A 225,961-nucleotide genomic window follows, 5' to 3' on the forward strand; every position below is an offset into this window, starting at 1 on the left:
AAGGTGGTCACCGAGAACGCCTGGTTCGCCGCGCGCCCCTCGGGGACGGAGGACGTCTACAAGATCTACGCCGAGTCCTTCCGCGGCCCGGAGCACCTGGCCCAGGTGCAGTCCGAGGCCAAGGAGGTCGTCGACGCCGCGCTCGGCGGCTGACGGGTGGACGAGCACGTCGACGACCCGCTGGAGGAGCTGGCGCAGGCACCCGTCGACGAGGGCGCCGAGAGCAAGACGGGCGAGGGCACCGAGGGCGAGGACGGCGCGGCGCCGAGCACCGCCGCGGTGCCCCGCGTCCTGGTCGTCAGCCTCAGCGGGTCGATCGTCGGGTGGAGCCTGGGTTGGGACCTCGGTGCCTTCGGCATCTTCATCGGCTACGGCCGGGAGAACCTCATCGCGGTCGCCTCGCTGGTGGTTCTCGCGGTGAGCCTCGTCCACCCCAGCAAGGTCCGGATCGGCTGGCCCACCCGGATCATCCTCACCCTGCCGGCCGTCTCGATGCTCGTGCTGGCGCTCGGCCCCGACGCGCTCTGGCGGGACGCGGTCGCGCCGGAGGACATCAGCGACGTCAACCTGGCCTGGTTGCTCGGCCTGCTGCTCGTCACCGGCATCTACTTCCTGTCGCTGCCCTTCCTGCTCTACGCGCTGGGCCGCCTCATCGGGGTGGGCCTCTTCGACCTGCCGCGCCGGGAGCAGGTGGTCTGCGTCGTGCTCGTCGCCTCGATCACGGTGCTCGGGACGGTCGCCGGGGCCAACCACCCGCGCCTGGTGACCTGCGAGAACTTCGAGCGGGCCGGGGACTACCAGCCACCGGACTGCACCCGCTGACCTACCTTCGACCAACCTCCGGCTGGCTAGCCTCGGCACACCGCGGCGCAACGGAGCGCCGCCAGAGACGCCGGGAGGCACCTCATGCCCGTCTTCCCCCAGCCCGGGAGCTCCGAGTCGACCGTCCAGGTCAAGGACCAGTACGACCACTTCATCGGTGGTGAGTGGGTCGCCCCGGTCAAGGGCGACTACTTCGAGAACCCCACCCCGGTGACCGGCCAGGTCTTCACCCGGGTCGGCCGCGGCACCTCCGAGGACATCGACGCCGCGATCGAGGCCGGCCACAAGGCCGCCGACGCCTGGGGCGCCACCTCGCCCACCGAGCGGTCCAACATCCTGCTGAAGATCGCCGACATCATGGAGGCCAACCTCCAGGACCTCGCGGTCGCCGAGACCTGGGACAACGGCAAGGCCGTCCGCGAGACGATGGCCGCCGACATCCCGCTGGCCATCGACCACTTCCGCTACTTCGCCGGGTGCATCCGCGCCCAGGAGGGCGGGATCAGCGAGATCGACGGTGACACCTACGCCTACCACTTCCACGAGCCGCTCGGCGTCGTCGGCCAGATCATCCCGTGGAACTTCCCCATCCTCATGGGTGTGTGGAAGCTCGCCCCGGCGCTGGCCGCCGGCAACTGCGTGGTGCTCAAGCCCGCCGAGCAGACCCCCTGGTCGATCCTCAAGCTCGTCGAGCTCATCGCCGACGTGCTCCCGGCCGGGGTGCTCAACGTCGTCAACGGCTTCGGCGCCGAGGCCGGCAAGCCGCTGGCCTCCAGCCCGCGGATCGCCAAGGTCGCCTTCACCGGCGAGACCACCACCGGCCGGCTGATCATGCAGTACGCCAGCCAGAACATCATCCCGGTGACCCTCGAGCTCGGCGGCAAGAGCCCGAACATCTTCTTCGACAACGTCGCCAGCGAGCAGGACGCCTTCTACGACAAGGCGCTCGAGGGCTTCACGATGTTCGCGCTCAACCAGGGCGAGATCTGCACCTGCCCCTCGCGCGCGCTGGTCCAGGAGTCGATCTACGACCAGTTCATCGGCGACGCCATCCCGCGGGTCGAGGCGGTCAAGCAGGGCAACCCGCTGGACACCGACACGATGATGGGCGCCCAGGCGAGCAACGACCAGTTCGAGAAGATCATGAGCTACCTCGACATCGGTCGGCAGGAGGGCGCCGAGGTGCTCACCGGTGGCGACAAGCTCGAGCTCGAAGGGGACCTGGCCGGCGGCTACTACATCCAGCCGACCGTCTTCGCCGGGAAGAACACCATGCGGATCTTCCAGGAGGAGATCTTCGGCCCGGTGGTCTCGCTGACCTCCTTCCGGGACGAGGCCGAGTCGCTGGAGATCGCCAACGACACCCTCTACGGCCTCGGCGCCGGGGTGTGGAGCCGCGACGGCAGCCAGGCCTTCCGGATGGGCCGCGGCATCAAGGCCGGCCGGGTGTGGACCAACTGCTACCACCAGTACCCGGCGCACGCCGCCTTCGGCGGGTACAAGCAGTCCGGCATCGGCCGGGAGAACCACAAGATGATGCTGGACCACTACCAGCAGACGAAGAACCTGCTGGTCAGCTACAGCCCGGACAAGCTCGGCTTCTTCTGATCGGCGGCCGGGCCCCGGGGACTCCCGGGGCCCGGCTCCCGCCGCTACCGTGGCGGGAGGATCCCTCGTCGGTGACGGCGAGGAGGACGAAGGGAGAGACCGATGTCCGACCGGGTCACGCTCAGCCCCGCCGCCGCCGAGCTCGTCGAGAAGCTCGAGGGCACCCACGGGCCGCTGATGTTCCACCAGTCCGGCGGCTGCTGCGACGGCTCCGCCCCGATGTGCTACCCGGCCGGGGAGTTCATGACCGGGGACGCCGACGTGCTGCTCGGCACGCTGGAGGCCGGATCAGCCACCCCGGTGGAGTTCTGGATGAGCGCCAGCCAGTACGAGTACTGGAAGCACACCGCGCTGACGGTGGACGTCGTGCCCGGTCGCGGCTCCGGCTTCTCCGTGGAGGCCCCCGAGGGGGTGCGCTTCCTCATCCGCTCCCGGCTGATGACCGAGGACGAGATGCGCGAGCACCAGCTGCTCTGAGCCGGACCGCGCGTCGAACCACCGCAGATCGTCGAGCCAGCACCATCTCGATGTGGTGCCGGCTCGCCGCGGTGGTGCTGGCTGGCCGCGGTGGTGCCAGCAACCTTTTGTAGCCTTCGCCAGGTGACCTCTCCTGTGACCGCGGCCGACGTCGAGCGGGCCGGCGGGCTGCTCGACGGGGTGGCCCGGGCCACCCCGCTGCGCCCCTCCCCCCGGCTCTCCGAGGCCACCGGCGCCACCGTGCTGCTCAAGCGTGAGGACCTGCAGCCGGTGCGCTCCTACAAGCTGCGCGGCGCCTACGCGCTGATCGCCTCGCTCACCGACGCGCAGCGGGCGGCCGGGGTGGTCTGCGCCTCGGCCGGCAACCACGCCCAGGGCGTGGCCTACGCCTGCCGCGAGCTCGGGGTGACCGCCCGGGTCTACCTGCCGCGCACCACCCCGCGGCAGAAGCGCGAGCGCGTCTCCGCGCTCGGCGGCCCCTCGGTCGAGGTGGTCGTCGGCGGGGACGTCTACGACGACGCGTCCGCCGCCGCCGACGAGGACGCCGAGGCCACCGGGGCGGCGATCATCCCCGCCTTCGACGCCGTGCAGACCATGGCCGGGCAGGGGACGATCGCCCCGGAGATCGTCGCCGAGCTGGGCGCCGCGCCCGACGTCGTCGTCGTCCCGGTCGGCGGGGGCGGGCTGCTCGGCGGGGTGGCCACCTGGTTCGCCGAGCGTCACCCCGGCACCCGGGTGGTCGGCGTCGAGCCGGCCGGGGCCGCCTCGATGACCGCCGCGCTGGCCGCCGGGCACCCGGTGCCGCTGGCCGAGATGGACGGCTTCGTCGACGGCGCCGCGGTGCGCCGGGTCGGCGACCTCACCTTCGCCGCCACCGCCGCCTCCGGCTGCGAGGTGACCACCGTGCCCGAAGGCGCGATCTGCGTCGAGATGCTCGCGCTCTACCAGACCGAAGGGATCATCGCCGAGCCCGCGGGTGCGCTCGCCTCCGCGGCGCTCACCGCCCTCGACCTGCCGCCCGGGGCGACCGTGGCCGCGGTCCTCTCCGGCGGCAACAACGACGTCTCCCGCTACGCGGACATCGTCGAGCGGGCGCTGATCCACGAGGGCCGCAAGCACTACTTCCTCGTCGAGTTCCCCCAGGAGCCGGGGGCGCTGCGCCGCTTCCTCGACACCGTCCTGGGCCCGGAGGACGACATCGCCTACTTCGAGTACGTCAAGCGCAGCAACCGCGAGACCGGGCCGGCCCTGGTCGGCATCGAGCTCGGCTCGCCCGACGACCTGCCGGCCCTGCAGGCCCGGATGGACGCCGCCCGGCTGACCATCCAGCCGATCGACCCGGCCAGCCCGCTCTTCCGTTTCGTGGGCTGATCGTGCGTCCCGCCGATGGTCTGGACCGGCTGCGCACCAGCGTCGCCGAGGCGGTGCGCAGCCGCGTCGGCGGCGCCGACCGCAGCGCCCGCGAGGAGCGGGTGTGGCGCTCGGAGGGACCCCGCTGGTTCACCCCGGACGACCCGGTGTGGCGGGTGCACAAGGACGCGGCGATGTTCGTCGGCGGCCTGCGCGCGCTGGTGATGCAGTCGCTGCACCCGTTGGCGATGGCCGGCGTCGACGAGCACTCCGGCTACCGCGGCGACCCGTGGGGGCGGCTGCAGCGCACCAGCCTCTACATCGCCACGACGACCTACGGCACCGCCGCGGACGCCGAGCGGATGGTCCGGGCGATCCGCGGCCGGCACACCAGCGTGGTCGGTACCGCCCCCGACGGACGCGGCTACGCCGCCTCCGACCCGCACCTGCTCGCCTGGGTGCACGCCGCCGAGTGCCACTCCTTCCTCGTCACCCACCAGGAGTACGGCGCCCGACCGCTGACCCCGGCCGAGGCAGACACCTACGTCGCCCAGCTGGGCTCGATCAGCGAGCGACTCGGCTTCGACGGCGCCCCGAGGTCGGTCGCCGGGCTGGAGGATGTGCTGGCGCGCTACCGGCCCGAGCTGGTCGGCACCGAGGCCGCCCGCCGCACGGTGCGCTACGTCCTCGACGAGCCGGACCTGCCGCTGGCGGCCCGCCCCGCCTACACCGCGCTCGCCGCCGGCGCGCTGGCCACCACCCCGGCGTGGGCCCGCAGCATGCTCGACCTGGACCGCTCCCGCTGGCGACCGGCCGGCGCCGTGGGCCGCCCCGCCGGTCACGCGGTGACCGCCGGTCTGCGCTGGGCCCTGGGGGCCCACCCGGCCGACCGCTTCGATACCGGGAGGGGGTAGTGGTACCCTCGGGGGGTACCAGAGCAAAGGGAGTGCGAGATGGCGGGTTACACCGGCAGCAAGGACGAGTACCTCACGAGGTTGCGGCGGGTCGAGGGCCAGGTCCGCGGGATCGCCCGGATGGTCGAGGACGATGAGTACTGCATCGACATCCTCACCCAGGTGAGTGCCGCCACCAAGGCGCTGCAGGCGGTCAGCCTGGGCCTGCTCGAGGACCACGTCGGCCACTGCGTGGTCGACGCGGCCCGTACCTCCGACGAGGCCGCCGCGGAGAAGGTGGCCGAGGCCGGCGCCGCCATCGCGCGCCTGGTCCGCTCCTGACCCCGCTCCCAGAGAGGACGAGAGAAGCATGAGCCAGCAGACCACCATCACCGTGACCGGCATGACGTGCGGCCACTGCGTCTCCGCGGTGACCGACGAGCTCACCGCGATCGACGGCGTGCACGAGGTCGATGTCGACCTCGTCGCCGGCGGCGACAGCCCGGTGACCATCACCTCCGACGGGCCCCTGGACGCGCTCGCCGTCGAGGCCGCCGTGGACGAGGCCGGCTACGCGGTGGCCCCCCGATGACGGTCACCGACGAGCAGCGCAGCGCCGCCGAGGAGGGCACCGCCACCCGCAGCGTCGACCTGGCGATCACCGGGATGACCTGCGCCTCCTGCTCCGCGCGCATCGAGAAGAAGCTCAACAAGCTCGACGGGGTCACCGCCAGCGTCAACCTGGCCACCGAGAAGGGCCACGTCGAGTACCCGCCCGAGCGGGACGTCGAGGACATCCTGGCGACCGTCCGCTCCACCGGCTACGGCGCCAGCGTCATCGAGCCGCAGGCCCGGATGGCGCCCCCGGAGCACACCCACGTCCGCCAGGACGACCTGCGTCGCCGCGGGGTCGTCGCCGGGGCGCTGGCCCTGGTGGTGCTCGTGCTGGCGATGGGGCCGTGGCAGTTCACCGCCAACCCCTGGCTGCAGTGGCTGCTGACCACCCCGGTGGTGCTGTGGTGCGCCTGGCCCTTCCACCGGGCGGCCGCGCTCAACGCCCGCCACCTGGCCTCGACGATGGACACCCTGGTCAGCATCGGGGTCAGCGCCGCCTACCTGTGGTCGCTGGCCGCGCTGCTGCTCGGCCCGGCCGAGGGCACCCGCGCCGAGGCGCACTACTACTTCGAGGTCGCCGCCGTGGTGACCGCCTTCCTGCTGCTCGGCCGCTGGCTGGAGTCGCGGGCGCAGAGCGAGGGCCGCAGCGCGCTCACCGAGCTCATGGACCTCGGCGCCAAGGACGTCGCGGTGCAGCGCATCCACTCCGGCACCCGGGTCACCACCGAGGTGCGCATCCCCATCGACGACCTGCGGGTCGGCGACCACTTCATCGTCCGCCCCGGGGAGAAGGTGGCCACCGACGGGATCGTCGTCGACGGCGCCAGCGCCATCGACGCCTCGCTGGTCACCGGCGAGTCGGTGCCGGTCGACGTCCGCCCCGGCGACGAGGTCAGCGCCGGCACGGTCAACACCTCCGGGCGGCTCGTCGTCGAGGCCCGCGCGGTCGGCTCCGAGACCACCCTGGCGGCGATCAGCCGGCTCGTCGAGCAGGCCCAGACCGGCAAGGCCCAGGTGCAGCGGCTGGCCGACCGGGTCTCGGCCGTCTTCGTCCCGGTGGTCCTCGGGCTGGCGCTGCTCACCTTCGTCGGCTGGTGGATCGGCTCCGGCAGCGCCGGCACGGCGGTCGGTGTCGCGGTGACCGTGCTCATCATCGCCTGCCCCTGCGCGCTCGGGCTGGCCACGCCGACCGCGCTGCTCGTCGGCACCAGCCGCGGCGCTCAGCGGGGCATCCTCATCAAGGGGCCGCAGGTCCTCGAGGACACCCGCCGGATCGACACCATCGTGCTCGACAAGACCGGCACCATCACCACCGGCGAGGCCGAGGTCACCGACCTGGCCGCCGAGCCCGGCCTGCACCCGGCCGCGGTGCTCACCGCCGCGGCCGCGGTGGAGTCCGGCAGCGAGCACCCGATCGCCGCCGCCATCGTCGCCCGGGCCCAGGAGCAGGGCATCCGCCCGCCGCGGGCCACCGACTTCGAGGCGCTGCCCGGCACCGGCGCGGTGGCCACGATCAAGGGCACCCGGGTGAACGTCGGCCAGGCCGAGCTCTTCGAGGAGATCCCCAGCGAGCTGCTCGGGCTCGAGCGGGCCGGGACCACCGTCTTCGTCGGCTGGGGCGGTCGCGCCCGAGGCGCGATCACCGTCGGCGACGACATCCGGGAGACCTCCGCCGACGCGGTCGCCGAGCTGCGCTACGAGGGGCTGGGCGTCTACCTGCTCAGCGGGGACACCCAGGCCAACGCCGCGGCGGTCGCCGAGGTCGTCGGGATCGGCGCCGAGGACGTCATCGCCGGGGTCAAGCCCCAGGACAAGCACGAGGTGGTCGCCCGGCTGCAGTCCGAGGGCCGGGTCGTGGCGATGGTCGGCGACGGGGTCAACGACGCCGCCGCGCTCGCCCGGGCCGACCTCGGCCTGGCGATGGGTACCGGCACCGACGTGGCCATGGAGTCCGCGGACATCGTGCTGGTGCGGGCCGACCTGGACGCGGTGCCGGACGCCATCGAGCTCTCCCGGGACACCCTCAAGGTCATCAAGCAGAACCTGGCGTGGGCGTTCGGGTACAACACGGCGGCCATCCCGCTGGCCATGGCCGGGCTGCTCAACCCGATGATCGCCGGCGGGGCGATGGCCCTCTCCAGCGTGCTCGTCGTCGGCAACAGCCTCCGGCTGCGGCGGTCGCTGCGCGACTGACGGCCACCTGCGAGCAGACAGCTGCGGCCGGTCGGGGCCCCTGATCCCCGACCGGCCGCGGTCTGTGTGCGGCGCCGTGGCGCCGGCGGCTCAGATCTCCGCGTTCCACGCCTCGCGGTAGCCGAGCTTGCCGGAGGTCTGCAGCAGCGCCCGACGGTAGATCCGCTCGGCCAGCGCGAGCACCACCGCGGCGGCCGCCGCGAGCAGCACCAGCGCGACCAGCGCCTGCCACCAGGTCGCCTCGCCGGAGACCACCCGCATGGGCATGATGATCCCGGAGAAGGGGGGCAGGTAGGCGAGGACGTCCGCGATCTGGCCGGAGGCGAGGAAGGACGCGGCGAACATCGCCAGCACGAGCATGGTCACCGGCACCGAGGTGGACTGCACGTCCTCGGTCCGCGAGGCCAGCGCCCCGGCCACCGCGAAGAGCGTGGCGACCAGGGTGAAGCCGACGAGGAAGAAGGCGACGAACCACACCAGCCCGGAGGTGAGGTTGGGCAGCATCCCGCCGAAGTCGGTGAAGCTCACCCCCACCAGGGCCACCGCGATGTACAGCGCCAGCTGCAGCATCGCCAGCGTGATGTTGCCGACCAGCTTGCCGACGAGCAGCTGCCGCACCGGGATCGAGGTGGCGATGATCTCCACCACCCGGGACTGCTTCTCCTCGACGACGCTCATCGCCAGCGTGCTGCCGAAGAGCACCGCCGAGACGTAGAAGAGCGCGGCCATGATGATGCCGACCACGGTCGCCGCCACCGCCTGGTCCGAGCTGCCCTCGATCTGCGAGGTGGTCAGGGTGGTGCCCTGCTGCAGCGCCGCCAGGTCGACCCCCTGCTGCTCGGCGTTGTCGGCCAGGGCGATCTGCTGCAGCACCGGCTCGACGGCCCCGGTGAGGGTGCCGTCCACCTCGCTCTGCCCGGTGAGCACCCACTGGTCGCCGTCCTGGTGCAGCCAGGCGTCGGCGGACTCGTCGGCCAGCGCGGCCCGGGCCGCGTCCTCGTCGGCAACCTCGACCGGGACGAAGCTCACCTTGTCGTCGACCGAGGGCACCCGCTCCTCGAGGCTGCCGGCGAGGCTGCTCGCCGAGGAGGTCACCGCGACGTCGTAGCTGCGGTCGCGCTCGGCGTTCCACGCCTGGAAGGCGAACGCCGCGACCATCACCGCCAGGGACAGCAGGGTGCCGAAGATGAAGGCCTTGTCCCGCAGCTTGACCGACACCTCGCGCTGGGCGACCAGCGTCCAGGCGCGGGCGGTGGAGATCCGACCGGTCTGCGGAGCCTCGGGGGCGGGGGTGTTGCGGTCGGTGCCGGTGGTCGGGGCCGTGGTGCTCATGCCGTCGCCTCTCGGTAGATGTCGGACAGCGGGGGGATGATCGGGGTCAGCTCGGTGACGCCGCCGCGGCGGACCCCTTCGCTCAGCAGGGCGTCCAGGGTGCGCTGCTGCTCGGCCGGGTCGTCCTCGCTCAGCTCGACGACGGCCTGCGGACCGTCGACGTCGAGCACGTGCAGGCCGGGGGTGCCGCGCACCCAGCCGGCGTCGCCGACGACACCGAGCCGGTGCCGCCTCGGCGCGGAGCCGCGCAGCTCGTCGGGGGTGCCCTGGGCGCGGACCGTGCCGCCGGAGAGGATGATCAGCCGGTCGCACAGCCGGTCGACGAGGTCGAGCTGGTGGCTGGAGAAGAGCACCGGCACCCCGCGGGCGGTGTGCTCGCGCAGCAGGTCGGCCATGGCGTCCACCGCGGCCGGGTCCAGCCCGGAGAACGGCTCGTCGAGGATGAGCGCCGCCGGCCGGATCATCAGCGCCGCGATGATCTGCACGCGCTGCTGGTTGCCGAGGGAGAGCGCCTCGAGGTTGTCGCCGGCGCGGTCGGCCAGGCCGAGCCGCTCCAGGTGCTCCTCGACGACCCGCTTGGCGGAGCCGGCGTCCATCCCCTTCAGCTGGGCCAGGTAGACCAGCTGCTGGGCGACCTTCTGCTTGGGGTAGAGGCCGCGCTCCTCGGGCATGTAGCCGATGCTGCGGCGGTCGGCGGTGGTGATCGGCCGGTCGCCCCAGCTCACCTGGCCGGCGTGGATGCCCAGGACGCCCATGATCATCCGCATCGTCGTGGTCTTGCCGGCGCCGTTGCCCCCGACGAAGCCGGTCATCAGGCCGGCCGGGACGAGGAAGCTGATGTCGTCGACGGCGACGTGCTCGCCGAAGCGACGGGTGAGATGGTCGACCTGGATCGTGGCCGGCGTGCCCGCTGCTGTGCTCATGCTCCGAGACTAGGCAGCCCGGCGCTCCGGGGGATCCGCCGAACGGCTGATCTCTGCGCGCCGGTCAGGTCCCGCCCCTCCCCCTGCGGGGGGAGACGGTCGCCGCGGGAGCCGGGCCCCTCAGTCCTCGCGGGGGGCCACCACGCCGGCCTCGTGCGCGACGATCACCGCCTGCACCCGGTCCCGGACCCCCAGCTTGGCGAAGACGCTGGAGACGTGCGTCTTGACCGTGGCCTCGCCGATGACCAGGTGGGCGGCGATCTCGGCGTTGCTCAGCCCGGCCCCGACGAGCGCGAGCACCTCGTGCTCCCGGCCGGTGAGCCGGGCGACGAGGTCGCCGTGGCGCTGCGGGGCCGGGGTCGTCTCGGCCGACGGCCCGGGCGGCGCCTCGGACGGTCCGGACGCACCGGACGCACCGGTCTCGGTCTGGGCCTGCTCGCCGCCGGCGGAGGTCATCCGGGAGATCACCCGGCGGGTGACCTCGGGCGCCAGCAGCGCGTTGCCCTGACCGACGGTCCGGATGGCCTCGACCACCTGGTCGGCCTCGGCGTTCTTGAGCAGGAAGCCGCTGGCGCCGGCCCGCAGCGCGTCGAAGAGGTAGTCGTCCCGGTCGAAGGTGGTGAGGATGATGACCCGGGCGAGGTCCTGGGCGACCACCTCCGCGGTGGCCGCGATCCCGTCGAGCACCGGCATCTGCACGTCCATGACGATGACGTCGGGCGCCAGCTCGCCGGCCAGGCGCACCGCCTCCCGACCGTCGCCGGCCTCGCCGACGACGACCAGGTCGTCCTCGACCGAGAGCATCATGGCGAAGCCGGAACGGATGATCGGCTGGTCGTCGACGAGCAGCACCCGCAGGCGCTCGGGCCCGGACTCGGGCAGGGATTCGCTCATCGGGCCGCCCCGACGTGCTCGGGGCGCGCGACCGGCCTGCGCTCCAACGGGATCCGCAGCCGCACCCGGTAGCCGCCGATGGGTCGGGGCCCGATCTCGACGGCGCCCTGGTGCGAGGCGGCCCGCTCGCGCAGCCCGAGGTGCCCCATGCCGGTGCCGCTGCTGCCGTCGCCGCGCGGCCGGCCGTCGTCGGTGATCTCGACCTCGACGTGCTCGGCCTGCACCCGGACCGCGACGCGCGCGTGGCGGGCCGTGCTGTGCCGGGCGACGTTGGTCAGCGCCTCCTGCACGGTGCGGTAGAGGGAGTGCCCGACGGCGGCCGGCACGTCGGCCAGCACGGCGTCGTCCTCGACGACCTCCAGGCTCACCTGCAGACCGAGGCGGCTGCGCTCCTGGGTCAGCGCCCGCAGCTGGTCGAGCCCGGGCGCCGGGGCGTGCCGGTCCTCGCGGCGCTCCACCGAGCGCAGGGTGCCGAGCAGGTCGCGCATCTGGGTGACCGCCTCCCGGCTGGAGACCTCGATCTGGCCCAGCGCCTGGTGCGCCCCGTCCGGGCTGCGGTGCAGCACCCGTCGGGCGGCCGCGGCCTGGACCCCGATCCCGGAGACGTGGTGGGCGACGACGTCGTGCAGCTCGCGGGCGATCCGCAGCCGCTCCTCGACGATCGCCCGCTCGCGCAGCTCGTCGGACTGGGCGGCGATCGTCTCGGCCTGCTGGCGCAGCCGGTCCCGCTGGCGGGCACCGTTCCAGGCGGCCTGCCCACCGACCACGGCCCCGCCGAAGAAGAGGGTGTTGATGGTGGCCATCATCCCGGCGGCGGCGATCGACGGCGGCAGGTGCCAGCCCCGGACGTCGTCCTCGACGATGGTGTCGGTGAGCACGTTGCCGACGGCGAAGCCCCACACCAGCCAGAGGAACATCGTGACGATGATCCCGCCGACGACGAGCAGCATCTCCCGGCGCGAGCGGGCCCAGGCGACCCCGCCGAGGATGACCACGAAGTAGGCCACCTGGGTGGAGAGCAGGCTGGCCATCGGCGGGGTGTAGGTGGTCAGGGCGAAGTAGCCGACGGTGGCGACCAGCGTGACCGTCAGCGGCCAGAGCCGCCGCAGCGCCACCGGGAGCGCGGTGGCGGCGACGAGGGCACGCTGCTGCCACGGCCCGATCTCCACCGTCTCGAGGTTGCCGATCCCGCGCATCATCTCCAGGACGGCGAGGCTGACCACCCCGATGAGCAGGGTGAGGGCGATGTCGCCCCGGCTGACCCCGCGCCCGGGGCGCTCCCAGTCGTCGTCGACGGCGAAGAAGCCGCCGAGCCAGGCCACGGCTCCGCCGAGCCGGGAGGCGGCAGGGCGGGACGCCATGGCTCAGATGGTGACGAGACCGGTGGGGGTGCGCAGGGTGACCGCCAGCAGACCGGGGGTCCCGTGCGGTGCGACGAACTCGAAGGAGATCACCGACGAGGTCTTGCTCGCCGGCAGACCGAGCCACTCGTGCACCCGCTCGGGGTCGCCGGCGACCATGAGCGACTCGATGGCGACGTCGCTGTGGTTGTCCGTGCTGGGGTGGTCGCTGCCGTCCTCCCAGCGGATGAAGAAGGGCAGCTGCGGGTCGGACATGAGGCCCTTGATGCCGATCTGCTGCCAGCGGAACTCGCGCCCGTCGGGCATCCGGCGGCGCCCCTCGACGGACCGACGGGCCAGCCGCTTCTCGATCGGGGCGAGGTCGTCGACGGAGACGACCCAGCCCATCCAGCCGCCACCGGTCTCGGAGCGGGCCCGGACAGCCTGGCCGAAGGGGGCCTTGTCGGCGCTGGGGTGGTCGAGCACCTCGACGACCTCGATGTAGCGGTCCTCGGCCAGCGGGAGGATGACGTTGCGCGTCCCGAAGCGGGGGTGCAGGCCTCCGTCGACCGGTCGGACCCCGATCTTCTCGCCCAGTCGCTCGGCCGTCGCCTGGGCGCCGGACGCCTCGGCTGCGTAGGAGACATGATCGACGCGCATGCGTGCATCGTGACACAGCCGTTCACCTGCGCAGAAACCGCCCCCGAGCCGCGCAGCCCCCGTCGTAGGTGGGTTCAGGTCCGCTGACGCAACGCTTCGTAGACGACGATCGCGGCCGAGGTGGCGACGTTCAGCGAGTTCACCCGGCCGCTCATCGGGATGCGCACCCGGGTGTCGGCGGCGGCCAGCGCGGCCTCGCTCAGCCCGTGCTTCTCGGTGCCGACCGCGACCGCCAGACCACCGGCGAGGTCGGCCGCGGTGTGCAGGGTGTCGGTGTCCGGGGTGGTCGCGACGACCCGCACGCCGTGCCGCCGCAGCCAGGGCCAGGTCTGCTCCGCGGTGGCCGTGGCGACCGGCACCGAGAAGACGGTGCCCTTGCTGGCGCGCACGACGTTCGGGTTGCCCCAGTCGGTGACCGGGTCGGCAGCGACGACGAGGTCGACCCCGGCGGCGTCGGCGGTGCGCAGCATCGCCCCGAGGTTCCCCGGCTTCTCCACCCCTTCGCAGACCAGGACCAGCGGGTCCGCTCCCAGCTCCACGTCGTCGAGCCCGGTCCCCGGGGCCGGGACGAGGGCGAGCACCCCGTCGGGCCCCTCGCGGTAGGCGGCCTTCTCGAAGGCGGCACGGGAGAGCTGGACCACCTCGGCACCGGCCGACCGGGCCCGCTCGACCACCGGTGGCCCGGCGGCGTGCATCAGCTCGGGGCAGTGCAGCACGACCTGCGGCCGGACGCCGGCCTCCAGCGCGAGGGCCAGCTCCTCGGTGCCCTCGACGAGGGTGCTGCCGCTCTCCTCCCGGGCGCGGCGGCGGCGCAGCCCGACGAGCTGCTTGATGCGCGGGTTGCTGGGCGAGGTGATCTGCGGGTCGGCCATGGCGGTCCCAGCATGCCGCAGACTGGGCCGGTGCCGACGCCCTCCCCTGCCGCCGTCCGGGCGACCGGCCTGCCCGGCAGGGCGCGCTCGTGGGTGTGGCTGGCCCTGCTGCTGATGCTGGTCGCGGCCACGCTGGCCCGGGTCGGTGACCGGTTGCCGGCCCGTCCCGGCCCCGAGACCTGGGAGGGCTCGAGCGTCGCGGCCGCGGTGGCCGCCAGCGACGCGCGGCCCGGCCTGCGCCAGGCGCTGCTGACCTGGTCGGACCTCACCGAGCCGTGGGTGCTGCTCGCCGGGCTGACCGCGCTGGCCGTGGCGCTGGTGGCCACCGGTCGACGCTCCCGCGGCGCGCTGCTGCTGCCGGTGCTCGGCCTGCTCGGCTGGGGGCTGGGGACGCTGGTCAAGCTCGTCGTGGCCCGTCCGCGACCCGACGAGGCGCTCTACGACGCCTCCGGCTACAGCTATCCCTCCGGTCACGCGACCGGCTCCACCCTGGCGGCGTCGCTGCTCGTCGTGCTGCTCTGGCCGCTGCTGGGGCGCGCGGGGCGCGTCCTGCTGGTGCTGCTCGCCGGTGCGCTGGTCGTGCTCACCGGCCTGGACCGGGTCTACCTCGGCGTGCACTACCCCGGGGACGTGCTGGCCGGGGTGATGCTCGGCGCGTCGGTCGTCGCGCTCACCCTGCTCGCGGTCCCCGGGCTGCGACCGGCGCGGGATCAGTCCAGCGCGGCGAAGCGGGCCCGGGCCAGGCAGTAGACCCCGAAGCAGACCAGCCCGACGGCCACCGCGGTGAGCAGGTACGGGCCGTAGGGCTGACCCTTGAGCTGCTTCAGCGCGCCGTCGAGCCCGACCGCCTCCTCCACCGTCTGCTGCCACGCGGCGAGGATGACGAAGACCCCCACGAGACCGAGCACGGCGCCCTTGGCCGGGTAGCCGATACGGCCGGCGGCGACGGCCCAGGCGCCCGGGTGCTCCTCGAGGTCGCCGAGGAAGCGGGCCAGCACCCCCTTGCGCACGTAGTAGGCACCGACGGCGAGCACCACCACCCCGCCGGCGGCGACCAGCCACTGCCCGGCCGGCTGGCTCATCAGCGTCCGGGTGACGCCCTGGGTGCGCTGCTCGCTCGAGGTGCTGCTGGCCGCCCCGAGGGCGAAGCGCAGCGCCAGCCAGGCGATGGCCAGGTAGGCGACGCCCTTGGTCACCCACTTCGCCCGGTCCAGCCGGGAGGACCACTGCGGGGCGGGCGCGACCGCCTCGGTGAGGTACCACAGCCCGAGGCAGCCGCAGCCGGCGACGAAGAGCCACAGCAGCGCCAGGCCCACCGGCTGACCGGCCATCGTCGCCAGCGCACCGGACTGGTCGGCCTGCTCGTCACCGGCGCTGCCCCAGGCGATGCGCAGCACGATGACCGCGATGATGACGTGCAGGGCGCCGTTGACCGCGTGCCCGAGGCGGGCGAGGGTGACGACGACCGGGTGCGAGTTGACCGTGTCGGCCGCCTCGGTGACCTCCTCTGCGAGCGAGTCGTCCTCTTCCGCCCCGGCGGGCTGCGACGCGCTCACAGCAGCGAGCGCAGCACGGTCGCGAGACCGTCGTCGTCGACGTCGCCGGTGACCTCGTCGGCGACCTCCTGGACCTCGGCCGGGGCGTTGCCCATGGCGACCCCGCGGGCCGCCCAGGCGAGCATCTCGAGGTCGTTGCGCTGGTCACCCACGGCCACCGTGCGCGACGGCTCGACCCCGAGCCGGCGGCGGACGATCTCCACCGCCGACCCCTTCGAGACGCCCTCGGGGTTGACGTCGAGCCAAGCGGTGAAACCGACCGCGTAGCCGACCCCGTGCAGACCGGCCCGCTCGACGATCTCGACGAACTCCTCGCTGGTCGCCTCCGGCTGGCGGAGGGTCACCCGGGTCGTCGGGTGGGCCAGCAGCTCCTCCCAGGGGACGACGGTCTGCTCGCCCTGCAGCTCGTCGGCCGGGTAGGGCGCGCTGAGCCGGAAGCCGACCCCCAGCTCCTCGACCGCCACCAGCGCGTCCGGCAGCACCTCGCGCAGCCGGGTGAGCACCGGCGCGGGGTCGAAGGTCACGACGTCCTCGTCGGCGACGCTCCACCCCTGCGGCGCCGACGGGTCGAGCCGGACGGTGACGGCGCCGTTGGAGCAGACCGCCCAGCCGGTGCTCAGCCCGAGGGCCTGCAGCACCGGGACCGTGGCCACCACGCTGCGCCCGGTGGCGACGACGACGTGGTGCCCGGCGGCGACCACCGCGGCGACCGCCTCGGCGACCGCGGGCCGCAGCTCGCCGGCGTGGGTGAGGGTGGTGCCGTCGAGGTCCAGGCAGATCTGGTGGGGCTGCACGAGCCGCACGCTACCGCCCGGCGACGCCGCTCAGCCGCGGGCCGCCCCGAGCTTCCAGTAGCCGCTGAAGAGCACCCGGTGCTTGTCCATGCCGAGGTCCTTGACCAGGTGGCGCCGGACCCCGGTGGCCAGTCCGGACTCACCGCACAGCCAGGCGTAGTCGAGGTCGGCGGTGGCAGTCGGGTCGGCCTCCAGGGCGGCGACCACGCTGCTCCCCGGGGCGGCGCTGCCGCGGTCGTGCACCCGGATCTCGCCGGCGGCGACGCGGCGGTCCAGGCCCATCCCGTCGAGCACCTCCAGCCGGGGCACCTCGACGTGCATCCGTAGCCGGTCGGAGCCCAGTCCGCGGCGGTCCCGCTCGTCGAGCACCGCGGCCAGGGCCGGGACGGCGGTCTCGTCGGCGACAAGCAGCTGCGCCCCGTCGTGCTCGAAGCCGCGATACAGACCGCCGCCGGAACGGAAGCCCACCCGGTCGCCGACCTGCGCGGAGAGGGTCCAGGCCGAGCCGGGCCCGTCGGTGCCGTGGGTGATGATGTCGACGTCGATCTCGCCGGCCGCGGGGCGGTGCGCCCGCACGGTGTACCAGCGCAGCCCGGGGCGCTCCTCCCCCGGCAGGTCGGCGATCGCCGCGCGCACGTTGGTGCGCTCCGGGTCGGGCATGGTCAGCTCGCCGCCGTCGAGCGGGAAGATCAGCCCGAAGAACTCGTCCGGGGCGGCCAGCGTGAAGTCGCGCAGCTCCGGGGCGGCGAAGGTGATCCGCCGGGCCGCCGGGTTGAGGTCGAGCACCGCGGCGACGGTCATCTCGTGCTGCACGTGCCCGGTGCGCTCGGCGACCTCGGCCATCGTCCCCTTGGAGTACAGCCGGGCGAGCGCGAAGAGCGCCTTGTCCTTGACGACGTCGAGCTTCATGCGGCGGTCCCTCCTGCCGGGCCCTGCTCCTGGGCACCGGACAACAACGAGTAAGGCTTGCCTAAGGTACGGGTCCGCCGGGGCGTACGGCAACCGGGGGTCGGCTCAGGCGAGACCGAGGTCGGTGAGGTCGAAGGCGTGCCGGTAGGGCACCTGCGCCTCGGCCTCGATCCGGCGCCCGGCGCCGGTGTCCCGGTCGGCGATCGTGGCCACCGCGACCACCTCGCCGCCGGCCTCGCGGACCGCCTCGACCGCGGCCAGCGGCGAGTCCCCGGTGGTCGTGGTGTCCTCGACGACGACCACCCGACGACCCTGCACCGAGGGGCCCTCGATCCGCTGCTGCAGCCCGTGCGCCTTGCCGGCCTTGCGCACGACGAAGGCGTCCAGCCGCTCCCCCGCCCCGGCGGCCGCGTGCAGCATCGAGGTGGCCACCGGGTCGGCGCCCAGGGTGAGCCCACCGATCGCGTCGAAGGTCAGGTCGGCGACGAGGTCGCGCATCACCCGGCCGACCAGCGGCGCCGCCTGCCCGTCCAGGGTGATCCGGCGCAGGTCGACGTAGTAGTCGGCCTCCCGACCCGAGGAGAGCGTCACCCGGCCGTGCACGACCGCCCGCTCCCGGATGATCTCGAGCAGGCGGGCACGGTCGGCGACGAGGTCAGGGGTTCCCATGCGGCCCATCATGCCCGGCTGGCCGGCGGGTCCGCCCGGTGCCTGCGCCGGACCGGGCCGGAGCGCAGCACCCGGCGCGGCAGGTGGCGCAGCAGGTGCACCACCGCCCGGTACTGCGGGCTGGGCACCGAGATCACCCGGCCGGCGGCCGCGTCGGCCAGCGCCTCCCGGGCGGTGCGCTCGGCGTCCAGCCAGAAGGGGCCGCGGCGCTCCCCCTTCGCGATCCCGGCCCGCTCGTGGAACTCGGTGCGCACGTAGCCGGGGCAGACCACCGTGGCAGTGACCCCGGTGCCGGCGAGCTGGCCGGCCAGCGACTCGGTGAGCACGGTGAGGTAGGACTTCGCCGCGGCGTAGCTGCCGCTGGCCATGAAGCCGGCCACCGAGGAGATGTTGACGACCCGGCCGCGGCCGCGGGCGGTCATCGCGCCCACGGCGGCGTGGCTGAGCACCATCGGGGCCCGCACCAGCGCGTCCAGCAGCGCCTCCTCCTGGGCCAGCGTGGTCCGGTCGAAGGGGGAGCCCAGCCCGAAGCCGGCGTTGTTGACGAGCACGTCGACGGGACGGTCCGGGTCGGCCACCCGGTCGGCGACGGCGGCGAGCGCGTCCCGGTCGGTGAGGTCGGCGGTGAGCACCTCGACGTGCACCCGGTGGCGCCCGCGGATCTCCTCGGTGGCCCGCTCCAGCCGGTCGGTGGTCCGGGCGACGAGCACGAGGTCGTGGCCCGCTTCGGCCAGCTGCTCGGCGAGCTCGCGGCCCAGGCCGGCGGTGGCTCCGGTGACGAGTGCGGTGGGCATGGACCGCACGGTACGTGCCGCTGCGTAGGGTGACCGGCGTGCGTATCGCCACCTGGAACGTCAACTCCATCCGCTCCCGCATCGACCGGCTCGAGGCGTGGCTGCAGCGCAGCGACGTCGACGTGCTGGCGATCCAGGAGACGAAGGCGCGGGAGGACCAGTTCCCCCACGACCGGGTCCGCGCCCTCGGCTACGAGGTCGCCCACCACGGGCTGAACCAGTGGAACGGGGTGGCCGTGCTCTCCCGCGTCGGGATCGAGGACGTCACCGTCGGCTTCGAGGGCGACCCCGGCTGGGGCGACCCGGTCGCGCCGGAGGCCCGGGCCATCGGCGCCACCTGCGGCGGGGTGCGGATGTGGAGCCTCTACGTGCCCAACGGGCGCGGGCTCGACGACCCGCACATGGACTACAAGCTGGCCTGGCTGGACGCGCTGCGCGCCCAGGCCGCCGGCTGGGCGGCCGACGGGGCGCAGGTCGCGCTCTGCGGCGACTGGAACATCGCGCCGCAGGACGAGGACGTGTGGTCGATGGAGTACTACCAGGACAAGAGCCACGTCAGCCCGGGCGAGCGGGCCGCCTTCCAGGCGGTGCTCGACGCCGGCTACACCGACCTGGTGCGACCGCACGCCCCGGGACCGGAGGTCTACACCTACTGGGACTACCAGCAGCTCGCCTTCCCCAAGCGGCGCGGGATGCGGATCGACTTCGTCCTCGGCTCGGCCGCGCTGGCGCAGCGGGCCACAGGCGCGGCGATCGACCGCGAGGAGCGCAAGGGCAAGGGCGCCAGCGACCACGCGCCGGTCGTCGTCGAGCTGGCGGCGTCGTGAACCGGCCCGCGCAGGTGATGGCCCAGGGCACCGCGGTGCGGCTGCTCAGCGCCGCGCTGCCCGACGGCTCCGAGGTGGCCGTCCGGGAGCACCCGGGCGAGCCCGGCGGCCCCACCCTGGTGCTGGCGCACGGCTGGTGCCTCGCCCAGGAGAGCTGGGACCCGGTGGTCACCGAGCTGCGCCGTCGCCGCCCCGGGCTGCGGGTGCTGACCTACGACCAGCCCGGCCACGGCGCGTCCTCGCCGATCCACGGCGACCGGATCGAGGTGCGCGACCTGGGCCGGGCGCTGGGCGCGGTGCTCGCCGAGCACGCGCCCGAGGGGGAGCTGGTGCTCGGCGGGCACTCCATGGGCGGGATGACCGTCATGGCGCTGGCCGGTCTGCAGCCGGACCTGGTGCGTGAGCGGGTGCGCGGGCTGCTGCTGGCGGCGACCATGGCCCGGCCCGACCCGCGGCGGCGAGGCATCCCCGGGGAGCGCCTCGTCATGGGCCTCATGGCCCGGTTCCCGGACTCCTGGCCGGGGCTGCCGACGACGCCCGCGATGACCGCCCGCAACCTCTTCGGCGCGGACCCCGACCCGGAGGCGGTCGAGGCGACCAGCGCGCTCACCGCGGCGACCGGCGGCCGGACCACCGGGCTCTGCTACGGCGCGATCATGCGGCACGACGAGGTCGACGCCCTCGGCGGGCTGTCCGGCGTGCCCACCTTCGTCGTCACCGGGAGCCGGGACCGGCTCACCCCGGTCCGGCGCGGCCGGCACGTGGCGGCGCACGCCCCGGGCAGCACCTTCTGGTCGGTGCCGGGCGCGGGGCACATGCTCGCCTGGGAGGCCACCGACCTGCTCGTCGACCGGCTGGAACGGCTGCTCGACGCGACGCCCGCGGCGGCGCGTCCCTGACCGATCCGCGGGTCCGCAGCGCGTCCTGGGAGGGAGGCGGGGCTCAGGTGCGCCGCGGGAGCCGCGCCGTCGCGAGGTGCATCATCGCGCCGGAGGTGACCCGCAGCGCCTGGCCCACGACGATTCGGCGTCGCTGGTATGCGGCCGGTCCGCACTCCGGACCGTGCCGGTGCAGCGCGTCCGCCAGGGCCAGCGCGTCGAGCACCGCCTCCGCGGCGCCGCGGCCGAGGTTGGGCGTCATCGCGTGCGCGGCGTCCCCGAGCAGCACCGTCCGCCCGGCGACGAGCGAGCGCATCGGGGGCGCGACGTGGATCCGTTGGGCGAGCACGGCCTCCGGCTCGGCGTCGGCCAGCAGCGCGCTGACCCGAGGGTCCCAGCCGGCGTAGCCCGCGCGGGCCTCGGCGAGCGCGGCCGCCGGGTCGAGGTCGCGACCGGGCAGCGCCGAGCGCCAGGCGAGGAACCAGTAGGTGCCGCCGGGCACGGGCGAGATGCCGGCCAGCCGGCCGCGGCCCCACCACTCCCCCGAGACCTCGGGGGCGGTCGCGGTGGTGCCGCGGACCGCCACCCACGGGGTGGGGCGCTCGACGGCCCGTGGCCAGGCGGACCGGCGGACGGCGCTGCGCACCCCGTCGGCGCCGACGAGCAGGTCGGCCCCGAGCCGGTCGGCCAGGGCCTGCGGGTCGGCAACCTCCTCGGTGCGCCGCGCCACCTGCTCCGGGACCGCCCGCTCCAGGGCCTCCAGCAGGGCCGGGCGGGCGACCAGCCGCAGCCCGCTGCGCCCGGCCGGCAGGTGGACCAGGGCCCGCCCGTCGGGGCGCCGCAGGGCTCCGTCGGTCGGGGCGACGCTGTCCCGGCGCAGGCCCTCACCGACGCCGAGACGGTCCAGCGCCCGCAGCGCACCCGGCCACAGCGCCAGGCCGGCGCCGGCCCCGGCGCGCTCGGGACGCCCCTCGACGAGGGTCACCCGCCAGCGCTCGGGGTCCAGCGCGGCGGCCAGGCTCAGCCCGGCGATCCCGCCGCCGACGACGAGGACGTGCGGCCGCTGGGTCATCGCACCAACCTAGCCACCGCCCTGGACAGCGGACGACCCCTCACGGGAGGTCCCGTGAGGGGTCGTGGGCATGCCGCGGGGGCCGTCGGTCAGCGCAGCGCCAGGCCGCTCCCGTCGTCGGCGACGTCCACGGTGACGGTGGAGCCGTCGCGCACGTCGCCGGCGAGCAGGGCGGTGGCCAGCCGGTCGCCGATCTCCTTCTGCACCAGGCGGCGCAGCGGGCGGGCGCCGTAGGCCGGGTCGTACCCCTTCTCCGCCAGCCAGGTCCGGGCCGGCCCGGTGACCTCGAGGCTGATCCGGCGGTCGGCCAGCCGGGTGGCCAGCTCGCGCACCTGCAGCTCGACGATGTCGCCGAGCTCGTCCTGGGTCAGCGGCTCGAAGACGACGATCTCGTCGAGCCGGTTGAGGAACTCGGGCTTGAAGGCCTGGCGCACCGTGGCCATCACCGAGTCCACCCGCTGCTCCTGGTCGAGCGAGGGGTCGACGAGGTACTGGCTGCCGAGGTTGCTGGTCATCACGAGGATGACGTTGCGGAAGTCGACGGTGCGGCCCTGACCGTCGGTCAGCCGACCGTCGTCGAGCACCTGCAGCAGGATGTCGAAGGTCTCCGGGTGGGCCTTCTCCACCTCGTCGAGCAGGACCACCGAGTAGGGGCGGCGGCGCACCGCCTCGGTGAGCTGACCGCCCTCCTCGTAGCCGACGTAGCCGGGCGGGGACCCGATGAGCCGGGCCACCGCGTGCCGCTCGGCGTACTCCGACATGTCGATCCGGACCATCGCCCGCTCGTCGTCGAAGAGGAAGTCGGCCAGCGACTTCGCCAGCTCGGTCTTGCCGACCCCGGTGGGGCCGAGGAAGAGGAAGCTGCCGGTGGGCCGGTCCGGGTCGGCGATGCCGGCCCGGCTGCGACGCACCGCGTCGCTGACCGCGCGCACCGCGGCGGCCTGCCCGATGAGCCGGGAGCCGATGATCGACTCCATGCTGAGCAGCTTCTCGGTCTCGCCCTGCAGCAGCCGGCCGGCCGGGATGCCGGTCCACGCCGAGATGACCTCGGCGATGTCGTCGGCACCGACCCGCTCCTTGACCATCGGCGAGCCCTCGTCGGTCGCCGCGCTGGCGGCGTCCTCGGCGGCCTCGGCCTCGGCGACCTGCTGCTGCAGCTGCGGGATCTGGCCGTAGAGCAGCCGCGAGGCGGCCTCGTAGTCGCCCTCGCGCTGCAGCCGGTCGGCCTGGGTGCGCAGGTCGTCGAGCCGGGCCTTGAGGTCACCGACCGCGTTCAGCCCGGCCTTCTCCGACTCCCACCGGGCGGTGAGCTCGGCGAGCAGCTCGCGCTTCTCGGCGAGGTCGTCCTCGAGCCGGGCCAGCCGGTCGCGGCTGGCGTCGTCGGACTCCCGCTCGAGGTGCAGCTTCTCCATCTCCAGCCGGGCCACGGCGCGCTGCAGCTCGTCCACCTCGACCGGGCTGGAGTCGATCTCCATGCGCAGCCGGCTGGCCGCCTCGTCGACGAGGTCGATCGCCTTGTCCGGCAGCTGACGGCCGGTGATGTACCGGTCCGAGAGCGAGGCCGCGGCCACCAGCGCGGTGTCCTCGATGGCCACCTTGTGGTGCGCCTCGTAGCGCTCCTTGAGGCCGCGCAGGATGGCGATGGTGTCCTCGACGCTGGGCTCGCCGACGAAGACCTGCTGGAAGCGGCGCTCCAGGGCGGGGTCCTTCTCGATGTGCTCGCGGAACTCGTCCAGCGTGGTGGCGCCGACCAGCCGCAGCTCGCCGCGGGCGAGCATCGGCTTGAGCATGTTGCCGGCGTCCATGGCGCCCTCGCCGGAGGCCCCGGCGCCGACGACCGTGTGCAGCTCGTCGATGAAGGTGACGATCTGACCGTCGCTGGCCTTGATCTCCTCCAGGACCGCCTTGAGGCGCTCCTCGAACTCGCCGCGGTACTTCGCGCCGGCGACCATCGCCCCGAGGTCGAGGCTGACCAGCTGCTTGTCCCGCAGCGACTCCGGCACGTCGCCGTCGACGATGCGCTGGGCCAGGCCCTCGACGACCGCGGTCTTGCCGACGCCGGGCTCACCGATGAGCACCGGGTTGTTCTTGGTGCGCCGGGAGAGCACCTGGACCACCCGGCGGATCTCGGAGTCCCGGCCGATCACCGGGTCGAGCTTGCCGTCCCGAGCCATCTGGGTGAGGTCGGTGCCGTACTCGGCCAGCGACTCACCCCCTTCGACCGGGGTCTGCGAGGTGACCGTCCGGCCGCCGCGCAGCTCGTCGATCTTCGCCTCCATGTCGGCGGCGCCACGCTTCTCCACCGCGGCCAGGTGGCCGGTCTCGGCGAGCGCGAGCATGAGGATGTCGAAGGCGAGGAAGGTGTCCCCCTTCGCCTTCATCAGGGTGTCGCCCTGCTGCAGCACGGCCAGGGCGGACCGGCCGAAGGTGGGCGGCTGGGCGGCGCCGCTGGTGGTGGGCAGCGCGGCGATCGCCGCGTCGGCCTGGCCGAGCACGTGCTGGGCGCCGGTGCCCGCGGCCTGCAGCAGGGTTTCGGCCTGCGGGGTGTCGACCCGGATCAGGCTGCTGACCAGGTGGTCCGGGGTGATCTCGGGGTGGCCCTCGGTCTGCGCGGCCCGCTGGGCCAGCGCGAGGGCCTCGGCGACCTTGGTGGTCGGCGTGAGCTCCATGGGCATTCGTCTCCTGAGGTGCGTGGGTCCAATCTCTCACCAGAGACAACCTTGTCACAGTTGAGTCTATTCCGCTCAACTCTGTGCGACGAACGGTCACCCCGCAAGCCCCACCGTGGGGTGCCGGGCTCCTATGGTCGTCCGCACGTGACCTGGGACACCCCCGGGCCCGACCCCTGAAGGAACCACCATGCGCACCCCACGCCGAGCCGCCACGACCGCGGCCGTCGCCACCGCCGCACTGGCGCTCACCACCGCCGCCGCCTCCCCCGCCGCGGCCGGCAACATCAACAACCCGAAGAAGATGACCCGGGCGATCACCACCGAGAACGTGATGGATCACCTCGAGACCTTCCAGGACATCGCCGACGAGCACGGGGACCGGGGCGCTGGCACCCCCGGCTACGAGGCCTCCGCGCGCTACGTCGAGCAGACGCTCCAGGAGGCCGGCTACGAGACCGAGCGGCAGTACTTCGACTTCTTCTACGAGGAGATCAGCGCCGAGTCGCTGAGCGAGGTCAGCCCGGACGCCCGGGACCTCGAGCACGCGCCGATGTCCTACTCCCCCGGCACCGGCACGACGCCGGTGACCGGCACCCTGGCCGGCCCGCAGACCGTCACCGGCTGCGAGATCGGGGACTACGCGGGCGCCGACCTCACCGGGCAGATCGCCCTGGTCAGCCGCGGCGTGTGCAGCTTCGCCCAGAAGTCCCAGGTGGCCAACGAGGCCGGCGCCGAGGCCGCGATCATCTACAACAACGTCGACGGGGCGCTCAACGGCACCCTCGGCGAGGTGCTCGACGACGTGGTGCCGACCACCGGCGTCTCGCAGGCGCTCGGCCAGGAGCTGGCGGCGAAGGCGGCCGACGGGCCGGTCGAGGTCAGCTTCCTGCTCGACAAGACCCAGGAGGTGCGCGAGACCTTCAACGTCATCGCCGAGACCGAGGCCGGTCGCGACGACAACGTCGTCATGGTCGGCGCCCACCTCGACGGCGTGCACGACGGCCCGGGGATCAACGACAACGCCTCGGGCTCGGCCGGCATCCTCGAGACCGCCGTCCAGCTGGGCAAGGCGAAGAAGCTCAACAACAAGGTGCGCTTCGCCTGGTGGGGCGCCGAGGAGCTCGGCCTGGTCGGCTCCGACCACTACGTCGAGGACCTCGTCGCCAACGAGCCGGAGGCGCTGGCAGACATCGCCACGTACCTCAACTTCGACATGATCGGCTCGCCCAACCACATCATCGGGGTCTACGACGCCGACGAGTCGACCTACGAGGCCCCGGTCGAGGTGCCCGAGGGCTCGGCGGCCACCGAGGAGGTCTTCACCGACTACTTCGACGGCATCGACCAGCCGTGGGTGGACACCGAGTTCTCCGGCCGGTCCGACTACTCCGCCTTCATCGCCAACGGCGTCCCGGCCTCCGGCCTCTTCACCGGCGCCGACGGCGTGAAGACCGAGGAGCAGGCCGCGCTCTTCGGCGGCGAGGCCGGGGTGACCTACGACCCGAACTACCACACCCCGCAGGACGACATCAGCAACATCGACGTCGAGGCGCTGGGCACGATGAGCGACGCCATCGGCTGGGCGACGATGTCGCTGGCGCTGGACACCAGCGAGATCAACGGCAAGCGCAGCGCCGGCAAGTCCGGCAAGCCGCACCCGAAGGGGCCGCGACCGGTCGGCGAGCAGGACGCCGCCTGAGCTCACCCGCAGCCTGACCGGACGCCCCCGTCGCCACCCGGCGGCGGGGGCGTCCGCCTGGGCACGCCCGGCGCCCACCTCGTCGCGACCGACCCGCCCCGGGCCGGCGGACCGGTCGGCGACAGGTCCCGGACACCCCTGGCCCTGAGCCGGATTTGGAGATAGGTTCAGGTCATGCAACGACGCCTGTCCGAGGAGGACGCTGCCTTCCGGCAGCGCATGCGCGACTACTTCCGCACCGAGTACCCGGCCGACCTGCGGGACAAGGCCGCCTCGTCCGCCCACCTGGATCCCGACGACGTGCGCCGCTCGCAGGCCGCGCTCGCCGAGGCCGGGATGGCCGTGCCCGGCTGGCCCGTGGAGTGGGGCGGCCAGGACTGGACCACCCTGCAGAAGCACATCTGGAGCAGCGAGATGCAGGCCGCCGGGGTCCAGCCCCCGCTGCCCTTCAACGCCTCCATGGTCGGCCCGGTGATCGCCGCCTTCGGCTCCGAGGAGCTCAAGCAGCGCTTCCTGCCGAGGACCGCGACCGCCGAGATCTGGTGGTGCCAGGGCTTCTCCGAGCCCAACGCCGGCTCCGACCTGGCCTCGCTGCGGACCACCGCCGTCCGCGACGGCGACGAGTACGTGCTCAACGGGCAGAAGACGTGGACCACCCTCGGCCAGCACGCCGACTGGATGTTCGTCCTGGCCCGCACCGACCCGGACGCCCCGAAGAAGCAGATGGGCATCTCCTTCCTCCTGCTGGACATGCGCAGCGAGGGCGTGACCACCCGACCGATCCGCACCCTGGACGGCGGCGTCGAGGTCAACGAGGTCTTCTTCGACGACGTGCGCGTCCCTGCCGACCAGCTCGTCGGCGAGGAGAACAAGGGCTGGGACTACGCCAAGTTCCTCCTCGGCAACGAGCGGGTCGGGGTCGCCGCCACCGGCACCATCCGCCGCTGGCTGGCCGACCTCAAGGAGCACGCCGGCCAGGTCCGCGACGGCGAGGGCACCCTGCTCGACGACCCGGCGACGGCCGCCCGCTTCGCCGAGCTGGAGGCCGATCTCATGGCCCTCGAGCTCACCGCGATCCGGGTCTCCGGCGGCTCCACCGACGGCCGGCCCGACCCGGCCTCCTCGATCCTCAAGCTGCGCGGCTCCGAGCTGCAGCAGGAGGTCCAGGAGCTGGCCATCGACGTGGCCGGCCCGATGGCGCTGGTCTGGGACGACCTGGAGTCGGTCCCGGACTGGGCGGCCAGCACCGTGCCGACCTTCCTCAACTACCGCAAGGCGACGATCTACGGCGGCTCCAGCGAGGTGCAGCGCGGCATCGTCGCCTCGACCATCCTCGGACTGAAGGGCTGAACCATGGACTTCACCCCCACCGACGAGCAGCGTGCCCTGGCCGACGCCGTGAAGGGCGTGCTCGCCCGCCGCGGCTCCCCGGCCGCCGAGCAGGGCGCCCCGGCCGCGCCGGCCGCCCACGACGCGACCCTCTGGCAGGCGCTGGTCGAGGTCGGCGTGCCCGCCCTCCCCTGGTCCGAGCAGGACGGCGGCGTGGGCGCGGGCTTCACCGACCTGGCCGCCGCCGCCACCGAGATCGGCCGCTCCCGGCTGCAGGTGCCGCTGGCCGAGGTCGTCGTGGCCGGCAGCGTCGTGGCCCGCACCGGTGACGACGCGCTGCGCACCGAGATCCTCGGCGGCCTCAGCGAGGGCGAGGTGCTGCTCGTGCCGGCGCTGGCCGAGCCGATGCGCGCCTTCTCCCCCACCCCGGTCGAGGTCACCGCGACCCGCTCCGGGGACGGCTGGGCGCTGACCGGGACCAAGGCGCCGGTGCGCTACGCCCCGGCCGCCACCCATCTCGTGGTCTCCGCGGCCACCGACACCGGCGCCGGCCTCTTCCTCCTCGACGCGGCCGACATCAGCAGCGAGGAGGTCGTCCTCGACGGCGCCGTCGCCCGCGAGCTGGCCGTCGGCGACGCCGCCGAGGAGGCGCTGCGCCAGGCGCTGGCGCTGGGCGGCGCGGTGCTCAACGCCGAGGCGCTCGGGGCCATGGAGGAGGCGCTGCGGATGACCACCGAGTACCTGCGCACCCGTGAGCAGTTCGGCCGGCCGCTGGCCTCCTTCCAGGCGCTCACCCACCGGGCCGCGGACATGTACGCCCAGCTGGAGCTGGCCCGCAGCGCCACCCTCTACGCGGCGATGGTCGCCGACGAGGACCCGATCGACGTCGACGCGATCGAGCGCAGCCGGGCCGTGGTCGACAAGTCTGCGCGGCTGGTCGGCCAGGAGGCCGTCCAGATGCACGGCGGGATCGGCGTGACCGCGGAGTACCCGGTCGGGCACCTCACCGCGCGGCTGACCGCCATCTCGCGCACCTGGGGCACCCCACGGGCGCGGCTGTCGGACCTGGGCACCAGGGTCGCCGACCACGCCGACGTCGACGTCCTCGCCTGAGGGCGCCGCTCCCGCTCCACCTGCTCCAGCCGCTCCGTCCGCCGGCCGGCCCGGTCGGCGGTCCCTGAGAAGACACGTCCCGAGAAGACACCACCCGTGAAGGAAGGTCCCCCGTGAGGGAAGCCGTCATCGTCAGCGCCGTCCGCAGCCCCGTCGGGAAGCGTGGTGGGGTCTTCGCCGACCTGCACCCGGTCGACCTCGGTGCCCAGGTGCTCACCGGGCTCGTCGAGCGGGTCGGGGTCGACCCGGCGGAGATCGAGGACGTCATCTGGGGGTGCGTGAGCCAGACCGGTGAGCAGACCGGGGACATCGCCCGGACCACGGTGCTGGCCGCGGGCTGGCCGCTCAGCGTCCCCGGGGTCACCGTGGACCGGCAGTGCGGCTCGTCCCAGCAGTCGCTGCACTTCGCCGTCGCCGGCGTCGTCGCCGGGCACTACGACGCCGTGGTCGCCGGCGGGGTCGAGTCGATGACCCGGGTGCCGATGGGCTCCTCCCGCGGCGACGCCGACCCGTACGGCCCGACGGCGATGGAGCGTCTCGGGGTGCGCCCGAACCAGGGCGTCGGCGCCGAGATGATCGCCGAGCAGTGGCAGCTCTCCCGGACCCAGCTCGACGAGCTCTCCCTGGACAGCCACGCGAAGGCCGCCGCCGCCCAGGACTCCGGGGCCTTCGACGAGCAGATCGTGCCGATCACCACCCCGGACGGGACCGTGGTCACCCAGGACGAGGGCATCCGGCGCGGCGGCACCCTGGAGACGATGTCCACCCTCAAGACCGTCTTCCGCGAGGACGGCGTGGTCACCGCCGGCAACTCCTCGCAGATGTCCGACGGCGCGGCCGCGCTGCTCGTGATGACCCGGGAGAAGGCCGAGGCCCTGGGGCTGACCCCGCTGGCCCGGGTGCACACCGCGACCGTCGTCGGCTCCGAGCCGGTGGTCATGCTCACCGGCCCGATCCCAGCCACCCAGAAGGCGCTGGAGCGCTCCGGGCTGTCCATCGACGACATCGGTACCTTCGAGGTGAACGAGGCCTTCGCCCCGGTGCCGCTGGCCTGGCTCACCGAGCTCGGCGCCGACCCAGCCCGGCTCAACCCCGAGGGCGGCGCCATCGCCCTGGGCCACCCGCTCGGCGGTTCCGGCGCGCGGCTGATGACCACGCTCATCCACCGGATGCGTCGCGAGGGGCACCGCTACGGGCTGCAGACGATGTGCGAGGGCGGCGGCCAGGCCAACGCCACCATCCTCGAGGCCCTCTGACCCTCCCCCCTTCGCTCGTCCCGGGACACCCACCGGCACGACCGCGGGCTACCACGCAGTACGTGTCGTGATCACGACACCTACTGCGTGGTAGCTCGCGTGGGGTGCAGGCGCCTGGCGGGGTCGAAGGGCGTGCGGGCCGGGGGCGGGGTCAGAGCTGGTCGCGCAGCACGGTCTTGAGGATCTTGCCGGTGCCCGAGCGCGGGTAGTCCTCGCGCACGACGAGGTCCTTCGGCAGCTTGTAGCGGGCCAGCCGGCCGTCGCAGAAGTCGCGGACCTCCGCCAGCGTCGGCGGGTCGGCCGGGTCCACCGGCACGACGACCGCCACCGGCACCTCGCCCCAGCGCTCGTCGGCGCGCCCGACGACGGCGACCTGAGCCACCTTCGGGTGGTCCGCGACGACGTTCTCCAGCTCGGCGCAGTAGATGTTCTCACCGCCGGAGATGATCATGTCCTTGAGCCGGTCGACGACGTAGAGGAAGCCCTCCTCGTCCTGGCGCACCAGGTCCCCGGAGTGGAACCAGCCGCCCCGGAACGCCTCCGCGGTGGCCGCCTCGTTGCGCCAGAAGCGGGACATCACCCGCCTCCGGTCCGTCCTGCACCGCGACGGCGTCGCCGTAGGCGGCGGCCATGCCCTCGGCGAGGTCGGCGACGGTGGCCTGCGGGTAGTCGAGGCGGTGGGGCACGCCCTCGGGCCAGTAGCCGGTCATCGGGTCTCTCCTGTCATGCGTTCCCCCGGCGGTTCATGCGATCACCCCGGCCGCCCGCACCGCGGCGCGCTCGTCCTCCGAGACGCCGTGGGCGGCGAGCACCTCGTCGGTGTCCCGACCGACCGCGGGCGCGGGTGCCGGAGCGACCGTCGGGGTGCTCGAGAAGCGGGGCACCGGCGCCGGCTGGGTCACCTGGGCGACGTCGACGAAGGCCCCCCGGGCCTGGTTGTGCGGGTGCTGCGGCGCCTCGACGAGGTCGAGCACCGGGCTGACGCAGGCGTCGGTGCCGGCGAAGACCGCCTCCCAGTGGTCCCGGGGACGGGCGGCGAGGGCGGCGCCGATGAGCTCGCGCTGGGCGGGCCAGGTCTGCGGGTCGCGCTGCCGGGCGGCGTCGATCTGCCCGGTGAGGCCGAGCCCGTCGAGGAGCTGGGCGAAGAACTGCGGCTCGATCGCGCCGACCGCGACGTAGCGCCCGTCGGCGCAGCGGTAGGTGTCGTAGAAGGGGGCGCCGGTGTCCAGCAGGTTGGTGCCCCGCTCCAGGCTCCAGGCACCCTGGGCGTGGAAGCCGTAGATCATCGCCATGAGCGCGGCCGAGCCCTCGACCATCGCGGTGTCGACGACCTGGCCGCGGCCGGTGCTGCGGGCGCTGAGCACCGCCGAGACGACCCCGAGGGCGAGCAGCATCCCGCCACCGCCGAAGTCCCCGACGAGGTTGATCGGCGGGGTCGGCGGCTGCCCCTGCCGGCCCGAGGCGCCGAGCGCCCCGGAGAGGGCGATGTAGTTGATGTCGTGCCCGGCGCGGTCGGCCAGCGGCCCGTCCTGGCCGTAGCCGGTCATCCGGCCGACGACCAGCGCCGGGTGGTTGGCGAGCAGCTCGTCGGGGTCGAGGCCGAGGCGCTCCAGCACGCCGGGCCGGTAGCCCTCGAGGAGCACGTCGGTGCCCTCGAGCAGCCGGTGCACGAGGTCGATGCCGCGCGGGTCCTTGAGGTCGACGGCCACCGAGCGCCGGCCGCGGTCGAGCACCGGGTTGGGCGGGGCGCTCTCGCCGACCCGGTGCACCCGGACCACGTCGGCGCCGAGGTCGGCCAGCAGCATCGCGGCGAAGGGGCCCGGGCCGATGCTGCTCAGCTCGAGCACCCGCACCCCGGCCAGCGGACCGGACGCGGTGCCCTGGCTCGCGGCCTGGGTCTCGCCCTCGGGCGCGCCCGCTCCGTCGGCGCGCTCGCCCGTGCTCATCGGCCCTGCCACTGCGCCGGCCGCTTCTCGGCGAAGGCGCGGGCACCCTCCTTCGCGTCCTGCGACGCCAGCACCGGCTCGGCGATCTCGATCTGCCGCTGCCCGCGCTCCTCGTCGCTCCAGCCGGCGCTCTCCACCATGATTTGCTTGCTGGCAGCGACCGCCAGCGGGCCGTTGGCGGCGATCCGCCCGGCCAGCTCGAGGGCACCGGCGAGCGCGCCGCCGTCCTCGGTGAGGTGGTTGACCAGGCCGAGGTCGTGCAGCCGCTGCGCGGGGACCATGTCGCCGGTCAGGGCCAGCTCCATGGCGACGTTGCGCGGGATCCGCTGCGGCAGCCGCTGCAGCCCGCCGGCCGCGGCGACCAGGCCGCGCTTGACCTCCGGGATGCCGAAGCGCGAGCCGTGGGCGGCGACGACGACGTCGCAGGCGATGGCCACCTCGCAGCCCCCGGCCAGGGCGTAGCCCTCGACGGCGGCGATGACCGGCTTGCGCGGCGGGCGCTCGGTGATCCCGGCGAAGCCGCGGCCGGGGATCGAGGGACGCTCGCCCTCGAGGAAGACCTTGAGGTCCATCCCGGCGCAGAATGTGCCGCCGGCGCCGGTGATGATCGCGACGGTGAGGTCGTCGCGGGCGTCCAGCTCGTCGAGGGCCGCGGCCACCCCCTCGGAGACGGCGAGGGTGACCGCGTTCTTGGCCTGGGGGCGGTTGATGGTGATGACCAGGACGCCGGAGCGCTCCTCGGTCAGCACCTCCTGGGTGCGCGGCGCGGTGCTGGTCATGCGGGTCTCCTTGGTCGGCGGGAGCGTCAGCGGGCGAGGTCGAGGGACTTGGCGACGATCGTCTTCATGACCTCGCTGGTGCCGCCGTAGATGCGGCTGATCCGGGCGTCGGCGTAGAGCCGGGCGATCGGGTACTCGGTGATGTAGCCGTAGCCGCCGTGCAGCTGCAGGCATCTGTCGACGACCCGGGCCTGGACCTCGGTGGTGAAGAGCTTGAGCTTGGCGGCGTCCACGGCGTCCAGCTCGCCGCGGTCGTGGGCGGCCAGCGCCTGGTCGAGCATGGCCTGGGCGGCGGCGACCTCGGTGGCGCACTCGGCGAGCACGAACTTGGAGTTCTGGAAGGTGGCCAGCGGGGCGCCGAAGATGCGGCGCTCGTTGGCGTAGCCGGTGGCCAGCTCGACGGCGCGGGCGGCCGCGGCGACCGCGGCCACGGCGATGGTCAGCCGCTCCTGCGGCAGGTTGTGCGCGAGATAGCCGAAGGCGGCGCCCTCTTCGCCGAGCCGGTCCTCGACCGGCACCCGGACCCCGGAGAAGGACAGCTCGACGGTGTCCTGGGCGTGCAGCCCGATCTTCTCCAGGGTGCGACCGACGGTGAAGCCGGGCGAGGTGTTGTCGACGACGAGGATGGACAGCCCGCCGCGGCGGTCGTCGGCGTCCGCGGTCCCGGTGCGGCAGACCACGAGCACCCGGTCGGCGTTGCGCCCGCCGGTGATGAAGGTCTTGCCGCCGTCGAGCACGTAGTGTGGTCGCCCTCGCGACGGGCCGTGGTGGAGATGCCGGCGAGGTCGGAGCCGGTGCCCGGCTCGGTCATGGCGATGGCCAGCACCATCCGGCCGGCGGCGACCTCGGGCAGCCAGCGCGCCTGCTGATCGTCGCTGGCCAGGTGCAGCAGGTAGGGCAGGCAGACTTCGGAGTGCACCCGCATCGAGCCGAGGTTGACGTCGGCGGCCACCGTCTCCTCGATGAAGGCGGCGTTGAAGAGGTAGCTGTCCTCGCCGGCGCCGCCGAACCGCTCCGGGATCTGCATGCCGATGAAGCCGTGCTCGGCGGCCTTGCGGTAGATCTCCTTGCCCGGGGCCCCGGCCCGCTCCCAGTCGCGGTAGTGCGGGGCGATCTCGCGGGCGACGAAGGCCCGGACGGCGCGGCGGAAGGACTCGTGGTCCTCGCCGTAAACGGTGCGGCGCACGACGACCCCGCTCAGCCGGCGGTGACCGGGTCGGCGACGAGACCGGCCAGCCGTGCGGAGATGATGTCGCTGGCCTCGGCGACGACCCGGTCGACGAGCTCGCGGACCGTGGGCACGTCGTGGATGAGGCCCTGCACCTGGCCGACGCTCCAGATGCCGGCGTCCAGGTCGCCTTCCTCGTAGACGGTCCTGCCGCGGGCACCGGCGACGAGGTGGCGCACGTCCTGGAAGCCGGCGCCCTGGCGCAGCTCCTCGACGACCTCGCGGCTGACCGCGTTGCTGGCCACCCGGGAGGTGTTGCGCAGCTGCCGGAAGATCAGCTCGGTGTCCAGCTCGGTGCCCTCGACGATGGCCTGCTTGACGGTGTCGTGGATCGGCGCCTCGACGGTGGCCATGAAGCGGCTGCCCATGTTGATGCCGTCGGCGCCGAGGGCGAGCGCGGCGACCAGGCCGCGGCCGTCGCCGAAGCCGCCGGAGGCGATGATCGGGATGCTCAGCTCCTCGGCGGCGCGCGGGATGAGCACCAGTCCCGGGACGTCGTCCTCGCCGGGGTGGCCGGCGCACTCGAAGCCGTCGATGCTCACCGCGTCGACGCCCAACGACTGGGCCTTGAGGGCGTGCCGCACGCTGGTGCACTTGTGGATGATCTTCACGCCCCGCGGGCGCAGCGCCTCGACGTGCTCGGTGGGCAGGTTGCCGGCGGTCTCGACGATCCGGATGCCGGACTCGACGATGGCCTGCCGGTACTCGTCGTAGGGCACCGGGGTGATCGTCGGCAAGATGGTGAGGTTGACCCCGAACGGGCGGTCGGTCATCTCCTTGGTGCGGGCGATCTCGGCGGTGAGCGCCTCCGGGGTGGGCTGGGTCAGGGCGGTCAGGCAGCCCAGCGCACCGGCCTCGGCGACGGCGGCGACGAGCTCGGCGCGGCCGACCCACTGCATGCCGCCCTGGACGATCGGGTGCTCGATGCCGAAGGTCTCGGTGAATCGGGTGCGCAGCGCGCTCATGTCTCTCTCCTGGTGGTGCGGGTCGGATGCCTGGGTGGTGCGACGGGGTCCTGCTCAGAGCTGCCAGCGGCCCTCGAAGACCGGGTCGGTCTTGTCGAGGAAGGCCTGCTTGGCCGCCGGGGCGTCGGTGCCGAAGTTGATGACCTGGGAGCGGGCCTCGTTGGCCAGCGCCTCGGCGAGGGTCTGGGTGCCGGCCTCGTGCAGCATCTGCTTGTTCAGGCCCATGGCCACCGGCGGCCCGTCGGCCAGCCGCCGGGCGAGATCGGTGACGACGGCGTCGATCTCGTCCTCCGGGCTGACCCAGGTGACCATGCCGATCCGCTCGGCCTCGGCGGCGTCGATGATCTCGCCGAGCAGGGCCAGCCGCTTGGCCTGCTGCATGCCGACCACCCGCGGCAGCAACCAGCTGCCGCCGAAGTCGAGGGAGAGCCCACGGCGGACGAAGATCTCGGAGAAGCGGGACCGGGGGGTGGCCACGACGAGGTCGGCACCGATGGCCAGGTTGCAGCCGGCGCCGACGGCGACGCCGTCCACCTTCGCCACGACCGGCTTGGGCATCTCGTAGAGGTCGAGGGCGATGTCGGTGAAGCGGCCCATCCGGTCCAGCGGGTGCCTGCCGTCGGCCGCTCCGCCGAGGTCGGCCCCGGCGCAGAACTCGCCGCCGGCGCCGGTGAGCACCACCGCCCGCACGTCCGGGTCGGCGCGCACCTGGGCCACCCGCTCCCCCAGCAGCGACCACGAGGCGACGGTCATGGCGTTCTTGCGGGTCGGGCGGTTCAGGGTGATCGTGGCCACCCCGTCGACCGTCTCGAGCAGCACCTCGTCCCGGCCGTCGGCCTGGGCGTGCACGGTGTCCGTCATCGTCGACGTCCTCGTCTCTCTCGTGGTCCGGCCTCGGTGCCGGGTCCGGCGGTGGAGCGATGCTGCCATCCAAGGCGAGCGGCTCCCGGGGGGTCAAAGACCCGGCCGCGATCCGGCCGATAGGCCGGGCCTATACCTCCTGGCCGGCGCGGGTGCCCGCTCATCCCGCGCTCCCGGCGGGCGTCGTCGGTGCCGGGGACGTGGCGAGCGGGGCGATCCGGCCGCTGGCGGTCACCCGGCCGGCGGCGTCCCGGACCTGGGCGCCGTGGGCCAGGCCGTCCTCGCCGGGCTCGGCGACGAGCCGCTGGGTGCCGACGGCGGGCCGGCGCAGCCGGTAGTCCAGCTCGTGCCCGACCAGGCCCGGACCGCTGCGGCGCAGCAGCTCCCCGAGCAGCAGCACCTGCAGCGGGCCGTGCACGACGAGCCCGGGATAGCCCTCGTGGGCGGCCCAGCCGGTGTCGTAGTGGATCCGGTGGGCGTTGTAGGTCAGCGCGCTGAACCGGAAGAGCAGGGTCTCGTCGACCTCCAGCGCGAGGGTCGGCCCCTGCGTCGTGCCGGGCTGCGCGGGCGCCTCGGGCGGGGGCGGCGCGGGCGGGGGCGGCGCGGGCGGGGGCGGCGCGGCACCGTCGGCGCCCGTCGCGCCGTCGCGGTAGACGATGTCCGCCTCCTCGACGAGGGCCACCTCGTGGTTCTGGAGGTAGGTGTGCTCGACGGTGACGAAGGTGAGCCGGCCGCTGCGGCCGTCCTTCTCGGCGGTGCGCAGCACCCGAGAGCGCCGGGTGGCTGGCTCCCCGGTGCGCAGCAGGGTGTGGGTGCGCACCCGGCCACCGGCGAACATCCGTCGGCGACCCGGTCCGGGCGGGGTGACGACGCCACCGTGCAGCGGGTGCCCGTCCGGCCCGATGGCGGCCTGGACGGGCCGGTCCAGCAGGTGGGTGCAGTGCCACAGCGGGGGCAGCCGGCCGGGCGGAAGCCCGCCGGTGTCGAGGTCGAGCAGGCCGGCCAGTGCGTTCACCGGTCCGGGGGCCAGGACCTCGGTCAGCTCGTGGACGTCGTCCCGGGGGTCGCCGCCGGGGGGCTGCGGCGCGGTCATCCGGCCCGCTCCCGGACCGCCCGGGCCCGGGCGACCACCGGCGCGTCGATCATCTGCCCGTCGACGACGGCCACCCCCTCGTCGGCGACCGCCAGGACACGGTCGGCCCAGGCCAGCTCCTCGTCCGTCGGGGTGAAGGCGGCGGCGACCGGGGCGACCTGGTCGGGGTGGATGCACAGCTTGCCGCCGAAGCCGCCGGCGCGGGCGGCGGCCGCCTCGGCGGTGACCCGGGCGAGGTCGCGCACGTCCGGGGTGACCCCGTCCACCGGCGCCGCGCTGCCGGCCGCGCGGGCCGACAGCACGATCTCGTGGCGGGCGTGCTGCAGCAGCGGGTCGTCCGGGTCGGCACCGAGGTCGGCGGCCAGGTCGAGGTGCCCGACCCCCAGCCGGGCCACGGCGGGCACGGCGGCCAGCTCGCCGGCCGCTCGCACCCCGCGGGCGGTCTCCACCAGCGCGAGCAGGGCCACCCCGGGGAGGGCGGCAGCCACCTCGGCGAGGTCCCGCGGGCGCTCGGCCATCGGCACGAGCACCCCGGCCAGGCCGCTGAGCCCGGAGAGAGCGGCCAGGTCGTCGGCGTGCTCGGCGGTGCCGGGCGCGTTCACCCGCACCGCGGCCCGCCCGCCCTGGCCCAGCCAGTCGACGACGGCCTCCCGGGCGGCGTGCTTGGCGCCGGGGGCGACCGCGTCCTCCAGGTCGCAGACGACGAGGTCGGCGCCGGCGGCGGCCGCCTTCGCGAAGCGCTCCGGGCGCGAGCCGGGCACGAAGAGCAGGGTGCTCGCCGCGGTCAGCCCGAGGGTCACGGGGCGACGCTCCCCCGCTTGACGAGCTGGGCGGCGATGACGTTGCGCTGGATCTCGTTGGTGCCCTCGCCGACGATCATCAGCGGCGCGTCCCGGAAGTAGCGCTCCACGTCGAACTCGGTCGAGTACCCGTAGCCGCCGTGGATGCGCACCGCGTCGAGGGCGATCTCCATGCCGGCCTCCGAGGCGAAGAGCTTGGCCATGCCGGCCTCCATGTCCGAGCGCTCGCCGCGGTCGTAGGTGCGGGCCGCGTGCAGGGTGAGCTGGCGCGCCGCGGAGAGCTTGGTGGCCATGTTCGCCAGGTAGTTGCCGATGCTCTGGTGCTTCCAGATCGGCTGGCCGAAGGACTCACGCTCCTGGGCGTAGCGCAGCGCGTCCTCCAGGGCGGCGCGGCCGACCCCGAGGGCCCGGGCGGCCACCTGCAGCCGGCCCACCTCGAGCCCGCGCATCATCTGCGCGAAGCCGGCGCCCTCGTCGCCGCCGAGCACCTGCGCGACCGGTACCCGCAGGTCCTCGAAGACGAGCTCGCAGGACTCCACGCCCTTGTAGCCGAGCTTGGGCAGGTCCCGGGAGACGGTGAGTCCGGCACCGACCTGCTCCTTGTCGACGAGCACGATCGAGATGCCCCGGTGCGCCGGCTGCGCCTGCGGGTCGGTCTTGCACAGCAGCGCGATGAGCGAGGAGCGGCGGGCGTTGGAGATCCACGTCTTGCCGCCGCTGATCACCAGCTCCTCGCCGTCGCGCCGGGCGACGGTGCGCATCGCCTGCAGGTCGGAGCCGCCGCCGGGCTCGGTGAGCGCCATCGTGGCGCGCACCTCGCCGGTGGCCATCCGCGGCAGGTAGCGCTCCTGCTGCTCCGGGGTGCCGAAGTCCTGCAGCAGCTTGGCGACCACGGTGTGCCCGCCCATCGCCCCGGCCAGGCTCATCCAGCCGCGGGCCAGCTCCTCGGTGACCAGCACGTAGCACTCGGTGCTGACCCGGCCGGGGCCCCACGGCTCGTCGATCGCGAGCCCATAGATCCCGATCTCCTTCATCGTCTCGATGAAGGCCTCCGGGTAGGTGTTGGCGTGCTCGAGCTCCTGGACGTCAGGCTTGACCTGGCGGTCGACGAAGTCCCGGACGACCTTGACGAGCTCGCGCTCCTCGGCGCTGAGCTGCTCGGTGCTCATCTGGCCCCTTCCTCAGGGTCGGTTCCGGCGACGCCGGTGTCGGCTGGTGTCAGCGGGTGTCAGCCGGTGACGAGGGTGATCTGGGTGGCCACGCAGGCCGGCCGCTCCTGGCCCTCGATCTCGACGACGTAGGCGGTGGTGACCTGGACCCCCTTCGGGGTCTCCTTGACGTCCTCGATCGTGGCCCGGCCGCGCACCCGCGAGCCGACCCGCACCGGCATCGGGAAGCGCACCTGGCCCAGCCCGTAGTTCAGCCGGGCGCCGCCGAAGTCCATGGTGAAGATCTGCACGGCGAAGGAGGGGATCAGCGAGAGCGTGAGGAAGCCGTGCGCGATCGTCCCGCCGAAGGGCGAGGCCGCGGCCCGCTCCGGGTCGACGTGGATCCACTGGTGATCGCCGGTGGCGTCGGCGAAGGTGTCCACCTGCTCCTGGGTCACCTCCACCCACGGTGAGACGCCGACCTCCTGGCCGACGAGCGCGGTCAGCTCCTCGAGCGAGCCGATCTGACGGGGGGTGCTGGGTTCGTTGCTCATGACTCCACCTTCTCGAAGATCGCGGCGAGGCCCTGGCCTCCGCCGATGCACATCGTGGCCAGCCCGTACCGGCCGTCCCGCCGGTGCAGCTCACGGGCGAGCGCACCGACCATCCTGCCGCCGGTCGCGCCGACGGGGTGCCCGAGCGAGATGCCCGAGCCGTGCACGTTGGTGCGCTCGTGGTCGGCCTCGGTGAAGCCCCACTCGCGCATGACGGCCAGCGCCTGCGCGGCGAAGGCCTCGTTGAGCTCGATGACGTCCATGTCCGCCAGGCTCAGCCCGGCGGCGGTGAGCGCCTTGGCGGTGGCCGGGACCGGGCCGATGCCCATGGTCTTGGGGGCCACCCCGGCGACCGCCCAGGAGACCAGCCGCAGCATCGGGCGCAGCCCCTGCGCCTGCGCGGTCTCGCGGTCGGCGACGACGGCCATCGCGGCGGCGTCGTTCTGCCCGGAGGCGTTGCCGGCGGTGACCGTGGCCTCCGGGTCGGCCTTGGCCATGATCGGGCGCAGCCCGGCGAGCGAGTCCAGCGAGACGTCGGGGCGGATGTGCTCGTCGCGCTCCAGCACCAGGGGGTCGCCCTTGCGCTGCGGCACGCTCACCGGGACGATCTCGTCGGCCAGCAGGCCGGCTTCCTGGGCGGCGGCGGCGCGCTGGTGCGACTGCACCGCCAGCTCGTCCTGCTCCTGACGGGAGATGCCGTAGTCGCGGCGCAGGTTCTCCGCGGTCTCGATCATGCCGCCGGGCACCGGGTGGTGGACGCCGCCGGCGGTCTCCCGACCGCGGCCCATCATGTCGTGCACGGTCACCCCGCGGGGGGCGCCCCAGCGCATGTCGAGGGAGTAGAAGGCGGCGTTGCTCATCGACTCGGCGCCGCCGGCGACGACGCACCGGTTGGCCCCGGTGACGACCTGCATGACGCCCTGGAGGATCGCCTGCAGGCCGGAGCCGCAGCGGCGGTCCAGCTGCATGCCGGTGGTGGTGATCGGCAGCCCGGCGTCGAGGGCGACGACCCGGCCGATCGCCGGGGCCTCCCCGCTGGCGTAGCAGTGGCCGAGGATGACGTCCTCGACGACGTCCGGGTCGAGCCCGGTGCGCTCGATCATCCCGGTCAGCAGCTGGGTGCCGATCTGGTGGGCCAGCAGCGGGCGCAGCGAGCCGCCGAAGCCGCCGACCGCGGTGCGGTAGGGCGAGCAGACGTAGACGTCGGTGAGGTCACGCATCGGTGCTTCTCCTCGGGTCGGGGGTGGGTGCGGACGTGCTCGGGCGGCTCACATGAACCGCCCGCCGGTGACCTCGAGGACGGTCCCGGTCATGTAGGAGGACAGGTCGCTGGCGAGGAAGAGGGCGACCCCGGCGACCTCGTCCGGCTCGCCGGCGCGCTGCATCGGGATCTCGGCCATCTTCTGGTCCCAGGCCTTCTGCGGCATCGCCTCGGTCATCGCCGAGCGGATCAGGCCGGGCTGGATGGCGTTGACCCGCACCCCGTGGTGGGCCATCTCCTTGGCGGCGGCCTTGGTCATCCCGACGATCCCCGCCTTCGCCGCGGAGTAGTTGGTCTGGCCGACCATGCCGACCTTGCCGGAGAGGGAGGAGATGTTGACGATGGCGCCGGAGCGCTGCTCGCGCATCACCGCGGCGGCCCGGCGGGTGCCGTTCCAGCAGCCCTTGAGGTGGACCGAGATGACCTGGTCGAAGTCGTCCTCGCTCATCGTGCGCATCGTCGCGTCCCGGGTGATGCCGGCGTTGTTGACCATGACGTCGAGGTGGCCGGTGCGCTCCTGCGCGGCGGCGAGCAGGGCCTGGACCTGGGCGTCGTCGACGACGTCGCAGGCCATGCCGAGCATGTCCGGGCCGAGCGAGGCGGCCGCCTCCTGGGCGCGGTCGCCGTCAAGGTCGCCGATGACGACGTCGGCACCGGCCGCGGCGAAGGAGCGGGCCATCGCCAGGCCGAGGCCCTGGGCGCCTCCGGTGATGACGGCGACCCGGCCCTGCAGCAGGCCGGCTCCGGTCGGGGCGGGGCTGGTCTCGGGGGTCGTGGTCTCGGGGGTGGTGGGCGGGGTCATGCGCTCCTCCTGGTGGGGGTGTCCGGGGCGCCGATGGCGCTCGTCTGGTGCAGCCGGGCGGTGGTGTCCGCGCCGAGGGCGGCGGTGACCACCTCGTCGGTGTGCTGGCCGACCCGGGGCGCCGGGCGGGGGTCGGTGCGCTCGCCGTCGACGACCAGCGGGCTGCCGGGGGCACGGTGGCGGCCGATGCCCGGCTGGTCGAGCTCGGCGAAGAGCGGGTGCTCGCCGAGCTCGGCGGCGGCCTGGTCGAAGGAGCGGTAGGGCGCGTTGGCGACGACGACGTCCGCGCCGCCGGCGAGGTCGGCCACCGCCTGGCGGCCGTCGTCGCTGCCGAGATCGATCTCGACGGCCCGCTTGCCCTTGTTCAGCCCGGTCCAGTAGTAGCTGGTGCCGCCGGGAGCCAGCGGCAGCCGGGTACGGTCCGGGGCGCCGCCCGGAGGCTCGACCCGGACGACGTCCGCGCCGAGCTGGGCCAGGGTCAGGCCGCACAGCGGGGTGGCCACGTAGCTGGAGAGCTCCAGCACGCGCACCCCCGCCAGCGGCTGCTCGGTCACGCCCGGGCACCCCGGATCATCTGCGTGGCGATGATCGTCCGCTGGATCTCGCTGGTGCCCTCGTAGAGCCGGAAGAGGCGGGCGTCCCGGTAGAAGCGGGAGACCTTGACCTCCTGCATGTAGCCGAGCCCGCCGTGGATCTGCACCGCCCGGTCGGCCACCCGGTCGACCATCTCGGTGCAGAAGAGCTTGGCCGCGGACGGGCCCATCCGGGTGTCGCTGCCGTCGTCGTAGCGGCGGGCCGCCTCGAGCACCATCGCCCGGCCGGCGTAGGCCTCGGTGCGGCTGTCGGCGAGCATCGCCTGCACCAGCTGGAAGTCGGCGATCGGGGTGCCGCCCTGGGTCTGGCTGGTGGCGTGCGCCAGGGAGTCCTTGACGAGCCGCTCGGCCAGGCCGACGCACAGCGCGCCGATGTGCAGCCGGCCCTTGGCCAGCGAGCGCATCGCGGTGGCGAAGCCCTCCCCCTCGACGCCGCCGATGAGCGCCTCGGGACCGACCCGGACCTCGTCGAGGAAGACCTCGGCGGTGTGCGCCCCCTTCTGCCCCATCTTGGCGTCAGAGGGGCCCACCGTGACCCCGTCGAGGTCGGCCTCGACGGCGAAGACGGAGATCCCCTTGGTGCCCTCGGTGGACTCCCCGGTGCGGGCGAAGACCATGAAGAGGTCGGCCTCGGGAGCGTTGGTGATGTAGCGCTTCTGCCCGGAGATCCGGTATCCGTCGCCGTCCTTGACGGCGCGGGCGCGCATCCCGGAGGGGTCGGAGCCGGCGTCCGGCTCGGTGAGCGCGAAGGAGGCGACGAGCTCGCCGGCGGCCAGGCCGGGCAGGTAGCGCTCCTGCTGCTCGGGGGTGCCGAGGTTGACGAGCACCTGGCCGGCGATGCCGTTGTTCGTGCCGAACATGGACCGGAAGGCGGGGGTGGTGCGTCCGACGGTCATCGCCAGCTGCACCTCCTCGGTCATGGTCAGGCCGAGACCGCCGTGCTCCTCGGGGAGGGCGTAGCCGAAGAGGCCCATCCGGGCGGCCGCGTCGCGGATCCGCTGCGGGATCGCGTCGGTCTCCTCGATCTCGTCCTCGGCGGGGACGACCTCCTTCTCCACGAACGTGCGCACGGCATCCAGGACGGATGCGAACTCCGATGCCTCCATGGGCGGTACCTCTCTTCGTCGAGACGGGTCGGGACGGTTCGGGTGCTGGCGTGGCCGGCGAGGGTCACTGGACGGTGCGGCGCTCCCGCAGCCGGTCGATCTCGCCCTCGTCGAGGCCGAGCCGGGTGAGCAGGTCGGTGGTGTGCTGACCGAGCGCCGGGACGTCGCCCATCGGCAGCTCGACGTCGCGGAAGGTCATCGGCGGCAGCAGCGCGGGCACCGGGCCGACCTCGGTGGCAACGTCGCGCCAGCGGTCGCGCTCGCGCAGCTGCGGGTGCTCGACGACACCGGCCAGGTCGTTCACCTGAGCCGCGGCCACCCCGGCCGCGGCGAGCGCGTCCTCAAGCTCGGTGGTGGTCATCCGACGGGTGCGGCGGGCGACCTCGACGTCCAGCTCGGCGCGGTGCGCGACCCGGGCGACGTTGCTCTCGAAGCGGGGGTCGCCGGCGAGCTCGGCGTCGGCGAAGACGCGGTGGCACAGCAGCGACCAGCCGCGGTCGTTCTGGATGCCGATGAGCACCTCGCCGTCGGTGGTCGGGTAGGCGTCGTAGGGGGCGATCGCTGCATGGCTCAGGCCCATCCGCGGGATCTGCCGGTGCTCGTAGAGCTGGACGTAGAGGGGGTGGCCCATCCACTCGACCGTGGCGTCGAACATCGCCACGTCGACGACCGCGCCCTCGCCGGTGCGCTCGCGGCGGTAGAGCGCGGCCAGCACGGAGGAGAAGGCGTACATGCCGGCGGCGATGTCCGAGGTGGGGATCCCGGTCTTGGCCATGTGCTGCGGGGTGCCGGTGATCGCGACCAGCCCGGCCTCGGCCTGGACGAGCATGTCGTAGGCCTTGCGGTCGCGGTGCGGGCCGCTGGTGCCGTAGCCGCTGAGCCCGACGACGACCAGCCGGGGGTGGCGCCGGTGCAGCTCGTCGGGATCGAGCCCGAGGCGCTCGGCGGCTCCGGGGGCGAGGTTCTGCACGAGCACGTCGGCGTCGGCGACGAGGCGGTGCAGCAGGTCCCGGCCCTCGTCGGCCTTGAGGTCGACGGCCAGCGACTCCTTGCCGCGGTTGAGCCAGACGAAGTGGGAGGCCTGGCCGGCCACCGCGGAGTCGTAGGCGCGGGCGAAGTCCCCTTCGCCCACCCGCTCGATCTTGATGACCTCGGCGCCGAGGTCGGCCAGGTGCCGGGTGGCCAGCGGCGCGGCCACCGCCTGCTCCAGCGCGATCACCCGGACCCCGGCGAGCGGCAGCCCGGGGCTCTCGGCGGCGGGCGGCGTCGTCATGACGTCGATCTTGGGGCAGCGCATTGATGAGCATCAAGCACCTTCTCGATATGAGATTGCTACCCCCCACGCATCAATCCGCAACTGCCCGGGCAAATCACACTTCGGTGCGCAACTGCCCGGGCAAATCACCGATCCTGCGCAACTGCCCGGGCAAATTTCGCCCGTCCCCCGCAACTGCCCGGGCAAATCACCCCACCCGGCGCAACTGCCCGGGCTTCTGCGCACCCACCCCCGCAACTGCCCGGGCAAATCACCCCACCCGGCGCAACTGCCCGGGCTTCTGTGCACCCACCCCCGCAACTGCCCGGGCAAATCACCGATCCTGCGCAACTGCCCGGGCAATTTCGCCCTACCCCGCAGAACAGGACGGGAGGGAGGGGTGGGCTCGGGTCAGGAGGAGAGCTTGACCAGGGCGAGCTGGCTCATCGAGGCCACGTGCCGCCCCGCGACGTGCATCTCGCCGACGCCGAGGGCACGGCCGTGGGCCAGGCTGGGCACCGCGCAGTCCATCTGCACCCAGCCGGTGAGGTCGACCAGCTCGTGGAAGGCCATCGTGTGGGTGAGGCTGAGGATCCGGCTCCCACCGGCGTGCCGGGCGCTGCCGGTCATCCGGAAGGCCGGCTCGATGAGGCTCATGTCCGAGGCGTAGGCCATGACCGCCGCGGTGCGCACCGGGTCCCCGACCACCTCCCCGTCGTCGAGGCGCCACCACAGGCTCTGCTCGCTCGCCCGCTCGGGGACCGGGGTGAGGAAGGTGGGCGGCTCGACGTGACGAAGGTCGACCGGGCGCCGGATCCGCCACCAGGCCGGCAGCCGCTCGTCCCCGCCGTAGCGCTCGGCCAGCGGCACCAGCCCGTCCGGTCCGGGGACCTGCCGCGGGGTCACCGTGCGGTAGGACGGCAGGTCCGCCCGCACCTCGCCGAGCCGGACCGTCGCGGTGAAGCCCACGTCCCCGTGCTCGTCGAGCAGGCTGACCCGCCGGGTGGCCATCCGCCGACCGCCGCCGAGGGCGCGCACCCGCCAGGTGTTGCTGCCGGTGACCGGCACCCCGGAGAGGAAGTCAGCGTTCAGCGCCAGCGGCACCACCCCGGCCGGCAGGTCGTGGCCCGCAGCGGCGACCGCCTGGGCGAGCAGCAGACCGCCGAAGACCCGGTCGGTCGGCTGGCCCTGGTCGGGCGCGGTGAGCAGCAGCTCGCCGCCCTCCTCGCCGTCGGGGCGCAGGGTCAGCATCTGCCACAGCTGCTCCACGGTGATGCGCTCCACGCCAACCCCTTCGTCGTCCGGTGCGTCGACCTTACGGTGCGCCGACGGTAATGATCCGGGCCCCGGTGATGCGGTTGTGTCATCAGTCGTGCCGCAACAGGTATTGGACCTGCCCGCGTCCGCGGCGCCATGGTGGCGGGGACGACGGCGTGGCGTCGACGGCGCCCGTCGCACCCCGATCAACGGCGATCAGGACGAAGAAGGTGACCCCGCCGTGCGACGCAGACACTTCCTCGGGCTCGGGCTGGCCGGAGCGGTCGGCGCCCTGACCGCCTGCGGCGAGCCGAAGGGCGCGGCCTACGTCGACGGCCGCCTCTCGATGGCCGTGGTGACCACCTACGGGACCGGCACCGCCACCTACGCGGACATGGCCGCCGTGGCCGACGCCGTCACCCAGGAGAGCGGGATCCGCACCCGGATCATGACCTCGGACACCGCGATCGGACGGCTCACCCCGCTGCGCGAGGGACTGGCCACCTTCTCCCGCACCGGTGACGAGTACATCTTCGCCCGGGAGGCGCAGCACGAGTTCCTCAGCCGCGACTGGGGGCCGCAGCCGACCCGGGTGGTGTGGGCCCCGACCGCCCCGCACGGGCTGCTCACCCGCGAGGACACCGGGATCGTCGACCTGGCCGACCTGCGCGGCAGGCGCATCCCGGACATCACCGCCAACCCCTCGGTGAACGGCAAGATCGAGGTCGCCCTCATCGCTGCCGGGCTGACCCGCGAGGACGTCCAGCTCGTGCCGATCTCCTACGGCGAGCAGGCCGAGGGACTGAAGTCCGGGAAGATCGACATCCTCTTCCAGCAGGTCTACGGCTCCTCCCTCTTCGAGCTGGAGAGCTCCACCCCGGTGCGCTGGGTGCGGATGGAGAAGGGCGACGAGGCGCTGCGGGCGGCGATCGACGAGGTCAACCCGTCGCTCACCCTGGGCGACTTCACCGGCGCCCCCGGCCAGGAGGAGGGCAGCTCCGACGTCGGCTACGTCTACGCCATCCCGATCATCACCTACGCCGGCACCGACGAGGCGACGGTGCACGAGTTCGCGTCCGCGATCGTCGACTCCTTCGAGATCTACCAGGACGCCACCAGCACCTCCCGGGACTGGGCGCCGGAGAGCGCGGTCACCACCCCGCAGCAGGTGCCCTTCCACGCCGGGCTGGTCCGGCTGCTGCGCGAGCGCGACCTGTGGTCGCCGCAGGCGCAGCAGATCCAGGACCAGCTGCTCGAGCGCGAGGAGCGGCTCGTGGCCGGCTGGGAGCAGGTCACCGCCGCGCATCCCGAGGGCGACCTCACCGGTCCGTGGACCGAGTGGAAGGAGCAGAACCTTGACTGATCCCGCCGCGACCCCCGCCACCACCACCGACGCCTCTGCCACCACCGGGCCCGGTCCCCGCGCCCACCGGCTCGGCCCCCGCGAGCAGGTGTGGCGGGGCGTCTCCCTGCTGCTCACCCTCGCCGGGATCGCGGTCGTGCTCAGCCAGGTCTTCCTGTGGAACCCCTTCGGCCCGACCCTGCTGACCAACCAGTTCCTCTACGTGGTGCTGGCCTTCTTCCTCTCCCAGGTCTTCCTCTACCTGCGCTGGCGCCGTCCGTCGCCGACGCCTGCCGCGGCCGATGCCGACGCCAGCACCGACGCCGGCGCCGAGCCCGAGGACGTGCGCGGCGAGCGCGACGGCCACGGCGACGTCGACCACGTCACCGAGCCCGGGACCTACGCGGTGCCGTGGTGGGACGCGGTGCTCGTCGTCGTCACCCTGGCCACCTGCCTCTACCTGGCCAGCCGCGCCGAGGACATGGTCACCCTCGGCTGGGACTTCGCCGCCCCGACCCATGTGGCGGTGCTCGCCTACCTGCTGTGGGCGCTGGTGCTGGAGGCGCTGCGCCGCAGCGCGGGCCTGGTCGTCACGGTCATCGCGCTGCTCTTCTCGCTCTACCCGATGGTCTCGGCGTCGATCCCCTTCCCGGTGCTGCAGGGCGTGCAGTACGACTCGACCGGCGCCGCGCTGCAGCACTCCCTGGGCGTGGACTCGATCCTCGGGCTGCCGCTGCAGACCGCCGCGGTGATCCTCGTCGGCTTCCTCGTCTTCGGGGTGGTGCTGCAGCGCACCGGCGGCGCCGACTTCTTCGTCGACCTGGCCCGGTCGGTCTTCGGCCGCGCCCGGGGAGGCTCGGCGAAGGTGGCCGTGGCCTCCTCGGCGTCGATGGGCATGATGTCCGGCAGCGCCGTCTCCAACGTGCTGACCACCGGGCCGATGACGATCCCGGCGATGAAGCGGGCCGGCTACCCCGGCACCTACGCCGGCGGCATCGAGGCGACCGCCGCCACCGGCGGCTCGATCACCCCGCCGATCATGGGGACGGCCGCCTTCCTCATGGTCTCCTTCCTCGGCATCCCCTACGCCGAGGTGGCCATCGCCGCGTCGATCCCCGCCTTCCTCTACTACCTGGGGATCTTCACCCAGGTCGACGCCTACGCCGCGCGGCGCGGACTGCGGGGCGAGCCGCGCGAGCTGCTGCCGCGGCTGCTGGCGACGCTGGTCGCAGGGTGGCCCTACGTCGGGGCCATCGCGCTGCTCACCTTCCTGCTCGTGGTCCGCCGGGACGAGGCCCAGGCCCCCTTCGTCACCGTCGCGGTGATGCTCGTCGTGGCCGCGGTGCGCCGCCGGGACCGGCTCACCGTCGCCGGGCTGCGCGACATCGTGCTCGCCTCCGGACGGGCGATCAGCGAGATCGTCGGCATCATCGCCGGCGTCGGGCTCATCGTCGGCGGGCTGTCGATGTCCGGCGTCTCGCTCTCCCTGGCCCGTGAGCTGGTGAGCGCGGTCGGCGACAACGTGCCGCTCATCCTCGTCGCCGGGGCGCTGACCTGCTTCGTGCTCGGCATGGGCATGACCGTCTCCGCGGTGTACGTCTTCCTGGCGATCGTCATGGCGCCGGCGCTGGTCTCGCTCGGGGTGGACCCGGTGGCCGCGCACCTCTTCGTCATCTACTGGGCGGCCGCCTCCTACATCACCCCGCCGGTGGCGCTGGCCGCCTTCGCCGCCGCCGGGATCGCCAAGTCACCACCGATGGCCACCGGCTTCACCGCGATGCGGCTGGGAGCGGTGAAGTACATCATCCCCTTCTGCTTCGCGATCAACCCCGCGCTGGTCGCCCAGGACTCGCTGCCGCAGGTGCTGCTCGCGCTGGCCCTGTCCACCGTCGGGGTCTTCGCCATGGGCGCCGCCTTCGAGGGGTGGATGCCGCTGGTCGACCGGCGCATGGGCATGATCGTGCGCGTGCTGACCTTCGCCGCCGGGCTGGCGCTGCTGCTGCCCGAGCTCGCCACCTCGATCTCCGGGCTGGTGGCCGTGCTGCTCATCGCCGTGCTGCTGCGGCTGCGCCCCGGATCGCCGGGGACGGCGGCACCGACCCCCCGAGGAGCCCTCGCATGAGCGGCCGGACCCCGAAGGTGACCACCCTGCCGGAGGCGGTCGCCGCCCACGTCCACGACGGCGACACCGTGGCCCTGGAGGGCTTCGGGCACCTCATCCCCTTCGCCGCGGCGCACGAGATCGTCCGCCAGGGGCGGCGCGAGCTCACCCTGTGCCGGATGACCCCGGACATCGTCACCGACCAGCTGCTCGCCGCCGGCTGCGTCTCCCGGCTGGTCGCCTCTTTCTTCGCCTCCGGCTCTGCCGGGTCGCTCTACGAGATCCGGCGGCGGGTCGAGGACCACGACCCGGAGCCGCTGGAGATCGAGGAGTACAGCCACCACGGCATGGTCTGCCGCTACCTCGCCGGCGCCTCCCGGCTGCCCTTCTACCCGTTGCGCTCCTACGTCGGCAGCGACCTGCCGCGGATCAACCCGCGGATCCGTCGGGTGGCCAGCCCCTACGGCGACGGGGAGGTCTACGTCGTGCCACCGCTGAACCCGGACGTGACGATCCTGCACGCCCAACGGGCCGACGAGCTGGGCAACGCCCAGGTCTGGGGCATCACCGGCGCCCAGCAGGAGGCCGCCTACGCCGCCGACCGGGTGATCGTCACGGTCGAGGAGATCGTGCCCACCGAGGTGGTGCGGGCCGACCCGAACCGCACCCTCGTGCCGGCGCACGCGGTGGACGCGGTGGTCGCCGTCCCGCGGGGCGCGCACCCCTCCTACGCCCAGGGCCACTACGACCGGGACAGCGCCTTCTACCGGGAGTGGACCCCGATCTCGAAGGACCCGGAGGCGATCCGGAGCTGGGTGGCCGAGATGATCCGCGGCACCGAGGACCACGCCGGCTACCTGGCGAAGGTGGGTGCCGATCGCCTCTCCGGGCTGGACGTCGCCCCGCGCCCGTCGGGCTCGGTGGACTACGGCCGACGGGGTGAGGCGCGATGAGCCCCGAGGCGTTGAGCGAGGTCGAGCCCGGCAGCACCGAGTTCCTCGCGACCGTGGCCGCCCGCGAGCTGGCCGGGGCCGGGCGGATCTTCGCCGGCGTCGGGCTGCCGACGCTCGCGGTGGACCTGGCCCGGCGCACCGTGAACCCGCACCTGGAGCTGGTCTACGAGTCCGGGGTCAGCGGCGCCCACCCCGAGGCGATGGCCGAGGGCATCGCCGACTTCGTCCTCGTCTCCGGCGCGGAGGCGGTGCTGCCGATGCAGGCCCTCTTCGGCTACGTGCTGCAGGGCGGCAACGTCGACGTCGGCTTCCTCGGCGCCGCCCAGGTGGACCGCACCGGCAGCATCAACACCTCGGTCATCGGCGACCCGCACCGGCCCACCGTGCGGCTGCCCGGCTCCGGCGGCGCCACCGACATCGTCGCCAGCGCCCGCGAGTGCCTCGTCGTGCTGCGCCGGCACGACCTCGGCGCGCTGCCCGAGCGGGTCGACTTCGTCACCTCGCCGAGCCCGGTCCGGGCCGCCGAGGAGAGCGCGGCGCTGCCGCCCACCGGCGGCGGCGTGACCACGGTGATCACCCCGCTGGGGGTGCTGCGCCGGGCCCCGGAGGGCGAGGAGCTCGAGCTCGCCCAGGTGCACCCCGGGGTGGGCGTCGAGGAGGTCCGGGCCCGGACCGGCTGGCCGCTGCGCGTGCGCGACGACCTGAGCACCACGCCACGGCCACGGGTCGAGGACGTCCGCCTGCTCCGCGAGGAGATCGACACGGTCCGGCTCTACCTCCGGTGACCGTCCGCGCCGACGGGTCGGCCGCCCCGGGACAGACCGCCTACCTGGCGCTGCTCGCGGCGACCACCCTCGGCACGGTCTCGAGCACGGTCATGTCCGCCCCGCTGAACGAGATCGCGGCGGCGCTGCAGACCGGTGCCCGCGGGATCGTCCTGGCGGTCTCGGTCTTCACCGTGGCCATGGTGCTCACCTCGCCGGCCGCCGGCTGGCTGGCCGACCGGCTCGGACCGCGCCGCTACCTGCTGCTCTCGCTCGGGCTGATGGTGCTGGGCCAGCTCGGCGCGGCGCTGGCCCAGGGGCTGGGGAGCCTGGTCGCCGCACGCGGGGTGCAGGGCGTCGCCTGCGCCGGGATCCCGGCCTGCGTGCAGGCGCTGCTGGCCGCGCACTGGCCGCAGCGACGGCGGCAGGCGATGGCCGCGTGGGCGTCGGCGATCGGGCTCGGGCAGGCGGTCGGGCCGCCGGTCGGCGGTCTGGTCGCCCAGCTGGCCGGGTGGCGCTGGGTCTTCGGCGCGGCCGCCCTCATCGTCGTCCTCGTCTCGATCGTGCTGGCCCGCCAGCTGCCCGAGGCGCCCGCCGTCGGCGCGCCGATGGACCCGGTGGCGCTGGTGCTGCTCAGCCTGGGGGCCGGGCTGCTGGCGGTCGGGCTCACCGGTGCCGGGCAGGGCTGGACCGGTCCGTCGCTGCTGCTCACCGCGGCCGGGGTGCTGCTGCTGGTGCTCGTGCTGCGGCCGGGGCGCCGCCCCTCGGTGCTCGGTGCCGTCGGCCGCGACCCGGAGTACGCGGTGGCCACCCTGGGCGCCGCCGCGGCGATGGCCGGGATGGGGATCACCCTGGTCAGCGTGCCGGTCTACCTCGGCCGCACCCTGGGTCTGGGGCCGGGGCTGATCGGCCTGTCGACCCTGGCGATCGCCGGGGGCATGACCACCTTCTCCCCCGTCGCCGGATGGCTGGCCGGCCGGCTGGGCACCCGCCGCACGCTGGCCGCGGGCCTGCTCGGCCTCGGGGTCGGCGCGCTGGTCCTCGGTGTCGTCGAAGGGCGCGGGCAGGGCCCCGAGGCCCTCGGGCCGGTGCTCGTCGTGCTCGTGCTCATCGGCTGCGGGATCGCGACGGTGCAGAGCATGTCGGCGGTGCTGCTGCTCGGGGTGCCGGGGATCAGCGGCTCGGCGATGGGCGTGCACAACACCGGCCGTTTCGCCGGGCTCTGCCTGGGCTACGCCTGGGTCGCGCTGGTGCTGCCGTGGGAGCAGCCGCTGGTCATCCACCTCGGGACGGCGTGCCTCGCCCTCGTCGCGCTCGGCTGCCTGCTTCTGCTCGCGGTGCGGCGCGCACGGGAGCGTCGGGCGGGGTCGGCAGCACCTGCTCCGACAGGGCGATGACCCGGGCCAGCGCCGGGCTGCGGTCCTCCTCCCGCCAGGCGAGGCTGGCGTAGGTGTGCGTCTGCTCCCCGGCCAGCGGCACCACCCGCACCTTGCTCGGGTCCACGGCGGCGAAGGCGGTGTCGATGGTCAGGCTGACCCCGACCCCGGCCGCGACGAGCGCCATGATCGTCCAGCTGTCCGGGGCCTGCTGCGCGATCCGCGGGACGAAGCCGGCGTCCTGCGCCATCTCCAGCAGCGCCTCGCGCACCAGCGATCCGCTGCTCGCGCTGAGGGTCACCCAGCCCTCGTCGGCGAGGTCGGCCAGGTGCACCTCGGGCTCCTCGGCCAGCGGGTGGCTGTCCGGCATGGCCACGACGTAGCGCTCCTCGCGGATGATCCGGGAGGCGAGCCCCGGCGGGGTGGTGGCCAGCCGGACCATGGCGACGTCGAGGTCGCCGGCGAGCAGCTGGCCGACGACCTCGGTGCCGTAGGTGACGCTGCTCAGCTCCAGCTCGATGCCCGGGCTGGTCCGGCGCACCGTGCGGGCCAGCTCGGAGATCAGCTCGTGCGAGGAGGGCCCGGCGAAGCCCACCCGGACCCGACCGATCTCGCCGGCCTCGGCGTGCGCCACCGCGCGCTCGGCGTGCTCGACGGCGCGGATGATCTCCTGCGCCGGCCCGATGAGCGCCTCGCCCTGCGGGGTGAGCCGCACCGTGCGGGTGGTGCGCTCGAAGAGCGGGCAGCCGAGGTGGCGCTCCAGCTGCTTGATGGTGCGGCTCAGCGGTGGCTGGGCCATGTGCAGCCGCTGCGCGGCCCGACCGAAGTGGAGCTCCTCGGCCACCGCGAGGAACGCCCGGACGTGGTGCAGCTCCACCGTTGGCTCCTCTCTGCCGGTCCGCCCGGTCACCCGCCGCTCCGGGTGCCGGCCGACGAGACGCCGACCCTGGACCGTTGCGCCTGGTCACCGCCGTTCCAGGCTAGCCCGTGACCCGCTAGGCTTCCTGCGACACAGTCGCTTCTAGGAGGCCTCATGTCGACGGTCACGGACCGGCAGGCGCAGCGCTCCCGCTCGTCGTCCGACGACGACCTGGGGCTGCTCTCCCGCCGTCGCCGGGCCATCGGCTGGCTGCTGGGGCTGACCGCCGGCCTGCTGGTCTCGCTGGTGCTGGCCGTCGGCATCGGCGCGGTGAGCATCCCGCCGGTGACCACCCTGCAGATCGTGCTGCACCACCTCACCGGGATCGGCGAGGTCTCCTGGAGCATCCCCCGCGACGCCATCGTCTGGGACGTGCGGCTGCCCCGGGTGATCCTCGGCGCCGCGGTCGGTGCGGGCCTGGCGGTCAGCGGCATGGCGCTGCAGGCCATGGTGCGCAACGTGCTGGCCGACCCCTACCTGCTCGGGGTCAGCTCGGGCGCCTCCAGCGGGGCTGCCGCGGCGATCCTCTTCGGTGCCGGCGCCGGGCTGGGGCAGCACGCGCTGCCGGTGAGCGCCTTCCTCGGCGCGATGGCCGCCTCCGCGCTGGTGCTGCTGGTCGCCCGCTCCGGCGGTCGGGTCACCTCGATCCGGCTGCTGCTGGCCGGGGTCGCGGTGGGCTACGCCCTCTACGCCCTGACCAGCTTCCTCATCTTCGCCTCGGACTCGGCCGAGGGCTCGCGCTCGGTGCTCTTCTGGCTGCTGGGCTCGCTCGGCCTGGCCGGCTGGGGCGCCCCGCTGGTCATCGCCGTCGCCGTGCCGACGCTGACCATGCTCGTGCTGCTGCACGCCGGCCGCCGGCTGGACGCGCTGTCCATCGGCGACGAGACCGCGCAGACCCTGGGCCTGTCCCCCGACCGGCTGCGGGTGCGCCTGCTCATGCTCGTCGCGCTGTGCATCGGCGTCGTCGTCTCGGCCGCCGGCAGCATCGGCTTCGTGGGCCTGGTCATCCCGCACCTGGCCCGCCGGGCGGTGGGCTCCAGCCACCGGGTGGCCATCCCGGTGGCGGCGCTGATGGGCGCCGTCTTCCTCGTCTGGGCCGACGTCGTCGCCCGCACCCTGCTCGCCCCGCAGGAGATCCCGATCGGCATCCTCACCTCGCTGGTGGGCGCCCCCTTCCTCCTCGTGCTCATCCGCCGGATGCGCGTCTCCACCACCTGACCCCGCACCAACCGCTCGTCACCAGCCGACCGCCACCAGGAGCCACCGATGACCCCCACCCGCGCCCGAACCACCCTGCCGGCGGCCGTGCTGGCCGTCGGCCTGCTGGCCGCCTGCGGATCCGAGGAGCCCGGCACCGGGGCGAGCACGAACGCCGACGACGGCCACTACCCGGTGACCATCGAGAACTGCGGCGAGGAGGTGACCTTCGAGGCCGAGCCGACGAACGTCGTCATGCTCAAGAACGCCTGGGTCCCCTACCTGGACGACCTCGGCGTGCTGGACCACGTCAGCGCGAAGGCGGGCGCCTACCCGGAGGGCTACTACGACGGGGAGACCGCCAGCGAGGTGGAGGGCATCGAGAGCCTCACCGACCGGGTGGACTCCACCGGGCACCTGCTGATCTCCCGGGAGACCGTCGTCGAGCGGGAGCCGGACCTCGTCCTCGGCATGGTGGACAACCTCGACCGGGCCTCGCTGGAGGAGGTCGGCATCCCGCAGCTGGAGGTGGGCGGGCTGTGCCCGGAGGGCGCCCCGACGCCCTCCTTCGAGGCCATCGGCGAGGAGATGAGCCAGTACGGCGAGGTCTTCAACCGGACCGCGGAGGCCGAGGAGGCGACGACCGCGATGATGGAGCGGGTCGAGGAGCTCGAGGCGCAGGTGCCCGAGGACGAGGACCGCACCGCGGCGGTGCTCTACCCGACCGTCGGGGGCGGCACCACCTACGCCTACGGCACCGGGTCGATGGCCCACCCGCAGCTCGAGGCCGCCGGGCTGACCAACGTCTACGCCGACGTCGACGACCGGATCCTCGAGGTCACCCCGGAGAGCCTGCTCGAGGAGGACCCGGACGTGCTCATCCTGCTCTACTCCGAGGGCGACCCGGCGGCGGTGGAGGAGGCGATCACCGAGCTGCCGGGGGCCGAGCGGCTCACCGCGGTGCGCGAGGACGCGATGATGACCCAGCTCTTCAACTACACCGAGCCGGCCAGCCCGCTCGCGGTGGACGGCCTGGAGCTGATCCTCGACGAGCTCGGCGAGCCGTGATCGAGGCCCGGGGCGTCACCTTCGCCTACACCCAGGAGCCGGCGCTGACCGAGGTCGACCTGGTCGCGCGCCCCGGTCGGGTGCTCGGCCTCATCGGCCCGAACGGCTCGGGCAAGTCGACCCTGCTGCGCTGCCTGCACGGCGGGCTGGCGCCGGACGCCGGCCAGGTGCTGCTCGACGGCCGCCCGCTGAGCGAGGTGCCGGCGGCCACGATGGCCCAGGAGATCGGGGTGGTCGTCCAGGAGTCCGGCGGGGAGTCGACGCTGACCGTCGCCGAGATGGTGCTGCTCGGGCGCACCGTGCGTCTCGGCGGCTTCCAGTCACCGGGCGAGGCGGACCACGCGGCCGCCCGGGCGGCGCTGCGCCAGGTCGGTGCGCTGCCGATGGCCCGGCGCGGGCTGGACGAGCTCTCCGGGGGGGAGCGGCAGCGGGTGCTCATCGCCCGGGCGCTGGCCCAGGAGGCCGACCACCTGCTGCTGGACGAGCCGACCAACCACCTCGACATCCGCTACCAGCACGAGGTGCTCTCGCTGCTGCGCACCTTCGGCCGGACCACCGTGGTCGTGCTGCACGACCTCAACCTGGCGGCCGCCTACTGCGACGACCTCGTGCTGCTCGAGCGTGGCCGGGTGGCCGCGCACGGGCCGGTCGAGGACGTGCTGGACCCGGACCTGCTGCAGCAGGTCTACGGGATCGGCGTCGAGCGGGTGGACCGTGGCCGGTCGCTCCACCTGCTCTTCACCCCGCTCCAGCCGGCCGAGGAGGAGAGCGCGTGAGCCAGTCCCTGCAGACCCGTATCGACGGCTACTGGACCCGTCGGGCCGGGGCGTACGACGCCGGGCAGCGGCGCCCGGAGCGCTGGGAGCAGGACGAGCAGATGTGGTCGCGCATCTGGTCCGAGGTGCTGCCGGAGCCGCCGGCCGACGTGCTCGACCTGGGTACCGGCAGCGGGCACGTCGCGCTCATGCTGGCCCGTCTCGGGCATCGGGTCACCGCGACCGACCACGCCGCCGGGATGCTCGCGGTAGCCCGCCGGCACGCCCGCGAGCAGGCGCTGCGCGGCGAGCCGGTCCCCCGCTTCGTCCGCGGCAACGCCCGCTCCCCCGAGGTGCCCGAGGGCGGGGTGGACGCGATCACCAACCGCTACCTCGCCTGGACCCTGCCCGAGCCGGTCACCGCGATGCGGACCTGGCGGGAGGCGCTGCGCCCGGGCGGGGTGCTCGCGCTGGTCGACAGCACCTGGTTCACCGACGGGATCGACGGCACGCCCGAGGACTTCGTGGAGAGCTACGGGCCGGTGCTGGACGACCTGCCGCTGGCCCGCGCGACGTCGATCGAGCCGACGGTGGCCGCGGTGCGCGAGGCCGGCTTCACCGACGTCACGGTGCGCGAGCTGACCGAGGTGCTGGAGGCGGACACCACCTACGGCGCCTCGCCGGGGCACAGCCCGCGGATGCAGTACCTGATCACGGGGCGGCGCTGAGCGCGGACGGATTGTAGAGAGGGGCCTAGTTCGTACAAACGGCTCTGTACATTGTTTCCGGCCAGTTGCGGCGTGTCGTTAGGGACTGCTGCACGGATGGGTGACATCTGATCTGTGGCGTCGAGGGACGCGGCTGGAAGGATGAACACCGTGCCCAAGCCCTACCCCGAAGAGTTCCGTGACGACGTGGTCCGCGTGGCCAGGAATCGTCAGCCGGGTCAGCAGTTGAAGCAGATCGCTGCTGACTTCGGGATCAGCGAGTCCTGCCTGACCAACTGGCTCAAGGGGGCCGATGTCGAGGACGGGAACGCGCCAGCCATCACGAGCGAGCAGAACGCTGACCTTCGGGATGCGAAGAGACGCATCCGTTTGCTGGAGCAGGAGAACGAGGTCCTGCGTCGAGCGGCGGCATACCTGTCGCAGGCGAACCTGCCGGGAAAATGATGCTCCCCCGCAAGCGGGAGGTGCCCCCACCGCTCGTCCGTGAGCTGGCCGTCGACGGGATCCCCGTGACGGTGACCTGCCGGGTTCTGACGTTCACGCGTGCGCCCTACTACCGGTGGCTCGCTCGTGCGGTGACCGAGGCCGAGCTGGCCTGGGCGTACCGCGCGAACGCGTTGTTCGATGCGCACCGTGACGACCCGGAGTTTGGGTACCGGTACCTCCACGACGAAGCCACCGAGGCCGGAGCGGCGATGAGCCAGCGGACCGCTTGGGTGATCTGCTCGCAGCACGGCTGGTGGTCGACCTTCGGCAAGAGGCGCTCGGCCCGGCCCCGGCCGGGACCGCCGGTGCACGATGACCGCCTCGCGATCGGGGACGAGTCGGGTCGCGTGCGGCACGACTTCACCAGCGCGGCGGCACCGAATCGGGTGCGGCTGACCGACATTACCGAGCACTGGACCGGCGAGGGCAAGCTCTACCTGTGCGCGATCAAGGACGCCTGCTCCGGGCGGATCGTGGGCTACAGCATCGACTCACGGATGACGTCGAACTTGGCTGTCACAGCGCTGAACTCGGCCGCGGCGCGCCGCGCCGCTGACGGTGTTGATGTGGCTGGGTGCATCGTGCACAGCGACCGAGGCTCGCAAATTTCGAAGCCGCCGATACGTCCACCGTCTACGGCACCACCAGCTCGTCGGGTCCATGGGCCGGGTCGGCGCCTGCGGTGACAGTGCGGCGATGGAGTCCTTCTTCGCGCTCCTGCAGAAGAACGTCCTCAACAGCCGCCGCTGGGACACCCGCGACGAGTTGCGGATCGCGATCGTCACATGGATCGAGCGGACCTACCACCGCCGACGACGACAACACCGCCTCGGCCGATTGACGCCGATCGAGTACGAGACCACCATGACCACACCAGCCGACCCGGCTGCGTGACTACCCACTGTCACCTATCCGTGCAGCAGTCCCTCCTCATGTCACGCCGACTCGCCCACCCCGTACCTAACGTCCCGGGTCAGTACAACTAGTCCTGGGCTTCGCCGAGGCGCGCTTCGGGCGTGAGCTCGCCCCTGAGACCGCCGCCGGTCGCAGCCCGGGCAAGAGCGCGACCCAGCGCAGGTGCCTGCTTGAACAGATTGTGACCGGCCACAAAAAGGACAGAGCCTGCCTCCCAGACGGCCACGCCGTCCTCGCTCCATGGGAGGTCGGTCACCCAGCAGTGAAGGAAGTCGCGCGGCTCTGGGTGGAGACCGGGCAGCGCCCGTGTCACGTATTCGCGTGCGCGTTCGTCCAGCGATCGAATCGCCGCAGGGTCGATGAACGTTCCGTCGTCGCGGACGCCGACGGTTTCGCTGAGCCCGACCGAATAACTGCTGTTGCCCGGTAACGGCGTCGCGTACACGCCGATTTCGCCGAAGACGCCGCTGCTGTCCTGCAGGCACGCGACTCGTGCCGGGGCGGCGGCTTTCACGTCGAAGGTCAGCCGGACGTGTGCGGCAAGGCGAACCGGCAGCGACAGGCCGACGCTGCGGGCCAGGCGGGCGGTTTCGCGGCCGGCGCACACGACGACCTTGGAGTAGACAGCCCGGTCGGCGACGCTGCGCACCTCGACCGTCCCATCGGCGCGGGGATCGATGGAGATGACCTCTGCGGTGGTGACGGCATCTTCGAGGGCACCCGCGAGTGCCGTGATCGCGGTGCGGGTGCGGATCGCGCCGCCCGACTCGTCGAGCATCGCTGGCCCCGAGTACCCAGCGAGCAGCGGCATTCGCTGGGCGAGCTCGGCTGCATCGATCTCGTGCGCTTCCACGCCGCCGACCTGGTCGATCACCCGCAGCCGCGCCAGAGCGCTGTCGCCGATCGCCACGACACCGTCTGATGAGACCAGCTCGACGTCGAAGTGTTCGGCCCACTCATCCCATATGCCGCGGCTTTCGCGCGCGAGAGCGACGAGTCGCGGGTCGTCGTGGGCATGCCGGAAGATCCGCGACTCGCCTGCGGACTGACCCGTGCCGGGCACACCGGCCTCGTACAAGCGCACCGGAACGCCCTGCTCCCGCAGCGCGTACGCCGTCGACAGACCGACGATCCCGCCCCCGATCACTGCTACCTCGGGTGAACGCGTCGTGGCAACGTCGTCGTCAGTTCCTGTCATCGCGGTTCCTCGATCTGTTAGGGATGTGCGATATGCCGTAAGAAAAGGGGTCGCTGCCACGACGTCAACGGACTGTGTCAGCCCGAAGTCACCGCGGGCAGCGACCCCTCATGTCCGGGTCAGTACTCCCGGTCTGTGGTGTCAGGCGGGCAGCTTGGAGCCCAACACGTCGAGCTTCTCGATCGTCGGTTCGGAGAACAACGCACCGGTCTGCTCGCCGAGAGCTGCCGCAACAGCGCCGGACAGGTGAGCGTCACGTCCGGCGTCGTCGGGGAACACGTCGAAGATCCCGAAGGAGGAGGGCCCGAGGCGGATCGCGAACCACGCGGTGGTCGCCGACTCTTCCTCAACAAGCGCACGGCCGCTGTCAAGGAACTCCTTCACGTCGTCCTCCTTGCCGGGCAACGCGTCAAACCTGACCAGCAATCCCTTGGTCACACTCATGACTTCTCCTCGTCCTTTGTCGTGGTGCCCGCGAGTTGGGACACGACCGCCTCGGAGAACGCCGGCAGGTCCTCCGGCGAGCGGCTGGTGATGAGATTCTTGTCGACCACGACCTCCTGGTCAACGACGTTCGCGCCGGCATTGCGCAGATCCGTGCGGATGCTCGGGAAGGACGTCAGGGTGCGACCGGTGGCCACGCCGGCCTCGATCAACGTCCACGGTCCGTGACAGATCGCCGCCACCGGCTTGCCACTCTCGACGAAGTCCCGGACGAAGGCGACAGCGTCCTCGTCGAGCCGGAGCTTGTCGGGGTTCACCGTGCCGCCCGGAAGCACCAAGGCGTCGTAGTCGGCCACCGAGGCCTCAGCCACCAGCCCGTCGACGCCGAACGTCCCTACCGGATCCAGGTCGTTCTCGCGGGCCTGGATCTCGCCCTCATCGACCGAGAGGACCTCGGTCCGAGCGCCGGCCCTGTCCAGGACCTCGCGGGGTTGCTCGAGTTCGACGCGCTCGACCCCGTCCGCGGCGAGGATCGCGACTCTCGTGCCCTGCAGATCTGCTGCCATGTCAGTTTGCCTTCTTTCCGTCGGACATGCCCGGCTTGATGACGACCTTGGTCCAGCCCTCGGACCTGGAGTCGAAGTTCCTGTAGGCGTCGGCGGCCTGGTCCAGCGAGATCTCGTGGGAGACGATCCAGGACGGCTTCGCCTTGTCAGCCGCGATAAGGTCACGCAGCCGGCGGTTGTACCGCTTGACCGGGCACTGACCGTTGCCCATGGTCTGTCCCTTGAACCAGTGGGTGCCGAAGTCGATGGCCGCCTTGCCCTGCTTGGCCAATTCGCCCTTGGCCCCCGGGTCCTCGGGGACGAACACGCCGACGGTGCCGATCCCGCCGGTAAAACGCACCGAGTTGATGAGCATGTTCAAGGTGGCAGCCGGGTCTTCGTTGCCCTGCGGGTCGTGGGCCTGGTAGCCCACGCACTCGCAGCCACGGTCGGCTCCGAGCCCCATGGTCTGGTCCAGCACAGCCTGCACGGGGTCGGTCTTGGAGTCGTCGATGGCGATCGCTCCGATCTGCTCGGCCAGCGCGAGCCGGTCGGGGTGGCGATCGACCACCATGACCTTCGCGGCGCCCTTGATCGTCGCGGACAGCGCAGCCATCAGACCCACCGGACCGGCTCCAGCGATCACGACGCTGTCGCCCGGGATCACGCCAGCCATCTCGGTGGCGTGGTAACCGGTGGGGAAGATGTCGGAGAGCATGACGTAGTCATTCTCCTTCTCCTCCGCGTCCTCGCCCAGGCGCAGTGCGTTGTGGTCGCCGAAGGGCACCCGGAGCAGCTCGGCCTGGCCGCCGCCGTACGGGCCCATCTCGGCAAATCCGTAGGCCGCACCGGCGGCAGACGGGTCAGGCTGGGTGGTGAGGCAGTAGTTCGTGAGCCCGCGCTCGCAGTTCTTGCAGAACCCGCACGAGATGTTGAAGGGCAGCACGACCCGGTCGCCGACCTGGACCTTCTCCACGCCCTTACCGATCTCTACCACCTCCCCCATGTTTTCGTGGCCGAAGGTGCGGCCCTCCTCGAAGGAGGTCCGTCCCTCGTACATGTGCAGGTCCGAGCCGCAGATATTGGTCGTTGTCATCCTGACCAGCACATCGGTGGGGCGCTCGAGCTTCGCGTCCGGAACATCCGTGACCGCGACATCTCTGGGCCCCTGATAGACGACAGCCTTCATGGCGAGTCTCCAATCGTGGTGCGTGGTGAGCTTCTGACTCCTTCACACTCACAGCGCGTCACGGCCGAGTCAAGCGCGTGTCACCGAACCCGACATGCCGACCGGACTTCCCCTAGCCTTCGGCCGTGGGCCCCACCGATCCGGACCGTCCGCGGTGGCGCCAAGTCATGCCCCCCGCGGTCGCGATGGTGCTCGCCGTCGTCGTGGTCGCCGAGATCGCTTGGGCCGCCTTTGTCCTCGCGGGGTCCGACGACCTGCGTCCGCACGCTGTGCCCGCGGTGGTCGCCGCCGACCCGGTCGTCGCCGAGAGCGTGGCCCGGCAGTACGACAACCTGCCGGGCGACCCCTTCGACCTGCGTGCGGTGACCAACGAGGACACGGCACGCGCGGCACTCGACGACGGGTCTGCGCGGGCCGCGCTCATCGTCGATCTCGAGGGGTCCGTCGGCACTTGGACGTCGATGACCACGGGGAGCCATTCCTGTTCGCCGGCGGTGAGTTGGCGGACTGGAAGAGTTGGAACGGGAACTCATGGTGTTGACCCCACGAACCCGGACCTGGCATGTCGACCAGGACATCGCGGTGGAGCGTTCGGTCCCACGTAGCCGGCCAAGCCTGTGGAGCCGCTACTTTGCACAGTTGCGCCAACCAGAGGCGCTCTGTGCAAAGTAGGCCGCGTGTCGTGTGCAATCTGCGCTGCATCTCGACAGCGGTGGGCACCGGGCAGGGCATCGCTCGCCCCGCGCCGGTCAGCGCCCCGTAGGCCTCAGCAGGTCGCGCTGAGGTCGCTCAGCTGGTCCTCGGAGGACGAGGAGCTGCTCGAGGGCTCGGTCGCCGGCGCCTCGGAGGTCGGCGCGGTGCTCGTCGGCGCCTCGGTGCTGGAGCTGCTTGGGGCCTGCTCCTCGCCGTCACCTTCCGGCGAGGCGCTGCTGGAGGAGCTGCTCGGCTCCTCGGGCGCGATCGCGTCGTCGACCATCGCGTGGATCTTGTCGTAGTCGGGGTCGAGGGTGTCGATGTTCTGGTTGGTCAGCGGCAGCGACTGCATCGAGCCGGTGTCCTGGATGCGCAGCACCAGCTCGGCCCAGGCCGGCAGCTGCTCCTGCGGGATGTCGGTGCTGACGTTGTCCTTGAGCACGTCGGCCAGGTCGGGGTAGCGGGCCAGCATGTTCATCGGGTTCACCTGGTTGACCAGGGCGCCGACCATGCAGCGCTGCCGCCGCATCCGGCTGAAGTCGCCGTCCTGGGCCTGGGCCCGGGAGCGCGAGTACCAGAGCGCGTAGTAGCCGTTGAGGGTCTGCTTGCCCGGTTCGATGTACCGCTCCTCGCCCTGGGCGAAGACGACCTGACCGGCGCTGTTGATGCTGCAGCCGACGCAGACCCGCTCCTGGACGTCGATCTCGACCCCGCCCATGGCGTCCACGAGGGCCTGGAAGCCGGCCAGGTTGACCACCGCCGAGTAGTCGATGTCCAGCCCGAGCAGGGTGGAGGCGGCGTCCTTGGTGGCGGTCAGGCCGGGGTTCGGGTCGTCCGGGAAGCGGGCGGCGTGCTTCTCGCCGAGGGTCCAGACATGCTCCATGAGGCAGGCGTCGCCGCAGTTGAAGCCGTCCGGGTACTGCTCCTTCAGCGCCCCGGAGAACTGCACGTTCTGCAGGTTCCGCGGGATGCCGAAGAGGACGGTGTCGCCGGTCTGGGTATCGATGCTGGCGACCATGAGCGAGTCGGGACGGATCCCGGTGCGGTCCTTGCCGGCGTCGGAGCCGACGAGCATGACGTTGACCCGCTCGGTCCCGGCCCAGGGGTCGTCGCCGTCGCCCGGCGTGGTCGCGCCGTCCGGGGCGAGCGAGGGGAAGACGGTGTCCAGCACCGAGCGCTGGATGACGGCGTAGCGGGCGGACTGGGCGGCCGGGGCGAGCACCAGCACGCAGGCCAGCGCGGCGAAGGTGATCATCGCCACCTTGGGGGCGCCGGAGGTGCCCTCGGGCAGGTTGTCCCGGGCGGTGCAGACGATGCCGTAGATCCACAGGGCGGCCAGCGCGAGCACGGCGGGGATGAGCCAGAGCAGGGCGCGCCTGCTGACCCCGACGCCGATGGCGGACTGGGCGAAGCCCTGGGTGAGCCCGTAGATCAGCAGCGCCAGCAGCGTGACGCCGAAGATGGCGAGGATGATGAAACCCTGCTGCAGCCGGGTCCGGGTCAGCCCCAGACCGGGGACGAGGGTGCTCGCGGCGGTGAGGAGGTAGAAGCGGCGGGACGCCCGGGCGCGGCGCCGCGCGGCGATGCCGCGGGGGCCGGCAGGTGCGTCCTCGGACGCACCGGTGTCCGCGTTCGAGCTCACCGCACCAAGTCCCTTCTCCGTCTCACCGTCCGGACATCGAGGGTTCGTCTGTCGGTGATCGTCTCGTCATCCTGACACACCCGGTGCTGCCGGGTCACAACGAGCGGCACGGATCAGGCGCCGTCCGGGTCGGTCTCGTACCAGCCGTCGTGCTCCTCGGCGAGCGCCTCGAACCGCCGACGCAGGCCCGCCGCGGCGGGCGAGAGGTCGTCGTCGACCATCGCCTCTCGGACGTAGACGACCCACTGGTGGTCCTCGTCGTCCTCCTCGCCGGCGAGGGCCTCGCGGACCACCCGCACCTCGGTGAAGCCCTCCTCGCGCAGCTCCTCGGCGATGCGGTCGGCGTCGTCCCGGTCCGGGAAGACCATGAGGTGCTCGCTCATGCCCCCTAGGGTGACAGAGCGACGCGCCGCGGGTGGACAGCACGCGCCGAGCATGGTTGCGTCGAGGGATGACCACCGACGACACCAGCATCTCCGTCCAGCGCACCATCGACGCCCCGGCCAAGGACATCTTCGAGGTCCTCACCAACCCGGAGCGTCACGCCGAGCTCGACGGGTCCGGCTTCGTGCGCTCCGACGAGCGCACCAACCGGATCGGCAAGGTCGGCGACGTCTTCACGATGAACATGGAGGGCGACCACATGGGCGGCGAGTACCAGACCGACAACCACGTCACCGCCTTCGACGAGAACAAGATGGTCGGCTGGCAGACCGCCCCGGCCGGCACCGAGCCCAAGGGCTGGGAGTGGCTGTGGGAGCTGGAGCCGCAGGGCCCGGACAGCACCCTGGTCACGCACACCTACGACTGGGGCAAGGTCACCGACGAGGCCCTGCTGGCGAAGAACCTCTTCCCGCTGGTCAGCGAGTCCCAGCTCGAGGACAGCCTCAACAACCTGGCCGGCGCCTCCGCCTCCTGAGGCCGACCCGACCCGGCGGGCACCGCACGCACTGCGGGCACCGCCGGCAACCGCACGATCAGCGCGCGTCCCGCCCGAACCGGGCGAGGACGCGCGCTTCGTGCGTCGCCTCCGGCCCGACCTCGACCGCCGGGGCGCAGATCCCCTCGGCGTAGAGCTGGTCGCCCCAGCCCTGGGCCAGCGTGTCGATCTGCTCCAGCTCGGCCTCGGTGAGCCGGGCGTCCAGGCCGGCGGCCCGGGCGATGTCCCACCGGTGGACGATCATGTCGAAGCCGTAGAAGTCGTTGAGCACGGCGCCCACCGTCGAGGTGCCGAAGGGGGTCTCGTGCGGGGCCTCGCCGATCCGCGGGTCGGCGAGGTTGCGCGCCGTCGCCTCGGCGTGGGTGCGCCAGGCGTCGGCCGGGCCGCGGGCGACGACCGGCGCCGGGTCGGGCATCTCCGCGCCGGCCTTGAGCATGAAGTCGCGCTGGGTGTCGATGAGGTGCTGCAGCACGTCGGCGGCGCTCCACCCCGCGCACGGCGAGGGTGCGTCCCACACCTCCGCCGGGACGGCGTCGACGACCCTCGTCAGCGGGGTCAGGGTGCGGTCGTAGCGGGAGGCGGGGTCCATCGGCTTCGGCATGGCCCCAGCCTGCCAGCGACCGCCGACAACCGTGGGGCGAGCGTCTGCCCGAGCCGCAGCGAGACGCGTGCGGATCGTCCCGGTGTCCGGCGGGCGAACCCTTGGTGACATGCCTGCCCGGCCCCTTGCCGGACGGGATCGGGTGCGGTGCCATGCCTCTCGATGGCTGGACTGCTCGTCGCGATCGGCGACTCCTTCACCGAGGGCGTGGGTGACCCGCACCTGCACTACCCGAACGGGGTGCGTGGCTGGGGCGACCGGCTGGCCCGCCAGCTGGGTCGGGCCGACCCGGCGTGGCGCTACGCCAACCTCGCGATCCGCAGCAAGTTCCTCGACCAGGTGGTGGCCGACCAGCTCGAGCCGGCGCTGGCGATGGAGCCGACCCACGTGAGCTTCTACGCCGGGGGCAACGACCTGCTCTCGCTGCGCGCCGACGTCGACGGGCTCATGGGCCGCTACGAGGCGGCGCTGCGCCGGCTGACCGGCTCGGGCGCCCAGGTGGTGGTCTTCACCGCCTTCGACCCCCGGACCTCACGGCTGCTGGAGCCGCTGCGTCGCCGGGTGCTGGCCTTCAACGACGGCGTCCGCGACCTCGCGGCGACGCACGGCGCGGTGCTCGTCGACCACGCGGCGCTGCGCGAGTTCGAGCACCCGATGCTGTGGGCGCCGGACCGGATCCACATGTCCCGGCACGGGCACAAGCGGATGGCCGCGGTGGTGGCCGAGCGGATCGGGGTGCCGCACACGCTGCGGCTGCGCGACCTCGTGCCGCACGAGCGCCGCCCGTGGCGGCAGGTGGCCGCCGACGAGGCCACCTTCGTCCGCGCCGAGGTGCTGCCGCTGGTGCGGCGGCGGCTGCGCGGGGAGTACGACGGCGACCGGATCACCCCGAAGTGGCCGCAGCCGGTGCACCCCGCCGACGGGATGAAGCGGCTGGCCGCCTCCCGGGCCACCGGACCTGTCCCGGGCCGCGACCTGCAGGGCGCGGGCAGCGGCTCAGAGCAGGGTTCCTAGCCCGTCACCGACGAGAGAGGCCCCTAGGACGACGAAGAGGATGAGCATCACCGTGGCGCTGTTGGCGGCCAACCAGCCGCGCAGCGCCTCCAGCAGGGGCCGGGCCCGGTCACCGGCCAGCCGGCCCGTGGCGGCCACGGCGAGCATGACGCTCGAGCCCAGCAGCACGAAGGCGAGGACCGCAACAGCGGTCTGCCCGGCCGGCAGCCCGGCGGCACCGATGGTGGACCCGGCGGCGACGGTGAGCCCGAGGTTCTTGGGGTTGACCGCGGCGAGCAGCGCACCGAGCCCGCAGCAGCGCCACCAGGAGAGGTCCGCGACCGCGGAGAGCCAGCCCGGCTCCTCGGGTTCTTCTCCGGGGCCGGGTCGCGAGCGCCACTCCCGGACCGCGAGCCACCAGAAGAGCGCGCCGACGGTCAGCTGGAGGACGCCGACGACGGGTCGTGGGTCGTCGCCGGTGGCGATCGGCCCGAGCGTGGCGAAGAGCGTGCTCACGACGGCCAGGCCGACGCACCAGCCGGCGACCAGGCAGAGGGCCTAGCGCCCTCCGGCGGGTGCCTGCAGCATGACGATGACGGCGATGAGGGGCAGCGGGCTGGCGGCGACCCCGACCGCAGGGCCGACGAGCTCGCCCAGCAGCTGACCCAGGCCGTCCGACGATCCGTCCATGATCCCCTCCTGGCTCCGGCCGGAGGAGCACGGCGCTCGGGGCACCGGGGTCAGGTCGTCCAGCTACCGCTCCCGGTTGCCTCTGGTCGGTCCTCGGACCCGCCGTGGGGTCAGCGGTCGCCGCGCCCCCACAGGACCATGGCCTGGCCCGGCCGAGAGGCGCGGGGACGCTGGCCGGGGCGCAGCGGCACGACGTCGCCGGCCGGGGTGACCGCGAAGAAGCGTCCCCCCTCGCCGGCGGCCGTGCGCAGCGTCTCCACCTCGTCGGTGAGCTCGCCGACCCGGTGGCGCAGCGCGTCCACCTGGGCCTCGAGCTCGAAGATCCGCTGGATCGCGGCCAGCGAGACCCCTTCGTCCTGGGAGAGGCGCTGGACCTCCCGCAGCCGGGCGACGTCGGCGGCGCTGTAGCGCCGCCCGCCGCCACGGGTGCGGGAGGGGGTGACCAGCCCGAGCCGGTCGTACTGGCGCAGCGTCTGGGCGTGCATCCCGGCGAGCTCGGCCGCGACCGAGATGACGAAGACCGGGGTCTCGTGGTCCGCGCTGAAGCCGGAGATGCGCACGGTCATCGCTGCGCCGCCGCCATGAGCTCGGCCCGCGGGTCGACCGGGTCGCTGTCGCGGAGGGTCTCCACGGCGGTGCGCTGGTCGTCGGTGAGCTCGGTGGGCACGACCACCTCGAGGGTGGCCAGCAGGTCGCCGGTGCCCTTCTTCGCGGGGACGCCGCGGCCGCGCACCCGCAGCACCCGGCCGCTCGGGGTGCCCGGGGCGACCCGCACCTTGACGGTGCCGCCGTCGAGCGTCGGCACCGGCACGGTGGCCCCGAGGGTGGCCTCGGCGAAGGTGACCGGCAGCTCGACGGTGAGGTTGTCCCCGTCCCGACCGAAGACCGGGTGCGGGGTCACCGTGACCGTGAGGATGAGGTCGCCGCGGCCGGCCTCGCCCTCGCCGCCCTTGCCGCGCAGGCGGATCTTCTGACCGTCCTTGACCCCGGCCGGGATCTTGGTGGTCACCTTCTCCCCGGCGACGTCGAGGCTGATCGTCGAGCCGGTGACGGCGTCGCGGAAGTCCAGCGTGGTGCGGGCGGTGAGGTCGGGCCCCTTGCGGGGTCCCTGCGGCGCCCGGAAGCCGGTGCCGCCGTAGGGGGACCCGCCGGGGGCGCCGCCCTGGCCGAACATCGCGAGGATGTCCTCCAGGTCCGGCTCGCCACCGGCCTGCCCGGCGCCGAAGGGGGAGCCGCCGCCGGTCGAGTAGCGCACCCGGCTGCCGCCCCCTCCCCCGCCGCCGAACATCGAGCTGAAGACGTCCTCGAAGCCGCCGTTGCCGCCCTGGCCGGGGCCGCCGGCGGTGAACCGGGCGCCGCCGCGGGCCATCTGCCGGATGGCGTCGTACTCCTGGCGCTGCTCCGGGTCGGAGAGGACGGCGTGCGCCTCACCGATCTCCTTGAACTTCTGCTCGGCCGAGGCGTCCCCGGTGTTGCGGTCGGGGTGGTACTGCTTGGCGAGCTTGCGGTAGGCCTTCTTGATCTCGGTCTCGTCAGCGTCCTGGCTGACGCCGAGGGTCGCGTAGAAGTCCTTCTCGAACCAGTCCTGGCTGGCCATCCTCTCCTCCTCTCCGGTGCGTCGGGGTCGGGGTCACTCGGGGTCGGCCACGGCCACCCGGGCGGCGCGCAGCACGCGTCCGCCGGCGAGGTAGCCGGGCTGCAGCACGGTGACCACGGTGGTGCTCGTGGCGTCGGTCGGGACCTCCGGGTCGTCGGCCGGCCACGGGGCGTTCATCAGCGCCTCGTGCCGGGCCGGGTCGAAGGCCTCGCCCTTGCCGCCGAAGCGCTCCAGGCCGTAGCGGCCCAGCGCGCCCTCGAGCTTGTCGGCGATCGAGCGGAACGGCCCGTCGGCCAGGTCGCCGTGCTCCCGGGCGAGGTGGATCTCGTCGAGGGTGGGCAGCAGGGTCTCGAGGACCTCGCCGACGGCGCGGTCCTTGAGGGCCTCTCGGTCGCGGTCGACCCGGCGCTTGTAGTTGACGTACTCGGCCTGCAGGCGCTGCAGGTCGGCCAGGCGCTCGGCGGCCAGCACGGTGTCCGGGTGGGCGTCCGGGTCGGCGGCGGCCTCGTCGGCCTCGGCCTGAGCCGCCTCCGGGTCGGCCGGCTGTTCGCCGGCCGCGGGGGCGGCCCCGGGCGTGCTGCCCGGGGCCGCCTGGCCGTCACCGGCCGACGGGGCGTCGTTGACCGCCTCGACGTTCACCTGGTCGCCGTCGACGTCGCTGGCGATGTCGTCGGTCCCCTGGTCGTGCGTCGGCTGGTCGGTCACTTCTTCTCCTCGTCGTCGTCGTCGTCCACGACCTCGGCGTCGACGATGTCGTCGTCGCCCGAGGCGGCCTGGTCGCCGCCAGCGGCGTCCTCCGCACCGGCGGTCTGCTCGCCGGCGCCCTCCTCGGCCTGCGAGGCGTAGAGGGCGGCGCCCATCTTCTGGCTCTCCTCGTTGAGGGTGTCGACCTTGGCGGAGATGTCCTCGGCGCTGGCGCCGGAGTCCTCCTTGAGGGCGTCCTTGAGGTCGGCCAGGGCGTCGTCGACCGGCTTGCGCTGGTCGTCGGTGAGCTTCTCGCCGCTCTCGGAGAGGAACTTCTCGGTGGAGTAGACGAGGTTCTCCGCGGTGTTGCGGGCCTCGAGCTCCTCGCGCCGCTTCTTGTCCTCGTCGGCGTGGGCCTCGGCCTCCTGGACCATCCGGTCGATCTCCTCCTTCGACAGCGCGCTGCCGCCGGAGATGGTGATCTTCTGCTCCTGGCCGGTGCCACGGTCCTTCGCCGAGACGTTGACGATGCCGTTGGCGTCGATGTCGAAGGTGACCTCGACCTGCGGCACGCCGCGGGGCGCCGGGGCGATCCCGCTCAGCTCGAAGGTGCCCAGGTTCTTGTTCTGCTGGGCGATCTCGCGCTCGCCCTGGAAGACCTGGATGAGCACGCTCGGCTGGTTGTCCTCGGCGGTGGAGAAGACCTCGGAGCGCTTGGTCGGGATGGCCGTGTTGCGCTCGATGAGCTTGGTGAAGAGGCCGCCCTTGGTCTCGATGCCGAGGGAGAGCGGGGTGACGTCGATGAGCAGCACGTCCTTGCGCTCACCCTTGAGCACGCCGGCCTGCAGGGCCGCGCCGAGGGCGACGACCTCGTCCGGGTTGACGCCCTTGTTGGGCTCCTTGCCGGTCATCTCCTTGACGAGGTTGCTCACCGCGGGCATGCGGGTGGAGCCGCCGACGAGGACGACGTGGTCGATCTCGCCGATGGAGACCCCGGCGTCCTTCATGACGTTCTCGAAGGGCTGCTTGGTCCGGTCGAGCAGGTCCTTGGTCATCTGCTCGAACTGGGCGCGGGTGAGGGTCTCGTCCAGGTGGATCGGGCCGTTCTCGCCCATCGAGAGGTACTGCAGGTTGATCGAGGTGGAGGTGGAGCTGGAGAGCTCCTTCTTCGCCTGCTCGGCGGCGTCGGTGAGCCGCTGCATGGCGATCTTGTCCTTGGACAGGTCCACGCCCGTGCTGTTCTTCACCTGGGTGAGCAGGTGCTGCACGATCCGCTCGTCCCAGTCGTCACCGCCGAGCTGGTTGTCGCCGGAGGTGGCCTTGACCTGGATGGTCGCGAAGCCGTCCTCGGCGTCCTTGCCCACCTCGAGGAGGGAGACGTCGAAGGTGCCGCCACCGAGGTCGAAGACGAGGATCTGCTCGTCCTCCTTGCCCTTGTCCAGCCCGTAGGCGAGGGCGGCCGCAGTGGGCTCGTTGACGATGCGCAGGACGTTCAGCCCGGCGATCTCACCGGCCTCCTTGGTGGCCTGGCGCTCGTGGTCGTCGAAGTAGGCCGGCACGGTGATGACCGCGTCGGTGACGTCCTCGCCGAGGTAGGACTCGGCGTCGCGCTTGAGCTTCTGCAGCGTGCGGGCGCTGACCTCCTGCGCGGTGTAGGTCTTGCCGTCGATGTCCTCGCTCTTCCAGTCGGTGCCCATGTGGCGCTTGACCGAGCGGATGGTGCGGTCGGCGTTGTTGACGGCCTGGCGCTTGGCGATGTCGCCGACGAGCACCTCGCCGCCCTTGGAGAAGCCGACGACGGACGGGGTGGTGCGACCGCCCTCGGCGTTCGCGATGATCGTGGGCTCGCCGCCCTCGAGGACGGCGACGGCGGAGTTGGTGGTACCGAGGTCGATGCCGACGGCACGTGCCATGTGGGTGTCTCCTTCGTGTTCGCGGCGCCGGACGGGTCTCGCCGGGCCGGGGTTGAGTCCTTGACGCTCAATCTAGGAACCGGGGCGAGCGTGCGCAAGTCCACGGCTGGAAAGTTGAGTTCACTATGCTCAACTCTTGGGTGGCGGAGTTTGTTCCCGGGGGCGCTGGTCAGTCCTCGTCGAGGTAGCGCAGCACCCGCGCCGGCACCCCGGCGACGACCGCCCGGGGCGGGACGTCCTTCGTCACGACGGCACCGGCGGCGACGATGGCACCGTCGCCGATGCTCACGCCGGGGGTGACGGTGACGGTCGCACCGAGCCACACCTTCTCGCCGATGGTCACCGCGGCCGGGGTCATGTCGGCCCGGCGGGAGGGCTGCTCACCGTGGTTGAGGGTGGTGATCGTCGAGCCGTGCCCGATGAGCGATCCTGGGCCGATGGTGATGCCACCGGTGTCCTGGAAGCGGCAGCCGATGTTGATGAAGACGTCCTCGCCGAGCACGAGACCCTTGCCGAACTCGCTGTAGATCGGCGGGAAGACCGCCACCGACTCCGGCACCTCCCGCCCGGTCAGCTCGCTCAGCAGCGCCCGCAGCTCCTCCGGGGTGACGTAGCCGGAGTTGATCCGGGCGGTCACCTGCAGCGCCTCCTGGCTGGCGCCGTGCATGAAGCGATGCATCGGCGAGCCGCCGGCGATGGTCTCGCCGCGGGCGACGTGCGCCTGGAACTCCTCAAGGGTGGGCAGCTCGTCGGTGGGGTCCGGGGCGGTCCGTGCGTCGTCGGTCATGCCCCGATCCTGGCAGTCGCCTCCTCGGGAAGGGCGCCGTCCGGCGCCGCGGCGTCGGCCGTCCCGCGCGACCCGAGTCCCTGCAGCAGCAGCCCGAGCAGCAGCAGACCCACGCCGACGGCGCTGAGCAGGCTGAGGCGTTCGTCGAGCACGCTCACCCCGAGCAGGGTGGCGACGACCGGCTCGGCGAGCATGAGCGTGGTCACCGGCCCGGCCGGCAGCCGGGAGAGCCCGCGGACGAAGAGCAGGTAGCCGAGGGTGATCGTCACCAGCCCGAGGTAGAGCGCCAGCGCGACCCCCGACGGCGCGGCCAGCCAGCCGGTGGGCTGGGTGAGCAGCACCGGCACGAGGACCAGGCCGCCGAGGCCGAAGGCGGAGGCCATCACCGTGGCCGGCCGGTGCCCGCCGTCGAGCTGCCGCTTGGCGATGACCGTGTAGCCCGCGTAGGCCGCCGCCGAGACCAGGGCCAGGCCGACGCCGAGCGGGTCGATCTGCCCTCCCCCTTCGCCGCCCCCGACGAGCAGCACGAGCCCGGCCAGGCACAGCCCGGTCGCGGCCAGCCACACCCCGGTCGCGCGCTCGCCGAGGAGGAGCAGGGCGAGCAGCCCGGCCAGCACCGGACCGAGGCCGATGGTGACGAGCGTGCCGACGGCCACCCCGGTCTGCGCGACCGCGGCGAAGAAGCACACCTGGTAGAGCGCCGCGAAGACCCCGGCGGCGACGCCGCTCGGGGTGCGCCACAGCGGCAGCACCTCGCGCGGGTGCCCGCCGAGCAGCGGCAGCACGGCGAGCAGCGCGAGGCCGCCGACGACGAGCCGCGCCGAGGCGATGCTCAGCGAGGTCGCGCCCTCGGGGGCGAGCGCCTGCGTGGTGCCGGTGGTGCCGAAGAGGACCGCGCAGAGCAGCACCGCGCCGACGGCGCCCGCACCGCCCTTCACGCGGCGTCCAGCAGCTGCTCGACCAGCCGCCGGGCGTGCTGCAGCCGGGCCGGGTCGGACTCCAGCCCGGCCCGGACCGTGGCGCCCTCGAGGACGAAGGCGATGTGCTCGGCGAGGTCGGCGGCGGCCGCGGCGTCTATCAGCTCGGCGAGGTCGTCGGCGACGAGCCGCTCGACGTGCTCCTTGTGCCGACGCACCACCGCCCGACCGGGATCGCCCACCGGCAGCTCGGCGGCCGCGTTGAGCAGACCGCAGCCGCGGAACCCGTGCGCGTAGGCGCCCTCGGCGTGGTCGACGTAGGCGTCGACCACGGCCAGCACCCGTTCGCGCGGGCCGGCGGCCCCCTCCCGGCGGGCGGCGTAGAGCCCCAGCCACTCCTCGTGGCGCCGCTCCAGGTAGGCGGCGACGAGGTCCCCCTTCGAGGCGAAGTTGTTGTAGAGGCTCATCTTCGCCACCCCGGCCTCGGCGGTGATGGTGTCGATGCCGGTCGCGGTCACGCCGTCGGCGTAGAAGCGGGTCGCCGCGGCGTCGAGCAGGCGGTCACGGGCCGGGGTGCGGGGAGCCATGCACCGATACTAGGTAGATCTGTCTACCTAGGGCAAGAGTGGGATGCGGGTGCGGCGTCAGTCCCGCAGCAGCGGCAGCGCTCCCGGCGCGCGGAAGGCCTCGCCGCGCCCGGCCTGCAGCATCCCCCGGATGGCGGTGACGACGTGCAGCACCGAGACCAGCGCCCACAGCCCGAGCGGGATGAGGAACCAGCCGGACATCTCCAGGTCGCGGGTGTCCACCATGTAGAGCGCGAAGAAGTGACCCCCGACGAGCAGCACGGTCGCCGCGAGGTAGGTGATCCCCCAGTTGGCGGCGCCGGTGCCGTTCGCCCGCGCCAGGCCGCCCGAGCTGCGCTGCAGCACACCGGAGACCGCCATGCCCGCTCCGGCGAGCACCGAGCCGAGGAAGGGCAGGCAGGCCAGCACGACGAGGCCGACCGCCCAGGACTGCATCCCGCTCGGCGGCCGGTGCGGGACGGGACCGGCCGGGGTCTGCGGGTACGGCGGCGGGGAGTCGGCGGGGGTGCTCACGGCGGGCGAGTCTACGAAGGGGCCGCGGCCTTGGCCGGGGCCGTCTCACGTGCGGCCAGCCAGGGCAGCGCCGCGAGCAGGGTCACCGCCCCGGTGACCGCGAAGGCGACCTCGAAGCCCCAGACGTCGGCGACCACCCCGATGAGCACCGGCCCGAGGATCGCTCCCGCGTCCTGGGCCATCTGCGCCGAGGCGAGCACCGACCCGCCGGAGCGCTCGTTGCCGACGACGTCGGCGATCGCCGCCTGCTGGGCCGGGTTGAGCAGCCCGGCCCCCGCACCGGAGACGACGCTGAGGACGAGCAGCACGACGGTGTCGTGGGCCAGCCCGAGCACGCCGAGCCCGAGCGCGCTCACCACGAGCCCGGCGAGGACCAAGGGTCGCCGACCGAGGGTGTCGGCCAGACGGCCGGAGACCTGCAGCGCGAGCGCGGTCCCGAGCGCGGCCAGCGCGAGCGCCGCACCGGCCACCCAGGTCTGGTCGGTGACCGCGACGGCCAGCTGCGGCAGCACCGCCACCCGGACCCCGAAGTTGCCCCAGCCGTTGGCGAAGAAGGAGGCCAACGCGGCCCGGTAGGCGCTGTCCCCCAACGCCTCCCGGGTGGTCACCGCCGGCCCGCGGCTCTGGTCGGGCGCGGCCCGCAGCGGGGTGCCGCGCAGCGAGATCCCGACCAGGGAGGCGGCGATCAGCAGCGCCACCCCGTAGACGACGAAGGGGACCCGGATCCCGATCTCGGCGAGCGCGCCGCCGAAGACCGGGCCGAGCATGCCGCCGATGAGGAAGGCGCTGCCGTACATCGAGGAGACCCGACCCCGGATCTGCGGCGGGGCGACCCGGACGAGCAGCGCCATCGCCGAGACGGTGAAGAGCGTCGAGCCGATGCCGCCCAGCCCGCGGAAGAGCAGCAGCTGCCAGTAGGACTGGGCGAAGGCGGAGACACCCGTCGAGACCGCGACGATGACCAGGCCGACGAGGTAGACCGGCCGCTCCCCCAGCCGCGAGACCAGCGCCCCGCCGGCCGGGGCGAAGACCAGCCGGAAGAAGGCGAAGGCGGAGACCACCACCGAGGCCGCGGCGACCCCGACGTCGAAGGTGCGGGCGAACTGGGGCAGCACCGGCGAGATGAGCCCGTAGCCGATCGCGATGACGAAGGCGGCCGCGACGAGCACCCAGATCTCGCGAGGGATCGGCGGTCGCGCCGTGCTGGTCGTCGTGGTGCCGGTCGTGCTCACTTCGTCACTCTGTCATCTGCTCCTTCCCGAACAAACTGCTGCTGGCAGCAGCTCGTTCAGTCAGCAGCAGCTCGAGGTGCTGCTGGCTCGCGAAACTGCTGCTGGCAGCAGTTTCGTTGGCCGCCCTGCCCTGCCCCGCTCACCCAGCTACGTCGCGGGACCGGGTGGAGCTGCCGGTAGGTGTGGCCATGCACGACCGAGCCCCAGCCCCTCAGGAGTCGAAGCCCACCCCGAAGCGGTCCATCGTCGCCAGCAGCGGCCCGCGGCGCCCGGTGCGGTCGGCCCGGGCGAGCGCGCCCCGGGTGGCCCGTACCGCCGCCCAGCGCAGCGGTTCCGGCGGGAAGGGGACCGGCGGCCGGCGCACCATCGCCAGCGAGGTCCGTTCGCTCTCCACCCCGTCGACGAGGTCGAGGGCCACCCGCGCCCCGAAGCGGGTGGAGACCACCCCGAGCCCGGTGTACCCGATGGCGTAGGCGACCCGGCCGCCGAGCGCCCGACCGAAGACCGGGGTGAAGCGCGAGGTGGTGTCGATGACCCCGGCCCAGCGGTGCGTGAAGCGCACCCCCTCCAGCTGCGGGAAGAGGGTGAGGAAGTGCTCGGCGAGCAGCGCGTGCGAGTCCCCGGCCTGCTCCAGCGCGGGATCGATCCGCCCGGGGAAGTGGTAGTTGGCGTCGTAGCCGCCGAAGAGCACGCGGTCGTCCAGGGTCCGCCGGTAGTAGTGGAACTGGTTGCCGGCGTCGGTCAGCCCCTCCCGCCCGCTCCAGCCGACCTGCGCCAGCTGGGTCGCCGACAGCGGCTCGGACATGAGCACGTGGTCGTAGACCGGCAGGGTGAAGAGGGCCGACCGGCGCAGCAGCCCGCGGAAGGCGCCGGTGCCGAGCACGACCTTGTCGGCGCGGATGCTCCCCCACCGGGTGCGCACCTCCACCCCGGTCCCGGCACGCTCCAGGCCGAGCACCTCGGTGCCCTCGTGGATCTGGGCGCCGAGCCGCTCGGCGTGCGCGGCCAGCCCCCAGGCGAGCCGCGCCGGGTCGACGAGCCCGACGCTCGGGTCGCGCATCCCGGCCAGCGGCAGCGGGGAGTCCACCACCGCCCGGCAGGCGTCCACGTCGAGCAGCTCGGCCTCGATGCCGTGCTCCCGGTGCTCGGCGACCGCCTCGGCCAGGTCGTCCACCTCGTGCTCGCGCAGCGCGAAGGTCACCTCGCCGGGGGTGTGCACCTCGGCGTCGATCCCGGCGCCGTCGATGCTCGCGTGCCAGCCGGCGAGGTTCTCCGCCTCGAGCCGGCGGATCGTCGGCATGTCCTGCGGCCACAGCCCGAGCCCCTGGGCGAGGCCGTGGGTCAGCGAGGGCGAGGCGAAGCCGCCGTTGCGCCCGGAGGCGGCGATCGCCACCGGTCCACCGTCGAGCACGACGACCCGTCGTCCGGGGTTCTCCTCCAGCGCCTGCACCGCGGTCCACAGCCCGGTGTAGCCGGCGCCGACGACGACGAGGTCGGCGCGGTGACCGCCGCCGGTCAGCGGCGGCCGCGGGTCCGGCCGCAGCTGCGGCCGGTCGGTCCAGTAGACCGCCGGGCGGGCGTCGGCGAGCGCCCGCTGCGCCCGGGCGGTCGGGTGGGTCTCGACGAAGGGGGAGCTCACTGGCCCGGTCCCGCCGGCCCGAGGGCCGCGCGGGCGACCTCGTCGGAGACGTTCTCCCAGCCCCGGCGACGGAAGTACCCCTTCGCGTAGCTGAGGCGGGCGCCGACCATGAGGACCAGGCCGAGGACGAAGATCAGCACGGCCATCGCCAGCGGTGCGCCCATCCCGAGGATCGAGGCCTCGGTGTAGGACTCGGCCGGATCGGCGTACTCGCGCACCGCGGCGACCATGAGCACGAAGAGGACCACCGCACCGATCACCGGTGCCAGCCCGACGAGCAGGAAGGCGCGCACCGACCGGCGCAGCTCACGCCGCCAGTAGATCGCGCAGGCGACCCCGGTGAGCGCGTAGTAGAAGGCGACGACGATCGACAGCGCGGAGAGCGAGTCGAAGAGGAAGTTCTGCGAGATGAGCGAGCCGCCGACGTACCAGACGATGGCGGCGATGCCGATCACCCAGGTGCCGAAGGCGGGCGTCCCGTACTCCGGGTGCACCTCGCGGAAGCGCTGCGGGAAGGCGCCGGCGACGGCCATCGACAGCGACCCGCGGGAGGCCGGGAGGATGGTCGTCTGGGTCGAGGCCAGCCCGGAGGTGATGATCGCCAGCACGAGGATCCAGCCGAAGGGCCCGAGCACCATGTCGCCGAGCACCCCGAAGAGCGCCTCGTCGTCGTCGTACTCCTCGAGGGTGCCCAGGCTGATCGTGCCGAGCACGGCCACCGCGGAGCCGAGGTAGACGAAGAGCAGGATGATCGTCGAGACCACCCCGGCCCGGCCGGGTGCCTCGACCGCGTCCTCGGACTCCTCGTTGAGGTTGACCGCCGACTCCCAGCCCCAGTAGGCGAAGACGCCGAGCAGCATGCCGCTGACCAGCGCGCTGGCCGACAGCCCGACCGGGTTGAACCAGTCGAGGCTGAAGTCGTTGGCGCCGGCGTCGACGGAGCCGGTGACCATCTGGCCGACGGCGACGACGATGAAGACCACCAGCGCGCCCACCTGCAGCGCCACGAGCACCCGTTGGAAGCGCGCCGACATCTCGGTGCCGCGCACCGTCATCCAGGTCAGCCCGATGACCATGAGGCAGGCGGTGAGCACGACGACGACGCGGTTCTCGGCGAGGTCGTCGAGGCCGACGAGGACGAAGAGGTACTTCGCGGCGACGTCCGCCTGGGCGCCGATGACGAGGACGCCGGTGGAGAAGATCGCCCAGCCGCCGATCCAGCCCAGCCACGGACCCATCGCCCGGGTGACCCAGGAGAAGGTGGTGCCGCAGTCCTGGTCCGCGCGGTTCATGTAGTAGAAGGCGCCGGCGATGAAGAGCATCGGGATGAAGCTGACGATGAGCACCGCGGGCGCCTTGGTGCCGGCGATGATCGCGATCGAGCCGAGCACGGCCGCGATGGTGTAGGCCGGGGCGGTCGAGTCGACGCCGATGGCGACGCCGTCCCAGAAGCCGACGGCCCCCGCCTTCAGCCCCTTGGACTCCCCGCTCGCCGGTGGGCCGACCTGCTCGTCCGTGGTCCCCATGACACGCCCATCCCTTCGCCCGGCCCGCGCCGTTGGCTCATCCTCAGCGCACGTCGGTCAGCGGTCAAGAGGCGCTCCGGTCCGTCCGGGCGGCGAGGGTGAGGCGGGGTCTCGGGTGGATGGGCTCAGGTGGTGACGCCGGGCTGGGTCACCCGGCGGGTGCGCCGGGTGGCGGTGGCGACGTTGGCGGCGACGATGATCGCCATGCCGAGCCACTCGTGCCCGGCGAGCATCTGGCCGAGCAGGATCATGCCGACCAGGGCGGCCGCCACCGGGTGGGCGCTCATCGTGATGCCGAAGACCCGGGCGGGCACGCGGCGCAGCACGAGCAGGTCGAGGGTGTAGGGGACGATCGTCGAGAGCACCCCGGCGACGACGGCGAGGCCGAGCGCGGCGAGGGTGAAGCGGCCGCTGACGGCGAGCCAGACGATCACCGGCAGGTAGGCGGTGGCCGAGACCGCGGTGGCCAGCGCGGTGCCCTGCACCCCGGGCAGGCTGGCTCCGACCGAGCGGTTGGCGAGGATGTAGCCGCCCCAGCAGGCCGCCGCGAGCAGCCCGAAGGCCACGCCGAGGTAGTCGCTGCTCGGGCCAGGCAGGACGAGCACGTAGACGCCGAGGCCGGCGGCCGCCGCGGTGACCAGGTCGCGGGCGGAGCGGGAGCCGAGCAGGGCCACCGAGAGGGGTCCGAGGAACTCCAGGGTGACCGCGAGGCCGAGCCCGATCCGGTCGACGGCGGCGTAGAGGAAGAGGTTCATCCCGGCGAACATCGCCGCGAGGACGACCACCCGGGCCCACTGGCCGCGGGTGAGCGACCGGACGTCGGGCCGGGTCACCGGCAGCAGCACCAGGGCGCCGATGAGCTGGCGGACCGCGACCACGCCGGCCGGTCCGATCGCGCCGAAGGCGTGGCTGCCCCAGGCGGCGCCGGCCTGGGTGCTCGTCGCGGCGGTGAGCATGAGCCCGATGTCGCGTCGGGAGGTGCGCTGCGGTGCCACGCTCGGCCCGGGGGCGGCGTCGGACTGGGTCCCCGGCTGCTCGGTGATCGTCATGCGAGCAGTCTCGGGATCAGCGCGTCATACGAGAAATGCCCTTCTACGGCTCCCTATGCGCATCCTGTATGGCCGGTGGTGCGCTGCGGCGGGCAGCGGAGCCCGGGGTCACAGTGCGGCGGAGAGCGGGGTCAGGGTGCGGCCGGGCTCGGGGTCACGGAGCGGCGCGCAGCTCCACGGGCAGCGCCTCGAGCAGGCGCAGCCACACCTCGCTGCCCGTGGGATAGCTGGGGACGGCGTGCCGCAGCACGTGCACCGGCACCTGGCCGACGATGGCGACGGTCGCGGCATGGACGATCTCGGCCACCTCCGGCCCGACGAAGGTGGCCCCGACGAGGGTGCGGCGCTGCCGGTCGACGACCAGCCGCGACTTCCCGGTGGGGTGGTCGCGCAGCAGCGCGACCCCGGCGACGTGCCCGGTGGGCACGGTGGCGGTGACGACGTCGAGACCGGCGTCGCGGGCCTCCTGCTCGGTCATGCCGACGCTGGCGACCTCGGGGTCGGTGAAGACCACCTGCGGCACCGGCACCTCCTCCGGGTCTAGGGCGAAGGGAGCCGGCCCGGAGCCCTCGACATCCGGAGCTGCGTCCGGACCCTGGCCCGGCCTGGCCGCGACGGCGGGTGCGAGCACCCGCGCGCGGTACTTGCCCCAGTGGGTCAGCGGCGCCTCGCCGGCGGCGTCGCCGACCGCGAGCAGCCAGTCCGGCAGCCGGCCGCCGGTGACGTCGTCGGCGGACAGGCCCACGCCGTCCAGGCCCAGCGTGGACAGCGCCGGTCGGCGGCCGACGGCCACGAGCAGCTCGTCGGCGACGATCTCGCCCGGTGCGGGATCGCCCTCCTCCCCCGTTCGACCGTCCGCCCCGGCGTCGGTCCGCAGGGTGACCTCGCCGCCGTGCACCCGACCGAGCCCGGTGTCCTCGGCGTGGGGCCGGGAGACCTCGGTGACGCTGGTGGCGAGGTGGACGGTGACCCCCTTCGCCCGCAGGGAGGCCAGCACCGCCTCCCCGGCGAAGGGCTCGGTGCGCGGCAGCAGCCGCTCGTCGCGCACCAGCAGGGTGACCTGGGAGCCGAGCGCGGCCATCCAGGTGACGGCCTCGCAGGCGATGACGCCGCCACCGATGATCGCCAGGCGCTCGGGGATCTCACGGACCCCGGTGGCGTCGCGCGAGCCCCACGGCAGGGCGGTCGCGTACTCGGGCGGGACGACCGGGTCGCTGCCGGTGGCCAGCACGACGGCGCGGCGCGCGGTGAGGGTGCGTTCGCCCGCCGGCGAGGTCACCGCCACGGTGCGCTCGCCGGCCAGGCGGGCGGCGCCACGGACGACGTCCACGCCGATGCCCTCGGCCCAGGCGACCTGGCCGGCGTCGTCGTAGCCGGAGACCCAGGAGTCACGGCGGGCGAGGATGGCGTCGACGTCGAGCCGGGGGCGTTCGATGCCGGGCAGGTTGCCGGCGGTGTCCGCGACCTGCACCGGGCGCAGCAGCGCCTTGCTCGGCATGCACGCGTAGTAGGAGCACTCGCCGCCCATGAGCTCGCGCTCGACGACGACCGCGGTGAGGCCGGTGCCCTCGATGGCGTACTGGGCGGCGTTCTCCCCCGCTGGCCCGCCGCCGATGACGACGACGTCGTAGGTGTCGGTGTCGCGCTCCTGGCTGCCCTGCGGTCCGCTCTCCGTCATCTCCGCAGGCTAGCGACCCCCTCCCGCAGCTGCCCGGGCAAATCGCGCCCCCCCACCCGCAACTGCCCGGGCAATTCACCCCACCCCCGCAACTGCCCGGGTGAGGTTGCCCCGGTTCGGCGGACATCTTGATGGCTCGGCCTGGTTGGGTCGGGCAGGGAAGGATGGCCCTTATGGGTGCGAAGAGGAAGAGCTACACCCCGCAGTACCGGCGTGATGCTGCGCGTCTGGTGATCGACTCGGGCCGCACGATCTCGGCGGTGGCTGCGCAGATCGGTGTGGGTGAGCAGGTGCTGGGTCGGTGGGTGGCCAGGGAGCGTGCGCGGATGGATCAGCCGCCGGAGGCGGTGGATCTCGACGAGCGTGCCGAGCTGGAGCGGTTGCGCGCGGAGAATGCTCAGCTGCGGATGGATCGGGAGTTCCTGAAAAAAGCAGCGGCCTTCTTCGTGGCGGAGGGGGCGTCGGAGCAGACGCCGCGTTCGCAGTGATTCACGCGGAGAAGGCCTGCGCCGAGGGTGTGCGGTCCACGGTCGGTGACATGTGCGAGCTGCTGGGGGTGTCGCGGTCGGGCTACTACGACTGGCTCGCCCGCCAGGCGGCTGGGCCGGGGCCGCGTGAGCAGCGGTTGCGGGATCTGGCCGCGAAGGTGGTGAGCGCGCACCAGGACTCCGACGGGGTGTACGGCGCGCCCCGGATCACCGCGCAGCTGCGGGCGGCGGGTGAGGTCGTGACCCGCAAGACGGTCGCGAAGGTGATGCGCGCGAACGGGATCGAGGGCATCAGCCCGCGCGCGTGGCGGCCGGCGACCACGGTCACCGGTGCGGCGCCGCACCGCATCCCGGACCTGGTCCAGCGCCGCTTCGACCAGGGCGAGCTGAACCGGGTGTGGACCTCGGACATCACCTACCTGGCCACCGGTCAGGGCTGGCTGTACCTGTGCGCGGTCCGGGACGGCTGCTCCCGGCGCGTGCTCGGGTACGCCTTCAGCGACAGCCTGCACACCGACCTCGTCGAGGACGCGCTGCGGCGGGCGGTCACCTTCCGTGACGGCCGCACGGCCGGGGTGATCCTGCACGCCGACCGCGGCTGCCAGTACACCTCCGACCAGCTCGAGCGCGCCGCCCGCGCCCTGGACGTGCGACTCAGCGCCGGACGTACCGGCGTGTGCTGGGACAACGCCCAGAACGAGAGCTTCTGGTCCACCCTCAAGACCGAGCACTACCACCGCCACGAGTTCACCACCCGAGCCGCCGCGATCCACAGCGTGACCCACTGGATCGAGACCGTGTACAACCGCCGACGACGCCACACCGCCCTCGGCAACATCAGCCCCGTAGCCTTCGAGCACGGACTCACCACGGCGGCACCAGCCGCCTAAACCGATGTCCACCAAACGGGGGCAGCCCCACGGGCAAATTACTGCCCTACCCGGCAACTGCCCGGGCAGTTGCGGGCACGAAGGGGGAAGGAGGGCAGGGGGAGGGAGGGGGGGCGGACAGGGAGGGTGGGCAGCTGCTTGGAATACCAGAGCCACTACGTTGTTCATAGTGGTAACGGATTCAACCACCAGCACGGAGGACACGATCATGCAGCTCGGCATCTTCAGCGTCGGCGACCTGACCACCGACCCCACCACCGGCCGGACGCCCAGCGAGAACGAGCGGATCAAGGCCACCGTGGCGATCGCCCAGAAGGCCGAGGAGATCGGCCTGGACGTCTTCGCCACCGGCGAGCACCACAACCCGCCCTTCGCCGCCCCCGCCAACCCGCCGGTCCTGCTGGCCCACCTGGCCGCGAAGACCGAGCGGATCATCCTCTCCACCGCGACCACGCTCATCACGACCAACGACCCGGTGCGCCTGGCCGAGGACTACGCCTACGCCCAGCACCTCGCCGACGGCCGGATCGACCTCGTCCTGGGTCGCGGCAACACCGGCCCGGTCTACCCGTGGTTCGGCAAGGACATCCGCGACGGCATCGAGCTCGCCGTGGAGAACTACGCCCTGCTGCGCACCCTGTGGAACGAGACCGACGTCAGCTTCGAGGGCAAGCACCGCAGCCCGCTCTACGGCTTCACCAGCACGCCGCGCCCGCTCGACGGGGTCGCCCCCTTCGTCTGGCACGGCTCGATCCGCAGCCCGGAGATCGCCGAGCAGGCCGCGTACTACGGCGACGGCTTCTTCCCACAACCACATCTTCTGGCCCAAGGAGCACACCCAGCGGATGGTCCAGCTCTACCGCGAGCGCTTCGCCCACTACGGGCACGGCACCCCGGAGCAGGCGATCGTCGGGCTCGGCGGGCAGATCTTCATGGACAAGGACAGCCAGGAGGCGGTGCGCCGCTTCCGCCCGTACTTCGACCGGGCGCCGGTCTACGGCGGCGGGCCGAGCCTGGAGGACTTCACCAGCCAGACCCCGCTGACCGTCGGCAGCCCGCAGGAGGTCATCGAGCGGACGCTGTCCTTCCGCGAGTACGTCGGCGACTACCAGCGCCAGCTCTTCCTGCTCGACCACGCCGGCCTGCCGCTGAAGACCGTGCTCGAGCAGCTCGACCTGCTCGGCGAGGAGGTGCTGCCCGTGCTGCGCAAGGAGTACGCGGCGACCACCCCGGAGTCCGTCCCGGAGCCGCCGACCCACGCCGCCCGCGTCGCCGCGGCCCGGGCGAAGGGCGATCAGCCCACCGAGACCGCCGAGCCGGCGACCGACCGGTGGACCGGTACCCGCGCCGAGGACGAGAACTCCGCCCCGCGGCGTTGACACCCCAGACCCCAGAACCGAGACCCGCGCCCCTCGAAGGGAGACCCAACCATGACCGTCCTCACCGTCGTCAGCGCCGGGCTGCGCGACCCCTCCTCCACCCGGCTGCTCGCCGACCGCATCGCGGTCGCGGCCGAGCGTGAGCTCGTCGCCACCGCGCACGGCATCCCGGCCGCCGGGCCGGTCGACGGGGCCGCGCCGGCTGTCGAGCCGGTCGAGGTCCGGCACGTCGAGATGCGTCGGCACGCTCACGCCATCGCCAACGCGCTGCTCACCGGCTTCCCCTCGGGCGAGCTCGCCCAGGCCCTCGCGGACGTCGCCGACGCCGACGCCCTGGTGCTGGTCACCCCGACCTTCCAGGCGTCCTTCTCCGGCCTCTTCAAGTCGTTCGTCGACCTCATCGAGCCGGACGCGGTGCGCGGCACCCCGGTGCTGCTCGCCGCGACCGGCGGGTCCGAGCGGCACTCGCTGGTCATCGAGCACGCGCTGCGGCCGCTGGCCGCCTATCTCGGGATGTCCGCGGTGCCGACCGGCGTCTACGCGGCGACCGCCGACTTCGGCGGCGAGGGCACCGCGGCGCTGACCACCCGGATCGACCGAGCCGCCCGCGAGCTGCGCGCGCTGACCGCCCCGGCGGCCGCACGGCCCGCGGGCACCCACGGGGAGGGGCCGGGCCAGCCCGACCCCTCCCCGGTCACGCCCTTCGCCGAGCTGCTGCGCTCGGTCGGGCAGTGAGACCCGGCCCCGGTCTCCGACTCAGGTCGTGGTCGGCGGCCGGGGCTCCCCTGCGCTCCGCTCGCGCAGATCTTCCGCGACCCCGAGCACGCTGGTGATCAGCTCCGTCAGACCCGGCTCCTCCACCGGGAAGTGCCCGCACTCCCGCAACATGACGAGCCGCCCCGGCGACCCCAGCCGTCGGAGGACGCGGACGCTGAGCTCGGCCGGGGTCCACTGGTCCTCAGCGGGGTGCAGCAGGACGACCGGCGTCCGGACCTGCTCCGGCGGGGTGTGCTGGTAGAGCATGTACGAGGCCAGGAAGCCGAGAGGAACCTTCGCCCCGCCGCCGAGAGGGTCACGCGCGCAGAGCGCTCCCAGCTGAGGGTCTCGGCCCATCACGGGCAGGTCGGCGACCCATCGCATGGGGATCGACAGACTGGCGATCCTGCCTCGCGCCAGGTGCGACACGGGACGACCGAGGACTCCCAGAGGTCCGAAGCGGGTCATGCGGGCTCGCGCCCGCCGGTCGGCGGGATCGAGCAAGCAGGTGGCGGCGACCACGGCGACGCGGGCGGAACGCGCCGCGACCTCCAGGGCGAGCAGGCCCCCGATGCTCGCGCCGAAGAGGATCAGCGGTCTGCCGTCGTCCTCCGCGTCGACGAGATCGACCAGCAGTCGCACCCAGTCGTCGTACCGCACCGACTCCGGTGCAGGAGAGCTGGTGCGGCCGTAGAGCGGGAGGTCGACGGCCGCGACATCCAGACCCTCGTCCGCCAGAAGCGCTGCCACCGGCCAGAGTGCACGGCTGTAGCCGCCTGCCCCGTGGACCACCATCACCCTGGCCGCAGCCTGCGCATCGGTCGCTCGGGCGATGTGCACGCGGTGCCCGCGCCACTCCCACCAGGTGCTGCGTGGCTCTCGGGCAGCGGCTGCGCGCCGGTCGGCGGGCAGGAAGTCGGCGTAGGGGTTGGCGGCCACCTGCTCAACGTATCCGCAGGATCGGCTCCACCGTGTCACGCGCACCCGCCGTCGGCCGGGCCCTAGGGATCGGCCCGGACGACCTCCGGGTGGGCCGCGCCGTAGGCACGCACCGCAGCCAGCACGGGCGCGACGTCGCGACCGGCCTCGGTGAGCAGGTAGCGCACGCTCGTCGGCGGGCCGGGCTCGACCACCCGTTCGGCCAGCCCACGGGCGCAGAGCTCCTTGAGCCGGGTGGAGAGCACCCCGTCGGTGGCTCCGCCGACGGCCCGGGAGATCTCGGTGAAGCGCTCGTGCCCGGCAAGCATCGCCTCGAGCACCGCTCCGGCCCATGCACGCCCGAGGATGCCCATGACGTCCTCGACGACCGAGCACTCGGCAGTCGGCGCAGGCGGGCGGGGCGGGGTGGTCATGCGGCCCCCTTCCCGAGGCGCTCGGCGACGAGCGGGGAACGATCTCCCCACGAACTCCCCACATGGGAGTCGCTACGATGTCCATAGTCTATCGCTGACCGAGGTGAGGCACGTGAGCACGACCCAGATCCTCAGCGGGCGCGAGGTGCCGCTCGGCGGGCTGCGCGCGATCACCGTCCGCCGGACCCTGCCGCACCGGGAGCGCTCCTTCGTCGGCGCGTGGTGCTTCGTCGACCACTACGGCCCGCAGGAGGTCGCCGCCGACGGCGCCGGCGGCATGGACGTCCCGCCCCACCCGCACACCGGTCTGCAGACCGTCTCCTGGCTCTTCGAGGGCGAGATCGAGCACCGCGACTCCGGCGGCGTCGTCGGTGGTGTGCGCCCCGGCGAGGTCAACCTCATGACCGCCGGCGCCGGGATCTGCCACTCCGAGGTGACCACCGCCGACACCAGCGTGCTGCACGGGGTCCAGCTGTGGGTGGCCCTGCCGGACGCCGACCGGGAGACCGTCCGGGGCTTCGAGCACCACGCCCCGGAGCGCACCCCGCTCCCGAAGGGCGATGACGGGCAGGACACCGGCAGCGCCCTCGTCTTCCTCGGGTCGATCCCCGGCGTCGCCACCTCGCCGGTGACCACCTTCACCCCGCTGCTCGGCGCCCAGCTCGACCTGGCGCCCGGCGCCGACCTGTCGCTCCCGCTCGACCCGACCTACGAGCACGCCGTGCTGCTCGACCACGGCGCGGTGGGCGTCGACGGCACCGAGCTCGCCTTCGGCGACCTCGCCTGCGCCGACCCGGGCCCGGAGAGGATGCACCTGGTCGCCGGACCCGAGGGCGCCCGGGTCGTGCTGCTCGGCGGCGTCCCCTTCGAGGAGGAGATCGTCATGTGGTGGAACTTCGTCGGCCGCAGCCACGAGGAGGTCGTCGCCTACCGCGAGGAGTGGCAGGCGCGCGGCGAGCGCTTCGGCGCCGTCGAGGGCTATGTCGGCGAGACCGAGCGGATCCCCGCGCCCGAGCTGCCGCACGTGCGGCTGCGACCCCGCAACCGGGCCGGTCGCGTCGGCGGCTGACGACCCGGCCCGTATCCACCACCGACCACCCACCCAGCACCCACCACGCGACGCCCACCACGAGGCACCAGCCACCACCGAGCACCACCACGCACTGATAGGAGCAGTCATGAGCGACGTCACCGTCACCAACGTCCCCGAGAAGAAGCGCTGGGAGGCGCACGTCGACGGCGAGCTCGCCGGCTTCGCCGAGTACCAGCGCACCGACGAGCTCGTCGTCTTCACCCACACCGAGGTGGACGGCGCCTACGAGGGCCAGGGTGTCGGTGGCGCGCTGGCCCGGCACGCCCTGGACGAGGTGCGCGCGGAGGGCACCCACAAGGTGCTGCCGATCTGCCGCTTCATCAAGGCGTGGATCGACCGGCACCCGGACTACGCCTCGCTGCAGTACGGGGCCCGCTCGCAGGTCACCGACTGACGAGCGACTCCAGCGCGAGCCGGTAGCCCTCGATGCCCTGCCCAGCGATGGTCCGGGTGGCGTACGGCTCGACGTACGAGGTGTGCCGGAAGGCCTCCGGCCGTTGCGTGGGGTCGGAGATGTGCACCTCGACCAGCGGCGCGGTCAGCTGCGCACAGGCGTCGTAGAGCGCCATCGAGGAGTGCGTCCACGCGGCCGCGTTGAGCACGACCGGGATCTGCGCGTCGGCGGCCTCGTTGAGCCAGTCGAGCAGCTCGCCCTCGTGGTTGGTCTGCCGGGTCTCGACGGCCAGGCCCAGCTCCTCGCCCCAGGCGCGGCAGAGCTCGACGAGCTCGGCGTAGGTGGTCCGCCCGTAGATCTCCGGCTGCCGGCGACCGAGCCGGCCCAGGTTCGGGCCGTTGAGCACCCACACGGTCGTCGGCATCTCGGTCTCCTCGGGTGGGTCGCGTCGGTGGGATCACGTCGGTAGATCTGTCGCCGCGAGCCTAGCCAGCCGCACCGCCGGGCCGCCGGGCCGCCGACGATCACCAGGCGCAACCACCGCCATCACTGGAAGAGACGCAGCGCGGTGATCAGGGTCATGACGACGCCGTAGCCGAGCAGCCCCAGCACCACCGCCCACGACAGGACCACCCGCACGGCGCCGCCGGACGCGCCGACCCCTTCGCCGCCGGCGACGGCCTCGTCCTCGCTCGGCAGCACCTGGACGTCGCCGCTCTCGTGGAAGCGCTCGGCGACCGGCCGCACCAGCAGGTTGGCCACGAGCCCGACCGCCAGCACACCGACCATGGTCAGCAGGGCCGGGCGGTAGGCGCTGGCGTCGAGCCCGCCGGCACCACCCTGCGCGTCGAGGAAGCTGTTGATGATCAGCGGCCCCGCGACGCCGGCGGCGGACCAGGCGGTGAGCAGCCGACCGTGGATCGCCCCCACCTGGAAGGTGCCGAAGAGGTCCCGCAGGTAGGCCGGCACGGTGGCGAAACCGCCGCCGTAGAAGCTGATGATGATCGCCGAGAAGAGGACGAAGAGGGCCACCGCTGTGCTGCCGACGAGCGCCAGCGCGAGGTAGAGCACGATGCCCATGCCGAGGTAGAGCATGTAGATCGGCTTGCGCCCGATCGCGTCCGAGGTCGAGGACCACACGAAGCGGCCGGCCATGTTGAAGAGGGACAGCAGACCGACGAACCCGCCCGCGGCCGCGACGGTCACGCTCGAGGTGCCGTCCTCGCCGCGGAAGAAGTCCTGGATCATCGGGCTGGCCTGCTCGAGGATACCGATGCCGGCGGTGACGTTGCAGAAGAGGACGACCCAGACGAGCCAGAACTGCGGGGTCTTGATGGCGTTGGCCGCCGAGACGTGCGCGTCGGTGACCATCTGCTTCTTCGGCGCGGACGAGGGGTCGAAGCCGTCCGGCGCCCAGCCGTCGTAGGGCACCCGGACGTTGGCCACCCCGATCATCATGACGAGGAAGTAGAGGACGCCCAGGGTGACGAAGAGCAGGGTCAGCGAGCCTCCGTCGGCCAGCGACCCGCTGTCCGAGGGGTCGTAGGCGGGGTCGTAGGCGGCGAGCAGCTGGCGGGAGAGCGGGGCGGCGACCATCGCACCGCCGCCGAACCCCATGATCGCCATGCCGGTCGCCAGCCCCGGGCGGTCGGGGAACCACTTGATGAGCGTCGAGACCGGGGAGATGTAGCCGATCCCCAGCCCGATGCCGCCGATGACGCCGTAGCCGAGGTAGACGAGCCAGAGCTGCTCGGTGGCGATGCCGAGCGCGCCGACGAGGAAGCCGAGGGACCAGCAGCAGGCGGCGACGAACATCGCCTTCCGTGGCCCCTGCCGGTCGACCCAGGTGCCGAGCACCGCCGCCGATAGGCCGAGCATGACGATGGCGATGGAGAAGATCAGGCCCACCGAGGTCAGCGAGCTGTCGAAGTGCTCGACGAGCGAGGTCTTGTAGACGCTGGTGGCGTAGGCCTGGCCGATGCACAGGTGGATCGCGAGCGCGGCAGGCGGGATGAGCCACCGGTTGTACCCGTGCGGGGCGATGGTGTGGCGACGGTCGAGCAGGGAGAGCACCGACATCGTTGGCGGTCCTTCGTCAGGGGTGTGCAGGGGTCCGCGCACCCTGGCACCGAGATCGCCGCCCAGGTCGGTGCGCGACCCGGCGAACCGCTCGGTGCGCCCAGCGCGCGGTCTGCTGCGCTCAGCGGTAGTCGCTCACGTCCACCTCCTCCCCCGATCCCAGGGCGACGATGTACGACCAGGCCCTGGGTTGCGAGCCGTCGACGTCGGTCACCCCGTAGACCCGCCCGAGCTCCTCGGAGGTCGTCGACCGCTGGTTCCACCGGGACCGGTCCGGGTCGGCGGCGACCGCGGCGATGCAGCGCCCGACAAAACGCGGGGACTCCGAGACGGCGAAGGAGGGCGGCCCCTTCGCCTCCGGACCGACCCAGGCCTGCTGCCAGGTCTCCTCGGTGACGCCGAAGCCGTCGAGCATCATCTCCGAGCGCAACCAGCCGGGGCTGACCGCCAGCGCCGTCCCGCCGTGCGGCGCGAGCTCCTCGCCGAAGGAGCGGGCCAGCCGGGTGATGCCCGTCTTGACGAGGTCGACGTAGGCGTTGATCCGGTAGTGCCCGTCGTTGTAGGCGGCGTCGCCGTCGGTGAGCCCGACGTGCAGTCCGCCGGGTCGGCGGTGCAGCAGGCCGAGGCCGTGGGTGGCGGTGAGCAGGTGCGCCTCCAGGGTGCCGCGCAGGATCTGCCGTCCGGTGCTCACGTCCTGCTCCCACACCGGCCGGTCCCACTCCCCGTGGCGGTGCTCGCCGCCGAGGCTGGTGACGAGGATGTCGAGCCCGCCGTGCTCGGCCTCGACCCGGGCGAAGAGGTCGCGGACGTCCCCGTCGTCGGTGTGGTCGGTCACGGCGACGACCCCGGTGCCGCCGGCGGCGGTGACGAGCTCGGCGGTCTCCTCGACCGTCTCCGGGCGGTCGTAGTCGGACCGGTGACCGGCGGTCGAGCGCCCGGTGCACCAGACGGTCGCGCCGGCCTCGCCGAGGGCGACGGCGACGCCACGGCCGGCTCCCCGGGTGGCCCCGGCGACGACCGCGACCCGGTCGGCGAGGGGACGCCCGGTCCGTGGCTGACCGGTCGGGGTCGTGGAGCGGTCGGTGCCCTGGTTCGTCGTCATCCACACATCGTGCCGCCGACCACCGACAGCGTCGGGGGGGCGACCTGTGCTGGTGGATCGCGGCGCCTGGCATGCCGGTCAGCAGCGCCGGTCAGGGTCCGTGCGTGGCCGTCCCGAAGGGGTTGTCGATGACGTAGCGCCAGACGCCGTCGGTGCCGCGACGGGCGACGTCGGTGGCCGTGCCCGAGACGCGGATCTCCTCGCCGTCCGGGGTGGTGCCCTCGATCGTCCAGTCGACGATGAGCAGGGCGATGTCGTCGGCGACGTACACGTGGCGGGGTCTGACCTCGATCGGGCAGCCGAGCGCCGCCAGCTGTCCGTTCGCGTCACGACGGGCAGCTCCCGTGGTCGGCCAGCCGGGGCTGCTGACGAGCACTCCCGCCTGCTCGTAGACGCGCTCGATCATCTCGGGGTCGCCGGTGTTGAACGCGGCGGCGAAGGCGTGCGGCTGCTGCTCCGGGCTCGTCGCCAGGGGGATGTCACCGTCGGGTGGGAGGCTGGTCCGTGTCATGGCGACAACCAAGCAGGAGGCCTCGTGGCTCACCAAGCGGTAAGCGCCTGGGACGACGAGCTGGTGCCTACGGCCGACGGGCGCACCCGGGCACCGTCCCCGGACTGCCCGGTCGAGGTGGCGCTGGCTGCCGTCTCGGGCCGGTGGACGACGCTGGTGCTGCGGAACCTGCTCTCCGGCGACAGCCACTCCTTCTCCGGGCTGGCCGCGTCGCTGCCCACCCTCAGCGACAAGGTGCTCACCGACCGACTGCGACAGCTCGTGTCTGCCGGGCTGGTGGAGAGGACCACGACGAAGGGGGTCCCGCGGCGCACCACGTACCGGGTCACCGCGCGTGGCGAGGAGCTGCGTCCGCTGCTCATCGAGCTCTATCGGACCGGCCTGGCGCTCGGCTCGCACGACGAGGCTCGACCCGGCGAGACCTGATCCCGCTCGCCGGCCTCGAGGTCGGTGGCGTGGCCAGAATCCTCCGCGCGATCTCTTGCCATCGAACATATGTTCGAGTAGAGTTGATGCATGAGCGCAGACCCGACGACCGCGGCACCCACCCGGGTGGCGCGCGTCGACGAGGTCTTCGCGGCGGCGCACCGCGCGCTCGACGACCTCGACCGGGAGCTGGACCGGATCCACCGCGCAGCCGGCTCGACCGGCGCGCCTGGCGGTGGGCGAGCCGCACCTGTCACCGAGGAGCCGCCCGTCGGCGCGGCCGAGCTGGCCTCGGTCATGACCCGCCTCGCGAGGGTCGCCAACCGCGCGCAGGCGCTGCGGGACAAGGGTGGGGCGATCGTCGTCCGATCCGGGGTGCCGGAGCGGCAGGGCGCGAAGGACCCGGCGCAGTGGTTCACCCGGGTGCTGCACACCGACCCTCGGACCGCGCGGGGCGACGCGCGCCGGGCCGAGGCCCTGGACCTCGCCGAGCCGGCGCGACCCGCACCCGAGGACGACGCCTCCTCCGGCACGAGGCTCACCCTGATCGGCGCGGAGGGGAGCGCCGGGTCCGAGGGGTCCGACAGCTCGACGGGCGAGACATCGACGAGCCCGGGCGGCTCGACCCCCTCGGGACCCACCCCGACCGGTCGCGCACAGCTCTCCGGCGACCTCTCGGCCGCGCACGCCGACGTCATCACCCGGGCCCTGCGCAACCTGCCGGACGGGCTGGATCCGGCGGCACGGGAGCGCTGCGAGACCGAGCTGCTCCGGATGGCCTCGACCCGCTCGCCCGTCCAGCTGCGGCGTGCCGCCGCACGCGTCATCGAGCACGTCACCGGCGACACCGTGGCGGCTGACGTCCACGAGGACCGGCTGGCCCAGGCCGAGGAGGACGCCGCCTGGGAGCGGGCGTCCTTCTGGATGAAAGACAACCACGACGGCACGATGTTCGGGCAGTTCACCGTGCCGACGCTCGCCGGCACCGCGCTGAAGAAGATCGTCGAGGCCATGTCCGCGCCGCGCCGTGCGCCGAGCCGAAGGGCTGGTGGTGGTGCGGGCGACCAGAGCACCACGGATCGCACGGGCGGCTCGGGCGGCTCGAGGGGCCAGCACGGCTCCGACGCCCCAGGCGGCGATCGGCCCAGCGACCGGCTCAGCGGGTCTGACTGGGCGCAGATGAGCTGGAAGGAGCGGCAGCAGGAGCGGATGCGCCGGCAGGGCCAGGAGCTCGCCACCCTGCTGATGCACCTGCCGACCGACCACCTGCACGACAAGATCGCCGCCACGGTCATCGTCCAGACCCGGCTCACCGACCTGCAGTCACAGACCCGCCGGATCGGCACGGACGACAGCGGCTGCGGTGTCTCTGCTGCCGCTGTGCGACGGGCCGCCTGCGGGGCCGGCATCCTCCCCGCGGTCATGGGTGGAGACAGCGTGCCGCTCGACCTTGGCACCCAGCGACGGTGCTTCTCCGAGACCCAGCGCGCGGCCCTCGCCCTGACCTACGGCAGCTGTGCGGCGGAAGGGTGCGACACCCCCTTCGCCTGGACGGAGACCCATCACCTCCGAGCGTTCGCCGCGGGAGGGCAGACGGACCTCGCCAACGCCGTCCCGTTGTGCGGTCACCATCACCGGCTCATCGACCGGGCCGACGAGCACACGATCAGCCGAGATCCGGCGAGCCGACGCGTGTCGATCCGCTTCCTCAGCAGGGTCAGACGCTGAGCAGGCGAGGGTCCAGCCGGGTCAGGCGCTGAGGCAACCAGCACTCGGTCAGCCAGCACTCGGTCAGCACTCCGTCAGCGAGCAACGAATCAGCCAGCACTCAGCCGGTGTTGCGCATGCCGGCCGCGATGCCGCTGATGGTGTGCAGCAGCGCCCGCTCGAGCTCGGGGCCCTCCTCGCCGGCGCGGTGCCGGGCGAGCAGCTGCACCTGCAGGTGGTGCAGCGGGGTGAGGTAGTTCTCCCGGATCTCCAGGGTGGTGCGCAGGGTCTGCTCCCGGTCCAGCAGGGCGTCGTCGCCGGTCACCTCGAGCACCTGGGCGAGGGTCAGCTCGTGCTCGGCGACGATGTCGTCCAGCAGCGGCTGCAGCTCGGCCGGGGCTAGCGCACCGACGTACTGCCGGGCGATCTCGAGGTCGGTCTTCGCCAGCGTCATCGCGACGTTGTCGAGGAAGGTGCGGAAGAACGGCCAGGTGTCGTACATCTCCCGCAGGTCCTCGATCCGGTCGGCGGTCGCCGACAGCCCGCTGCCCACCCCGAACCAGCCGGGCACGATCTGCCGCGACTGGGTCCAGCCGAAGACCCACGGGATCGCGCGCAGGTCGTCCAGCCCGGCGTCGGCGCCGGGCCGCTTCGCCGGTCGCGAGCCGATGTGCAGCGCACCCAGCAGATCCACCGGGGTCGAGGCGAGGAAGTAGTCGGCCAGCCCGTGCCGCTCCACCAGCCCGCGGTAGCGCTCGTGCGCCGCCCCCGAGAGGTCGTCCATGAGGGCGTCCCAGCGCTCCGACTGCTCCGGGGTCCGCCGGTCCTGCCGGTGCAGCAGGCTCGCCTCGAGAGTGGCCGCGACGAGCAGCTCGAGGTTCTGCCGGGCCAGGCTCGGCAGGGCGTACTTGTCGCTGATCACCTCGCCCTGCTCGGTGACCTTCACCTCGCCGTCGACGGTGCCGAAGGGCAGCGCCATGATCGCCTCGTAGGTGGGCCCGCCGCCACGGCCGACCGACCCGCCACGACCGTGGAAGAAGGTCACCCGCAGCCCGTGCTCCCGGGCCAGGTCACGGATCCGGCGCTGAGCCCGCTGGATCTGCCACTGCGAGGCGGCGATCCCGCCGACCTTGTTGCTGTCGGAGTAGCCGAGCATGACCTCCTGCACGTCGCCGCGCAGCCGCAGCAGCTCGCGGTAGGAGGGGTCGCCGAAGAGCGCCCCGAGGATCTCCACCGCGTTGGCCAGCTCGTCGACGGTCTCCAGCAGCGGCACGAAGCCGACCCGGGCGACGCCGCCGGGCAGGTCGACCAGACCGGCCTCCCGCCCGAGCACCACCGCGGCCAGGATGTCGTCGGCGTGCATGGTCATCGAGACGATGTAGCTCTCCACGGTGCGCGGGCCGAAGGCGTCGAGCGCCCACCGGATCGTGCCGAAGGCCTCCGCCGTCACCGCGGCCTTCTCGTCCAGGGGCAGCGGCTGCCGGGCCAGCGGACGTCGCCCGGCCAGCTCGGCCGACAGCGCCGCCATCCGCCCCGGCTGGTCGAGCTCGGCGTAGGGCACCTCGAGGCTGCCCACCCGGTCCAGCAGCTGGCCGACCGCGGCGTGGTGCTTGTCGGAGTGCTCGCGCACGTCCAGGGTCGCCAGGGTCAGCCCGGTGGCGCCCACCGTGCGCACCAGCCGCTCCAGCTCACCGCCGGCGGCCAGCGGTCCCTGGTGGGTAGCCACCGAGCGGTGCACCAGCTGCAGGTCGTCGAGCAGCTCGGTGTCGTCGCGGTAGTCCCGGTACGGCTGGTGCTCGGCGTCCTCGCGCACCCGGGTCTCGGTGAGGCCGAGCCGGACCTCGACGCAGGTGAGGAAGAGCCGGTAGGGCTCCTCGGCGTTGAGCCGGCGGTAGCGGCGCTCCACCTCGGGCAGCGCGGCGAGCATCTCCTCCAGCCGCGCGGTGAGGTCCGGGTCGCACGGGGAGAGCCGGTCGCTGATCGACAGGTCGCGCCGCAGCGCGTCGACCCGGGTGCGCAGCAGCCGGATGCCGTGCACCGCCTGCAGGCGCAGCACCTCCTGGGTGACCGCGGGGGTGACGTTCGGGTTGCCGTCGCGGTCACCGCCCATCCACGTGCCGAAGCGCAGCGGGGTCGCCTCCAGCGGCAGCGCCACCCCGGCCTCGGCCAGCCGGTCGCGCAGCTCCTCGACGACGTCCGGCACCGCGGCCCGGGAGAGGCCCTCGAGGTAGTAGACGCCGTTGCGCGCCTCGTCGGTCGGGTCCGGCGGCTCCACCCGGATCTCGTCGGTGCGCCACAGCAGGTCGATCGACTCGGCCAGCCGCCGGGTGCGACGGGACGAGTCCGGCTCGTCGAGCAGCGCCGCGATCCGGCGCAGCTTGTCCAGCGTGGAGCGCCGGGTGACCTCGGTCGGGTGCGCGGTGAAGACCGGGCGCACCACGAGCCGGGCGACCTCCTCGGCGACGTCGGTGGCCGGCACCCCGGCCTCGCCGATCCGCTCGACGGCCCGCTCCACCCAGCCGCCGCGGGCCGCGTTCTCCGCGGCCAGCGCGCGGCCGCGGTGCACCTGCTCGGTGACGTTGGCCAGGTGGAAGTAGGCGGTGAAGGCCCGGGTCAGGCTGACCGTGTCCGCCAGGCTGAGCTCGGGCAGCTCGTCCAGCGACCCGGTCTTGGTGCGCTCGCGCACCTGCTCGACGAGGTCGAAGAGCTCCTGCCCCTCGGTGCGCACGATGGTCTCGCCCAGGAGGGAGGTCACCAGACGGATGTCCCGGCGCAGGTCGGCGTCGGGCGAGGCGTCGGCGGTGGGTGCGGCCGAGGTGTCGGCAGGCCGGCTGTCGGGCTGGCGGTCGGCGGACGCGGTGTCGGTCACAGGCTTCTCGCCCTTCGTCTCGGGTCGAGCCCTGCAGGGCTCGGGTCAGGTGCGGACGGGGGCGGCGGGACGCCTCCGGTCGGGTCGGTCGGCGCGGCGGTGCGCTGGTCCCGGGCCCGTGGCGGTCGGTCAGGACTGGGGCGAACCCTAGCGAGCCGAGGTTGCGGGGATGTTGCGTCGCTCACACGCCGGACGGTGTCGGTGGCCGCTGCCAGGCTGTGCGCATGGCGACGCCCGAGGACCCCAAGGCCACGCTGCACCGCTACCTGCGCCAGAGCCGCGAGGCGCTGCTGTGGAAGCTCGACGGCCTCTCCGAGCGCGACCAGCGCCGCCCGCTCACCCCCACCGGCACCAACCTGCTCGGCCTGATCAAGCACGAGGCCTTCTGCGAGCAGGGCTACCTCGGCGACACCTTCGGCCGTCCGGGCCCGCTGCCCGACCTGTGGGCGGACCTGACGCACGCCGAGGACAACGCCGACATGTTCGCCGCCGAGGACGAGAGCGCCGCGGACGTCGTCGCGATGGCCCGCGCGGCCTGGGCGCACGCCGATGCGACGGTCGACGCGCTCGACCTCGATGCGACCGGCCGGGTGCCGGGGTGGCCGGCCGAGCGCGCCGAGATCACCCTGCACCAGGCGCTCGTCCACCTGCTCGTCGACGTCGCCCGGCACGCCGGCCACGCGGACATCCTGCGCGAGCAGCTCGACGGCTCGGCGGGGCTGCGGCCGGACATGGACAACCTGCCCGAGCAGGATCAGGTGTGGTGGGCCGAGCATGTCGCCCGGCTGCAGCGCATCGCCGACGCCCGCGGCTGATCCTCGGGCTCGCAGCCGGAGGCGACGATCAGGTCGGCGCGGTGCTCAGGCGGTGACCGGGCGCAGGTCCAGGCGACGACCGCCGACCCACCAGGCGGCGGCGTAGGACCCGATCAGGGCCGCCGACATCGCCACCCCGAACTGGATGAGGAAGGGGTTGCCCAGCGGGTCCCCCAGACGCTTGAGGACGACCCCCACCAGGCCGTCGAGGTTGGTCAGCACGTCCCACGAGTTGAAGCGCGGGAAGCGGCCCAGGTACACCCCGAGCGCGCTGAGCACCAGCGAGCTCACCGCGACCGCCCAGCCCGCGGCGACGCCGAGCCGCTCCTGGACCACGTGGTGGACGACGAGCAGCGAGGCGATCCCGAGCGCGAGGCCGGCGACCGCGAACGCACCGATGAGCGTCGCGTCGAACCACAGCGGCGCTCCGGGGATCGCGCCGAGGTGGATGAGGTCGGTGAGGATGTACGGCGCGTTCGGCAGGAAGAGCAGCCAGCCGACGCCGAGCCCCAGCAGCGCCCATCGGGAGCCGCCCCGGGCGTGCAGCAGGCCCATCGCCACGGCGAGGACGAAGGGGACCCAGGCGAGGAAGAGGTTCCACGTGAGGAAGGAGAAGCTCGCCTCGCCGGTGCGGGACATCCGCACCCAGAGCAGGCCCGTGGCGAGCGCCGAGACGACGGTCATCGCGGCTGCCAGCGCGGCCAGCCGACGGACCGGCCGCCCGATCGGTCGGCGGGCGCGTGCCGGGCCGGTGGCGTGGGTGGTGCTGTCCATGGCGGCCTCCTTCGCGGGCGGGGCGTGCAGGTGCCCGCGTGTCGACCCACCACGCTAGGCCGCCCGCCTGGGACGGGCCTGTGAGCCGGGCAGCCGGACGGTGGGGTGGCAGGATCACTCGACATGAGCGACGACGGCGCCGACGACCTGACGCTGGAGCGGGCCGTCGACGAGCTCTACGGGGCGCCGCTGCCCGACTTCGTCACCACCCGCACCCGGCTCGCCGCCCGGGCCAAGGAGCAGGGGGCGAGCGGGCTGGCGCGTGAGATCACCGCGCTGCGCAAGCCCACCGTCGTCGCCTGGCTGCTGAACCAGGTGACCCGGCGCGAACCCGAGGCGCTCGAGCTGGTGCAGCACGTGGGCCACCGGATGCGGGTGGCGACGGCCGCCGGGGACACCGAGGCGCTGCGTGGGCTGCGCGGCGAGCGCGAGGCGGCCATCATCGGCCTGGTGGCCGCGGTCGCCGATGTCGCCGAGGACGACGGCCGCAGCCTCTCCGCCGGGGCGGAGGACGAGGTGCGATCCACCGTCGTGGCGGCGCTCGCCTCCGAGGAGAGCAGCGACGCGCTCGCATCCGGCGCGCTGCTGCGAGCGCTGAGCTATGCCGGCTTCGGCGAGGTCGAGCTGGACGACGCCGTCGCCGCCCGCCTGGATGGACGCACCCCCCGCGGACGAGCGCACCCGTCCACCGGAGCCAGCCCGGGCAGACGCGCTCCCTCCCGCAGAAGCCCGAGCAGTTACGCCCCATCCCGCAAAAGCCCGGGCAGTTGCGCGCCCACGGGAGCTGGCCCGGGTGAAGGCGGAGACGGGGACCCGGCGGGGGATGAGCTGGCGACGGCGGACGGTGGGTCGACGACGGACGGCGCGGAGGCGCCGGACGGGGCCCTCGCCGAGCGCATCGACGCCGCGGAGCGGGAACGCGCCGCGGCCGGGCTGCGCCTGGAGGAGGCGCAGCAGGCGCACGACGCCGCCCGGCGACGCACCAAGGACCTGCGGGCCCTGCTCGCCAGCGCCCGCGACGCCGAGCAGGCGGCGCACGACGAGGCGGCCGCGGCCCGCCGGGCGCTGGACGAGGCCGAGGACGCCCTGGACGAGGCCCGGCGCGGCGACTGACCCAGCGGTGCACCCGCGAGCCCGCCGTCCGCGACCCGACGATCGGCGGGTGACCTCCCAGAGCACCGGCCCGACGCCGTCAGCCAGCCCGCCTCATGGTCAGCGGGTGGCCTCCCACAGCGCCCGGCCGTTCGACACCCCCGGGTAGCCGAGCTCGCTGATCCGGGTGGCCGTCCCGGACGCGTCCCGGACGGACAGCTTCACCCGCACCCCGCTGGACTCCTCGCCCATGACGTCGGCGGCCCGACGCAGCGCCTCGTCGGTCACCGTCTGCGTGTCCCCGTCGACCGTGAAGGCCCCCTGCAGCAGCGGCAGCCGGCTGCCCGTCCCGCTGTCCACGTCGTTGACGGTGAGATCGGCGGAGACGACGCCGGGGGTCTGCTCGATCGCCGTGATCACCTCGGTGCGCCACGCGTCGCCCTCCGGCACCGCCTGGTCGTCGCCGCGACCGAAGAGCGAGCACGCGCTGAGCAGCGCGGAGCTCATGACGAGGACGAGGACGGCTCGCATGGCTCCAGTCAAGCGCATCACGGACCGCTGCACCGGCGGGCGTCCCCCGCTCACTCGCGAGCGGTGCCGTACTCGGTGATGTCCACCCGACCGGGGTCGTCGGTGAGGAAGACGTCGAGCCCCGGGTCGTCCGCGTAGTCCTGCAGCGCCGGGTTCCCGGCGGCCAGCTCGCGCTCGACCGAGAGGGCGTACTGGTCGTAGTGGTGGGCGTTCATGTCGTCGGGCACCCCGGAGGGCTCGACCCCTTCGCCCGGCTCCATCCGGACCTGGGTGACGTGCTCCCCGGAGCCGGCCAGCGACGGGTCCGGGTTCGGGATCGGCGTCGCCGGCAGCGGCACGCCGGGCAGCGGCCCGGGCAGCGGGACCACCACCGGCGGGCCGAGATAGGCGTCCCCGAGGTCGGCCTTCGGCACGAGGTCGTTGGTGTGCTCCAGCGCCAGGGTCTCCACCTCGGACGGGATCGTCCGGCCGTCGTTGGGCGAGCCCTGGGTGATCATGTGGGTGACGTTGTACTGGCCCATGAAGGCCTCGTCCTCGGTGAGCTCGGCGGTGACCATCCCGCCCTGGCTGTGGCCCATGAGCATGACCGGGGCGTCCGGCGGGATGCCCGCCTCCTCCATCGCCGCCTCGACCGCCTCCATCGAGGCGCTCCGCTCCCCCGCCTGCAGCTCGAGGTTGGAGGTGTTGTCGAAGGCCTCGTCACCGCCGGTGACCGACCCCGGGAAGTTGAAGAGCCCGTTGGTGCCGGGCACGGTGACGATGTAGGCCGAGCTGCCGTCGCCCTGGTCGACGGTCGTCACCCGGACGTGCCGGTTGTCCGCGTGCGGGTCGTCCTCGTCGTACTCGCCGCTGCGGTCCCGGTCGTAGGTGTCGCCCATGATGTCCATCAGCGCGTTGACGTCGGTGGGCACCCGGCCCCGGTCGTCAGCGCTGCTCGTCGGGACGTCGAGCTCGGAGACGACGGTCCCGTCGCCGGAGTGCAGGATCTCGTGGTCCTCGCCGGTGACGACGTTCACCGCGGTGCCGTAGATCCGTCCACCGACCAGGGCGGCGCTGGCGACGACCTGGTCGAAGCGGGGCCAGGTCCCCTCGGTGAAGGGCTGGGAGAGCTGGTCGACGAGGTTGTCGATCGAGGGGCCGAGACGCTCCAGCCCGTCCAGGCCGGCCTCCCAGCGGGAGACGACCTCGTCCTCCCAGAAGTCGACGGCCGCGTCGCGGGCGTCGTCCGCCCGGTCACCCAGCCAGTCCCAGGCGTCCCCGGCGCCCTCGGTGATCCCCGACCACGCGTCGTCGGCCCGGTCGCCCAGCCAGTCCCAGGCGTCACCGGCGCCGTCGGTGAGCCCGTCCCAGGCGTCCTGCAGCTCGCCGAGCGGGTCCGGCAGGCTCCAGCCGCGCTCGGCCGTGGCGGTGGCCGTGACCGTGACACCGGCGAAGGGCTCCGCCCCGCTCCCCGAGGAACCGCCGGAGCCGCCCGCTCCGTCCGAGGCGCTCTCCTGCGCGTCCGCCTGGCGCAGCAGCTCGGTCTGCGCCTCGCGCAGGGCCTGCGCCGCGGTCTCGAGCTGGCCGGCGCTGCGACCCCACCGGTCGGCGAAGACCTCGACGTCCGCGCCCTCCCAGGTGACGGCGAGCACGGACATGCTCGCGGTGCCGACGCCGCGCACCTCCCGCAGCTGCTCTCCGTTGCGGCCCAGCGAGTCGGCGATCTGGCGCACCCGGGCGACGTCCATCCCCTCGGCGAGGCTCATGAGGCCGCCCTCCCGGCCCGGGCCCGCAGGTCGATCGCGCCGGTCGCCAGCCAGATCAGCTCGTCGGCGATCGTCCCGGCGGGCACGTCGACGACGCTGACCGCGCCGTCGGCGACCCGGATCTCCAGCAGGCCACCGTCGCGCTGCGCCGCCCAGTGCCGCTGGGTGACCGCCGCGGGCGCCTGCGGTCCGCGATCGACGTGCATGGTGAGGCTGACCTCGACGTCGCTGGCGGCGAGCTCGGCGAGGACCGCCTCGGGCATCTCCACCCGCGGCGGGGCGCCGGAGCCCCGGCGGTCCTGGACGATCCCGACGGTCCGCTCGGTCAGGGCCGAGCGGCGGCTGCCGTCGGCGCGCACCGCCGGGCTCGGCGGGAGCAGCCGCTGCACCGCGGGCCACAGCGACCCGGGGTCGAAGACGGCGAGCTCGACCGCGTCCTCCACCGCCTCGACCTCGATCTCGGTCTCGGTCACCCGCAGCCGGCGCCGCTCGCTGATGCTCAGCGCGGCGCCCGGGGTGATGGTGACCGTGCTGCTCATCCCGGCCTGACCGGAGCGGGTGACCAGGCGGAGAGCGATCTCGCCGCGCGAGGCCTCGTCGAAGAGCGCGGCCCAGGGCGGGCTCAGCGCCCCCGGGGCGTCGGCGATCCCGGCCTCGACGAGCTCGGCCCAGGCGTCCTGCGAGTGCTTATCGTCCGCAGCCCCGGGGGTGTCTTCGACGCGCGGGCCGGCTGCGCCGTCCGACCGGCCGCTCTGGGCGGACCTGTCCTCGCGGGTGGTCGGATCGCGCTTGGTCGCGCTGCGGGTGGTCGCCGTGATGAGCTGCAGCGCGGCGGTGGACAGCCGGCGCGAGCGGAAGCGTGCGTCCGGTCCGGACAGCTGGGCCATGGTGTCCCCTTCGACGGTGTCCCTGGCGGGCGCTCGGTCCCGACGCTAGGGGGGTCGCCCCGTCGTGGGAATGGGGAGCGCTCCCCGTTGACACCAGAACCGGCACCAGGGCACAGGCATCGCACCAGCACCACGCCCGGGGCCCGGGCGAACGGCTCAGCTGCTCAGCAGCGCCGCCAGCGTCCCGCCGAGCTCGGTGGCGGCGGCCCGCTCCGCCTCCCCCACCTCGCCCATCACTTCGAGCACGTCGGCGGCCTGCCGCCAGCCGAGCGCCTGCACGATCGAGGTCACAGAGCGGACCGCGCCGGTGGTGTCGTAGCGCCCGTGCACCCAGAGCCCGAAGGGGCGCTTCGCCGTCGGCGCCCCCTCGCCGTCCCCGGCGCCGCCGGAGTCGTCGAGCGCGCCGCCGACCTGGAGGAAGGTGGAGTCGAAGAAGTGCTTCAGCGCTCCGGACATGTAGCCGAAGTTCGCCGGCGTGCCCAGCAGGTAACCGTCGGCCTCGAGCACGTCCTCGGCGGTCGCCTCCAGCGCCGGGCGCACCACCACCTCGACCCCCTCGACGTCCGGGTGCCGGGCTCCCTCCAGCGCCGCCTCCAGCAGGGCGCCGGTCCCCTTCGTCGGGCTGTGGTGGACGAGAAGCAGACGTGCCATGCCCCCCATGGTGCCGTCTGGGGCACCTGCGCGCTGGTCAGGGATGTTGCCCGGCGCGGTTCTCCCCTACTCTGTGCGCGGACACCGCCGGGGGATGCCCACAGGGGCTCACCCGTGCGACGACACGAGGAGAGCACCGAGCGATGAGCGTCCCCCCACCCGACTCGCCGCCCGCCGCGACGGCGCAGGACGGTCAGCAGCCCGCCGACGGCCAGGGGGTGCCGGAGCCCCCGAAGCTGCGTCGCCGCCCGATGCTCATCGCACTCTCGGTGCTGCTCACCGCGCTCGGCGCGCTGCTCGGCGCCTGGGTGCTCACCGGGCTCTCCGGCACCGAGTCGTACATCGCGGTGCGCGAGGACGTCGAGCGCGGCCAGCAGATCGAGGCCAGCGACCTCGTCCAGACCCAGCTGCGCACCGACAGCGCCGTTCAGCCGGTGCCGTGGGACCTGCGGCGCAGCGTCATCGACGGCTACGCCGCGGTCGACCTCAGCGCCGGCGGCCTGGTCACCCCGGACAGCGTCACCAGCCAGTACGAGCCGGCCGAGGGGCAGAGCGTGGTCTCGCTCGCCCTGGAGCCCGGTCAGGTGCCGGCCGGCGAGCTGAAGGTGGGGGCGCCGGTCGAGGTCGTCATGCTGCCGGAGGAGGACATCGCGCAGACCAGCGACAACGAGCAGACCTACCAGGGCAGCATCTTCGACGTGAGCACCGCCCGGGACGGCTCCACCCGGCTGGTGAGCGTGCGGGTCGACCAGGGGTCGGCCGGGAAGATCGTGCCCTACGCCGCCCGCCGCCAGGTGGCCCTCTTCCTCGTCTCGACGCAGAACGGCGACGGCACCTCGGCCCCGAGCGGCGACGCGGGCGACACCGGTGACACGGGTCAGCCCACGACCGACCCCTCGGCCACGCCGAGCGCCACCCCCAGCGCCACGCCGAGCAGCTGATGGCGGTCATCACGCTCTTCAGCGCGGCCGGCTCGCCCGGGGTCACCGTCTCGGCGCTCGGCATGGCGCTGGCCTGGCAGCGCTCGCTCATGCTCGTCGACGCCGACCCCTCGGGCGCCTCGGCCATCCCGGCCGGCTACCTGCAGGGTCAGACCTCGCACGACCGGGGGCTGCTCGACCTGGCCGTGGCCAACCGGATGGGCGACCTCAGCTCGGCCATCGCCACCGTGTCGATGACCCTGCCCGGCTCCCGGGTCGCCTTCGTCCCCGGGGTGCGCTCGCACCAGCAGGCCGCCTCGGTGACCACCCTCTGGGAGCCGCTCGGCGGGGTGCTGCGCGGCATGGAGCAGCGTGGCGCCGACGTCATCGTCGACGCCGGCCGGATCGGCCTGGAGCACGCCCCGCAGCCGCTGGTCACCTCCGCCGACCTGGCCCTGCTCGTGGTCCGCAGCGACCTGCCCGCCGCCGCCGGCGCCCGCTCCTGGGCGCAGGCGATGAAGGAGAAGTTCCTCGGCTTCGGCACCGAGCACCAGCTCGGCCTGCTCGTCGTCGGCCCCGGACGCCCCTACGGCTCCCGCGAGCTGCGCTCGGTGCTCGGGCTGCCGGTCATCGCCGAGCTGCCCTGGGACCCCGAGACCGCGTCGGTCCTGCACGCAGGCACCGCGCCGCGGAAGAACTTCGACGGCTCCCCGCTCAACCGCGCGCTGCGCACCGCGGTGAGCACCACGCAGAGCCTCATCGCCGCCAACCGCCAGCGTCTCGGCGAGCGCACCCAGCAGCCGAACCGGGAGGACGTCCGTCATGGCTGACCAGCGACCCGACGCCGGCGACCCCACCTCGCTGCCGATCTTCGCCGCCCCGCCGCAGCAGGACGAGGTGGACGAGCGCACCGCCCCGCGCGACGAGGTCTCCCAGCGCCTCGCCGCCGGGGCCGGGACCGTCTCGCCCTACGACCGCCGGGCCAGCGACGCCACCCCGCCGCCGCCCTCGGTCCGCCACGAGCAGCCGACCGGCGCTGCCGCCGGCCCGCCCGGGGCGCTGCGCGACGCCCACCCGGCGGCGCACCCGGACGACGCCGTCGGCATGGCCAGCGCCGTGCCCACCGTCGCCACCGTCCAGGCCGAGCGGCTGGCGGACACCTCCGGCCGCGATCTCGGGGTGGACTGGAGCCAGGTCGCCGAGCTGCGCACCCAGGCCTCGGAGATGCTCACCAGCGCGCTGCAGGACCGCAACGACCTCGACCCGGCCGCCCAGCGCGAGCTGGGCCGGTCGATCATCGTCGAGCTGCTGCAGACCACCGCCGCCAACAACCTCGCCGTGGGGCAGCGCGCCTGGTCCCTGGACGAGCAGGAGCGGATCGCCCAGGCGGTCTTCGACGCCCTCTTCGGCCTGGGCCGGCTGCAGCCGCTGGTCGACGACGACCGGGTGGAGAACATCGAGATCACCGGGCACGACAACGTGCTGCTCGAGCTCGTCGACGGCACCCTCAAGGAGGGCCCGCCGGTCGCCGAGACCGATCAGGAGCTCATCGACTTCCTCGTCTTCCTGGCCAGCCGCTCCGAGGTCAACGCGCGGCCGTTCTCCGAGGCGCAGCCGCGGCTGCACATGCGTCTCGACGGCGGCGCCCGGCTGGCGGCGACCGCCTGGGTCACGCCCCGCCCCTCGCTGGTCATCCGCCGTCACCGGCTGCGCGAGATCACCCTCGAGGACCTCTCCGGCCGCGGCATGCTCGACGCCGTCGCGGTGAGCTTCCTGCGGGCGGCCGTCCGGGCGAAGAAGAGCATCGTCGTCGCCGGGCCGCAGGGCGCCGGCAAGACGACGATGGTGCGCGCGCTGTGCGCCGAGCTCGACCCGTGGGAGCGGATCGGCACCTTCGAGACCGAGTACGAGCTGCACCTGCACGAGCTGCCGGAGAAGCACCGCCGGATCGTCGCCTGGGAGTCCCGGCCCGGCTCCGGCGAGGTCGGCGCCGACGGTCGGCAGGCCGGCGAGATCCCGCTGGACGACCTGCTCTACGACTCCTTCCGCTTCAACCTCTCCCGGCAGATCGTCGGCGAGGTCCGCGGCCGGGAGGTGCTGGCGATGATCAAGGCGATGCAGTCCGGCGCCGGCTCGATCAGCACCACCCACTCGGCGAACGCCGTCGGCGCGATCCGCAAGCTCGTCACCTGCGCGATGGAGGCCGGCTCGCACGTCACCGAGGCCTACGCCCAGCGGGCGGTGGCCGAGCACATCGACATCATCGTCCAGCTGCACCTGGACACCAGCAGCAGCCTCGGCGGCGACGCCCGCCGCGAGCGCTACGTCAGCGAGATCATCGTCATCCAGCCGGGCGAGGACGGACCGGCCACCACGCACGTCTTCCGCCCGAACCCGGACGGCGGCGAGCCGCTGGCCGGGATCCTCCCGGACGACTACCGCGACCTGGCGCGGGACGGCTTCGACCTCCAGGGCTACTACGCCCAGGCCGGCCGATGAGCCCGTGGATGGCCGGCGCCCTGGCCGGGATCCTGCTCACCCTCGGGGTGATCCTCTTCGTCGAGGGGATGCGCAAGCGCCCGCCGCGGCCGAAGAAGGTCAAGGTCGCCTCGGCCGCCCGGGACACCCGCTGGGACCGGCTGCCGCGACGCACCAAGCAGCTGGTCATCGTCGGCTTCGTCGGCGGCCTGGTGCTGGCCCTGCTCACCGGCTGGGTCATCGCCATCGTCGTCTTCCCGCTGGCCGTGGTCGGGCTGCCCTGGCTGCTCAGCTCGGATGACGCCAACGCCCGGATCGACCGGCTCGAGGCGATGGAGGAGTGGACCCGCAGCCTGGCCGGCGTGCTCACCGTCGGCGTCGGGCTGGAGCAGGCGATCGTCGCCACCGTCCGGTCCGCGCCGAAGGCGATCCAGCCGGAGGTCAACCTGCTCGCCGCACGGCTGCGGGCCCGCTGGCCCACCCAGGACGCGCTGCGCGCCTTCGCCGACGACCTCGACGACACCACCGGCGACCTGCTCGCGGCGAACCTGCTGCTCGGCGCCCAGCGCCGCGGCGCCGGGCTGGCCAGCGTGCTGGAGAGCGTCGCCATGTCGGTCGCGCAGGACGTGCGCTCGCGCCGGATGGTCGAGGCGGACCGGGCCAAGCCCCGGGCCACCGCCCGCTGGGTCACCATCATCACCCTGGCCGTGCTGGCGTTCTTCTTCGTCTTCACCGACTTCATGGACCCCTACCGCACCCCGGTCGGCCAGGTGATCCTGGCCCTGCTGCTCTCCGGCTACGTCGGGGTGCTGGTGTGGATGAAGCAGATGGCGAAGGGCAAGAAGCTGCCCCGCTTCATCGGCAACGAGGTGGCCCAGGAGGCGCTGCGATGACCGGCACGCTGCAGCTGGCGCTGCTCGCCGGCGCGCTCATCGGCCTCGGCATCTCGCTGCTCGTGTGGCGCTCCCGGCCGGTGCAGGTGGACCTCGCCTCGGCGATGGAGCGGCTCTCCCCGGACCGCAGCCTGGCGAGCCGGGCGAGCACGGTCACCACGGTGGAGGGCGACACCAAGGACAAGCTCGGCGGCTGGGCGATGCGCACCCTGCCGCTGGACTCCCTCGGCGCCCCGCCCTACCGCGAGCTGGCCCTGCTGCGGATCCCGGTGCACCGCTTCTACGGGGAGAAGGTGCTCTTCGCTCTCGTCGGCCTGGTCGTGCCCTTCGTCCTGGGGTTCTTCCTGCGCCTCGTCGGCACCGCGATCCCGTGGTTCCTCATCGCCGTGGCGGCGCTGGCCCTGGCCGCGGTGATGTTCTTCCTGCCCGACTACAACGCCCGCGACGAGGCCGCGAAGGCCCGCAAGGAGTTCGGTCGGGCGCTGGCCTCCTACATCGACCTCGTCGCGCTGGAGCGCAACTCCGGCTCCGGGCCGCGGCAGGCGATGGAGGTGGCCGCGAACATCGGCGACTCCTGGGTCTTCCGCCGGCTGGCCGAGGAGCTGGCCCGCTCCCGCTGGTCCGGGATGCCGCCCTGGGAGGCGCTGCGTCGGCTGTCCGACGAGCTGGGGCTGCCCGAGCTGGCCGACCTCGCCGACATCATGCGCCTCTCCGGCGAGGAGGGCGCGCAGGTCTACCAGACCCTGCGCTCCCGCTCGGAGAGCATGCGCACCGCCGAGCTCAACGCTGCGCTGGCCGACGCCAACGCCACCGGCGAGCGGATGACCATCCCGATGTCCGCCCTCGGGCTGATCTTCATGGCGCTCATCGTCACGCCCGCCCTGCTGAGCATCGTGCTCGGGCTGTCGTGATGTCCGCCGTGCACCAGCAACCGCCGTGCACCGCGCGGACGGGCTCTTGGCCTACCACGCGTCCTCGGATAACCTGAACCCTGCTCGTATCTCGGGGGATGGAGACGGAGCGCCGTGCCTCCCCCTGTTCCCACAGACCGCGGAGACACACCCATGATCCGGTTCATCGCCACGCTGCACCTCGCCCTGCTGTCGTTCGGCGCCTACCTCGCCACCCAGGTCACCACCCTGCGCCGCGCCCGCGAGGACCGCGGCTCGGTGACCATCGAGCAGGTGCTCTGGGCGGTCGCCGTCATCGGGATCGTGGCCATCGTCACCACCGCGATCATCACCTTCGTGGAGGGCAAGGCCTCCGAGATCGACGAGTGATCGCTCTGCTGCCGTCGCGTCGCGCGTCGGCAGCCCGGCGAGGCAGGGTGCGCGGGCTGTCGGCGCTGCGGCGCCGTGCCCGCAGCGCCCGCGGCTCGGTGTCCATCGAGATGGTCATCCTGCTGCCGCTGGCGCTGACCCTGCTCTTCCTCGTCGTCCAGGGCGCGGTCTACTACTACGCCCGCTCGGCCGCGATGTCCTCGGCGCAGGACGGGGCTCTCAGCGCCTCCGCCTACGAGTCCGGGGACGCCGCAGGCGAGCAGCGCGCGCTCGAGTTCGCCGCGCAGATCGGCGGCGACGGCGTGCTGGAGGACCCGAGCGTGGAGGTCACCCGGGACGAGGGTGCCGGCACGGTCACCGTCACCGTGACCGGCACGACGATGTCGCTGGTCCCCGGGTGGGACCCCGAGGTCTCCCAGTCGGCCACCCGGGACATCGAGGAGTTCACCGCGCCGAAGGACTACCAGAAGCGCGGCAACCCCTACGGCGACGACCCGCGCTACGAGACCCGGCCGATGTCCCAGGAGGAGATCGACGAGGCCAACGCCGAGGCGGGATCCCGATGAACCGGCTGACCGTCGAGCGCGGCTCGGCGACCATCGAGCTCGTCATCCTCGCCCCCGCTTTCGGCCTGGTCATCGCGCTGCTCGTCATGGGTGGTCGGCTGGCCCTGGCCGACCAGGCGATGGACGGCGCCGCCGCCGAGGCGGCCCGCTCGGTCTCGCTGCAGCGCGGCCAGGACACCGAGGCGGCGACGAACGCGGCCCGGACCTACCTCGACGAGGAGGGGCTGCGCTGCGAGGGCATCGACGTGCAGGTCGACGCCGAGGCCAAGGGCACCGACCCGGGGGCACCCGGCGAGATCACGACGACCGTCAGCTGCGACGTGCCGCTGGCCGACCTGGCCCTGCCCGGCATCGGCGGCTCCCGGACGATGACCGCCACCGCTGCCAGCCCCATCGACACCTTCCGGGAGCGCTGATGCACCCGAGGACCAGCCCCTGGCGCCGCGACGACGGCTCGCTGAGCATCTACTTCGTCACCGCGGTGCTGGCCAGCGTGCCGCTGGTCGGCCTCGTCGTCGACGGCGCCGGGCAGATCCGCGCCCAGCAGCAGGCCAACCTCGTCGCCCACGAGGCGGCCCGCACCGCTGGCCAGCAGGTCGACGCGGGCGACGCCATCCTCGGCGGCCAGGTGGTCATCGAGGCCGGGCCCGCCGAGCAGGCGGCGCAGAGCTACGCCGCCGCCCAGGGCGACTACCGGGTCACCTCGGTCACCCTCTCCCCCGACGGCCAGTCCGTCGAGGTGGTCGCCGAGACCACCTACGACCCGATCCTCCTGGACGCGATCGGGATCGGCTCCAACCGGCTCACCGCGGAGGGGACCGCCTACATGCACCGCACCGACGCCTTCGGCGAGGAGTACGACTCCGACTGGGACGTGGGCCAGTGACCGCCCGGCTGAAGGGACTCGCCGCCCTCGTCGGCCTGCTGGCCGTCGTGGTCGGCGTGCCGTGGGTGCTCGTCGCGATCGGCGCCGGGCCGGTGCCGGACAGCGCCCCCACCCTGGACGGCATGTGGTCGGCGGTGACCACCCCGGACGACGGCACCGTCTTCATCACCCTCTTCCGCTACGCCGCCTGGCTGGCCTGGCTCTTCTTCGTCGTCTCCTTGGTGCTCGAGCTGGTCGCCCGCGCCGGGGGCCGCGAGGCGCCGCGGCTGCCCGGTCTGTCCCTGCCGCAGGGCGCCGCCCGTGCCCTCGTCGGCACCGCCGCGCTGCTCTTCGTCGCGGCCCCGGTGATGACCTCGGTCGCTGCCCCGGCGGGCGCCACCGGCAGCGCCGACCAGGCGGGCAGCACGGTCGCCGCCAGCTCGGTGGCTGCCGGGGCCGAGACCGGGGCGGTGCACGCCTCCACCGTGCAGACCGCCGCGGACGCGGACGCCGACGATCGCGCCGAGAACGAGGCGCAGAGCGTCTCCGAGACCCCGACCACCGACCACGTCGTCGCGCAGGGCGAGACGCTCTGGTCGATCGCCGAGACCCAGCTGGGCGACGGCGCCCGCTACCCCGAGATCGTCAACCTCAACCCGGGGACGATCACCGAGTCGCACTGGATCTCGCCGGGCACGACCATCGCCATCCCGGACGAGTCCGGCGCCGCCGCGGACAGCGACGAGTCGGGCAGCGAGAGCACCTACACCGTGGAGAAGGGCGACACCCTCTGGGAGATCGCCGAGGACGAGCTCGGCGAGGGCGAGCGCTACCCGGAGATCGTCGCCGCCACCGGCGACGCCGAGCAGCCCGACGGGGACCGGCTCACCGACCCGGACCTCATCCGGCCGGGCTGGCAGCTGCAGGTGCCTGGCGAAGGGGGCGCCGCCGCTGCGGGTCCCAGCAGCACGGGTCCCAGCAGCGCGGAGGCCACCCGGGACGCCACCCGGGCCGCCACCGACGCCGAGGCGGCGACCGACCGGGCCACCCAGCAGAGCACGACGACGGGGCTGGCGGCCGCCGCGACCGCGCAGGGCCTCGACGCCGCCGCCCAGGCCGGTCCGGGGACGACCGACGAGGCCGGCCCCGGGTGGGGCACCACCGCCCTCGGGCTCGGTGGGGTCACCGCTGCGGCCGCCCTGGCGCTGCTCGAGCTCGCCCGTCGTCGCCGCGCCCGCACGCTGGGACGACCCCCGGCCGGGGACGCGCTCGACCCGCGCGAGGCCGCCCTGGCCGGCGCCGCCGACGCGCACACCGTGGCCACCATCGACCTGGCGCTGCGCCACCTCGCGCTCGCCGCGGAGCAGTCCGGCCGGGCGGTGCCGGGGCTGCGCTCGGTGCGGATGACCGAGGCGCAGATCGATGTCCAGCTGAGCAGCCCGATGCGGCTGCCGGCGCCGTGGACCTCCACGGCCGACCCGCGGCTGTGGACCCTGGCCGCCGACCGGGCCGCCTCGCTCGACCCGACCGCCCTCGCCGGGGTGCCGGCGCCCTTCCCGGGCCTGGTCACCGTCGGCACCGACGACGACGCGGGGCACGTCCTGGTCAACCTCGTCGACGCCCGGGCCTTCGCGGTCACCGGGCAGAACGTGCACACCCGCGCCGCGCTGGCCGCGATGACCCTCGACCTGGCCGGCTCCCCGTGGGCGCAGCGCACCGTCGTCACGGTCGTCGGCGGGCACGACGGGCTGGTCGAGGCCATCGGCTCGCCCCGGGTGCGGCTGGTGGCCCAGGCCGCCGACTACACGCCGTCGACCGTGGTCACCGCCGACGCCGCCGCCCGCGAGGTGGTCGTCGTCTCCGGCGAGATCGGCGAGGCCGAGCGTCGGCACCTGGAGCGCGCCGTCGGCTCCTCGCCGCGCGTCGCCCTGCTGCAGGCCGCGCCCAGCGCCGACGACGGCGCCGCGGCGCTGGCGATCTCCAGCGACCCGCAGGTCGCCGTGCTCTCCCCCTCCTACCTGCAGCTGCGCCCGCAGCTGCTGGACGAGCAGCAGCAGGCCGACCTCGGTGAGCTCTTCGCCCTGGCCCGGGCCTCCACCGACCGGTGGGCCCCTGCCGCCGACGAGCCGAGCCTGGCCCGGATCGGCGCCGCCGCCGCCGCGATGGGTGCCCCCGGGATCCTGGTCGACGCGGACCCGGACGCCCTGCCGGTGGACGACGCGCCCACCCTGCGCCGCGCCGACCTCGAGGCCGACGAGCCCGCGCGGGACACCTCGCCGACCCTGTGGAACACCCCGGTCTCGACGCCGGCCGGTGCGGTGGCCCGGGTGCCCGGCGACGACGTGCCCACCGCGCGCCGCAGCAGCGACACCTCCGGGACCGCGGACGCGCCGACCCCCGGCTGGCTGTCGAACCAGATCACCCCCACCCCCGGCACCCCGCTGCCGCCGGTGGTGGCCTTCCCGCAGCGGGTCCGCGAGCTCGCCGCCCCCACCGACGCCCCGGTGCTGCGGGTGCTCGGGCCGGTCGACATCGACAACGTCGCGCCCGTCGACGAGGTGCACCGGCCGCGGCTCACCGAGCTCGCCGCCTTCGTCCAGCTGCACCCGGCGGCCGACGCCTCGGCCATCGACGACGCGATGTGGCCCAACCGCTCCCGGCACGACCACTCGTCGGTGCGGGACAGCTCGCTGGCCGCCCTCGGCGGGTGGCTGGTGGAGGAGACCGACGCCCCGGCCGGCCTGGCGGCGGCTCGCGGGCTCACCAGCGACTGGGACCTGTGGCGGGCGCTGCTGCCCGGTGACGTGACCCAGGCCAGCACCGAGCACCTGGAGCAGGCGCTGGGCATGGTCCGCGGGCGCCCCTTCGTCGGGGCCGAGCTGCGTCACTACACCTGGGCCACCCCGCTGCGCGCGACGATGGTGCACGACATCACCCTGGCCGCGGCCGAGCTCGCCCGGCGCCGGCTCATGGAGGGCGCCTGGTCGGCGGCCTACGACGCCACCGTGGTCGGCCTCACCGTCGAGCCGAGCGTCGAGGCGCTGTGGCGGATGCAGCTGCTCGCCGGGCACGAGCTCGGCGACCGCGACCTCGTCGAGACCGCCCGGGCAGGCCTGGACGACCTGGCCAGCCGGCTCGGCGACCCGCTGGAGCAGCGCACCCAGCAGCTCATCGCCGACGTCGACGCGCTCGACGCCCCGACCCGCACGCACGTCGGATGAGCTCCCGACGGGGCCGCCTCCGCCCGCGACGCACGACGAAGGAGCCGACGATGGACACCACGCACGCACCGGGCCTGACCTGGCGCGGACGGGCCGTCGCCATGCTCAGCTGCACGTTGCTGATGCTCGTGCCCGGGCTGGTCATGGCCCCGAGCGCGAGCGCGGACAGCATCTGCTCCCGGCTCGGCTACGGCGCCAACTGCCGGATCGACTTCGGCAACCCGGGCAACAGCGGTTCGGGTGGCGGCGGCAGCGGCCGACCGCCGTGCAACCTCGGTCCCGCCGAGTACCGGGGTGTGGCGTGCTCCACCGATGCCGGGCTCTGGTCGAACGAGTGGCAGTGCTACGTGCTGCCGATGTCTCCCCAGCCCACCGCCAACGACCCGGAGTGGGCGGACGAGATCGAGAGCGGCGCGACGATCTACGAGTGCACCCCGCACGAAGGCGGTGACGACGATGACGACGACAACGGCGGCGGTGGAGAGATCGAGCTGAGGGCGCACACCGGCCCGACGCCGACCGTCATCGGCAACAGCGAGGACGAGCGGCGCGACCTGCTGCAGACGGCGCTGGCGATGCGCTTCGAGGCCCTCTTCATCGGCATGGCACCCACCCCCGACCTCATCGCCGGCCAGCCCCGTGGCTCCGGCAACCGGATGGGCATCGTCGGCATGCCGGTCTGGATGTGGGCCCGGGAGACCCCCTTCACGCCGTGGGAGGTGACCACCACCGACTTCGACGACGGCGACTACTGGGCCCGGGCGAAGGTGGTGCACACCACGTGGGACATGGGGGACGGCAGCGGCCAGATCCGGTGCACCCGGGAGCAGATGAAGGAGTACCACACCTGGATGGCCGACCGGACCCCCGAGTGCGGGCACACCTACACCAAGCCCGGGCGGTATCACATCAACATGTGGACGACCTTCCGCGTGACCTGGAACGACGTCAACGGCGAGGGTGGCGAGTTCATCACCATCCGGCGCAGCATGTACGCCCGCATCGGGGAGAGCCAGGTGGTCAACCAGTGACCGGTCGCTCGGCTGCGGGCACCCGCGGCGCGGCGCTGCTGTCGGTGGGTGCGCTGCTGCTCGCCGGCTGCGGTGGGGACGACGAGGTCGAGCTCGAGCCCGGGCTGGTCACCTCCAGCTCGACCACCTCCAAGAGCAACGACGAGGTGGCCCGGGAGCAGGGGCGCACGATGGTGGCGATCTACATCGACGCCCGCGACACCGTGCTCGCCGACCCGGAGACCTACGCCGACGCCCAGGGTATGGAGGGCTCCGCGGAGACCTCGGCGCTGTACGACGTGAAGATCGAGGCGAGCCGGCTGCGCAGCGAGGACGAGACCCGTACCGGCGAGACGTCGATCGCGGGCCAGCCGGAGATCGTCGAGGTCGATCTCGACCCGGAGCAGCCTTCCGCCCCGTCGTCCGGGTCCGGTTCTGACACGGGGTCCGGGTCGGGCGCGGGGTCCGGCTCTGGTTCCGCGACCGGGTCGGGGTCGTCCACCCCGACGTTGGAGGACAGCGTCAGCACCTCGGGTCCGGCACCGGCGACCCAGCCCCCCTTCGTCGAGCTCACCGCGTGCATCGACGAGACCGGGGTGAGCACCGGGGGCAGTGCCGGCAAGCGGACGCAGTGGCGCTTCAGCGTGGTCAACCGCAGCTGGCCGAACCCGGAGCGCTGGCGCGTGGCCTGGGTGGAGCGCACCTCCACCACCTGCTGAGCCCGGTCAGCCGACCCGGGTCAGCGCAGCAGCGCGACCAGCACGACCACCAGCGGCAGCAGCGCGACGAGCGTGAGCACGCTGTCCGCCGTCCGCCAGGGCGCCGGGGCGTACCAGGTGCGCCGGTGCCCGGTGGCGAAGCCGCGGGCATCCATGGCCACCGCCAGCTCGGCGGCGGCGAGCAGCGAGCGCAGCAGCACCCCGACGGTCAGCGCCCAGGCGTGCCGCAGCACGCTGGCCGGGCGACGCCAGGTGACCCCGAGGCCGCGCACCCGGCGCACGTCGCCCATGTCCCGCCAGGTGCTCTCTAGGAGCTGCAGCCGCTGCAGGGCGGCTGCCAGCGCGACCACCGGGCGGGCCGGAAGGCGCAGCCGCTGCCCGAGGTGGTCGCCGAGCTCGTCCGGGTCGACCAGAGGCACCACCAGCGCCGACGGGGCGACGATGAGGGCCACCCGCGCCGCGGCGGTGGCCGCCTCCTCGAGGTCGCGGCTGCCGAGGAACCACGTCGACCACCCCACCGAGAGCGCGCCGACCGCTCCCGGGAGGAGCAGCCGCGCCAGGGTCGCCCAGCGACGACCGGCCCCCGGCCCCCACAGACCCACCAGGGCGCCGACGAGCACCACCGCGAGGGCCGCCAGCGTCACCGGCCACCCGGGCGAGAGGATCGCCGCCGGGATGGCCAGCGCGCCGGCGAGCATGAGCGCGAGCGGGCCGCAGCGCGCCAGCGGCGGCCGGGCCGGGCCCGGCGGCTCGGGCTCCTCCGGCCGGCGGACCTGACGCACCTCGTCGGCCCGCGCCACCAGCGCCTCGTCGTGGGTCGCCACGACGACCCCTCGCCCGGCGGCGCGCTGGGCGAGCAGCAGACCGGTCACCGCCGCCCACGTCCCCCGGTCCTGACCCACCGTCGGCTCGTCGGCCAGCAGCAGGTCAGGGCCGTGGAAGGCGGCCGCAGCCACCGCCAGCCGCCGCTGCTCCCCCCCGGAGAGCCATCGCGGGTCGGCCTCGGCGAGGTGCCCGAGGCCGAGCACGTCGAGCAGCCGAGCTGCCCGCTCGCGGTCCCCGGGCCGCTCCCGCCCGAGGTTGCGCGTGGTGGCCAGCACCTCGTCCAGCACGCTGCGGGCGACGATCGCCGCGGAGGACCACTGCGGCACCCAGCCCACGGCCGCGGGCAGCGTCTCCGGTCGGGGCGGGTCGGCCGGGTCGAGGTCGCCGATGCGCACGCTCCCCCCGGAGTCCTGGAAGCCGGCGAGCACCCGCAGCCAGGTGCTCTTGCCGCCACCACTGGGCCCGACCAGGGCGACGGCGGAGCCCGGCGCCACCCGCAGCTCGTCGTCGGCGCGCAGCACCAGCCGCTCGGCGCGGGTGCCGTCGGCACGGGGCACCGGTCGCCGGACCTGCAGCGGAGCGCACCGGGCGAGCACCGCGCTCGAGCGACCGGTGCCGGCCCGGTCACCACCACCGAGGGTCTCGGCGGGCAGCACCACCGGGTCCGGGGCGGCCACCCCCGGGACCCAGATCCCGGCCGCGGCCAGCTCGTCAGCGTGCCGGGCCAGCACCTCTTCGGGCGGCCCGTCGTGACTGACCCGTCCCTGCTCGTCGAGCACGACCAGCCGGTCCACCTGCGGCAGCCACGGCTCCAGCCGGTGCTCGACGATCACCGTGGTCAGCCCGCGGGCACGGGCCACCTGATCGACCGCGGCCCGCACCTCGGCGGCGCTGCCCGCGTCCAGCATCGCGGTCGGCTCGTCGAGCAGCAGCAGGTCCGGCTCCAGGGCGAGCGCCCCGGCCAGGGCCAGCCGCTGGGTCTGCCCTCCGGAGAGGGCGCTGGTCGGGGTGTCCAGCGGCAGCCCGCCCAGCCCGACCGCGTGCAGCGCGGCGGCGACCCGCCCCGGCATCTGCTCCCGGGGCAGCGCGACGTTCTCCAGGCCGAAGGCGACGTCCCGGCCGACGCTGGCGCCGACCAGCCCGGCGCCGGGCTCCTGCAGCACCAGCCCGACCCGGCCGGCCCGCTCCCCGGGCGGCCGGTCGCCGATGGTCACCTGCCCGGTCAGATCGCCGGAGCCGGTGGTCTGCAGCACCCCGGCCAGGGCCCGCAGCAGGGTGGACTTGCCGCTGCCCGAGGCCCCGGCCAGCAGCAGGCGCTGCCCGGGCGGGACGTCGAGGTCGATCCCGGGCAGCACCGGGCGGGTGCGGCCGTACGGGCGCCAGCTCAGCCCGTCGACCCGCACCCGCGCGGTGGTGGCGACGACCTCAGACAGCGCGCCGCTCCCGCTCCTCCTGGCCCGGCGGGAAGGCGCCGAGGGCGCCCCCCTTCGCCAGCGCCCGGGTGACCGCCCACCCGGCCAGCCCGGCGAGCACGGCACCGGAGACCGTCATGGTGACGAGGTAGACGAGCTTCCAGTCCATCGACCAGTCGACGTAGTAGCTGCCGAAGACCTCGTAGGCCCACTCCAGCGGGGCGCTGGCGGCGCCGGCGAGCACCGCCACGAGCGGGCCGAAGGAGCGGTAGGCCAGCAGCGCGAAGACCAGCTCGGCGCCCAGGCCCTGCAGCAGCCCGGAGACCATCACGGTCATCCCCCACGAGGTGCCGGGGACCATCGAGACGAGCGCGGCGACGAGCTCGCACAGCAGCGCCGCACCCGGTCGGCGCACCACCAGGCCGCCGACCACCCCAGCGAGGAACCAGACCCCCACGAAGAGGCCGAAGAGGGGCTGCAGGCCGAACCCCAGGGCGGAGATCGGACCGTTGTAGAGGATGCCGTAGCCCCAGTAGAGGATGCCGAAGGCGGCTCCGAGGAAGGTCACCGTCAGCAGGTCGACGGTGCGCCAGGCGGCCAGCGGACGGGTGGCCAGCACCGCCTGGGTGCTGCGGGGCGGGCGGGTGGACGTGGTGCTCATGCGACGACTCCTGCGCTATGGGTAGCTCAGGGTGGTCCCGGTCGTCGCCGACCCGCGTGGCACGGAGCGCCGACGACAGGTCCCGAGATCTCGACTGCCTACGCCGGTGCGAACCGGATCAGGTCCGAGGGTCAGCGGCTCTCGCCGCACTCTCAGCGCTCGCGCGCTCCCCTGTCGTGGTTGGTGCGGCCAGGGTAGCGCAGGGTCTGCCCGAGTCACCTCGCCCGTGCCCTCCGGTGTGGCAGAGTGCTGCCTGATCGGCGCCCGGTGCGCCGCAGACCGACGGAGGACCGCCTGCGGGCGGAGCAGAGAGGGAGACCCATGGGCAGCCTGATGTGGAAGATCCTCGGCACGGGCTCGGCGGTCGTCGCCGGCATCGTCGCCAACAAGATCATCACGGCGATCTGGACCAAGGCCGGCAGGGACGCCGAGCTCGACCCCCGGAACCCGGAGTACCCGATCGGCGAGGCCGTCGCATACGCCGCCCTGGCCGGCCTCGGCATGGGCCTGGCCCGCACCATGGCCACCCGCAAGGCCGCCCAGTTCTACCAGCGCTCGGCCGGCCACCTGCCCGAGGGCATGAAGAGCCAGTACCCCGACAACGAGGCCTGAGCCGCCGCGGCGTCTGCCGCGCTCTAGCCGGTCCGGGACAGACGCGAACCTGTCCGGGACAGACGCGAACCTGTCCGGGACAGACGCGAACCTGTCCGGGGCAGATCTGTCGATGCACCGAGCGCCCGCCTAGGGTGGTGGCCGTGCGTGCGATCACCATCCCCGAGCCGGGCGACGCCGATGCTCTCGTCGTCGCCGACGTCGACGACCCCGCCCCCGGTGCGGGGCAGGTCCTGCTGCGGACCGCGGCCGCGGGGGTGAACCGCGCCGACGTCATGCAGCGGATGGGCTTCTACCCGCCGCCGCAGGGCGCCTCGCCGCTGCCCGGTCTCGAGGTCAGCGGCACGATCAGCGCGCTCGGCGAGGGCGTCGAGGGCTGGGCGGTCGGCGACGAGGTGTGCGCGCTGCTGGACGGCGGCGGCTACGCCGAGCAGGTGCTCGCCCCGGCCGGCCAGCTGCTGCCGGTGCCCGACGGGGTCGACCTCGTCGACGCCGCCGGCCTGCCCGAGGTCGTCTGCACGGTCTGGTCCAACATCTTCCTCACCGCCAACCTCCAGCCGGGCGAGGTGCTGCTCGTCCACGGCGGCAGCTCCGGCATCGGCACCATGGCGATCCAGCTGGCGAAGGCGCTCGGCGCGACCGTCGCGGTGACCGCCGGCAGCCCGGAGAAGCTCGCGGCCTGCCGCGGGCTCGGCGCGGACATCACCATCGACTACCGCGAGCAGGACTTCGTCGAGGAGATCAAGGCGGCCACCGACGGCCGCGGCGCCGACGTCATCCTCGACAACATGGGGGCGAAGTACCTGCCCCGCAACGTCTCCGCGCTGGCCACCGCCGGTCGGCTGGTCGTCATCGGGCTCATGGGCGGGCGCACCGGCGAGCTCGACCTGGGGCGGCTGCTCAGCAAGCGCGGGGCGGTCATCGCCACCAGCCTGCGGGCCCGCCCGGCGCAGGAGAAGGCGACCATCGTCGCCGCGGTCCGCGAGCACGTCTGGCCGCTGCTGGTCGACGGCACCGTCCGCCCGGTCATCCACTCCCGGCACGCGCTCACCGACGCGGTGGCCGCGCACCAGGAGATGGAGTCCAGCGGTCACATCGGCAAGATCCTGCTCGTCCCCTGACCCTTCGGCGCGGCGGGGCGGCTGCCGGCTCGCGCGGGTCGCACCGCAGCCGTGCCGACCTGGCTCGATACCCTGCGCACGTCCGCCGCACCCCCTGACCTGACGGAGCCCCGCGTGAGTCGTCGCCCCGCCACCTGCCTCGCCGCCATCGGCCTGCTCGCCGTCACCGCCTGCACCGGCGGGTCGGGCGAGGACATCACGGACAGCGGCACCGACGGGTCGAGCAGCAGCTCGTCCTCGACCGCGGAGCCGACACCCCCCTTCGACACCGCCTCGGTGCCGATCTTCGGCGGTGAGCTGACCCAGGACGTCTCCGACGAGGAGCTGCAGGAGGCGCTGGACGACGACCGGCTGCCGCCCGGGCCGACGCACGGCACCACCTTCGAGGTGATGACGAACGCGATCACCCTGCAGGAGCCGCACGACGTCATGCTCTTCGGCGACTCGATGACCCAGCAGGGCGTCGACCCGGCCCGGCTCGGGGAGCGGCTCTCGGAGCAGGCCGGTGAGGAGGTCACCGTCTTCGACGCGGCCAGCAGCCGGGCGCGCTGGGGGATCAACAAGATGATGGTCCAGCACGCCATCAACGAGGACCGGCTGCCGAAGGTGGCCGTGGTGATGATCTCGACGCGGGCGCCGGAGAACGACGACTTCTACTCCTCGGAGATCCAGAAGACCCCCTTCTCGCACGCCGTGGAGGGCTGCGACCGGGAGATCTCGGAGCAGTGGACCGAGGCGGACGCCGAGGAGTGCCGCCGCGACGTCGACGACCTCGCCTACCGCTTCCGCGACGCCGAGGGCCGGGTGGAGCGAGCGCTCGCCGGCGAGGAGATGCCGCAGGACATCATCGTCGACGAGGACAGCCGGCTGCTCGACAACGGCTACCTCGCGCACTCGTCGGTGAGCGAGGCCAAGGCCCGGGAGACCGGGGAGAAGCGGGCCACCCGCGGCGGCGTCGGCTGGCCGCACAACGAGGAGCAGGCCACCGGCCGGTTCACCGAGATGGTGCAGATGCTCAAGGACGAGGGGGTCACCGTGATCTCGGCCGAGATCCCCTACACCCCCGGCTACCAGGACCCGCTGGAGCGCGAGTACCCCGGCTACGACGAGCGTCGGCAGACCGCCGCGGCGAACCTCGCCGACTCCGCCGGCATCGAGCACTTCCCGGTGGACGCATTCGGCGACTGGTGGGGCGACGGGTCCAGCCGTGACGAGATCCACCTCGCGCCGGAGGGCGCCGCCGACTTCGCCGACCAGCTGGTCGACGACACCCCGGGCTTCGCCGACGCGGTGACCGCCGGGCTGGAGTAGTCCCGGGCCGGTCGGTGGTCGCGGGCGGACGCCGGTCGTCGCGGCTGCCAGCGGAGGTGCGTCAGTCGCCGGCCTCGGCGGCCATCGCCCGCCCGGCGGTGCGTCCGGAGAAGATGCAGCCGCCGAGGAAGGTGCCCTCCAGCGCGCGGTAGCCGTGCACGCCGCCGCCACCGAAGCCGGCCGCCTCGCCGGCCGCGTAGAGCCCGGGCACGACCTGCCCGTCCTGGCCGAGCACCCGCGCCGAGAGGTCGGTCTCGAAGCCGCCGAGGGTCTTGCGGGTGAGGATGTGCAGCTTGACCCCGATCAGCGGGCCGTGGTCGGGGTCGGTGAGCGGCACCGGCGGGTAGGCGCGCTTGCTGATCTTGTCGCCGCGGTAGCCGCGGGCGGCGTGCATGGCCGCGACCTGGGCGTCCTTGGCGTAGGGGTTGGCCAGCTGCGAGTCACGCTGGTGCACCTGCTGGGCCACCCGGGCCGCGTCCAGCCGCGGCTCGTCGTCCTCGACCAGCCCGTTCATCTTCGCCACGAGCTCCTCGACGGTGTCCGCCTGGACGAAGTCGACGCCGTGGTCGACGAAGGCCTGCACCGCCGGGTGCATGTCGGAGAGGCTGCGCTGGCGCAGCACGTCGCGCACGCTCTTGCCGGTGAGATCGGCGTTCTGCTCCGAGCCGCTGAGGCCGAACTCCTTGCCGGCGACGCTGCGGTTGGTGACGAACCAGCTGTGGTGGTGCCCCTTCGAGCGCAGGTGGGCCAGGGTGCCGAGGGTGTCGAAGCCGGGGAAGAGGGGGGCGGGCAGCCGCTCCCCGTCGGCGTCCAGCCACATCGAGCTGGGCCCGGGCAGGATGCGGATGGCGTGCTGCGGCCAGATCGGGTCCCAGTTGGCGATGCCCTCGACGTAGTGCCACATCCGGTCGCGGTTGATCAGGCGCCCGCCGGCGGCCTCGGTGATGGCGATCATCCGGCCGTCGACGTGCTCGGGCACGCCGGTGAGCATCTTCGCCGGGGCGCCGCCGAGACGCTCCGGCCAGTTCTCCCGGACGAGGTCGTGGTTGCCGCCGATGCCGCCGGAGGCGACGAGCACCGACCCGGCCCGGAGGGTGAAGTCCCCGACCGGGTCGCGGTTGGTGGGGCGGCCGCGCTCGGCCTCGTCCTCGGCGAGGCGGGCCCCGCGGACCCCGACGACCCGACCGCCCTCGACGAGCAGCTCGTCGACCCGGTGCCGCGGCAGGTAGCGCACCAGCCCCTGCTCCCGGGCCTGCTGCACCCGGCGGACGAAGGGGGCGGCCACCCCGGGGCCGGTGCCCCAGGTGATGTGGAAGCGGGGCACCGAGTTGCCGTGCCCGTCGGCGGTCCCGTCGCCGCGCTCGGCCCAGCCGACGACCGGGAACCAGCGCATCCCCTGCTCGTGCAGCCAGGAGCGCTTCTCGCCGGCGGCGAAGTCGACGTAGGCCTCGGCCCAGCGGCGCGGCCAGTAGTCCTCGTCGCGGTCGAAGCCGGCGCTGCCCCACCAGTCGGACATCGCCAGCTCGTGGGAGTCGCGCACGCCCATCCGTCGCTGCTCGGGGCTGTCGACGAAGAACAGCCCGCCGAAGGACCAGTGCGCCTGACCGGCGAGGTTGGCCTCGGACTCCTGGTCGAGCAGCACCACGGTGCGCCCGGCGTCGGTGAGCTCGGCGGTGGCGACGAGCCCGGCGAGACCGTGCCCGACGACGATGACGTCAGCGTCCATGGGCGCACCCTACCCAGCGGTATCCCGCCCCGTCAGGGCCTCGCCACTCTCCCCAGGTCCTGGGGGGTCAGAGCGGGGCGACGTGCCAGACCGCGGCCTGGCCGACGCCCGCCTGGCAGGTCAGCCGGCGGGGGGTGGTCAGCGTGCGGGTCACCCGGCGGACGCGACGCACCCCGGCGACGTCGACGGTCACCACCCAGGCGTCCGCTCCGTCGCCGTGCTGCCCCACACCGGTGACCCCGGGCAGGGACAGCCCGGGCTCGCGCAGCACGTCGGCCACCGCCGCCTGCACCTGGGAGGTCCACGTCGACCGACCGCGCCAGAAGCCGAGGTCGGTCCGGCCGTCGAGGTGCGCGAGCAGCACCTCGGGCGCCGTGCTCCCGTCCAGCCCGCCGAACATCGATCCCTCGGGCAGGTAGGCGACGTTGGCGGCGAAGCGGTCCCCACCGAGATGGGTGGTCTCCCAGACCGCGCCGGGCAGGACGTCGTCGAGCACCGCGGCGACGACCCGGCCCTCGATGGCGCAGCAGACGTCCCGACGACCGTGCGCGCAGACCAGCACGACCGGTTCGTCCGACCGCTCGGGCGGGTCGTCGAAGCGCTCGGCCAGCGCCACCAGATCACCCGGCTCGCGCCAGGTGCCGTGGCCGACCGTCCCGGCGCGGCTGTCCACGAGCATCACCGGCTGATCCGGGTGCGGCACCCCGGCGGCGTCCTCGTGCGGCCGACGGTGCCGCCGCACCAGCTGCAGCCGAGCACCCGCGCGACCCAGCGCCGCCATCAGCGGCTCGGCGACCTCGACGAGACCGGCCGCGGCCTGAGGCTGGCGCGGCCAGGGGCCGGGATGCCCCACGAGGAACCACCGTGGCGCGGGCACCGCGGTGCCGACCCGCTGGTCGGCCCGCTCCCGGGCCGCCAGCGAGCAGCGCCAGCGGCCGTGCTCGTCGAATCCGTGCTGCTCGATCACCCGGGCTCCTCATCCAGCGCCTCGGCGTCCGTCGCCGGCAGCTCGGGCACGGCGACCCCCGCCAGCACCAGCCCACGGGCCAGCTCCTCGCCGAGGTCACCGACCCGGGCCGAGCCCTCGGTCAGCAGCGCGGCCACCCGGTCCGCCTCGGCCGCGCCCACCGGGTGCCGACCGGTCCGCCCGATCAGCACCTGGCCGGACCCGTTGGGCACCAACCGGGCCCGGACGTGCTCGCGCAGCACCAGCCGGCTGTCCTCGTGCCACCCGGCGAGCGCGCCGGCGGTCGCCACCGGGGCCACCGGCGCGGGGGTGTGGCTGCGGTCCTGCCGCCCACCGAGATCGGCCGCCACCTGGGCCACCGAGACCTCGGCGAGCGCGGCGGTCATCGCGGCCCGCACCGCCTCGACGTCGTCGGCCAGGGCATCGGCGGAGCCGATGTCGGCGCCCAGCGGCAGCGACGCGCGCTGCTGCGGGTCCTCGGCGAGCGCCCTGGTGACCGCGGCGAGCAGCGCGTCGGCGACGTGCCCGCGGTGCCAGGTGTGCACCCCGATGGTCACGTGGGCGCTGGTCTCCCCCTTCGCCGTCGCGGCGTGCAGCCACCCCCGGGGCAGGTAGAGCACGTCACCGGGCCGCATGGTGATGTCCAGGTGCGGCTCGCCGGCGGCCCGGTCGGCCACCGCACCGCGCCGCTGGTCCCACGGCTGGTCCCGCAACGGGTGCTCGTGCACCGGTGCGTGGATCCGCCAGGTCTTCTCCCCCGCGGTCTGCAGCACGAAGACGTCGTGCACGTCGTAGTGCGCGGAGAAGCCGGTGCTCTGCGGCGGGGTGACGTAGGCGTTGACCTGCACCGGGTGCCCGAGGTCGGCGGTGAGGTCCTGGGCCAGGGTGATCAGCGGCTCGTGGGTGCGGTGCAGCCCCTGCAGCACGATCGTCGAGCCCTCGGCGAAGAGCCGGGTCAGCGCGGTGTCGTCGAGCTGGTCGGTGACCCCGGCACCGACCCCGCCGCCGCGGGTGAAGTCGGCGTCCGGCCGGGTGACCCCGTTCCGGGCGACCCGGAGGAAGGGGGTGCGCACCCCCTGCACCGAGAGCAGCCGGTCCACCGCGGCGAGGCTGAGCAGGTCCTGGCCGTCGTCGCCGCCGCGCGCGGCTGCCGGGACGTGCCGGGGCTCGCGGCCCCAGTGCTGCGCGGCGAAGGTGGCCGGGTCGAGGTCGACCAGGCGGCGCAGGCCGGTGCGCGCGGCGGCAGGCGGCTGGGTCACGGACGAGACGGCCACGACGGCTCCCTTCGGGCGGTGGGGTGCCGGCACGAGGTGCCGGACGCACCTCCCTTCATACCCGAGCCGACGGCCACCGCACGGACCGGGCTCGTTGCACCCCGGTCGTCGGGCCGGGCGGCGCCCCGCCCGACGGGGCCAGGACGTGACCTGAACCGCGATTCGGACAGGAGTCGTGCACCCCGGTGAGCGAGGGCTTAGGGTCGCGACATGGCCCAGTCCAGCACCCCCGCGACGGATCGCGACCTCGACCTCGTCCTCGTCGGAGCCACCGGCTTCGTCGGGCGGCTGACCGCCCAGCATCTCCAGGCCGCAGCGCCGAAGGGGGTGCGGATCGCCCTCGCCGGACGTTCCCGGGAGAAGCTGGACGCGCTCGCCGCCGAGATCGGTGGTCGCGCCACCGACTGGGAGCGCATCGTCATCGACGTCTCCGACCCGGCCGCCTGCGCCGACCTCGCCGCCCGGACCACGGTGGTGGTCACCACGGTCGGCCCGTACGTCCGCTACGGCCACGAGCTGGTCAAGGCCTGCGCCGTCGCCGGCACCCACTACGCCGACCTCACCGGGGAGACCCTCTTCGTCCGGGAGACCGCCGAGGGGCTGCACGAGGTGGCCCGCGCCTCGGGCGCGCGGATCGTCAACTCCTGCGGCTTCGACTCCGTCCCCTCCGACCTCGGTGTCTGGCTCACCGCCGAGCAGGCCCGCAGCGACGGTGCCGGCGAGCTGACCGAGACCACCCTCTACGTGCGCTCGCTGCGCGGCGGCCTCTCCGGCGGCACCATCGACTCGATGCGCGAGCAGGCCAAGGCCACCCGGGCGAGCGCCGGGGCGCGCAAGGTGGTCGCCGACCCCTACGGCCTCAGCCCGGACCGGGCCAACGAGCCCACCTCGCAGGAGCGCGAGGACCGGCCGGAGCCGCAGCCGGACGAGGGGTCCTCGCTGCTCGGGACGGTGCGCTCGGTGGCCGGCAAGGTCGCCTCGGCGCTGCCGGTGGGCCGGGACGAGACCGGCCGGTGGACCGGACCCTTCGTCATGGCCAGCTACAACACCCGGGTCGTGCGGCGCAGCAACGCCCTGCTGGGGTGGGCGTACGGGCGCGGCTTCCGCTACCAGGAGGTCACCGACTTCGGCGACTCGTGGACGGCGCCGCTCAAGGCGGGCGGGATGACCGCCGGGCTGCTCGGGCTCATGGCCGGGATGTCCACCGGGCCCACCCGCGCCGTGCTCGACAAGGTCCTCCCGGAGCCGGGCGAGGGCCCGAGCGAGGAGACCCAGCGCACCGGCCGCTTCCGGCTCGAGGTCGTCGCCGGCACCACGAGCGGCGCCACATACCGCACCACGGTCGCGGCGAAGAAGGACCCCGGCTACAGCGGCACCGCGGTCATGCTCGGGCAGGCCGGGCTGTGCCTGGCGCTGGACGAGCTGAGCAGCGAGGGCGGGGTGATCACCCCGGCGGTGGCCATGGCGCTGCCGCTGACCGAGCGTCTGCGCGCCCAGGACTTCACCCTGGAGACCACCCGGGACGACTGAGCCGGGGCCCGCTCAGGCCTCCATGTCCGGGATGTCGCCCTGCGGCTCCGGCACCGGGGCGTCGACGTCCGGGACGAGGATGTCCCGGTGCCAGGACTCGGTGCGGTAGGAGAGCTCCCAGCCGAGCGCGCGGTAGAGGCCGTCGGCGCCGGTGGGGCTGTCCGCGTCCACCTCGAGGGTGACCCGGTCGTGGCCGCGGCGGGCGGCGTCGGCGATCACCGCGTGCAGCAGCGACTTGGCGACACCGCGGCCACGGGCCAGCCGGTGCACCCCGATGTACTCGACGTAGCTGCCGCGGCGACCCTGCTCGTCCGGGGCGGTGATGGTCGCCGCGAGCGCGCCGCCGGGCACGTCCTCACCGTCGATCTCGACGGTGGCGATCCACCACAGGTCCCAGCGGTGCCCCGGGTCCTCCCGCAGCCGGTGCAGGAACTCGGGGAAGGACTCGCGGTAGGAGTTGAAGTGGTCGGCGAAGGAGTCCTCGAGCATCCGGTGCACGGTCTGCAGGTCGGCGGCCACCGGGGAGCGGTCGGCGTGGCGGGCCACCGGACGGACCTGGACGCCCTCCCGCAGGTTCGCCTCGAGCAGCCCGTCGTCGGCCGGGATGACCGGGCGGGTCATCTGCAGCCAGGTGCGCACGTGCGAGTAGCCGGCCGCCTCGAGGTGCCGACGGCCGCGGCCGTCGGCCTCGTGCAGCGAGGCGTCCAGCTGGGTGCCGCCGAGCCCGCGCCCCCTGGCGATGCGCTGGGCGACGCTCTCCTCCCAGGCGTAGACCGAGCGGGCGACCTCGGTGTCGGTGGCGTCCTCGAGGTCGGGGTCGATGGTCATCTCGAGCATGGTCCGGCCGGCCGCCCGGTCGTGCACCCGGGCCCACACCCGGACGCGCCCCGCCGGGTCGCGCAGCAGCACCTGACGGCGGGTCCACGAGCCGCGGCCGACGCTCTCGCTGACGATCGCCTCGCGCTGCACGAGGGAGGAGCCGGTGATCGCCTGCTTGTCGACGGCGACCAGCGCGATGAGCTCCTCGACGTCGGCCTCGGTGGGCGTGGCGGCGGTCCACCCGTCGGGCAGTCGCTCGGGCATCTGCGGCAGGAAGGGGTTGGTCACGGGAGCCATTGTCTCGCACCCGGGGTCGGCGGTGCCGTCGAGCCCGCCGCCCGGCGGACGAGTCCGCAGGTCAGCGGGCGGATCGGCGGGGCGACGGCCCGGGTCAGCGGCCGAGGCGGCCGGGGTCAGCGGCCGAGGCGGGCGGGGCGCTCCTGGTACTCGGGCGTCGTGCGAGCCATCGCCGCGCGGCGGGCCCGGCCGGTGTTCTCCGCGCCGAGCAGGCGCAGCTGCTCGGCGCGCTCCCGGGCGAAGGTGCGTCGCGGTCCGGCGGTCCAGGTCTGCTCGAAGAGCCGCTTGGTCGCGGCGAGCGCGTCCGGGCTGCGGCCGAGCAGCTGCTCGGCCAGCCCCTGGGCGCGCGCCAGCGGGTCGGCGGCCACCTCGGTGGACAGACCGAGCCGGGCTGCCTCCTCGCCGGAGATCGTCTCGGCGGTCATCGACAGCTTCTTGGCGACGTCGATGCCGACGAGCTGGGAGAGGGCCTGCACGCCGGACATGTCGGGTACCAGCCCCCACTTCCCCTCCAGCACAGACCAGGTGGCGTCCGGCGCGGTGATCCGCAGGTCGGCGCCGAGGGCGATCTGCAGGCCGCCGCCGAAGCAGTGGCCCTGCACCGCGGCGATCACCGGGACCGGGATGCGGCGGACGGCCCAGCAGGCCTCCTGGAAGGTGTTCGTGCCGCGCCAGGGTCGGGGGACGAAGCGGCGCATCACCCCGGCCCGGTCGGGCATGACCTGCTGGAAGTCGAGCCCGGCGCAGAAGGAGTCGCCCTCGCCGGCCAGGATCACGGCCCGCAGGCTGCGGTCCCGGGCGAGGCCGTGGGCGGCGGCGACGAGGTCGTCGAGCATGTCCAGGGTGAGCCCGTTGAGCTTCTCCGGGCGGGCCAGGCGGAGGTGGGCGATCCCACCGTCGCGGGTCAGGGTGATGTGTCCGGTCATGATGTCGCGCCCGGTCGGGCTCAGAGCTCCTCGAGGAAGGCGGTGAGGTGCTCGGACGCGGCCTGCGCCTCACCGTCGGGCATGGTCAGCAGGACGACCTGGCCGTCCTGCTCCTGGGCGCACATGGTCGCCGTGGACAGGGTGCCGCAGTAGGCGTCGCCGACCTGCTCGCTGTCGTCCCACAGGCTCTCGTAGCTCTGCGCGGTGACGCCCATGCCCTCGGTGACGACCACGCTGAGCACCTGGTCGCCCTTGGTGTAGGCGGCCGCGCTCTGGCCGTCGGGGTTGTCGGTGGGCTCGTAGTCCGCCTTCGTCCAGCCGTCGAAGGACTCGGGGAAGGTGACGTCGACGCTGGTCGCCGGGGAGCTGGAGGTCGAGCTGCCGGAGCTGGTGGTGGCCGAGCCGTCGCTGCTCGGGCTGCTGGTGCTCGAGCCGTCGCCGGTGCTGTCGCTGCTGGAGCCCTCGCCGCTGCTCTCCTGGGTCTCGGCGCTGGTGGTCGAGGACGCGGTGCCCTCCTCGTCGTCGTCCCCGCCGAGCAGGAAGAAGGCGCCGACCCCGATCACCGCGAGCACGAGGACCAGGCCGCCGACGAGCGCGACGACCAGGCCGGTGCGGCTCTTCTTGGGGCCCTGGTCGGCCGGGGTCTGACCGCCTGCGTGCTGCCCGCCTGGGTCACCGGCGGGCTGGCTGGAGCCGGTCGACTGGTGCTGCGGCGGCTGGGTGGGGTGCTCGCCCTGCGGCGGCTGGGTCTGGAACCCGTCGCTGTCGCCGGGCGGGGGCGGGACGTTCGGGCCACCAGGAGGTGTCGACATGCCCTGATGATCCCACACGCTCCCCCACCCCCCACCGCCGCATTTGCCCGGGCAGCTGCGCCCCTTCACCGAAACTGCCCGGGCAGTTGCGTAGGGGTGCGTAATTTGCCCGGGCAGTTGCGCAGGGGTGCGTAATTTGCCCGGGCAGTTGCGCAGCGCGTCCGTATTTTGCCCGGGCAGTTGCGCAGGGGTCCGTGATTTGCCCGGGCAGTTGCGCAAGGAGGGGCAGAGCTCGTCTGGGGGAAGGGGCCGGGAGGAGAGCAAGCGGGGGCGGAGCCCCCTGCCGGCTCCGCCCCCGCTGATGAGGTCCCCCTGCGACCTCGGGGACCAACCTAGGCAGCCCCGGGCCCGGGATCGATGGGGAGAACTACCCATGCCGACGGGGGCAGCCCCCATGGCGGCTCGACGGTCAGCCCGCCTCGGCCGCCTGCCGCACCTGCTGCAGGGTGCGCTCCATGCCCGCCGCCATCTCGTCCTCGAAGGTGGAGACCCCGCCGAGCACCTTGTCCTGCAGGGTCAGCGAGATGTCGGTGAGTCCGTCCGGGGCCTCGCGCCGGTGGGTCAGCCGGGTCCCGGTCGCGGTGGGCTCGAGGACGAAGGTCCACAGAGCCCCGTTCTCCTTGACCCGGTAGGTGTACTCCCGCGGCGGGTCGAAGCGGACCACCTTCGCCCGGGTCGGCCAGACGACGAGGCCGCGCCGGTTGAGGTTGACGGTGCGGGTGCCCTCCCCGACCGGCGCGGTGCCGCGCACCACCGTGCGGATCACCTGGTCGGAGAAACCACCCATCGCCCGCGGGTCGGCGATCACCGCCCACACCCGCTCGGGCGGCGCGGCGATCTCGGTGCTGGCCTCGATCAGCGGACGGTGGGTCTGCGAGTCACTCATGTGACCCGAGAGTAGTCACCCGGGCAGCCGCCCGCAGCCGGGACGCGGGGTCGCCAGGATCTCGCTGCCGGGCCCCCGTGACGACGGTCAGGAGCGGGCCGCCGCAGGCACCTCGTCCGTGGAGGCGCCGTCCGTGGCCGTCTCGTCTTCGTCGACGTCGTCGGCCTCCTCCGCCGTCGCACGGTCCTCGTCGGGCCAGGCGAGCGAGGCGCCCTCGGCGTCCACCTTCGGCACCCAGGAGAGCCACTTCGGGAAGGCCCAGGCCCACTCGCCCATGAGGTGCATCAGCGCCGGGATGAGCGTCATCCGGACGAGGAAGGCGTCCACGAGCACGCCCACCGCCAGGCCGAAGCCGATCGGCCGGATCATCGTCAGGTGGGCGAAGATGAACCCGGCGAAGACCGAGGTCATGATGATCGCCGCCGCCGCGACGACGTTGGCGCCGTGCCCGAAGCCGGTGCGCACCGCCGAGCGGGCGCTCTCCCCGTGGGTGTGCGCCTCCTTCATCCCGGAGACGAGGAACATCTGGTAGTCCATCGCCAGCCCGAAGAGGACCCCGATGAGCATGATCGGCATGAAGCTGAGCACCGGCCCGGGGGTGTCCACGGCGAAGATCCCGCCGAGCCAGCCCCACTGGTAGACCGCGACGGTGGCGCCGAAGCTCACCGCGACCGAGAGCAGGAAGCCGAGGGTCGCGGTCAGCGGGACGAGGATCGAGCGGAAGACGATGGTCAGCAGCAGCAGGGAGAGCCCGACGACGATGCCCAGGTAGGGCGGCAGCGCGTCGGAGAGCTGCTGGGAGATCTCGATATTCGCCACGGTCTGCCCGGTGAAGCCCATCTCGGCACCGGTGGCCCGCTCGATCGCCGGCCCGGTGGCCTGCAGCTCGCGCACGGTGGTCACCGTGTCCTCCTCGGCAGGTCCCGTCTCCGGGATCACCTGGAAGGCGAGGGTGCGCCGGTCCTCGCTCACCCCGAAGGGGACGACCGAGGCCACGCCGTCGACATAGCTCATCTCGTTGCCGACGAGGGCCTGCTCGTGGGTGACCTCGTCCTCGGCGACCGGGTCGGCGAAGCTGGCCACCGCGATGACCGGTCCGTTGGTGCCGGCGCCGAACTTCTCGCCCGCCTCGACGTAGGCGGCGTGGGCGGTGCTGTCGACCGGCTCGCTGCCGCCGTCCGGCAGGCCGAGCCGGATCGACAGCGCGGGCACTGCCAGCACCCCGCACAGCAGGACCACCCCGACGGCGACGAGGGCCGGGCGGCGGGTGACCGCCGCGACGTAGCCGGTGCCGTGCTCCTCGCCGTCCTCGTCGAGCTCGGCGCCGGGGTCGGGCACGCCCGGGGTGCTGAAGCCGGCCCGACGCCAGGCACGCCGGGAGAGCACCCGGGTGCCGACGAGGTGCAGCAGCGCCGGGGTGAGGGTCAGCGCCACGACCACGGCGACGGCGACGGTCACCGCGGCGACCAGACCCATCTGCCCCAGCAGCGGGATCCCGGTGACGAGCAGCGCCACCAGGGCGATGACCACCGTCGTGCCGGCGATCGTCACCGCGCTGCCGGAGGTGCCGACGGCGTGCGCGATCGACTCCTGCATCGGCCGGCCGGCGAGCAGCTGGGTGCGGTGCCGGTTGACGATGAAGAGGGCGTAGTCGATGCCCACGGCCAGCCCGAGCATGAGCGCCAGCGAGGGCGTGAGCGAGTGCATGTCGAAGAACTGGGTGGCGGCCAGGGCGGCCAGCAGGCCGGTGCCGACGCCGACGAGCGCGCCGGCCAGCGGCAGCCCGGCGGCGACGATGCTGCCGAGGGCGATGAGCAGGACGAGCGCGGCGATCATCACGCCGACCGCCTCGCCCGGGCCGAGCAGGCTGTTCTCCTGGGTGATGTCGACGCTGTACTCGGCGGTGACGCCGGCGTCCTCGAGCTGCTCGCCGATCTCCGGGATGGCCTCCTTGACCTCCGGGTCGACCGACTGGGCGTCGGTGGTGAACTGCACCTGGGCGAGGGCGTAGCCGTCGTCGGTGACGAAGCGGGTGTCGCCGAGCATCTGCTGGGCGGTGAGCCCGTCCTGGTAGTCGTCCTCGGCCGAGGCCAGCGCCCGGTCGCTGGTGGCCCACTGGCCGTAGCCGATCGCGACCTGCAGCCGGCCCTGCTCGACCTGGCGGATGATGTCGGCCTTCGTCGGGTCGGAGTCGGGGGTGTCGGCCAGCCGCCGCAGCCACTCCTCGCCCTGGGCGAGCTGCCCCTGCCCCTCGGAGAGCTGGCTCCAGCCGTCGTCGAGCTGGGTCTGGGCGTCGTCGATCTGCTCGCCACCCTCGCTGACCTGGGTGGTGGTGTCGTCCAGCTGCTGCTGGTTGGTGAAGGGGTCCTGCACCGCGCGGACCTCGGAGAGCTCCTCCCACTCGCCGAAGACGTCCCGGATCGCGTCACGCTGCTCGGCGGTGAACTCGTCGGAGTCGCTCTTCAGCACGACCGTGCCGAAGCCTCCGGAGGCCTCTGGCACCTCGGTCTGCAGATCGTCCAGGACCCGCTCGAAGTCGCTGCCGGGGATGCTGATCTCGTTCGACAGCGGCTGGCTGAAGGCGCCGGCCAGGGCGCCGAGGGCCACCAGCAGCGCCACCCAGCCCGCGACCACGCGCCAGGCGTGGTGGGCGCACCAGCGCCCGATGGAGTGCAGCAGGCTGGCCATCGCGGTCCTCGTCAGGGTTGTCGGTCGGTGGTTCTCGGTCGGTGCCGAAGGTGGGGTCCCGGCGTCGTGCGGTCCACGATGCCGCTCCCGCGGCGCTCGCGTGCGTCGAGGACGCCCACGATCTTGACATCGACCGAAGTCACTACAAATGTAGAAGACTGCCGCGCGACCGTCAAGACACGCCACCGCCGGCCCCTGACCCGACCCCGCGGCGTCGAGCAGGTGCACCCCCGACCGCCGTGAGAGACTGGACGGTCGGCCCGAGCGGGCCGTTCCCGTCGCGTCATCCCCCCTTCTCCCGCCAGATCACCTCCGACAGAACGAGGATCCTCGCCGTGCCCTCCCCTGCCCGCACCCCGTCGCCCAGCCTGGCGGTGGTCCCGCTGATCCTCGGCGGCTTCGGCATCGGCACCACCGAGTTCGTCACGATGGGCCTGCTGCCGGAGATCGCCGAGGGCATCGACGTGACCATCCCGCAGGCGGGGCACACCGTCTCCGCCTACGCGCTCGGGGTCGTCGTCGGGGCGCCGGCGATCGCCCTGCTCGGTGCCCGGCTGCCGCGGCGGGCGGTGCTGGTGACGCTCATGCTCGTCTTCGCGCTCGGCAACGCGGCCAGCGCCCTCGCGCCGAGCTACGGCTGGCTGGTCGCCGACCGCTTCGTCTCCGGGCTCCCGCACGGCGCCTTCTTCGGCGTCGCCTCGATCGTCGCCCACGACCTCGCCCGGCCCGGGCTCGGTGGGCGGGCGGTCGCCCGGGTGATGCTCGGCATCCCCTTCGCCAACGTCCTCGGGGTGCCGGTGGCCACGGCGATCGGTCAGCAGGCCGGCTGGCGGGCGGCCTACGCGGCGATCGCCGTCATCGGGGTGCTCACCGCGATCGGGGTGGCCCTGCTCGTGCCGCACCAGCCGGCCGACCGCGAGGCCAGCCCACGCCGCGAGCTGGGGGCGCTGGCCGACGCGCAGGTGTGGCTGACGCTGGCCGTGGGCGCGATCGGCTTCGGCGGGACCTTCGCGATGTACTCCTACATCTCGCCGATCCTGCAGAACCAGACCGGGCTGCCGTCCGACGCGGTGCCGATCTACCTGCTCATCTACGGCGTCGGCGGGGTCGTCGGCACGCTGCTGGGCGGGCGGCTCGTGGACGTCTCGGTGATGCGGGCGCTGCTCGGCTCGTGCCTGGCCTGCGGGCTGCTGCTGGCCGGCTTCGCGGTCGCGGCGGACAGCGCGATCCCGGCGGCGATCGGGATCTTCCTGCTGTGCGCGGCGATCTCGGTCTTCGTCCTCGCGCTGCAGCTGCGGCTGATGAGCGTCGCCGGCTCGGCCCGCACCCTCGGCGCCGCCGGCAACCACGCCGCGCTGAACATCGCCAACGCCCTCGGCGCGTGGCTCGGCGGTCTGGTGCTCGCCGCCGGCTGGGGCTGGCAGGCCCCCTCGCTCGTCGGCGCGGCGCTCTCGGCCGCCGGGCTGGTGCTGCTGCTCGCCTCGGTCGCCCTGGACCGGCGCCGTGCCAGGGTGGCGGCATGAGCACCGTGCGCCCGGCCACCCCCGACGACCTGCCGGAGATCCTCCGGCTCATCACCGAGCTCGCCGTCTACGAGCGCGAGCCGGACGCGGTCGAGGGTGGGGTGCCCGAGCTGGCCGCGATCCTCTTCCCGGACGAGGGGTCACCGACCGCCTTCTGCCACGTCGCCGAGGTCGAGGTCGGTGCGGGCGAAGGGGGCAGCACAAGGGTGGTCGGCATCGCCCTCTGGTACCTCACCTTCTCCACCTGGCAGGTCCGCAACGGCATCTGGCTCGAGGACCTCTACGTCGAGGAGGCCCACCGCGGCAGCGGGCTCGGGGTGGCGCTGCTGCGGACGCTCGCGGACACCTGCGTCCAGCGCGGCTACGGCCGGCTGGAGTGGTGCGTGCTGCGCTGGAACGAGCCGTCGATCCGCTTCTACGAGTCGGTGGGCGCGCGGCCGCAGAGTGAGTGGGAGACGTACCGGTTGACCGGGGATGCGCTGGCCGCCTTCGCCGGGACCGCCACCGGGTGAGATCGGGCCCGGCCTGACCTCCCGGCCACGGGCACCTGACGGCATGATGGGCACACCGTCGACGAGGAGGGTCCCCATGGCCAGGTACGTGTACAAGTTCAGCGAGGGCGACCGGGACCAGCGTGACCTGCTCGGCGGGAAGGGCGCCAACCTCGCCGAGATGGTCAAGCTCGGCCTGCCGGTGCCGCCCGGCTTCACCATCACCACCGACGCCTGCCGGGCCTACCTCACCGAGGGCAAGGTGCCGCCGGAGGTGAGGGTCGAGGTGACCCGGCGGCTGCGTGACATCGAGGACGAGATCGGCCGCACCCTCGGCGACAGCGAGGAGCCGCTGCTGCTGTCGGTCCGCTCCGGGGCGAAGTTCTCGATGCCCGGGATGATGGAGACCGTGCTCAACGTCGGCCTCAACGACGACACCGTGCACTCCCTCGCCGAGTTCGCTGACGACGAGCGTTTCGCCTGGGACTCCTACCGGCGGCTGATCCAGATGTTCGGCAAGACCGTGCTCGACATCGACGGCGAGCGCTTCTCCGAGGCCCTGGAGGCCCGCAAGGCCGCGGCCGGGGTGCGCAGCGACGTCGAGCTCGACGCCGAGCAGCTCAAGGCCCTGGTCAAGGAGTACAAGGAGCTCGTCGAGACCGAGACCGGCTCCCCCTTCCCGCAGACCCCGCGCAAGCAGGTGGACATGGCCATCGAGGCCGTCTTCCGCAGCTGGAACACCGAGCGGGCCGTGCTCTACCGCCGCCGTGAACGCATCCCGGACGAGCTCGGCACCGCGGTCAACGTGCAGGCGATGGTCTTCGGCAACCTCGGCGAGACCTCCGGGACCGGGGTGTGCTTCACCCGCGACCCCTCCTCCGGCCACTCCGGCGTCTACGGCGACTACCTGCCCAACGCGCAGGGCGAGGACGTCGTCGCCGGCATCCGCAACACCCTGGCGCTGGCCGACCTCAAGGACCGCGACCGCGGCGCCTACCGCGAGCTGCGCACCGCGATGCGCCGGCTGGAGACCCACTACCGCGACCTGTGCGACATCGAGTTCACCATCGAGCACGGCAAGCTGTGGATGCTGCAGACCCGGGTCGGCAAGCGCACCGCGGCGGCCGCCTTCCGGGTGGCCACCCAGCTCGTCGACGAGCAGCTCATCACCATGGACGAGGCCCTGGAGCGGGTCAGCGGCGAGCAGCTCGGCCAGCTGCTCTTCCCCCAGTTCGACAAGGACGCCGCCCGCCAGCGGCTGGCCACCGGGATGGGCGCCTCCCCCGGCGCCGCGGTCGGCGAGGTGGTCTTCGACAACGCCTCCGCCCAGGCCCGCAAGGAGGCCGGCGCCGACGTCGTGCTCGTCCGCCGGGAGACCTCGCCGGAGGACCTTCCCGGCATGGTCGCCGCCGTCGGCGTGCTCACCGCCCGCGGCGGCAAGACCAGCCACGCCGCCGTCGTCGCCCGCGGCATGGGCATGTGCGCCGTCGTCGGCGCCGAGGACCTCCAGATCGACGTCGCCGCCAAGACCATCACCGTCGGCGAAACCACCCTCGGCGAGGGCGACACGATCTCCATCGACGGCAAGACCGGCGAGATCTACGTCGGCGCCGTCGACGTCATCGACTCCCCGGTGATGACCTACATCGCCGAAGGGGTGGAGGCCGCCCGGGCCAAGGCCGAGGACGACGACACCCGTGACCTCGTCGACGCGGTGCACCGCATGCTGGAGCACGCCGACGAGCGGCGCCGGCTGCGGGTGCGCACCAACGCCGACACCGGTGAGGACGCCCAGCGCGCCCGGGACCGCGGCGCCGAGGGGATCGGCCTGTGCCGCACCGAGCACCAGTTCCTCGGCGAGCGCCGCGAGTACATCGAGCGGGTCATCCTCGCCGAGTCCGACGAGGCCCGGGAGACCGCGATGGCCGAGCTGCTGCCGCTGCAGCGGGCCGACTTCGTCGAGCTGCTCGAGGTGATGGACGGGCTGCCGACGACGATCCGGCTCATCGACCCGCCGCTGCACGAGTTCCTGCCCGACCTCACCGAGCTGTCGGTGCGGGTGGCCCTGGCGCAGGAGCGCGGCGAGAGCGGCCCGGAGGTCGAGCGCGACATCACCCTGCTGGAGGCGGTGCGGCACACCCACGAGCAGAACCCGATGCTCGGCCTGCGCGGGGTGCGCCTCGGGCTGAAGTACCCCGGCCTCTTCGCGCTGCAGATCCGGGCGATCGCCGAGGCGGTCGTCGAGCTGCGCGGCCAGGGCAAGGACCCGCAGCCGGAGATCATGGTGCCGCTCGTCGGATCCCGCCGGGAGATGCACCTGGTGCGCGAGCAGGCGAAGGAGATCCTCGCCGAGGTCGCCGAGTCCTCCGGGCAGCGGCTCGACCTGCCGATCGGCTGCATGATCGAGCTGCCGCGGGCGGCGCTGACCGCAGACCGGATCGCGCACGAGGCCGACTTCTTCTCCTTCGGCACCAACGACCTCACCCAGACCACCTGGGGCTTCTCCCGCGACGACGTCGAGACCGAGTTCTTCGCGGCGTACCTGGAGAACGGGGTGCTGACGATCTCCCCCTTCGAGACGCTCGACGCGCTCGGCGTCGGCGAGCTCGTCCGGCAGGGGGTCGAGGGCGGCCGGGCCACCGCGACCGGGCTGAAGACCGGGGTCTGCGGCGAGCACGGCGGCGACCCCGAGTCGATCCACTTCTTCCACGACGTCGGCCTCGACTACGTCAGCTGCTCCCCCTTCCGGGTGCCGGTGGCGCGGCTGGAGGCCGGGCGCGCGGCGGTGACCACGGACGACGTCGGGACCCGCTGACCCCCTCTCCCCTCGCCGGCCACCGACGGAACTGCTGCTGGCTGCAGTTTCGTGACCCAGCAGCACCTCGATCTGCTGCTGGCTCATCGAACTGGTGCTGGCAGCAGTTTCGCTGGACCAGCCGCTGCCGCTGCCACAGCGGCAGTCGACTCCGCCCGCCCTCCCCCGCAACTGCCCGGGCAATTCACGTCCCGACGTGTGAGCTGCCCGGGCAGTTGCGGCCTGGGCGTGCGAATTGCCCGGGCAGTTGCGGCCTGGGCGTGTGATTTGCCCGGGCAGTTGCGGCCTGGGCGTGTGATTTGCCCGGGCAGTTGCGGCCTGGGCGTGTGAATTGCCCGGGCAGCTGCGGAGGTCGGGGTCGGCTCAGGGGCGGCGCAGGGTGAGGTGGGCGACGTCGAGGTAGCCGCTGGCGAAGCCGGCCTGGCAGTAGGCGAGGTAGAACTCCCACATCCGGCGGAACTCCTCGTCGAAGCCGTGCGCGGCGATCTCCGGCCAGCGGGCGAGGAAGGTCTCCCGCCAGCGCCGCAGCGTCTCGGCGTAGTGCGGGCCGAAGGTCGCCGTCTCGCGCACCCGCAGCGTGGTGTGCCCGGCGGCGACGTCGCGGATCGCCTGCCAGGAGGGGATGAGCCCGCCGGGGAAGATGTGCTTCTGGATCCAGCCGAAGGAGTTGCGGGTGGCCTGGTAGCGCTCGTGCGCCATGAGGATGGCCTGGATGACGACCGTCCCGCCCTCGGCGAGCCGCTGGTCGAGGGTGGCGAAGTAGGTCGGCCAGTACTCCTCCCCGACGGCCTCGATCATCTCCACCGAGACGATCGCGTTGTAGCGCCCGGTCGCCTCGCGATAGTCCTCGATCCGCACGTCGACGCGCTCGCTGAGCCCGGCGGCGTCGATCCGCTCCCGGGCCAGGCTGGCCTGCTCCTGGGAGAGGGTCACGCTGGTGACCTGCGCGCCGCGCTCGGCGGCGGCGATCGCCAGGGTCCCCCAGCCGGTGCCGATCTCCAGCACCTGGCTGCCCTCGCCGACCGAGGCGAGGTCGAGGACCCGCTCCACCTTGTGCCGCTGGGCGCTCTCCAGGCTCTGCCCGGACCAGTCGGACCCCTCGTCGAAGAGGGCGCTGGAGTACATCAGGCTCGGGTCGAGGAAGCGCTCGAAGAGCTCGTTGGACAGGTCGTAGTGCGCCTCGATGTTGCGCCGCGAGCCGAGCAGGGTGTTGCGCTGGCTGGCCGGGATGGCCCGCTCGACGAGGATCCGGGCCTTGCGCAGCAGCGGCGGGACCGCGGTGGTCATCCGCTCGGCGAAGGGGTGCAGCACGTCGGCCAGGTCGTGGCCGGGGGCCGGGCGCCACTCGCCGGCCATGTAGGACTCGCCGATCCCGATCTTCGGGTGGTGGGCCAGCCGCTCGAAGGCGGCCACTGGCTCGAGGATCTCGATGGTCGGCAGGCTCGGGTCGTCGGTGCCGAGCGCGCGGCCGTCCGGGAGGGTGACCCGGACCGGGACGCGGGCCAGCACCCGGCGCAGCACCGCCTCGGCGAGATAGCGGCGCAGGCACCAGCGCTGCAGGTGGGGTCGGCGCAGGCAGAGCGGTTCGCTGATGGTCGTCATCGCACGGAGTCCTCGGGGTGGTGGGGTCGTGGGCGGACGGGCAGGCGGCGCAGCCACAGCCACACCCCGTGCGCGCGGATGAGCGCCGAGGTGCGGTAGGAGCCGCCGGGCTGGCGGACCAGCGTGGCCAGCACCCGGCGCGGGGTGACCGCGTGGGGCCGGCCGGTGACGGTGGCCGTGAAGAGGGGTTCGGTGCTCGGGGCGGAGCGGATGGCCCCGCCCGCGGGGTCGCGGTCGAGGTCCTCCGGGGTGCCGACCGGGTCACCGGAGGTGGGGGCCGGGTCGCCGGAGGTGGCGGCCGGGTCGTCGTAGGTGGGGGCCGGGTCGCCGTAGGTGGGGGCCGGGTCGCCGGTGTGCAGCGCGATCGAGACGGTGACCCGCTCCGGGGTCAGCGACGTGCGGATCTCGTAGCGACCCTCGACGTCGTTGAAGGGCGAGACGTAGAACTCCTTGTCCTGGCTCGAGCGCCCCTGCGCGTCGGGCCGCAGCAGGTAGGCGTGCCGCTCGCCGTAGGTGTTGTGCACCTCGGCGACCACCGCGACCACCTGCCGGCCACCCCCTTCGCCGTCCTCGTCCCCCTCCCCTGCAGACCCACCTACCACGCAGTAAGTGCTGTGATCACGACACTTACTGCGTGGTAGCTCGGTGCTCTGCGGGGGCTGTGGGTGCTGAAGGGGGTTGTGCGGGGGTGCGGGGTCGCGGAGGACCCACCAGACGCTGAGCGGGTTGAAGGCGTAGCCGGCCACCCGGGGCTGGGCGAGCAGCAGCACCTGGTCCTCGGGGGCGAGCTCGACCCCGCGCCGGTGCAGCCAGCGCTCCAGGTCACCGCGCAGCCCGCCGCCGAGCCGGCCGGCGTCGAGGTGGTCGGCCGCACGCAGCCGCAGCGCCCGCCCGAGCACCGCGCCGAGTCGCCCGGGCACGGTCTGCGGCTCGCGCCGCCCCGCCGGCACCTCCACCAGCCAGGCGTGGTGCCGGTTGCGGAAGCGGTGCCGCAGCGGCCGGGCGCGGTCGTGCACGACGTGCCCGACGACGAGCGCGGGCAGCGCTGGCGGGGTCGCGACGAGGGTCGACGCCGCTGCGACGTCTGCCTCCGCCGACGCACCGGCCCCGGTGGACGCACCCTCCCCCACCGGTGCACCAGCCTCCGCGGGTACCGCGCCCGCGCTCACCAGGTCGCCCCGAAGTGTCGCGCCGCCGCCACCCCGGAGCGGCAGCCGTCCTCGTGGAAGCCCCACCCGTGGTGCGCCCCGGCGTAGGCGGTGCGCTCGTCGGCGAGCTCGGGCAGCCGGCGCTGCGCGCGCAGCGCGGGCCCGTCGTAGACCGGGTGGGTGTAGTCCATCCGCGCGAGCACCCGCGACGCGTCGATGAGGTGCTCGCCGTTGAGGGTGACGAGGAAGGGGGTCTTCTCCTCGATCGCGTGCAGCTGGTTCATCCAGTAGGTCACCACCGGCGGGGTGTCGTCGCCGGGCGGCGGCACCCGGTAGTTCCAGCTCGCCCGGGCCGCGGTCGCGCTCGGCAGGATCGAGGTGTCGGTGTGCAGCACCGCCCGGTTCGGGGTGTAGCGGAAGGCGCCGAGCACCTCCTTCTCGGCGGCGCTCGGGTCGGCGAGCATCGCCAGCGCCTCGTCCGCGTGGGTGGCCACGACCACCCGGTCGTGGGCGTGCGTGCGGCCGTCGGCGAGGGTGAGGCTGACCCCGCCGCCCGCGGGACGGGTCAGCGACGCCACCGGCGAACCGGTGACGACGCGGGCCCCGGCGCCCTCGAGAGCGCCGCGTACGGCGTCGACGTAGGTCCGCGAGCCGCCATCGACGGTGTACCACTGCGGGGAGCCGGTGACGGTGAGCATCCCGTGGTTCTCGAGGAAGGCGAAGAGGCTGCGCGCCGGGTAGTCCCGGGCGGTGCGCGCCCCGGCGGACCAGACGCAGGCGACCAGCGGCATCGCGTACCAGCGGACGAGGTCGTCGCCGAAGCGGTGGCGCTCCAGCCAGGCACCGAAGGGGGTGTCGTCGTCCTCGGCGGCCTCGGCGAGGTGGGCGGTGGCCAGCCGGTGGAAGCGCCGGATCCCGGTGAGCATCCGCAGGAAGCGGGGGTCGGCCGCCCGGCGCGGCTGGGCGAAGACCCCCTTCAGCCCGGCGCCGCCGGCCCACTCCAGCCCCTCGTCGGCGACGGTCATGCTCATCGACATGATCGTCCTGCGCCGGGGGACGTCGAGCTCGGCGAAGAGTCGCAGCAGGTGCGGGTAGGTGCGCTCGTTGTGCACGATGAAGCCGGAGTCGATGCGGCGCGGCACCCCGCCGGTGCCGGTGACGTCGTGGGTATGGGCGTGCCCGCCCAGCCGGGCCTGGCCCTCGTAGAGGGTGACCTCGTCCTGCTCGCGCAGCAGGTAGGCCGCGGTCAGCCCGGAGACGCCCGCGCCGATCACCGCGGTCCGCCGGCGCGATGTCGGTGAGGGGGAGCTGTCGGTCACGCCACGTCCTGTCGTCGTCCTGGTGCCCAGGCGGTGCCACCTGGGCAGACAGTATCGACCGGAGCGCTCCGGCCGGTACCTGAGGGCTTCGGCGCCCTCGCCCGTGCGGATGGGAGGACTCGGCGCCGGGTGCCTCCGGGCACCGACAGACCTCGCTCAGGACCCGCCGGTTCGACTCGAGCTCAGGCCATCCGCCAGGTTGCCCGGGGGTCCTTCGCGGTGCGCCCGTCCCACGTGACCAGCCCTTCGTCCTGGAGCTGCCTCAGAGCCCGCGTCGCTGTCATCCTCGTGACGTCCGCCAGGTCACTGATCTCCCCGGTACCCATCGGCCGCTGTCCCTGCCTCATCACGTCGAGGATCGCCCGGGCGCTCGGGGTGAGACGCGCGAGCACCTCGGACGGCAGCGCGTCGCTCGCCCAGAGGACGAGCCGGACGGCGGCGGAGGACTGGGTGTAGACGGGATCGACCAACCCGCGCCCGCGCATCTCCTCGAAGATCCGTCGGATGCCCTCGCCGAGCTCGCGGGTGATCCCCAGGTCGGAGCACACGCGGGCGATCCGCGGGTTGCGGGCGTACCGGTCGATCTCGAGCGGCCGGTCCGGGTTGACGATGCCAGGGAACCTTCCCGGAGAATGGATCTCGATGCGGTTCGGGAAGATCTCGACCCGGATGTGATCGCCCATCATGCTGTAGGAGCGGTGGATGACGGCGTTGACGAGGCCCTCGAGCCAGGCGTCCCTCGGGATCCGAGGTCGTGGCTCGAAGCGACCAGCATCGGTCAGCTGACGCCACTTGGGCATGAGGTCCTCGATGGTCGCCGCAGCGCGATGGATCTGTGCCGGGATGGAGCCCTCGAACCGCAGGTCGGCGCCGTCCTCGAGCGACATGCTCCGCCCGGTGCCTCGCTCCGTGTCCCCGTACCGAAGGACCCGGATGAGCGCGTTGGGGAAGGTCGTCTGGGGGCGGTCGTCGAAGAGCAGGCAGGCCGCGGTCGTCACGCTGCCCTGACGATCCACCAGGTCTCGGGCCCTGAGCATCGACTCGACGGTGGGGGCCCCGAGCACGCTCCGATATGCCTCGAGCTGGGATCCGTCCAGATCGGCGACCTCCATGCGGACGGGTGCAGCCTCGTACATCACCGCACCCCGGTCGTAGGCGAGCTCCTGGCTCTGCGCCGCGGAGAGCTTCTTCGACTCGTCGCCCACCCGCAGGTAGACCGTCCCGTTGGTCAGGCGGTGCATGCTCTCCGAGGGATCGACCCGCAGGATGAGCAGCGTCCGAGCGACCCCGTCGGAGCCGGGCACCTCCCGCTCGTCGACAGAGCACCGGACAGGAGGCTCGGTGTGGTCCAGCGACGCCTGACGAAGGTCGTTGACCTTCCCCTCCGGGACGCCGTCCGGCTGCCCACCGTGCAGTCCGACGACGATGACCCCGCCCTCGGAGTTGGCCATCGCGACGAGCGGCACCGCGAGGTCCTTGGCTGACACTCGCCCGGACTTCCGCTCGAGGTACTGCCCTTCGACGAGATCGGTCAGCGCAGCCACCAGGGCCTCACCGGACAGCTCAAGGGTTCGGTCCACCTCGCTCGCCTGCATGAACAAACTGTAACATTGTTAGTGTTCTTGAGTGTCGCCGCTGCGATCCCTCCCACCGGGCGACAGCGCGACGACGCCCGGCGACCCTGCCGCATGCCGCGTCGACAGCTCGGCTCAGGCGGGCTGGTAGGACCCGACCGGGGCGTGGCTGGTGATGGCCAGCCGGTTCCACGCGTTGATCGTCGCGATGGCGACGACGAGCCCGGCGTAGGCACCCTCGTCGAAGACCTCACGGGCCTCGGCCTCGACCTCCGCGCTCGGGTGCCCGTCGGCGACCGTCGTCACCGCCTCGGTGAGCGCCAGCGCCGCCCGCTCGGCCCGGGTGTAGATCGGCGCCTCGCGCCAGGCGTCGAGCAGGACGAGCCGCTGCGGCGTCTCGCCACCGGCGAGCAGGTCCTTGCTGTGCATGTCGACGCAGTAGCCGCAGCCGTTGATCTGCGAGGCGCGCAGCTTGACGAGCTCGAAGATCGTGTCGTCGCCGACCCCGTCGCGGGCTGCCTGCTCGAGTCGCACCATGGCCCGGTAGGCCGCCGGCTGCGGACCGTAGATGTCGACCGGCGCGGGGATGCCGCTGGTGTCCGGGGTCGTGTAGCGGGTCGTCTGGTCGGGGTTGGTCTGGTCAGGGGCGGTCTGGGTGGTGTCCGTCATCGGGAGCTCCTTCGTCGGTGCGGGGCCGACCGGTCGGCCAGTCCTAATCTGGATATTACATATCTAGATTAATCAGATGGGCTCGATCCGTGGCAGCATCGGCGGCATGCGGATGAGCCAGGGTGTCGAGTGGGCGCTGCACTGCTGCCTCGACCTCGCCTGGGCCGAGGGCGCGGCCGTGCCCGGCACCCGCCTCGCCGAGCTGCACGAGCTGCCGCCGGCCTACCTCACCAAGCAGCTCCAGGCCCTGACGAAGGCGGGCATCGTCCGCTCCACCCCGGGCCCGCGCGGCGGGTACCGGCTCACCCGCGACCCCGCCGAGGTCACCGTGCTCGAGGTGGTCACGGCGGTCGAGGGCGGCGACGAGCTCTTCCGCTGCACCGACCTGCTCGGTCAGGGGCCGCTGCAGGCCGGTCCTCGCGCGGCCCGTGGCACCTGCGCGATCCACCTGACGATGTCCCGCGCCGAGCATGCTTGGCGGCGCGAGCTCGCCGGCACGACCATCGCCGACCTGTCCGGCACCGTCGCCGCCACCACCCCGGACGCTCCGGGCCGGGTGCGGGAGTGGCTCACCTCCCGTTGACCGTCAGGCCTCCTAGGCTGAGGCGCATGACCGCGACCCCTGCCGATCGACCCACGGGCGACCGACCGCAGCGTGACCAGGACCAGCGTGACCAGGACCAGCGCGACTTCCGCAACCTCTACCGCCACGGCTTCGCCCGGGTGGCCGCGTGCACGGTGCCGGTGGCGATGGGCGACCCGCGGGTCAACGCCGCCCGCACCCTGGAGCAGGTCCGCGTCTGCCACGACGAGGGCGTCGCGCTCGCCCTCTTCCCCGAGCTGGGCCTCAGCGGCTACGCCATCGGCGACCTGCTGCTGCAGGACGTGCTGCTGCGCGACACCGTCACCGCCCTCGCCGAGGTCGCCGCCGCCAGCGCCGAGCTGCTGCCGGTGATCGTCGTCGGCGCCCCGCTGGCGAAGGGGAACCGGCTCTACAACTGCGCCGTGACCATCCACCGCGGCCGGGTGCTCGGCATCGCGCCGAAGTCCTACCTGCCCAACTACCGCGAGTTCTACGAGAAGCGGCACTTCGCCGCCGGCGACGACCAGTGGGGCGAGACCCTCACCGTCCCCGGCCTGCCCGGGCCCGGCGGCGAGCCGGGCGAGCCGATCCCCTTCGGCCCGGACATCCTCGTCGACGTCGTCGACGTGCCCGGCCTGAGCATCCACGCCGAGGTCTGCGAGGACCTGTGGGTGCCGGTGCCGCCGAGCCACGAGGCCGCTCTCGCCGGCGCGACCGTGCTGCTCAACCTGAGCGCCTCGCCGATCACCGTCGCCCGCGCCGAGGACCGGCACCTGCTGGCCCGCTCCGCCTCGGCCCGCTGCGACGCCGCCTACGTCTACGCCGCGGCGATGCGCGGCGAGTCGACCACCGACCTCTCCTGGGACGGCCTGACCGTCGTCTACGAGGCCGGCGACCTGCTCGGGCAGTCCGCGCGCTTCCCCGAGGAGGCGCAGCGCACGGTCGTCGACGTCGACGTCGACCGGCTGCGTCAGGAGCGGCTGCGGCAGGGCTCCTTCGACGACAACCGCCGCGGCCAGGGCATCGGCACCGGCGAGGGCCCCGACTACCGGCACGTCGAGATCACCCTCGACCCGCCCGGCGGCGACCTCGGGCTGCGCCGCCGGCTCGACCGGTTCCCCTTCGTCCCCGACGACGAGTCGCGCCTGGCCCAGGACTGCTTCGAGGCCTACAACATCCAGGTCAGCGGGCTCGAGCAGCGGCTGCGGGCGATCGGCGGCGACGACTGGCAGCCGAAAGTCGTCATCGGGGTCAGCGGCGGCCTCGACTCCACCCACGCGCTGCTCGTCGCGGCCGCGGCGATGGACCGGCTCGACCGCCCCCGCACCGACATCCACGCGCTGACCATGCCCGGCTTCGGCACCAGCGACCGTACGAAGACGAACGCGGTCGCTCTCATGGAGGCTCTCGGGATCACCTGGGAGGAGCTGGACATCCGCCCGGCCGCCACCCAGATGCTCGCCGACCTCGGCCACCCCTTCGGCCTCGACCCGGACGCCGAGCACGACGCCGAGGTCTACGACGTGACCTTCGAGAACGTGCAGGCCGGGCTGCGCACCGACTACCTCTTCCGGGTCGCCAACCACCGCGGCGGCATCGTCCTGGGCACCGGCGACCTCTCCGAGCTGGCGCTGGGCTGGTGCACCTACGGGGTCGGCGACCAGATGAGCCACTACGGGGTCAACGCCGGCGTCCCGAAGACGCTCATGCAGCACCTCGTGCGCTGGGTGGCCACCACCGACCAGGTCGAGACCACCCGCGGTGGTGCCGGCGGCGAGGGCGGCGACGGGCACGACGTGCGCGAGACCCTGCTGTCCATCCTCGGCACCGAGATCTCCCCCGAGCTCGTGCCGAGCACCACCGAGCAGCCGCAGTCGACACAGGCGACGATCGGGCCGTACGCGCTGCAGGACTTCACGCTCTACCACGTGCTGCGCCGCGGCTACGCCCCGAGCAAGATCGCCTTCCTCGCCGAGGCCGCGTGGTCCGACGCCGCCCGCGGCGCCTGGCCGAGCAGCGTCCCGGAGAGCGACCGCGGCGCGTACGACCTCGCCGAGATCCGGCACTGGCTGACCGTCTTCGTGCGCCGCTTCTTCGCCAACCAGTTCAAGCGCTCCGCGCTGCCCGACGGGCCGAAGGTGGTGCCCGGCGGCACCCTCTCCCCGCGCGGCGACTGGCGGATGCCCAGCGACGCCTCGGCCGCGCGCTGGCTCGCCGAGATCGAGGCGAACGTCCCGACCCCCTGAGGGGGACCGCTCCCCATCGCTGACGGGCGAGCGCCGGACTAGCGTCCAGCACGCACGGACCGGACGAAGGAGAGCGACATGACCGAGGTCAGCCAGGGCGCGGACGTCGAGCGGCTGCTGGTGATCAGCGGCCAGCTGGGCGCGCTGGCGCGCCGCTCCGACGACGTGCTGCAGACCGGCAACGCGCTCATGGTCACCCTGCAGGGCTCCTGGGCGGGGCGCGACCGCGAGCACTACGCGCAGGGCTGGTCGGCCGCCGGCTCCCGCCTGGCCCAGGCCTCCTCGCTGCTGGCCGAGTCGGCGCGCCGGCTGCAGCAGCAGGCCGATGCGCAGCACGCGGCGAGCCAGGCGGGCGGGGCGCCTCGCGGTGCGGCGCTGGGCCTCGCGGTCGGGTCGCTCGCCGGCGCGGCGGCCGGCGCGGAGGTCGGCTCGGAGGCCGACGCGGGGCAGATCCAGCACGACAACAACGACGCCCGGGACAGCGACAGCTGGATCATCGAGATGCTCGACAAGCACGGCTTCTTCGACCTCATCATCGACCAGGCGGCCGAGGACGTCACGCTCCCGCCCGGCGCCGACCCGGACGACCCGGAGATCCGGGAGATGCTCGCCACCCGGTCGGGTCGGGAGACCCTCGACTGGATGGCCCGCAACGGCATCAGCATCCAGCACGACCCCGGCGCCGAGGGCGCCCGGTACGACCCGAACGACAACGTCATGATCATCGGCGAGGGCGGCAGCGAGTCGATCATCCACGAAGCCGAGCACGCGCGGCACGACGCCGAGGACCTCACCCCGTCGGTCACCGAGGTCGACCGCGAGGAGTACGTCGACACCATGCTCGACCTCGAGGTGGACTGCGAGGTCGAGCGGGTCGAGTACATCCAGGAGATGCGCGAGATCGACCCCTCCTACGCGAGCGGCAACCGCTCCGTCGAGACCTACGAGCAGGCCTACGACGCGGCCGTGGCGGACGGTTCGTCGCCGGAGGAGGCCGAGGCCGCCGGGCACGAGGCCATCAAGCAGCTCTACCTCGACGGCGAGTACGTGCGGAGCAGCGACGAGCAGCGCTACGACGAGAGCTACGGCGAGTTCTGGGACCGCTGGAACTGAACCGGTGGTGCAGGATGACGCGGTGAGCACACCCACCTCGACGCGCACCCGCAGCGGTGTGCACCCGGCGTGGATCGTCGCCGGGGTGACCCTGGCGGCGCTCGTCGCGGCCGCCGCCTTCCGCTCCAGCACCGGCGTGCTCATGGAGCCGATCGAGTCCGAGATGGGCTGGAGCCGGACCACCACCTCCGGGGCGGTCAGCCTCAACCTCGTCGTCTACGGGCTGGTCGCCCCCTTCGCCGCCGCGATGATGGAGCGCTTCGGCATCCGTCGGGTGGTCACCGCGGCGCTGGTGCTCGTCGGGCTGGCCAGCGCGGCGACGACGGTGATGACCTCGCCGTGGCAGCTGTGGCTGCTGTGGGGCGGGGTCATCGGCATCGGCACCGGCTGCATGGCGCTGGTCTTCGGCGCGATCGTCGCCAACCGCTGGTTCGTCGCCCGCCGCGGGCTGATCACCGGTGTCTTCTCGGCGGCCAACGCCACCGGCCAGCTGGTCTTCCTGCCGGCCATCGCCTGGACCGCCACCCACCAGGGCTGGCGCTGGGCGGCGATGATCGTCGCCGGGCTGTCCCTGCTGGTCGCGGTGCTCGTCGCGCTCTTCCTCGTCGACCGGCCCAGCGACCGCGGCCTGGCCCCCTACGGCGTGGCCGAGGGCTACGCCGTCGAGCCGGCCGAGGACACCACCGCCGACCGCACCAACCCGGCGGTGCTGGCCGTCCGGGTGCTGCTGCAGTCCTCCCGGCGGTGGACCTTCTGGGCGCTGCTGCTCACCTTCGCCGTCTGCGGCTGGTCGACCAACGGACTCATCCAGACCCACTTCGTCCCGGCGGCGCACGACCACGGCATGCCGGCGACCACCGCGGCCGGGCTGCTGGCGCTGGTCGGGGTCTTCGACGTGGCCGGGACGATCGCGTCCGGGTGGCTCACCGACCGCATCGACGCGCGGATCCTGCTGGTCGTCTACTACGCCTTCCGCGGGCTCAGCCTGCTGGCCATCGACGCCGTGCTGGCGCCGCACGTCGAGCCGGGGATGTGGATCTTCATCGTCTTCTACGGGCTGGACTGGGTGGCCACGGTGCCGCCGACGGTCGCGCTGTGCCGGCAGCACTTCGGGATCGAGCGCTCCGGCATCGTCTTCGGCTGGGTCTTCGCCTCGCACATGGTCGGCGCCGGGATCGGCGCCTCGATCGCCGGCTGGGTGCGCACCAGCACCGGCAGCTACTCGGCGGCCTGGCTGTCGGCCGCGATCCTGTGCTTCGTCGCCGCGGCGATGTGCCTGACCATCCCGCGGCGCGGCCCGCAGGAGGCGGCCGCATGATCACGATGCGCCGGGCCGACCTCGACGCCCCCGAGCTGATCGCCTTCCTGGGGGATCATCTCGCGGCGATGGCGCCGACCGCGCCGCCGGAGAGTCGGCACGCCCTCGACCTCGACGGGCTGCGGGCCCCGGGGGTGCGGGTGTGGAGCGCCCATCTCGGGGCGGAGGCCGCGGCGCCGCTGGTCGGCACGGTCGCGCTGGCGGCCCTGGCCGAACCGGGCCACGAGGAGCTGAAGAGCATGCGCACCGACCCGGACCACCGGGGTCGTGGGATCGCCGGGGCGATGCTCGCGCACGTGCTGGCCGACGCCCGCGAGCGCGGGGTGGTGCGGGTCAGCCTGGAGACCGGCAGCATGGACTTCTTCGCGCCTGCACGGCGCTTCTACGCCGGCGCCGGGTTCGTGCCGTGCCCGCCCTTCGGCACCTACCGGGAGGATCCGAACAGCGTCTTCATGACGCGGGAGCTCTGAGGCGCGCGCCCCGGGCAGAGCCCTCGGGGCAGCGCTGGACGCTCAGGCGTCGCAGCTCAGGCGATGCCGATGGTCTCGCGGTCCTCGCCGGAGTCGATCGGCTTGTTCGTGTACTGGCCCATGCCCATCTTGCTCATGATCTTGTAGACCACCAGCGCGACGACGACGAGCACCCCGCAGATGATCCAGAAGATCATGCCGCCGCCGAGCGCGGCCACGGTGCCGAAGAGCGAGGCGATGAAGGCGATGATGCAGCCGGTCCACATCGCGGTGTGGGTGGCGTGGCCGAGGTCCTCAGCGGCGTGCGGGCCGGTGGGCGGGCCGGAGAGGCGCGGGTGCGAAGCCATGCCGTCATCATCCCACGACCCGGGGTCAGCCGGACGACCGGTCGCCCGTCTGCCGGTCCGCGACCAGCGCCCGCCGACGGATCTTGCCGTTGCCGGTGCGCGGCAGCGCCTCGACCAGGACCACCTCGCGGGGCTGCTTGTACGGCGCGAGCCGGGCCCGGGCGTGCTCCAGGACGGTGCCGGGGTCGAGAGATCCCGGCGCCTGCGGCACGACGAAGGCGGTGATGAGGCTGACCCCGTCGTCGCCGATCGGCACGGCGGCGACGGCGACCTCGGCGAGACCGGGGACGTCGGCCAGCGCCTGCTCGACCTCGGCGGGCGCGACCCGGTAGCCCATCGCCGTCATGACGTCGTCGGCGCGGCCGTGGTGGTGCAGGTAGCCGTCATCGTCGAAGGCGGCCAGGTCGCCGCTGACGAACCAGTTGCCGCGCAGCGCCTCGGCGCTCTCCTGGGGCCGCTGCCAGTAGCCGAGCATCAGCCCGGGATCGGTGCGGTCGACGGCGAGGCGCCCGACCGACCCCTGCGGCAGCTCGACCTCCCGACCCTGCTCGAGGGCCTCGGCGTCGAGGACGGCGACCCGTCGGCCCGGCTGGGGTCGGCCCGGGCTGCCGGGACGCACCGGCGTCTCGGGTCCGGCGGAGACGAAGGTGGAGATCTCGCTCATCCCGAAGGCCTCGTAGAGCGATCGGCCGGTGGCGTCGGTCCAGGCCTCCAGCACCGCGGGCGGCAGCGCCTCGCCGGCGACCAGGCCGTGCCGGAGGGTAGGCAGGCTGGTCCAGACCGCCGGGCCGCACTCGCGCAGCAGGTGCCGGTAGACGCCGGGGACGGCGGCGAAGAGCGTCGCCCCGGCCGCCGCGATCAGCCGCGGCCAGACCAGCCGGTCCCGCGGCCCGTCGTAGACGACCGCCGTGGCGCCGAGCGCCCACGGGTCGGTGAGCCCGACGCCGAGGGTGTAGGTCCAGCTGAGCGCGCCGGCGTGCAGCACGACGTCCTGCGGCCCGAGCCCGTACCAGCCCCGGTGCATCGGACGACGCCCCCAGGCGGAGCGGTGGGCGTGCAGCACCCCCTTTGGCCGGCCGGTGGTGCCGGAGGTGTAGGTGAGGAAGGCGGGCTCGTCGGGGTCGGTGGCCACGTGGTCCGGCAGGTCGTCATGTGTCGGCAGTGCGCCGTCGACGGCGTCGGCCGGGAGCACCGGCACCTGCTCCGGGACGGCGAGCGGCAGCGCCGGGTCGTGCACCACCGCCGCCGCACCCGAGTCGGCGAGGACGAAGGCGGCCTCGTCGGCGGTGAGCTGGTCGGAGACCGGGACGGCGACCAGCCCGGCAGACATCGCCCCGAAGAAGGCGATCGGGAAGGCGGCCCGGTTGCCCGTCCGCAGCAGCACCCGGTCACCGCGCTGCAGCCCGAACCCGGTCAGCCGAGCGGCGCAGGCGCGCACCGCGGTGTCGACCTGTGCGTAGGTCCAGCGGTCGGCGTCGAGGTGACCGTCGCGGTCGACCCCGTGCGCGACGAGGAGCGCGACGTGGTCTGGCCGGCGGGCCGCGGGATCGCCGACGCACCACCGGGCCATGGAGAAGGGGGTCGGTGCGGGCTCGGTGCCGGTCCGTGCTGAGGCTTCTCCCACGTCGGCAGGCTAGGCGGTCGGGTCACGCGGTCGGGCCGGACGGTCGGGCTCGGTGGTCAGGTCACGACCGGCGCGACCTAGGGTGGGCGCATGGCCCGCGTCCGCACCGTCAGCGACTCCGTCGACATCCCCGGGGTCACCCCGCAGCAGGTGTACGAGCAGATCAGCGACCCGACCCGGATGGGTCGGTGGAGCCCGGAGAACACCGGCGCGGTCGTTGAGCGCGGCGAGGGCAACCTCATCGTGGGCGACGTCTTCGTCGGCAGCAACGCGCGCGGCGGGCGCCGCTGGCACACCCGCTGCGAGGTGAGCGCGGCCGAGCCGGGCGCGCGGTTCGCCTTCGACGTCGTCGCCTGGGGGCTGGGCTCGCCGCGGCTGCGGCTGCCGGTCGCCGGCTGGGAGTACCGGATGGAGCCGGTGGGCGACGGCACCCGGGTGACCGAGACGTGGACCGACCACCGGGGATGGCCGGACGTGGTTGCCGGGGTGTTCGACCGCGCGGCGACCGGCGGGCGCACCTTCGCGCAGTGGCAGGAGGGCAACATCTCCCGCACCCTGGCCCGGCTGCGCGACGACCTCGCCACCGCCACCTGACCTGCCACTCCCCTTCGCCCCTTGCCCCCCTCCCTTCGTCAACTGCCCGGGCAGTTGACGCAGAAGGGGTGAAAACTGCCCGGGCAGTTGCGGGCGGTGGGGCGAAACTGCCCGGGCAGTTGCGCAGAAGGGGGAGGGTCAGGCGGCGCGGCGGGCGGCGGCGCGCTCGCCCTGGCGCTTGCGCACCCGGGCGACCGGACCGGGGAGCGGCTCGCCGCCCTTGTCCACCCGACCGCCGACGAAGAGCATCACCCGGTCGTAGACCGGGCGGGCGAAACGCTTGCCGTAGAAGGCGAAGCGGGCCTCGCCGTCCGGCAGCACGAGGTGCTTCCCGGCGCGGATCTGGGCATAGGCGCTGCTGGCGACCTGGGCCGCGGTGCGCGGGGCGTCGGTGATCAGCGAGGTCGCGGTCTGCTCCATCTCCACGTCCTTGCCGTGCAGCGACTCGTGCAGGTTGGTCCGGAAGAAGGAGGGGCAGATCGCCGAGACGGTGATCCCGGCCGGGGCGAGCTCGGCGCGGGTGGTCTCGGCGAGGGCGACGACGCCCGCCTTCACCGCGTTGTAGGCGGACATCGCCGGCGGGTGCACCAGACCGGCCGCCGAGGCGGTGACGACGATCCGGCCCGACCCGGCCTGCTTCATCATCGGCACGAAGCTGTGGAAGCCGCGCACCACGCCGAGCAGGTTGATGTCGACGATCCGCTGCCAGTCCTCCAGCGAGGTCACCTCGATCCGACCGCCGACGGCGATGCCGGCGTTGAGCACGAGCAGGTCGAGGCCGCCCCACCGGGTCTCGACGTCGACCCGTGCCTCGTCCCACTGCTCGTCGACGCGCACGTCGAGGCGGCGGTACTCGACGCCCTCGGGCAGGCCGGCCGGGGTCTGCTCGTGGACGTCGGCGACGAGCACCCGGGCACCGTCGGCGGCGAGCAGCCGGACGAGCTCGAGCCCCAGCCCGGAGGCGCCCCCGGTGACGAGGCAGCGGGCGCCGGCCATCGAAGCCAGGTCGCGGTTCAGCAGGTTCATGCGGTGTCCCTTTCGTCGGGTCCGTCGCCGGCGGGAGGCCGGGGCGGGGTGGTCTGGTCGGTGGTCTGGTCGAGCTCGGCGTCAGCCGCGTCGTCAGAGGTCTCGTCGGTCTCGTCGCCCGCCATGCCGGCCAGCTCGGCGAGCCGGGTGTCGCGCTCCAGCGGGATGCCGAGCACCTGCGCGTGGCCGGCCATGATGAACCACACCGACTCGCTGGCCAGGTGCACCAGCAGCTCGCGCGGCGGCGGGGTGGTCTGGGCGACCCAGCGGCGCACGGTGCCGACGACGGCCTCGACGAGCCCGTGCACGAGGGGGTCGACGGTGGCTCGTTCGGCCGGGCTGACCTGCACCCCGTAGTCGTCGAGCGCGCCGTGCACGATGTGCGTGACCACCTGGGCGATCTCGGAGATGCCGCGCTGCACCGGCCCGTCGGACAGCCGCGCGCCGGAGTCGATGATCCGCAGCAGCGACGGGTGCGCCTCAGCCCAGCCGACGTAGACGCCGATGGCGTCCCGGATGAGCGTGATCAGCGTCTTGGCGGTGTCCAGCTCGAGCAGGATCTCGCGGGCGAGGCGGTGCGCCACCTCGACCTGCATCGCCACCTCGAGCTCGCGGCGGTCGGCGAAGTAGCGGTAGACCGCCGGCCGTCGCAGCCCGGCCCGCACCGCGATCTGGTCCAGGGTCACCGTCGCCCCGGGGGCGTGGTCCTCGGCGACCTCCAGGGCTGCGTCGAGGATCAGCCGTCGTCGGGTGCGGTTGTGCTCGGCCCAGCGCGCTCGCCGGCCGTCCCGGGTGACCTCGCCCTGGGCGAGCGGGGCGTCGTCGGAGGTGGTGCTCACCGGGCCAGCTCCAGCAGCTCGTCGCGCGCGACCACCTTCGCCCGGTCGGCGCCACGCGCCTCGCCACGGCGCCGCTCCTCGGCGTCGATGCGTCGCCAGCCGCCCTCGTCGACGACCTGGACCCCGCGCTCGGCGAGCAGCGCGTCGACCGCGCTCCGGCCGCGGCGCGGCGGCGGGACGAGGCCGGCGTCGAGGTCGTCGACGAGGCTGGTCACGCTCTCCTGGGCGCACGCCTTGTTCGTGCCGATGAAGCCGCGCGGCCCGCGCTTGATCCACCCGGCGACGTAGCGGCCCGGGCGCACCCGGCCCTGCTCGTGCGGCACCGTGCCGGCCGCCTCGTCGAAGGGCAGGCCGGGCACCGGAACTCCCCGGTAGCCGACGCTGCGCAGCACCAGCCCGGCCGGGACGTGCTCGACCGTCTCCGTCGGCTCAGCACGCACCGCCCCGCTCTCGTCGGTGACCAGGCGGGTGCGGGCGACGTCGACACCGGTGACCCGGCCGTCGCCGGTGATCCGCACCGGGGCGGCGGTGAAGCGCAGCACGATCCGGCGGGGGTGGCCCTGCTCCGGGGTCGCGGCGATCTCGGCGAGCAGCCGCGAGGCCGGGTCGTCCCCGGCCAGGCTGCCCTTCGGCGCCTCGACGACGATTTCGACGTCGGGCAGGGTGCGCAGCCCGACCAGCTCGGGCACGGTGAAGGCGGCCTGCGCCGGGCCGCGACGGCCCAGGACGAGCACCTCGCGCACCGCACCAGCCGCGAGGGCGTCGAGCGCCGGTGCGGCGATGTCGGTGGCCGACAGCGCGGCCGGGTCGGCGGTGAGCACCCGGGCGACGTCGAGGGCGACGTTGCCGTTGCCGATGACGACGACCCGTTCGTGGTCCAGCCGCGGACCGTCCTGGGCGTCCGGGTGGCCGTTGTACCAGGCGACGACCTCGGTGGCCGAGGTCGAACCCGGCAGGTCCTCGCCGGGGATGCCCAGGCTGCGGTCGGCCGAGGCACCGACGGTGTAGATCACCGCGTCGTAGCTCGCGCCGAGCTCCTCGTCGGTGACGTCGCGCCCGACCTCGACGCCCAGCCGGTAGGTCACCCGCGGCTCGGACTCGATCTTGCGGAAGAGGATCTCCACGAGCTTGGTCCGCTGGTGGTCCGGTGCCACCCCGGCCCGCACCAGGCCGTACGGCGTCGGGACGCGGTCGTAGATGTCCACCGCGCTCACCTCGGGGTGGCGCAGCAGCTCGTCGGTGGTGAAGAGCCCGGCCGGTCCGGCGCCGACGACGGCGACCCGCAGTCGCCGGTCGCGGTCGCGCAGCCGGCGCTGCTGCGGCACGAGGGCCATCGGCTGCCGTTCGTCGTGCGGGTTCTCCTCGTAGTAGGCGGCGTTCATCGCGACGAAGGCCTCCTCCCCCTTCGTCAGGGCGGTGACGGGCTTGATCGCGTCCACCGGGCAGGCGGTGACGCAGGCGCCGCAGCCGACGCAGGTGCGCGGGTCGACGTACAGCATCTCGGTGGTGCCGAAGCCGGGCTCGCCCGGCGCCGGGTGGATGCAGTTGACCGGGCAGGCGACGACGCAGGAGGCGTCGACGCAGCACGACTGGGTGATGACGTGGGGCATGGCACTCCCGGGGAGGGATGGTCCGCGGGCGCGGACGGGCGGGGCGAAGGGGGTGGGTCGGGCCTCAGGCGGCGGCCGAGGCGGGCTCGCTGCGGTAGCGCGAGGGGCGCCCGTCGATACCCATGCGCCGCCACAGCCGGCGGGCCGGCCGGTTCATGATGCCGATGTCCTCGCAGAGGGCGCGCACGTCGGCGAAGAGGTCCCGCAGGAACTTCCGCGAGCTGTCCGAGCCCCAGAACATCTCGGCGTAGACCTCGTCCGGCAGCCCCATGTCGCGGCGGGCGCGGGCCGAGGGCTTCATGATCTCGTCGCACAGCCAGCGCATGATCAGCGGCGTGAGCACCGAGAGGAAGGCGCGCTGCCCGCGACCCATGCCCTGCGTGGTGTTGCGCAGGTAGTGGTGCGCGAAGCCGATGTGGCGGGCCTCCTCGGCGACGTGGATCTGCATGATCCGCTGCACCAGCGGGTGCATGGCGTGCTCGGAGCGCAGCAGCGACTTCTGCAGGTGGTCGATCGGCTCCTCGCCGGCGAGCACCCCGACGAAGAAGGCCACCGGCAGCACCCGGGCGAACTGCGGCAGCAGCATGCCCACCGCGCGGAAGACCACCGAGCCGCCGGCCACGGGCATCCCGGAGCGGTTGACGAACTCCTGGAACATCTGGGTGTGGTGGCACTCCTCCGTCGCCTCGTGCGTGGAGTAGCGGAAGGAGCGGTCGTTGTTCGGCAGGCCGAAGGCGTAGTTCATCAGGCCGCTGATGAGGATCTGCTCGAACTGCAGACCGACCTTCATGATGTTCGCCTGCCGGTAGAGACCCACCCGGGCCTGCTCCTGCGGCGAGAGCGCCTGGTACCAGGGGTGACCGCCGACGATGTCGTGCGCCGGGAGGACGAAGCGCGGGTCGTGCGGGTCGATCTCGTAGGCGTCCCAGTCGATGTCGACGAAGGCGTCGAAGTGCTGCTCTACCGAGGCCTCGGACAGCTCGAGCAGCGAGGCCTGGTAGCTGTCGTCGTCGGCGGGCACCCGGTAGTTCGGGATCTGCTGCGTGCTGGTCATCCTGCTCACCTCGTTGAGAGCGGTTGGCGTCGCCGCCAAGTTACTCTCGCGTAGCCAGCGCTGTAAATACCCGGGACACCATGTATCACCTAATGGTGGGTGGTGGCTCAGGTGGGCGAGCCCCGGCTCGCGTGGGCGAGCCCGGTCAGAGGTGGCGAGCCCGGGCCCGGGTGGGCCGATGACCTCGAAGGGGGCGGGCCCCCCCCCTTCGGTCACATCTCCTCGTGCAGGTCCGGGTCCCCGTCGAAGAGCCTGCCGTCCTCGCGGGCGAGCCCGCCGATGGCGGAGACCTCGGCAGAGGTGAGCGCGACCTGCGCGGCCGCGAGGTTCTCCTGCTGGCGCTGCGGGCTGGTGGACTTCGGCAGCGGGAGCGAGCCGACCGCCAGGTGCCAGGCGAGGATGACCTGGCCGGGGGTGGCGCCGTGGGCCTGCGCGGCGGCGACCACCGGGGCGGCGTCGAAGGGGGCCTCGCGCTTGCCCATCGGCGACCAGGCCTGGGTGAGGATGCCCCGCTCGGCGTCGGCGGCGCGCTGGGCGTCCTGCGGGAAGAGCGGGTGCAGCTCGATCTGGTTGATCGCCGGGGTGACGCCGGTGGCCTCGACGAGGGCGTCGAGGTGGGCGGCGGTGAAGTTGCTGACCCCGATGTGCCGGACGAGCCCGGCCTGCTGGGCGTCGATGAGGCCTTCCCAGGCGGTGACGAAGAGGCCCTGGGACGGGTTGGGCCAGTGGATGAGCACCGCGTCGAGCTCGTCGAGCCCCATGATCTCGAGCGAGGTCTCGATGCTGCGGCGCGCGTTGCCGTGGTCGCGGCCGGGGATCTTCGTCTGGATGAAGAGCTCGTCGCGCGGGACGCCGCTGGCGCGCACGGCCTCGGCCACCTCGCGCTCGTTGCGGTAGTTCACCGCGGTGTCGAGCAGCCGGTAGCCGACCTCGATGGCCGAGCGGATCGCGGCGACGCCGTCGTCGCCGCGCAGTGGGTAGGTGCCGAAGCCAATCGCGGGCAGGGTGGTGCCGTCGGCGAGGGAGCGGGTGGTCTGCGTCATACCTCCACCGTAGGTCGCGCGACCGGGGGCGCGCGTGGCGGGGAGGTCGCCGCGCGCACGTGAAGCAGCGGGCGGACCTTCAGCGTCGGGTCGCGCCACCCATGAGCCGCTGCATCACCGGCCAGTACCGCCCGGGTAGCACCCGGGCGAGGATGTCGAGCGCCTTGGCGTCCTTGCCGATGAGCAGCCGCGGACGTCGCGCGATCGCCGCCTCGAGGATCTCCTCGGCCGCCTGGTCCGCCGGGTAGGAGAGCATCTTGGCGAAGGCGCGCTGGTGCCGCGCCGCCTCCTCCGGGTCGACGTCGGCGGCCACCCGGGCGTTGCGGGCGATCCCGGTGCGGATCCCGCCGGGATGCACGCTGGTCACCCCCACCGGCGCACCCAGCGAGGCGAGCTCGCTGCGCAGCGACTCGGAGAAGCCGCGCAGCCCGAACTTGCTCGTCGAGTACGCCGACTGCCCCGCCGGACCGACGAGCCCGAAGAGGCTCGAGGTGTTGACGACGTGACCGCGCCGGTTGTCGAGCATGAAGGGGAGCACCGCCCGGGTGATCCGGATCGGCGCCAGCAGGTTGATCTCCAGCAACCCGTCGAAGTCGTCCGGCGAGGTCTGCTCGAAGGTGCCGCCGAGCGCCACCCCGGCGTTGTTGACCAGCAGCGTGATCTCCGGGTGAGTCTCGACCACCTCGGCGACCACCGCGTCGGTGGCCGTGCGGTCGGCGAGGTCCACCGGGTAGGTGGTCACGCTCGCCGCCGGAGCCTGGGCGTCGATCTCGGCGGCCACCCGGGCCAGCCCCTCGGCGTCCCGGTCCAGCAGCACGACGTCACCGCCGCGGCGGCACCACCCCTTCGCCAGGTGCTCGCCCATCCCGCCGGCGGCGCCGGTGATCAGCGCCAGGGCACCGGTCGGTTCCAGCGCGGGGAGCTCCCCGCGCCGGTGCCTGCCGCTCACGCAGGGACCTGCTCGGCGAGGTCGCCGGCCGAGCCGTCCACGTTGCTCGAGCTGCCGGGCAGCGCCAGCTCCGCCGGGGCGTGCGCGGTGGCCGGCAGGCGGACCCCGTCGGCGCCCTCGGGGAGGAAGAACATGTCCTCGGTGACGTCCGCCGCGCGGAAGATCCGCACGTCCCGCACGTAGCTCTGCGGCATCGTCCACGGGGCACGGTCACCCGCCTTCGGGAAGGCACCGATGGCCCGCTGCACGTACCCCGCGGACAGGTCGAGGATCGGCTTGGCGGTCATCCCCTCCGGCGCCACCGGCATCGCCACCCCGTAGCCGTTGTCGCGCATGTGCCGCACCAGCCGCGCGACGTAGGTGCTCACCAGGTCGGCCCGCAGCGTCCACGAGGCGTTGACGTAGCCGACGGTCATCGACACGTTCGGGACGCCGCCGACCATCAGCCCGCGGTAGGCGAAGGTCGTGGCCAGCGGGGTGTGCTCGCCGTCGACGTCGAAGTCGATGCCGCCGAGCGCCTTGAGCCGCAGCCCGGTCGCGGTGACGACGACGTCGGCCTCGATCACCCGGCCGTCGGTGAGTCGGACCCCTTCGGGGACGAAGCGGTCGATGTGCCCGGTGGCCATCTCGACGGCCCCGCTGCGGATGACCTCGAAGAGGTCGCCGCTGCGCACGGCGCACAGGCGCTGGTCCCACACGTCGTACGGCGGGGTGAAGTGCTCGTCGATGGTCTCCTGCGGCAGCCGGCGACGCAGGTCGCCCATGACGATCTGCTTGGCGGCGGCCGGGCGCACCCGGGAGAGCTGGTAGAGGAAGCCCTGCATGATGAGGTTCTTCGCGCGGGCGATGGTGTGCACGACCTTCGCCGGCAGCACCCGGCGCAGGCCCTGGACCATCGCGTCGCGCTCCGGGACCGCGAAGACGTAGCTCGGGGTGCGCTGCAGCATCGTCACCTGCTCGGTGGTCTCGGCCAGCGCCGGGACGAGGCTGACCGCGGTCGCGCCGGAGCCGATGACGACGACCCGCTTGCCGTCGGTCTGCAGATCCTCCGGCCAGAACTGCGGGTGCACGATGTCGCCGCGGAAGTCCTCGCGCCCGGCGAAGCCCGCGTCGTGCGGCGCGTCGTAGTCGTAGTAGCCGCTGCCCAGGTGCAGGTAGCTCGTGGTCACCTGCCGACGGACCGGGCCGTCGTCGCCGGTCGTCTCGATCTCGACGGTCCAGCGCTGCTCCGGGGTGGACCAAGAGGCGGCGACCACCTGGCAGCCGTGGTGGGTGCGGCGGTCGATCCCGTACTGCCGGGAGGTCTCCCGGAGGTAGTCGAGGATCGAGGCCCCGTCGGCGATCGCCTGCTCCCCGGTCCACGGGCGGAAGGGGAAGGAGAGGGTGTACATGTCCGAGTCGGAGCGCACGCCCGGGTAGCGGAAGAGGTCCCAGGTGCCGCCGGTGGCCTCGCGACCCTCGAGGAGGGCGAGCTCGATGCCCGGGTTGTGCTCGAGGATGCGGACCGCGGCACCGATGCCGGACAGGCCGGCGCCGACGACGAGCACGTCGACGTGCTCGGGCAGGTGCGCGGCGCCCTGGGCGGATCCGGTGGTCGAAGGGGTGGTCTGGGTCATCAGGTCAGCCTGCCGTCTCGGTGGTCGGGGTGGGCGTGCTCGGGGTGCTCTGGCCGGACGTCCCGGCGGCGGGCGCAGCCGGGCTCGTGCCGCCGACCGAGGTCTCGTCGCGGGCGAAGGTCTCCTCGGCCACCTCGACGATGAGCTCGGGGTGGTCGATCTGCGGGCAGTGCCCGCTGTCCACGAGCGGGACGTGGGTGACCCCGGGCAGGCGCTTGCGGGCGGTCTCCGCCTCGCTCGGCAGCAGCAGCCGGTCGTGGTCGCCCCAGGCGATCGTCATGGGCACGCGGGGCCGGCCGCGGAAGCGAAGCGGGATGGCGCGCACGAAGTGCGGCCAGAAGCCCGGGGAGCGGCGCAGGTTGAGGGTGTCGCCGACCGCGTCCTCGGTGGTGATCTTCTCCGGGTAGCGGTAGAGGGCGCCCATGACGAGCTTGCGGCGGGCGGGGGTGCCGTTGAGCCAGCGGTGCAGCGCGGTCGGCAGGTGGCTGCCGATCTTCATGAAGAGCAGCTGCGGCCCGGTGACGAGCACGAGGTGGTGCGGCGGGAAGAAGCCGGCCGGGGAGAGCGCGGTGGCGGTGCGCACGGTGCCGCGGGAGGCCAGCAGCAGGGCGAGGTAGCCGCCGAGCGAGTTGCCGACGACGTGCGGGCGGCGGATGCCGAGGTCGCGGAAGAGGCGCTCGAGCTGCTCGGCGGTGCTGCGCATCGACCACCCGTCCGGACGCTCCGGGGCGGGGCTGCGGCCGAAGCCGGGGAGGTCGACGACGACGACGTCGTGGCCCCGTTCGTGCAGCAGGCGGGGGACCTCGCCCCAGGCCTCGCGGCGGTGGCCGATGCCGTGGATCAGGACGACCGGCTCACCGGGCCCCTGCAGACGGTCGTGCGCGATGGTGCTCCTCATGCCCACCCATGTTACTCACGAGTCAGGAAGATGCGACCCATCCGGTGCCGCGACTCCTCCGAAGCCCTGTCACCACCTGCTGGCAACGCTGCTGGCGGGTCGACCCGAGCATCGGAGGATTCTCATGCGCACGATCGCACGCCGCACGCTCTCCGCCACCGCACTCATGGCTGGCGCCGGACTGGCCCTCACCCCGGGGGCTTCGGCCTCGACGGTGGACGAGGGTGTCATGACCGCCGACCTCACCCAGCTCAACGACTCCGGCGCCTCGGGCACCGCGTGGGTCTGGGCAGAGGGCGACGAGGTCAAGGTCAAGATCGAGACCCAGGGGCTGCTCGCCGACTCGCCGCACGCCCAGCACCTGCACGTCGGTGGCGACAGCGAGTGCCCGCCGGCCGACGAGGAGGGCGAGGGCCCCAACGGTGAGCTCCGCACCAGCGACGCCGCCGAGTACTACGGGGACATCGTCGCCAGCCTCACCACCGAGGGCGACTTCTCGCCGGACAGCGGGCTGGCCGTCGATCGCTTCCCGGTGGGTGACAGCTACACCTACGAGCGCACCATCACCGACGCCGACGTCGCTCAGGGGATCCGCGACGGCGAGGCGGTCATCGTCGTGCACGGCGTGGACCACAACGGGAACGGCAGCTACGACGGGCCTGCCTCGGACCTCGACCCGGAGCTGCCCGGCGAGGCCACCAACCCGGCCATGTGCGGCGAGGTCACCGACCAGATGGGCGCGATGCCCGAGGGCGGCGTCGACACCGGCATGGGCGGCACCCAGGACGGGAGCGACGGCATGGTCGCCGCTGCCGGCGCCACCGCGGTCCTGGCCGGGGCCGGCGGCCTGATGATGCTCGGCCGTCGCCGCGCCACCCAGGCGAGCCGCTGAGCATGAGCACACCGACGGGCCGCGGCCGGCGCACCATCGCGCTGGCCGCGGCCTGCGTCGCCGCGCTGGTGCTCGGCGCGGTCGCCCTCACCCTGGGCCTGCGTGGCGGGGACCCGCCACCGGAGGCTGGGGCGTCTGCGAGCTCCGAACGCTCGGCAAGCACCTCAGATATGAGCCCGGGCACGAGTGCCGGGGAGGAGCAGGATGGCCCGGGCGCCGAGCAGCCGACCCGCGCCGACACTCCGCCGCCCTCCGCCGAGGTGTCCTCGGGACCAGCGTCGACAGTGGTCCTGCCACGCTCCCGGCCCACCCGTCTGGAGGTTCCGGGTATCGGGGTCGACCAGCGCGTCTTCGACGTCGGGCAGCAGGCGAATGGCGAGCTCGAGGTCCCCGAGGGGGACCAGGTGGACGACGTCGGCTGGTATCGGCAGTCCCCCACGCCCGGCCAGCTCGGCCCCGCGGTGCTCCTGGGACACGTCGATGGCGAGAGCGGCCCGTCGGTCTTCTACCGCCTCGGCGAGCTGACCGACGGGGATGAGGTCACGGTCCGCCGCGAGGACGGTCGCGACGCCACCTTCGAGGTCTACGACGTGCAGCGCTACCCCAAGGACGAGTTCCCCACCGAGGCGGTGTACGGCAACACCGAGGAGCCCGAGCTGCGGTTGATCACGTGCAGCGGGGACTTCGACTCCGAGACCGGGCACTACCTGGACAACACGGTCGTCTCGGCGCGCTTGGTCGGCTGACGCTCTCTCCCCTTCCGCACCTCCCCTACGACACGAGCTACCACGCAGTAAGTGCTGTGATCGCGACACGTACTGCGTGGTAGCCGGGTCGTCAGGTGGGCGCGTCGAGGCAACGCCCGGGGTGGGTCGGTCCTCGGTGGGTCAGTCCTCGGTGGGGTCGGCGTCCTGGTCGGCCTTGGTCGGGTGCACCCGGCCGTGGACGTGCTCCGGCGGCCCGTAGAGGCTGTAGACCTTGAGGTCGACGTCGCCGATGTTCGTGACGTTGTGCCACGACCCGGCCGGCACCATTATGATGTCGTCGTCGCCGACCTCGCGGTCGAAGGAGAGGTCGTCCTCGGCCGGGCCCATCTGCACCCGGCCGCGACCCTCCTCGACACGGATGAACTGGTCGTGGTCCTCATGCACCTCGAGCCCGATGTCGTCCCCGGGCTTGATCGCCATGACGGTCAGCTGGAGGTTCTTCCCGGTCCAGATGGTGGTCCGGTAGTTGGTGTTCTCGAGGGTCTTGGCCTCGATGTCGACGACGAAGGGGTTCGGCCCGGCGTCGACGGGTTCGGACGAGACGGTCATGGTGTCCTCCTCGGATCTCGGGTGATGCTTCAGTGTGTCGCTGTCGGCGGCGCCCGGCCAGGGCCGGTGCGCCCGTGCAGGTCAGGCGCCCCGGGCTCAGGCCCGGCTGGCGACGCTCAGGCTCGGGCCAGGTCCGGCACGTCGATCTGATCGCCGGCCTCGACCGGGCCGTCGGCCACCTTCGTCGCGGCGATGGTGGCCTCGTCGCCGGCCGGAGCGGCGCTGCGGATGAGGTGGTCGAAGGCGCCGAGGGCGGCGGTGGACCCGGCACCCAGGGCCACGACGATCTGCTTGTACGGGGTGACGGTCGCGTCGCCCGCGGCGAAGACGCCGGGGACGCTCGTGGCGCCCTGCTCGTCGATGACGATCTCGCCGCGCTCGGTGAGCTCGACCGGCCCGTCGGCCAGCCACTCGGTGCTCGGCAGCAGGCCGATCTGGACGAAGACACCGTCCAGCTCGGTGGTCTCGGCCGGGCCACCGTCGCGCGGCTCGTGCACGAGGCCGGTCACGGTGGAACCGTCGCCGGCCACCTCGGTGGTGCGTCGCCCGAGGCGCACGTCGACGTTCGGCAGGCTGCGCAGGGTGCGCTGCAGCACCTCGTCGGCACGCAGCTCGTCGAGGTACTCGACGACGGTGACGTGGCCGACGACGCCGGCGAGGTCGATGGCCGCCTCCACGCCGGAGTTGCCGCCGCCGACGACCGCGACCCGCTTGCCCTTGAAGAGGGGCCCGTCGCAGTGCGGGCAGAAGGTGACGCCCTTGTTGCGGTACTCCTCCTCGCCGGGCACGCCCATGGTGCGCCACCGGGCGCCGGTGGCCAGGACGAGCGAGCGGCCGCGCAGGGTGGCCCCGGAGGCGAGGTCGACGCGCACCAGGCCGTCGTCACCGGCCGGGGTGAGCCCGGCGGCCCGCTGGCCCTTGACGACGTCGATGTCGTAGTCGTGGACGTGCCGCTCCAGGTCGGCGGCCAGGGTGGGGCCGTCGGTGCCGGGCACGGAGACGAGGTTCTCGATGGACATCGTGTCGTTGACCTGGCCGCCGAGGCGGTCGGCGACCAGCCCGGTGCGGATCCCCTTGCGGGCGGCGTAGATCGCCGCGGAGACCCCGGCCGGGCCGCCACCGAGGACGAGCACCTCGTAGGGCTCGCGCTCGGAGATCGCGGCGGCCGCCTGCTCGGCGCCGGTGCCGCCGGTGAGCTCGTCGAGCTTCGCGACGATCTCGGCCAGCTCCATCCGGCCGGAGCCGAAGGGCTCGCCGTCCAGCGTCATCGTCGGCACGGCCATGACCTGCTGCCGGTCGATCTCGTCCTGGAAGAGCGAGCCCTCGACGGCGGTGTGCCGGATCCGCGGGTTGAGCACGCTGAGCGCGTTCATCGCCTGCACCACGGTCGGGCAGTTCTGGCAGCTCAGCGACATGTACGTGACGATCTCGTGCTCGCCCTCGATCGCCCGGGCGGCGGCCATGGTCGCCTCGTCCTCCTTGACCGGGTGTCCGCCGACCTGCAGCAGCGCCAGCACCAGCGAGGTGAACTCGTGGCCCAGCGGGATGCCCGCGAAGGAGACGGCGACGTCGCTGCCGGTGCGGGCGACGGCGAAGGAGGGGGCCCGCTCGGCGCGCTCGTCACCCTCGGCCTCCCGGTGGGTGACCTGGGCGGACATGCCGGCGATCTCGGTGAGCAGCTCGCGCAGCTCGGTGGACTTCGGACGCTCGTCGTAGGTGGCGACGAGCTCGATCGGCTCGACGACCTTCTCCAGGTAGGCGGCGAGCTGGGTGGCGAGGGTGGTGTCGAGAGCCATGACGATCAGTCCTTCACGGGCGGTGGGTGGCGCGGCGAGGTGTCGCCCCTGGCAGCGCGGGGCGGCAAGGGGACCGGCCCCCGTCGTCGACCGGGGCAGGGGGATGGTGACGACGGGGGCCGGCCGGTGGGGTCCGTCGCGGCGTGGCGACGGAGGGTGCGGGTGGCTCAGATCTTGCCGACGAGGTCCAGGCTCGGGGCGAGCGTGTCCTCGCCCTCCTCCCACTTCGCCGGGCAGACCTCGCCCGGGTTGTTGCGCACGTACTGGGCGGCCTTGACCTTGCGGACGAGCTCGCTGGCGTTGCGGCCGATGCCCTCGGCGGTGACCTCGGCGAACTGGACGATGCCGTCCGGGTCGACGAGGAAGGTGCCGCGGTTGGCCAGGCCCTCGTCCTCGCGGAGGATCTCGAAGCCGCGGGAGATCCGGCCGGTCGGGTCGCCGAGCATCGGGTAGCCGATCTTGCCGATGGTCTCGGAGGTCTCGTGCCACGCCTTGTGGGTGAAGTGGGTGTCGGTGGAGACGCCGAAGACCTCGACGCCCAGGCCCTTGAGCTCCTCGTAGTGGTCGGCCAGGTCGCCGAGCTCGGTCGGGCAGACGAAGGTGAAGTCGGCCGGGTAGAAGAAGAAGATCGCCCACTTGCCGGCGATGTCGTCCTGCGAGAATTCCTTGAACTCGCCGCCGACGTAGCCGGTGGCCGAGAAGGGCTGGATCTGGGTGTTGATCAGGGACATGCGCGTGCTCCTGTCGCATCGAGGTCGGTCGTCGTTCCGGTCGACGTGCACGGCGTCGGCGAGATGCCGGGCTGGTGCGCACGGAGCGCCGCACCGGTGGGGCGCTTCCTTGGAACGGTTCCAGATTAGTCGGTGGAGGTGGGCGATGCAAGCCGGCGCGTGTCGACGCCGGATCCACCAACGTCGTTGCTGCTCAACCCCCTTCGTCATCACACGGGACCGGTCCGGACAGGCCGCAGGCTCAGGCCTCGTGGGTGACCCGCCCCCCGACGAGGGTGCTGACCACCCGCGCGCCGCGCAGGCGCGCAGCGGCGTCGGCCGAGGCCGCCGGGTCGAGCACGTCGACGTCGAGGAAGGGGTCCTCGGCCAGCAGCGCCAGGTCGCCGCGCTCGCCGACCCGCAGCCAGCCGCCGTCGGTGGAGGCGGCCAGGGCATGGTTCGGCGAGAGCGCCTGGTCGGGCATCCATGGCGGCCGCTCGTCGCCGCTGCGGTGCACCGCCGCGGCCATCGTCTCCCAGGGGTCGAGCCGGGCGACCGGGGCGTCCGAGCCCATCCGCAGCTCCACCCCGGCGTCGCGCATCGAGGCGAAGGCGAAGCAGCGGTCCAGCCGGTCCGGCCAGAGCGCCTCCATGATGTCCCGGTCGTCGAGCAGGTGCGCCGGCTGCACGCTGGCGGCGACCCCGAGCGCGGCCATCCGCGGCAGGTCCTCCATCCGCACCAGCTGGGCGTGCTCGATGGTGCCGCTGGCGCCGGAGGCGGCGTAGGCGTGCAGCGCCTCGCTGAGCGCCGCGTCGCCGATGGCGTGCACCGCCGCGGACAGCCCGCCGCCGGCCGCGCGGCGCAGCAGCGAGGTGAGCTGCTCCAGCGGCACGTTGACCTTGCCGAAGGGCTTGGGCAGCACGTCGTCGGTGACGAAGGGCTCGCAGCAGAAGGCGGTCCGGGTGTTCAAGGAGCCGTCGCTGATGATCTTCAGCGGGCCCATCGTCACCAGCCCGGACTCGTCGAGGACGTCGCCGCTGGCCAGGCCGTCGTCGAGCACCTCGTCGAGGGTCGGCGGGTAGGTCGCCGGGCGGATCCGCAGCTGGTCGAAGCCGGCCGCCACCCAGCGCGGCCACTCCCGCCACGGCCGGCCGCCGTACTCGAGGTCGACGAAGCCGACCACACCGCGGCTGGCCGCACGGCGCAGCACGACGTCGGTGCTGTCCCGGATCGCCCGCTGGTTCTGCGGCAGCTCGCCGAGCCGGGACCACATGCCGAACCACTCGTCCTCGTCGACGTGCCCGGGGCGCACCGGCTCGCCGAGCGCGCGGTAGGCGGCGGTGCTCAGCCAGCCGCCGTGGCAGTCGCCGCTGATGAGCACCACCGGCCGGTCGCCGCAGACCGCGTCCAGCTCGGCGGTCGACGGCAGCCGGGACCAGCCGGCCAGCCGCCAGCCGTACCCCTCCAGCAGGGTGCCCTCGTCCTCCGGGTCGAAGGGAGCGGTCGCCAGGTGGGTGGCGATGCGGGAGACGACCTCCTCCGGCCCCTCGGTGCCGGTGACGTCGACCCGTCGCTCGACCGCGGCCCACTGGCCCATGTGCACGTGCTGGTCCCACAGGCCCGGCACCACCCAGGTGCCGCTCGCGTCGAGGACCTCGGCCCCCTTCGTCCGCAGCCGCTCGCCGCGCTCGACGACGTAGCCGTCCCGCAGCCGCAGGTCCACCGGACCGAGGCCGAGCGCGCCGGCCGGGCGGGCACCGCGGACGAGCAGGTGCGCGGGGATCTCGACGGTCATGAGCCGCACGATAGCCACGGGTCGGGGCGGGTCCGTGCAGCGGTTGGCTCACCTGGTTCACTGGCCGCATGAGCGAGGTCCTCGTCGTCGCCGCGCACGCCACCGAGGTGGCGCACGTCCCGGACGACGTCCCGGTGCTCATCACCGGGATGGGCAAGACGCTGGCCGCGGTCCGGCTGACCCGGGCGCTTGCCGAGCACCCCCGTCGTGACGACCTCGTCGTCGTCAACCTCGGCACCGCCGGGTCGCTGCGGCCGGGCGTGCGCGGGGTGCACGAGATCGGCACCGTGCTCAACCACGACCTGTCCGCGGAGCCGATCCGCCAGCTCGGCATCGACCCCCGCGAGCGGCTGGTGCTCGACGCCAGTCGGCCGACGGTGCTGGCCAGCGGCGACCTCTTCGTCACCGACGAGGTGGTCCGGGACCGGCTCGCCGAGCAGGCGCAGCTGGTGGACATGGAGGGCTACGCGGTGGCGCTGGCCTGCGAGGAGATGGGTGTGCCGGTGCACCTGGTCAAGGACGTCAGCGACGACGCCGACGAGGACGCGCACGACTGGTCCTACGCGGTCGACGCGTGCGCCCACCGGCTGGCCGGGTGGTTGCGCGAGCACCTGGACGACCTGCGCAGCGAGGGTGATCCCCGATGAGCGCGACGGGCGACGCCGGCCGCGCGCTGCTGCTCGGCTGCGGCGAGCTGGGCGCACGGATCGGTCTGGGGCTGGACGCTGCCAGCCGCGACGTCGTCGGCGTGCGCCGGCACGCCGACCGGGTGCCCGACCCGATCCGCGGGCTCTCCCTCGACCTGACCGACGAGGCCCGGGCGCTGCCCGACCTGCCCACCGACGTGCTGGTCGTCTGCCTCACCGCGGACGCCCGGGACGCCGACGGCTACCGACGGACCTATCTCACCGGCATGCGCCGCGGGCTGGAGGCGGTGGCACGCGCCGGGCGGCCGCGCCGGGCGCTGCTGGTCTCCTCGACGAGCGTGTGCGGGGACGTCGAGGGCGACGTCGACGAACGCACCCCCGCACGGCCCGAGCGGGAGACCGCGCGGGTGCTGCACGAGGCCGAGCAGCTCTTCGCCGAGCTGCTGCCGCACGGCACGGTGCTGCGGCCCTCCGGTCTCTACGGCAACCGCACCCCGCGGGTGGTCGACCAGGTCCGCCGCGGCGAGAACCCCGACCCGGGGCGGATGACGAACCGGGCGCACCGCGAGGACGCCGCGGGCGCCGCGGTGCACCTGCTCACCCGGGACGAGGAGCCCGAGCCGCTGTACCTGGTGACCGACGACCGGCCGTGCCCGGCGGGTGAGCTGCGCGCCTTCGTCGCCGAGCGGCTGGGGCTGGCGTGGGAGGCGGCCGAGGTCGAGCCGCACGGCAAGCGGCTGCGCAACGACCGGCTGCGGGCCACCGGCTGGGTGCCGCGCTACCCCACCTTCGTCGAGGGGTACGGCCCGCTCGTTGACGCCGCACGCTGACTCCTCGCGCCGGTCACGACAGCGCACGCGCGTCCCCCTGGCGTCGACAATCCTAGGAATGTCGCGCCGGCCCGGCGGCGCGCGCGGTCCAGGGCGACATTCCTGCGGCGCGACCGCGTCCCCTGGGCCACCGGTGCCGTCGACCTGTCTAGCGACGGCCGCGCGGAGCGAGCCCGTCGAGCGGGTCCCCGTGGTCGTCCTCGTCGCGCGGGTCCGGCTCGGCCGGGGCTCCGGGGCGGTACCCGGATGGCCTGGCCCTCGGGGCGGACGGGGACGGCGAAGGGGGTACCTCGCCCCCTGACACGGTGGACGCCGCGCCCGCCGGTGACTGGACGAGAACGACGTGCAGCTCGTGCACCTTCGCGGCGAGGATGACCAGCGCCACGCAGACGAAGGCGGCAGCCACCATCATCAGGATCACGGCGAGCGTGATCGAACCCCAGGCCTCGTCGAGGTCGAGGGGGCGCGTCGAGTAGAAGGGGTTCCTCGCCTGGATACCGGCGGCTATGCCGACGACGCACGACAGCGCCCACGCGACGATGCCGCAGACGAGGTAGGGCACCGGATCGGCGCGGGCCATCCCCCTCCCGGAGGTCGCCGCTTCGCTGGGCTGGGGATCCGGGGCCATGCCGCCATGCTGCCCGCTCGGCACCCGTCGCGGGCGGGAAGAACGCGCCTGGCCACGACGTTGGAGCGGCCATGATGACCCAGGTCTACGGTTTCGAGCGGTACGAGCGGGCCCGGCGCTACTACGAGGACACCCAGTACCTCGAGGCGGCGCGCGAGCTCGAGGAGCTCTTCACCGAGATCGCCGCGGCGCGTGGCGCGGAGAGCCCGGTCCCCGGCGAGGGGTCGCCAGAGGACATGAGCCACGGGTCCCCGGCGCAGGCCGGCCAGGGGGCGTCAGGCGCGGCTGCCGGTGGGCCGGACGCCGCCAGCGACCCGGTCGGCCACGGTCTGGCCGAGGTGCGCCTGCTGCTGGCCCGGTCCTACTTCCGCTCGGCGCAGCTCACGCGTGCCGAAGGGGCGGCCCGGCAGGTCATCGCCGAGGACCCGCAGGACGCCTACGCCCACCTGCTGCTGGGGCGCACCCTGCAGCGCGCCGGCCGCTCCGACGAGGCCGCCGGCCCGCTGCGCCTGGCCCAGCTGCTCGGTGGCTACGACACCGGCTCCGGCGGCTCGGCGATGGACGTCGACGACGCCCCCTTCTGACCCCTTCGCACGCCTCGCCCGACCCCACCAGGCCCTCGAAGCACCGCCCTAGAGCGCGCGCTACCACGCAGTAAGTGTCGTGATCACAGCACTTACTGCGTGGTAGCCGGGTTCTTAGGCGCGCGTCTGGGGCAGCACGAAGGGGGAGGGGCGGTGAGGAAGGGGGTGGTCAGCCGGCGCTGGGGTGGGTCATGTCGGCCGGGACCACCCACGCGTCGAAGTCGTCGCCGTCGACACCGGAGGCCACGGCCGCCTCGCGCAGCGAGGTGCCCTCCTTGTGCGCCTTCTTTGCGATGGCCGCGGCCTGGTCGTAGCCGATGTGCCGGTTCAGCGCGGTGACGAGCATGAGGTTGGACTCGAGGTTCGCCTCGATCCGCTCGCTGATCGGCTCCAGCCCGCTGGCGCAGTGCTCGTCGAAGGAGACGCAGGCGTCGCCGAGCAGCCGCGCCGACTCCAGCACCGCGTGCGCCATGACCGGCTTGTAGACGTTGAGCTGGAAGTTGCCCTGGCTGCCGGCGAAGCCGACCGTCGCGTCGTTGCCGAAGACCCGGGTGGCGACCATCGTCATCGCCTCGGCCTGGGTCGGGTTGACCTTGCCCGGCATGATCGAGGAGCCCGGCTCGTTCTCCGGGATCGCCAGCTCGCCGATGCCGTTGCGCGGGCCGGAGGCGTACCACCGCACGTCGTTGGCGATCTTCATCAGCGCGCCGCCGAGGGTGCGCAGCGCGGAGCTGACCTGCACCAGCGGGTCGTGCGCCGAGAGGTTGGCGAAGAGGTTGTCGGCCTGCTGGAAGTCGTGACCGGCCTCGGCGGAGATCTTCGCCGCGCACAGCCGCCCGAAGTCGGGGTGGGCGTTGAGCCCGGTACCGACGGCCGTGCCGCCGATGGCCAGGTCGCGGGCGCGCTCGTCGGCGTGCCGGACCCCTTCGAGGGCGAAGTCGAGCTGGGCCACCCAGCCGCCGATGACCTGGCCGAGGGTGACCGGTGTGGCGTCCTGCAGGTGGGTGCGCCCGACCATGACGACGTCCGCGTACGTCTCGGCCTTGGCGGCGAGGGTGTCGCGCAGCTGCTGCACCCCCGGGTAGAGGGTCTCGGCGAGCTCGAGCACGACCGCGATGTGCATGGCCGTGGGGAAGGTGTCGTTGCTCGACTGGCCACGGTTGACGTGGTCGTTGGGGTGCACCGGGGTCTTGCTGCCCATCTCGCCGCCGGCGATCTCGATGCCGCGGTTGGAGATGACCTCGTTGGAGTTCATGTTCGACTGCGTGCCGGAGCCGGTCTGGAAGACCACCAGCGGGAAGTGCTCGTCGAGGTCGCCAGCGATGACCTCGTCGCCGGCCCGGGCGATGAGGTCGGCGACGTCCTGCGGCAGCTCGCCGAGCTCGGCGTTGGCCTGCGCGGCGGACTTCTTGAGGATGCCGAGGGCGCGGATCATCGTGCGCCCCCAGACGAAGGTGTCCCGGCCGATGTCGAAGTTGCCGAGGCTGCGCTGCGTCTGCGCCCCCCAGTACCTGTCGGCGGGCACCTCGATGGTGCCCATGCTGTCCTTCTCGGCGCGCATCTGGCTCATGCCGCCAGCCTAGCCACCGCGCTCACCCGCGGCCGGGCGAGGTCTGGCCCGCGCTCAGGCCAGCGGGCGGCGCCCGTCGGCCGAGGCGATGCCGAGCCAGGAGTGCCGGTTGCCGGACCAGCACCAGCCCACCTTCGGCGCCCCGTCACGCTCCTTGCCGTCCCGCGGGGACCCGCCACCGATCCAGATGCCGGGGGTGCGCTTGTCCAGGGCGCCGGTCTTCTTCGGCTTGCGCGAGGCGATGGTCATGAAGCAGTGGTTCGGCTCGAGCATCTCCGGGCGCTGCAGCAGCCAGGAGATGCCCTCGCTGATCGTCAGCGGGGTGCGGCCGCGGGAGGCGATCTCCGGCAGCGCCTCGTCCGGGCTCCAGTCGCGCAGGTCGTCGCCACGGTCGATGCCGTCGAGGACGTAGAAGGGGGTCAGCGGCACCTCGACCCCGTCGATCGGGGTGAAGTCGCACAGGTCGCTCATGTCCGGCACGACGTAGCCGGGCTTGCCCTTGCGCTGCAGCAGCGTGGCCAGGGTGGACGGTCGGATCAGCGAGGGGTGCACGACGAGGGTGCCGCTGCCGGCGAGCGCCTCGCCCTCGGCGCGGTCGGCAAGCGTCTCCTCGTCCACCCCGGCGAGGTCGGCCAGGCCGAGGTCGAGGAGGCGGTCGAGCTGGTCGACGAGGAAGGCCACGGCGCTCAGCTCCCCGGCCGCAGCAGCTGGCGGTCGGTGGCCCGGGCGGCGAGCTGCTCCAGCGCCGCGGGCAGCTCGTCGGCGACAACGAGGTCGTCGCGGGATGCGGTGCTGACGAAGCCGGCCGCGACCAGGTGGTCCAGCGCGGTCAGCAGCGGCTGCCAGAAGCCGCCGGCGTCGAGCAGCCCGACCGGCTTGCCGTGCAGCCCGATCTGCCGCCACGTCCACACCTCGAAGAGCTCCTCGAGGGTCCCGATGCCGCCGGGCAGCACGAGGAAGGCGTCGGAGAGGTCGGACATCATCGCCTTGCGCTCGTGCATGCTGCGCACGACGTGCACCTCGGTGAGGTCGCCGCGGCCCCACTCCCGCTGCACCATGAAGTCCGGGATCACCCCGATCACCTCGCCGCCGGCACGCATCGCCCCGTCGGCGAGCGCACCCATGAGCCCGGAACCGCCGCCGCCGTAGACGACGCCGACCTCGCGGCGGGCGAGCTCGGCGCCGACCTGCCCGGCCAGCTCCACCAGGGCAGGGTCGGTGCCCGGCGTGGAGCCGGTGAAGACGCAGAGCCGTCGCAGGTGCATCCCCCCACGGTATGTCCCGATCCGGCCCGCCGACGATCTCGGGTGGGTCACACTGCGGACCATGTCGACGACGACCCAGGTGGCCCCGATGCGCACCGGCCGCCGGGGGGCGCTGCTGCTCCTGCTCACCCTGGCCAACGTCATCAACTTCTACGACCGGACCATCCCCGCCGTCGTGGTCGAGCCGATCAAGGCCGAGTTCGGTCTCTCCGACACCGCGATCGGCCTGCTCGGTGGCTCCTTCACGGTCGTCTACGCGATCGCCGGGATCTTCCTCGGGCGGCTGGCCGACCGGGTGCCGCGCCGCTACGTCATGGCCGGCGGCCTGCTCGTGTGGAGCCTCTTCACCCTCGGTGGCGGGCTGGCCCAGGCCTTCGTCGTGCTCTTCATCTTCCGTCTCGGCGTGGGCATCGGCGAGGCCAGCTACGGCCCGGCGGCGAACGCGGTGATCTGCGACGCCTACCCGCCGCACCGGCGCAGCCGGGCGATCAGCATCTTCTCCCTGGGCATCCCGGTCGGGCTGCTGCTGGCCTTCCTCACCGTCGGGGTGATGGTCGAGGCCTTCGGGTCCTGGCGGGCCCCCTTCGTCATCGCGGCGGTGCCCGGCTTCCTGCTCGCCGCGGCGATGCTGTGGCTCCCGGAGCCGGAGCGCGGCGCCTCCGAGCCGAAGGGGGCGAGCGCCCCCGTGGTCACCGAGCGCCCGTACCGCTCGGTGCTGGCGATCCCCACGGTGCGTTGGCTGATGCTCGCCGGGGTCGGGCTGCAGATCCCGACCTACGCGGTGGCCACCTTCGTCGTGCCGCTGCTGCAGCGCTACTTCGGGCTGCCGATCGGGGTCGCCTCGATCGGCGCCGGCGCGATCCTCGGGCTCGCCGGCATCGTCGGTCTGCTGCTCGGCGGCCAGCTGGCCGACCGGGCCGAGGAGCGGGCGGCCGGTGGGCGCCTGCTCGTCGGGGCGGTCGGCTTCGCCGTCGCCGTGCCCGGGACGCTCGTCGCGCTGCTGCTCGGGTCGGGCTCGGCAGCCGCCTTCGTCGTCGTCTTCGCGCTCGGCTGGACCGGCAGCCAGCTCTTCGCCGCCACGGCGACCCCGGCGATCGCCGAGGTGACCACCCCGGACGTGCGGGCCACGGCGATCGCGCTGTACTTCGCCTCGTTCAACGTCGTCGGCGCCACCCTCGGGCCGATCATCGCCGGCGTGCTCTCCGACGTGCTGGCCACACCGCAGCCGGGGCTGGCGGCCGACGCGGTGGGCCTGCACCGCGCCTTCCTCGTCGTCGTCCCGCTGGGTCTGGTCATCGCCACGGTGGCCGCGTGGCGGGCGGCCCGGACGCTGCCGCAGGACCAGCGGCGGGTGGCCGGGGCCGGCGACGACGGCGGCGGACCGCTGGTGCGCCCCTGAGGCGTCCGGCCACCCGAGCGACTTCGGCCGAACCCTGGGCAGCCGACCGACCAGCCCTCTACAGTTGTCGAACCCTGGAGACCCGTGAAGGAGTGCACCGTGGCACGCCCCGACCTGACCGTCCTGGCCATCCCGGCCTTCATCGGCGCGATGGGCGCCGAGTACGCCTGGCAGCGCCGGCACCCGACCGCGCCGGGCACCACCCGGGCGGGCGACTACGAGCTGAACGACACGGTGGCCAGCCTGGCGATGGGCGTGGGCAGCCTGGTGGCGCCGATGATCACCGGCCCGGTGCTGCGCCGGCTCACCCCCGGCGCCGGACGCTGGGGCAAGGCCCTGCTCGCGCTGGGTGCCGCGTCGGCGGTGGTGACCACGGTCGGTGACGTGCTGCGGCAGCGCAGCGATCACGGCGGACGGCTGCCGGAGGCCGGGACGCTGCCCTCGGACGAGCCGCCGCCGGTCACCGTGCGCTCCCGGGTGGACGCGCTCGGGCTGCTCACCGCGGGCTCGGCGGTGGCCGCGGTCGGCTCGACCGCGGTGGCCGCGGCGACGGTGTGGACCACCCAGACCTCGGCGACCCGGCTGAGCCGCTTCGCCCTCGTCGACCTCTCCCGCCGGCCCCGGCTGGCGGCGCTGACCGCCGTCGCCGGGTGGGACCTCATCTACTACTGGAACCACCGGCTGGCGCACGAGACCCGGTGGCTGTGGGCGGTGCACGTGGTGCACCACTCCTCGGAGCGGTACAACCTCTCGACCGCGCTGCGGCAGCCGGTCGCCGAGGGCTTCACGATGGCCGTGCCCTACGGGCTGCTGGCGCTGCTCGGGGTGCCGCCGCGGGCGATCGAGGACGCGCGGGCGATCAACCTCATCTACCAGTTCTGGATCCACACCGAGGCGATCCGCTCGATCGGCTGGCTGGAGAAGGTGCTCAACACCCCCAGCCACCACCGCGCGCACCACGGCAGCCAGCGGCAGTACCTGGACATCAACCACGGCTCGATCCTCATCGTCTGGGACAAGATCTTCGGCACCTTCGAGCCCGAGGACGAGCGGGTGCGCTACGGCCTGACCCGCAACATCGACAGCTACAACCTCGGCACCATCGCCACCCACGAGTGGCAGGACATCGCCGCCGACGTGGCCAGCGCCCCGACCTGGTCGGACCGGGTCGGCTTCCTGCTGCACGGGCCGGGGTGGGCCTACCAGCGGCGCGAGGAGCTGGCGGCGAGCGCCGAGCCGCCGGTGCCGGCCGAGCGGGTCTCCGAGCCGGTCGCCGGGTGAGGGTCTGCCCCCTTCGCGCCCTGCGGGGACGTCGAGGGGCGAGCCGGCGGGACGCCAGCGGCCGTCGAGAACCTCTCGCTCACCGGAGAAGCCTTCCCCCGAGAGCGAGCCATTATCGGGTAACCCGATAAAGGGGTGACGGGTGGGACGAGAGGGGGTGGGGGATGATGGGCGCTCGTGAGCACCATCGTCTTCCTGCACGCGCACCCCGACGACGAGGCGACCGCGACCGCCGGGTCGCAGATCCTGGCCAGCCGGGCCGGGCACCGGGTGGTCGTCGTCTACGGCACCAACGGTGACCACGGCGAAGGGAGCGAGCACCTCCCCGAGGGCGTGACCCTCGTCGAGCACCGCCGCGGCGAGGCCGAGGCGAGCGCGGCGATCACCGGCACGGCGCGGGTCGCCTGGCTCGGCTACGCCGACTCCGGGATGACCGGCTGGGAGCAGAACCACGCGCCCGGCGCCTTCCACGCCGCCGACCTCGACGAGGCCGCGGGGCGCCTCGCGGCGATCCTCGACGAGGAGGACGCGGACGTGCTCGTCGGCTACGACTGGCACGGCAACTACGGCCACCCCGACCACGTCAAGGTCCACCACGTCGCCCACCGCGCCGCCGAGCTGGCCGCCCGGCGACCCCGGCTGCTGGAGTCGACGAGCAACCGCGACCACATGCGGGTGCTCTTCGCCATGGCCAAGGAGATGGGCATGGCCGGCGACGGCGACGACCAGGACACCTGGGACATCGACGGCCCGGCCGACGACGGCAACCCCTTCGGCACCCCCGAGGCGGAGATCCACTGGCGCACCGACGTCAGCGCGGTCATCGACGACAAGCGCGCCGCGCTCTCCTGCCACGCCAGCCAGACCTCCGACGCCGGGATGATGCTGGCGATGCCGCCGGAGGCCTTCGCCGCCGGCTTCGGACACGAGTTCTACATCGAGCCCGGCCTGGAGCCGGGGATGCGCGACGGGCTGCCCTTCGCCTGAGCGGCTCGCGCCGCCCGCCTCACCCGACGCTTAGGCCTTCGTCAAACGCGAGCGCGATCGCTGAAGAAGTGACGACGGGTAGTGAACGCGCTTGATCGCATCGTCGCAAAGGCGCAACCTGGCGTGAAGACAACAAAGGCCGCGAACCACTTCCTTTAGTTCTCTTTGAAACTCGATGCCGCATTCCCGAAAATACTCGCAAAGCTCGTACTCTTCGTGAGAGCCCAGCAGGTCAACCCCCTCGAGCAACGCGTTGCGGAATCTGTCCCGCGAAGACTCCAACGTCCCAACGTCAACGACACCGTCCCATCGGCCCCGCCCAGAACCTCCCGTACTGCAACTTTCGCCCCTGTGTTGACTCGCTGTCGAGGGCCAGGCCATAGCAAGAACGTCCAGGCACCCATTCGGCGCCTGCGTGAGGACATCGAGCCGAGTTGTGGGGTCGCCGAGCACCCTCTCGATCTGCCCCAGTTGGCCACGGAGAAGTTCGAGAGACTCGGGCCAGGGCAGTGGATCGCGCGGCCGCGTCCTTGTCCTGCGGCGCGATTCAGCAACCCCCCTGTGAGGCGTCCTCCCCGATGTGCGCAGCAGAGGAAGAGGCGGGCTGACGACCGGCCCACTCGACTCCCACGCCATGGCCCCTTGGGAAACTGAATGCACCACGTGCCTCAGATGCCCCGGCCCAGACGAGGCTATGTCGTCAGCCGAGTCCGCGGCGTACCTTGCGGCAAGGTCGACATGTACGCGAACTCGAGAAAGAACCTCCTCCGCCGTCGCGCCACGCTGAGTAATGTAGGCCGCCCTTCCTCGCCACTGCGTAGATCCTGAGTAGGCAAGCACGAGACCCAGCAATCCGACCACCGCAGCCAAAGTCACGTTCTCATGCATGAAGGAACCCAACCTCGCCAGGTAACCAGTCAAGTGATCGACTACATCTGGGTGTCTCAGCCAAAGAGCGCCTGCCAGACAGTAAAGCAGTACCGCTAGTCCAACTGTGGTTCCCAGCACGACCCTAAATGCCCTACCCGCACGAAACCCGACCCTCAACAGAAACAGTGACCCCCGACCTAATAGGGATGGCCTGTGGCCACTGAGATCCTCAACTCGAGTCACGCTTTCGCCGCTACAAATGGTTGATCTCCACCTTCGCGGCGTAACGCGAAGCGCTGCGCAGCAGGCCACATATATCTGAGCGTTGCTCCTCAACAACTCCGTCGTGGTCGCCTGGCTATCGGCGATCGTGTACCAAACCCCTACAACCCACCTCAGGCTCGTGAAGAATCCGTAGAGTACCCTCAGAGCGAGAAGCCACACTGCCGACAGAAATGCCGCAGCAACTATGGCCGCCACAACCGTGGAAACCCATGAGCCCGCAGTAGGAAAATCCTGAACCCCGATGACCTCTAAAGGGAAGAAAAGGCTCCCGACAATCTCCGGAGCCGGATCGTCTGCCGCCATACATGACCTCCCATGAATACAGAACCTGCTACCCGGCCCCCTGGTGTCTCCGAGGAGGACGTACAGCAGACAGTCAATCTCGCAAGGACGAATGAGAGTGGGCTCTCAGCAGTAGTTCCTCGCCACTAAGACAGAGCTGCGGTCACTAGTAGAGCCTGACTATCCGCCTCACCCCGCCTGCTCGCCCGGTCCCTGGAGGTTGACCATCCACCGCACGCCGAAGCGGTCGGTGAACATGCCGAACTCGTCGCCCCACATCTGCGTCTCCAGCGGCACCTCGACCTGACCGCCCTCGGACAGCCCGGCGAAGTGCTCCCGCAGCCGCTCGTCGTCGCCGCTGAGGCTCATCGCGATGCTCGCGCCGTGGTCGACGGGCATGCCGGGCGCGCTGTCCGAGGCCATCAGCTCGTAACCGTCGTCGGTGCGCAGGTACGCGTGCATGACCTTGTCGGCGTGCTCGCCCGCGGTCGGGTCCATGTCGCCGAAGGTCATGATCTGCGGGGTGCCGCCGAGCACGGAGGCGTAGAACTCCAGCGCCTCCCGGCAGCGCTCGGGGAACTGGACGTAGGGGGTGAGGGTGGAGGTCATCGTCGACTCCTTCTCCGGCCGAACCCGATGCCCGACGGCTGCCACCAGCGTCCTCCTGGGCACCGACAGCGCGCCAGCCCCGCCCGACGACCCCTGCGCCAGGTGCCGGTGACCCTCGGTCAGGCGCCGGTGACCCGCACCCGGTCGCCCTCGCGCACGAAGCGCACCTGCGCCAGCGAGTCGACGACGAGATCGGCCTCGGTGAGCGCGTCGGCGTCGCTGGTCGTCGTCACGGCCAGCACCGCGCACCCGGCCGCCCGCGCGGCGGCGATGCCGGTCGGGGCGTCCTCGCAGACCAGGCAGTCGGCCGGGTCGACCCCGAGCCGCTGCGCGGCGAGGACGAAGGGGGCCGGGTCCGGCTTGCCCCGCTCGACGTCCTCGATGGTGACGAAGGCGGCCGGCACCTCGATCCCCGCCGCCTGCAGCCGCACCGCGGCGAGCTCGCGGTGCGCCGAGGTGGCCACCGCGTGCCGGGCCGGCTGACCGGCCGGGGAGATCGCGGCCACCGCCTCCCGGGCCCCGGGCAGCGCCTCGACGTCGTCCGTGTCGGCGACCTCGAGCTCGCTGATCCGGGCCAGCGCCGCGTCGGCGTCGACGTGCGGGGCGAGCCGGGCGATGATCCCGGCGGCCGGCACCCCGTGCATGCCGTCCAGGCCGGTGAGGTCGACGCCGTACTCCTGCGCCCAGGCCACCCAGGACCGCTGCACGGAGCCGAGCGAGCTGACCAGGGTCCCGTCGTTGTCGAAGAGGACGGCGGCGAAGGTGCGATCGAGCAGGGCCACGTGTCCACTATCTCGCGGCCGCTGCAGCCGCCCGCACCCCGGTGCGAGGGTGGGCCCCGGACACCGCCGCACCACCCACCACCGATCACCGCACACCGATCACCACGCTCTGATCGCTGCACCCGGACAGGAGCCCGCATGGGACCGAGCACCGCCTACGACATCGTCGTCAACGTCTTCGACACCACCCACGAGGTCGGCCCGGGGGCGCCGGACTGGCCGTCCGCCTCGTCCGGCTGGGCCTTCGGGATGCCGCCCGCGATCCGCCCCGAGCAGTGGCCGCTGGACCCGGACACCGGATACCCGCTGATGCACGGCTTCACCCTGCAGCTGCCCGAGGAGTACCGCTGCCACGGGCCGGAGATCGTCGGCGTCAGCTTCTTCGGCTCCCCGCCGGACCACGAGGAGGGGACGCGCAACCCGCGGGTGGCCGCGGCCCTCGCCGCCGACACCCCGCCGAGCGAGCCGGACCTGCTCCCCTTCTACGAGGCGCAGCAGCGACGGCACCCCCGCGCCCACTTCATGATCGACGTCCTCGACGCGCACTACGCCGTGATCCTGCTGACCGCCGAGGAGCTGGCCGGGCCCCGGACCATGCCGCCGCCGCTCGTGGACAGCCCGGCGCTGGCCGAGGTCCCCGCGCCGAGGTGGCTGACCGAGGGGTCCATCGCCTCGATCCACCACCCCCGCTTCGCCTCGCGGCCGTACACCCGTTACGCGAAGCCGGAGGAGGCGCTCAAGCGGATCCTGGGATTCGCCCACGCGCTGACCCTGGTGCCACGGCGCGAGGACCCGAACGCGGGCAGGCCGCCGGTCGAGCTCCCCGACGGGGGCGTCTCAGATGAGGGCTATGTCTGTCAGTGGCTGCACGACGAAGACGAGGTTCACAAGCAGCCGTGGGCCCGCGGCCACGACGCCAACCACATCGGCGGCACCTGTCAGCCGTGGCAGGACGTGCCGGACGGCCTCAGCCCGTACTACATCGAGTTCAACGAGTGGATCGGCAACTTCAACTTCGGCGGGGGCAACGGGCGGCTGGACCTGCTCAACCTCACCTTCGAATGGGACTGCGGCTGACCGGGGCTCGGGCGGCCCTCCGCAGGGCGCCTATCCTCGAGCACCGTGGAGCAGACGAACCGGGTCGACGAGCCGCCCGAGGACGTGGCGACCGGTCTCGACGACGAGGCGCCCGGGGTCGACCCCGACGACCTGGCGACGACGCTGCGGGTGCTCGACATGCTGCACGAGCTGCCGCCCGGGCACCCGGACATCCAGCGGGTCAAGCGGGCGACCGGCACGATGTACAACCGGGTGCGCAAGGCCCGCCGCCGAGAGGCGCGGCAGGCCGAGCGCGGGCCGAAGGTGGCCCACGACGACGCGATCCTCGCCCGCACCGCCACCGGTGCCCCCGGGCGCATCGACGACGAGACGAAGGGGGTCCTCCCGACCCCTCCGGAGACGAGCCGGCAGACCTTCGTCGGGGAGCTGCAGATCCCCCGCGGCTGCTACGTCTGCCACGAGCGCTACACCCTCGTCGACGCCTTCTACCACTGGCTCTGCCCGGCCTGCGCCCGTGACAACCAGGCCCGCCGCGACCAGGGTACCGACCTCACCGGCAGGCGCGCGCTGCTGACCGGCGGGCGGGCGAAGATCGGGATGTATATCGCCCTTCGCCTGCTCCGGGACGGCGCCGACCTGACGATCACCACCCGCTTCCCGCGGGACGCCGCCCGGCGCTTCGCCGCGCTCGCGGACAGCGCCGACTGGCTGGACCGGCTGAGCATCGTCGGGATCGACCTGCGCGACCCGGGACAGGTGACCGCCCTCGCCGACGAGGTCGCGGCCGGCGGCCCGCTGGACATCCTCGTCAACAACGCCTGCCAGACCGTGCGACGCAGCCCCGGCTCCTACCGGCACCTGCTCGCCGGCGAGGACGAGCCGCTCACCGGTGACGCCGCCCGCGTCCGCACGCTCGAGGTCGGACGGAGCCGCCAGGCGCACCCGGCGGCGCTGGTCGCCGCGCTGCAGGACCCCGCCGCACCCGGCACCCCTCTGATGGGGCGGGACGGTGGACGGGACACGAGCCGGGACGGGCGATCGGCGCCCGCGACCTCCGCCGAGGAGCGGACCGCACGCGCGCTCACCGCAAACGCCTCGGTGGCCGCCCACCGCGACGGCACCGCCGTCGATGCCGGCGGGCTGCTGCCCGACCACGCCACGAGCAACTCCTGGACCCAGCACGTCGAGCAGGTCGAGCCGCTGGAGATGCTCGAGGTGCAGCTGTGCAACCAGGTGGCGCCCTTCCTGCTCGTCTCCCGGCTGCGACCGACGATGCGGGCGGCGGTGCAGCGGCGCCGCGAGCAGGTCGGCGCGGCCGCCCGGGCCTACGTCGTCAACGTCTCGGCGATGGAGGGCCAGTTCTCCCGGCGGTACAAGGGCGCCGGGCACCCGCACACCAACATGGCCAAGGCCGCGCTGAACATGCTGACCCGCACCTCGGCGGAGGAGATGTTCCGCAGCGACCGGATCCTCATGACCGCCGTGGACACCGGCTGGATCACCGACGAGCGCCCGCACGAGCAGAAGCTCGACATCGCCGACCAGGGCTGGCGCGCCCCGCTGGACCTCGTCGACGGCGCCGCCCGGGTCTACGACCCGGTGGTGCGCGGCGAGGCCGGCGAGGATCTCTACGGGATCTTCCTCAAGGACTACCGCCCCTACCCCTGGTGACTCTTTGCGTAGTGGCCGACGCGCGCCGATCCCACGTTGACGAGGCTCAGCCGACGATCCCGGCCTCCGCCGCGAGGAAGAGCAGGGTGAAGCCGGCCAGGAAGACCAGCCCGGCGTAGCTCAGCCAGCGCAGCACCGGGGAGAGGTCCTCGCGGTCGCGCACCAGCGTGAAGTTCAGCCAGGCGAAGACCGGCGCGGTGAGGAAGGCGCTGATCATCGCGAAGCGCAGCATCGTCGCCAGCTGGGCGCTCATCAGGATGATGATGAGCAGGCCGACGAGGGCGATGCCGCTGGTCCAGACGATGAGCGCCGGGCGGGTCATCTCCGGGGCGCCGCGCAGCAGCCGCACCGACTCGGCGCTCGCCCGGGCGTAGCCGTCGACGACGGTGATCGTCGTGCCGTACATGCAGGCGAAGGCGATGAGCGCCACGATCGGCGCCACCCAGTCACCGATCGTGCTGCCGTACATGTCGATGAGCTGGGTGATGTAGGCCCCGCCCTGGGTGGCCACCTCGACGCCGGTCCCGTGCTGCACGAGCGCGCCCATGGCGAGGAAGAAGAGCGCGAGGATCGCCGAGGCGGCGTAGCCGACGTTGAAGTCGAAGAGGACGTCGCGGGGGCTGGTGCGCACCAGCCGCTGCTTGGCGCTGATCCACAGCGAGTTCAGCGCGGAGATCTCGATCGGCGCCGGCATCCACCCCATGAGCGCGATGAGGAAGGGCAGGCTGGCCCAGCTCCACGGGGACGGCGAGACGAAGCCGGGGTCGGCCTGGGCCCCCTTCGTGAAGGCCAGGACGGTGGTGACCACGGTGCCGACGGCCAGGGTGATCATGATGACCTTGGTCAGCGCGTCCAGCGCGCGGTAGCGGCCGGCGAGCAGGATCGCCCAGACCGACAGCATCACCGCGGTCGCCAGCCAGGGCACGCTGATCTGCCACGGCAGGACGTAAGCGAGGATCGAGGCGCAGAGCAGCCCGACGCCGGCCGTGGAGATGACCGAGGAGACCGCGCACAGCGCGAAGAAGACCCACAGGTAGACCCCGCCCTTGCGGGCGTATCCCTCGACGAGGGAGTGGCCGGCCTCGACCGTGTACTGCGGGCCGAAGCGGAAGAAGGGGTACTTCATGAGGTTGACGAGCAGCAGCAGCCCGACGAGCTGCCAGCCGTAGAGCGCGCCGGCCTGGGTGGAGGAGACCAGGTGGGAGCCGCCGATGGCGGCCGAGGCCATGAGCAGGCCCGGGCCGAGCGCGGAGAGCCGCGTGCGCCAGCTGCTCGGGCTCTCGTCCTGGGGTGCGGGCTGGGGCGGGGGCTGCCTCGTCGTATCGCCGGTGACCACGCGGGGACGGTACTCCCCCGGCCGGCGCACCACCCCCTGGGTCGGCGATCAGTCCGGTCGGCCCACCGCCGCCGACGTCGCGTCGGTGAGCGCGACGAGGTCGCGCGGTGCGAGCTCGACGTCCAGGCCCCGGCGGCCGCCGCTGACCAGGACGCTGTCGTGCTGCAGCGCGCTGTCGTCGACCACAGTGGCCAGCGCCCGCTTCTGCCCCAGCGGGGAGATCCCGCCGACGACGTAGCCGGTGGTCCGCTCGGCCAGGGCCGGGTCGGCGAGGGTGGCCCGCTTCGAGCCGACCGCGGCGGCCAGCGCCTTGAGGTCGAGCTGGCCGGCGACCGGGACGATCGCGACGACGAGCCCGTGGGCTGCTGGCCGGTCGGTCTGGGCGAGAAGCGTCTTCAGCACCCTGGCCGGGTCGACGCCGAGCAGCTCGGCCGCCTCGAGACCGAAGGAGGTGGCCGCCGGGTCATGCTCGTAGGCGTGCAGGACGTGCCAGGTGCCGGTGCGCTCGAGTGCCTGGATCGCCGGGGTGCCCGCACCCGCCCCCTTCCGTCTCGCCATGCCGGGCACGCTACGCCGGTGACCTTGCCGCCGCAGACGCTCAGGTTCGTCCCAGGTGCTCAGCCTGCAGAGTGAGCGGATGCAGCTGCCTAGGGGGTTGCGGGGTGTCGGGGGTGCCATAGTGGGGGCGAGCAGGACGTGGCTGGGCGCGAGGACGCGCGGGACGTCACGACGCGCAGGACGTCAGGACGAGGGACGGGAGGGCGGGATGGCGAGGACGCCCCTGGGCTGGCCGGTGGTGCGCCAGCTGCTCTCCGGCGACTACCTCGGCCGCGGCGCCGCGGTGCAGAGCCGGCAGACCCGCGAGATGACCCCGCGCACCGCCGAGGCCGACCGCGTCGTGCAGAGCGTCTGCCCCTACTGCGCCGTCGGCTGCGGTCAGCGGGTCTTCGTCAAGGACGAGCAGGTCACCCAGATCGAGGGCGACCCGGACTCGCCGATCAGCCGGGGCCGGCTGTGCCCCAAGGGGTCCGCCAGCGAGCAGCTGGTCAACTCCCCCACCCGGCAGACCGAGGTGCTCTACCGCGCGCCCGGCGCCACCGACTTCCAGACCATCGAGCGGGACACCGCGATCGACATGATCGCCGACCGCTTCGTCGCCGCCCGCGCCGCCCACTGGCAGGACGTCGACGACCAGGGCCGCGAGGTCCGCCGCACGATGGGCATCGCCTCGCTCGGGGGAGCCACCCTCGACAACGAGGAGAACTACCTCATCAAGAAGCTCTTCACCGCGGCCGGCGCCATCCAGATCGAGAACCAGGCCCGGATCTGACACAGCTCCACGGTCCCCAGTCTGGGGACCTCGTTCGGCCGCGGCGGCGCCACCCAGTCCCTGCAGGACATGGCCAACGCGGACTGCATCATCATCCAGGGCTCGAACATGGCCGAGTGCCACCCGGTGGGCTTCCAGTGGGTCGCCGAGGCCAAGGCCCGCGGGGCCCGGATCATCCACGTCGACCCGCGCTTCACCCGCACCTCGGCGATCGCCGACACCCACGTGCCGATCCGCGCCGGCACCGACGTCGTGCTGCTCGGCGCGCTCATCCACCACGTGCTGAGCACGCAGACCTACTTCCACGACTACGTGCGCGCCTACACCAACGCGACCACGCTGATCAGCGAGGACTACCAGGACACCGAGGACCTCGACGGCATCTTCTCCGGCTACGACGAGGAGACCGGCGGCTACGACCGCGCCTCGTGGGCCTACGACCTCGACGAGCACGGTGCCCCGCGGCGCGACGAGAGCATGACCCACCCGCGGTCCGTGCTGCAGATCCTCGCCCGGCACTACGCGCGCTACACCCCGGAGATGGTCGAGCAGACCTGCGGCATCCCGGTCGCCCAGTTCCACGAGATCGCCCGGGCCCTGGTCGAGAGCTCCGGCCGGGAGCGGACCACCTGCTTCGCCTACGCGGTGGGCTGGACCCAGCACAGCCTGGGTGCCCAGTTCATCCGCACCGCGGCCATCCTGCAGCTGCTCATGGGCAACGTCGGCCGCCCCGGCAGCGGGATCATGGCGCTGCGCGGGCACGCCAGCATCCAGGGCTCGACCGACATCCCGACCCTCTTCAACCTGCTGCCCGGCTACCTGCCGATGCCGATGGCCGGCCAGCACCGCACCCTGGCCGAGTACCTCGCCGGGATCGCCTCGCCGCAGCAGAAGGGCTACTGGGCGGACGCGGACGCCTACACGGTGAGCCTGCTGAAGTCGTGGTGGGGTGAGGCGGCCACCGCCGAGAACGACTTCGCCTACGACTACCTGCCCCGGCTGACCGGTGCGCACGGCACGTACCAGACGGTGATGTCGATGCTCGAGGACGAGGTCGACGGCTACTTCGTGCTCGGCCAGAACCCAGCCGTCGGCTCGGCGCACGGGCGGATGCAGCGGCTGGCGATGGCCCACCTGAAGTGGATGGTGGTCCGCGACTTCCAGCTCATCGAGACCGCCACCTTCTGGCGCGACGCCCCGGAGATCGCCACCGGCGAGCTGGTCACCGAGGACATCGGCACCGAGGTCTTCTTCCTGCCGGCGGCCACCCACGTCGAGAAGCGCGGCACCTTCACCCAGACCCAGCGGCTGCTGCAGTGGCGCCACCAGGCGGTCGCCCCGCCGGGCCAGGCGCAGAGCGAGCTCGACTTCTTCCACGACCTCGGGGTGCGCATCCGCCAGCGCCTGGCCGGGTCCACCGACCCCCGCGACCGCCCGCTGCTCGACCTCACCTGGGACTACCCGCTCGACGAGCACGGCGAGGTCGACGCCGAGGCGGTGCTGCGCGAGATCAACGGCGAGCACCTCACCGGGGAGCAGGCCGGGCAGCCGCTCGACGGCTTCGCGCAGATGCGGGCCGACGGCTCGACGACCGGCGGGTGCTGGATCTACTCCGGGGTCTTCGCCGGCGGCGTGAACCGGGCGGCGAACCGGGCACCCCACGGCGGCGACGAGGTCGCCTCGCAGTGGGGCTGGGCCTGGCCGATGAACCGCCGGATGCTCTACAACCGCGCCTCCGCCGACCCGGAGGGCAGGCCGTGGAGCGAGCGCAAGCGATACCTGTGGTGGGACGAAGAGACCGGCCGCTGGACCGGGCCGGACGTCCCCGACTTCCCGGTGGACCGGGCCCCCGGCGCCCGCCCGGAGGGCGAAGGGGGACCGGCCGCCCTGGCCGGGGTCGACCCCTTCGTCATGCAGCCGGACGGCAAGGGCTGGCTCTTCGCGCCGAAGGGGATGGTCGACGGGCCGCTGCCGACGCACTACGAGGCGCAGGAGTCGCCGGTGGTCAACCCGCTCTACCCGCAGCAGCGCAACCCGGGCCGGCGCACCTTCCCGCGCAAGGACAACCTCTTCGCGCCGTCCGGGGAGGACCCGGGCAGCGGGGTCTACCCCTTCGTCTTCACCACCTACCGGCTCACGGAGCACCACACGGCCGGCGGGATGAGCCGGTGGCTGCCGTATCTCTCCGAGCTGCAGCCGGCGATGTTCTGCGAGGTCTCCCCGGAGCTGGCGCAGCAGCGCGGGCTGAGCAACGGCGGCTGGGCGACGCTGGTCAGCCCGCGGGCGGCGATCGAGGCGCGGGTGCTGGTCACCGAGCGGATGACCCCGCTGCGGGTCGGCGGGCGCACCGTGCACCAGATCGGGCTGCCCTACCACTGGGGGGTCGGTGGCGACGCGGTCGTCGAGGGCGACGCGGCCAACGACCTGCTCGGCGTCGTGCTCGACCCGAACGTGCAGATCCAGGAGTCGAAGGTGGGATCCTGCGACATCCGGGCCGGTCGCCGACCGCGTGGCGAGGAGCTGCTGCGGCTCGTCGCCGAGTACCAGTCGCTCGCCGGTGCGACCGTGGAGACCGACAACGAGCGGCTCGACCCGGGCGTGGGGTCGCCGACCGAGGAGGAGGACGTCTGATGGGCTACCTGAGCCGCCAGCTGTCCGGGCGCACCGACGTCGCCGAGGACGCCGGCTGGACCGACCCGCCGCCGCGGAAGGGGTTCTTCACCGACACCTCGATCTGCATCGGCTGCAAGGCCTGCGAGGTCGCCTGCAAGGAGTGGAACGCGATCCCGCTGGACGGGCTGGGCATGACCGGGAACTCCTACGACAACACCGGCGACCTCGGCGCGAGCACCTGGCGGCACGTCGCCTTCGTCGAGCAGGGTGCCGAGCGGGTCGCCCAGGCGCGAGAGTCCGGGCAGCGGCTCGTCGACCTCGGGATGCCGGGGGTCGGGGCGCCCGAGCCCGCGCCGGTCGGGACGACCGCGCACGGGGTGCCGCTGCCGAGCTTCCGCTGGCTGATGTCCTCGGACGTGTGCAAGCACTGCACCCACGCGGGCTGCCTCGACGTGTGCCCGACGGGGGCGCTCTTCCGCAGCGAGTTCGGCACGGTCGTCGTGCAGGCCGACGTGTGCAACGGCTGCGGCTACTGCGTCGGGGCGTGCCCCTTCGGGGTCATCGAGCGGCGGTCTCAGGACGAGGTGACCAGCACCCGACGGGACGGGCACGTGCCGAACGTCGGTGTCGCCCAGAAGTGCACGCTCTGCTACGACCGGCTCGGCGAGGACCAGACCCCGGCGTGCGCGCAGACCTGCCCGACGACGTCGATCCGCTTCGGGGACCACGCGGACATGGTCGCGGAGGCGCAGGAGCGGGTGTCCGCGTTGCACGCCCAGGGGATCACCGAGGCGCGGCTCTACGGCGCGAACGAGAACGACGGCGTGGGCGGCACCGGGTCGGTCTTCCTGCTGCTGGACGAGCCGGAGGTCTACGGGCTGCCGCCGGACCCGGTCGTGCCGACGGCGCACCTGCCGGAGATGTTCCGGATGGCCGGCACGGCCGCGCTCGGTCTGCTCGGGGTGGCCGCGGCCTCCTTCCTCGGAGGGCGGCGGTGAGCACCTCCCCCTTCGACAGCTACCGGCCGCCGGAGGGCGAAGGGCGCCGCCGGCGCCGTGGTGGTGAGCGTGGCGGTGACCGCAGCGCTGCTGGTGGTGCCGGGTCGGGCGGGCGGCGCGAGCGTGCCGGGGACTGGCTGACCGGTCGGGCCCGGGGGCGCGGCGAGCAGCCGGTGGTGCCCGAGCCGGAGTTCGCCTCGTACTACGGGCAGCCGGTGGTCAAGCCGGTGCCGTGGGGGCACGAGATCCCGGCCTACCTCTTCCTCGGCGGGCTGGCCGCCGGGTCGGGGATGCTCGCCGCGGGGGCGCACGCCACCGGGCTCGCGGTGCTGCGGCGGAACGCGCGGCTGACGTCGATGACCGCGGTCGCGCTCAGCGGGGCGGCGCTGGTGGCGGACCTGGGGCGGCCGGAGCGCTTCCTCAACATGATGCGCACGGTGAAGCTGACCTCGCCGATGTCGGTGGGCACGTGGATCTTCAGCGGGTTCAGCGGGTTCGCGTCGGTGGCGACGGCGGCCGAGGTGGACCGGATGCTCGGCGGGCGCGACGGTGGGCGGGGCCTGCCGGTGGTCGGGTCGCTGCTGCGCTGGGTCGAGCCGGTCGGCAGCCTCGGCGCGTTCTTCTTCGGTCCGCCGCTGGCGGCGTACACCGCGGTGCTGCTCTCGGACACCGCGACCCCGGTGTGGTTCGAGTCGCGGCGAGGGCTGCCCTTCGTCTTCGTCTCCTCGGCGGCGATGGCCTCCGGCGGCATGCAACTCGTGCTCACCCCGGCTGCCGAGACGGTGCCGGCGCAGCGGCTGGCGGTGCTCGGCGCGGTCGGGGACTACGTGGCGATGGAGCGGGTGGAGCGGCACCTGCACGGGCTGGGCATCGACGACGTGCTGCACGAGGGGGCTGCCGGGCAGAAGCTGCGGGCGGCCAAGGCGCTGACCGTCGGCGGCGGGGTGCTCTCGCTGCTGGCGCGACGCTCGCGGCTGGCCGCGGTGGCCTGCGGGCTGGCGCTCGCGGCCGGGTCGGCGCTGACCCGCTTCGCGGTCGTCGAGGCCGGTCAGGAGTCGGCGCGCGACCCGCGGCACACGGTGGCGACCCAGCAGGCGCGGCTGGAGGAGCGCCGGGCGCGCGGGGTCGTCGACGACAGCATCACGACTGCGGGCTGACCGCCTCGGCCTGGCCTCGGGGCCAGAGCACCGCGGGTGTCTCGCCGAGAGTGAGCAGCACGATCAGCTCACCGTCCCCGGCCGGGGTGCTCAGCGCGATCCGCTCCCCTCCTGCGGGGTCGAGGACTCCCGTGGGGGCCGGACCGGCGGGCCAGGTCAGCTCCCGGCCGTCGTCGAGCCGCACCCGGACCGTGCGTTTGGTCCCTGCGACCGCGGTCGCAGGGACCAGCTCCTCAACGGGTCGTCGGGCGGCGCGCAACGTCCGGAACCCACCGGTCACCCACAGCGCGAAGGGGAGGACGATCGCGAGGACGACCGTGTTCCGGACCAGCTCGGTGACCCAGAACAGCTCATCGCTGAGGGCGAGCCCGATGAGCGTGGCCACCGCGACGCCGAGCACACCGGCCAGGACGCACGTAGCCACTGTCCGTCGTCGCAATCGCACCTGCTCCTGTCGCAGCCAGGCAAGGCGGCGCGGCACGTCGGTGATGGGTGCGCTCGTGCTGTCCTGCACCGCTGCTCCCTTCGCCGAGCTCGTCGATCATCGTGCTCCACGCTAGGCGACGCGCGCCTTCCTCGTGGCTACGTCGCTGCCCCGTCTCGTGGGTCACCGGCGAAGGACGGGTCCGATGCACGCCTGTCGGTACCCGTCCGTTTAGACCGCGTGCACCCGCGTGAGGAGCCGCCGTCCCGACGCGCGGTCGTCGCGGTGGGTGAGCTGTCCGCCGGGCAGGCTGAAGCCCACGGCCCCCAGGGTCCGCCCCAAGAGCATCATCGACATCTGCCACACCGGCACCTCGGCGTGCCCTTCATCCGGCGACCCCCACCGCTCCCAGCGAAGGGCGAGGTCCAGGACGTGGTGCCCGTCGTCCGTCAGCGCCAGGGCGAGCGCCGCCTCGCCGCCAGGACGCAGCACCCGCACCATCTCCCGGGCCGCGATCACGAGCATCTCCGGCGACAGCTGGTCCAGGCCGCCCCAGGAGACGATCGCGTCCACGGATCCGTCGCCAAGGGGCAGATCCAGCGCCGACCCCTCGCGCAGGTCGAGGTCGGGGTGCCGGCGGCGCCCTTCGCGGATCATCGCCGGGGCGACGTCGACACCGGTGACCCGGCACCCCGAGTTCGCCACCAGCCGGGCCACCCGGCCTGTCCCGCAGCCGAGGTCGAGGACCTCATGGCCGGCTGGCCACTCCGCGACGGTCGTCTTCAGCCAGTCCCTCTCCCGGACGAGCAGGTCGCTGAGGTCGTGCGACATGGCAGCCGCCAGCTGGTCGTCGATGATGCTCGGCAACCTCTCGACCGCCTCGAGCGCCGGCGGCAGCGCCGAGACATAGCCGGGATCGAGCGCTAGCGGCACGCCGAACGCGTGGACCGGGGCATCCGGTCCGGCCTCCTCGGCGAGCTCGTCGGGGTCGATGTCCGCGAGCGAGAGCAGGTCGAGGTGCACCCCGAGCAGGCGACCCTCGGCATCGCGGGTCAGCAGGATCGGCACATCACCGTCGCCCTGCAGGCTGAGCACCAGCAGCTCTTCGCCCTCACGGCCGGCGGTGACCGCGTAGGTGCCGTCCAGGCCCTCGCTGCCGTCGAGCTCGAGCGAGCGTCGCAGGTACCCACCGGTGCCGTGGTAGACCCGGCTCCACCAGCCGTCGTCGCCGAGCGGGATGGTCGTGGCCGCCTCCGCGTCGACGAGTCCCACGGTCGCCGAGTCCACCGGGAGGCTGCCGACGTCAGCGCCGAACCTGGGCCGCTGGTCATCGCGCAGGACGAAGGGCCGATCGCCCCATGGGGACCACCGGGTCACCTCGGCAGGCTCGCCCTCGGCGAGGTGCAGGCTCACCGCTGCCCAGATCGTGACGATGCCCTCCTCGTCCAGGTCGTCGTCGGGACCCGGCTCCGGCAGCGGTTCGCCGTCGATACCCGTCCACCCGCGGTCCACGACGGGGGTCACGCTGATCCGGTGGACCCCGGCCGGGACGTCCAGGACGATCGGGGACTCCGGCTCGGCGAAGGGGTCCAGCACCGCGAGACACCCGGTGGGCACCGCCAGCGTGCCGAGGTCCCGCTCGGGCAGGACCGTCAGACCCCAGCCCGGCGGACCCGAGCCCGGCCCTCGACCCGCGACGAAGTTCTCCGGCAGCGCCATGGCGCTCACGCTAGCCCGTCGCCGCAGGTCAGCCCACCGTGACGGTGACCCCGTCGCCGAGCGACCCCCCGGGCACGGTCTCGCCGACCACCGGGGCGCCCGGGATCTCACCGACGACGAGCAGGCCGCCGGAGGTCTGGGCGTCGGCGAGCAGGATCAGCTCGTCCTCGCCCACCCCGTCCACGGCGAGGTGCGGACGCACCCAGTCGAGGTTGCGCCGCGAGCCGCCGGGGACGTTGCCGGCGGCCAGCGCCTCGCGGGCGCCTTCGACGTAGGGCACCGCGGACGGGTCGATCCGGGCCGCCACCCCGGAGGCGCGGCACATCTTGTGCAGGTGGCCGAGCAGGCCGAAGCCGGTGACGTCGGTGGCGGCGCGCACCCCGGCCTCCAGCGCGGCCCGGGAGGCCTCCCGGTTCAGCGTCGTCATCACCGCGACCGCCTGGAGGCTCACCTCGCCGGTGCTCTTGTGCCGGTTGTTGAGGATGCCCAGCCCGAGCGGCTTGGTGAGGCTGATCGACCGTCCCGGCTCGGCGGCGTCGTTGCGCAGCAGGCGATCCGGGTCGCCGGTTCCGGTGACCGCCATCCCGTAGATCGGCTCCGGGTTGTCGATGCTGTGCCCGCCGATGACCGGGCACCCGGCCTGGGCGCCGATGTCGAGGCCGCCGCGCAGCACCTCGCGGATCACCTCGCCGGGGATGACGTCGCGGGGCCAGCCGACGAGGTTGATCGCCATCACCGGGGTGCCGCCCATGGCGTAGATGTCGGAGAGCGCGTTGGCGGCCGCGATCCGGCCCCAGTCGTAGGGGTCGTCGACGACCGGGGTGAAGAAGTCCGCGGTCGAGATGACCGCGGTGCCGCCGTCGAGGCGCACCGCTGCGGCGTCGTCGCCGTCGTCCAGCCCGACGAGCACCTCCCGCGCCGGGTCGGGCACGCCGGCCCGCAGGTCGGCGACGACCTCCTCCAGCTCGCCGGGCGGGATCTTGCAGGCGCACCCGCCGCCGTGGGCGTACTGGGTGAGTCGCTGGGTCAGGCCGGCCGGGAACGACGCGTGCTGCTCTGCCATGCCCCCGACCCTAGGCCCGCCCCCTCCCCCTGTCCCCGCCAGTTCCCTCCCCCGCCGCCCCCCGTTCTGTCCCAACCGCCTAGGCAGCTGCATCCGCTGCGCTTGCAAGCGCAGCGGATAGGGACAAGCTGAGCGGATGGGCGAAGGGTGGTGCGTCGAGAAGCCCGACAGTGATTCGGGTGGCGCGAACGGGGTGCGGGTGTCCGCGGGCGCGGTGGCGGCTGCAGACGAGAAGGGGGCTGGCGGAGGCGGACGGGAATCGAACCCGCCAGACCGAGATGCTCGGCCTCACCGGTGTTGAAGACCGGGGAGCCCACCAGGTGCCCAGACGCCTCCACCGAGCACGGTAGACCACCGTGGCACCGCTCGCAGCCGCGCCCTTCGCCGCCTCACCTGCCCGCCGCCCACCACCGCGACTAGGGTCGGCCGCATGAGCGACGACCCCCGCCGCCGGGTGCCGCGCACCGACGCGGTGCTGGCCGACCCGCAGGTCGCCGACGCCCTCGCCCGCCACGACCGGGCCACCGTCAAGGCGACCGTCACCGCCGCCCAGCAGCAGGCCCGGGAGGGCACGATCTCCCCCGACGAGGTCGTCGCCGCCACCCTCGCCGCGCTGCCCACCCGCGCCAGCAGCCTCACCCCGGTGCTCAACGCCACCGGCGTCGTCGTGCACACCAACCTCGGGCGAGCACCCCTCTCCCCCAACGCGATCCAGGCCGTCACCGACGCCGCGGGCTACGTCGACGTCGAGATGGACCTCACCAGCGGAGTCCGGTCCCGACGGGGCGCGGCGACGCTGGACGCCCTTCGCGCCGCGGTGCCGGAGGCCGGCGACGCCCTCGTCGTCAACAACGGCGCCGCCGCGCTCGTGCTCGCCACCACCGCCCTCGCCGCCGGTCGCGAGGTGATCGTCAGCCGGGGCGAGATGGTCGAGATCGGCGACGGCTTCCGGCTGCCCGACCTCATCGCCAGCACCGGCGCCCGGCTGCGCGAGGTCGGCACCACCAACCGCACCCACCTGCGCGACTACGCCGAGGCGGTCACCGACGAGACCGGGTGCATCCTCAAGGTGCACCCGAGCAACTTCTGGCTCGGCGGCTTCACCAGCGACGTCAGCCTGACCCAGCTGCGCAAGGCGGGCCTCCGGGTGCCGGTGGTCATGGACCTCGGCAGCGGCCTGCTCGCCGCCGACCGCGCCCTGCCCGACGAGCCGGACGCCGCCAGCGCCCTGCGCGACGGCGCCGATCTCGTCACCGCCAGCGGCGACAAGCTGCTCGGCGGCCCCCAGGCCGGGATCGTCCTCGGCGACGCCGACCTGATCCACCGGCTGCGACGGCACCCGCTGGCCCGTGCGGTGCGCGTCGACAAGCTCACCCTGGCCGCTCTCGAAGCCACCCTCGCCGGCCCCGGCACCCCGGTCACCGACGCCCTGCACGCCCGCGCCGACGACCTGCTCCCCCGGACCCGTCGCCTCGCCGAGACCCTGGGCCGCGAGGTCGTCGCGGTGGACGGCCGGGTCGGCGGCGGTGGCGGCCCCGGGGTGCCGCTCCCGGGCTGGGCGGTGGAGATCCCGGTCGCGACCGTGCCCCGGCTGCGTCGGCCCGAGGGAGAAGGGGTGGCCGTCGTCGCCCGGGTGGACGACGGGCGGGGCCTGGTCGACCTGCGCTGCGTCCCGCCCGCGAGCGACGACGACCTGGCCCGTGCGCTGCGCGCGGCCCTGGCCGCGCCCACCGCCGCGGACACCAAGCCCGACGCATGAGGCGGGTGCTCGCCACGGCCGGGCACGTCGACCATGGCAAGTCCACGCTGGTGCGCGCCCTCACCGGGCGGGACCCGGATCGGCTCGCCGAGGAGCAGCGGCGCGGGCTGACCATCGACCTCGGCTTCGCGTGGACGACGCTGCCTTCCGGCGCCGAGGTTGCCTTCGTCGACGTCCCGGGTCACCGCCGCTTCGTCGGCACGATGGTCGCCGGACTCGGACCGGCCCCCGGTGTCGTGCTCGTCGTCGCCGCGGACCAGGGGTGGCAGGCGCAGACGAGCGAGCACCTCGACGCGGTGGTCGCGCTCGGCGTGGAGCACCTGCTGCTCGTCGTCACCCGCGCCGACCTCGCAGACCCGGACCCCACGCTGGCCGACTCGCGCACCCGCCTCGCCGAGCGCGGCCACCGGGACGTGCCGACCGTAGTGGTCGCGCCCCCGACCGGAGTGGGGATGGCCGAGCTGCGGACCGTGCTGGACGACCTCACGGCTCGCCTGCCGACGCCCGACGAGACGGCGCCGGTGCGGATGTGGGTGGACCGGGCGTTCACCATCGGCGGGGCCGGGACCGTGGTCACCGGCACCCTCGATGCGGGCACGCTGACCGTCGGTGACCCGCTGCTCGCGCTGGGCGCCGACGGCCGGAGGCACGAGACGGCGATCCGCGGGCTGCACTCCCAGGACGAGCCCGCCGACCAGGTCCGGCCGGCCTCGCGCGCCGCCGTGAACGTGCGCCACGTCGACGCCGACACCCTCGGCCGGGGCGCGGTGCTGCTGACCCCGGGCGCGTGGGAGCTGGCCACGGAGGTCGACGTCGCGCTCACGTCCCCGGACACCACGGATGCCCTGTCCGCCAAAGAGATCCTGACCGCCACCGAGGAACCGCTGGCCACCGCAACTGCCCGGGTAGTTGCGGCGCCTGCCGGCGAGATCCCCGAGCTGCCGACCCTGCACGTCGGCACCGCCGACCACGAGGCCCGGGTGCGCCCGCTGGGCGAGCGGCACGCGCGGGTGCGCACCGAGGCGGCTCTGCCGTGGCGGGTCGGCGACCGGCTGCTGCTGCGGGATCCGGGCACCCGGCGGGTGTGGGGGGCGACGGTGGTGGACGTGGCGCCGCTCCCCTTCGAGCGGCGCGGCGCGGCCCGAGCCAGGGGTGAGGCGCTGGCGGCGGCTCCGACGACGAGTGCCTTGCGCGCGCTGCGGCTGGCCGAGCACCGGGTGCAACGATCTGCCGACCTGGCCCGGCTCGGCCTCGGGGGTTCAGTCGGCGACGACACGGCCCACGGAGCGACCGGCGGCGAGCACCACGCCGAGCATCGCGTCGGCGACCTCGTCGTCGACGGCGGCGCCTGGTCGACCTGGGTGCGAGCGCTCACCCGGGCGGTCGATGCGCGGCGGACCACCGATCCCCTGAGCGGCGGTCTGGCTCGCGGCGAGGTGGCGGACGTGCTCGATCTGCCCGCGGGCACCGGTGGCGAGCTCGTCCCAGCACTGGCCGCGGCGGCCGGTCTGCGCCTGGCCAACGGAAGGGTGCAGCGGGCCGATGACCATGACCTCGGTGCGGCCGAGACCGGGGTGGCCGCGATCGAAGGGAGGCTGCGGGCAGACCCCTTCGCCGCGCCGGAGGCGGACGAGCTGCGCGACCTCGGGCTCGGGGCCAAGGAGCTGGCGGCGGCGGTGCGCACCGGCCGGCTGCTGCGGCTACCGGGTGAGGTCGTGCTGCTGCCGGACGCGCCGGCGCGGGCGATGCGGGTGCTCGCGGGGCTGGACCAGCCCTTCACCCTCAGCGCGGCGCGACAGGCGCTGGGCACGACCCGGCGGGTCGCGGTGCCGCTGCTGGAGCACCTCGACGGTCGGGGCTGGACGCGGCGGGTGGACACCGCGCACCGGGAGGTCGTGCGGTAGCCGGTGGGCGACGACATGCGGCCGCCAGCGGGCTCCTGCCGCCCGGGATCCCGACCGTCAGCGCTCCTCATCGTTCACCCGTCCTCGTCGACGGCGGGCACCATCCGCCGTGCGGCCACCAGCCGACCCCGCGCCAGCCTCATCCACGGCGGTCATCCGCCAGATGAATCCCGCGGCGACGCAGACGAGCCCGACCAGCACGGCGACGAGTCCCACCGGCCCGGCCCAGGCGCGGTCCGAGAAGAGCACCCAGGTGGCCACCGCCACGACGAGACCGCCGACGGAGAGCACCCGCACCATCAGGTACCCGGTCGTGCGCGGGTGCGGCGGCAGCCCGCCGTCCTGCATTCCTCGGATCCGACCACTCACCCCCGCGCCACCTCCTCGTGCATCGCCTGCAGCTCACCGGCCTCCTCGACCCGCTCGTTCTCTGGTCGACCATCGTCCTGCACCGCGCGCCCGAGGCGGGCCACCCGGTCCGGGTCGAGACCGCAGGCCGCAGCGCCCCGGAGCGAGCGCGGCGAGACCAGGTCGGGCAGCTCGAAGCCGGGCGCCGACCCGACGCAGCTGCCGTCGACCACGTCGGGCGGGGAGACCCCTTCGGCCGCAGCGATATCCAGCCCGAGCGCGGACAGGACCGACGTCGCGTAGCCACGATGACCGGCGCCGTTCGGGTGGTACGACTCCGGCACCGGCCAGGACAGCCCGTGCAGCCACGCGTCGTCGTCGCACACCTGGTGCCCGTCGAAGGGCGCCCGCACGTCGACCCCGTCGGCACCGCCATCGTCCGCCGCCGCGAGCACCGCCTCGGCGAGCGCGTCCGCGACCGTCGTCAGCCGCCGCATCTCCGCGACCGTGACGAAGGTGAAGGGCGAGCAGTCCGAGACCTCGTTGAAGAGCCGCGGATACCCGGTGACGACCAGCCGCGCCCCCGGCGCCGCCGCCCGCACCTGCGCCAGCAACCGCTGCAGCCGACCGGGCAGCTCGTCGCGGATGGTCGCCAGTGCCTCGTCGATCACGGCATCGGCGTCCGAGACCCAGGCGGGGTGGACCACCTCGAGCAGCACCGGCACGAAGCCGGCGTCGTTGCCGCCCACCGTGATCGATACTAGCTCGGTCTCCGGGCCGAGCCGCCCCAGCTGCCCGTCGCGCACGTCGGCGCAGGTCGCCCCGAGCACCGCCTCGTAGGCCAGGTCCAGCCCGGTCGCGCGGGCCACGTCCAGCGGGTACCCCGCGTCCGTGCGCCAGGACCAGCCGCGCCGCTCACCGGCGCCGACCCCGGCCGCGTAGGAGTCGCCGAGGGCGACGTACCGGCTCACCCGCGCCCCAGCCCGAGCGTGGCCGCCTGCCGCTCCAGCAGGGCGTCGACCAGGTGGTCGGCGGGGTCGGCCGTGCCGACGAGATGGCCGGCCAGCTCCAGCGAGACCAGGCCGACGAGCGCCGCCAGCTCGGCGAGCACCGCCGCCGCGCCGGAGGGCTCGGCCCCCGGCGCCTCCTGCTGCAGGGCGGACATCTGCGCGACCAGCGCCGGCTCGTCGTAGCCGGCGACCTGTCCACCGGCCCCCACCTCGAGGAACGGACGGGCTACCGCCGCGGCCGCCGGCACGGTCTCCGGCGGCGCGACGTAGCCGGGAACCGGCGTGCCGTAGATCAGCTGGAACTCGTGCGGCCGGGCCCGCGCCCAGCCGCGGAAGGCATGACCCAGGGCGGCCCAGCGAGCACCAGGGGCCAGCGTGGGCTCCTCGTCCGTCGCCTCATCGAGGGCCCTGCGAAGGGCGTCGGCCAGCGACCCGTAGCTCTCGAGGATCATCGCCGTCAGCAGCGCCTCACGCGTCGGGAAGTAGCGGTAGACGGCCGAGGACACCATCCCGACCTCGCGGGCGACCGCCCGCATCGACAACCCTCCCCCGCCGTGCTCGGCGATCTCGGCGCGCGCGGCGCCCAGGATCGCCGCCGTCGTGCGGGCCCGGGACTCCTCGCGCGCTCCTGCCATGCGCCCATCTTCGCACATTCGAGAGCGGTGCTCTTGCTTTTCGACAGATGCCGGTCTACGGTCGTCGTCATAGCGAGAGCGGTGCTCTCGTTTCATGTGACCCGGCTCCACCTGCGGGTTCCCAGCGACGAAGGGCACGACCATGCACCCCACCGGAACCACCACCCCGGGCTCGACCACCGCCGACGCGACCAGCGCCGACCCCGCCGGCCCGACCAGCACCAGCACGCGCACCAGCACCACCGCCGCAAGCGCCGGATCGGACCGCCCGCTCGCCACCCGGCCCGACCCGTCCGACCTCGCCATGCCCGCCGTCAGCAGCGGCCTGCTCATGGCGGCCTACCTCGCCCTTCGCCCGTACGGTGACGCCGCCAGCGGCACGAGCGCCGAGGCCGCGGCCGCCTTCGCCGACCCGATGTGGGTGCTCGCCCACCTCGCCGGGGCGCTCGCCCTGGTCCAGCTCGGCCGGGTGGCGCTGCGGATGCACGACCTCGTGGGCAGCCTGCTGACGCAGATCGGTCGGTGGAGCGGGCTGGCCGGCGCGGTGCTCGTGCTGCCCTACTACGGCGCCGAGACCTTCGGCCTGCACGCCGTCGGTCGGGCCGGGCTCACCGATCCGACGGTCATGGCGCTCGTCGACGAGATCCGCAACCAGCCCGCCGCGCTCACCACCTTCGGCCTCGGGCTGCTGCTGCTCGCGGTCTCCGGGGTCACCGTCGCGCTGGCCTGGCGGCGCGAGGTGCGCTCGGGTCGCTGGGACGCGCCGGCCTGGGCCGCGTGGCCGCTGGCGGTCGGCGCGGTGACGGTCCTGCCGCAGTACTCGCTGCCGCCGGCCGGTCGGGTCGCCTACGGCCTCGCCTTCGCCGCCGCGGCGCTGCTGCTGGCTGTCTCGGCCGGACGGGCCGGCCGCCGCTGACCCACCGGAGGCGCGGCGCCGCGCGAGCTGACCGAGCGTGCGGTGACCGAGCGCGAGATGAGCGAGCTCGAGACCGTCGGGGACCGCGGGATCTAGTCCCCGACGGTCTTCTTGCCCCGCGAGACGACCTTCTTGTCCGGGGTGAAGACGATGCTCGTGTCCTTGCCCTCGTAGTCGAACTGGTCGAGGAAGTAGCGCATGGCGTTGATCCGGCCGCGCTTCTTGTCGTTGGACTTGATGACCGTCCACGGTGCCCGCTTGTGGTCGGTCCGCTCGAACATCGCCTCCTTCGCCTCGGTGTAGGCCTCCCACTTGTCGAGGCTCTCCAGGTCCATCGGCGAGAGCTTCCACCGGCGCACCGGGTCGATCTGGCGGATGGCGAAGCGGGTGCGCTGCTCCTGCTGGGTCACCGAGAACCACAGCTTGGTGACGTGCACGTCGGACTCCACGAGCATCCGCTCGAAGCGCGGCGCCTGGTCCATGAAGGTCTCGTACTCCTCGTCGGTGCAGAAGCCCATGACCCGCTCCACCCCGGCGCGGGTGTACCAGGAGCGGTCGAAGAGGACGATCTCGCCGTCGGTCGGCAGGTGCTTCACGTACCGCTGGAAGTACCACTGGCCCTGCTCGCGCTCGGTCGGCTTGGTCAGCGCGACCACCCGCGACCCGCGCGGGTTGAGGTGCTCGGTGAAGCGCTTGATCGTCCCGCCCTTGCCGGCGGCGTCGCGGCCCTCGAAGACGATGACGAACTTCTGCCCGGTGTCCTGCGCCCAGTACTGGAACTTCAGCAGCTCGATCTGCAGCAGGTACTTCTCGACGTCGTAGTCGTTGCGGGACATCAGCTCCTCGTAGGGATAGTTCTCCCGCCAGGTCTCCACGGCCCTGCCGTCGGGCGCGATGAGCATGGGGTCGTCCCCCTGGTCGTCGCGGACGGTGTAGCCGTCGTCGATGAGGTGGTCGATGTACTCACGAAGGTTCACCTGCACACCCCTGGCCTACCACGGCCAGGTGTCCTCCGCCTGACGAATCAGCGGACGAAGGGGGTGACCGCCGCCACCGCGGCGACCGGCAGGTCCCCGCCGTAGACGTGCGGGAAGAGCTCGGGCACCCCGTCGGCCGGCGGCTCGCGGCGCACGGTGCGCCCCAGCCCGGCCAGCCGGTCCTCGTCGAGGTGCAGCAGCACCAGCGGCTCGGTGACCTCGGCGTAGAAGCGCTCGGCCACCCCGGCGACCTGGGCGTCGTCCTCGCAGGCGTGCAGGAAGCCCTCGTCGGCGATGCGCACCCCGAGCGTGGAGAACGGGTAGCTGCCGCTGGTCTGCGCCTGCTGCCAGTCCCGCTCCAGGGCCAGGTGATAGATCACGCGCCGCGGTCCTCGTCCGGGGCGGCGCCCCCTTCGTCCTCGGCGACGCTCTCCTGGGCCACCGGGGCGGCGCCCTCCTGGGCCACCGGCGTGGGCTCGGCGTCGGTCGCGGCGGGGGTCGCAGAGCTGGTCTCGTCGGGAGAGGCGAGGGACTCGTCGGTGCCGCGTCCGGGATGGGCGTCCAACCAGGCGAGGAGGTCGGCGACCACCTCGTCGCGGTTGATCTCGTTGAGCATCTCGTGCCGCCCGTCCGGGTAGATCCGACAGGTCACGTCCTCCACCCCGGCGTCGCTCACGGCGTTGGCGACGTCGCGGACACCCTTGCCGCCCACCGGGTCCAGCTCGCCGGCGAAGAAGTACACCGGCAGGTCGGCAGGCACCTTGCCGGCGAGCCGGGGCAGCCGGTTGACCCCGGAGAGCAGGTCGGCGAAGAAGCCGGAGGTGAAGACCTTCCCGCAGGCCGGGTCGGCGATGTAGGCGTCGACGACGGCCTCGTCCCGGGAGAGCCAGTCGAAGTCGGTGCGGGTCGGGCGGAAGGCCTTGTTGAAGGAGCCGAAGGTCATGGCGTTCATCAGCCGCGAGGTGTGCCGGCGGCCGCGCGCCCGGCCCTCGATCGTGGCGACCAGCTGGCCCACCCGGCCGGTCGGCCCGGCGTCGGTCATCGTGCCGGAGAAGATCGCGCCGGTGAGGTCGTCGCCGTAGCGGGTGACGTAGTCGCGGCCCAGCAGGCTGCCCATGGAGTGCCCGAGGAAGTACATCGGCAGGCCGGGGTGCGCGGCCCGGGCGGCGTCGGCGACGACGTGGATGTCCTCGACGACGGTGTCCCAGCCGCGCTTGTCGGCGAAGTAGCCCTCGTCGCGCGCGGTGGCTGCGGTGTCGCCGTGCCCGCGGTGGTCGTGGATCCACACCGCGTAGCCGTCGGCGGTGAGGTCGCGGGCCAGCGGCTCGTAGCGGCCGGAGTGCTCGGCCATCCCGTGGGCCAGCTGCATGATCGCGATCGGCTCGTCCTCGTCCGGCAGCCAGCACCGCACGAAGAGCTCGGTGCCGTCCGGGGCGGTGAGGGTGGTCGTGCTGCTGCGCATGAGGGCTCCGGTGGGTCGTTCCGAGAGGTGCTGGTGTGAGGTACTGGTGTGCTGGGTCGAGGCTATCCGGCGTGCGCGGGCGACACCCCAGAACCTCTCGGATCAGGGACAAGCCTTCTGCGGTGACCGAGCCTTTATCGGGTTACCCGATAAACGCTCGTGGGGCGAAGGGGGAGGATGGGCGGGTGGGGAGAATGCGAGCGGTCGTCACCGTGCGTCAGCACGAGGTGCTGTCCGAGCGTGCCGCGGAGGCGGACGAGGACGTGCACTTCGCCGAGGCGGTCGCCGCCGCGGTGCTGGAGGACCTCACCGTGCCGGGAGACCGGGTGCTCGACCCCTTCGCCGGCTACGGCACGACGCTGCGGGTGGCGCAGCGGACCGGCCGCCGCGCGGTCGGGGTGGAGCTGCTCGCCGAGCGGGCCCGGGTGGCCGCGCAGCGTGCGCCCGGCGCGCAGGTGATCACCGGGGACGCCCTCCGGCTGGGCGAGCTGGTGAGCGCCCCCGTCGACCTCGTCCTCACCTCGCCGCCCTACATGACCGCCACCGATCACCCCGAGGACCCGCTGGCCGGCTACGTCGGCGAGGGCGCCCGCTACGACGCCTACCTCGACGAGCTGCGCGGCGTCCTCACCGACTGCCTCGCCCTGCTCGCGCCGCAGGGCCACCTCGTCGTCAACGTGGCGAACATCGACACGGGCGACCACTTCACCCCGCTCGCCTGGGACGTCGGGCGGATGCTCACCGAGATCGGGCGGGTCACCCAGGACGTCTTCGTCGTCTGGGACCGGCCGTGGCACGACCTCGCCGGGGACTACCTGCTGGTCGCCCAGCCGCGCTGACCGGCGCGGCCGGCCCTGGCCACGGGGTCAGCCGGCGGCGCTGGTCCCGACCTCGGCCGCCACGTCGAGGACCTCCTGGAGCAGCCGGCTCGGCCTCTCCCACAGGTCGTTGTGGGTGCGTCCGGCGACGACCACCCGGCGCGCGTCCGGGATGAGCCCCGCCAGCCGCTGGCTCATCTCCGGCGGCACGAGGGTGTCGTCGGCGCCGTGCACGAGCAGCGTCGGCTGCCTCAGACCGGCGGCGATCCCGTCGGTCTCGTAGCGGTCCGGGACGAGCCGCGACGGCCACAGCCGGGTGCGCAGCACCTGCCGGTACATCGCGGTCATCGAGGTGAAGGGCGAGACCAGCACCAGCCGGGCACCGTGCCCCTCGTGGGCCAGCCGGGCGGCCACCGCGCTGCCGAGGGACTCGCCGACGAGCACGAGCCGACGCCCGGAGACCCCCTGCTCGGCGAGGTGCGCCAGGCCGCGACGGGCCGCGGCCATCACCCCCTCCTCGGTGGTGCGCTGGTCCCCGGCCGGCCCGTAGCCGGGGTACTCGATGGCGGCGAAGCCCATCCCCTCGTCGACGAAGGGATGCGCCAGCGGCGCGATCGTGCCGAGGTCGCTGCCGTTGCCGTGCAGGTAGACGACGGTCGGCGCGCCGCTCGGCGCCGGACGGTGCAGGACGAAGGTGGGCACCGGCCCGCCGATGTCGACGGGCGCGCTGCCGGCAGGCTCCTGCCAATACGGGGCGGGGTAGATGAAGCGGCGCACCGGGCCACTGTCGCAGCCGCCGCTGTGCCGCGGACCCCCGGTGCCTGAACCGTGACCCGAGCCTCATCGAGACGTGACCTGCTCGTGGCCCGGGTGACCGACCGCTCCCCGACCGTGACACCTGTCATCCCGCGGCGGGGCGCATCGTCACTGGTCAGGGCCACCGCACCGGGCCAGGCTGTGCCTCATGGACCGGAACACCCTCGCCTTCATCGCCATCGCCGTGACCATCCTCTACGGGGTGACCGTCGGGGTCGCCGGGGACGCACGCGGGGTCATCGCCCCGGTCGGGGCCGGCATCGTCGCGATCATGTGGATCGCCGTCGGCATGCTCGGCAAGGACCCCAAGGATCCCGGCGACCGCTGAGCGCACCCCTCCCAGCGAACTCACGGGCAGGTCGGCAAATATCATGGGCGCGAACCTCGCCCCCGATCCACCCTGAGGACCCCATGAGCTCGTCGAAGAAGGATGCCAAGCGCTCGCGCAACGAGCGCCTGGAGGCCGCCCGCAAGCAGCAGCAGGCAGCCGAGCGGCGCCGCAGCCTCATCCTCTACGGGGCCGCGGCGCTGGCGCTGGTGATCATCGCCGGCGCGGTCTTCTGGGCGATCGTCACCGACGACAGCAACGACGTGGCCCGCAACGCCGAGGGGGACATCGAGGGCGTGCAGGTCTACGAGTACGACGGCGGCAACCACGTGCAGACCACGGTCGACTACGCCGAGAGCCCGCCGGTGGGCGGCGAGCACAACCCGGTGTGGCTCAACTGCGGCGTCTACACCGAGCCGGTGCCGGACGAGCACGCGGTGCACTCGCTGGAGCACGGCACGGTGTGGATCACCTACCAGCCCGACCTCGCCGAGGATCAGGTCTCGCAGCTCGAGGACATGCTGCCCGACACCTACACCCTTCTTTCCCCCTACGAGGGCCTCGAGTCCCCCATCGTCATCTCCGCGTGGGGCCACCAGCTGGAGGTCGACTCGGCCGACGACCCCCGTCTCGAGGAGTTCATCACCGAGTACCGACAGGGCCCGCAGACCCCCGAGCCCGGCGCGGCCTGCACCGGCGGGACCGACGGCACCGACAACCTGATCCAGGGCTGACATGCAGCCGAAGGGGATCCTCGCCGCGATCGTCGCCCTGGCCGTCGGGCTGGTGGCCGGGATCGCGGTGGGGCGCGCGGGCGGCGGCAGCGGGGCCCCGGAGGAGGGCAGCGTCGACGCCGGCTTCGCCCGGGACATGCAGACCCATCACGACCAGGCGGTGCAGATGTCGCTGATCATCCGCGACGGCACCGACGACGCGGACGTGCGCCAGCTCGCCTACGACATCGCCCGTACCCAGTCGCACCAGTCCGGGCAGATGGCCGGCTGGCTGCAGGTGTGGGGGCTGCCGGCGACCTCCTCCGAGCCGACGATGGCCTGGATGGAGGGGCACGAGCACGGCGGCTCGGACGCGATGTCCTCGGGGTCGATGTCCTCGGGCGGCTCGTCCGGCATGCCCGGGATGGCCAGCGCCGAGGAGCTCAAGGAGCTGGAGCAGGCCACCGGCGAGGAGGCGGAGGTGCTCTACCTGCAGCTGATGATCCGCCACCACGAGGGCGGCGTGCCGATGGCCCAGACCGCGGTGGACGCCGCCGAGACCGAGCCGGTGCGCACCCTGGCCCAGTCCATCATCGACAGCCAGACCGTCGAGGTGGAGACGATGACGGAGATGCTCGAGGCGCGCGACGGGGAGCCGCTGCCGAGCCCCTGAGCGGGGTCAGAAGCCCGCCCACCGGGCCACGTCGGCGACGAGCCCGTCGTCGACCGGCACGGCGCGGCCGTCGAGCTCGCCCACCGGGGTCGGACCGCGGCTGGAGGCGACCAGCCAGACGCCGTCTGCGGTGAGCAGGTCCGCGACCTGGACCAGCTCGTGGCGGGCGGAGCGCCCTTCGGCCTCGGCGGCGGCGAGGATGGCGCCGATCGAGGTCGAGGCCAGGATGCCGGTGCCGCCGGTCGGGGTGCTCAGCACGGCGCCGTCCCGCACGACGAGCAGGCCGGCCGTCGGGGCGTCCAGGGCGTAGCCGTCGGTGCTGGTGAAGATGACGTCGTCGGCGCCGCGCCGTCGGGCCTCGCGCAGGGCGGCGGTGTTGACCGCGTAGCTCAGCGTCTTCACCCCGCCGAGCAGCCAGGGGGCGTCGACGAAGGCGTCGCTGGGGTGGCCCCGGCTCAGCGTGACGGCGCGGACGGGGCGGGTCGTCGTCGCGGCGGCCCCCCGCTGCGGGCGACCGGCCGCACGCTCGGTGAGCGTGACGAAGGCCCTGGGCGGCCCGCCGCTCTCCGGTCCCCGGGTGAGGGTGAGGCGCAGCGTGGCCTCGCCGGGCTCGGGCCAGGCGCGAAGGGCGGTCGCCACGAGCTCGGTCCACGCCGCCTCGTCCGGGGCGGGGATCTCCAGGGCTCGCGCGGAGGCGGCCAGCCGGGCCAGGTGGCCGGGCAGGTCGACGACCTGGTGGGTCGGGCCGGGGTCATCACCGGCCTGGCGGTCGTCGCCCCCGGCGTCGACGGGGATCACCAGGGCGGAGTCGAAGCAGCCGTCGCCCCGGGTCAGCCCGGCGTCGTCGGCCGCGACCACCGGCGCCTGCGGGTCGTGCAGGCGAGGACCCTCGGGGGCGAGCAGCGCGACGACGCGGGGACGGGGCATGGGATCAGCGTAGGAGGGCAGGTCAGGCACGACCCCGGGCATGCGGTCGAGCGTGCGTTGTCGCAGGTCAGAGGGCTGTCGGCGCTCGAACGTATGATCGATGCATGTCGACAGCGATGGCAGACCGCGACCCCGGGAGGCTCCCCGAGGCGCTGGCCGCTGCCGCCGATCTCGTCGACGGGGCGAGCAGGTCAGGCACCTGGCGGCTGAGCGATGCCGAGATCGCGGAGGCCCTGGCGGAGCTCGGGCGACTTCGTCACCTCGCCACCGTCGCCGAGGTGGCCCTGCTGCGCGACGGGCTCTCCCGCGGGCTGCCGCGGGACGGAGGGTGGGGCGACCACGACTGGGCGACCCGGTGCGAGGGGGACCGTGCCCCCGACCCGGCGCCCGGTCACGTCGCGCAGGCGCTGCGGCTGGCGCGCGCCGGGCTGCAGCGGGGGCTGGTGCCCGACGTGGACGACGACCCGAACGGGTCTGTGGCGGACCGAGACAGCGCGGTCGGCATGGACCCCTGCGATGCAGGCCGCGAGGTGGACACCGGCCACGACGCGGGAGCGGGTCCGGACGTCTTCGGCGTGGTCGAGCGCAGCGCGGGCACCGGCGACGTACTGACCGCCTTCGAGCGGGGCGACTTGGCGGCGAGCAGCGCGGACCGGCTGGTGCGCTTCGTCGACGACGTGGCGCCGGTGGCCGACCCGACGATGCTGGCGACCGATCTCGGGGTGCTGCTGCACGCGGCCCGGGACGGCTACCGGCCTGGCGGACCGGAGGGTCGCGGTCGGCCGGTGCGGGTCGGCGGGATGACCGACCGGGAGCTGCGCGTGGCGATCACCCGGACCGGGCGGTTGCTGCGGCCGAGCCGGGATCTCGAGCAGGAGCACCGCGCCGCGCGCAACGCCCGACGGCTGCACCGGTGCCCCGGCCCGGCCGGGATGACCAGCTACCGGGTGACCCTCGACCCTGAGGGCTCGGCGGTGCTGGACGCCGCGCTGTCCGCCCTGTCCCGCCCCGAGACCGGGCCGGACGGGGACCCCGATACGCGCACCCACCCGCAGCGTCAGGCCGACGCGCTCGTCGAGATCGTCCGGCGCGGTGTCTCCGCACCGGGCGAGATGCCCACCACCGACAAGACGCAGGTCATCGTCACCATCCCCTGGACCGTGCTGCGCGACCAGGCACTACCACCGAGCACCTCGCACACCGGCGGCCAGACGGCCCTCGGCGGTGCGAGCAGCGCGTGGGGCGCGACCGACGCCGGGATCCACGGCGGAGGGGTCACCGCCACCGGTCAGGTGCTCCCGCCGTCGGTGGTCCGCCGGATGGCCTGCGACGCCGCGATCCTGCCCGCCGTGCTCGGCGGGCCCAGCCAGATCCTCGATCTCGGGCGCAGCGCCCGCCTCTTCACGGCTGGTCAGCGCCGAGCTCTCTGGCACCGCGACCAGGGCTGCTCCTACCCGGGGTGCACGATGCTCGCGCAGTGGTGCGACGCCCACCACGTGACCTGGTGGAGCCGGGGCGGCGCGACCGACCTGAGCAACGCCGCTCTGCTCTGCCCGCGGCACCACACGTTCGTGCACGAGCGCGACCTCACCGCCACCGTGACCGGCGACGGGGTCACCTGGCACACCTGACCACCCCGCCCCGCGCCCGCCGAGGACGGCGGGCGTCGAGGCATGCCCGTCAGCGGCACAGCGTGGCACGCAGACCGCCCTCCGGCAGCCTGCGAGGCGCGTCGGTAGCGGCGCACGTCAGGAGCGGCGCACATCCGGGACAGCCCGACCGATAGGGGACCCGTCAGCGGCAGAGCGTGGCGATGGCGGTCTCCCGATCCTGGTGCTCGAGCACCTCGACCCCGACCTCCTCGAGCATCCGGTAGGCGGCGAAGAAGGAGTCCAGCTCCTCGACGAAGGCCGGGGCCAGGTCACCGAGGTCGCCGAGGTGGTCGACGTAGTGGCTGTTGCGCGGCACGCAGATCAGCTTGGTCTCCTCGATCTCACCCACCTTCAGCAGGAAGGCGGCGACCACCCGGGTGCGGATGTAGATGCCCGGATAGGTCGGCTCGTCGATGAGCACCAGGGCATCGAGCCCGTCCCCGTCCTCGCCCTCGGCGCCGATGACGTAGCCGTAGTCCCCGGGGAAGCCGGCCGGTCCGCCGAGACGGCGGTCGAACCACATCTCCCCGTCGTCGTTCACCTCGTACTTGTTACGGCTGCCGCGAGGGATCTCGACGACGACGTCGCAGACCCCGTCGGCGTGCATGGCGTCACGGTCCGGCCAGGTAGAACTCTCAACCATCTTCGGACGGTAGCGCTCACACCCCCACCGGTACCACCCCGCGGCGCTGGCGGCTGTCCGTCTCCTGTCGGATCGCCGACACGACGGACCCTGTGTCAGGCGGTGCGGCAGGGCTGTCGGGGCCGGTCGTTAGGTTGCCGGTGTGACCATGCACCTGCATCGCGCCGAGCGCACCGACCGGCTGGCCGACGGCCTCGCCGCGATGCTGTCACGCCCGCTGGAGGACCCCTTCGCCGAAGAGGTGGTCGTGGTCCCCGAGCGCGGGATCGAGCGGTGGCTGGCGCAGCGCCTCTCGCACCGGCTCGGCTCCGGGCCCGGCGGGCAGGACGGGGTGTGCGCCGGGGTGCGCTTCCTGCGACCCAGCTCGCTGATCACCCAGCTCGTCGGCCGCGAGGCCGACGACCCGTGGCTCCCCCGCCAGCTCGTCTGGCCGCTGCTGCAGGTCGTCGACGACTCGCTCGACGAGCCGTGGTGCGCCAGCCTCGCCCGCCACCTGGGCCACGGTCTGGCCGAGGACGAGGCCCGGCTGCGCGCCGGGCGGCGCTACTCGGTGGCGCTGCGGCTGGCCACGCACCTGCACCGCTACGCGCTCGCCCGCCCCGTGATGCTCACCGACTGGCGCGACGGCCGAAACACCGACGGCGCCGGCCGCCCGCTGCCCGACGACCTGCAGTGGCAGGCCGAGCTGTGGCGCCGCCTCGTCGACGTCGTCCCCGGACCGACCCCGGACCAGCGGCACGTCAGCACCGTCGACGACCTGCGCGAAGGGCGGATCGGCGACCTCGACCTGCCGGCCCGGCTCTCCCTCTTCGGGCACACCCGGCTGGCGGTCACCGAGGTCGAGCTGCTTGCCGCCCTCGGCACCCAGCGGGAGGTGCACCTCTGGCTCCCCCAGCCCTCGCCCGCCCTGTGGGACGACCTGCGCGACCTCGGTGGTGTGCTGCCCCGGCGAGAGGACGACAGCGGCCGCCGGGTCAGCCATCCGCTGCTCGCCTCGCTCGGCCGGGACAGCCGTGAGCTGGTCCGGGTGCTCGCCGAGCCGTCCCCGGACGACATCGTCGACGACGGCGACCTCGGCCCGCCCGAGCACCGGCCCCGGACCGTGCTCGGCTGGCTGCAGGAGGACGTCCGCGCCGGTCGGGCCCCGGCGCCCGACCTGCTCGCCGAGCGGGGCCCCGACCCCGACGACCGCAGCCTGGCGCTGCACGCCGCCCACGGCCCGCACCGGCAGGTCGAGGTGCTGCGCGAGGTGCTCGTCGGGCTGCTGCAGGACGACCCCACGCTGCAGCCGCGGGACATCCTCGTGATGTGCCCCGACGTGGAGACCTACGCCCCGCTCATCGGGGCCGCCTTCGGCCTCGGCGACCTCGGGCAGGACGACGACGGCATCGACACCCACCCGGCGCACCGGCTGCGGGTCCGGCTGGCCGACCGCTCGCTGGAGGGGACCAACCCGCTGCTGGAGGTCGCCGCCCGGATCATCGACCTCGTCGACGGTCGACTCACCGCCGGCGACGTGCTCGACCTCGTCTCGACCGCACCGGTCCGCCGACGCTTCCGGATCGACGACGAGGACCTCGAGACGATCACCGACTGGCTCGGCGAGACCGCCGTGCGCTGGGGCTGGGACGCCGCCCACCGGGCCCCCTTCGGCCTCGGGACCGTCGACGCGAACACCTGGCGGGCCGGCCTGGACCGGCTGCTGCTGGGCACCGCGGTCTCCGCCGACGGCCCGCCGCACGTCGCCGCGGTGCTCCCGGTCGACGACGTCGGCTCCGGGAGCGTCGATCTCGTCGGCCGGCTCAGCGAGCTGATGGACCGGCTGGTCACCGGCCTGGACGCCCTCGGCGGCTCCGGCACCGCCCAGGAGTGGATGACCACCCTCGGCGCTACCGTCCGCGGGCTGACCGAGACCGACCCCACCGAGGTGTGGCAGGTCGCCGGCCTCGACCGGGTGCTCGCCGAGGCGGCCGAGCACGCCCCGACCGACGTGCCGCTGCGGGTCGCCGACGTGCGGGTGCTGCTCGACGACCGGCTCGAGGGTCGACCGACCCGGGCGAGCTTTCGCACCGGGACCCTCACCGTGTGCACGATGGTGCCGATGCGCTCGGTGCCGCACCGGGTCATCTGCCTGCTCGGCCTCGACGACGGCGCCTACCCGCGCCAGCCCACGGTCGACGGCGACGACGTGCTCGCCCGGGACCCGCTGACCGGCGAGCGGGACGCCCGCAGCGAGGACCGGCAGCTGCTGCTCGATGCGGTGATGGCCGCCACCGAGCGGTTGGTCGTGCTGTGGACCGGCGCCGACGAGCGCACCGGTGAGCGTCGCCCGCCGGCGGTCCCGGTCGGCGAGCTCATCGACGCGGCCCGGGAGACCACCACGGACCCCGCGCTGCCGCGGGTGATCGCGCACCCGCTGCAGCCCTTCGACGAGCGCAACCTGCGGCCGGGTGGTCTCGACCTGGAGGAGCCCTTCAGCTTCGACCGGGCCGCGCTGGCCGGGGCACGGGCCGCCCAGGATCTCGACGACCCACCTTCGCTGGTGCCGTCGGCCCTGGCCCCGCCCGGAGACCTCCGCACCGAGGTCGCCCTGGCCGACCTCGTCTCCTTCCTCGAGAACCCGGCCCGCGGCTTCCTCCGCGACCGCCTCGGCATCGCGCTCCCCCGCGAGGCCGACGAGCTCGGCGAACGCATCCCCCTGGACCTCGACGCCCTGGAGCGCTGGCAGGTCGGCGACCGGGTGCTGCGGGCGCGCCGGGCCGGGGCCACCGGCGAGGACGCCTACCGTGCGGAGCTGCTGCGTGGCGAGCTGCCGCCGGGCGAGCTGGGCACGACGGCGCTGCGGGAGGTGCAGCAGGTCGTCGAAGGGGTCGTCCGTGACCTCGACCGCTTCACCGGAGGATCCCCGGCCGCCTCCGTGGACGTCACCGTCGACCTGCTCGACGGCCTCCGGCTGACCGGCACGGTCGACGGCGTGCACGCCGGCAACATCGTCGACGCCACCTACAGCCGGGTCGGCGCCAGGCACGAGATCGGCGCCTGGGCGCGGCTGCTCGCGCTGGTCGCTGCCTCCGGGCGGGACGAGGCCCACCAGGCCGCGGTGCTCGGCAAGGGCCGCGGCGCCATCCTCGGGCCGCTGCCGGCCGAGGCCGCCCGCGCGCACCTGTCCACGCTCGCGCAGGTGCGGGCCGTCGGTCAGCAGATCCCGGTGCTCGTGCCGGTCAAGACCGGGCGGGCCTGGGCCGAGGCCGCGGGCGACGGCCGCCGGACCCGGGCCGCGCGCAACGCTGCGGGCGGCGAGTGGGCCGGCCGCTTCCCCGAGTCCGAGGACCGCTGGTGGACCCGGCTGCTCGGCGCCGCCGCCCCGCTGGAGCGGCTCACCCAGACCGGACCGGGAGACCTCGACGGCTCCCTGCCGACCCAGGCGCCTGCGATCTGGCGTCCGGTGCTGGCGAACCGGAGGACACCGTGACCGGCCCCGTGGACGAGACCACCGAGACCCCCGTGCAGGGCACGACGGCGACGGCGGCGGGGCTGACCCCCTTCGACGTCACCGGCCCGCTGCCCACCGGCACCACCCTGCTCGAGGCCAGCGCCGGCACCGGCAAGACCTGGACGATCGGCGCGCTGGTGGCGCGCTACGTCGCCGACGGCGTCGCCCGGCTCGACGAGATGCTCGTCATCACCTTCGGCCGGGCAGCCAGCCAGGAGCTGCGCGAGCGGGTGCGCGAGCACCTGCGGCACGTCTACGGCGCGCTGAGCGACCCGGCGTCCGGCTCCGACGACCCGGTGGTCGAGCTGCTGCGCCAGGGAGACCCGGAGCAGGTCGCCGAGCGGACCCGTCGGCTGCGCGAGGCGCTCACCGGCTTCGACGCGGCGACGATCGCGACGACCCACCAGTTCTGCCAGGTGGTGCTGCGCGGTCTCGGCGTGGCCGGCGACACGGACAGCCGCGCACGGCTGGTGGAGGACCTCAGCGACCTGCGCGACGAGGTGGTCGCCGACCTCTACCTCGCCGAGGTGGCCGGACCCTCCGGCGGCGAGCCCCCGCTCAGCCACGCCGAGGCGGCGGCCGTCGCCGCCCGGGCGACCGAGGACCCGCACGCCACCCTGGTCCCGACCCAGCCCCCGCCCGACCCGGCGGACGCGGCCCGGGTGACCTTCGCCCGCCGGGTCCGGGAGGAGATGGACCGCCGCAAGCGGCAGCTGGGCGTGCTCAGCTTCGACGACCTGCTGGGCCAGCTCGCCGACGCCCTGGCCGATGAGGACTCGCCGGCGCGGCGCCGGATGCGGCAGCGGTGGCGGGTGGTGCTCGTCGACGAGTTCCAGGACACCGACCCGGTGCAGTGGCAGGTGCTCGACCGCGCCTTCACGGGGCACAGCACGCTCGTGCTGATCGGCGACCCCAAGCAGGCCATCTACGGCTTCCGCGGCGGCGACGTCGACACCTACCTGGAGGCCAGCAGGTCCGCCGGGACCCGGCACACCCTCGGTACCAACCACCGCTCCGACGCGCCGCTCGTGCACGCCCTCGGGACGGTGCTGCGCGGCGCCGAGCTGGGCGACGAGCAGATCGTCGTGCACGACGTCGGCACCCGGCTGACCGAGGGACGGCTGCTCACCCCCCGCGGCGACAGCGCCCCGCCGATGCGGCTGCGGGTGGTGCCCCGCGAGCTGGTGGCCGAGGACGACGGGCGGATCCTCATCAGGCGGGTGCGCGAGCTCGTCGCCCGGGACGCGGCGCACGAGATCGCCCGGCTCGTCGACGCCGGACTGACCTTTGCGGGACGGCCGGTGCGCGCCGGTGACGTCGCGGTGCTGGCGCGCACCAACGACGAGCTGGAGCAGGTGCGCTCGGCGCTCGCCGAGGTCGGGCTGCGCTCGGTGATGGTCGGCACCGACAGCATCTTCGGCTCGGCGGCGGCCGCGCAGTGGCTGACCCTGCTCGAGGCGCTGGAGGCGACCCACCGGCCGCCGCGGGTGCGGGCGGCGGGGCTGACCCCCTTCGTCGGGCTGGACGCGGTCGCGCTGGAGGACGGCGGGGACGAGCTCGCCGACGACCTGGCCCGTCGGCTGCGCCGGTGGAGCGAGCTCTTCGCCCGACGAGGGGTGGCCGCGGTGATGGCGGCCGCCGCCTCGAGTGGTCTGGACGCGAGGGTGCTCGGGACCGCCGGCGGCGCCCGGCACCTGACCGACCTGCGCCACCTGGCCGAGCTGCTGCACCAGCGCGCGGTCAACGAGGGTGACGGGCTGGCGTCGCTGTCCACCTGGCTGCGCGAACGCATCGCCGACGACACCCGGACCGAGCGCAGCCGGCGCCTGGACTCCGACGCCGACGCGGTGCACCTCTCGACGATCCACGGCAGCAAGGGTCTGCAGTACCCGATCGTCGTCGCGCCCTTCCTCAGCAACCGCTACGCCGGGAAGGCCCCTGACACGCTGCGCTTCCACGACCCGGTGACGCGGGAGCGCTGCCTCGACGTCGGGGTGCGCTCGGACCGGGGCCGGCGCGAGCGGGAGGAGGCGCACCAGGCCGAGGAGCTCGGTGAGTCGCTGCGGCTGGTCTACGTCGCGCTGACCCGGGCGCAGAGCCATCTGCTCACCTGGTGGTTCCCCAGCGGCCGGAACACCGCCTCTGCCCCGCTGCACCGGCTGCTCTTCGGCAGACAGCCCGGCGAGGGCCCGGCCCGCGACGAGCAGCCGGTCCCCGGCGACCAGACGGCGATGGCCGTGCTCGCCGGCTGGCGAGACCTCGGCGGCCCGTCGCTGGAGCGGGTCGAGCCGCGACCGCGTGTGCTGCGCGGCGATGAGGAGGCCCCCGCGGAGCTGTCGGTGCGCGCCTTCACCCGGGAGGTCGACACGCAGTGGCAGCGGACCTCCTACACGGCGCTCACCCAGGCCGCCGATGACATCGCCCCGGCCTCGCTCAGCCTCGTCGACAGCGAGGTAGAAGACCCGCCGCGGCAGGACGAGGAGCTCGTCGGCGTGGACATCGACAGCGTCCCGGCCAAGCACGACGGAGGATCGTGCGAGGCCGGCGACGCGCCGACGTCCGCGCCCGATGTGCCCTCGCCGATGGCCGACCTGCCGGTCGGGGCCACCTTCGGCAGCCTGGTGCACGCGGTGCTGGAGCACGCCGACCCGGAGGCCGACGACCTGGCCGCCGAGATGCGCCGGCTGGTGGACGAGCACGTGGTGCGCTGGCCGGTGGACGGCCTCGACCGCTCCCGGCTCGCCGAGGCGCTGGTCGCGGTCTGCGACAGCCCGCTCGGTCCGCTCGCGGCGGAGACCACCCTTCGCCGGGTGCCGATGCGAGACCGGCTCTGCGAGATGGACTTCGAGCTGCCCCTGGCCGGTGGTGACGAGGCGCCGACGTCACCTGCCCAGGTCGTGCTCGGAGACCTGGCGCCGTTGCTGCGGGAGCACCTGCCCGAGGGCGACCCGGTGCGGGCCTGGGCGAGCAGCCTGGACGACCCGGTGCTCGGCTACCAGCCGCTGCGCGGCTACCTCACCGGGTCGGTCGACGTCGCCATGCGGGTGGACGGGCGGTACCTCGTCGTGGACTACAAGACGAACTGGTTGGGCCCGGTGGACGAGCCGCTGACCGCCCGGGCGTACGACCGCTCAGCCCTGGATGCGGCCATGGGCCACTCCTCCTACCCGCTGCAGGCGCTGCTCTACGCGGTGGTGCTGCATCGCTACCTGCGCTGGCGGCTGGCCGGGTACGACCCGGAGCAGCACCTGGGCGGGGTCCTCTACCTCTACGTGCGCGGGATGTGCGGGCCGCAGACGCCGGTCGTCGACGGGCACCCGTGCGGGGTCTTCTCGTGGCGACCGCCGGTGGCGCTGGTCGAGGCCGTCTCCGGGCTCCTCGACGGTCAGGGGGACCGGTCGTGAGTGACGTGCCGCAGCCGCCCGAGGCGGCCGCATCCTCCGACGGAAGCCCGGCTGCCGCTCCGTCCTTCGACCCGGTGCCGGGCGACCGGCGGCTGGCCCTCGGCGCCACCGGCTGGCTGGGTCGGCTCAACGCCGGCGGCTGGCTGGAGGCCGCCGACGTGCACGTGGCCTCCCGGCTCGGGGTGCTCGTGGACGAGCCGGATCCGCTGGTGGTCGTCACGCTGGCGCTGGCGGTGCGCGCGGTCCGCGAGGGGTCGACCTGCCTCGACCCGACCGAGGCAGGTGCGATCCTCGCGACCGCCGACGGCGCGCTGGACGGGAGCGAGGGTGTCGGGGGCGAAGGGGTCGGGGGCGACGGGGACAGCAGCGACGAAGGCGAGCGCGAGGGGGTCGGGGGCGAAGGGCGCGCAGCCGCCGCCGATCTCGGCGGGTGGCTGCAGCGGGTGACCGGTAGCCGCCTGGCCGCCGAGTCCGTGCTGCGGGTCGAGCACGGGCTGGTCTACCTCGACCGTTACTGGCGCGAGGAGCGTCAGGTCGCCGACGATCTCCGGTCGCGGATGGCGGTCCCGGCAGCCTCGGTGGACCCAGGGCTGCTGGAGGCGGGTCTCGACCGGGTCTTCCCCGGCGACAGCTGGGCGGAGCAGCGCTCCGCCGTGCGCGCCTCGCTCGCGCGCACGACGACGATCCTCACCGGTGGCCCCGGCACCGGCAAGACCTCCACCGTCGCCGGGCTGGTGACCCTGCTGGCCGAGCAGCACGAGCGCGCCGCGGGCCGGCCGCTGCGGGTGGTGCTGGCCGCGCCCACCGGGCGGGCTGCCGCGCGGCTGCGCGAGTCGGTGCTGGAGGCGGCGGCCGGGATGGACGCGTCGGACCGGGCACGGCTCGAGGGCATCGAGTCCGCGACGGTGCACCGGCTGCTGGGCTGGAACCGCTCGCGCACCCGCTTCGCCCGCGACCGCCGCAACCCGCTGCCGCACGACGTCGTCGTCGTCGACGAGGCGTCGATGCTCTCGCTGACCCTCACCGCACGGCTGCTCGAGGCGGTCCGGCCGACGGCCCGCCTGGTGCTCGTCGGCGATCCGGACCAGCTCGCGTCGGTCGAGGCCGGCGCGGTGCTGGCCGACCTCGTCGCGGGGCTGGACGAGCCGCAGCCGACCGGCATCGACGAGGGACACGGCGAGGACGATGCCCGCGAGCCGACGATCGTGGAGGCCGCGACCGACTCGCCGACCGAGCCGACCGAGCCGGTGCTGACCAGCGATGACAGGCGGCTCCCGATGCTGGTGCCCAGGTCACCCGTGCCTGTGTCGCCCGTGTCGGCGCTGCGCACCTCGCACCGGTTCGGTCCCGCCATCGGGCGCCTGGCGGCGGCGATCCGGGACGGCGACCCGGACGCGGCGCTGGCCGCGCTCTCCTCCGAGGACGACGCGGTGCGGCTCGTCGAGCTGCCGGCGACCTCCGCGGACGACGCCGACCAGACCCGGGCCGCGCTGCTCGCGGCGGAGACCGCCGTCCGACCGGCGCTGCTCGGGCACGCGCTGCAGCTACGGGCGCACGCCGCGGCCGGAGAGACCACGGCAGCGGTCGCGCAGCTCGGTGAGCACCGCCTGCTCTGCGCCCACCGCGACGGCCCGTGGGGCGTGAGCAGCTGGGTCCGGCGCACCCAGCGGTGGCTCACCGAGGCCACCGCGGACCCGGTCAGGTCGGGGCACCACGGCTCGGGGCGCTACGTCGGTGAGCCGCTGCTGGTCACCCGCAACGACCTCGGGCTGGGGCTCTTCAACGGCGATCCCGGCGTCGTGGTGCGCGACGGGAGCGGACGGCTGGTCGCCGCCATGGATGCCGCCGGCGGGGTGCGGACCCACCCGGTGGCCCGGCTCGCCGACGTCGAGACGGCGCACGCCTCGACGGTGCACAAGAGCCAGGGCAGCCAGGCGCGGACCGTCACGGTGCTGCTGCCCGACGACGGCTCGCGGCTGCTGACCCGCGAGCTGCTCTACACCGCCGTCACGCGCGCTCAGGAACAGGTCGTGCTCGTCGGCAGCGAGGCCGCGGTGCGGGCGGCGGTGATCCGTCGGACGCGGCGGGCCAGCGGGTTGCGGCGCACGCTGACCGACCGGCGCTGAGCGGCTGCTCGGCCCGCGGGCCGACGCTCGGCCGCCGCCCCGCACCCGTCGCTGACCCGTGCTCCGGGGCGCGTCACTCCTGGTGCAGCACCCGGAACTCCTCCAGCACCACCGGCATGTCCTCGCTGAAGCCGGCCGGGCTGTGCCGCTGCCAGAAGTCCTGGTGGTCCCGGCGCCAGGTGGCCAGCGACCGGTCCCCTTCGCCCTCGTCGTGGGCATGGGCGGCGTCCACCTCGCCGAAGGGGACCACCCGCACCCTGGTCGTCACGACGAGCGCCCTCGGGTGGCCCTGACCGTCGAGCACGATGCCCAGGGTCCCCCGCTCGGGCAGCGCCTCCCCCTCGACCTCGTAGTCCGCGGCCGAGCTGGCGGTGGCGGTCTTCGTCCCGTCGAGGACGAGACGCAGCAGGGTGTCGGCCTGCGCCGGCGTGGCGCCGAAGGCCCATGCGGGCGGCCGCAGCACCTCCAGCGGGTTCACGCCGGTGTAGTCGGGCACCCCGGCCAGGTCCGCGGACCGCTTCGCCCGCTCCCAGAAGGCCTCGATCTCGTCCATGACCACCATCGTGCCGCACCGGCTCGCGCCGTCGCCGATCCATGCCGTCGCCGCTCCGTGCCGTCGTCGATCCATGCGGCGGCCGGCTGCTGCCGCTGCGGCTCGTGCCGCCGCCGATGACGGTGCCGACGACGACGCCGTGGCGGCCGTCAGCGCAGGACGCGCAGGGTGGCCAGGCTCGGGTCCGCGGCGTAGGCGATGCGTGTGCCGGCGTCCCGCGCCTCGCGCAGCGCGGCCAGCGCGGTGGAGGTGATCCGCTCGCCGGGGGCCAGCACCGGCACCCCGGGCGGGTAGGGCGCGACCAGCTCGGCGCTGACCCGGCCCACCGCCTCGTTGCCGGCGACCGCCTCGTGCTCGGCGAAGAAGGCCTGACGGGGCGGCACCACCGTCTGCGGCTGCACCGTCCACGACGCGGCACCGACCACCGGGCGCGGCGCGCCGCGACGCCGCTCGATGGAGCGGGTCAGCGCGCCGACCAGCACGTCGAGCTCGGTGGCGCCGTCGGCGAGGGTGATCATCGCGACCAGGGTGTCCCGGTCGGCCATCTCCAGCGGCAGGCCCTCGTCGAGCAGGTCCTGCTCGACGGCCACCCCGTCGGCGCCGGTGCCGGGCAGCTGCACGACGATCTTCGCCGGGTCCACGTCGGCGCCGTCGAGGACGTGCGCCCCGTCGATCCGCGACAGTCGACGCCGGGCGTCGGCCACCAGCGGCAGCACCTGGCCCAGCAGCTCCTCGCCGTCGCGCTCGAGCAGCGCGCGGGAGGCATCGATGCTCGCCATGATCGCCCCGGCCGGGCTGGTGGTCAGGGTGGTCTCGATCGCCGCAGCCAGCCGGGCCGGGTCGATCCGCTCGGTGCGGGCGAGGATGAGCGCCGCCTGGCTGTAGCCGGGCAGGGTCTTGTGCACGCTGGTCACCATGGCATCGGCGCCGAGCGCGATCGCGTGCTCCGGCAGGTCCGGGTGGAAGCCGAAGTGCCCGGCCCAGGCGGCGTCCACCAGGTGCGGCACGCCGTGCGCGTGCGCCACCTCGGCGGTCTCCCGCAGCTCGCCGATGGTGCCGACGTAGCCGGGGTCCCCGGTCACCACGGCCACCGCGTCCGGATGGGCCGCCAGCGCCTCGGCGACCTGGGCGGCACGCACCCCGGCCGGCAGCCCGCGCCGCTCGTCGACCTCGGGCAGCACCCACACCGGCTCGGCCCCGGACATCACCAGCCCGCTGAGCAGGGAGCGGTGCAGGGTGCGCGGCACCACCACCTTCTGCCCGGGCCCGGCGACGGCCAGCATGAGCGCCTGGTTGCCGTGGGTGGAGCCGCCGACCGAGAAGTGGGCGACATCGGCGCGCCACAGCCGGGCCGCCCGCTGCTGGGCGTCGGCGAGGTAGCCGCCGCGCATCTTGACGTCGTCGACCCCGCCGGAGAGCGGCAGGTCGCCCAGCGCCAGCGGGCCGATGAGGTCGGGCCGCCGCTTGTGCCCCGGGATGATGAAGGGGGTGCGCGGCTCGGCCAGCGCCCGCAGGTAGGCGTCGAAGAGCGGCGCGTCGGCACGCAGCCCGCGCGGGTCCTCGGGGGTGGGCGTCATCGATCCGGGAGCGTCGTGGGGCACCGCGCCATGGTGCACCCGGCTCCGCCGCCCCGCCGCACCGGGGCCTACTTGATCATCGTCCGCTGGTAGGTGCGGATCGACAGCGGCACGAAGATCGCCAGGATGAGCAGCACCCACCCGAAGGTGTAGAGCTCGGCGTGCTGCAGCGCCCAGGTGTACTCCGCCGTCTCCCGGGCCGCGTCGGCGGTCACCCCGGTCTCGGCGAGCGCACCGAGGTTGCCGAAGTTGTCGCGTGCCGAGTGGGTGAGCGTGGAGACCGGGTTCCATCCGGCGAGGGTCTTCAGCGCGCCGGGCAGGTTCTCCGAGGGCACGAAGGTGTTGGCGATGAAGGTCACCGGGAAGATCACCATGAAGGAGGCGTTGCCGACGATCTCCGGGCTGCGCACCTTGAGCCCGACCCAGGCCATGATCCAGCTGATGGCGTAGGCGAAGAGCAGCAGCAGGACGAAGGCGATGACGGCGCCGACGATCCCCTCGCGGATGCGCCAGCCGATGAGCAGGCCGGTCAGCGCCATGACGACGAGCGAGATGACGTTGTTGACGACGTCGGAGAGGGTGCGGCCGAAGAGCACCGCGCCGGGGTGCATCGGCAGCGTGCGGAAGCGGTCGATGACCCCCTTCTGCATGTCCTCGGCCATCCCGAAGCCGGTGAAGGTGCCGCCGAAGACGACGGTCTGGGCGAAGATGCCGGCCATGAGGAACTCGCGGTAGCCGGAGGCGTTGCCCGCGGTCAGGGCGCCGAAGACGAAGCCGAAGAGCAGCACGAACATGATCGGCTGCAGCGTGGTGAAGACGAGCAGGTCCGGCACCCGCTTGATCTTGACGAGGTTGCGCCGGACGATCGTCAGGGAGTCGCTGACGAGGTGGGTCATGCGCTGGTCTCCTCGGTCTCGGTCTGCTCCTCCTCGGCCTTGTGGCCGGTGAGGGTGAGGAAGGCGTCGTCCAGGGTGGGCCGGCGGATCCCGATGTCCTGCACCGTGATCCTGCGCTCGCGCAGGGCGGTGACCCCGTCGACGAGGGCGGTGGTGCCGCCGCTGACCGGCACGGTCAGGGTGCGGGTGTGCTCGTCGACCTCGACCTCGCCGATGCCGACGCCGCGCAGCACCTCGGCGGTGTCGCCGATCCGCGCGGCGTCCTCGACGGTGACCATGAGCCGCTCGCCGCCGACCTCGGACTTCAGCTGGTCGGCGGTGCCGTGGGCGATGATCTGGCCGTGGTCGATGACGACGATGTCGTCGGCGAGCTGGTCGGCCTCCTCGAGGTACTGGGTGGTCAGCAGCACCGTGGTGCCGTCGGCGACCAGACCGCGGATGACCTGCCACATGTCGCCGCGCGAGCGCGGGTCGAGCCCGGTGGTCGGCTCGTCGAGGAAGACCACCGGCGGCCGCGCGACCAGCGCCCCGGCGAGGTCGAGCCGGCGGCGCATGCCGCCGGAGTAGGTCTTGGCGGGGCGGTCGGCGGCGTCCTCGAGACGGAAGTCGGCGAGCAGGGTCGCGGCCCGCTCCTTCGCCCGCTTCGCCCCGAAGTGGTAGAGCCGGCCGATCATCTCGAGGTTCTCCCGGCCGGAGAGGTACTCGTCGACCGCGGCGTACTGCCCGGCGACGCCGATCCGGCGGCGCACCTCGAGCGGGTCGGCGGTGACGTCCACGCCGGCGACGGTGGCCCGGCCGGAGTCGGGCCGGATCAGCGTGGACAGGATGCGCACGGCGGTGGTCTTGCCGGCGCCGTTCGGGCCCAGCACGCCCAGCACGCTCCCGCTGGGTGCCGCCAGGTCGATCCCGCGGAGGGCCTGCACCGCGCCGTAGCTCTTGGTGAGGCCCTCGGCCTCGATCGCGTTCTCGGTCACGGCGGACAACCTAGGGGCTGGCACCGACAACCCGCCAACCGATTGCCGGAGGGGGACCGGGCTCACACCAGCCGAGGGGAGCAGCCCGACGACGAGGGAGGCGGCCCGACGACGCAGAGAACCTCTCTGATCAGGGAGAAGCCTTCTGCGGTGACCGAGCCATTATCGGGTTACCCGATAAAGGGGTGACAGGTGAGGTCAGGCCGGGGTGAGGTCGCCGAGGACGGCGAGGGTGGCCTGCCGCTGGGCGAGCTCGGGCGCCGGGTTCGTGAGCATGACCTCGTCGGCGTCCGCGGTCTCGGCGAAGCGGGCCAGCCCGTCGGCCACCCGGGTCGGGTCGCCGACGACGGTGTGGGTGAGCATGTGCCGTGCCTGGTCGCCGACCGGGCTGTCCATGAGGGTGTCCATCACCGTGTCGTCGATGGTCCGGCCGGGCAGCGCCCGGGCGCCGAGCATCCGCACCCGTGCCCGCAGCACCCGCTGGGCGATCTGCTCGGCCTCCTCCTGGTCCTCGGCGGCGACGACGTTCGCGGCAGCGATGACGTAGGGCTGCTCCAGCTGCGCGCTCGGCCTGAACTCGGCCCGGTAGGCCGCCACCGCGGGCTGCAGCGCGTCCGGGGCGAAGTGGCTGGCGAAGGCGTAGGGCAGCCCGTAGGCGGCCGCCAGCCGAGCGCCGAAGAGGGAGCTGCCGAGGATGTAGAGCGGCACCCGGGTGCCGCGGCCGGGCACCGCGTGGATGCCCGGGACGAGCGTCTCGTCACCGAGGTAGCCCTGCAGCTCGCGGACGTCGTCGGGGAAGCGCTCGGCGGCCTGCGGATCGGTGCGCAGCGCCCGCATCGTCACCTGGTCGGTGCCCGGCGCCCGCCCCAGGCCGAGGTCGATCCGCCCGGGGTGCAGCTCGGCCAGCGTGCCGAACTGCTCGGCGATCACCAGCGGGCTGTGGTTGGGCAGCATCACCCCGCCGGAGCCCACCCGGATCCGCTCGGTGCGGGCGGCGACGTGGGCCAGCAGCACCGAGGTGGCCGCCGAGGCGATGGCCGACATGTTGTGGTGCTCGGCGAACCACAGCCGCTCGAAGCAGCCCAGCTCGTCGGCCTGCTGGGCCAGGGTGACGCTCTGCTCGAGCGCCTCCCCCACCGGCTGGTCGCGACGGACGGTGGCGAGGTCGAGCAGCGAGAGGCGCATGCCCCCACTCTCGCACCGCCCACCGACGGGGGACGAAGGGTGCATCGCCTCCGCCTCGGGAGGACGATGGTGGGGGGGGTCGGTCTCTCGAGGAGGCGGTCATCACGCGGGCGACGGGTCAGCAGCGGCACCGGTGGGCCCCGCCGCTGCCCGGATGGGCGCGGGACTACCGGCGCACCTGGCTGCGGCCGGACCTGCTCGCCGGGCTGACCGTCTGGGCGGTGCTCGTCCCGGAGTCGTTGGCCTACGCCACGATCGCCGGGGTCTCCCCGGTGGTCGGGCTCTACGCCGCGGCCCCCGCCCTGGCGATCTACGCCCTGCTCGGCAGCTCGCGCCACCTCGTCGTCGCCCCGATGTCGGCGACCGCGGCGCTCTCGGCGAGCATCGTCGGCGCGCACCTGGGCGGCATGCCCGGCGGCGGCACCGAGCCCGCGGAGGTGCTGCGGGTGACCGTGCTGCTCGCCCTGCTCACCGGGGCGGTGGGGATCGTCGCCGGGCTGCTCCGGCTGGGCTTCCTGGCCGCCTTCGTCTCCACCCCGGTGCTCAAGGGGTTCGTCGTCGGGCTGGCCGCGACCATCCTGCTCGGCCAGCTGCCGCACCTGCTCGGGATCGAGACCGGAGAGGGTCCGGTCCTCGCCGAGACTGTCGAGACCGTGACGAGCCTGGGCGGCGCCCACCTGCCGACGGCGGCCGTCGGTCTCGGCGCGCTGGCCCTGCTGCTCGGGCTGCGGCGGGTGCTCCCGCGCTGGCCCGGGGCGCTGGTGGTGGTCGCCCTCGGGATCGCGGTCAGCGCCCTCGCCGGGCTCGACGAGGCCGGGGTCGCCGTGGTCGGACACGTCCCCTCAGGGCTGCCCGGTCTCGGCCTCCCCGGGACCGACCTCGGGGAGGTCACCGGGCTGCTGGGGCCGGCCGCGGCGCTGCTGCTCGTCGGCTTCGTCGAGGGGCTGGCCGCCGCCAAGACCTACGCCGCGAAGGAGGGCCGCCGGATCGACCCGGACCGGGAGCTGGTGGCCACCGGGGCGTCCGACGTGGGCTCCGGGCTGGTCGGCGGGATGGTCGTCAACGGCAGCCTCTCCAAGACCGCGGTGATGGGCGCGGCCGGCGGCCGCACCCAGCTGGCCAACCTCGTCGTCGCCGGTCTCACCGTGCTGACCCTGCTGCTGCTCACCGGGCTCTTCGAGCAGCTGCCGCAGGCGGTGCTGGCCGCGGTGGTGGTCACCGCGGTGCTCGACCTGCTCGACGTGCGCGGCCTGCGGGCGCTGTGGGCGCTGGGCGCCGCCCGCGGTCCGGTGCCGCGACGCAGCGCCCGCCGACGCCGTCTCCGCCCTGGGCGCGCTGCTCGGCGTGCTCGTGCTGGGCGTGCTGCCCGGTCTGCTCGTCGGGGTGGTGCTCTCGGTCGGGCTGCTGCTCTACCGGGTCTCCCGGCCCCGGCTGGCCCGGCTGGTGCGGCTGCCCGGGCGGCACGGGATCTGGGTGGACCGGGCCCGGCACCGGCAGCTGCCGGTCGAGCCGGGGGTGGCCGTCGTCCGGGTGGAGGGTCCGCTCTTCTTCGGCAACGCCGAGCAGGTCCGCGACGACCTGGCCGCGGCCGCCGAGGAGGCCGGGGCGCTCGTGCTGGACGCGGAGAGCATCGCCTCCCTGGACGTCACCGCGGCCGACGCGCTGGTCCGGCTCGCCGCCGACCTCGCCGCCCGAGGCATCCCGGTCGTCGACGCCCGCAGCCTCGGGCCGGTCCGCGACCTCGTCTCCGCCGAGACGGACGGCCGGCGGGTGCCGATGGAGGCGGACCTGGACGCCGCGGTGGCGCTGGCCCTCGCCCGCCGCGCGGAGGGCGGGCCGCGGGCGGACGGAGGCTGACCCCGACCGTCAGGGGGTGACGATGGCGAAGTCGGGGTCGGCCGGGTCGATGAGGCCCAGCAGCGTCTCCAGCACCCCACCGTCCCCGCTGACCTCGGCCCCGGCCGCCTCCAGATCCCCACCGGCCAGGGCGACCAGCCCGTCGGCCGGCACGGTCACCGTGACCGCGGGGTCCTCGGGCGCGGAGACCTCGCGGTGGGTGAGCACCCCGTTGCGCAGACGCACCGCGAAGCGCTGGTCGGCCGCGCCGTCCTGGGTGACGACGAGCTCCAGGTGCAGGTCCTCCTCCCACGCCCGCGGTCCGTCGATCTGGAAGGCGAGCCCGTCGAGCACCTGGGCGGGAGTCATCTGGGCCATCGTGTCCGCGGAGGCCCCGCTGACCGGGGTGCCGACCGAGCCGTGGCGCAGCTCGTGGGCTCCCATGAGGTAGACGTTGCGCCAGGTGCCGTTCTCCGAGCCGTAGCCGAGCTGCTCCAGGGTGTCGGCGAGCTGGGCCCGGGCGCCCTCGTGCTCCGGCTCGGCGAAGACGACGTGGCTGCACAGCTCGGCGGCCCACCGGTAGTCGCCCTCCTCGTGCGCGGCCCGGACAGCCTCCATGGCCGCCTCGACACCGCCGGCCAGCGCGACGTAGCGCCGCCCCTGCTCGACCGGGGTGTGCTGCCACAGGTGCGCCGGGTTGCCGTCGTACCAGCCCATGTAGCGCTGGTAGATCGCCTTGACGTTGTGGCTGACCGAGCCGTAGTAGCCGCGGGTGTGCCAGGCTCGCTCCAGGGCCGGGGGCAGCACGATCTCCTCGGCGATCTCCGTCCCGGTCAGGCCCTGGTTGAGCAGCCGGAGGGTCTGGTCGTGCAGGTAGGCGTAGAGGTCGCGCTGCAGCCCGAGGAAGTCGAGGATCCGCTCGTTGCCCCACATCGGCCAGTGGTGCGGGGAGAAGATCACCTCGGCCTGGCCGCCGAAGAGGTCGATCATCTCGGTGAGGTACCCGGCCCAGGCGTGCGGGTCGCGGACCTGGGCGCCGCGCAGGGTGAGCACGTTGTGCAGGGTGTGGGTGGCGTTCTCGGCGACGCACAGGGCCCGCCGGTCGGGGAAGAAGAAGTGCATCTCCGAGGGGGCCTCGGTGCCGGGAGCCAGCTGGAAGACGATGCGCTGGCCGTCGACGGTCTCCTCCTGGCCGGTGCGGGTGATTTCCAGGGTGGGGTTGATCAGCGTGACCGTCCCGGTGGAGTTGGTCTGGCCGAGCCCGGCACCCACCTGGCCCAGCGGGCCGCGCTCGAGCACCGGGGCGTACATGTACCCCGCCCGGCGGGACATCGCGCCGCCCGCGTAGACCCACTCGGTGACGAGGTTGCCGGTCAGCCCGGCCGGGGCGATGACCACGCAGCGGCCGGCGTCCACGTCCTCCTGGCTGGTGACCCCCTTCACCCCGCCGTAGTGGTCGGCGTGACTGTGGGTGTAGATCACCGCGGTGACCGGGCGCTCGCCGCGGTTCCGGCGGTAGAGCGCCAGCGCGGCCGCGGCGCACTCGGCCGAGATCAGCGGGTCGATGACGATGACCCCCTCGTCACCCTCGACGAAGGTGATCTGGGCCAGGTCCAGCCCGCGCACCTGGTAGATGCCGGGCACCACCTCGTAGAGGCCCTGCAGCACGTTCAGCGTGCTGATCCGCCACAGGCTCGGGTTGACCGAGACCGGGGCGTCCCCGGTGACGAAGGCGAAGCTGTCGTTGTCCC

General features: G+C 73.5%; 204 protein-coding genes, 1 tRNA gene, 5 pseudogenes and 1 riboswitch (2 of these 211 cut by a window edge). Of the genes and pseudogenes, 89 read left to right on the plus strand and 121 right to left on the minus strand.

All coding sequences use genetic code 11. The features are described from left to right. The 9 genes from pgm to BJY28_RS03295 all read left to right on the plus strand — a co-directional run. Positions 1-153, plus strand: partial view of a phosphoglucomutase (alpha-D-glucose-1,6-bisphosphate-dependent) gene (gene pgm / locus BJY28_RS03255; protein ID WP_179461733.1) — the 3' portion only. 1,488 nt of this gene lie to the left of the window's left edge; the window shows 153 of its 1,641 coding nt (coding positions 1,489-1,641); its start codon lies beyond the left edge, outside the window; the stop codon is at positions 151-153. A 3-nt stretch (positions 154-156) separates the two neighbouring features. Next, positions 157-822, plus strand: coding sequence for a hypothetical protein (locus tag BJY28_RS03260; protein ID WP_179461734.1), 666 nt, complete (start codon positions 157-159; stop codon positions 820-822). A gap of 84 nt (positions 823-906) precedes the next feature. Continuing rightward, a complete protein-coding gene (gene exaC / locus BJY28_RS03265; protein WP_179461735.1) occupies positions 907-2,430 on the plus strand; it encodes an acetaldehyde dehydrogenase ExaC in 1,524 nt (507 codons plus the stop codon). 102 nt (positions 2,431-2,532) lie between these two features. Beyond that, positions 2,533-2,907, plus strand: coding sequence for a DUF779 domain-containing protein (locus tag BJY28_RS03270; protein ID WP_179461736.1), 375 nt, complete (start codon positions 2,533-2,535; stop codon positions 2,905-2,907). A 123-nt stretch (positions 2,908-3,030) separates the two neighbouring features. After that, a complete protein-coding gene (gene ilvA / locus BJY28_RS03275; protein ID WP_179461737.1) occupies positions 3,031-4,278 on the plus strand; it encodes a threonine ammonia-lyase IlvA in 1,248 nt (415 codons plus the stop codon). A gap of 2 nt (positions 4,279-4,280) precedes the next feature. Then, positions 4,281-5,171 (plus strand): oxygenase MpaB family protein, encoded by an 891-nt coding sequence (locus tag BJY28_RS03280; protein WP_343036936.1) that lies wholly within the window; start codon positions 4,281-4,283, stop codon positions 5,169-5,171. 39 nt (positions 5,172-5,210) lie between these two features. Then, positions 5,211-5,492 (plus strand): metal-sensitive transcriptional regulator, encoded by a 282-nt coding sequence (locus BJY28_RS03285; RefSeq protein ID WP_179461738.1) that lies wholly within the window; start codon positions 5,211-5,213, stop codon positions 5,490-5,492. A gap of 28 nt (positions 5,493-5,520) precedes the next feature. Continuing rightward, positions 5,521-5,742 (plus strand): heavy-metal-associated domain-containing protein, encoded by a 222-nt coding sequence (locus tag BJY28_RS03290; protein WP_179461739.1) that lies wholly within the window; start codon positions 5,521-5,523, stop codon positions 5,740-5,742. Next, on the plus strand, positions 5,739-7,958 hold the full coding sequence (locus BJY28_RS03295; RefSeq protein WP_179461740.1) for a heavy metal translocating P-type ATPase: 2,220 nt from the start codon (positions 5,739-5,741) through the stop codon (positions 7,956-7,958). Before BJY28_RS03290 ends, BJY28_RS03295 begins: the two co-directional genes overlap by 4 nt. Before the next feature lie 90 nt (positions 7,959-8,048). Here the strand turns inward: BJY28_RS03295 and BJY28_RS03300 are convergent, their stop codons facing one another. The 6 genes from BJY28_RS03300 to BJY28_RS03325 form a co-directional block, all read right to left on the minus strand. Next, complete coding sequence (locus BJY28_RS03300) at positions 8,049-9,290, minus strand: ABC transporter permease (protein WP_218875142.1); 1,242 nt, start codon at positions 9,288-9,290, stop codon at positions 8,049-8,051. Continuing rightward, on the minus strand, positions 9,287-10,213 hold the full coding sequence (locus BJY28_RS03305) for an ABC transporter ATP-binding protein (protein ID WP_179461741.1): 927 nt from the start codon (positions 10,211-10,213) through the stop codon (positions 9,287-9,289). Before BJY28_RS03305 ends, BJY28_RS03300 begins: the two co-directional genes overlap by 4 nt. 120 nt (positions 10,214-10,333) lie before the next feature. Further along, entirely contained in the window at positions 10,334-11,107 is a 774-nt protein-coding gene (locus BJY28_RS03310) for a response regulator (RefSeq protein ID WP_179461742.1), read from the minus strand. Further along, positions 11,104-12,468 carry a sensor histidine kinase gene (locus tag BJY28_RS03315; protein WP_179461743.1) on the minus strand — a complete coding sequence of 455 codons (1,365 nt, stop codon included), beginning with the start codon at positions 12,466-12,468 and terminating at the stop codon, positions 11,104-11,106. The genes BJY28_RS03310 and BJY28_RS03315 overlap by 4 nt, the downstream gene beginning before the upstream one ends. Before the next feature lie 3 nt (positions 12,469-12,471). Further along, positions 12,472-13,107 carry a VOC family protein gene (locus BJY28_RS03320; RefSeq protein ID WP_179461744.1) on the minus strand — a complete coding sequence of 212 codons (636 nt, stop codon included), beginning with the start codon at positions 13,105-13,107 and terminating at the stop codon, positions 12,472-12,474. Between the two features lie 74 nt (positions 13,108-13,181). Next, positions 13,182-13,979 carry a TrmH family RNA methyltransferase gene (locus BJY28_RS03325; RefSeq protein ID WP_179461745.1) on the minus strand — a complete coding sequence of 266 codons (798 nt, stop codon included), beginning with the start codon at positions 13,977-13,979 and terminating at the stop codon, positions 13,182-13,184. Between the two features lie 30 nt (positions 13,980-14,009). On the opposite strand from BJY28_RS03325, the gene BJY28_RS03330 reads away from it, so the two are divergent. Further along, on the plus strand, positions 14,010-14,729 hold the full coding sequence (locus BJY28_RS03330) for a phosphatase PAP2 family protein (protein ID WP_179461746.1): 720 nt from the start codon (positions 14,010-14,012) through the stop codon (positions 14,727-14,729). Here BJY28_RS03330 and BJY28_RS03335 read toward each other — a convergent pair. The 5 genes from BJY28_RS03335 to BJY28_RS03355 all read right to left on the minus strand — a co-directional run bounded on the left by BJY28_RS03335 (position 14,690) and on the right by BJY28_RS03355 (position 18,701). Then, positions 14,690-15,535: a DUF1206 domain-containing protein gene (locus tag BJY28_RS03335; RefSeq protein ID WP_179461747.1), complete on the minus strand. Its 846-nt coding sequence runs from the start codon at positions 15,533-15,535 to the stop codon at positions 14,690-14,692. The genes BJY28_RS03330 and BJY28_RS03335 overlap by 40 nt on opposite strands. Beyond that, the gene (locus BJY28_RS03340; RefSeq protein ID WP_179461748.1) at positions 15,532-16,329 is read right to left on the minus strand and encodes an HAD hydrolase family protein; all 798 of its coding nucleotides are present in this window, start codon (positions 16,327-16,329) and stop codon (positions 15,532-15,534) included. The genes BJY28_RS03335 and BJY28_RS03340 overlap by 4 nt, the downstream gene beginning before the upstream one ends. A 30-nt stretch (positions 16,330-16,359) precedes the next feature. Then, positions 16,360-17,238: a siderophore-interacting protein gene (locus BJY28_RS03345; RefSeq protein WP_179461749.1), complete on the minus strand. Its 879-nt coding sequence runs from the start codon at positions 17,236-17,238 to the stop codon at positions 16,360-16,362. Positions 17,239-17,343: 105 nt separating this feature from the next. Then, the gene (pyrE, locus tag BJY28_RS03350; RefSeq protein WP_179461750.1) at positions 17,344-17,907 is read right to left on the minus strand and encodes an orotate phosphoribosyltransferase; all 564 of its coding nucleotides are present in this window, start codon (positions 17,905-17,907) and stop codon (positions 17,344-17,346) included. A gap of 8 nt (positions 17,908-17,915) precedes the next feature. Beyond that, positions 17,916-18,701, minus strand: a complete 786-nt coding sequence (locus tag BJY28_RS03355) for an SDR family NAD(P)-dependent oxidoreductase (protein WP_179461751.1) — start codon at positions 18,699-18,701, stop codon at positions 17,916-17,918. A 38-nt stretch (positions 18,702-18,739) separates the two neighbouring features. Between BJY28_RS03355 and BJY28_RS03360 the strand changes: the two genes are divergently transcribed. Both BJY28_RS03360 and BJY28_RS03365 read left to right on the plus strand, forming a co-directional pair. Next, positions 18,740-19,528: an exodeoxyribonuclease III gene (locus BJY28_RS03360; protein WP_179461752.1), complete on the plus strand. Its 789-nt coding sequence runs from the start codon at positions 18,740-18,742 to the stop codon at positions 19,526-19,528. Then, positions 19,525-20,427, plus strand: a complete 903-nt coding sequence (locus tag BJY28_RS03365; protein ID WP_179461753.1) for an alpha/beta fold hydrolase — start codon at positions 19,525-19,527, stop codon at positions 20,425-20,427. The genes BJY28_RS03360 and BJY28_RS03365 overlap by 4 nt, the downstream gene beginning before the upstream one ends. Positions 20,428-20,470: 43 nt before the next feature. On the opposite strand, the gene BJY28_RS03370 is transcribed toward BJY28_RS03365, so the two are convergent. Both BJY28_RS03370 and clpB read right to left on the minus strand, forming a co-directional pair. Then, positions 20,471-21,478 (minus strand): FAD-dependent monooxygenase, encoded by a 1,008-nt coding sequence (locus BJY28_RS03370; RefSeq protein ID WP_179461754.1) that lies wholly within the window; start codon positions 21,476-21,478, stop codon positions 20,471-20,473. 89 nt (positions 21,479-21,567) lie between these two features. After that, positions 21,568-24,147 (minus strand): ATP-dependent chaperone ClpB, encoded by a 2,580-nt coding sequence (clpB, locus tag BJY28_RS03375; RefSeq protein ID WP_179461755.1) that lies wholly within the window; start codon positions 24,145-24,147, stop codon positions 21,568-21,570. 190 nt (positions 24,148-24,337) lie between these two features. Here clpB and BJY28_RS03380 point away from each other — a divergent pair, with 190 nt between their 5' ends. The 4 genes from BJY28_RS03380 to BJY28_RS03395 all read left to right on the plus strand — a co-directional run bounded on the left by BJY28_RS03380 (position 24,338) and on the right by BJY28_RS03395 (position 29,547). Then, on the plus strand, positions 24,338-25,849 hold the full coding sequence (locus BJY28_RS03380; RefSeq protein WP_179461756.1) for a M20/M25/M40 family metallo-hydrolase: 1,512 nt from the start codon (positions 24,338-24,340) through the stop codon (positions 25,847-25,849). A gap of 174 nt (positions 25,850-26,023) precedes the next feature. Beyond that, a complete protein-coding gene (locus tag BJY28_RS03385; RefSeq protein WP_179461757.1) occupies positions 26,024-27,199 on the plus strand; it encodes an acyl-CoA dehydrogenase family protein in 1,176 nt (391 codons plus the stop codon). 3 nt (positions 27,200-27,202) lie between these two features. Beyond that, positions 27,203-28,291 (plus strand): acyl-CoA dehydrogenase family protein, encoded by a 1,089-nt coding sequence (locus BJY28_RS03390; RefSeq protein ID WP_179461758.1) that lies wholly within the window; start codon positions 27,203-27,205, stop codon positions 28,289-28,291. Positions 28,292-28,404: 113 nt separating this feature from the next. After that, positions 28,405-29,547: an acetyl-CoA C-acyltransferase gene (locus BJY28_RS03395; RefSeq protein ID WP_179461759.1), complete on the plus strand. Its 1,143-nt coding sequence runs from the start codon at positions 28,405-28,407 to the stop codon at positions 29,545-29,547. Positions 29,548-29,698: 151 nt separating this feature from the next. Here the strand turns inward: BJY28_RS03395 and BJY28_RS03400 are convergent, their stop codons facing one another. From BJY28_RS03400 to BJY28_RS03475, 17 genes and pseudogenes are all read right to left on the minus strand, one after another. Beyond that, positions 29,699-30,124, minus strand: a complete 426-nt coding sequence (locus tag BJY28_RS03400) for an AMP-binding enzyme (RefSeq protein WP_179461760.1) — start codon at positions 30,122-30,124, stop codon at positions 29,699-29,701. Between the two features lie 166 nt (positions 30,125-30,290). After that, the gene (locus BJY28_RS03405; protein ID WP_179461761.1) at positions 30,291-31,493 is read right to left on the minus strand and encodes a CaiB/BaiF CoA transferase family protein; all 1,203 of its coding nucleotides are present in this window, start codon (positions 31,491-31,493) and stop codon (positions 30,291-30,293) included. After that, positions 31,490-32,272 carry a crotonase/enoyl-CoA hydratase family protein gene (locus BJY28_RS03410; RefSeq protein WP_179461762.1) on the minus strand — a complete coding sequence of 261 codons (783 nt, stop codon included), beginning with the start codon at positions 32,270-32,272 and terminating at the stop codon, positions 31,490-31,492. The genes BJY28_RS03405 and BJY28_RS03410 overlap by 4 nt, the downstream gene beginning before the upstream one ends. A gap of 26 nt (positions 32,273-32,298) precedes the next feature. Next, a complete protein-coding gene (locus BJY28_RS03415) occupies positions 32,299-33,009 on the minus strand; it encodes an acyl-CoA dehydrogenase family protein (protein ID WP_343036937.1) in 711 nt (236 codons plus the stop codon). Positions 33,010-33,164: 155 nt separating this feature from the next. After that, positions 33,165-33,458 (minus strand): annotated as a pseudogene (locus BJY28_RS16020) (acyl-CoA dehydrogenase family protein); the annotation flags it as partial. Positions 33,459-33,469: 11 nt separating this feature from the next. After that, on the minus strand, positions 33,470-34,465 hold the full coding sequence (locus BJY28_RS03420; RefSeq protein WP_179461763.1) for an NAD(P)H-dependent flavin oxidoreductase: 996 nt from the start codon (positions 34,463-34,465) through the stop codon (positions 33,470-33,472). A 54-nt stretch (positions 34,466-34,519) separates the two neighbouring features. Continuing rightward, complete coding sequence (locus BJY28_RS03425) at positions 34,520-35,326, minus strand: enoyl-CoA hydratase/isomerase family protein (protein ID WP_179461764.1); 807 nt, start codon at positions 35,324-35,326, stop codon at positions 34,520-34,522. Positions 35,327-35,486: 160 nt separating this feature from the next. Beyond that, positions 35,487-36,419: an FAS1-like dehydratase domain-containing protein gene (locus BJY28_RS03430; RefSeq protein WP_179461765.1), complete on the minus strand. Its 933-nt coding sequence runs from the start codon at positions 36,417-36,419 to the stop codon at positions 35,487-35,489. Continuing rightward, positions 36,416-37,219, minus strand: coding sequence for an aldolase/citrate lyase family protein (locus tag BJY28_RS03435; RefSeq protein ID WP_179461766.1), 804 nt, complete (start codon positions 37,217-37,219; stop codon positions 36,416-36,418). The genes BJY28_RS03430 and BJY28_RS03435 overlap by 4 nt, the downstream gene beginning before the upstream one ends. Next, positions 37,216-38,388 (minus strand): acyl-CoA dehydrogenase family protein, encoded by a 1,173-nt coding sequence (locus tag BJY28_RS03440; RefSeq protein ID WP_179461767.1) that lies wholly within the window; start codon positions 38,386-38,388, stop codon positions 37,216-37,218. Before BJY28_RS03440 ends, BJY28_RS03435 begins: the two co-directional genes overlap by 4 nt. Before the next feature lie 59 nt (positions 38,389-38,447). Next, complete coding sequence (locus BJY28_RS03445; RefSeq protein ID WP_179461768.1) at positions 38,448-38,921, minus strand: MaoC family dehydratase; 474 nt, start codon at positions 38,919-38,921, stop codon at positions 38,448-38,450. Continuing rightward, positions 38,918-40,141 (minus strand): acetyl-CoA C-acetyltransferase, encoded by a 1,224-nt coding sequence (locus BJY28_RS03450; RefSeq protein WP_179461769.1) that lies wholly within the window; start codon positions 40,139-40,141, stop codon positions 38,918-38,920. The genes BJY28_RS03445 and BJY28_RS03450 overlap by 4 nt, the downstream gene beginning before the upstream one ends. Positions 40,142-40,189: 48 nt before the next feature. Beyond that, positions 40,190-40,984: a 3-oxoacyl-ACP reductase FabG gene (gene fabG, locus BJY28_RS03455; protein ID WP_179461770.1), complete on the minus strand. Its 795-nt coding sequence runs from the start codon at positions 40,982-40,984 to the stop codon at positions 40,190-40,192. After that, positions 40,981-41,538 (minus strand): CoA transferase, encoded by a 558-nt coding sequence (locus BJY28_RS03460; RefSeq protein ID WP_218875145.1) that lies wholly within the window; start codon positions 41,536-41,538, stop codon positions 40,981-40,983. The genes fabG and BJY28_RS03460 overlap by 4 nt, the downstream gene beginning before the upstream one ends. Continuing rightward, positions 41,535-42,683, minus strand: coding sequence for an acyl-CoA dehydrogenase family protein (locus BJY28_RS03465; RefSeq protein ID WP_179461771.1), 1,149 nt, complete (start codon positions 42,681-42,683; stop codon positions 41,535-41,537). Before BJY28_RS03465 ends, BJY28_RS03460 begins: the two co-directional genes overlap by 4 nt. A 64-nt stretch (positions 42,684-42,747) precedes the next feature. Beyond that, positions 42,748-43,956, minus strand: a complete 1,209-nt coding sequence (locus BJY28_RS03470; RefSeq protein ID WP_179461772.1) for a CaiB/BaiF CoA transferase family protein — start codon at positions 43,954-43,956, stop codon at positions 42,748-42,750. Positions 43,957-44,349: 393 nt separating this feature from the next. Next, the gene (locus BJY28_RS03475) at positions 44,350-45,222 is read right to left on the minus strand and encodes an acyl-CoA thioesterase domain-containing protein (protein ID WP_179461773.1); all 873 of its coding nucleotides are present in this window, start codon (positions 45,220-45,222) and stop codon (positions 44,350-44,352) included. Positions 45,223-45,436: 214 nt separating this feature from the next. On the opposite strand from BJY28_RS03475, the gene BJY28_RS03480 reads away from it, so the two are divergent. Genes BJY28_RS03480 through BJY28_RS03500 form a run of 5 tightly spaced genes read left to right on the plus strand, consistent with a single transcriptional unit; the run spans position 45,437 to position 51,752 of the window. Beyond that, positions 45,437-46,558, plus strand: coding sequence for a TAXI family TRAP transporter solute-binding subunit (locus BJY28_RS03480; RefSeq protein WP_179461774.1), 1,122 nt, complete (start codon positions 45,437-45,439; stop codon positions 46,556-46,558). Further along, on the plus strand, positions 46,551-48,659 hold the full coding sequence (locus BJY28_RS03485) for a TRAP transporter permease (RefSeq protein WP_218875147.1): 2,109 nt from the start codon (positions 46,551-46,553) through the stop codon (positions 48,657-48,659). Before BJY28_RS03480 ends, BJY28_RS03485 begins: the two co-directional genes overlap by 8 nt. After that, the gene (locus BJY28_RS03490) at positions 48,656-49,591 is read left to right on the plus strand and encodes a CoA transferase subunit A (protein ID WP_179461775.1); all 936 of its coding nucleotides are present in this window, start codon (positions 48,656-48,658) and stop codon (positions 49,589-49,591) included. The genes BJY28_RS03485 and BJY28_RS03490 overlap by 4 nt, the downstream gene beginning before the upstream one ends. Next, positions 49,588-50,376: a CoA-transferase subunit beta gene (locus BJY28_RS03495; RefSeq protein ID WP_179461776.1), complete on the plus strand. Its 789-nt coding sequence runs from the start codon at positions 49,588-49,590 to the stop codon at positions 50,374-50,376. The genes BJY28_RS03490 and BJY28_RS03495 overlap by 4 nt, the downstream gene beginning before the upstream one ends. Next, on the plus strand, positions 50,373-51,752 hold the full coding sequence (locus BJY28_RS03500; RefSeq protein ID WP_179461777.1) for an MFS transporter: 1,380 nt from the start codon (positions 50,373-50,375) through the stop codon (positions 51,750-51,752). The genes BJY28_RS03495 and BJY28_RS03500 overlap by 4 nt, the downstream gene beginning before the upstream one ends. A gap of 40 nt (positions 51,753-51,792) precedes the next feature. Here the strand turns inward: BJY28_RS03500 and BJY28_RS16025 are convergent. Then, a pseudogene (locus BJY28_RS16025) lies at positions 51,793-52,641 on the minus strand (LysR substrate-binding domain-containing protein); the annotation flags it as partial. A gap of 123 nt (positions 52,642-52,764) precedes the next feature. On the opposite strand from BJY28_RS16025, the gene BJY28_RS03505 reads away from it, so the two are divergent. The 5 genes and pseudogenes from BJY28_RS03505 (at position 52,765) to BJY28_RS03525 (ending at position 57,778) form a co-directional block, all read left to right on the plus strand. Beyond that, positions 52,765-53,868 (plus strand): FecCD family ABC transporter permease, encoded by a 1,104-nt coding sequence (locus BJY28_RS03505; RefSeq protein WP_179461778.1) that lies wholly within the window; start codon positions 52,765-52,767, stop codon positions 53,866-53,868. A gap of 48 nt (positions 53,869-53,916) precedes the next feature. Continuing rightward, positions 53,917-54,915, plus strand: a complete 999-nt coding sequence (locus BJY28_RS03510) for an ABC transporter substrate-binding protein (protein WP_179461779.1) — start codon at positions 53,917-53,919, stop codon at positions 54,913-54,915. Next, positions 54,912-55,691: an ATP-binding cassette domain-containing protein gene (locus BJY28_RS03515; RefSeq protein ID WP_179461780.1), complete on the plus strand. Its 780-nt coding sequence runs from the start codon at positions 54,912-54,914 to the stop codon at positions 55,689-55,691. The genes BJY28_RS03510 and BJY28_RS03515 overlap by 4 nt, the downstream gene beginning before the upstream one ends. Further along, the gene (locus BJY28_RS03520) at positions 55,688-56,398 is read left to right on the plus strand and encodes a methyltransferase domain-containing protein (RefSeq protein ID WP_218875149.1); all 711 of its coding nucleotides are present in this window, start codon (positions 55,688-55,690) and stop codon (positions 56,396-56,398) included. The genes BJY28_RS03515 and BJY28_RS03520 overlap by 4 nt, the downstream gene beginning before the upstream one ends. A 150-nt stretch (positions 56,399-56,548) precedes the next feature. After that, positions 56,549-57,778, plus strand: a pseudogene (locus BJY28_RS03525) (IS3 family transposase). 88 nt (positions 57,779-57,866) lie between these two features. On the opposite strand, the gene BJY28_RS03530 reads toward BJY28_RS03525, so the two are convergent. The 4 genes from BJY28_RS03530 to BJY28_RS03545 all read right to left on the minus strand — a co-directional run bounded on the left by BJY28_RS03530 (position 57,867) and on the right by BJY28_RS03545 (position 61,175). After that, entirely contained in the window at positions 57,867-58,997 is a 1,131-nt protein-coding gene (locus tag BJY28_RS03530; protein WP_179461781.1) for an NAD(P)/FAD-dependent oxidoreductase, read from the minus strand. A gap of 141 nt (positions 58,998-59,138) precedes the next feature. Then, positions 59,139-59,441 carry a putative quinol monooxygenase gene (locus BJY28_RS03535; RefSeq protein WP_179461782.1) on the minus strand — a complete coding sequence of 101 codons (303 nt, stop codon included), beginning with the start codon at positions 59,439-59,441 and terminating at the stop codon, positions 59,139-59,141. Continuing rightward, positions 59,438-60,007, minus strand: coding sequence for a type 1 glutamine amidotransferase domain-containing protein (locus BJY28_RS03540; RefSeq protein ID WP_179461783.1), 570 nt, complete (start codon positions 60,005-60,007; stop codon positions 59,438-59,440). The genes BJY28_RS03535 and BJY28_RS03540 overlap by 4 nt, the downstream gene beginning before the upstream one ends. 1 nt (position 60,008) lies before the next feature. Next, positions 60,009-61,175, minus strand: coding sequence for a glutathione-independent formaldehyde dehydrogenase (locus tag BJY28_RS03545; protein WP_179461784.1), 1,167 nt, complete (start codon positions 61,173-61,175; stop codon positions 60,009-60,011). A 125-nt stretch (positions 61,176-61,300) separates the two neighbouring features. Here BJY28_RS03545 and BJY28_RS03550 point away from each other — a divergent pair, with 125 nt between their 5' ends. Next, a complete protein-coding gene (locus tag BJY28_RS03550; RefSeq protein WP_179461785.1) occupies positions 61,301-61,780 on the plus strand; it encodes a hypothetical protein in 480 nt (159 codons plus the stop codon). A 161-nt stretch (positions 61,781-61,941) separates the two neighbouring features. Here the strand turns inward: BJY28_RS03550 and BJY28_RS16730 are convergent, their stop codons facing one another. Continuing rightward, complete coding sequence (locus BJY28_RS16730; RefSeq protein ID WP_179461786.1) at positions 61,942-63,510, minus strand: LCP family glycopolymer transferase; 1,569 nt, start codon at positions 63,508-63,510, stop codon at positions 61,942-61,944. Positions 63,511-63,623: 113 nt separating this feature from the next. Beyond that, positions 63,624-63,893 (minus strand): ribonuclease E inhibitor RraB, encoded by a 270-nt coding sequence (locus BJY28_RS03560; RefSeq protein ID WP_179461787.1) that lies wholly within the window; start codon positions 63,891-63,893, stop codon positions 63,624-63,626. Between the two features lie 68 nt (positions 63,894-63,961). On the opposite strand from BJY28_RS03560, the gene BJY28_RS03565 reads away from it, so the two are divergent. Then, the gene (locus tag BJY28_RS03565; protein ID WP_179461788.1) at positions 63,962-64,429 is read left to right on the plus strand and encodes an SRPBCC family protein; all 468 of its coding nucleotides are present in this window, start codon (positions 63,962-63,964) and stop codon (positions 64,427-64,429) included. Positions 64,430-64,487: 58 nt separating this feature from the next. Here the strand turns inward: BJY28_RS03565 and BJY28_RS03570 are convergent, their stop codons facing one another. Further along, positions 64,488-65,051 (minus strand): TIGR03086 family metal-binding protein, encoded by a 564-nt coding sequence (locus BJY28_RS03570; protein ID WP_179461789.1) that lies wholly within the window; start codon positions 65,049-65,051, stop codon positions 64,488-64,490. 162 nt (positions 65,052-65,213) lie between these two features. On the opposite strand from BJY28_RS03570, the gene BJY28_RS03575 reads away from it, so the two are divergent. After that, on the plus strand, positions 65,214-66,065 hold the full coding sequence (locus BJY28_RS03575; protein ID WP_179461790.1) for an SGNH/GDSL hydrolase family protein: 852 nt from the start codon (positions 65,214-65,216) through the stop codon (positions 66,063-66,065). On the opposite strand, the gene BJY28_RS03580 is transcribed toward BJY28_RS03575, so the two are convergent. The 15 genes from BJY28_RS03580 to BJY28_RS03645 form a co-directional block, all read right to left on the minus strand. Then, on the minus strand, positions 66,048-66,593 hold the full coding sequence (locus tag BJY28_RS03580; RefSeq protein ID WP_281366975.1) for a GAP family protein: 546 nt from the start codon (positions 66,591-66,593) through the stop codon (positions 66,048-66,050). The two genes, BJY28_RS03575 and BJY28_RS03580, sit on opposite strands and share 18 nt — an antisense overlap. 9 nt (positions 66,594-66,602) lie before the next feature. Then, positions 66,603-66,734, minus strand: coding sequence for a hypothetical protein (locus tag BJY28_RS16565; protein WP_281366900.1), 132 nt, complete (start codon positions 66,732-66,734; stop codon positions 66,603-66,605). A 110-nt stretch (positions 66,735-66,844) separates the two neighbouring features. Beyond that, entirely contained in the window at positions 66,845-67,300 is a 456-nt protein-coding gene (locus tag BJY28_RS03585; protein ID WP_179461792.1) for a heat shock protein transcriptional repressor HspR, read from the minus strand. After that, entirely contained in the window at positions 67,297-68,331 is a 1,035-nt protein-coding gene (locus tag BJY28_RS03590; RefSeq protein ID WP_179461793.1) for a DnaJ C-terminal domain-containing protein, read from the minus strand. The genes BJY28_RS03585 and BJY28_RS03590 overlap by 4 nt, the downstream gene beginning before the upstream one ends. A 33-nt stretch (positions 68,332-68,364) precedes the next feature. Then, a complete protein-coding gene (gene grpE / locus BJY28_RS16735) occupies positions 68,365-69,036 on the minus strand; it encodes a nucleotide exchange factor GrpE (protein ID WP_343036941.1) in 672 nt (223 codons plus the stop codon). After that, positions 69,033-70,928: a molecular chaperone DnaK gene (dnaK, locus tag BJY28_RS03600; RefSeq protein WP_179461794.1), complete on the minus strand. Its 1,896-nt coding sequence runs from the start codon at positions 70,926-70,928 to the stop codon at positions 69,033-69,035. The genes grpE and dnaK overlap by 4 nt, the downstream gene beginning before the upstream one ends. A 169-nt stretch (positions 70,929-71,097) precedes the next feature. Then, the gene (locus tag BJY28_RS03605) at positions 71,098-71,715 is read right to left on the minus strand and encodes a DapH/DapD/GlmU-related protein (protein ID WP_246313331.1); all 618 of its coding nucleotides are present in this window, start codon (positions 71,713-71,715) and stop codon (positions 71,098-71,100) included. Then, positions 71,712-72,653: an EamA family transporter gene (locus tag BJY28_RS03610; RefSeq protein ID WP_218875151.1), complete on the minus strand. Its 942-nt coding sequence runs from the start codon at positions 72,651-72,653 to the stop codon at positions 71,712-71,714. The genes BJY28_RS03605 and BJY28_RS03610 overlap by 4 nt, the downstream gene beginning before the upstream one ends. Beyond that, the gene (locus tag BJY28_RS03615) at positions 72,650-73,219 is read right to left on the minus strand and encodes a TetR/AcrR family transcriptional regulator (protein ID WP_179461795.1); all 570 of its coding nucleotides are present in this window, start codon (positions 73,217-73,219) and stop codon (positions 72,650-72,652) included. Before BJY28_RS03615 ends, BJY28_RS03610 begins: the two co-directional genes overlap by 4 nt. Positions 73,220-73,276: 57 nt before the next feature. Further along, positions 73,277-73,732, minus strand: a complete 456-nt coding sequence (locus BJY28_RS03620; RefSeq protein ID WP_179461796.1) for a magnetosome magnetite crystal formation protein family — start codon at positions 73,730-73,732, stop codon at positions 73,277-73,279. Between the two features lie 11 nt (positions 73,733-73,743). Continuing rightward, positions 73,744-74,964, minus strand: coding sequence for an MFS transporter (locus tag BJY28_RS03625; RefSeq protein WP_179461797.1), 1,221 nt, complete (start codon positions 74,962-74,964; stop codon positions 73,744-73,746). A 211-nt stretch (positions 74,965-75,175) separates the two neighbouring features. Continuing rightward, positions 75,176-76,603, minus strand: a complete 1,428-nt coding sequence (locus BJY28_RS03630) for an FAD-dependent oxidoreductase (protein WP_179461798.1) — start codon at positions 76,601-76,603, stop codon at positions 75,176-75,178. Beyond that, a complete protein-coding gene (locus BJY28_RS03635; protein WP_179461799.1) occupies positions 76,600-78,129 on the minus strand; it encodes an APC family permease in 1,530 nt (509 codons plus the stop codon). The genes BJY28_RS03630 and BJY28_RS03635 overlap by 4 nt, the downstream gene beginning before the upstream one ends. Before the next feature lie 125 nt (positions 78,130-78,254). After that, on the minus strand, positions 78,255-79,178 hold the full coding sequence (locus tag BJY28_RS03640; protein ID WP_246313332.1) for an EamA family transporter: 924 nt from the start codon (positions 79,176-79,178) through the stop codon (positions 78,255-78,257). A gap of 154 nt (positions 79,179-79,332) precedes the next feature. Continuing rightward, complete coding sequence (locus tag BJY28_RS03645) at positions 79,333-80,856, minus strand: dihydrolipoyl dehydrogenase family protein (protein ID WP_179461800.1); 1,524 nt, start codon at positions 80,854-80,856, stop codon at positions 79,333-79,335. 164 nt (positions 80,857-81,020) lie between these two features. Here BJY28_RS03645 and BJY28_RS03650 point away from each other — a divergent pair. From BJY28_RS03650 to BJY28_RS03660, 3 genes and pseudogenes are all read left to right on the plus strand, one after another. Further along, a protein-coding gene (locus tag BJY28_RS03650; RefSeq protein WP_179461801.1) for an IS3 family transposase occupies positions 81,021-82,234 on the plus strand; the annotation gives its coding sequence in 2 pieces (ribosomal slippage) (positions 81,021-81,282 and positions 81,282-82,234; 1,215 coding nt in all). Between the two features lie 208 nt (positions 82,235-82,442). Further along, positions 82,443-83,613 (plus strand): annotated as a pseudogene (locus BJY28_RS03655) (LLM class flavin-dependent oxidoreductase). Positions 83,614-83,664: 51 nt separating this feature from the next. Then, the gene (locus BJY28_RS03660; protein WP_179461802.1) at positions 83,665-84,348 is read left to right on the plus strand and encodes a CE1759 family FMN reductase; all 684 of its coding nucleotides are present in this window, start codon (positions 83,665-83,667) and stop codon (positions 84,346-84,348) included. A 21-nt stretch (positions 84,349-84,369) separates the two neighbouring features. On the opposite strand, the gene BJY28_RS03665 is transcribed toward BJY28_RS03660, so the two are convergent. Then, positions 84,370-85,308 carry an alpha/beta hydrolase gene (locus BJY28_RS03665; protein WP_343036942.1) on the minus strand — a complete coding sequence of 313 codons (939 nt, stop codon included), beginning with the start codon at positions 85,306-85,308 and terminating at the stop codon, positions 84,370-84,372. Between the two features lie 62 nt (positions 85,309-85,370). Beyond that, positions 85,371-85,721: a winged helix-turn-helix transcriptional regulator gene (locus BJY28_RS16035; protein WP_246313333.1), complete on the minus strand. Its 351-nt coding sequence runs from the start codon at positions 85,719-85,721 to the stop codon at positions 85,371-85,373. Between the two features lie 112 nt (positions 85,722-85,833). Here BJY28_RS16035 and BJY28_RS03670 point away from each other — a divergent pair, with 112 nt between their 5' ends. Together BJY28_RS03670 and BJY28_RS03675 are read left to right on the plus strand one after the other, a co-directional pair. Continuing rightward, positions 85,834-86,790 carry a pirin family protein gene (locus tag BJY28_RS03670; protein ID WP_343036943.1) on the plus strand — a complete coding sequence of 319 codons (957 nt, stop codon included), beginning with the start codon at positions 85,834-85,836 and terminating at the stop codon, positions 86,788-86,790. A 109-nt stretch (positions 86,791-86,899) separates the two neighbouring features. Then, complete coding sequence (locus BJY28_RS03675) at positions 86,900-87,208, plus strand: GNAT family N-acetyltransferase (RefSeq protein WP_179461804.1); 309 nt, start codon at positions 86,900-86,902, stop codon at positions 87,206-87,208. Here the strand turns inward: BJY28_RS03675 and BJY28_RS03680 are convergent. From BJY28_RS03680 to BJY28_RS03695, 4 genes are all read right to left on the minus strand, one after another. After that, on the minus strand, positions 87,198-87,632 hold the full coding sequence (locus BJY28_RS03680; protein WP_179461805.1) for a type II 3-dehydroquinate dehydratase: 435 nt from the start codon (positions 87,630-87,632) through the stop codon (positions 87,198-87,200). The genes BJY28_RS03675 and BJY28_RS03680 overlap by 11 nt on opposite strands. 122 nt (positions 87,633-87,754) lie before the next feature. Then, the gene (locus BJY28_RS03685) at positions 87,755-89,287 is read right to left on the minus strand and encodes an OFA family MFS transporter (RefSeq protein ID WP_179461806.1); all 1,533 of its coding nucleotides are present in this window, start codon (positions 89,285-89,287) and stop codon (positions 87,755-87,757) included. Between the two features lie 121 nt (positions 89,288-89,408). Beyond that, complete coding sequence (locus BJY28_RS03690; RefSeq protein ID WP_179461807.1) at positions 89,409-90,389, minus strand: SDR family oxidoreductase; 981 nt, start codon at positions 90,387-90,389, stop codon at positions 89,409-89,411. A 91-nt stretch (positions 90,390-90,480) separates the two neighbouring features. Beyond that, on the minus strand, positions 90,481-90,900 hold the full coding sequence (locus BJY28_RS03695; protein ID WP_179461808.1) for a YybH family protein: 420 nt from the start codon (positions 90,898-90,900) through the stop codon (positions 90,481-90,483). A gap of 24 nt (positions 90,901-90,924) precedes the next feature. Between BJY28_RS03695 and BJY28_RS16040 the strand changes: the two genes are divergently transcribed. Continuing rightward, complete coding sequence (locus BJY28_RS16040) at positions 90,925-91,326, plus strand: winged helix-turn-helix transcriptional regulator (protein ID WP_218875153.1); 402 nt, start codon at positions 90,925-90,927, stop codon at positions 91,324-91,326. 90 nt (positions 91,327-91,416) lie between these two features. After that, positions 91,417-93,054 (plus strand): HNH endonuclease signature motif containing protein, encoded by a 1,638-nt coding sequence (locus BJY28_RS03705; protein WP_179461809.1) that lies wholly within the window; start codon positions 91,417-91,419, stop codon positions 93,052-93,054. A gap of 100 nt (positions 93,055-93,154) precedes the next feature. On the opposite strand, the gene ppc is transcribed toward BJY28_RS03705, so the two are convergent. Next, positions 93,155-95,902, minus strand: a complete 2,748-nt coding sequence (ppc, locus tag BJY28_RS03710) for a phosphoenolpyruvate carboxylase (protein ID WP_179461810.1) — start codon at positions 95,900-95,902, stop codon at positions 93,155-93,157. Between the two features lie 224 nt (positions 95,903-96,126). Between ppc and BJY28_RS03715 the strand changes: the two genes are divergently transcribed. Next, entirely contained in the window at positions 96,127-96,717 is a 591-nt protein-coding gene (locus BJY28_RS03715; RefSeq protein ID WP_179461811.1) for a DinB family protein, read from the plus strand. Between the two features lie 45 nt (positions 96,718-96,762). Here the strand turns inward: BJY28_RS03715 and BJY28_RS03720 are convergent, their stop codons facing one another. Continuing rightward, positions 96,763-97,491 (minus strand): DUF1361 domain-containing protein, encoded by a 729-nt coding sequence (locus tag BJY28_RS03720; RefSeq protein WP_179461812.1) that lies wholly within the window; start codon positions 97,489-97,491, stop codon positions 96,763-96,765. 123 nt (positions 97,492-97,614) lie between these two features. Between BJY28_RS03720 and BJY28_RS03725 the strand changes: the two genes are divergently transcribed. Continuing rightward, on the plus strand, positions 97,615-98,604 hold the full coding sequence (locus BJY28_RS03725; protein WP_179461813.1) for a hypothetical protein: 990 nt from the start codon (positions 97,615-97,617) through the stop codon (positions 98,602-98,604). A gap of 99 nt (positions 98,605-98,703) precedes the next feature. Here BJY28_RS03725 and BJY28_RS03730 read toward each other — a convergent pair whose 3' ends face one another. The 4 genes from BJY28_RS03730 to BJY28_RS03745 form a co-directional block, all read right to left on the minus strand. Then, entirely contained in the window at positions 98,704-99,114 is a 411-nt protein-coding gene (locus tag BJY28_RS03730) for a hypothetical protein (RefSeq protein ID WP_179461814.1), read from the minus strand. A 50-nt stretch (positions 99,115-99,164) separates the two neighbouring features. Further along, the gene (locus tag BJY28_RS03735) at positions 99,165-100,859 is read right to left on the minus strand and encodes a WXG100 family type VII secretion target (protein WP_179461815.1); all 1,695 of its coding nucleotides are present in this window, start codon (positions 100,857-100,859) and stop codon (positions 99,165-99,167) included. Continuing rightward, positions 100,856-101,746, minus strand: a complete 891-nt coding sequence (locus BJY28_RS03740) for a hypothetical protein (RefSeq protein WP_179461816.1) — start codon at positions 101,744-101,746, stop codon at positions 100,856-100,858. The genes BJY28_RS03735 and BJY28_RS03740 overlap by 4 nt, the downstream gene beginning before the upstream one ends. 156 nt (positions 101,747-101,902) lie before the next feature. Continuing rightward, complete coding sequence (locus tag BJY28_RS03745) at positions 101,903-102,397, minus strand: flavodoxin family protein (RefSeq protein WP_179461817.1); 495 nt, start codon at positions 102,395-102,397, stop codon at positions 101,903-101,905. A gap of 143 nt (positions 102,398-102,540) precedes the next feature. On the opposite strand from BJY28_RS03745, the gene BJY28_RS03750 reads away from it, so the two are divergent. The 12 genes from BJY28_RS03750 to BJY28_RS03805 all read left to right on the plus strand — a co-directional run bounded on the left by BJY28_RS03750 (position 102,541) and on the right by BJY28_RS03805 (position 114,349). Then, positions 102,541-103,338, plus strand: a complete 798-nt coding sequence (locus BJY28_RS03750; protein WP_179461818.1) for a hypothetical protein — start codon at positions 102,541-102,543, stop codon at positions 103,336-103,338. Beyond that, the gene (locus tag BJY28_RS03755; protein ID WP_179461819.1) at positions 103,338-104,147 is read left to right on the plus strand and encodes a CpaE/TadZ family protein; all 810 of its coding nucleotides are present in this window, start codon (positions 103,338-103,340) and stop codon (positions 104,145-104,147) included. Before BJY28_RS03750 ends, BJY28_RS03755 begins: the two co-directional genes overlap by 1 nt. Beyond that, positions 104,140-105,816, plus strand: coding sequence for a TadA family conjugal transfer-associated ATPase (locus BJY28_RS03760; protein WP_246313334.1), 1,677 nt, complete (start codon positions 104,140-104,142; stop codon positions 105,814-105,816). The genes BJY28_RS03755 and BJY28_RS03760 overlap by 8 nt, the downstream gene beginning before the upstream one ends. Continuing rightward, a complete protein-coding gene (locus BJY28_RS03765) occupies positions 105,813-106,688 on the plus strand; it encodes a type II secretion system F family protein (RefSeq protein WP_179461820.1) in 876 nt (291 codons plus the stop codon). Before BJY28_RS03760 ends, BJY28_RS03765 begins: the two co-directional genes overlap by 4 nt. Further along, entirely contained in the window at positions 106,685-107,599 is a 915-nt protein-coding gene (locus BJY28_RS03770) for a type II secretion system F family protein (RefSeq protein ID WP_179461821.1), read from the plus strand. The genes BJY28_RS03765 and BJY28_RS03770 overlap by 4 nt, the downstream gene beginning before the upstream one ends. A 153-nt stretch (positions 107,600-107,752) precedes the next feature. Further along, positions 107,753-107,968 (plus strand): hypothetical protein, encoded by a 216-nt coding sequence (locus BJY28_RS03775; protein ID WP_218875155.1) that lies wholly within the window; start codon positions 107,753-107,755, stop codon positions 107,966-107,968. Between the two features lie 47 nt (positions 107,969-108,015). Beyond that, complete coding sequence (locus tag BJY28_RS03780) at positions 108,016-108,534, plus strand: TadE/TadG family type IV pilus assembly protein (RefSeq protein ID WP_179461822.1); 519 nt, start codon at positions 108,016-108,018, stop codon at positions 108,532-108,534. Continuing rightward, positions 108,531-108,950 (plus strand): TadE family protein, encoded by a 420-nt coding sequence (locus BJY28_RS03785; RefSeq protein ID WP_179461823.1) that lies wholly within the window; start codon positions 108,531-108,533, stop codon positions 108,948-108,950. Before BJY28_RS03780 ends, BJY28_RS03785 begins: the two co-directional genes overlap by 4 nt. Beyond that, complete coding sequence (locus BJY28_RS03790; RefSeq protein WP_179461824.1) at positions 108,950-109,420, plus strand: hypothetical protein; 471 nt, start codon at positions 108,950-108,952, stop codon at positions 109,418-109,420. Before BJY28_RS03785 ends, BJY28_RS03790 begins: the two co-directional genes overlap by 1 nt. Then, positions 109,417-112,620: a LysM peptidoglycan-binding domain-containing protein gene (locus BJY28_RS03795; protein ID WP_179461825.1), complete on the plus strand. Its 3,204-nt coding sequence runs from the start codon at positions 109,417-109,419 to the stop codon at positions 112,618-112,620. Before BJY28_RS03790 ends, BJY28_RS03795 begins: the two co-directional genes overlap by 4 nt. A gap of 50 nt (positions 112,621-112,670) precedes the next feature. Further along, complete coding sequence (locus tag BJY28_RS03800) at positions 112,671-113,651, plus strand: PKD domain-containing protein (protein ID WP_179461826.1); 981 nt, start codon at positions 112,671-112,673, stop codon at positions 113,649-113,651. Then, on the plus strand, positions 113,648-114,349 hold the full coding sequence (locus BJY28_RS03805) for a hypothetical protein (protein ID WP_179461827.1): 702 nt from the start codon (positions 113,648-113,650) through the stop codon (positions 114,347-114,349). Before BJY28_RS03800 ends, BJY28_RS03805 begins: the two co-directional genes overlap by 4 nt. Before the next feature lie 20 nt (positions 114,350-114,369). Here BJY28_RS03805 and BJY28_RS03810 read toward each other — a convergent pair whose 3' ends face one another. Continuing rightward, on the minus strand, positions 114,370-116,577 hold the full coding sequence (locus BJY28_RS03810; RefSeq protein ID WP_343036945.1) for an ATP-binding cassette domain-containing protein: 2,208 nt from the start codon (positions 116,575-116,577) through the stop codon (positions 114,370-114,372). A gap of 22 nt (positions 116,578-116,599) precedes the next feature. Continuing rightward, entirely contained in the window at positions 116,600-117,247 is a 648-nt protein-coding gene (locus tag BJY28_RS03815) for an ECF transporter S component (protein WP_179461828.1), read from the minus strand. A gap of 78 nt (positions 117,248-117,325) precedes the next feature. Beyond that, a riboswitch (TPP riboswitch) is annotated at positions 117,326-117,430 on the minus strand. Positions 117,431-117,568: 138 nt separating this feature from the next. Between BJY28_RS03815 and BJY28_RS03820 the strand changes: the two genes are divergently transcribed. From BJY28_RS03820 to BJY28_RS03830, 3 genes are all read left to right on the plus strand, one after another. Then, the gene (locus BJY28_RS03820) at positions 117,569-117,859 is read left to right on the plus strand and encodes a DUF4235 domain-containing protein (RefSeq protein WP_179461829.1); all 291 of its coding nucleotides are present in this window, start codon (positions 117,569-117,571) and stop codon (positions 117,857-117,859) included. 143 nt (positions 117,860-118,002) lie between these two features. Further along, a complete protein-coding gene (locus BJY28_RS03825; RefSeq protein ID WP_179461830.1) occupies positions 118,003-118,980 on the plus strand; it encodes a zinc-binding dehydrogenase in 978 nt (325 codons plus the stop codon). A gap of 114 nt (positions 118,981-119,094) precedes the next feature. Beyond that, the gene (locus BJY28_RS03830) at positions 119,095-120,291 is read left to right on the plus strand and encodes an SGNH/GDSL hydrolase family protein (RefSeq protein WP_179461831.1); all 1,197 of its coding nucleotides are present in this window, start codon (positions 119,095-119,097) and stop codon (positions 120,289-120,291) included. 61 nt (positions 120,292-120,352) lie between these two features. Here BJY28_RS03830 and BJY28_RS03835 read toward each other — a convergent pair whose 3' ends face one another. The 3 genes from BJY28_RS03835 to BJY28_RS03845 form a co-directional block, all read right to left on the minus strand. Then, on the minus strand, positions 120,353-122,017 hold the full coding sequence (locus BJY28_RS03835; protein ID WP_179461832.1) for an FAD-binding dehydrogenase: 1,665 nt from the start codon (positions 122,015-122,017) through the stop codon (positions 120,353-120,355). A 67-nt stretch (positions 122,018-122,084) separates the two neighbouring features. After that, a complete protein-coding gene (locus BJY28_RS03840; protein ID WP_179461833.1) occupies positions 122,085-122,984 on the minus strand; it encodes a sucrase ferredoxin in 900 nt (299 codons plus the stop codon). Next, complete coding sequence (locus tag BJY28_RS03845) at positions 122,981-124,258, minus strand: JmjC domain-containing protein (protein WP_179461834.1); 1,278 nt, start codon at positions 124,256-124,258, stop codon at positions 122,981-122,983. The genes BJY28_RS03840 and BJY28_RS03845 overlap by 4 nt, the downstream gene beginning before the upstream one ends. A gap of 210 nt (positions 124,259-124,468) precedes the next feature. Here BJY28_RS03845 and BJY28_RS03850 point away from each other — a divergent pair, with 210 nt between their 5' ends. Beyond that, on the plus strand, positions 124,469-125,788 hold the full coding sequence (locus tag BJY28_RS03850) for a saccharopine dehydrogenase family protein (protein ID WP_179461835.1): 1,320 nt from the start codon (positions 124,469-124,471) through the stop codon (positions 125,786-125,788). Between the two features lie 12 nt (positions 125,789-125,800). Here the strand turns inward: BJY28_RS03850 and BJY28_RS03855 are convergent, their stop codons facing one another. The 5 genes from BJY28_RS03855 to BJY28_RS03875 all read right to left on the minus strand — a co-directional run bounded on the left by BJY28_RS03855 (position 125,801) and on the right by BJY28_RS03875 (position 132,216). Continuing rightward, a complete protein-coding gene (locus BJY28_RS03855) occupies positions 125,801-126,895 on the minus strand; it encodes a GNAT family N-acetyltransferase (protein WP_343036946.1) in 1,095 nt (364 codons plus the stop codon). A gap of 125 nt (positions 126,896-127,020) precedes the next feature. Beyond that, on the minus strand, positions 127,021-127,830 hold the full coding sequence (locus tag BJY28_RS03860; RefSeq protein ID WP_179461837.1) for a crotonase/enoyl-CoA hydratase family protein: 810 nt from the start codon (positions 127,828-127,830) through the stop codon (positions 127,021-127,023). A gap of 20 nt (positions 127,831-127,850) precedes the next feature. After that, positions 127,851-128,642, minus strand: coding sequence for a flagellar basal body-associated FliL family protein (locus BJY28_RS03865; RefSeq protein WP_179461838.1), 792 nt, complete (start codon positions 128,640-128,642; stop codon positions 127,851-127,853). A gap of 409 nt (positions 128,643-129,051) precedes the next feature. Continuing rightward, positions 129,052-129,528: an SRPBCC family protein gene (locus BJY28_RS03870; RefSeq protein ID WP_179461839.1), complete on the minus strand. Its 477-nt coding sequence runs from the start codon at positions 129,526-129,528 to the stop codon at positions 129,052-129,054. An 87-nt stretch (positions 129,529-129,615) separates the two neighbouring features. Next, on the minus strand, positions 129,616-132,216 hold the full coding sequence (locus BJY28_RS03875; RefSeq protein WP_179461840.1) for an MMPL family transporter: 2,601 nt from the start codon (positions 132,214-132,216) through the stop codon (positions 129,616-129,618). A gap of 335 nt (positions 132,217-132,551) precedes the next feature. On the opposite strand from BJY28_RS03875, the gene BJY28_RS03880 reads away from it, so the two are divergent. The 3 genes from BJY28_RS03880 to ppdK all read left to right on the plus strand — a co-directional run bounded on the left by BJY28_RS03880 (position 132,552) and on the right by ppdK (position 137,045). Then, positions 132,552-133,739 (plus strand): MFS transporter, encoded by a 1,188-nt coding sequence (locus tag BJY28_RS03880; protein WP_343036947.1) that lies wholly within the window; start codon positions 132,552-132,554, stop codon positions 133,737-133,739. Then, positions 133,736-134,251, plus strand: coding sequence for a GNAT family N-acetyltransferase (locus BJY28_RS03885; RefSeq protein ID WP_179461841.1), 516 nt, complete (start codon positions 133,736-133,738; stop codon positions 134,249-134,251). The genes BJY28_RS03880 and BJY28_RS03885 overlap by 4 nt, the downstream gene beginning before the upstream one ends. A gap of 76 nt (positions 134,252-134,327) precedes the next feature. After that, complete coding sequence (ppdK, locus tag BJY28_RS03890; RefSeq protein WP_179461842.1) at positions 134,328-137,045, plus strand: pyruvate, phosphate dikinase; 2,718 nt, start codon at positions 134,328-134,330, stop codon at positions 137,043-137,045. A gap of 363 nt (positions 137,046-137,408) precedes the next feature. Here the strand turns inward: ppdK and BJY28_RS03895 are convergent, their stop codons facing one another. The 5 genes from BJY28_RS03895 to BJY28_RS03915 form a co-directional block, all read right to left on the minus strand. After that, the gene (locus BJY28_RS03895; protein WP_179461843.1) at positions 137,409-138,647 is read right to left on the minus strand and encodes an SAM-dependent methyltransferase; all 1,239 of its coding nucleotides are present in this window, start codon (positions 138,645-138,647) and stop codon (positions 137,409-137,411) included. Continuing rightward, positions 138,644-139,777, minus strand: coding sequence for a DUF1365 domain-containing protein (locus BJY28_RS03900; RefSeq protein WP_343036948.1), 1,134 nt, complete (start codon positions 139,775-139,777; stop codon positions 138,644-138,646). Before BJY28_RS03900 ends, BJY28_RS03895 begins: the two co-directional genes overlap by 4 nt. Positions 139,778-139,812: 35 nt before the next feature. Then, a complete protein-coding gene (locus tag BJY28_RS03905) occupies positions 139,813-141,114 on the minus strand; it encodes an FAD-dependent oxidoreductase (RefSeq protein WP_179461844.1) in 1,302 nt (433 codons plus the stop codon). A gap of 182 nt (positions 141,115-141,296) precedes the next feature. Further along, positions 141,297-142,709, minus strand: coding sequence for an ATP-binding protein (locus BJY28_RS03910; RefSeq protein WP_179461845.1), 1,413 nt, complete (start codon positions 142,707-142,709; stop codon positions 141,297-141,299). A 114-nt stretch (positions 142,710-142,823) separates the two neighbouring features. Then, positions 142,824-143,357, minus strand: coding sequence for a carboxymuconolactone decarboxylase family protein (locus tag BJY28_RS03915; RefSeq protein WP_179461846.1), 534 nt, complete (start codon positions 143,355-143,357; stop codon positions 142,824-142,826). 76 nt (positions 143,358-143,433) lie between these two features. On the opposite strand from BJY28_RS03915, the gene BJY28_RS03920 reads away from it, so the two are divergent. The 5 genes from BJY28_RS03920 to BJY28_RS03940 all read left to right on the plus strand — a co-directional run bounded on the left by BJY28_RS03920 (position 143,434) and on the right by BJY28_RS03940 (position 149,087). Beyond that, positions 143,434-143,940: an RrF2 family transcriptional regulator gene (locus tag BJY28_RS03920; RefSeq protein ID WP_218875157.1), complete on the plus strand. Its 507-nt coding sequence runs from the start codon at positions 143,434-143,436 to the stop codon at positions 143,938-143,940. Positions 143,941-143,966: 26 nt separating this feature from the next. Beyond that, complete coding sequence (locus BJY28_RS03925; protein ID WP_179461847.1) at positions 143,967-146,186, plus strand: NAD(+) synthase; 2,220 nt, start codon at positions 143,967-143,969, stop codon at positions 146,184-146,186. A 78-nt stretch (positions 146,187-146,264) separates the two neighbouring features. Further along, positions 146,265-147,299, plus strand: a complete 1,035-nt coding sequence (locus BJY28_RS03930) for a hypothetical protein (RefSeq protein WP_179461848.1) — start codon at positions 146,265-146,267, stop codon at positions 147,297-147,299. A 22-nt stretch (positions 147,300-147,321) separates the two neighbouring features. After that, the gene (locus BJY28_RS03935; RefSeq protein WP_179461849.1) at positions 147,322-148,617 is read left to right on the plus strand and encodes an MFS transporter; all 1,296 of its coding nucleotides are present in this window, start codon (positions 147,322-147,324) and stop codon (positions 148,615-148,617) included. Then, positions 148,614-149,087, plus strand: coding sequence for a GNAT family N-acetyltransferase (locus tag BJY28_RS03940; protein WP_179461850.1), 474 nt, complete (start codon positions 148,614-148,616; stop codon positions 149,085-149,087). Before BJY28_RS03935 ends, BJY28_RS03940 begins: the two co-directional genes overlap by 4 nt. Positions 149,088-149,143: 56 nt before the next feature. Here BJY28_RS03940 and BJY28_RS03945 read toward each other — a convergent pair whose 3' ends face one another. After that, positions 149,144-149,434 (minus strand): hypothetical protein, encoded by a 291-nt coding sequence (locus BJY28_RS03945; RefSeq protein WP_179461851.1) that lies wholly within the window; start codon positions 149,432-149,434, stop codon positions 149,144-149,146. A gap of 25 nt (positions 149,435-149,459) precedes the next feature. Further along, positions 149,460-151,058 carry a class I adenylate-forming enzyme family protein gene (locus BJY28_RS03950; protein WP_343036950.1) on the minus strand — a complete coding sequence of 533 codons (1,599 nt, stop codon included), beginning with the start codon at positions 151,056-151,058 and terminating at the stop codon, positions 149,460-149,462. A 90-nt stretch (positions 151,059-151,148) separates the two neighbouring features. Here BJY28_RS03950 and BJY28_RS03955 point away from each other — a divergent pair, with 90 nt between their 5' ends. After that, positions 151,149-151,652, plus strand: coding sequence for an SRPBCC family protein (locus tag BJY28_RS03955; RefSeq protein ID WP_179461852.1), 504 nt, complete (start codon positions 151,149-151,151; stop codon positions 151,650-151,652). A 138-nt stretch (positions 151,653-151,790) separates the two neighbouring features. On the opposite strand, the gene BJY28_RS03960 is transcribed toward BJY28_RS03955, so the two are convergent. The 8 genes from BJY28_RS03960 to BJY28_RS03995 form a co-directional block, all read right to left on the minus strand. Continuing rightward, a complete protein-coding gene (locus BJY28_RS03960; protein ID WP_179461853.1) occupies positions 151,791-152,678 on the minus strand; it encodes an SDR family NAD(P)-dependent oxidoreductase in 888 nt (295 codons plus the stop codon). After that, positions 152,675-153,517 (minus strand): TetR family transcriptional regulator, encoded by an 843-nt coding sequence (locus BJY28_RS03965; protein ID WP_179461854.1) that lies wholly within the window; start codon positions 153,515-153,517, stop codon positions 152,675-152,677. Before BJY28_RS03965 ends, BJY28_RS03960 begins: the two co-directional genes overlap by 4 nt. Continuing rightward, positions 153,514-155,127 (minus strand): FAD-dependent oxidoreductase, encoded by a 1,614-nt coding sequence (locus BJY28_RS03970; protein ID WP_179461855.1) that lies wholly within the window; start codon positions 155,125-155,127, stop codon positions 153,514-153,516. Before BJY28_RS03970 ends, BJY28_RS03965 begins: the two co-directional genes overlap by 4 nt. A 64-nt stretch (positions 155,128-155,191) precedes the next feature. Then, the gene (locus BJY28_RS03975) at positions 155,192-156,181 is read right to left on the minus strand and encodes an AurF N-oxygenase family protein (RefSeq protein ID WP_179461856.1); all 990 of its coding nucleotides are present in this window, start codon (positions 156,179-156,181) and stop codon (positions 155,192-155,194) included. Positions 156,182-156,393: 212 nt separating this feature from the next. Then, a complete protein-coding gene (locus tag BJY28_RS03980; RefSeq protein ID WP_179461857.1) occupies positions 156,394-157,224 on the minus strand; it encodes an aldo/keto reductase in 831 nt (276 codons plus the stop codon). A 79-nt stretch (positions 157,225-157,303) separates the two neighbouring features. Further along, positions 157,304-158,173, minus strand: coding sequence for an SDR family NAD(P)-dependent oxidoreductase (locus tag BJY28_RS03985; RefSeq protein ID WP_343036951.1), 870 nt, complete (start codon positions 158,171-158,173; stop codon positions 157,304-157,306). Continuing rightward, on the minus strand, positions 158,170-159,789 hold the full coding sequence (locus BJY28_RS03990) for a flavin-containing monooxygenase (protein ID WP_179461858.1): 1,620 nt from the start codon (positions 159,787-159,789) through the stop codon (positions 158,170-158,172). Before BJY28_RS03990 ends, BJY28_RS03985 begins: the two co-directional genes overlap by 4 nt. Positions 159,790-159,793: 4 nt before the next feature. Continuing rightward, positions 159,794-160,687 (minus strand): alpha/beta fold hydrolase, encoded by an 894-nt coding sequence (locus BJY28_RS03995; protein ID WP_179461859.1) that lies wholly within the window; start codon positions 160,685-160,687, stop codon positions 159,794-159,796. Positions 160,688-160,811: 124 nt separating this feature from the next. Here BJY28_RS03995 and BJY28_RS04000 point away from each other — a divergent pair, with 124 nt between their 5' ends. Both BJY28_RS04000 and BJY28_RS04005 read left to right on the plus strand, forming a co-directional pair. Continuing rightward, the gene (locus BJY28_RS04000) at positions 160,812-161,579 is read left to right on the plus strand and encodes a CHRD domain-containing protein (protein ID WP_179461860.1); all 768 of its coding nucleotides are present in this window, start codon (positions 160,812-160,814) and stop codon (positions 161,577-161,579) included. A 2-nt stretch (positions 161,580-161,581) separates the two neighbouring features. After that, positions 161,582-162,325 (plus strand): class F sortase, encoded by a 744-nt coding sequence (locus BJY28_RS04005; protein ID WP_179461861.1) that lies wholly within the window; start codon positions 161,582-161,584, stop codon positions 162,323-162,325. 141 nt (positions 162,326-162,466) lie between these two features. On the opposite strand, the gene BJY28_RS04010 is transcribed toward BJY28_RS04005, so the two are convergent. From BJY28_RS04010 to BJY28_RS04025, 4 genes are all read right to left on the minus strand, one after another. Then, on the minus strand, positions 162,467-162,895 hold the full coding sequence (locus tag BJY28_RS04010; protein WP_179461862.1) for a cupin domain-containing protein: 429 nt from the start codon (positions 162,893-162,895) through the stop codon (positions 162,467-162,469). A 116-nt stretch (positions 162,896-163,011) separates the two neighbouring features. After that, positions 163,012-164,691 (minus strand): alkyl hydroperoxide reductase subunit F, encoded by a 1,680-nt coding sequence (gene ahpF / locus BJY28_RS04015; RefSeq protein ID WP_179461863.1) that lies wholly within the window; start codon positions 164,689-164,691, stop codon positions 163,012-163,014. A gap of 167 nt (positions 164,692-164,858) precedes the next feature. Beyond that, positions 164,859-165,422, minus strand: coding sequence for an alkyl hydroperoxide reductase subunit C (gene ahpC, locus BJY28_RS04020; RefSeq protein WP_179461864.1), 564 nt, complete (start codon positions 165,420-165,422; stop codon positions 164,859-164,861). 241 nt (positions 165,423-165,663) lie between these two features. After that, positions 165,664-167,196 (minus strand): amidohydrolase, encoded by a 1,533-nt coding sequence (locus BJY28_RS04025; protein WP_179461865.1) that lies wholly within the window; start codon positions 167,194-167,196, stop codon positions 165,664-165,666. Between the two features lie 68 nt (positions 167,197-167,264). Between BJY28_RS04025 and BJY28_RS04030 the strand changes: the two genes are divergently transcribed. Beyond that, complete coding sequence (locus BJY28_RS04030; RefSeq protein WP_179461866.1) at positions 167,265-167,843, plus strand: nucleosidase; 579 nt, start codon at positions 167,265-167,267, stop codon at positions 167,841-167,843. Continuing rightward, positions 167,840-168,673 (plus strand): Rossmann-fold NAD(P)-binding domain-containing protein, encoded by an 834-nt coding sequence (locus tag BJY28_RS04035; RefSeq protein WP_179461867.1) that lies wholly within the window; start codon positions 167,840-167,842, stop codon positions 168,671-168,673. Before BJY28_RS04030 ends, BJY28_RS04035 begins: the two co-directional genes overlap by 4 nt. A gap of 148 nt (positions 168,674-168,821) precedes the next feature. Here the strand turns inward: BJY28_RS04035 and BJY28_RS04040 are convergent, their stop codons facing one another. After that, positions 168,822-169,301: a hypothetical protein gene (locus BJY28_RS04040; RefSeq protein ID WP_179461868.1), complete on the minus strand. Its 480-nt coding sequence runs from the start codon at positions 169,299-169,301 to the stop codon at positions 168,822-168,824. A 71-nt stretch (positions 169,302-169,372) separates the two neighbouring features. On the opposite strand from BJY28_RS04040, the gene BJY28_RS04045 reads away from it, so the two are divergent. After that, positions 169,373-169,885 carry a tetratricopeptide repeat protein gene (locus BJY28_RS04045; RefSeq protein ID WP_246313337.1) on the plus strand — a complete coding sequence of 171 codons (513 nt, stop codon included), beginning with the start codon at positions 169,373-169,375 and terminating at the stop codon, positions 169,883-169,885. 169 nt (positions 169,886-170,054) lie between these two features. Here BJY28_RS04045 and fumC read toward each other — a convergent pair whose 3' ends face one another. Genes fumC through BJY28_RS04060 form a run of 3 tightly spaced genes read right to left on the minus strand, consistent with a single transcriptional unit; the run spans position 170,055 to position 172,720 of the window. Beyond that, a complete protein-coding gene (fumC, locus tag BJY28_RS04050) occupies positions 170,055-171,455 on the minus strand; it encodes a class II fumarate hydratase (protein WP_179461869.1) in 1,401 nt (466 codons plus the stop codon). 54 nt (positions 171,456-171,509) lie between these two features. Continuing rightward, a complete protein-coding gene (locus BJY28_RS04055) occupies positions 171,510-172,136 on the minus strand; it encodes a DUF5701 family protein (protein WP_179461870.1) in 627 nt (208 codons plus the stop codon). Positions 172,137-172,141: 5 nt separating this feature from the next. Continuing rightward, entirely contained in the window at positions 172,142-172,720 is a 579-nt protein-coding gene (locus BJY28_RS04060) for an LOG family protein (protein WP_179461871.1), read from the minus strand. Between the two features lie 61 nt (positions 172,721-172,781). On the opposite strand from BJY28_RS04060, the gene BJY28_RS04065 reads away from it, so the two are divergent. From BJY28_RS04065 to BJY28_RS04075, 3 genes are all read left to right on the plus strand, one after another. Beyond that, complete coding sequence (locus tag BJY28_RS04065; RefSeq protein WP_218875162.1) at positions 172,782-174,119, plus strand: spinster family MFS transporter; 1,338 nt, start codon at positions 172,782-172,784, stop codon at positions 174,117-174,119. Between the two features lie 99 nt (positions 174,120-174,218). After that, complete coding sequence (locus BJY28_RS04070; protein ID WP_179461872.1) at positions 174,219-175,400, plus strand: sterol desaturase family protein; 1,182 nt, start codon at positions 174,219-174,221, stop codon at positions 175,398-175,400. A gap of 177 nt (positions 175,401-175,577) precedes the next feature. After that, positions 175,578-176,387, plus strand: a complete 810-nt coding sequence (locus BJY28_RS04075; protein WP_179461873.1) for a PIG-L family deacetylase — start codon at positions 175,578-175,580, stop codon at positions 176,385-176,387. 1,626 nt (positions 176,388-178,013) lie between these two features. On the opposite strand, the gene BJY28_RS04080 is transcribed toward BJY28_RS04075, so the two are convergent. Beyond that, positions 178,014-178,433 (minus strand): VOC family protein, encoded by a 420-nt coding sequence (locus BJY28_RS04080; RefSeq protein ID WP_179461874.1) that lies wholly within the window; start codon positions 178,431-178,433, stop codon positions 178,014-178,016. Positions 178,434-178,552: 119 nt separating this feature from the next. Further along, positions 178,553-179,215, minus strand: coding sequence for an HAD-IA family hydrolase (locus BJY28_RS04085; RefSeq protein WP_179461875.1), 663 nt, complete (start codon positions 179,213-179,215; stop codon positions 178,553-178,555). A gap of 138 nt (positions 179,216-179,353) precedes the next feature. Between BJY28_RS04085 and BJY28_RS04090 the strand changes: the two genes are divergently transcribed. Together BJY28_RS04090 and BJY28_RS04095 are read left to right on the plus strand one after the other, a co-directional pair. After that, a complete protein-coding gene (locus BJY28_RS04090) occupies positions 179,354-180,292 on the plus strand; it encodes a hypothetical protein (RefSeq protein ID WP_179461876.1) in 939 nt (312 codons plus the stop codon). A 45-nt stretch (positions 180,293-180,337) separates the two neighbouring features. Next, on the plus strand, positions 180,338-181,945 hold the full coding sequence (locus BJY28_RS04095) for an SDR family NAD(P)-dependent oxidoreductase (RefSeq protein ID WP_425485695.1): 1,608 nt from the start codon (positions 180,338-180,340) through the stop codon (positions 181,943-181,945). Positions 181,946-181,991: 46 nt separating this feature from the next. Here the strand turns inward: BJY28_RS04095 and BJY28_RS04100 are convergent, their stop codons facing one another. Both BJY28_RS04100 and ybaK read right to left on the minus strand, forming a co-directional pair. Next, the gene (locus tag BJY28_RS04100) at positions 181,992-183,281 is read right to left on the minus strand and encodes an NRAMP family divalent metal transporter (protein ID WP_343036953.1); all 1,290 of its coding nucleotides are present in this window, start codon (positions 183,279-183,281) and stop codon (positions 181,992-181,994) included. Positions 183,282-183,329: 48 nt separating this feature from the next. Beyond that, positions 183,330-183,839, minus strand: a complete 510-nt coding sequence (gene ybaK, locus BJY28_RS04105; protein WP_179461877.1) for a Cys-tRNA(Pro) deacylase — start codon at positions 183,837-183,839, stop codon at positions 183,330-183,332. A 208-nt stretch (positions 183,840-184,047) separates the two neighbouring features. Between ybaK and fdnG the strand changes: the two genes are divergently transcribed. Genes fdnG through nrfD form a run of 3 tightly spaced genes read left to right on the plus strand, consistent with a single transcriptional unit; the run spans position 184,048 to position 189,379 of the window. After that, a complete protein-coding gene (fdnG, locus tag BJY28_RS04115; RefSeq protein ID WP_246313338.1) occupies positions 184,048-187,242 on the plus strand; it encodes a formate dehydrogenase-N subunit alpha in 3,195 nt (1,064 codons plus the stop codon). Continuing rightward, on the plus strand, positions 187,242-188,222 hold the full coding sequence (locus BJY28_RS04120; protein WP_179461880.1) for a 4Fe-4S dicluster domain-containing protein: 981 nt from the start codon (positions 187,242-187,244) through the stop codon (positions 188,220-188,222). Before fdnG ends, BJY28_RS04120 begins: the two co-directional genes overlap by 1 nt. Then, positions 188,219-189,379, plus strand: coding sequence for an NrfD/PsrC family molybdoenzyme membrane anchor subunit (gene nrfD, locus BJY28_RS04125; protein ID WP_179461881.1), 1,161 nt, complete (start codon positions 188,219-188,221; stop codon positions 189,377-189,379). The genes BJY28_RS04120 and nrfD overlap by 4 nt, the downstream gene beginning before the upstream one ends. Here nrfD and BJY28_RS04130 read toward each other — a convergent pair. The 4 genes from BJY28_RS04130 to BJY28_RS04145 form a co-directional block, all read right to left on the minus strand. Then, positions 189,363-189,803, minus strand: coding sequence for a hypothetical protein (locus BJY28_RS04130; protein ID WP_179461882.1), 441 nt, complete (start codon positions 189,801-189,803; stop codon positions 189,363-189,365). The genes nrfD and BJY28_RS04130 overlap by 17 nt on opposite strands. A 231-nt stretch (positions 189,804-190,034) precedes the next feature. Further along, complete coding sequence (locus BJY28_RS04135; protein ID WP_179461883.1) at positions 190,035-191,522, minus strand: class I SAM-dependent methyltransferase; 1,488 nt, start codon at positions 191,520-191,522, stop codon at positions 190,035-190,037. A 28-nt stretch (positions 191,523-191,550) separates the two neighbouring features. Continuing rightward, positions 191,551-192,585, minus strand: a complete 1,035-nt coding sequence (selD, locus tag BJY28_RS04140; RefSeq protein WP_179461884.1) for a selenide, water dikinase SelD — start codon at positions 192,583-192,585, stop codon at positions 191,551-191,553. A 240-nt stretch (positions 192,586-192,825) separates the two neighbouring features. Then, positions 192,826-192,921 (minus strand) — tRNA-Sec (locus tag BJY28_RS04145). Positions 192,922-193,015: 94 nt separating this feature from the next. On the opposite strand from BJY28_RS04145, the gene selA reads away from it, so the two are divergent. Together selA and BJY28_RS04155 are read left to right on the plus strand one after the other, a co-directional pair. Beyond that, entirely contained in the window at positions 193,016-194,344 is a 1,329-nt protein-coding gene (selA, locus tag BJY28_RS04150; RefSeq protein WP_179461885.1) for an L-seryl-tRNA(Sec) selenium transferase, read from the plus strand. Then, the gene (locus BJY28_RS04155; RefSeq protein WP_179461886.1) at positions 194,341-196,248 is read left to right on the plus strand and encodes a selenocysteine-specific translation elongation factor; all 1,908 of its coding nucleotides are present in this window, start codon (positions 194,341-194,343) and stop codon (positions 196,246-196,248) included. The genes selA and BJY28_RS04155 overlap by 4 nt, the downstream gene beginning before the upstream one ends. A gap of 57 nt (positions 196,249-196,305) precedes the next feature. On the opposite strand, the gene BJY28_RS04160 is transcribed toward BJY28_RS04155, so the two are convergent. Genes BJY28_RS04160 through BJY28_RS04170 form a run of 3 tightly spaced genes read right to left on the minus strand, consistent with a single transcriptional unit; the run spans position 196,306 to position 198,241 of the window. Continuing rightward, complete coding sequence (locus BJY28_RS04160; RefSeq protein WP_179461887.1) at positions 196,306-196,596, minus strand: hypothetical protein; 291 nt, start codon at positions 196,594-196,596, stop codon at positions 196,306-196,308. A 17-nt stretch (positions 196,597-196,613) separates the two neighbouring features. Continuing rightward, positions 196,614-197,567 (minus strand): GDSL-type esterase/lipase family protein, encoded by a 954-nt coding sequence (locus BJY28_RS04165; RefSeq protein WP_179461888.1) that lies wholly within the window; start codon positions 197,565-197,567, stop codon positions 196,614-196,616. Beyond that, complete coding sequence (locus BJY28_RS04170; RefSeq protein ID WP_179461889.1) at positions 197,564-198,241, minus strand: TetR/AcrR family transcriptional regulator; 678 nt, start codon at positions 198,239-198,241, stop codon at positions 197,564-197,566. The genes BJY28_RS04165 and BJY28_RS04170 overlap by 4 nt, the downstream gene beginning before the upstream one ends. A 142-nt stretch (positions 198,242-198,383) precedes the next feature. On the opposite strand from BJY28_RS04170, the gene BJY28_RS04175 reads away from it, so the two are divergent. Then, complete coding sequence (locus BJY28_RS04175; RefSeq protein ID WP_179461890.1) at positions 198,384-199,157, plus strand: hypothetical protein; 774 nt, start codon at positions 198,384-198,386, stop codon at positions 199,155-199,157. Between the two features lie 92 nt (positions 199,158-199,249). Here the strand turns inward: BJY28_RS04175 and ppk2 are convergent, their stop codons facing one another. The 3 genes from ppk2 to BJY28_RS04190 are packed head-to-tail and all read right to left on the minus strand — an operon-like array spanning position 199,250 to position 201,596. Further along, the gene (ppk2, locus tag BJY28_RS04180; protein ID WP_179461891.1) at positions 199,250-200,140 is read right to left on the minus strand and encodes a polyphosphate kinase 2; all 891 of its coding nucleotides are present in this window, start codon (positions 200,138-200,140) and stop codon (positions 199,250-199,252) included. A 41-nt stretch (positions 200,141-200,181) separates the two neighbouring features. After that, positions 200,182-200,514 carry a DUF952 domain-containing protein gene (locus tag BJY28_RS04185; protein WP_179461892.1) on the minus strand — a complete coding sequence of 111 codons (333 nt, stop codon included), beginning with the start codon at positions 200,512-200,514 and terminating at the stop codon, positions 200,182-200,184. Then, entirely contained in the window at positions 200,511-201,596 is a 1,086-nt protein-coding gene (locus tag BJY28_RS04190; RefSeq protein ID WP_179461893.1) for an alpha/beta hydrolase, read from the minus strand. Before BJY28_RS04190 ends, BJY28_RS04185 begins: the two co-directional genes overlap by 4 nt. 194 nt (positions 201,597-201,790) lie before the next feature. On the opposite strand from BJY28_RS04190, the gene BJY28_RS04195 reads away from it, so the two are divergent. Then, complete coding sequence (locus tag BJY28_RS04195; protein ID WP_179463933.1) at positions 201,791-202,435, plus strand: TRM11 family SAM-dependent methyltransferase; 645 nt, start codon at positions 201,791-201,793, stop codon at positions 202,433-202,435. A gap of 27 nt (positions 202,436-202,462) precedes the next feature. Here BJY28_RS04195 and BJY28_RS04200 read toward each other — a convergent pair whose 3' ends face one another. Next, complete coding sequence (locus tag BJY28_RS04200) at positions 202,463-203,191, minus strand: alpha/beta fold hydrolase (protein ID WP_179461894.1); 729 nt, start codon at positions 203,189-203,191, stop codon at positions 202,463-202,465. Positions 203,192-203,378: 187 nt separating this feature from the next. On the opposite strand from BJY28_RS04200, the gene BJY28_RS04205 reads away from it, so the two are divergent. The 3 genes from BJY28_RS04205 (at position 203,379) to BJY28_RS04215 (ending at position 204,944) form a co-directional block, all read left to right on the plus strand. Then, positions 203,379-203,558: a hypothetical protein gene (locus tag BJY28_RS04205; RefSeq protein ID WP_179461895.1), complete on the plus strand. Its 180-nt coding sequence runs from the start codon at positions 203,379-203,381 to the stop codon at positions 203,556-203,558. Between the two features lie 83 nt (positions 203,559-203,641). Then, the gene (locus tag BJY28_RS04210) at positions 203,642-204,292 is read left to right on the plus strand and encodes a thioredoxin-like domain-containing protein (RefSeq protein WP_179461896.1); all 651 of its coding nucleotides are present in this window, start codon (positions 203,642-203,644) and stop codon (positions 204,290-204,292) included. Between the two features lies 1 nt (position 204,293). Then, positions 204,294-204,944, plus strand: coding sequence for a DUF305 domain-containing protein (locus BJY28_RS04215; RefSeq protein ID WP_179461897.1), 651 nt, complete (start codon positions 204,294-204,296; stop codon positions 204,942-204,944). A gap of 6 nt (positions 204,945-204,950) precedes the next feature. Here BJY28_RS04215 and BJY28_RS04220 read toward each other — a convergent pair whose 3' ends face one another. Further along, positions 204,951-205,871 carry an aminodeoxychorismate lyase gene (locus BJY28_RS04220; RefSeq protein WP_179461898.1) on the minus strand — a complete coding sequence of 307 codons (921 nt, stop codon included), beginning with the start codon at positions 205,869-205,871 and terminating at the stop codon, positions 204,951-204,953. Between the two features lie 104 nt (positions 205,872-205,975). Here BJY28_RS04220 and BJY28_RS04225 point away from each other — a divergent pair, with 104 nt between their 5' ends. Further along, a complete protein-coding gene (locus BJY28_RS04225) occupies positions 205,976-207,502 on the plus strand; it encodes an HNH endonuclease signature motif containing protein (RefSeq protein WP_179461899.1) in 1,527 nt (508 codons plus the stop codon). Between the two features lie 163 nt (positions 207,503-207,665). Here BJY28_RS04225 and BJY28_RS04230 read toward each other — a convergent pair whose 3' ends face one another. Beyond that, complete coding sequence (locus BJY28_RS04230; protein WP_218875164.1) at positions 207,666-208,166, minus strand: inorganic diphosphatase; 501 nt, start codon at positions 208,164-208,166, stop codon at positions 207,666-207,668. 148 nt (positions 208,167-208,314) lie between these two features. Here BJY28_RS04230 and recC point away from each other — a divergent pair, with 148 nt between their 5' ends. Genes recC through recD form a run of 3 tightly spaced genes read left to right on the plus strand, consistent with a single transcriptional unit; the run spans position 208,315 to position 217,189 of the window. Further along, positions 208,315-211,638, plus strand: coding sequence for an exodeoxyribonuclease V subunit gamma (recC, locus tag BJY28_RS04235; RefSeq protein ID WP_246313559.1), 3,324 nt, complete (start codon positions 208,315-208,317; stop codon positions 211,636-211,638). Beyond that, positions 211,635-215,063, plus strand: coding sequence for a UvrD-helicase domain-containing protein (locus BJY28_RS04240; protein ID WP_343036954.1), 3,429 nt, complete (start codon positions 211,635-211,637; stop codon positions 215,061-215,063). Before recC ends, BJY28_RS04240 begins: the two co-directional genes overlap by 4 nt. Then, complete coding sequence (gene recD / locus BJY28_RS04245) at positions 215,060-217,189, plus strand: exodeoxyribonuclease V subunit alpha (protein ID WP_343036955.1); 2,130 nt, start codon at positions 215,060-215,062, stop codon at positions 217,187-217,189. The genes BJY28_RS04240 and recD overlap by 4 nt, the downstream gene beginning before the upstream one ends. A 73-nt stretch (positions 217,190-217,262) precedes the next feature. Here recD and BJY28_RS04250 read toward each other — a convergent pair whose 3' ends face one another. From BJY28_RS04250 to BJY28_RS04270, 5 genes are all read right to left on the minus strand, one after another. Next, positions 217,263-217,742 (minus strand): ASCH domain-containing protein, encoded by a 480-nt coding sequence (locus tag BJY28_RS04250; protein WP_179461901.1) that lies wholly within the window; start codon positions 217,740-217,742, stop codon positions 217,263-217,265. Between the two features lie 149 nt (positions 217,743-217,891). Next, positions 217,892-219,343 carry an Orn/Lys/Arg family decarboxylase gene (locus tag BJY28_RS04255; protein ID WP_218875166.1) on the minus strand — a complete coding sequence of 484 codons (1,452 nt, stop codon included), beginning with the start codon at positions 219,341-219,343 and terminating at the stop codon, positions 217,892-217,894. 44 nt (positions 219,344-219,387) lie between these two features. Then, on the minus strand, positions 219,388-220,215 hold the full coding sequence (locus tag BJY28_RS04260) for an ABC transporter permease (RefSeq protein ID WP_179461902.1): 828 nt from the start codon (positions 220,213-220,215) through the stop codon (positions 219,388-219,390). Continuing rightward, the gene (locus tag BJY28_RS04265) at positions 220,212-221,189 is read right to left on the minus strand and encodes an ATP-binding cassette domain-containing protein (RefSeq protein ID WP_179461903.1); all 978 of its coding nucleotides are present in this window, start codon (positions 221,187-221,189) and stop codon (positions 220,212-220,214) included. The genes BJY28_RS04260 and BJY28_RS04265 overlap by 4 nt, the downstream gene beginning before the upstream one ends. 198 nt (positions 221,190-221,387) lie before the next feature. Continuing rightward, positions 221,388-222,374 (minus strand): LLM class flavin-dependent oxidoreductase, encoded by a 987-nt coding sequence (locus BJY28_RS04270; protein WP_179461904.1) that lies wholly within the window; start codon positions 222,372-222,374, stop codon positions 221,388-221,390. Between the two features lie 221 nt (positions 222,375-222,595). On the opposite strand from BJY28_RS04270, the pseudogene BJY28_RS17005 reads away from it, so the two are divergent. After that, a pseudogene (locus BJY28_RS17005) lies at positions 222,596-223,585 on the plus strand (SulP family inorganic anion transporter); the annotation flags it as partial. 133 nt (positions 223,586-223,718) lie between these two features. Further along, positions 223,719-224,231: an STAS domain-containing protein gene (locus tag BJY28_RS15780; protein ID WP_218875172.1), complete on the plus strand. Its 513-nt coding sequence runs from the start codon at positions 223,719-223,721 to the stop codon at positions 224,229-224,231. 9 nt (positions 224,232-224,240) lie between these two features. Here the strand turns inward: BJY28_RS15780 and BJY28_RS04280 are convergent, their stop codons facing one another. Beyond that, on the minus strand, positions 224,241-225,961 hold the 3' portion of the coding sequence (locus BJY28_RS04280; protein WP_179461905.1) for an alkyl/aryl-sulfatase. It continues 166 nt past the right edge of the window; the window shows 1,721 of its 1,887 coding nt (coding positions 167-1,887); its start codon lies beyond the right edge, outside the window — the gene reads right to left on this strand; it ends in the stop codon at positions 224,241-224,243.

It is taken from the genome of Janibacter alkaliphilus (assembly GCF_013408565.1).
In the GTDB taxonomy this organism is placed as follows: Bacteria; Actinomycetota; Actinomycetes; order Actinomycetales; family Dermatophilaceae; genus Janibacter; species Janibacter alkaliphilus.

Bases quoted from the DNA above. Each gene is read 5' to 3' on its own strand.
- BJY28_RS03615 (WP_179461795.1), bottom strand. From the start codon at position 73,219: ATGGCTCCCCGCACCCCGGCCCGTGACCGCCTGCTCGACGCCGCGGCG.
- BJY28_RS16035 (WP_246313333.1), bottom strand. From the start codon at position 85,721: ATGACCACCCCGCCCCGCCCGCCTGCGCCGACTGCCGAGTGCTCGGTC.
- BJY28_RS03310 (WP_179461742.1), bottom strand. From the start codon at position 11,107: ATGAGCGAATCCCTGCCCGAGTCCGGGCCCGAGCGCCTGCGGGTGCTG.
- BJY28_RS04120 (WP_179461880.1), top strand. From the start codon at position 187,242: ATGGGCTACCTGAGCCGCCAGCTGTCCGGGCGCACCGACGTCGCCGAG.
- BJY28_RS03440 (WP_179461767.1), bottom strand. From the start codon at position 38,388: ATGAGCACCGAGCAGCTCAGCGCCGAGGAGCGCGAGCTCGTCAAGGTC.
- clpB (WP_179461755.1), bottom strand. From the start codon at position 24,147: ATGGAGCTCACGCCGACCACCAAGGTCGCCGAGGCCCTCGCGCTGGCC.
- BJY28_RS03785 (WP_179461823.1), top strand. From the start codon at position 108,531: ATGAACCGGCTGACCGTCGAGCGCGGCTCGGCGACCATCGAGCTCGTC.
- BJY28_RS03660 (WP_179461802.1), top strand. From the start codon at position 83,665: ATGACCGTCCTCACCGTCGTCAGCGCCGGGCTGCGCGACCCCTCCTCC.
- selA (WP_179461885.1), top strand. From the start codon at position 193,016: ATGAGCGACGACCCCCGCCGCCGGGTGCCGCGCACCGACGCGGTGCTG.
- BJY28_RS03355 (WP_179461751.1), bottom strand. From the start codon at position 18,701: ATGCCCACCGCACTCGTCACCGGAGCCACCGCCGGCCTGGGCCGCGAG.
- recC (WP_246313559.1), top strand. From the start codon at position 208,315: ATGCACCTGCATCGCGCCGAGCGCACCGACCGGCTGGCCGACGGCCTC.
- BJY28_RS03740 (WP_179461816.1), bottom strand. From the start codon at position 101,746: ATGGCCCAGCTGTCCGGACCGGACGCACGCTTCCGCTCGCGCCGGCTG.
- BJY28_RS03945 (WP_179461851.1), bottom strand. From the start codon at position 149,434: ATGGCTTCGCACCCGCGCCTCTCCGGCCCGCCCACCGGCCCGCACGCC.
- BJY28_RS03745 (WP_179461817.1), bottom strand. From the start codon at position 102,397: ATGGCACGTCTGCTTCTCGTCCACCACAGCCCGACGAAGGGGACCGGC.
- BJY28_RS03385 (WP_179461757.1), top strand. From the start codon at position 26,024: ATGCAACGACGCCTGTCCGAGGAGGACGCTGCCTTCCGGCAGCGCATG.
- BJY28_RS04250 (WP_179461901.1), bottom strand. From the start codon at position 217,742: ATGGACGAGATCGAGGCCTTCTGGGAGCGGGCGAAGCGGTCCGCGGAC.
- BJY28_RS03345 (WP_179461749.1), bottom strand. From the start codon at position 17,238: ATGAAGCTCGACGTCGTCAAGGACAAGGCGCTCTTCGCGCTCGCCCGG.
- BJY28_RS03470 (WP_179461772.1), bottom strand. From the start codon at position 43,956: ATGACGACGCCGCCCGCCGCCGAGAGCCCCGGGCTGCCGCTCGCCGGG.
- BJY28_RS03925 (WP_179461847.1), top strand. From the start codon at position 143,967: ATGACCGCGACCCCTGCCGATCGACCCACGGGCGACCGACCGCAGCGT.
- BJY28_RS04000 (WP_179461860.1), top strand. From the start codon at position 160,812: ATGCGCACGATCGCACGCCGCACGCTCTCCGCCACCGCACTCATGGCT.
- BJY28_RS03560 (WP_179461787.1), bottom strand. From the start codon at position 63,893: ATGAGCGAGCACCTCATGGTCTTCCCGGACCGGGACGACGCCGACCGC.
- ahpC (WP_179461864.1), bottom strand. From the start codon at position 165,422: ATGTCCCTGATCAACACCCAGATCCAGCCCTTCTCGGCCACCGGCTAC.
- BJY28_RS03995 (WP_179461859.1), bottom strand. From the start codon at position 160,687: ATGAGGAGCACCATCGCGCACGACCGTCTGCAGGGGCCCGGTGAGCCG.
- BJY28_RS03860 (WP_179461837.1), bottom strand. From the start codon at position 127,830: ATGACCGGACACATCACCCTGACCCGCGACGGTGGGATCGCCCACCTC.
- BJY28_RS04190 (WP_179461893.1), bottom strand. From the start codon at position 201,596: ATGCGCAGCAGCACGACCACCCTCACCGCCCCGGACGGCACCGAGCTC.
- BJY28_RS03410 (WP_179461762.1), bottom strand. From the start codon at position 32,272: ATGACCAGCACCGCGCCGCGCACCCAGGAGGTGCTGACCGAGGAGCGC.
- BJY28_RS03590 (WP_179461793.1), bottom strand. From the start codon at position 68,331: ATGGCCAGCCAGGACTGGTTCGAGAAGGACTTCTACGCGACCCTCGGC.
- BJY28_RS03465 (WP_179461771.1), bottom strand. From the start codon at position 42,683: ATGGAGGCATCGGAGTTCGCATCCGTCCTGGATGCCGTGCGCACGTTC.
- BJY28_RS03690 (WP_179461807.1), bottom strand. From the start codon at position 90,389: ATGACGACGAACCAGGGCACCGACCGCTCCACGACCCCGACCGGTCAG.
- BJY28_RS03315 (WP_179461743.1), bottom strand. From the start codon at position 12,468: ATGGCGTCCCGCCCTGCCGCCTCCCGGCTCGGCGGAGCCGTGGCCTGG.
- BJY28_RS03425 (WP_179461764.1), bottom strand. From the start codon at position 35,326: ATGACGGACACCGTGCACGCCCAGGCCGACGGCCGGGACGAGGTGCTG.
- BJY28_RS03750 (WP_179461818.1), top strand. From the start codon at position 102,541: ATGAGCGTCCCCCCACCCGACTCGCCGCCCGCCGCGACGGCGCAGGAC.
- BJY28_RS03755 (WP_179461819.1), top strand. From the start codon at position 103,338: ATGGCGGTCATCACGCTCTTCAGCGCGGCCGGCTCGCCCGGGGTCACC.
- BJY28_RS03725 (WP_179461813.1), top strand. From the start codon at position 97,615: ATGAGCGACGACGGCGCCGACGACCTGACGCTGGAGCGGGCCGTCGAC.
- BJY28_RS03450 (WP_179461769.1), bottom strand. From the start codon at position 40,141: ATGCGTGACCTCACCGACGTCTACGTCTGCTCGCCCTACCGCACCGCG.
- BJY28_RS03325 (WP_179461745.1), bottom strand. From the start codon at position 13,979: ATGGCCGACCCGCAGATCACCTCGCCCAGCAACCCGCGCATCAAGCAG.
- BJY28_RS04060 (WP_179461871.1), bottom strand. From the start codon at position 172,720: ATGCACCTGCGACGGCTCTGCGTCTTCACCGGCTCCACGCCGGGCACC.
- BJY28_RS03585 (WP_179461792.1), bottom strand. From the start codon at position 67,300: ATGACCGTGCGCATCTCCGGCTTCAGCGCGGACCACGAGACCCCGGTC.
- BJY28_RS03490 (WP_179461775.1), top strand. From the start codon at position 48,656: ATGAGCGGCCGGACCCCGAAGGTGACCACCCTGCCGGAGGCGGTCGCC.
- BJY28_RS04005 (WP_179461861.1), top strand. From the start codon at position 161,582: ATGAGCACACCGACGGGCCGCGGCCGGCGCACCATCGCGCTGGCCGCG.
- BJY28_RS03640 (WP_246313332.1), bottom strand. From the start codon at position 79,178: ATGACGATCACCGAGCAGCCGGGGACCCAGTCCGACGCCGCCCCCGGG.
- pyrE (WP_179461750.1), bottom strand. From the start codon at position 17,907: ATGGGAACCCCTGACCTCGTCGCCGACCGTGCCCGCCTGCTCGAGATC.
- BJY28_RS03820 (WP_179461829.1), top strand. From the start codon at position 117,569: ATGGGCAGCCTGATGTGGAAGATCCTCGGCACGGGCTCGGCGGTCGTC.
- BJY28_RS04230 (WP_218875164.1), bottom strand. From the start codon at position 208,166: ATGGTTGAGAGTTCTACCTGGCCGGACCGTGACGCCATGCACGCCGAC.
- BJY28_RS03545 (WP_179461784.1), bottom strand. From the start codon at position 61,175: ATGAAGGCTGTCGTCTATCAGGGGCCCAGAGATGTCGCGGTCACGGAT.
- BJY28_RS04175 (WP_179461890.1), top strand. From the start codon at position 198,384: ATGCACCCCACCGGAACCACCACCCCGGGCTCGACCACCGCCGACGCG.
- BJY28_RS03835 (WP_179461832.1), bottom strand. From the start codon at position 122,017: ATGGACGCTGACGTCATCGTCGTCGGGCACGGTCTCGCCGGGCTCGTC.
- BJY28_RS03760 (WP_246313334.1), top strand. From the start codon at position 104,140: ATGGCTGACCAGCGACCCGACGCCGGCGACCCCACCTCGCTGCCGATC.
- BJY28_RS04160 (WP_179461887.1), bottom strand. From the start codon at position 196,596: ATGCAGGACGGCGGGCTGCCGCCGCACCCGCGCACGACCGGGTACCTG.
- BJY28_RS03875 (WP_179461840.1), bottom strand. From the start codon at position 132,216: ATGGCCAGCCTGCTGCACTCCATCGGGCGCTGGTGCGCCCACCACGCC.
- BJY28_RS03775 (WP_218875155.1), top strand. From the start codon at position 107,753: ATGATCCGGTTCATCGCCACGCTGCACCTCGCCCTGCTGTCGTTCGGC.
- BJY28_RS04225 (WP_179461899.1), top strand. From the start codon at position 205,976: ATGTCGACAGCGATGGCAGACCGCGACCCCGGGAGGCTCCCCGAGGCG.
- BJY28_RS03495 (WP_179461776.1), top strand. From the start codon at position 49,588: ATGAGCCCCGAGGCGTTGAGCGAGGTCGAGCCCGGCAGCACCGAGTTC.
- BJY28_RS04260 (WP_179461902.1), bottom strand. From the start codon at position 220,215: ATGACCCACCTCGTCAGCGACTCCCTGACGATCGTCCGGCGCAACCTC.
- BJY28_RS03295 (WP_179461740.1), top strand. From the start codon at position 5,739: ATGACGGTCACCGACGAGCAGCGCAGCGCCGCCGAGGAGGGCACCGCC.
- dnaK (WP_179461794.1), bottom strand. From the start codon at position 70,928: ATGGCACGTGCCGTCGGCATCGACCTCGGTACCACCAACTCCGCCGTC.
- selD (WP_179461884.1), bottom strand. From the start codon at position 192,585: ATGGCAGAGCAGCACGCGTCGTTCCCGGCCGGCCTGACCCAGCGACTC.
- BJY28_RS03505 (WP_179461778.1), top strand. From the start codon at position 52,765: ATGTCGACGGTCACGGACCGGCAGGCGCAGCGCTCCCGCTCGTCGTCC.
- BJY28_RS04065 (WP_218875162.1), top strand. From the start codon at position 172,782: ATGTCGACGACGACCCAGGTGGCCCCGATGCGCACCGGCCGCCGGGGG.
- BJY28_RS03685 (WP_179461806.1), bottom strand. From the start codon at position 89,287: ATGTCGGTGCTCTCCCTGCTCGACCGTCGCCACACCATCGCCCCGCAC.
- BJY28_RS03390 (WP_179461758.1), top strand. From the start codon at position 27,203: ATGGACTTCACCCCCACCGACGAGCAGCGTGCCCTGGCCGACGCCGTG.
- ppdK (WP_179461842.1), top strand. From the start codon at position 134,328: ATGGCCAGGTACGTGTACAAGTTCAGCGAGGGCGACCGGGACCAGCGT.
- BJY28_RS03705 (WP_179461809.1), top strand. From the start codon at position 91,417: ATGAGCGCAGACCCGACGACCGCGGCACCCACCCGGGTGGCGCGCGTC.
- BJY28_RS03930 (WP_179461848.1), top strand. From the start codon at position 146,265: ATGACCGAGGTCAGCCAGGGCGCGGACGTCGAGCGGCTGCTGGTGATC.
- BJY28_RS04030 (WP_179461866.1), top strand. From the start codon at position 167,265: ATGAGCGAGGTCCTCGTCGTCGCCGCGCACGCCACCGAGGTGGCGCAC.
- BJY28_RS03305 (WP_179461741.1), bottom strand. From the start codon at position 10,213: ATGAGCACAGCAGCGGGCACGCCGGCCACGATCCAGGTCGACCATCTC.
- fumC (WP_179461869.1), bottom strand. From the start codon at position 171,455: ATGAGCCAGATGCGCGCCGAGAAGGACAGCATGGGCACCATCGAGGTG.
- BJY28_RS03800 (WP_179461826.1), top strand. From the start codon at position 112,671: ATGGACACCACGCACGCACCGGGCCTGACCTGGCGCGGACGGGCCGTC.
- exaC (WP_179461735.1), top strand. From the start codon at position 907: ATGCCCGTCTTCCCCCAGCCCGGGAGCTCCGAGTCGACCGTCCAGGTC.
- BJY28_RS03910 (WP_179461845.1), bottom strand. From the start codon at position 142,709: ATGCAGGCGAGCGAGGTGGACCGAACCCTTGAGCTGTCCGGTGAGGCC.
- BJY28_RS03735 (WP_179461815.1), bottom strand. From the start codon at position 100,859: ATGAGCCTCGCCGAGGGGATGGACGTCGCCCGGGTGCGCCAGATCGCC.
- BJY28_RS03770 (WP_179461821.1), top strand. From the start codon at position 106,685: ATGACCGGCACGCTGCAGCTGGCGCTGCTCGCCGGCGCGCTCATCGGC.
- BJY28_RS03570 (WP_179461789.1), bottom strand. From the start codon at position 65,051: ATGCCGAAGCCGATGGACCCCGCCTCCCGCTACGACCGCACCCTGACC.
- BJY28_RS03895 (WP_179461843.1), bottom strand. From the start codon at position 138,647: ATGACGACCATCAGCGAACCGCTCTGCCTGCGCCGACCCCACCTGCAG.
- BJY28_RS03715 (WP_179461811.1), top strand. From the start codon at position 96,127: ATGGCGACGCCCGAGGACCCCAAGGCCACGCTGCACCGCTACCTGCGC.
- BJY28_RS03850 (WP_179461835.1), top strand. From the start codon at position 124,469: ATGGCCCAGTCCAGCACCCCCGCGACGGATCGCGACCTCGACCTCGTC.
- BJY28_RS04025 (WP_179461865.1), bottom strand. From the start codon at position 167,196: ATGACCGTCGAGATCCCCGCGCACCTGCTCGTCCGCGGTGCCCGCCCG.
- BJY28_RS03430 (WP_179461765.1), bottom strand. From the start codon at position 36,419: ATGACCGCGCCGCAGCCCCCCGGCGGCGACCCCCGGGACGACGTCCAC.
- BJY28_RS04040 (WP_179461868.1), bottom strand. From the start codon at position 169,301: ATGGCCCCGGATCCCCAGCCCAGCGAAGCGGCGACCTCCGGGAGGGGG.
- BJY28_RS03885 (WP_179461841.1), top strand. From the start codon at position 133,736: ATGAGCACCGTGCGCCCGGCCACCCCCGACGACCTGCCGGAGATCCTC.
- BJY28_RS03605 (WP_246313331.1), bottom strand. From the start codon at position 71,715: ATGACCGACGACGCACGGACCGCCCCGGACCCCACCGACGAGCTGCCC.
- BJY28_RS03920 (WP_218875157.1), top strand. From the start codon at position 143,434: ATGGGCTCGATCCGTGGCAGCATCGGCGGCATGCGGATGAGCCAGGGT.
- ahpF (WP_179461863.1), bottom strand. From the start codon at position 164,691: ATGGCTCTCGACACCACCCTCGCCACCCAGCTCGCCGCCTACCTGGAG.
- BJY28_RS03565 (WP_179461788.1), top strand. From the start codon at position 63,962: ATGACCACCGACGACACCAGCATCTCCGTCCAGCGCACCATCGACGCC.
- BJY28_RS03980 (WP_179461857.1), bottom strand. From the start codon at position 157,224: ATGACGCAGACCACCCGCTCCCTCGCCGACGGCACCACCCTGCCCGCG.
- BJY28_RS03535 (WP_179461782.1), bottom strand. From the start codon at position 59,441: ATGAGTGTGACCAAGGGATTGCTGGTCAGGTTTGACGCGTTGCCCGGC.
- BJY28_RS04090 (WP_179461876.1), top strand. From the start codon at position 179,354: ATGGGACCGAGCACCGCCTACGACATCGTCGTCAACGTCTTCGACACC.
- BJY28_RS03575 (WP_179461790.1), top strand. From the start codon at position 65,214: ATGGCTGGACTGCTCGTCGCGATCGGCGACTCCTTCACCGAGGGCGTG.
- BJY28_RS03790 (WP_179461824.1), top strand. From the start codon at position 108,950: ATGCACCCGAGGACCAGCCCCTGGCGCCGCGACGACGGCTCGCTGAGC.
- BJY28_RS03420 (WP_179461763.1), bottom strand. From the start codon at position 34,465: ATGAGCGCGCTGCGCACCCGATTCACCGAGACCTTCGGCATCGAGCAC.
- BJY28_RS03695 (WP_179461808.1), bottom strand. From the start codon at position 90,900: ATGACACGGACCAGCCTCCCACCCGACGGTGACATCCCCCTGGCGACG.
- ybaK (WP_179461877.1), bottom strand. From the start codon at position 183,839: ATGGCGAGACGGAAGGGGGCGGGTGCGGGCACCCCGGCGATCCAGGCA.
- BJY28_RS03290 (WP_179461739.1), top strand. From the start codon at position 5,521: ATGAGCCAGCAGACCACCATCACCGTGACCGGCATGACGTGCGGCCAC.
- BJY28_RS03675 (WP_179461804.1), top strand. From the start codon at position 86,900: ATGAGCGACGTCACCGTCACCAACGTCCCCGAGAAGAAGCGCTGGGAG.
- BJY28_RS04205 (WP_179461895.1), top strand. From the start codon at position 203,379: ATGGACCGGAACACCCTCGCCTTCATCGCCATCGCCGTGACCATCCTC.
- BJY28_RS03635 (WP_179461799.1), bottom strand. From the start codon at position 78,129: ATGGGGACCACGGACGAGCAGGTCGGCCCACCGGCGAGCGGGGAGTCC.
- BJY28_RS04215 (WP_179461897.1), top strand. From the start codon at position 204,294: ATGCAGCCGAAGGGGATCCTCGCCGCGATCGTCGCCCTGGCCGTCGGG.
- BJY28_RS04195 (WP_179463933.1), top strand. From the start codon at position 201,791: ATGCGAGCGGTCGTCACCGTGCGTCAGCACGAGGTGCTGTCCGAGCGT.
- BJY28_RS03720 (WP_179461812.1), bottom strand. From the start codon at position 97,491: ATGGACAGCACCACCCACGCCACCGGCCCGGCACGCGCCCGCCGACCG.
- BJY28_RS03370 (WP_179461754.1), bottom strand. From the start codon at position 21,478: ATGACCCAGCGGCCGCACGTCCTCGTCGTCGGCGGCGGGATCGCCGGG.
- BJY28_RS04045 (WP_246313337.1), top strand. From the start codon at position 169,373: ATGATGACCCAGGTCTACGGTTTCGAGCGGTACGAGCGGGCCCGGCGC.
- BJY28_RS03530 (WP_179461781.1), bottom strand. From the start codon at position 58,997: ATGACAGGAACTGACGACGACGTTGCCACGACGCGTTCACCCGAGGTA.
- BJY28_RS03815 (WP_179461828.1), bottom strand. From the start codon at position 117,247: ATGAGCACCACGTCCACCCGCCCGCCCCGCAGCACCCAGGCGGTGCTG.
- BJY28_RS03285 (WP_179461738.1), top strand. From the start codon at position 5,211: ATGGCGGGTTACACCGGCAGCAAGGACGAGTACCTCACGAGGTTGCGG.
- BJY28_RS04155 (WP_179461886.1), top strand. From the start codon at position 194,341: ATGAGGCGGGTGCTCGCCACGGCCGGGCACGTCGACCATGGCAAGTCC.
- BJY28_RS03445 (WP_179461768.1), bottom strand. From the start codon at position 38,921: ATGAGCAACGAACCCAGCACCCCCCGTCAGATCGGCTCGCTCGAGGAG.
- BJY28_RS03540 (WP_179461783.1), bottom strand. From the start codon at position 60,007: ATGGCAGCAGATCTGCAGGGCACGAGAGTCGCGATCCTCGCCGCGGAC.
- BJY28_RS03300 (WP_218875142.1), bottom strand. From the start codon at position 9,290: ATGAGCACCACGGCCCCGACCACCGGCACCGACCGCAACACCCCCGCC.
- BJY28_RS03915 (WP_179461846.1), bottom strand. From the start codon at position 143,357: ATGACGGACACCACCCAGACCGCCCCTGACCAGACCAACCCCGACCAG.
- BJY28_RS04010 (WP_179461862.1), bottom strand. From the start codon at position 162,895: ATGACCGTCTCGTCCGAACCCGTCGACGCCGGGCCGAACCCCTTCGTC.
- BJY28_RS03870 (WP_179461839.1), bottom strand. From the start codon at position 129,528: ATGAGTGACTCGCAGACCCACCGTCCGCTGATCGAGGCCAGCACCGAG.
- BJY28_RS03940 (WP_179461850.1), top strand. From the start codon at position 148,614: ATGATCACGATGCGCCGGGCCGACCTCGACGCCCCCGAGCTGATCGCC.
- BJY28_RS03510 (WP_179461779.1), top strand. From the start codon at position 53,917: ATGACCCCCACCCGCGCCCGAACCACCCTGCCGGCGGCCGTGCTGGCC.
- BJY28_RS03380 (WP_179461756.1), top strand. From the start codon at position 24,338: ATGCGCACCCCACGCCGAGCCGCCACGACCGCGGCCGTCGCCACCGCC.
- BJY28_RS03270 (WP_179461736.1), top strand. From the start codon at position 2,533: ATGTCCGACCGGGTCACGCTCAGCCCCGCCGCCGCCGAGCTCGTCGAG.
- fabG (WP_179461770.1), bottom strand. From the start codon at position 40,984: ATGACCCCGCCCACCACCCCCGAGACCACGACCCCCGAGACCAGCCCC.
- BJY28_RS04220 (WP_179461898.1), bottom strand. From the start codon at position 205,871: ATGCCCCGTCCCCGCGTCGTCGCGCTGCTCGCCCCCGAGGGTCCTCGC.
- BJY28_RS03730 (WP_179461814.1), bottom strand. From the start codon at position 99,114: ATGCGAGCCGTCCTCGTCCTCGTCATGAGCTCCGCGCTGCTCAGCGCG.
- BJY28_RS04080 (WP_179461874.1), bottom strand. From the start codon at position 178,433: ATGACCTCCACCCTCACCCCCTACGTCCAGTTCCCCGAGCGCTGCCGG.
- BJY28_RS03400 (WP_179461760.1), bottom strand. From the start codon at position 30,124: ATGTCCCGCTTCTGGCGCAACGAGGCGGCCACCGCGGAGGCGTTCCGG.
- BJY28_RS03955 (WP_179461852.1), top strand. From the start codon at position 151,149: ATGGCCCGCGTCCGCACCGTCAGCGACTCCGTCGACATCCCCGGGGTC.
- BJY28_RS16565 (WP_281366900.1), bottom strand. From the start codon at position 66,734: ATGGACGGATCGTCGGACGGCCTGGGTCAGCTGCTGGGCGAGCTCGTC.
- BJY28_RS04170 (WP_179461889.1), bottom strand. From the start codon at position 198,241: ATGGCAGGAGCGCGCGAGGAGTCCCGGGCCCGCACGACGGCGGCGATC.
- BJY28_RS03405 (WP_179461761.1), bottom strand. From the start codon at position 31,493: ATGAGCACGGGCGAGCGCGCCGACGGAGCGGGCGCGCCCGAGGGCGAG.
- BJY28_RS03765 (WP_179461820.1), top strand. From the start codon at position 105,813: ATGAGCCCGTGGATGGCCGGCGCCCTGGCCGGGATCCTGCTCACCCTC.
- BJY28_RS04270 (WP_179461904.1), bottom strand. From the start codon at position 222,374: ATGCGCCTCTCGCTGCTCGACCTCGCCACCGTCCGTCGCGACCAGCCG.
- BJY28_RS03970 (WP_179461855.1), bottom strand. From the start codon at position 155,127: ATGCCCCACGTCATCACCCAGTCGTGCTGCGTCGACGCCTCCTGCGTC.
- BJY28_RS03975 (WP_179461856.1), bottom strand. From the start codon at position 156,181: ATGACCAGCACGCAGCAGATCCCGAACTACCGGGTGCCCGCCGACGAC.
- BJY28_RS04135 (WP_179461883.1), bottom strand. From the start codon at position 191,522: ATGGCGCTGCCGGAGAACTTCGTCGCGGGTCGAGGGCCGGGCTCGGGT.
- BJY28_RS03320 (WP_179461744.1), bottom strand. From the start codon at position 13,107: ATGCGCGTCGATCATGTCTCCTACGCAGCCGAGGCGTCCGGCGCCCAG.
- BJY28_RS03680 (WP_179461805.1), bottom strand. From the start codon at position 87,632: ATGCCGACGACCGTGTGGGTGCTCAACGGCCCGAACCTGGGCCGGCTC.
- BJY28_RS04035 (WP_179461867.1), top strand. From the start codon at position 167,840: ATGAGCGCGACGGGCGACGCCGGCCGCGCGCTGCTGCTCGGCTGCGGC.
- BJY28_RS03865 (WP_179461838.1), bottom strand. From the start codon at position 128,642: ATGTCGACACCTCCTGGTGGCCCGAACGTCCCGCCCCCGCCCGGCGAC.
- BJY28_RS03960 (WP_179461853.1), bottom strand. From the start codon at position 152,678: ATGAACCTGCTGAACCGCGACCTGGCTTCGATGGCCGGCGCCCGCTGC.
- BJY28_RS04210 (WP_179461896.1), top strand. From the start codon at position 203,642: ATGAGCTCGTCGAAGAAGGATGCCAAGCGCTCGCGCAACGAGCGCCTG.
- BJY28_RS03990 (WP_179461858.1), bottom strand. From the start codon at position 159,789: ATGACCCAGACCACCCCTTCGACCACCGGATCCGCCCAGGGCGCCGCG.
- BJY28_RS03645 (WP_179461800.1), bottom strand. From the start codon at position 80,856: ATGACGGAGAGCGGACCGCAGGGCAGCCAGGAGCGCGACACCGACACC.